We start from the raw sequence: 230,686 nt of genomic DNA on the forward strand, positions 1-230,686 counted from the left end.
CTGAAAATTCGCAGCATTTCACAAGTGATTTTGAATATGTCGTGCCCAAAGGAAAATATTTAGTTTTAGGAGATAATCGTTTGATCTCTAAAGATAGCCGAATATTTGGTTTGGTGGATGCAGACATGATTCAAGGAAAAGTAGTTTTCCGTTACTGGCCTTTAAACGAAATCAAAATCTTTTAAGTCTCTTTCTGAGCAGGTATCAGAAAGAGCATGAGCAAAAATGTAGGCAACAGTGGTCATGACCAAGTTGTCTAGCCCAGAAAATAAGCCACAGAATCCGAAATAGTCTTTCCTATTTTAAGGATTCTGTGGCTTATTTTTTATTTTTTTCCGCTAGCAAGAAACAAAGAAGCATCTTGGTTCATGAATAAATTTTTACCAGAGTGAAAAGTGTAGATATTCGTAGAATGAAACCCAATTTGTTCAAGTAGAGCCATAAGTGCTTCATGGTCAAACCCATTATGGACTTTTGGATGGTTGATCGCATCATTGTGATCAAAATCAATGATTAAAAGTTGACCGTTTGGCGTAAGCATGTGGTAGAGTTTTTCTAAGATCAAACGTGTGTCAGGAATATGCAGTAGGACTAATGACATCAAAATAAGATCTACTTTTTGATCGATTTTTTGATCGATGGATTCGGTTGTGGCATCGAACGTTACCGAAGAGACGTTTGTTAATCCGCTAGTCTTAATTTTGTCTTCAGCAATTGTTAGCATCGCATCAGAGGAATCAACTAGAAGAAGTTGCTTGAATCGGTCAGCTAAAGCTAACGAAACCAAACCGGTACCTCCGCCATAATCCATAAAAGTCAGTTCTTTGGTGGAAGAAGGTAGTTGAGAAATTAGTTCGTCTTGAATAATTTTTGCTAGTGCTTTTCTTTCGGGAGTATCATAATGGTTTGCGATTTGATTGAAGATTTCTGACATAAGGTCACTCCTGACTTCATAAGTTAGATGAATTTTATTAAGTATAGCAAAAAAATCTGTTTTCCCAAACCACTAGTTGATTTTGAAGAATTGAAAGACACGTAGCTATTGTTTTAAATGTATGAGTGTTTTAATCTAAAGTAACGTTTTTACCAGATGAAAAATTCTCACTGTAAAAAATAATGAAAATCAAGTATAATACCATAGGAACAAACTGGAAGGTGAGCAAGTAAATGGCACAACTATTTTTTAAGTATGGCGCAATGAATAGCGGCAAGACAATTGAGATCTTAAAAGTCGCACATAATTATGAAGAACAGAATAAACCAGTTGTCTTGATGACAAGTGGGATCGATACCAGAGATGGTGTTGGTATTGTCTCTAGTCGTATTGGGTTAAAAAGAGAAGCCACGCCGATTTTTGAAGAAACAGATGTCTTTGATGTCATTTTTCAAATGGAGGATAAGCCATATTGTATATTGATCGACGAGGCGCAATTTTTAAAGAAAAAACACGTAATTGCGTTTACGAAAATTGTTGATGAATTAAACATTCCGGTGATGGCATTTGGTTTGAAGAATGATTTTAGAAATGAGTTATTTGAAGGATCAAAATATCTATTGCTTTATGCAGACAAAATCGAAGAGATGAAAACGATCTGCTGGTTCTGCCATAAGAAAGCAATCATGAATTTACATTATATCGATGGTCAACCAGTTTACGAGGGGGATCAGGTACAAATTGGTGGAAATGAAGCCTATTACCCCGTTTGTCGGAAACACTATTTTGAACCATCAATTATGACAGAAGGAGAATAAAGATGTACGATCAATTACAAGCAATTGAAGACCGTTATGAAGAACTGGGCGAGCTACTAAGCGATCCAGAAGTAATTTCAGATACGAAACGTTTTATGCAATTGTCAAAAGAAGAAGCAAACACTCGTGAAACTGTTGATGTCTACCGTCGTTACAAAGATGTCGTACAAGGGATCAAAGATACAGAAGAGCTGTTAGGTGAAAAGTTGGATGATGAAATGGCTGAAATGGCCAAAGAAGAATTATCTGATTTGAAAAAAGAAAAAGAAGAATTAGAAGAAAAAATCAAAATCTTATTACTACCAAAGGACCCGAACGATGATAAAAACATCATCATGGAAATCCGCGGGGCAGCAGGTGGAGATGAAGCAGCGTTATTTGCTGGTGACTTATTCAACATGTATCAGAAATATGCAGAATCACAAGGTTGGAAAACGGAAGTGATGGAGGCAAGTATTACTGGTATCGGTGGCTATAAAGAAGTGATCATGATGATCTCTGGAGAAAATGTCTATTCAAAATTAAAATATGAAAGTGGTGCGCATCGTGTACAACGAGTGCCATCTACAGAATCACAAGGACGAATCCACACATCAACAGCAACCGTTGTGGTCATGCCAGAAGCAGAAGAAGTAGAAATCGATATTGAAGATAAAGATATCAGAACAGATATCTATCATGCATCAGGGGCGGGTGGTCAGCACGTCAATAAAACAGCATCGGCAGTTCGTCTAACTCATTTACCTACTGGAATCGTGGTAGCAATGCAAGATGAACGTTCACAGCTGAAAAACCGTGAAAAAGCCATGAAGATTTTACGTGCCCGTGTCTATGATAAAATCCAACAAGAAGCACAAAGTGAATACGATGCAAACCGTAAATCAGCCGTTGGAACGGGTGATCGCTCTGAGCGGATCCGTACGTATAATTTCCCGCAAAACCGTGTGACAGACCATCGTATTGGTTTAACTATCCAAAAATTAGATCAAATCCTTGCTGGAAAAATGGATGAGATCGTGGATGCGTTGATCATGTATGACCAAACATCAAAATTGGAAGAAATGCAAAATGGGTAAGACCACGTATTTAGAAGTCCTATCACGGGCTTCTTCTTTTTTAGAAGATCATGGAAAAGAAGGTCATAGTATCCAATTTCTTTTTCTTGAACGTAAAGGCTGGCAAAAACTTGATTGGTTGTTGCAGATGAATGAGCCCATTTCTAGCGAAGATCAACAGATGATCGAACAAGATCTGGAGCATTTGATGAACAATTATCCGCCTCAATATTTGTTGGGGTATGCTGACTTTTATGGTCACCGCCTAAAAGTGACAGAGGACACTTTGATCCCTAGACCGGAAACAGAAGAATTAGTTGAACGATGTTTGCAAGAAACGTCAGAACAAAACTTGAAGGTCATAGATATTGGAACAGGAACAGGGGCAATTGCGATCAGTTTAAAAGCTGCAAGAAAGAACTGGGACGTTTCGGCTGTGGACCTATCTCCAGCAGCTCTCTCAGTAGCGAAAGAGAATGCGCAACAAGCTGGACTGGTGATCCATTTTTATCATGGAGATACACTGGCACCGGTCAGTGATCAAACCTTTGACGTCATTATTTCCAACCCGCCGTATATTCGTTTCGATGAATGGGAATTGATGGATGAAAGTGTTCGGACATTTGAACCTAAAATGGCATTATTTGCCGAAGATGAAGGATTAGCCATCTATAAAAAAATAGCAAAAGAAGCAAAACAATGTTTGAAACCAGAGGGAAAACTATTTTTGGAAATAGGATTTAGCCAAGGGGAGATCGTGAAACAAATCTTTCAAACGGCATTCCCCAATAAACAAGTAAGTATTCATAAAGATTTATTTGGAAATGAACGAATAGTTTCTGTGATGAGCTGATTGTGGATGAAAAATATTTTTTATGTTTTTTTATCATAAAAAAACATTGATTTTACAAGGATGAAAACGAGTTATTGACTTATCAACATACTTATCCACTATTGACAAAATAGTTATCAACACTCTGTTGATAACATGAGGATAAAGTAGAATAAATCAAGCATATTGAAAAATGAGGGTGTGGATAGACTGTGGAAACAAACTATTATCATGAAGAACAATTATCAGAAGCAGCACAAGCATTAAAAAGTGGCGAACTCGTTGCTTTTCCAACTGAAACTGTCTATGGACTAGGCGCTAATGCACTTTTGCCTGAAGCGGTAACCGAAGTGTTTTCGGTCAAAGGTCGTCCACAAGATAATCCTTTGATTGTCCATGTTTCATCGTTTGAGCAAGTAAAACAATTTGTGGATAACTTTCATCCTTTAACGGAAAAAATCGTCAATCATTTCTGGCCAGGTCCCTTAACACTTATTTTTGAGATCAAAAAAGGGTCTTTACCACCTATTGTAACAGGTGGGTTATCCACAGCTGCTTTTCGTATGCCAGATAACAAAAAAACACTTGAAGTCATCCAATTAGCTGGTATACCAATTGTTGGTCCTAGTGCGAATACTTCGGGAAAACCTAGTCCAACGACTGCGGAACATGTCTACCATGATTTAAAAGGAAAAATCAATGGGATCATTGATGATGGTGCAACCCGAATTGGTGTGGAATCAACCGTGATCGATCTCAGTGATCCGGATCGTGAACCCATGATTTTACGTCCAGGAGCGGTGACCAAAGAACAGCTTGAAAAAGTGATCGGTGGAAAGGTAGCCATTGATCGTCATTTAGTCCAAAGTACTGAAACACCTAAATCACCAGGAATGAAATATAAGCACTATTCACCTGATACGCAAGTCATGATGGTCCAAGAAAATGATTGGGAAGCCGCTGTAAAATGGGCGAAAGAAGAACATTTGCGTGTTGGAGTAATTGCAGGTCCTAAAATTGCTGAAGCTGTTCGTTTTGATGTAGCAGCAGTCTACATGTATTTTGATGATTCAGTAGAAGCCGCTACGAAAGGATTATTTGCAGGATTACGTGGGTTAGATGAGAAGAACCTTGGACTTGATATGATCTTTGTTGCAGTATTTCCAGAAGAAGGTCTGGGAAATGCTTATATGAATCGCTTAAAAAAATCAGCGGGACAAAAATATTTTGAAAAAAGAACGTAGGTAGCTTGTACCCATACTTTATTATGATACAATGCAATAAAGTAAACACTACTTGAATAAACTTGAATAAAACTGAGAGATCATGTTCAAAAGAGAAAGAATCAGCAATCATTCGTGAGAAAGAGCTTTTTACCGTGATCTGAATGACCAGTTAAGGATTTTAGCTGATCGTGCCTAGATTGCTAGTTGATTCATGATTTCTTAGTAAACAATAAGAAGGAGCTGTTGTGTGTGGTAGACTACAAAACGTTTGACCCAGATTTATGGGCAGCAATCGCAAAAGAAGAAGAAAGACAAGAAAATAATTTGGAACTTATCGCTTCCGAAAATTTTGTCTCTGAAGCAGTGATGGCGGCTCAAGGAAGTATCTTGACAAATAAATATGCAGAAGGTTACCCTGGGCATCGTTATTATGGTGGCTGTGAATTTGTCGATATCGTTGAAAGTTTAGCGATCGATCGTGCAAAAGAATTATTTGGTGCAAAATTTGTCAATGTTCAACCTCATTCTGGTTCACAAGCGAACACGGCAGCATATCTTGCTTTAGTAGAACCCGGTGACACGATTTTAGGGATGGATCTTTCAGCAGGTGGACATTTGACTCATGGTTCTCCTGTGAACTTTAGTGGAAAAACGTACCATTTTGTAGCCTATGGTGTTGATCCAACAACAGAAGTCATTGATTACAATGTTGTGCGGATTTTAGCTAGAAAACATCAACCAAAATTGATCGTTGCCGGAGCAAGTGCCTATGGTAGAATCATTGATTTTGAAAAATTTAGAGAAATCGCTGATGAAGTTGGTGCGAAATTAATGGTTGATATGGCACATATCGCTGGCTTAGTTGCAGCTGGTGTCCATCCAAGTCCAATCCCTTATGCGGACATTACTACGACAACCACTCATAAAACATTACGTGGACCACGTGGTGGTATGATTTTGACCAATAATGAAGAATTAGCGAAAAAAATCAATAGTGCAGTTTTCCCTGGCATCCAAGGTGGACCACTAGAGCATGTCATTGCAGGGAAAGCAGCAGCATTCAAAGAAGCATTGACACCTGAATTTAAAGAATACAGTGAACAGATTATTGCTAATGCCAAAGCGATGGCAAAAGTCTTCAATCAAGCAATCGGTACAAGAGTGGTCTCTGGCGCAACGGATAATCATTTAGTTTTAATCGATGTCCGTGGATTAGAGTTAAACGGGAAAGAAGCCGAAAGTATTTTAGATAGTGTGAATATTACGGTTAACAAAAATTCAATTCCATTTGAAACACTTAGCCCGTTCAAGACTAGCGGTATCCGTATCGGTACTCCAGCAATTACTACAAGAGGCTTCAAAGAAGAAGATGCTGCGAAGGTGGCGGAATTGATCGTCAAAGCTTTACAAGCCAAAGAGAATGAAGCCGAATTAGCTGAAGTCAAAGCTGGTGTGCGTGAATTGACTGAAAAATATCCTTTATATAATAAATAAAAGGAATAATCACTACAAAACGAGTCGCTTAACGCAAGAAGTACCATCCGCAGACATAAAAAAGCAACTGTTCCAAAATTCTTAGTTTGCTGAAATTTACTGTGTATTAAAAATAATCCGAAGAATCCAAAATCGCTTCTCCTGTTTTTGGAATTCTTTGGATTATTTTTTGAAATGGCTTATTGTGTGTGGATACTTTTTCAAGGGAAAGTTGTTGGAATCGCTTCTTTTGGGTGTTTTAGTTTTATTTAGGCAAAAGTGTTCTTCTATCGATGTAGCACGAATACATTGGTGAGATCTATTTAAAATAGCCTGAGATATAGGACTGAGATGGATTAGGTATGGAAGTGTTGAGGTTTTGTTTTAATGAAGGGATAAACTAAGACGCAGGTACTGGGGGAAGTATGAGGAATGCTTATGTTTACTGAGTTTGAGAGAAAACAAACAAACTGATTTTTTGACTTTTTCATTGGGGCTCACTAGTATATGAGGTGTAATTTGGCTTTTTATTATAATCTAGGGAGGAACCATGATGACCGAACGAATCTCATTAGAAAAAGCAGCAATCGAATTTAGTGATGCAAATGCTCCCCACCCAAGAATCTACGAATTACCACCTGAAGAAGGACGAGCGCTATTAGAAAAAGTCCAAGAATCGCCCGTTGATAAACTACCAGTCGACATTGAAGATTTAACGGTTGATACTGGTCAATGGGGGTCCATCAACGTTCGTTTTGTCCGTCCAGAAGGAAATACTGATAAATTACCAGTGATTTTCTATATTCATGGAGCTGGTTGGGTTTTTGGTAGCGCACAAACTCATGACAAGTTGATTCGTGAATTAGCCGTTCGCACGAACTCGGTCGTCGTTTTTCCAGAGTACAGCCGTTCGCCGGAAGCAAAATATCCAACAGCGATCGAACAAAGCTATGCAGTCTTACAAAAGCTAAGTGAACTAGCGGAATCAAAAGGGTTAGATTTATCTGAATTAGCGGTAGCGGGCGATTCAGTTGGAGGTAATATGGCAACTGTAATGACTATTTTAACCAAAGAACGCCAAGGGTTGCCGATCCAAAAACAACTTTTGTTTTATCCGGTGACGGATGCCAATTTCACTACTGATTCTTATCAAGAATTTGCCGAAAACTATTTTTTAACTAAAGAAGGAATGAAATGGTTTTGGGACCAATATACAACTGATGATTCAGAGCGGTCAGAAATCACCGCATCACCATTACGAGCGACTTCTGAAGAGTTGGCAGACTTACCACCAGCTTTGATTTTAACTGGTGAAGCGGATGTTTTAAGAGACGAAGGAGAAGCTTATGCTCGGAAGTTACGTGATGCAGGTGTGGCAGTCACCCAGGTTCGTTTTCAAGGGATGATCCACGATTTTGTGATGGTCAATTCATTGGACCAAACCAATGCTACCAGAGCAGCGATGCTTTTAGCGACTCAGTGGTTACAGCAGGATCGATGATCCTATTTATATAACCAGATATATGTAATATTAATCTGACTAAAAGACAGTAAAAATAACAAAAAAATTCATTATCCAAAGCTTTTTTGTTATTTTTTACTGCTTTTTTTTATTTTTGATTACTGTTGTTTTATTTATTTTATTTTCTTTTGAAAAGTTGTTGGTTTGACTAGTCAATTGGGTCTTTTTGTTTTACAATTAAAAAGAAACGACAGAACAAAGGAGACCAGAAAAATGGGCAAATTCCAAGTAATCGACCATCCATTGATCCAACATAAACTAACTATTATTCGTGACAAAGACTGTGGAACAAAAGTTTTCCGTGAGGTTGTCGACGAAATTGCTATGTTGATGGCATATGAAGTATCACGTGACATGCCATTAGAAGATATCGTAATCGAAACACCGATTACAGAAACAACTCAAAAAACGTTATCTGGTAAAAAAGTAGCGATCATTCCGATTCTACGAGCAGGTATTGGGATGGTTGACGGTATTTTAGAATTGATCCCAGCTGCGAAAGTCGGACATATCGGGTTATATCGTGACGAAGAAACATTTGAACCTCATGAATATTTCGTAAAATTACCTGAAGATATCGATGCACGACAATTATTTGTTGTTGACCCAATGTTAGCGACAGGTGGCTCAGCGATCATGGCGATCGATGCATTAAAAGAACGTGGCGCTTCAAATATCAAATTTGTTTGTCTAGTAGCTGCTCCAGAGGGTGTAAAAGCTTTACAAGAAGCACATCCAGATATTGATATCTACACAGCTGCATTAGATGAAAAATTGAATGAACATGGCTACATCGTTCCAGGTCTAGGAGATGCAGGGGACCGTTTATTTGGTACGAAATAAAAATAATAAACGCTAAGGAACCAAACCATAGTAGAATTTCTTATTCTATTATGGTTTTTTGTTTGTTATTAATTCTAGTAATTTATCATGGTTTTGATAGAAAGTAGTTTATTCAAAGAATAGCTGCAAGAAGATGGATCAAAGAATATACGGAATTTGAAAAAACGGATGGAGTCTTGCGGAATCTTAAGTGAACAAGAGGAACAGCAAAAGAATAGAGGATAGTTTTTGACATCTCATAAGTCTTTATTGATGTGAGAAAAAAAACTATTTTTAAGTTAGAGAGAACAATAGGCACGTTTATGATGACATGAATGGAATAAGTAATCCTAGATAGTTGATGAAATTTTTCAAATAAAAAAACCATCCCAAAAAACGCAGAGATGGTCAGTGTTAAATTTTCTTCAATTCTTTGTAATTGATGATGATTACACCTTTGCTTTGCGTCATTAAATTGGCATTTTCATCTGTTTTGTCAATTTCAACCACAGCCGAGTTTTTCAGTTGTTTTGAAATTGTTCCAGTTTGCGGTGTTCCATGAATCATAAATGTCACGTGAGTGTCGATCGTAAATTTTTCCCCAAATTCTGACGGTACGATAGTTGTATCAAATTTTCCAAACGTTGCCATTTTCATAAAACCTGCCTTTCATATCAATTATACCACGTTTTATGAAAAAAATCATGAAATAGAACGAAATTTACACTTGTGCCTTTACAAATTTTTAAAATACGTATATAATTTCATATGGAAACGCCAGCTTAGCTCAGTTGGTAGAGCAACGCACTCGTAACGCGTAGGTCACAGGTTCGATCCCTGCAGCTGGCATCATTTATAAAAGCAATGATCTCAAAGATTTTTTATTTTGAGATCGTTGCTTTTTTTCGTAAGGAATTTGAAAAGTAGAGGAAGGACCATCATTAAAAATAGCGAATACGTGGATGTCTATTCTGGATCTGTTTTACTATTCAATAACTGAGAAGAAGCATCAAGATCTGGTTCTTCAACCAATTTTTTAAACATCAAAATTAGTAGATTCTACTAGTTTTGATGTTTTTTTGTTGAACAAATGACAGCCATCAAGTGCTAAAACAGATGGAATCATAAAACTGTTGAAAATTAAAGGAGTTTGGCACAACTAGAGGTTTCGTTCTTTTTTATAAAAAAACTAAGTGGGATTTCTAATAAATGTAAAATTATGGATAGGAAAAAAGCGGATAGGAAATGATTTTTTTCTTAAATCAAGTCAATTATTTGGCACATTATTCCTTTTTTTGCTATCTAAGTCGCCTTTTTTTTCACTGTAAATATAGATTACTAATTTTTAAAATGTTATACCGATTTTTTTATTGGTTATTTATTTGTCGTTATTAATGATAGCGAACTAGTTCTGTAGTTATATTTTTATATTGAAATAAACGATGGTCTGTATGATCTTGCTTCATGACCTTCTGATTTAAAAGTTGAAGAAATTTGACGATCAAAAAAAATTCACTTGAAATTAGTTATTTATTTTTCATATTTATATGCAAACATCAGTAAACCTTCATAATACTATTATTTTTTATTTTAAAAGTGAAAAAAATAGAAAAAAACGGAAAAAATTGGTGTTTATTCAATAAAAAACACTCTATTCTAATTATATATTTGAATTTATTTTAAATTAGGAGGGAAAAATGAAAAAGAAAAAAATTTATCAGGTATTGGTGATGGGGTTAGTTGTTGGTCAGGTTCTTACTAACGGGACAACATTTGCTTACGCAGCGACACTTGAAAGAAATCTTTTGGATGAGAGCAAGTTTTCAGATGAGCGTATGGATGCATTGAATGATCAGTATCAACCAGTTACTTATGTTTACCATAAAATAACGATAAATGAAGCGCCTAAAATTCCTAGTCAACTTCAAAATAAAGAGCTTGTTGAAACTCAAAATATAAATAAAAATGAAGTAAAACAGATCGTTTATCAAGTTCATCAGCAAATAAAACAACAAATAAAAACAACTACACAGCAACAAATAAAACAACGAAGTTTGTCAAAAACGAACGTAAAGAACCTTTCTAGCCTCTGATTCGAAATGTTTGGAATAGGATTCAATGCTCTTGAAAACTATCAGGTCTTTTGGAAAAAGAGCAAAACTGAATAATTAACATACTTCTAGTGTATTGAATTCATCTACTGGAAGTAATTAGGGAAAGGAATGGCGAAATGGATATCGTTCAGTTGCTAGATGAAAACTCAAAAATGAAAATTAAACTTTTGGAACTTATTCAGACAAAACTTGGTGAAAGAGTAGAAATCTCTTTTTTAGCGCAGAAAACAGGTATATCTAAATTTAAATTAAGTAAATTAATTCATGAGTTGAAAATGGAGCTAGAACAGAAATTATGCTTAAATGATTTTTTTGTCGTAAAGCGGGGCGTTATTCAAGTATATTCTTTTATTTGTGATGAGAACATTCTTAAATTACGTCAGCACTATTTAAATAGTTCACTAACTTATCAGCTGCTTATTTTCCTGCTGTTTTCAAACCGACCGATTAATAAATTTACGACCGATCATTACATTTCAAATTCTTCTTTATATCTTTATAAAAAACGAATCAATAAATTGTTAGAAAAAGATCATCTCATTATTAAGAAAAATAAGATAGTAGGGAATGAATGGAAGATTCGCTCGGTGGGCTATGGCATTCTCCATAATTTGAATGGGATTGATTCCCCTTTTACTGAGCAACAAAAAAATCAAAGTGACCGGCTTGTATTTTGGATCGAACAATTTTTTAGGATTAGAATCCGTAATAGTTTACGTTATAAATTATCTTTATTTCTATCAATCAGTGCGCTTCGGATTCAGAGAAAAGCGTATTTGGATGAAGCACATCTGACGATCAAAGTTGATCAGACCTCAATATTGGTTCAAAAACTTGCAGGAAAATTGAAGACAGAGTACCAAATATCAGATACAGTAGCAGTAAAAGAAGCTTCAGTCTTGTATGCCTATTTATATGTTAATCGGATCATTGATAAGAAGTCTTGTCTAGATTTTTCTGAACTAGATCCGACACTGTCAATTTTTAACAATAATTATTCAAGTATGCTAAAAGGTATTGCTGATTCAACTTTTGTTGATCAACGTCTGTTTAAAGTGTTATTGAAAAATGTGCAACCGATACATGAACGGTTGTTATTTATGCCCGATATCCATCATCGTTTTGGAAATATCCATAATTTTCAATTTTTAAGAGAAGAATATCCTTTATTTGATCAGAAAGTCAATGAAACCATTATGGAAACAGCTCGTTCTATTTTACTTAATGAAGAAGAAAAAGCAGATTTATACATGTACTATATGATGGAATTGATTGAAAATTTTCCCTTAGAAGCAGTTGAAGAAGCTGTTTATATTACGTTGGATTTTTCTTATGGAAAAGCGTATGAAGAGTTTATTGCAGAACATCTCCAATATTCCTTAGCTGGAAAAATAGTCATTGAAAAAGTTATTTCTTCGAAAACGGATATCTATATTTCTGACTTTCATTTAGGAAACCTTCAATGTACCCATATCTTATGGCAACGATTGCCCAACAATCATAATTGGCAAGAACTAATTAAACAAATTAAACAATGCATCAGCGAAAAAAATGTCGTAAATCAAAAGGAAACGTCCAATATTTCCTCTACCAGCTAGTCTTTTTTCTTTTACCTGCCTATAATGTGACAGAGATTTATTCAATAGCTTTATCGGAATGTTATTGTTATGTTTAGAAGTAATGTATTTGCTAACTAGAAAAATAAAAAAACACCTGAAATCAAACGCTCATTTCAGGTGTTTTTTTATAGAGAAAACCTTGGGCACGAAGGGAGAAAATCTCGAAATAGAAATAGCTATTCTCACCACGGTCAGTATTCATGATTTATTCATTTTCACGAGAAACGATGGTTTGTTCTGTTTCACGTATGATATAAACGGGGCGTTGTTTGGTTTCAAGGAAAATTTTACCAATGTATTTGCCAATGATCCCTAGGCATAGTAATTGGATGCCGCCGATAAATAAAAAGATCGATACCATTGAAGGCCAGCCTGCTGTCGGGTCACCAAATAATAAGGCTCGTGCAATGATAAATAAAATAGCAATTCCCGAACCAATACAAGAAAGAGCGCCAGTGAAAGAGGCGATCGTTAGTGGTGCATCTGAAAAATTGACGATTCCATCAATCGAATAATTGAATAATTTCCAAAAGGACCAAGAGGTTTCACCAGCCACTCGTTCACGGTTTTCAAAAGAAAGATACTCTGTTTTGAAACCGACCCAACTAAATAATCCTTTTGAAAAACGATTGTACTCGGTTAACTCTAAAACAGCATCAACCATCTGTCGAGTCATCAAGCGGAAATCTCTTGCACCATCTACCATTTCTGTGTCACTGATTTTATTGATCAACTGATAGAACCGTTTAGCGAAGAAACTCCGAATCACTGGTTCTCCTTCTCTTGTTGAGCGTCTCGTTCCTACGCAATCAATGTCAGTTGTCGTGATTTTTTCAATCATGAGTGGTAGTAATTCTGGAGGATCTTGTAAATCAACGTCCATTACTGTGATTAGCTCCCCAGTCGAAGCTTGTAAACCCGCATAGAGGGCAGCTTCTTTTCCGAAATTTCGAGAAAAAGAAACGAATCTCACATATTCATATTTTCTCGCTAATGCTTTAATGGCTTGTAGCGTACCATCTGAGGAGCCATCATCAATAAACAAGTATTCAAACTCGTGTCCGTCTTTGAATTTTTCTACTTCATCGAAAAAAAGCGGTACAGTCTTTTCTTCGTTATAGCAAGGGACAACAATTGATATTTTCATATGATAAATCCTTTCAAGCAAATATTATTTGTTCGAACAGAATAGTAAATAAACTGTATTTTCTGTTACTTAAGTAATCATCATTTTTAGTTTATCATTAAGCTGACACTTAATAAAACTTTAAATTGCATTTTTAGCTAAAATAATACAAGATAAATAAAATAGTAGAACGGTAGAGGAGGGCAAGTCTAGTTCATTCAGGATTAGACGATGAAAATGAAAATAAATACGCCAATTGGAGAATTATGGTTAGATGCAGATCAGAATGGGTTGACGAAGGTTTCGTTTCATCCGATTGAAGAAATGGCGGTAAATGGTGCACAGGATCAAAGAAAGAAACAAGAAATCCTACTTGAAACAGAACGTCAATTGGCTGAGTACTTTGAGGGCAACCGGCAGGACTTTCAACTTCCGTTATCAATAAACACAGGCACGATTTTTCAACAAAAGGTTTGGCAAGCATTGCAAGAGATTCCTTATGGAGAACTACGCACATATAAAAAAATAGCAGAAACCATTGATCATCCCAAAGCGGTCCGAGCAATCGGACAAGCGAATCGCATGAATCCATTACCAATCGTGATTCCATGTCATCGAGTGATTGGACAAAACGGTCAATTAACCGGTTATATGGGAAATGCGGAAGCTGGCTTATTGATCAAACGTCAACTACTTGTATTAGAAAAAGCACTATCTGAATAAAAAAGAACTGGAATTATTTGACCTAAAAACCACCCCTTCGCCCTGAAATAGAAGTGACTATTTTGGGACGAAGAGGTGGTTTTAAGTCTGGGGATTTTATGAAGCCAACAAAGGCAGACCGATTATACCAGTGGAATCCGGTAGTTATAGTGTTGTTAACCAAATGAATAGCAGCGCAGCAACAGTTTGCAGTAAACCAACTGCTAGACCATAAGATAAGAATCGAGGTCCTTCTTTCATGAATTTAGCGAAATCTAAACGTAAACCAATTGCGGCTAAAGCAGTGATCTCAAACCAATTACTAATAAAATGAGCCCCTTTGTCGATAAAAGTTGGGAGCGTAAATAGGCTGTTGAGCAAGCAGAAAACTAAAAAGCCTAAAACATACCATGGTAATGGGAATCTTCTTTTCTTGGGACTGTCAGACGAAATCGTTTCAGCAGAAGCTGTCTTTTTTTGGATAAATTTTTCAAATAAATAGACAACAGCAACTAACATCATGATCCTTAAAATTTTAAAGAGCATGGCAAATTGAACAACTGAAGCATCAAGCAAACTGGCGCCAGCGACTACTTGTCCAACAGATTGAAGTGTTCCACCTAAAAGGGCACTTTTTTCAATTAAGTGATCTCCGTATAAGTGTAAGCCAAGAAAAGGTAAAGAAAGCATCATGATCGTTCCTAATAAATTCACTAATGTAATGATCTGTCCTTTTTCTTCCTCTTCAGCATGGATCACTGGAGCGATCGCTGCAATAGCCGAAGAACCGCAAACAGCATTTCCTCCTGCCATCATCAAGGAAGCTGTATCACTAAATAACAATTTCTTGCCGATCCAATAGGCACCGACGATCGTCACACTCATTTGCAACAAGACGAAGGCAATCCCTTTGATGCCGATTTGAGCAATCGTTTGAGCCGTAACCGTTGCTCCCAATAAGAAAACGGAGCATTCCAATAATTTGCTTTCAGCGAATTTTGTTCCAATGGCTAAAGAAGGTTGTTTGAAAAAAGTATTACCTAACAAGATCCCTAATAAAATGGCGATCGTGGCAGCACCAAGCTGTGGGAGCAACAATGCGAGAAGTTTGCTCATGACTGCTACTGAAAAAGCAAGAAGTAATCCAGGTAAGATTCTTCGTGAGCCTTGATTTTTAAATTGATTAATGGTTACTTGTAGATTCATGTTCTAAAAATTCCTTTCATTATCTGTGCGCATGTTTCAGAGTTGAAAAACGGGTACTCGTATTTAGAGGACGACGACTCTGAACTCAAGAATATCCTTGATAATAGTAGCACTATTCGTTTTGATTGACAAAGTTTAAAAACGCAAAAAATCTTCTGCCTTTTTCTAAATTTGAAAAAGACAGAAGAATAACATCTTAATTAAATTTCTTTAGGGACATATTTATTTGTGTTTCCATGTTCTTTGAACAAGAAGCGGATATAATGACCTAATACATAAAGCACCATTCCAGTAGCGATTACTAATTCAACCAGTTTCAAGACCGTTAAAAAGCCAGTAGCGATCCCTAATGAATGAAAGTAATTTACAGCACAAAACATAGCAGTTGCAGAAATAACTAGTGGAAAGGTAAAAGCAGCGTAGCTTGGATAAAAATGTAGTTTAAGTAATCGTGGTAAAAGAGATAGCACGATAAAATATAAAGTTTGCGAAAGGATAAATAAGGCAACGACTAAATAAAAGGAAGGTTGCGCAAAATTTTTCAAATAGCCAGTTAAACAAAGCGATCCCGGAGCTGCTACAATCGTGATCAATGGTAGTGTAGGATGTGCCATGTTTTTCACGAAAAATACCCGATGGATGATGATTGGCAATAAGAAAACGTAACAAGCTAGAGATAGCCAAAAGAATAGTTGACCAATGAATGGGAAAAAGTTTCCAGCAGTTACTGTAATTACCCCGAAACCAACATAAATAATGAACCAACTTGGATAAATGACTTCCAGTGATAAATCCGCTTTGATTACATGATGGTAAGTAAAGTAAACAACTAAAATCACTTGTAGCAGGACAGCGCCAAGCCAGATGATCCGAACGATTGGTAAGAGGTGCGTAAATGGTACAAAGTAAGTACAAATAACCATTAATGACATCGTAAAAGTCGGTGAAACCGAGGCAATGATTGGATCGTGTAATGTTTGTCTCGTATGTTCAAATAATAGGAACAATTTGCTAAACATTAGGATCATGAGAATCATACTAATCCCACCAATGATATTCCCTAGATGAATCCAATGATATTCTTTAAACAGATTACCTAGCGAAGCTAAACCTAGAATGAGCCCACAAATCGGGACAGGAATAAGTTTTAAAAAATTCTTCATTAATTGAATTCTCCTTTTCATAAGATGAGTGTGTTGTCTAAAGCTCAGAACAAAATGATCAGTCAGGTGGAAAGGTTGATAGTAGGTTGCATAAATAATTATGAATGACTATTTATTGGGAAATAAACAAATCGGTAGCCCTGACTGATCATTAAGAATACAAGTAACGATCTTTTTATGTCTGAGCGAGATCGAAACATTCGTTGCTTTTCAATCTCATATATTGTGCGTTACATTTACTATTATAGTCATTTCGTGATATATTTAAATCAAATAGTTGATATAGTTACTATAATAAATAATTATGGAAGTGATCGCATGCTGAAATTGTTAACAACTTTTCGTGTCGTATACGAAACAAGAAATTTTTCTCGAACAGCCGAATTACTTTTCTTATCTCAACCTGCTGTCTCCAATCAAATCAAACAGCTGGAAAGAGAATTAGGAGTGATTCTCTTTGAGCGAAATGGTCGGAAAGAAATGAAGCCAACAAAACAAGCAGATTTACTCTACGAACGAGCGTTAGTTTTATTAGAGGAGTGGCAAGAAACGCAACAACAATTACTAGATGAACAAAATGAAGAAGAAGTTTGCCGAATCGTTGCTTCTCACACTTTTGCCGTCTATCTGTTACCAAAATTGTTGAAAGATTTGCTTTTGAAATATCCTAAAATTAATTTTGTGATTGCCTATGCCAATTCTCATGATGCGTTGGAACAAGTAGCAAAACACGAGGCTGACTTTGGTTTTATCGAAAAACCTTTAGAAACTTCTGGTGTTCAAAGGTTTTCATTGATGGAGGATGAACTAGTGATTGCGGGGGATCCTGACAGTCAGTTATGGTTAGTTCGAGAAACAACTTCTGGAGTTTTTCATTATACGCAACGGTATTTTGAAGAAAAAAATATCCATGGGAAAAAGTTGTTAGTAAAAAGTAACGAAGTCATTGCCGCTCTTTTAAAGGAAGGAGTGGGACGTTCGATTTTATCAAAACGTGCGGTGCCACCAGAAATACCAACCGAGAAATTAGCGTATCATCGAAATTTTTATTTGATCCAGCGAACAAATTTAGTTTCAGAGAATTTACAAGCGATTGGTAAAGAGATCTTGAGATATAATGAACGCTATCAAAAATGATTCGTCAGAACGTTATCTGTTATCTCGATGATGGGTCTAACTGAAGAGTAGCAAGGCAGATGATTAGATAAGAATAATTTTAAGTTTTCCCAAATGTATTTGCTTTGGCTTTCAATTATGCCGCTAGACAGCTATAATATAGAACAGTATGGTTTTTAAGAAAAGGGATGAAACATGGAAAAAAAAATAAAAGCTTCTAATAATAATCGTGATAATCGCATTGATTATGGCGTCATATTACCAGTCTTCTTATTATGTTTGATTGGATTGCTTTCTTTATATGTCGCGCTGAGTCATGATCCTAACCACCCTTCGGTAGTAAGAGGTGTTGGGATGCAAGCGATTTGGTATATCGTGGGCTCAATTGCTATTGTCGTGATTATGCATTTGAATTCCAAATGGATCTGGAAATTAACACCTTATCTCTATGGTTTTGGTCTAATTGTAATGGGACTCTTGTTAAAGTTTTATGACCGCAACCTCGCCCAGTCGACCGGTTCCAAAAACTGGTTTAGTTTTGGTTCCTTGACGTTTCAGCCAGCAGAGTTAATGAAAATTGCTTATATTTTAATGATGGCGCTGATCGTGACAAAACATAATACTCAGATGAAGGAACGAACGCTCAAATCAGATTTTTGGTTGATCGCCAAGATGTTGATTGTGACGCTCCCGGTTTTAGCCTTGATTATGGCACAAGATGATTTTGGGACCATGCTGGTATTCTTAGCAATTTTTGGTGGAGTTTTCTTAATGTCTGGTATCTCTTGGCGCATTATCGTGCCCGTAATTGCTTTGGCAGTGATTGTCGGTGCTGGGACGATCTTTTTAGTTACCACAGAAGGCGGAAGAGATTTATTATATAAAATCGGGTTTAAATCTTACCAGTTTGCTCGTATCGATTCTTGGCTTGATCCATTCCATGACACGACTGGGATGAGCTATCAGCCAGCACAAGGGTTGCTCGCAATAGGAACTGGTGGATTATTAGGTAAAGGATTTAATGTAAGTAATATCTATGTACCTGTTCGTGAATCAGATATGATTTTCACCGTGATTGGTGAGAATTTTGGGTTTATCGGTGGCGCATTCGTCATCTTCTTGTATTTTATTTTGATTTATCGTATGATTCGTGTCTGCTTTGACACGAACAATGAATTTTATGCTTATATCGCCAGCGGCTTGATCATGATGCTCTTGTTCCATGTATTTGAAAATATTGGTGCTAATATTGGACTCTTACCATTAACAGGGATTCCCCTACCATTCATTAGTCAAGGTGGGTCATCGATCCTTGGAAATATGATCGGTATCGGTTTGATATTATCCATGAGGTATCAAAATGAGGCGCCTGCGAAAACTTCTAGGAGGTAACACTGTTGTATCGTTTTTATTGGTATCCGAAATGTTCCACTTGCAAAAAAGCGAAAGCTTGGTTGGATGCGCATCATGTTGATTATCAAGTAATTGATATGATTGCTAGTCCACCATCGGAAGAAATGATCACAGACTGGTTGGAACATAATGAGATTCCATTACGTCGTCTGTTCAATACTAGTGGCATGAAGTATCGGGAAATGGGGCTAAAAGACCAAGTGGCTGATTTTTCGATCAATGAAGCTAGTCGCATTCTTTCAAGTGATGGGATGTTGATCAAACGTCCCCTGATCGTCAAAGGCAAACAACTCGTCGCAATCGGTTTTAATGAAAAAATATACGAAGGAGTATTGATATAAAATGGCTGGGAAACACTTGAAGAAAAAAGATAACCTTTGGATCTTATTTAATGGGAAAGAATATTGTGTCGGTTTAACTAATGAAGCACAAAAAGAATTAGGTGATATCACATTTGCCAATTTGCCAAAAGCTGGTCAGTCTTATCAAATCGGGGAGCCTTTGATCGAAGTGGAAGCTGAAAAAGCGGTCAGTGAATTTGCTAGCCCGTTAAGCGGTACGGTTTCTTCCGTGAATGAAAAAATCAATGAAGATATCAATGTCTTAAATGATCAAGATGAAATGAATGCTTGGCTTTTAAGCTTTAAAGAAGTCGATCCAACAGAATTTGAGAAATTATAAGAGTTAGCAATTTTCAGAAAATTTTAAAGAAGTAACCGGTAAAATGTTGACACGTTATTTTCCAACTGCTATAATCAGAACAATCATAAATAAAGCTTTGAAAAGAAGAGTACATGTCACAGACGTTCAAAGAGAGCCCTGATTGCTGAAAAAGGGTAACGGAAATGAGATGGAAGATGGTCTTAGAGCAGAGTAGGTGAGCCTTGCAAACTTACTACGGGGGTGCCCGTTACAGCACAACGGTATACGGGCATGATTATGATGAAAGAACGATGACCCAAGTACTGGTAAAGGTTGTTATTGTGAGATAGCAGCAAATCAAGGTGGTAACACGGAAGTTTCAGCTTTCGTCCTTTTGCTAAAGCAAGGGGGCGGAAGCTTTTTTGTTTCCTACTTGATCTCCATGTAAAAAATAAAAGAAAGATGTGAGCGATATGTCATTGATCCAATTAACCAATGTTGAGAAAACATTTGGTGGCAGAAATGGAACGATCCAAGCGGTAAATGATGTTTCATTAACTGTTGAAAAGGGTGATATTTACGGCATCGTTGGCTATTCTGGAGCAGGTAAAAGTACACTTGTCCGTTTATTGAACGGATTAGAGCTACCTACTAGCGGAACGGTTGTTGTGAATGACCAAGAGATTACCAAACTAAAAAATAAAGAACTGAGAACATTTCGTAAAAAAATCGGTATGATTTTCCAACATTTCAATTTGTTATGGTCACGGACGGTTTTAGAAAATATCCAACTACCATTAGAATTAGCAGGCGTACCTAAAGCCCAACGTAAAGAACGGGCAGAAGAATTGCTTGGATTAGTCGGATTAGAGGGTAGAGGAAATGCCTATCCTTCACAACTTTCAGGAGGACAAAAACAAAGAGTTGGGATAGCTCGAGCGTTGGCCAATGAACCTGAGATCTTACTTTGTGACGAAGCAACCAGTGCGCTAGATCCACAAACCACTGAAGAAGTATTGGATCTTTTATTAGCTATCAATAAGAAATTACATTTAACGATCGTATTGATCACGCACGAAATGAACGTGATTCGTAAAATCTGTAACAAGGTAGCTGTGATGGAACGAGGAAAAGTTGTGGAAGAAGGCGATGTTTTGACAGTCTTCAAAAATCCAAAACAAGAAGTAACAAAACGTTTCGTGCAACAAGATATCGAACCAGAAGCAGACTCAAAAGAATTATTGGCTGAATTGATCAAAGAAAATCCAAAAGGTCGATTAGTGACATTAGTGTTCAACGAAAAAAATGCTAACGAGCCAGTCATCTCTCAAGCCATTCGTCAGTATAACGTCGACATCAATGTCGTTTACGGTAAAATCAAACAAACAGCAGAAGGTTCTTTTGGTTCCTTAACGACACTGATGACTGGGTCAGAGAACGAATTGGATCAAGCAGAGCGGTTTATTAAAGAACAAGGTGTTGGAGTGGAGGTGATCCACCGTGGATAAAAGCTTTGCAGAAACGTATTTAGATTTTAGTCAAATCAACATGGAAACGATGAAACAAGCATTCATCGATACGCTTTATATGACGTTGGTGTCCATGGTATTAGTGACCATCATTGGTTTAGTCCTAGGTTTGATCCTGTATTCGATTGGACGAAAAAATAAACCTTATGCACGAATCATTTATGGCATTGTTTCGATTATTAGTAATATCTTTCGATCTACACCATTTATGATCTTGATGGTCTTGATCATTCCATTCACGAAAGCAATCGTCGGAACCATGTTAGGGGCGCAAGCTGCTATTCCTGCCTTGGTACTTTCAGCTGCCCCATTTTATGCTCGTCTAGTTGAAATTGCTTTTCGTGAAGTTAGTCCTGGAGTTTTAGAAGCGGCGGATGCGATGGGTGCCAGCTACTGGGAAATCATTTGGAAAGTCTTGATACCAGAAAGCGTGCCTGCACTGATCTCCGGATTGACAGTTACTACCATATCAATGATCGGCTTTACTGCGATGGCGGGTGCGATCGGAGCTGGTGGTTTGGGAGGTCTTGCTTGGCAAGAAGGTTACCAACGTGGTAATCTGACCGTGACATTTGTGGCAACGTTAGTGATACTAGTCATTGTATTTATTGTTCAAGGAATCGGGGACTTTTTAACAAAGAAAACAGATAAAAGATAAGAAGAAATAGGAGGATAAAGGATATGAAAAAGAAAATTTTTGGATTTGCAGCAGCGGTCTTGCTGACTGTAGGGTTAGCAGCTTGTGGCAATAATAGCGATAGTAAAGGTGCTTCATCAAAAAGTGACGATACAACTTTAAAAGTAGGCGCATCACCAACACCTCATGCAGAAATCTTGGAACACGTCCAACCGCTATTGAAAGACGAAGGCATTAATTTAGAGATCGTGAAATTCGATGACTACATTTTACCAAATCAATCTTTAGCAGAAGGCGATATCGATGCCAATTATTTTCAACATATTCCTTATCTAAATAAAGAAATCAAAGAAAAAGGCTATGATTTTGTCAATGCGGGTGCTGTCCATATTGAACCAATGGGCTTGTACTCAAAGAAAATCAAAGACATTGCTGATTTAAAAGACGGCGCAACAGTGATTACTTCAAATTCAGAATCTGACTGGGGACGAATCATCACTATTTTACAAAATGCTGGCTTAGTTAAGGTAAAAGATGGCGTAGATCTAGAAACAGCTACGTTTGATGACATCGCTGAAAACCCTAAAAACTTAAAATTCAATCATTCGATTGATCCTTCTTTATTAGCTTCTACTTATCAAAATGATGAAGGTGACTTAGTAGCGATCAATGCAAACTTTGCTTATGGTGCTGGTTTGAATCCATTGAAAGATTCTGTCTTATTAGAAGAAGACAACTCACCATATGTGAATATCATTGCCACACGTAAAGGTGATGAAAATAGCGAAAAAATCAAAAAATTACTTGAAGTCTTACACCGTGAAGACGTCCAAAAATGGATCGAAGACAAATGGGGCGGTTCAGTCAAACCTGTCGCAGCTGATGCTAAATAAGCACTTCAAAAAATAGAGTTGAACAAAATCAAATGTTCATCTAAAAAATAATCAAGTCATCAAAAACATCAAAGTTAGTTGATTTTACTAGCTTTGATGTTTTTTTGTAGAGTGAATAGTGAATAAATTAGCTATGTAACCAATAGAGAACTCTCTTTATTATGGCATTTTTCAAGAAGCATTTATTAAGAACAGGTAAGCGGTAATCAAGAGATGCGTACTGACATCATTCTGCAAGCCAACGTTCACCTATCGTTTTACATAAAACAAATCAACATAACCAGTGATCTATGAATGCTAAAAATAGAAGTTTCTTTATAAATATTATTATCTAGTAATATTAATTTAATGATAACTCGTGAAAAAAGTTTTGATTTTAGTGGGTTATAACATTGCGCTCTATTCTCAATTAGTCTAAAATAAGTGAGAACGAAACAGAATCTGGAGGGAATTTGCATGTCTGTCTTAGAAATAAAAAATTTACACGTCTCAATTGAAGAGAAAGAAATTCTTAAAGGCGTAAACTTAACGATGAAAACAGGCGAGATCCATGCCATTATGGGACCAAATGGAACAGGGAAATCGACGCTGTCAGCCGCTATTATGGGGAATCCAAACTATGAAGTCACTGAAGGCGAGATCTTATTTGACGGAAAAAATATCTTAGATTTAGAGGTCGATGAACGGGCACGTCTAGGATTATTTTTAGCGATGCAATACCCAAGCGAAATTCCTGGGATCACGAATGCAGAATTTATGCGTGCAGCGATCAATGCTAAACGTGATGAAGACGATAAAATGTCTGTTTTGACTTTCTTGAAAAAATTAGATGAAAAAATGGCGCTGTTAAATATGCCAGAAGAAATGGCCGAACGTTACTTGAATGAAGGCTTTTCTGGTGGCGAAAAGAAACGAAATGAAATCTTACAATTATTGATGTTAGAACCAACTTTTGCCATTTTAGATGAAATTGATTCTGGGTTAGATATCGATGCATTGAAAGTCGTAGCAAAAGGGGTCAATGAAATGCGTAGCGAAAACTTTGGCGCATTGATCATCACCCACTACCAACGATTATTGAATTATATCACTCCTGATGTCGTCCACATCATGATGGAAGGACGTGTCGTGATGACTGGGAATGCAGATCTAGCGAAACGACTTGAAGCAGAAGGGTATGCTGGCATCAGCAAAGAACTAGGAATCGACTATAAAGAAGAAGAAGCGTAAGGAGGAGCGGAAAATGAAAGAAACGAACTGGCTCGACCAACTTGACGCAGTTACCAATTTTTCTTTAAGCAAAGGGGAACCTGAATGGATGACCCAATTACGTCAAGCAGCGTTAGAAAAAGCCAATCAATTACCACTTCCTCAGATCGATCGTGTAAAATTTCATCGCTGGCCATTATTCGATATCCATGAGTTCACAGACCACTTTAGTGAGACAGGAAATGTAGCTGGGTTTGACGTAATGAAAGATAACCCTGTGTTGGTGCAGGAAGGAACAAATACGATCTTTGAACAATTACCAGTGGAACTCATGGAAAAAGGCGTAATCTTTACAGATATCTTCACAGCGCTCCAAGAGCATCCAGATTTAATCAAACCATACTATATGGAAAAAGCAGTGAAAATGGATGAAGATCAATTGACCGCTTTACATGCTGCTTTCATGAACAGCGGGTTGTTTTTATATGTTCCTAAAAATGTTGTCATCAATGAGCCAATTGAAAGCTTATTCATCCAAGATGGCAAGTTAGCACAGCATTTCTTTAAACATGTCTTGATCGTCGCAGAGGAACATAGTGAGTTCTCTTACTTGGAACGATTCCAAACGACTAAAGAGAAAATCCAAAAAGCTTCTGGTAATGTCATTGTCGAAGTAATCGCTAAAGCTGGAGCAAAAATCAAATATTCAGCTGTCGATCAATTAGGAGAAAATATTACTTCTTATATCAACCGCCGAGGTCATATTTTACGTGATGCTTCTGTAGATTGGGCAATCGGCGTGATGAATGATGGACACGTGATTGCTGATTTTGATTCTGATTTAGTTGGCGAAGGCGCCCATGCAGAAGTGAAAATCGTTGCCATTAGCTCAGGAAAACAAATCCAAGGAATTGATACGCGTGTCACGAACAAAGCGCCTCATACGATCGGACATATCTTACAACATGGTGTGATCCGAGAAAAAGGGACGTTGACTTTCAACGGGATCGGACATATCTTAAAAGGCGCAAAAGGAGCCGATGCCCAACAAGAAAGTCGAGTATTGATGCTTTCAGATAAAGCAAGAGGAGATGCCAATCCGATCTTACTTATTGATGAGAATGAAGTCACTGCAGGACATGCTGCCAGTGTTGGTCGGGTCGATCCTGAAGAAATGTATTATTTGATGAGCCGTGGTCTTCATAAAGAAGAAGCAGAACGATTGGTTATTCGAGGATTCCTTGGCTCTGTGTTAACAGCAATTCCAGTAGAAGCAGTCCGAAAAGAGTTAGTGGAGGTTATTGAAGGGAAGTTGAATGTATGATTCTGAAAGAAACCATTCGCGAAGATTTTCCAATATTATTTCAAGAAGTCAATGATGAACCGCTCGTTTATTTAGACAATGCAGCCACTACGCAAAAGCCAACAGCAGTAATTGAAGCAATAAAAAAATACTACGAACAAGATAATGCCAATGTGCATCGAGGAGTCCATACCTTAGCCGAACGAGCAACATTTGCCTACGAAGGCGCTCGGGAAAAGGTCAGAAAGTTTATCCATGCAGCTGAAACTGCTGAAGTCCTATTTACTCGTGGCACCACCACGAGTTTGAACTGGGTCGCTCGCAGCTTTGGTGAACAGTTTCTGCAAGCAGGGGATGAAATCTTACTTTCTTACATGGAACACCATTCCAATGTCATTCCTTGGCAACAATTAGCCAAAAAGACAGGAGCAACATTAAAATATATTGACTTGACTACCGACGGATTTTTAGACATGGCACAAGCAAAACAATTGATCACTAACAAAACAAAAATCGTATCGATTGCTCATGTTTCAAATGTCTTAGGTGTGATCAATCCCGTCAAAGAACTAGGAAAACTTGTCCATGAGCAAGGTGGGGTACTAGTTGTAGATGGCGCACAATCCGCTCCTCATATGCCAATCAACGTCCAAGAATTAGACTGTGATTTCTTTGCGTTTAGCGGACACAAAATGTGTGGACCGACTGGGATCGGAGTCTTATATGGCAAACGAAAATGGTTAGAACAAATGGAACCAGTCGAATTTGGTGGCGAAATGATCGACTTTGTCGACTTGTACGATAGTACTTGGAAAGAACTTCCATGGAAATTCGAAGCCGGCACACCTAATATCGCTGGAGCCATCGCACTAGGTCAAGCAATTGATTATCTCGAAAATGTTGGGTTGGACAATATCCATGATCATGAAAAAGAATTAATTGCCTATGTCTTACCTAAACTACAACAAATCGATGGGTTGACCATTTATGGTCCACAAGATCCCGCTACTCGTACAGGGGTCATCGCCTTTAATCTAGATGGCTTGCATCCTCATGATGTAGCCACTGCTTTAGATATGGAAGGTGTCGCTGTTCGTGCAGGTCATCATTGTGCCCAACCTTTATTGAACTATTTAGAAGTCTCAGCGACCGCACGAGCAAGCTTTTATTTTTATAATACGAAACAAGATGCAGATCGTTTAGTCGAAGCAATTCTTGCAACGAAGGAGTTTTTCCAACATGGCACTCTCTAAACTAGATAATCTCTATCGTCAGGTCATACTTGATCATTCTTCGCATCCTCATCATCGAGGTACGTTGACTGAATCAACCAGTCGAATCGAACTGAATAATCCGACCTGTGGCGATGTCATCGAATTACAAGTCGAAGTCAAAGAAGGAATCATCAAGAATATCGCATTCAACGGTAACGGTTGTTCCATCAGTACAGCCAGTGCATCCATGATGACCGATGCTGTCATGGGAAAATCTGTTGAAGAAGCACAACAATTGATCACTGATTTCTCGCAATTAGTCCAAGGAAAAGATGTCAAAGCCATCGACCAATTAGGCGATGCAGCAATGCTCAGTGGCGTAGCCAAATTTCCCGCAAGAATCAAATGTGCCACATTAGGCTGGAAAGCCTTAGAAAAAGCAATGGAAGAAAACGGCACTGCAACCTTCCATCATGTGCATCAGGAAGAGGAGTGAGAACATGGGTGTACCAGAATTAGAAGAATATAAATTTGGTTTTCACGATGATGTGGAACCAGTTTTCAGTACAGGAGAAGGCTTAACAGAAGAAGTCGTTCGAGAAATGTCTCGAATCAAAGGTGAACCTGAATGGATGTTAGAATTTCGTTTGAAATCCTTGGAAACATTCAATAAAATGCCCATGCAAAAGTGGGGACCAGACCTGTCAGACATCGACTTCAATGCCATAAAATATTACCAAAAACCAAGTGATAAACCCGCCCGAGATTGGGAAGATGTACCTGATAAAATCAAAGAAACCTTTGAAAAAATCGGGATTCCTGAAGCAGAACGAGCATACCTCGCAGGTGCTTCTGCTCAATATGAATCAGAAGTCGTTTACCACAACATGAAAGATGAATTTGAAAAATTAGGGATCGTCTTCACCGATACTGATTCTGCATTGAAAGAATATCCTGAGTTATTCAAAGAATACTTTTCCAAATTAGTCCCACCCACTGACAACAAACTTGCTGCTTTAAATTCAGCTGTTTGGTCAGGAGGTACATTTATTTATGTACCTAAAGGAGTAAAAGTCGACGTTCCATTACAAACGTACTTTAGGATCAATGCCGAAAATACCGGACAATTTGAACGAACATTGATCATCGTTGACGAAGGAGCCAGCATCCATTATGTCGAAGGCTGTACAGCACCAACGTATTCAAGTAACAGTCTTCATGCAGCGATCGTTGAAATCTTCACCCGAAAAGACGCCTATTGTCGCTATACCACGATCCAAAACTGGTCAGACAATGTCTATAATTTAGTCACCAAAAGAGCCAAAGCTTACGAAGGAGCCACAGTCGAATGGATCGACGGCAACCTAGGAGCTAAAACAACGATGAAATATCCAAGTGTTTACCTAGACGGCAAAGGTGCGCGTGGCACAATGCTTTCCATCGCATTTGCTGGCGCAAACCAAATCCAAGATACTGGGGCGAAAATGATCCATAACGCACCAAACACTTCAAGCTCCATCGTCTCCAAATCGATCTCAAAAAACGGTGGCGAAGTCAATTATCGAGGACAAGTAACCTTCGCTAAAAACAGCGCTGGTTCCATCTCTCACATTGAATGCGACACGATCATCATGGACGAATACTCAAAATCCGATACGATCCCATTCAACGAGATCCACAACAGCCAAGTCTCTTTGGAACACGAAGCCAAAGTCTCAAAAATCTCAGAAGAACAACTCTATTATCTTATGAGCCGAGGCCTAACCGAATCCGAAGCCACCGAAATGATCGTCATGGGCTTCGTCGAACCATTCACCAAAGAACTCCCAATGGAATACGCAGTCGAACTCAACCGTTTGATCAGTTATGAGATGGAAGGGTCTGTGGGGTAAATGAATTGATTAAGCTAGGAATGCCTATTTGAAGGTGTTTCTGGCTTTTTTTGTGACTCTCTGTCAAAAAGGATTGATGAGTTGTGTAAGAACAAATCTGGATCAGAATGAAGTTCATTCTGTCTAGGTTTTTATATTGTGGTGATTTAATCATACTAGAGAACGATATATTTTTTAATAGATAAAATGAAAATGGAACTACAGAATCAGTCCCATAAATTATAGAGCGTTATTATATAATTTTCCCCAAAATTATATAAAAAACGTATTTTCTATAAATATTTGAATAAATTTCTAAAACTTTAATTTTGAAACACTAAAAAAGGACAATATAGTTAAAAATATATGGTATTATAAATGAAAGCGCAACCAAAATAGGAAGTCGCTTGTTATATTTAACTATCTCGTTTGAATAAAAAGAGTCGGCTAAACAATTCGGTGCTAAGTGGGATTTAAATGAAAAAAGTGGTATGGTGAAAAGCAAAAAGATTATATAAAGGTCAAAGAGTAAATTGACGGAGATGTCATCATCAAAGTTTTTTTAAATTGTTGAAGAATAGCAGACGTGCTGGAAGTGTTATAAATATACGAAGATTTATGCTGTAGGTATTTTATTAGATAATATTATTGATGTGGGTAGACCAATTATTTCAGTTCAAAAAGTTATTGGTTATGATCTACAATTATGGGAATTAAATGAAAAACAAATAGGGCAAGAACTTTCTACAAGTTTGAATGTAATTTTATATACTCATACACAGAAAAGAGAAGATGCTTTGACAACGTTTGTTCTCATCGCAACATCTTACAGAGAAATTTTTTTGTATAGTGAACCAGATAGTCCGTCTGGATATATGAATGACAGTGAGTTGATACTGTATAAGTATGACTTGAAGGAAGGTGAGGGATCTTGGTTGGTGTTGAATAGGAGCATTTCTCCAGATTATTTTTATTTGAGACGATGTAGTTATGCAATCTAAATTTAGGTTTGGTTGTTTTATATATTGAAAAAATGGTTTTTATGAGAAATAATGGAATAAGAAAATAAGTTTTTGATTACAAGATATATCACAAATTAATTGATAGGAATTTTTCTTATCTTAGTCGAAGTGTGATATTTTCTGTGATATAGTTCGAATCTATAAAAGTAAGAATTACAATGAGTATCTTATATCATATGCTTGTAAAAAAATTTTTTATAAGTGGACTTATATATAATAAACTAGATAATAAATTAGGGGAAAGCGATTGGAATGTCAAGGCTTTTTTGGACAAAAAGATAAAAATATGCTGCAATAATTCGAGATTATTTTGAAACATTTATTTCTTTTCCAGAGCTTATAGAAAGCCAGAATATTTCAGATTTAGATGATGTAGAGTCAATTACTTTGGATCTCCGTAAAAACTGGGGATTAAAGGATACACCAATTGTCGATATTATGAGATTAATAGAAGAGAAAGGGTTTGTTATTTCGGTCGTAAAAAATGATTATAATAAAGTCGATGCTTCAGGCGGAAGTGCAAATATAAATGGTCGTGAATACTATATTGTTATGATTGAAGGAGACGATTATTCATTCTATAGGGAACAATTTAGTTTAGCTCATGAGCTATAACATTGGATTTTAGATAATGGGAACAACGATCCTGAAGAATTAGAAAAAGATGTGTACAAGGAAATGGAGAAGAAATGAACCATATAATGATACTAAGCAAGCTATGCGACCAGTGGCATTAAAGCAATCACTGGATCTTTTAGTAGATAATGATATTATCAATCGAGATATTTAGGAAATATGGTGTTTTTTTGCCCAATGAGATTATAGAAAAATTTTATGGCCTAGAAAAAAATTATTTAGTAAACTCTGCTGGCGTTGGAGTGAAAATGGATTTGAAGTAAAACACTAGGCCTGACTATTAAAAAATGAAGTTAGTATTGAAGAAGGAGTAACTATTTTGAATGAAAATGGTGGTCAAATTTATATTTTTGAAGGAATTGACAACGTTGGTAAGTCAACAGTAATGGATAAAGTTTCAGAGAAGCTAGAACTAAAGGGCTATGATATTTCTAAATACAGTTTTCCTGGCAATGAAGAGGGAACTTTAGGTGGACTTGTCTACGATATACATCATGAACAAGGCAAGTATTTTAAAGAGGAGCTCAATCCTATCAGCTTACAAATTTTACACATTGCTGCTCATATTGAGTTACTTCAAAAGAAACTTATTCCAGATTTGAAGAATGGGAAATTAATTTTATTGGATAGATTTTGGTGGTCGACCTTTTGCTATGGTGTAGTTTCTGGGATTGACAAAGAAGAATTAAATAACTTGTTAATCCCAGAGCTTAAATATTGGGAGAATATACACATAAACAAGGTATTCTATTTGGAGAGGAAGCCGTCTGAACAAGTTATTACCGATGAAAAGAAACGATTACTAGATGAATATAGAAAAATTGTAAGTAACTCCCAAGAATATTTGGTTCATAATATAAGTAATGATTCTACGATAATGCAGACTTCGAATAAAATTGTGAATGAGATTTCGAAAAAATGTAAAGGGTTGCAGATGGATCTCTTTGGTGATATTGCTCCCCGAAAAAGTAAGGCAATTAAAAAAATTCATACATCTTCTACTTTAATTAAATCACCAATCTACTCAGAATATTGGAAATTTACTGCAGAAAGGCAGAAGATTTTTTTTGCTCGACTTAACAATGAAAATTTTCCTTGGTCACAGGATTATATCTTGAGTAAATACAAATTTACCAATGTGTATAGAGCTTCAGATAGAGTAAGTCAGTATCTAATTAGAAATGTTATATACCAAACTGGACAGGCACATGATGAAGAGGATATTTTGTTTAGAATATTGCTATTTAAATTGTTCAATAAGATTGAAACTTGGGAAACTTTAGAAGAAAAATTAGGTAAAGTTTCATACAAAACATACTCATTTGACGTCTATAATAAAATCTTTCTAGATGAATTGGAGCAAAATAAGAAAATATACTCCGCAGCATATATTATGCCATCGGGAGTTAGTTCTTTTAACCATTCTAAAAAACATCAAAATAACCTTAAATTATTAGAATATATGTTAAAGGATAATTTGTTAAATAAAATCAAAGAATGTAATTCTTTGGAAGAGTTGTATCATTTACTGTTAAACTACCCGACTTTGGGAAGCTTTCTTGCTTTTCAACTAGCAATTGATATAAATTATAGCCCAATTTGTGATTTTGATGAGATGTCTTTCGTGATAGCAGGACCGGGCGCCAAGAGAGGTATTGACAAGTGTTTCGAGTCTCGAGGTAAGTATACCTATGAAGATGTCATTAAGTGGATGGCAGATAAACAGGAAAAAGAAATAAGTAGGTTAAACCTTGATTTTTCAAATTTATGGGGACGAAAATTACAATTGATTGATTGTCAGAATATATTTTGTGAAACTGATAAATATACTCGAGTGAAACATCCAGAATATAACCATGGGAAAAATACTCGTATTAAACAAATTTTTAGAGCTAGTAATAGAGAAAATATTGAATACTTTTTTCCACCTAAATGGGGGATTAATGAAAGTATAAAAAGGGAGAGGATAGATCGGTGAATTCTTATCAAGGGAAGACGGTAGATGATGTGTGGATTCAAGCAGAAAAAGAATTGAAAAAGACTCATAATAGTGTGAAAAGTCGTACTGGTGAGACAGCCGAACTTTTACATGTAATTATGCAAGTTGATAATCCGAAACAAAGATGGGTATCTAGTCGAGTACCTGCAATAAGCATTGGATTTGCTTTAGCAGAAGTGATTTGGATACTGGCTGGTAGCAATGATTCAAAGGTTATTAATTATTGGAATCCTGCGTTGAAACAGTACGCTGGTATGGGAGATACTTATTATGGAGCATATGGCGAAAGAATTAGGAAATCCTATGGTTTTGATCAGTTGAATAGCGCGTATGAGGCACTAAAAAATAATCCAGAAAGCAGACAAACAGTAATTTCTATATGGAACCCTGATAGAGACTTCCCAGATTCTGATGGACAACCCAGGGCTGAGGATATCCCGTGTAATGTCTGTTCCCTATTAAAAGTGAGAAATGGAACGTTGGAGTGGACTCAGATTATGAGAAGCAATGATCTCTTACTTGGATTACCATATAATTTTGTTCAGTTTACAAGTATTCAAGAAATAATGGCTGGATGGTTAGGCTTGGAAGTTGGATCATATTGTCACTTTAGTGATAGTTTACATTTGTATGATAGAGATAAAGAAAAAGTTGGTGCACAGATTCCTCTACCTGTGAAAAATACAGATGACTTAAGAGTAACAAAAGAAAAATCAGATAAATTAATTTCACAAATTTTTGATAATATGAAACTTCTTACTCAAAAAAATCTAAGTAAGGAAAAGTTACTAGAACTTTCTGAGCTAAATCAACCAGAAGAAGGATACTGTAATATGATGCGCATTATAAGTTCTTATGTAGCTGATAAACTTGGATATAGTGAAATATGTGAGCACATTTTATCTAATTGCTCAAATGAGTTGTATGTAAAACTTTGGGAAAATTGGAGCCGAGAAAAAAGGAGATAAGAGAAGATGGGAAATAAAATTTTTGTAGCATATAGCAGAGAAGATAGAAAAGGTATCAATCAGTTGCCAAGGACTTTAGGCGTTGAACATACTTTTCGTAACAGTGATGAAGTGTATAGACTATTCTCTTCAAACAGTAATATTTCAGATCAAATGAAAAAAGTTATTGAAAAAAATGCAAAATGGTCTGATCTTGTTGTGGTATTAGTAGGGAAAAATACTGCTGAAGTTAAATGGATTGATTGGTGCATAGAAAAAGCAAGTATGTTAGGTAAAAAAGTTATTTTCGTATACTTGGATGAAGCAGGTTCATTACCAGAGAGCAGTAAAAATTTCGGATATGCTGCAGTTGGAATGGATAAAGCAGGAGAAGCTATTAACGGATCTAACCCTATTTGGGAAACTTCGACTGGAGAACCTTTTCCTAAATACAATATTGATAGATCAAGTTGCTAATACGTGGGGGAAAATGAATGAAATTATCGTATTATGTTGTAACCAGAGATTATGGATTCGCTCCAAATCCATTCCATGGTTTTTGTACTTTGGCTACGTGTAAGCCTACCCTTAGGAAACATGCGAATGTTGGAGATTGGATAGTTGGCATGGGTTCTTCTAGAAAAGAAAGTATTTACAAAGGGAAAATGATATATGCTATGCAAGTTGAAGAAATATTGACTTTTGATGATTACTGGAACGATATTCGATTTCAAAATAAAAAACCAGTGATGAATGGAAGCACACAACTAAAGTACGGTGATAATATATACTATACTGATGAAAATGGTTATATAATTCAAGTCGATTCTCATCATAGTTTAGAAAATGGAAAGGAAAATCTTCTAAATTTGGAACGAGACACCCGAGGTGAAAAAGTTCTAATCTCAAAAAAATTTTGGTACTTTGGAAAAGATGCAATTGAGATTCCGGAATCATTAAGTACTTTAAAAAATGTTGGAAGAGGTTACCGAAATATACATGATCATAATAATCAAAAATTTATTGATAATTTTGTTGAATGGATATATAGTTTGGAAGGATATCAGTGGATAGGGCATCCTGAAAAATTTGAATCAGGATTTCATAGATATGATGGTCGAAGTAGTTTCTAATTTTTTTATAAAAAAACTAACACCCAAACTAGGACCAATCACGAAAAATTATCAGAATTTCATGGCATCGCTCAAAGCAGCGAATGTTGATCTACCAACATTCAGAAGCTGTTAGAATTTGTAGAAAACACTATCCCTTTGCTGGAAGGGTCTGTGGGGTAAAACCAAATTTAGCGCTAGAAACGTTGATATAAAAACGATTCTAGCGTTATTTTTTTGAAGTGTGAAACTACCATCAATTTGATTCATCAAAACAAATACTGCTCTTTCTCAATGAACTGAGCAAATTGATCTGCGCTTCATTCTTTTCGTTCAGGATAGAAACAGTTGTAGACTAGACGAGTCAGCTTAGAATCTTTATGACCAACGCGATACATAATAACCTCTAAGTTCATATCCGTCATTGTGCAAAGAGAGACATCGTTTTTACTGAATTTAGTAAAAGTGATTTGCTTGTTTAGTTTGTATTTTGTAAAAATCATGTCGTACCAATCATTGACTTGTCCGGGATGGCAGAATCTGTTGAACTTATTTGGAAAAATAATCTGATGTATATTGGCAGCTTTGAAGCCAATGATCGTGAATTTAAACTGTTGTCTAATCCTCCATTCTTCCAACATTCGCATTGTTTCAGAATCAATGGAGATGGTTCTGTTCGCTGTGTTTGTTTTTGCGCTTTGACAGGCAACTGTAGTTGTCTTCGTATTAGGATCACTTTCAATTTCAGCCAAAGTTTTACTAATGGTTAACTTTTTTGATTCAAAGTTAATATCAGTCCATTCTAATACTAAGATTTCTGATTTTCTAGCACCTGTATAAGATAGAACACGAAAGTGAGTCTCAATTTTCATGTTGCCATGTTTTTTACAGGAGTCTAGAAAAATAGCTAACTCTTTTGGTGTATAAACAGTCAATGTTCATCAATTTTTTGACGTTTAATTGGTTCAGTTTTCCGCACTGGATTTTCATGAATAAGTTCCTGTTGTACGCCATACTGCAAAATCTGAGCAACCGCTCGACGAAAGTGATAGGCTTGCTTATATCCATCTCTGATCCAACGTCGATTGACTTGAGCACAAAATCGTGCTGAAATATCTTTAAGCATTTTATCACCAAAGTATTCCAATCCATGATCTTCAATAATTCTTCTTGTTATCACGATAGTAGAAGACTTCACTTTCAAGCTATATTGTTCAATGAATTCTTCGTAAAGATCTTTAAAGGTAATGTTGCCACTCATTTTTAAAAAGTTTTTATCAAAGTCGAATTGTAATTGATGATAAACTTTTGAGCATCTGTTTTGTTTTAAACCCACTTCTAGTTGTCCGAGTTTCTTCGCCAATCACATTTCTTTCAAAATAACGTTTAAGTCTCCAAAGTTTCTGATTATATTTCGTGTATTGTTCAAAAGAAACAGATAATGTAAATCTTCTTTCCTAATTCATAGGATATTTTTTATCTCTAGTAAGTTTTCAAGTCAGCGTTTTTAAACTTCCAAAATTAAGTATTGTCTTTTAATTGGTTTAAAATTTGTTTCAAATCTTCAAGATCATATAAATGTTGTCTACCAATAACAATGACCTTTAGTCCATGCAAACGAAGAATTTTTAAGGTAGAGAAGCTGATGTGAAGCTCCTGCATTAATGTTTGTTGATTAACATATCTGCCGAGAATCGGAGGTGTTTTTTCAGGAATTTTCATAGTAATTTCACCTTCTCCTGTAGTTAGCAGCAGAACACAAGTTGAGTGTGAGTATCATTAGAAAATGTCACAGTCATGGCATCCTAACGACCAAAGTCAGGAAAGTGTCATTCAGATAGGATTCGCTCAGAGAATTTCCTTCATGGCGTATCTGGACAAATAGCTCAGGTGACATTTACACGTATCTAAAAATGTTGTATTCAATTGTCAAAGATCGTTTTGGTGCTACATTAATTAATAGTTTTGAGTGGGTTGATAAACAACATTTTTTGAAAATTATTTAAATAGAAGAACTTGAGAAACTTTACGATTAAACTTACAGGACTTGTTCAAAAAGCAAGTTCTGTTTTTTTTTTGTTGATATAACCTGATATAATTAGTTTGAAAGATCAATCAATGAAAGTTGAAAAATATAAATATCTTAGAGGTGTAAAAATGAAAAAAGTAAAATCCCCTTATTTTTTGAATATGGAAAGACTTATAGAATTAGCCAACAGCATTAATTTAGAAACAGATTATGATTTGATAGATATTCTTGAATTTCATAATATATTGAAGTTTTTTATAAATAAGAACTATCCTCAAGAACTTTCTGAACAACAAGTAAAAGATGCTAAAGCCAAAATATATCAGATAGTTCCTCCTTTTTTTAAGAATGAAACTAAAGAAGATATTATTAATGATTTTAAATATATGTTTGATCCAAAAAATATAGAAACCTTAGAGGAAATAGACAAAAAAATAAAAGGTGGGACTCTAGATCGTGATAGTGAAAAAGATTATGTATTACAATATAGAGAAGATTATTTAGAATGCTTTGAAAAATATAATTTGGCTGAAAAACTTGATGAAGATAGTTTAGGGGAAGTACTTCAAGATACAGAACTACCAATCCATATATTATTAAAAACAAACTACTTTATTCAAAATTACCCTCAACTGATGAAAAATTTATTTCTGAAAAATTCAAATAATATCGAATTGTTACTAAATAACTATACTAGTGATTTTGCTGGGAACAAAACAAAATATCATATTCCCGAAAATATTACTAAGGAAGAAATGTATCAATTTTGTTTAGATTATATCGATAGTGATTTTTCTAATGGTAATTATCTTATACTTATTGAACAAGGAATCCAAGGGATAAAGGAACTAAATATTGACGGAAAGCTAAAACTAAAAGCAAAAAAGAAAAATGAAGAAATTGAAAAGAAGCTCTTTTATAATGAAGATGGCACTTTTGTGAACAGCGGTTTTAGTCAAAAAATTGTAGTTCATACAAAGAAAGAAGATTATGATAATGAAATATCAACAGTTAAAGCTTTGATTGAGACAGACTGGCTCAAAGATAATAAAGAACCTGAAACTTTATTAAATTATCTAATGTGTCTAGAAGGTTTTTTTACGAGTAATCGGATTTTAAATTTATGTACTTTTCCTAATTATGAAGCTTCTGTCTTTGAAAGATTACTTGGAATGAAGTCGCAAAAACATTATGAAATAAGTCATTCATTTTCTATTAAAAATAGGTTATTACTATTAAGTTTTCAAGTAATTGAAACTTTCCTAAAAAAAGAACTTGATACACGAGTTGAAGACTTGATAGACTATTTCTTTACAGAATATAGTGTAAAAAATTTTCAAGTGAATTGGTTGAGTTTGGATTTCGCAAAACAAGATGAAAAAATGAGTATTCAAACCAAAAATCTATTTACCGTGGAAGAACATATAAGAAAACAATGGAACCTATTAGTAGAAGAAAATGAGATTGATAAGGATTTATTTGAACTGGAAACTACTCCTAGAATTGCTACTTTGAAAAGCTTTCTAGATAAAAAATATATCTATGCAAACCGTAAGAATAAAGATGTTCTGAGATTTCTAAATCTGTTGTTTTCAGACCAGTCGAGAATAACATATATCAACGAAGACTTGACGGATGAGAATTTTTTCATTCTTATGCTTAAGAATAACATTAACAAGAGTGATCTTCTCAATTTTCAACATCAAGACATTGATTTTCTAATTGAGAAAAACATAATTTCTATTGATGAAGATGGTTTTTTATATATTACAGTTAAGCAACTAACAAGGATAGCAATTTTTTCTAATATTTATAAATTTGGAGTTATTCATTATTATCATGCTTTAGATAATTCAATGATACTGAAACTACAACAATATGAAATCGATGAAATGATTACAGAAGAAGTACTAACTTTTGAAAATACACTATTTTCAAAACCAGAAACTGATTTCTTAAATTATATTCTGAACAACTCAGAATTTGATAATGCACTTGCTTTGAGAAACAAGTACCTTCATGGCTCAGTTGTGGATGATAATTATACGGACTATTTGTATTCTTTAATAATTTTAGTAATCTATTTAATTAAAATTAATGACGAGCTTATTCTTAATGAGGAAATCCAAAAAAACAATCATGAAGATACAGTGAATGAAAAATAAAAGAAAGAGTCATAAGTTAATAAATTCTAAGAGAGATATATTAATAAAAGTCCGCAACCTCAAAATCCTAATTTCTATTTTGTAGAATATGTACTCTTAAACAATATTTTTATATCAGTATTGAGATGCGAAGTAGATATTTTAATAGTAGGAAGCAGTACCCTAGTTAAAAGCATGCAGAATTTTTTTGGCTCTTTGTCAAATGATGTTGGTAAAGAGAAATCTTAGAATAATTTGGGCAGAAAGAAGAAAAACTTCTTTCTGTTCTTTTTATTTGGTTAAAATAGTTTTACCGTGCCGAATCATGATCTGTCGTTTGAAATGATAAAAGTTTCGAAACACATAAGCATTGCGTTTTAATACTTTGATATGGTTGTTTAAACATTCTAGTGGTCCGTTTGAATAACTGTAGCGGAGGGCGTTTTGGATCTGTGGCAGAAACCTTTTAAATGCTTGCACAGTTGTCACATAAGTTTAAGGTAGCTGGCTGACTTCTCTGGATAAGCCGTCCTCAAATAGTGAATGATCTCTTTTCTTTACTACATAAAGAAAATCTTGGTATAACTGATAGCCTTGTCGCAGGTTGGGACAAGTGGCTAACAGTCGATCGATAATCTCACTTTCAGTTAAATAATCTTTAAAACTGGCACGCCAAACCCGTTTTTCATCGTTCAACTTTGCCTCTTCTTTTCGTAGGAGTTTACAATAACGTTTCATTGTTTTACCAAGCCCACGTTGGTATTGAGAAGTACTTTTAAGTCGTGCATTGGTTTCTTTCACTCGGTGGTTTAAAAAAGTTCTTCCTATATGTTGGACAATATGGAAACGATCAATAATCAACTGCGCATTTGGGAAAAGCTTTTTAACCAATGAAACATAAGGCGCATACATATCAATAACAATGAATTCAACAGCTTTTCGAGTCGCTAAGGACAATCGAAAAAAATAGAGTTCTAAATAAGGCAATCGTCGGTTTGAGACAATGTCTAGTAGTTCGTGCTTTTGTCCGTCCATCATAATAAAACTCATGGCACTTGCGACACTTCGAACCGATTTGAATTCATCAAAGCAGAAGAGCTTAGGCAAAGTTTGTTTGAATGGGTTCGATGGGCGGTAGAATCTCTTCATGACACGATAAACTGAAGAAGTGGAAATATTTTTTTGACGAGCGATTTCCGTCAGCGAAGTATTCTCTTTTAGGCGAGTAACGACAGACCAACGAACTTTTTGACTAATAAAACAGTGTTTCTCAGCGACAGAGGTATCCGCTACGAATGATCTTAGAGGGGACGACACAAAGATAATGTGGACATTCTTCGGGCGTGTATTGAAGAGTACCTTTGTAAATCACTTTATATCTTACTTTGGTTAAACAATTTTCCTCGAAATAGATATTTAGTTCTAGAATATTTAGGGTATCTTTGATAAGCTGAGTATAAGACATCTTGAATCCTCCTATGAATTGGTTCGTCAAATTAATTCTAAAGGATTTCAGGGTGTCTTTTCTATGTTTTTACATCATAAAAAAGATGTTAGTGAAATTCACCAACATCAAAAAGTATAGAGCCGAAATACCTTTTTGAGGTGTTTCTAGCTTTTTTGTTGTGTGTTTTGAAAACCATCTGCTATGCAGGTGGTTCCGGAAAGCTTCCAGCGAGGTATAAAAAAAAGCCTCCTAAACTGACAAGATGAAGTAGGTTTCCCGACCACCACATCAAAAAATTTAGGAGGTACCTTTTTATGAAAAAGGCTACAAAAAGTTTATCACACACTGTTTGGAAATGTAAGTATCATATAGTATTCGCTCCGAAATATCGCCGCCAAATCATTTATGGCAAATACAAAGCAAGTATTGGAGAGATTATACGTGAATTATGCGAAAGAAAGGGTGTTGAAATTTTAGAAGCAAATGCTTGTTCAGATCATATACATATGTTAGTCAGTATCCCACCAAAAATAAGTGTCTCTCAATTTTTAGGTTACCTAAAAGGAAAAAGTAGTTTAATGATTTTTGATAGACAGGCAGAACTCAAATATCGTTATGGAAATAGAAAGTTTTGGTGTAGAGGATATTATGTGGACACAGTAGGACGAAACAAGAAAAAAATCGCAGAATATATTCGTAATCAATTACGAGAAGACCACGTAGCAGATCAGCTTACATTGTTTGAAGAAGTTGATATCCAAAGTATGAAGAGTAGGTCATAGATAAACGGAAATAAAGCAAAGAAAATATAAAACAAATTACTCGCTTCTACAGAATATCTATTGTGGAAATACTCATTAGTCAGCATAATTGCTACACATATTCCTAATAATAGAATTACAGTGATAAGATAGTTTTTCGCAATCCTCAATGAAAAGTACAACAATCTGAAAGCAAAATAATTCAGAAACACTGTGCCAAGAAAAGTGCCTCGATAAGTAAATAGTTTTGCTATTAAAAGATCTAAAATAAATTTGATGATGACGGCTTTAAGATACTGCACTTTTTTTTAAAATCATAGTATTTGAATTATTCATAAGTGACCATTTTATGGACTAGAACTAGTCCCATTGTATCATGATTTCTCTCTAAGATTAACAAGAAAAAGGACTTATTTTAGTCCATGAGGTGTGTTAATCTTGAAAGAGGAAAAGATAATTGATTCTAATAATGTAATCGATAGCAATATAAAGCGAATTAGGAAAGACAAAGGGATCGGGAAAACTGAGTTGGTTAAGTTGTTACAGCTTAATGATATTGATATTACTAGAGAGACTCTGGTGAAAATCGAGGGAGGACGGTAGGAACAACTTAGATGAATAAATATGCTTTGCAGTTAGATTATGAAACATTGTTAAATGACTAGAGGCAAGTAATTATATTAAGATTTTTTTATTATACCTAACTCTCACATGTGAAGAGGCTGGTATAATAAGTAGTTTGGAGTTTTAAATTAGGAGATACCTATAATTGAATTGGTAAAAATTTATTACTGGAGGTTCGAGATGCCAAGAGATACTAAGACCTATGATATTGTTTTATCTTGCCCCACAGATGTAGAAATTGAAAAAGCAGTAATTGAATCTGTGATCAATGATTTTAATAGGACAATTGGTATAAATCTAGATATCAACTTAAACTTAAAACATTGGGCAACAGATTCATATGCACAATCAGGAGGAACTGCACAAGAATTATTAAATAGGCAATTTATTTACGAATCGGATATGATTATTTGTATATTTTGGGGAAGGATGGGAACGCCTACAGAAAAATATGAATCTGGTACAGCAGAAGAGTTACAAGAAGCAATTAATGCAGGTAAACAAGTTTTTTTATATTTTTCCAATGCCCCAATTCCTCCTAAAGAATTAGATACTGAACAATTTTCTCGAGTACAATCATTTGAGAAAAAAATTCAGGAAATGAAAACTGTATACTATAAGCAGTATGATAATTTAGAAGAATTTAAAAGCATCATTACTACAGATTTGAACTTATACTTTATTCAATCTCAGAAATCGGAAAAAAATAGGTTAGAATTAACAACTAAAAATAAATCTAATATAGCTATTTCAGGAATTAAAAATAAAAAAATTGTAAATTATTTGGTTAGTGATAAAATAACTTCAATTTTTTCTAATGCGATTGAAATTAAGAAAAATGAAGCAATAGCGCTTATTGAGAAAATTCAAAATATTTATATTGAACCGGAAATCACTGAACAAGATAATGAATCTATGGATACGAGTAAACAGGCTATGATATTATCTTTGTCTAGATTATACGAAAAGCAACCTTATGAATATCCAGAATATTACATTACTACGATCAATGATTTTTCGAAAGATCAATGTATTGATTTAAATGATAACTTTTTTGAGGTTGGAGGTCTTTCCAAAGAGAAAAATTTAACTGCGGTATCTGTTTTTAGCGGTGGGACAAGTGTTTCTTTTAGCGGTTCGGAAAAAGAAAAAAAGAAACAATCTTTAGTCGGAAACTTATATTTTAAAATTTGTGAGTATTTGGATTGGTCTGATTATTCCACGCAATTTTCTGATATTAACATGATTAGATTAGCTTTATCTAATCAGGGAACAATATTTGAATCAGATATTACAGTTAAATTGAAGTTTTCTAAATACTCCTATGTCCACTTTAAGGACACGAAGGCACCAAAGGAGAGTATTATTAAACTAATTAATGACAATGATTTTATTAAGAAATTTTTTGGGGATATAAGTTCTGTTGAAGTCAATTCTTATAATTATACTGTGTACAATCCAATTGCATCTTCATTTCAACCGCCAATACTACCTGGCTTTTCCAATCAAGCCAAGTATGAGGATTTAGTTGAAGATTATTTTGATCAGCAAGAAATCTTGCAAAGTTATGAAGAGTTTGAAGATGGTGAATATATTATTCAAAAATACCATTTTGAAGAACTCAAACAATATACTAGCATTAGCTTTCCAGTGCCATTACTTTTTAAAGAAATTGGCAACGAGTTTGAAATAAAGTTTGAAATCATCTCTAAAGAAAATCCGCAAAAAAAAGAGGGAATAATTACAAATATTTTCCCTAAATCCGAAGAGTAATAAGTGAAACTCGGTATATAGATGGGTCTGTTAGAGTAAACTATTTTACATTTTTATCGTTTTCAAAAAAATCTAACTAATGAAAAGTATCAAATAACTTACGAACTAAGCTAAATCAGAGTATCCTTTATTAAAAATTGAGTGAGAAAAATTTAACTGTACTTATTTCTTGTTTTCTCATGAATAAATGAAAACTTTGTGGAAAGGGTGAAGAAATGTTTTTTACTCAGATCATATTGTCAGTTAGTTCTATGGGGAATACTGAGTTTACAGAATTTCAAAAAGATATACTGGTGGCTATAATAAGTGGAGTGATCAGTGGTCTTGTAGCTTTTAGTGTAGCTGCATGGCAAATAAGAAAAGAGAATTTTCGCTCTGAAAAATTAAGGAGACAAGACAAACAGGATGCTGATTTAGAGAGAAGGGCTACTGAAAAAAGAGTTTTAGAACAAATGAAAATACAAAATAAAAATGATTTGGGTTTAAGAAGACAATTATATTTTGACCAAAAAAATTTGGAAGATCACCTATATATCGAAAAAAAAGTTAAAAAAATGTCTTATAATATGGGTTATATGCAAGGAACAATCCAAGCTTTAGGAGTAATAAAAAATGAAATAATAAAGCAAAATGACAAGGATTGTAAGAACAAGAGCGAAGAAATTTCGTCCCAAAAACTCTTGAACTATCTAATTTCAAAAAACAAAAATATTTATATTTATATAAATGAAAGTACTATGATGATTGATGAGCTTAGCCATTTCTTAGACATGTATTATTCTCAAAATAGCGTATGTAAAAATGTTTCTAATCTAGGAGTCCACATTAATACGGTAAAAAAAACTTTTGATCAACTTAAAATTAATGCTGAGGAAACTTTAAAAAGTGATCAATTTAAGAGAATTCTTCATTATTGTTATCTAGAAAAAAATGATGACCTTTCTGTAATACTGAAATTCGTGGACAAAAAAAGAAAAGAGGTGATCAAAAAATTTAATAATATAGAAAACTAAGACTAAAAATATAGAAATTTGGATAAGGGGTACAAAATAAATCTGAATAATTGATTTTCAAAATAGCTCCTCAAAAGTTTTTTAATTTGAATGCCACAGTGAATGACATTTTGTTGATTCTGATTGAAGATCATTGGTTTAATTTAGATAACGGTAATAATCATTGATTTTTAGCGTTTCTGATTGCTATCAATCGCTGAATCATCAACTGGAAGTGTCCGTGGGATAAATGAATACCATAAGCTAGAAATACCTTTTTAGGGTGTTTCTAGCTTTTTTGTTTGTTCAGTCCTCTTTGCAAAGAAGATAGCTTTAAAAGTTACATGCTATAAAAAAAATGAAATATTTTATCAATTATTTGCAAGATAAAATAAAAAATTAAATGAAATAAGTTGAAAAAAGAAGAAAATAATTGAGGGAAATATGCTAACATGAACAAAAAGTATCCATATAACTTAATATTTCTGAATTCTACTAGAAAGTCACTTAATACGAACTAGTATCAACTTACGTTAATCATTTTCACAAACGTAATTTTATGTTTGAGTACAAACAGTTGATTTCTTAAATAATTTCTTTATTGGTTAATCCTTAGTCTGATATTGTTGATGGATCGGCTGATGTTACTTGATAGCCTATACAGTTATTTAATAGTAAATATTTGATTCAATAATTTAATACCGAATTAGTTAATTAAGATAAGCAACAGCTCTAATATAAATTTATAATGATGTTTCGTTTCTTAACTAGATAAAAGAATGGATAGTATTTTTCATGGAAAAAAATGTAGATCTCGATAAATTAGTAGCTGATTCATATAGTTTAAGTAGCTGTCTTTCAGCATTAAGCCAGATGTCCTATGAACGATTGACATTAGATTCAATCAGTTTAGAAGATATTAATGAAATAAATGCAATTATTGTTAGTATAAAATGTCTAGCAGAACAACATGCACAAGAGATGGAAGCATTTGAACTTGAAAAAATAAAATATAGTTCAAGTTCCATAGAATAGGTTATCAGAAAAGTTGAGTGGCTCTGAATTCCAGTTAAATCTTTTATTTCCAATAATCTAGAATAAGCATCTAGTCTGAAATTGAGGTGGTATGATCTAAATGTTTTCCATATCTATGAATGGACAAGACAAAACGAATCAAATAATTGATTGGAAGCTCTGGGAAAAAGACAATAAACTAATGGTAACTGTTTATTTCCCGTCAGGTAAATCGTTTTGGAAGCCATTAGATTTATGTAAAATTACACCACAAAAAGAGATACATGCAGGTCTTTTATCTAAAGAAGAAAATGTTTATCAACAAATAGATAAAGCCACTGAATACGGGAATAAGTATATTGTTGTAAACTATCCAAATGACCAAAAAAAGTATGTCATGAAGTCAGAAAAAGTAAGTATTATTTCGAGTTCTGATTTGAAAAATGAAGATATATTTTCTTATTTTACTGAAATTGTAAAAGAGCGTGTTCGTAATGCTAGTCCAGAAAATAAAACTATGACCAAAAATATAGAAAGGCAATTGGAAAAAATCACTCCTTACAAAGGAACAGCGTTGCATTCGTATTGCTATGGTAAAAATGAGGCTAGAAATTCTTTGAAACATTTGGTTTTTCCCTTTGGATTGAATGAGAGTCAATTAAAAGCTGTTGAAAATGCTTTTTCCTCTCAAATTAGTATTATTGAAGGTCCTCCTGGTACAGGAAAGACACAAACTATTTTAAATATCATTGCAAATATTTTAATAAATAAAAAATCTGTTGCAATTGTTTCAAATAACAACCCAGCAGTTGAAAATGTGTATGAGAAGATGGCTAAAAAAGAACTAGACTACCTTATTGCGAAATTAGGGTGTTCAACTAATAGGACAGAATTCTTTGCAGGGGTAAAAGAAGTTCCTCGTTATAATTCAAATTCTGCAGCTACTCCTATAAAGGAAATTGATGATATTTTAGCGAAGGTGAAAGCAAGTCTGGCTACACAAAATAAAATAGCGCAATTGACCGCAGAAATCAGCGAGCTGCTTGTTGAGAAAAAGTACTTAGAAGAATGGCATGAAGAAAATACACTTGTAGAGTTAATGGATGTCGAAAGATACAAATTAAGTCCAGAGAAAACTTCTGATTTACTTGCATATATGAATTATCTTTCTCAAATAAAATTTTCTTTTAAAGAGAGATTCCGCTTATTGCTAGGGTTTAGAATATTTAGAACTAAGTTTTTAAATACTTATACTGAACGAATAAATTTTATTTATTCTCTACAATTTCATTATTATAAAAAAACGTTACAACAAAAAGAGCAGCAATTACAAAAATATAAGAACGATTTGAATAGGGTTAATTTCGAAAAATTATTAGAAGAGTTAACGAATAAATCGATGCAATTTCTCAAGCAACAATTATCAAAATCAATTCCATCTAATTCAAATTTTACCGCAGATAGCTATAAAAAGGAGTTCAGTAATTTTATTAAACGTTTTCCAGTGATTGGCAGTAGTACACATTCGATTATTAATTCTATAGCAGAGGGAGCGATATTAGACTATATTATTATCGACGAAGCATCACAGCAAGATATCGTTCCGGGGATTTTGAGTCTGGGCTGTGCAAAGAATATTATTGTGGTGGGTGATCGTAAACAACTTCCTCACATACCTGAAAAGACAGAAATCAAGGCGCCTTCTAATGATTACGACTGTACAAAATATAGTTTACTGGATTCTTTTATCAATGTATTTAAAGAAAAAGTGCCGATTACTTTGCTGAAAGAGTACTATAGATGCCATCCTAAAATTATCCAATTTTGCAATCAGCAATTTTACAATAATCAATTAATCCCTATGACTATCGATGAAGGAGAAGCATCCATTGAACTAATTACCACATCTAAAGGAAACCATACAAGAAAACGAACTAATTTGCGGGAAATTGAGTCTTTAGTAGAAGTTGGCTGGTCTGATGAGAAAGACATCGGATTTATTGCTCCTTATAACAATCAAGTGAATTTAGCTGGGAAGTATCTACCAGAAGAGTTTGCTAGAGCAACCATTCATAAATTTCAAGGAAGAGAATGTAAAGAAATTATTTTTTCAACAGTTTTGGATAAGAAAAAAAGCAGTCAAGCATCGATTGATTTTGTTGATAATCCGCATTTGGTGAATGTAGCTGTTTCTAGAGCCATCAATAAATTCACTTTAGTAACTGGTAATCAAGTGTTTACAAAGAATAATAAAAGTTTGGCAGCTTTAGTTAGATATATTAAGTACTATGCCTCTGATCAATACATCTATGATAGTCCAGTAATTTCTGCATTCGATTTATTATATAAGGAATATGATCGTTCTCTGGAAAAATTAAATACTCAATTAAATTTAAAGGACTCATATTTCAAATCTGAGCGGATTATGGCTGCCTTGTTGAGGGATATTTTAAGGACAGATGAATTTGCTTCTTTGACGTTTCATATGCAGATCAATTTAATCCAACTTGTCTCCATTAAAAATAATTCATTTACTGATAGAGAGATAGAATTCATGAAGCAAAAATCGAGCTGTGATTTTGTCATTTATTATAAGATCGGCAAGATTCCGATTGGAGTGATTGAAGTGGATGGAAGTAGTCATGATGATAAGGCGCAGCAAGAACGTGACAGGCTTAAAAATATTATTTTAGAAAAAGCTGAAATTCCTTTGCTTAGGTTGAAGACAATTGAAGGAAATATCGAGAGAAAAACAAAAAAATTTTTAAACGAGTGTATGAATAAGAGTGGTGCTTAATTTGAAATGAGTAGTTGCTCAGTTTATGGGGAAAATTATTTATAAAGAAAATGTAATCGTTAGCAATATAAGACGAATCCGATTAGAGAAAGAAATTGGTCAATTCGAGGTTTTACGGTGTATCAAATAAAGAAGACTTGTCAGCATTACTGCAGTTGGAATTAAAAATCTTAAAAAATATAGAAAAGGAAAGAAATATGGAATATTACAAGAATACATTGGGTTATATAAGAAATAAATTTGATGTTCCTCGGGGAAGGAAATATTTGTATTAAAAAATAGGAATTAATATTTACAAATAAAGTGATGTAAGGAAATGAAAAAATGAAGCTTATACTATCTAAATGTAGAACAAATAATTTTTCTGAGGTTTCTAGGATACTTAATGAAAATGGTTATATACAAATAGGAGAAAGTAGAACTGAGCCAAAAAATAATTTAGAATTGTTTTTCTTCTTTGAGAGTCATGAAAAGAAACAGATAGAATGGCTTTCTGAATTATTACGTTTCTTTAATGTTGGTAAAGCAGACTATAAAGAGCATAATATTATAGATGATACTTTATATCAATATAATGCAGTTATTATACTAAAAACTCCGAATAACTTATATGCACATTCGTTAAGTCAAGGATTTAGAGTTCTTGAAAAGTTTATTGACGAAGAATTTGGCTTGAAGTTTGCTGAAAAGACCATCAAAAATGAGCATATTACTTTAAAAAATGTGAGTTATATTCAAAAAAATAAAATGAAAGGTATCACTAATTATAAGAAAGATCAAGGAGAATTTCCTAAAGCAAGTGAAAGCTATGCTTATATAAGTGGAAAACCAGATTTTAGTTTTTATGGAAATTCTATTGACTGTGGAACTGGTGTATCTTTTCCGAAAAATTTTGATATAAATAGTAAAGAAGGATTTGATCAATTATCTGAATTATTAAAAAATGTAGATAAAGCTTTAACTTTAAAAGAAAATAAATCGATTTTACCTAGAAAGAAAAGGATTGCGAAAAGTTCTCAATTATCAGGATCATTGGATGAAGAAGTTATAGAAAGAATAGTAAATGATGTCAATGAAATTGGTATAGCTTTGGACGTGAGTAAAATACACTTAGTAAATAATTCGATTAATATATATTCGGAGAATAACCATTTAGAGATATATGTTAGTAAGCATTTGAAAGAAACGAAAGAAGAGATAGAACCTTACGACAGTTCTATACTGGAATACATTCGTAAATACAATGAAAAAATAACTTCTTTAACAGATCTGAAAATTAGAGTGACTAATCATGAACATCATGTAATTGAAAATCGTCTATTAAAAGAATGGATTTATTGTGAATTAGAATATAATAATATGTTATATACTTTGGATTCAGGATTTTGGGGATACTTTAACGATAAATTTTCAGAGTTATTAAAAAAACAATTAGAAGAGATAAATAGAGTTATTGAGTATAATGAAGAGTTTAATATATACTATTCTTCTGGTGAAGGAAGGCTAAAAGGAGAAGGTGGGTATATTGAAAAACTAAGTGAGAATAAAAATTATATAAAGTTACATCAAAGAAACATTAATTACAACGGAGTTCCAATAGAAATAGCAGATGTATACAAAAAGGATACCAAGGAGTTAATAGCAATCAAAAGAGGAATGGATACATCAAATAGTATGTATAGCTTTGAGCAATCTATATTATCACTTCAATTATTAAGAAATATTACTGAGTTTAATGTAGAAGAAGAGTTATTAAAATATAATGATAGAAAAGCATCTACAGATGAAGATAAAGGTAAATTTCCTCATATTCAGAAAAAAAATATTGAGAAAATTTTAAATTCTAGGATTTCCTCAGTGTTGTGGTTACAAAGTACAAAAAAATATGTAAAGATGACAGAAGAAAAGAAATTTGACTTCAATCAAATAGGTTCAATTCTATTAAAATTAAAGATTGTTGATTGGTATAGTTCAATATTAGAAAATAATTTCACACCAAAAATTTATATGGGGAAAGACCTTCAAGTTAATAAAAAAGATCAATTTTAGTAGACTTTTACATTAAGTATTGTTCCTAATAACATATCTAAAATGACCAGATTTTGATCATTTTAATTTGATAACCATTAACTCGTTAAACTACTATATGGACTCTTAATTACTTGATTTGATGGTTAATGAGACTGATTGAGAAGGTATTTTTAATGTGGAATAATCTGCAAAAATTAAAATTTTTTAGCTAGAAATATCTAATGGCAGGTTTTACTCTTTATTTAAAAAATATGAATGATACAAAATCAAATCTGGATCAAAAGGACCATCATTCTAGCTCAGTTTTTATTTGAATTTTGTTAAATTTTTATCTATTAATTTTAGCATTTTTTTGTTGAAATCATTTATAGAGCATATTGGTCTCTCAGTTGGTTAGGTTTTGGTGATTTAATCATACTAGAGAACGATATGTTTTTTAATAGCAAAAATGAAAATGGGGCTGAAGAATCAATTTTGATTCTTCAGTCCCATAAATTATAGAGCCGTCAATTTTTTGGCCCAGTCTCTTTTGGTTTATTTGCTTATAAATTAATATTTAATAACATTTACAAGTTTTAATGGAGTTCTTTCATCCCAATCAAGGATTGCTTGGTTTTTAATAGTTAAATAATTTCCACCGATATATTCAATGCTAGGTAAATAATATATGTATTCATTCATTTCACTTTTGGCTTTCATTGAAACTAAAAAGCCTCTTGGATCATTGTTTCTGCTCCAGCTCTCTACAGCTGGACGAGCAAGTTCAAAGTAATCTGCATATCCACCAGTTTTCCATTTGCTTAATGCAACCTGAACAGTTCCATCAGAGAGATTGACCATATTTACAATTTTAGTTCCTTTTGTATCAGAGTAGACTACTTTTTTCAGTGGTGTGATTTCAGTTGAGCTGTTTCGTTGATAAAGGCTACCATCTTTATAAGAGTAAGAAGCACTTGTTGGCGTATAATAGGTTCTAAGCATTCCGTTATGGACAATCGCCAAGATAAATCCACTACGAGAAAGTCTACTCCAAGAGTCTGATTGACCAGGTGTGATATTGAAGTAGTCGGTGTTACCCTTTCCTGTAGAATTTGCACTAACTGAAACCTGAATACTTGAAAAGTCCGTACAATCGTTTGTTACAGTGATGTCAGCATGTGCTGCTTTGGTCGGGATTAAAAAGATGGCTAAAGCGACCATTCCTATTAATAAACTGACCAGTGATGATTTTTTTTTCATGATATTCCTCCTGTTAATATAATATAGTCGTAAACGTTTTCGCTTACAATTTAAGTCTAAAGGATGCAGACTATTTTTCAATGATTCTAATTTACTATTTTATTCATTTTTTTTATTTTAGAGTCAAGTATAGTGGAATTTTCTTTGGGATATCGATCAGTTCTTGAATATCGGAGGAGCTGGCTGAAATTTAGCAAGAGGTTGGAAAAAGTACAGTAAGATGAGTGAATAAGCGGATAGCCTTTATAAACGTTTTTTATACTTTATACGACGGTATTTCTATTGTGTGAAGATTAACTTCAAAAACACTGGTTATTTATTTTTGTACTTAATGAAAAAGCCTAGGGCATCTTTTCTCCCTAGGCTCATCATTAGTTATTATTTGATCGCTTTAATGGTTCTTCATGCTTAGTAGTCAATCACATTAACTACTTTTAATTTCTGTGTTTCATCCCAATCATAGATAGCATCTTTTCTGATTGTCAGAAAATTTTTGTAGCCTAGGTATTGTATGCTAGGTAAATAATATATGTATTCTTTTGAGAATCCGCTATTATATAGGACTGAAACTAAAAAGCCTCTTGGATCATCATTTCTGCTCCAAGTTTCACTATCAAGGTGGTTTAGCGTAAAGTAGTCTGTCGATCCGCCACTTTTCCATTTACTTAACGATACTGTTGTAAGACTTGTGGAAAGATTAATCATGTTAACGTTCATGCTTCGCGTAACAAGCGAATTTGTTTCAACTTTTAACGGAGTGATTTCTGTTGTGCTACCTTGGGAATAAAGTTTTCCATCTTTAAAAGAGTAGGCGGCGTTAGTTGGAGTATAGTAGGTCCTAAGTTGTTCTAAATAAACAATGGCTAAAATATGGCCTTTAGGATCATTTCTGCGCCAAGATTCTGTTTGTCCAACTGTTACTTTGTAGTAGTCTGACGAGACATCTTTTCCATTATCTGCGTTAATGGAAGCTGTAAATGAATGTGACGGATCTGTACAATCGTTTGTTACAGTGACATCAGCATGTGTTTTGGTTAGTGGTAAGAAAAACACTAAAGCAATGAAACCAAACAATAGGCTGACTAATGGTAATTTTTTTTTCATGGTATTCCTCCCTTTAATATAATTTATGTAAACGATCTTCGCTTACAATTTAAGTTTAAAGGAACAAGTTTAGGTTTCAATGTGTTCAATCAATCAATTTATTTCATTTTTTTAGTATAAAACCAAATGTAGTGAAATTATGGGTGGGGTGCTAATAGCTACGGTTATTCTAGCTTCTTTCAATAGAATAAGGTTCGTCAAACTGCCGTTTAAAACAAAGCGTTCATTTAGCATTCGTTAGTAAAAAATCCTTTTAGGAAGCGATTCATGACATCGAATATGATGAATTTTCTTCCATTTTAGGCGATCCATGGATAATGGCATTTATTAATTGTCAGGTAAAAAGAAGATCAGAACTGATGGCCAAAACATACCAAACTGATAATTGATGACGTAACTTTTCAATCATTTCACTCTTTTTTGATGCTTTCCTACAAAAATTCCTGTATGCTTGCTTTTAGTTAGAGAATAAAATAATGACCGAGCTATATTGAATGCTCATATCCAGGAGGAGAAATAAAAATGAAAAAAATTTATTTTTTATGTACGGGAAATTCTTGTCGTAGCCAAATGGCGGAAGGATATGCACGTCGATTATTATCTGCCTTGGATGTGGAAATTAAAAGCGCAGGCATTGAAACTCATGGACTGAATCCACGAGCGGTTCAGGTTATGGCTGAGGATGGAATTGATATTTCAAACCAAACGTCTGATTTGATCGATCAGGATTATTTTACACAAGCAGACTTGATTATTACGCTTTGTGGAGATGCAAAAGATAAATGTCCGACGATTCCTGTAGGTGTTCAGCACATTCATTGGGATTTAACAGATCCCGCACAAGCAGTTGGAACCGAAGCAGAAATAGCATCAGCTTTTAGAAAAACAAGAGATAGAATTAAAGCAATGGTAATTGAACTCAAGAACCAGTGAGAGTCAGTATTTTTTGGGAATTGAGTGATCATTTGAGCTTCATTTGTCTGTATAGTGCTAAATTTTAACAATCAAGAATTGAAGTCAGCAAGCCTTAAAACGGTCTTGCTGGCTTTTTTGCTTGTGCTATTTTTTGGTCGCCTTCTCAATTATTTGGCGAGTTATGAATCAAGCAATTATTTCTGGTTATGAGAATGATTGGCGTTTAAAAATCAAAATTTATTTACAATAACAATGTTATGGGGAGTAAGATAAGAAAGAAGAGAGTGTATTTCGCGCAATTAACTAATGGACTGAAAGCTCTTCTTGTCAGTTAAATTCTAGCGCCAATAACAAATGAATAGGAGTTTATTGTGTGTGATTTTGGTTAGTAAAGAATAACAAGATCAGCGAAAAGAAAGCAGAAGAAGGAGGAGATTGCAGGGACAGGACTGCAATGAAAGAGAAATGATTACAGTGAAAGCTTTACCTGCTTATGATGGCGATTGTTTGATTGTTCAGTATGGAGAAGAAGATCAACGGACGAATCTGTTTGTCGATGGAGGTCAAGGACAACAAGTTGTTAGGCAGTTGAAAGAGGAAATTGCAACAATTAGCCAGAAAGGCGAGTGCATTGACTTACTGATTTTGACACATATTGATGCCGATCATATTCGGGGATTTTTGAGTTTGTTTTCTCAGTCGAGTTTTGACAAGTCATGTATTAAACGAGTGTTTTTTAATTCTAGAAAGCTGTTATCGCAAAAGTTTGATACAAAGGTTGTTTATGATGATCAACTGGAGATCGTTCAAGAAAAGGCAGAGATTAGTTTTAAACAAGGGGAGTCTTTCGATCGGTATTTGGAGGATTTGAAGATTGAAAAGATGACAGTTATTGACAATTCTTGTCAGCCCAAATTACTCAATGGGGCAAAAATGACGATTTTGACACCTGATGAAGCAAGTCTAAGGAAATTATATACAGATTGGGAAAAGGCAATTCAAAAAGAAACCAGGGATCAACTGATCAGCGGTCGAAATGTCAATAATCAGGGGAGCGTAGAAGAACTGATCAAAAAAGCTTTCCAAGAAGATCGCGCTGTCGCAAATGGGAGCAGTATTAGCTTTATATTGGAGTATGAAGGCAAACGACTGTTGATGCTAGCAGATGCTCATCCAAGTACTGTCACTGCGAAGTTAAAAGAACTATATGGGGAAAAAGAGCTGCATTTTGACTTGGTAAAAGTGGCTCATCATGGGAGTAAAGCGAATACTAGTGACGATTTATTAAAACAGATTGAATGTGAAAATTATTTGATTAGTTCAAATAAGGGGAATCGTCATGGTTTTCCGCACAAAGAAGCCTTATCAAGGATTGTTTACCACAACTACACAAAAAAACGACCAACGAATTTTTATTTTAATTATTCTGATGCGAGTGAGGGGTTATTTACAAATGAAGAAATAAAAAAATACGGGATTCAATTGATCAAGAAAAAAATGAATGAGAGGGTACTAACGATTGACATATGAATGATTTTGAAGAGTTATCAGTGAATATTAGAGGAACCAATACTTATGGTTCAGGTTTATTGTATCAGCAGGATTGTGAAACGGGTTATGTGATCACCGCAAAACATTGTGTGGTTGGGGAAACAATTAATGACTTCAAACTATTTGATTATACCCAATCTGAACTAGAAATCTTAGAACCACCAAGATGCTCAGATAGTCTAGATTTAGCGATTATCAAAGTGAAGGTAAAAAAAGGTTATCCTGAACTGCTTATAATGGAACCAGAAAATAAGCAAGAAATCGTATTTTATGGTTATCCAGAGTGTATGAAAGAAGACGGTGGAACTCCTTATCGAGGAAAGGCAACTCAAATCAGTAAGCCAGATATTTTTAAATTGGTACTGGACAATGAAATAGGATCGTCTAACAACACGGAGTATGAGAACATGCGAGGTTGCTCAGGATCAGGAGTGTACGTCGAAAGAGAAGGTAAGTGTTATTTGACTGGGATTATTACGAAACTTCAGTCAGCGGGGCAACAAGGAATTGTTGAAGGGATTCATATCGCACATATTGTTGCTTTCTTTTTAGAAGAGTTTGATATCATGCTGGTACCTCGTTGCTTGAATGATTTTAGTGAATATTTGACATCTATCATAAATGAATTACGAGAAGTAGGTGGACAAGAAAATAAGCTGATTTTTCTGATTGAAAAATGTTATCGTGAATGTTTTTCCGACATAACACCTAAATTGATCCATAATCGGTTAAGTGATTACCTGTTTCTTCCTTCTCAGAAAAATGAGGATTATACCAATAAATTCTTGTGGATCGCTTGGCTGGAGATCTTGCTTTACAAGTTATTACAAACAAATATTGCTTTTGAGATTGATGATTGTTTCAAATTACTCACTCAGGAAAAGGAAAGAGCTGGTATCCATGTATTATTTACAAATCATCTAACACTTGACCGTTTCATTGGGAGTTTATTTAGAAGTACACTTTATGACAAGCTAGATAAACAAGATGTTTTGTTTGTAACTAATCAAAGGAGAAAATTTCGGGGTGGGAGTATTGCCAAGCGAGAACAAATTGAGGGAATCGTCGTGAACATCGATCATCCAGAAGTTTCTGATCGGTTAACGATTGATAATCCCAATGAAAAAAAATTATTTCCTATTGTTCATATCGATTATATCGAAAATGAAATTGATCAGATTTTACACGACACAAAAGGGTTAACAGCCGTTGAGTTTTCTCAGAGGTTTCCAGAGGAGTTAACTCGTTTGTTTGAAGAAATTGCAAACTAATGGAGGTAGATAACAATGGTAGAGATATTAAAAGAAATCACTACGTATGAAATAATAGAAAAAACGACGGGATTGACCTGTTACACGTACCAACAAGCAAACGAAAAGTATCGACTCCATTTTTTTTGTTATGTATTTGATAATCAAGATGAGTTATTAGCCAACTATGAAGAAATCAACGACCAGATTGCCTACAGTTTTCAAAGTCAATTAAAAAGGAAGATTGAACGATGGAATACTTATTTTTTTCTTTTTGTCAAAGCCAAAGTAGCGAAGCCAATCAAAGCCAGTATTGAACAAGACAAGTATGCAACCAGAAAGGTGATCGTGGATAATTTTCGAGAATCTGGTACTAATGATGCGCAAAAAGAAGCACAAAAAGAAGCACAAAAAGAAGCACAAAAAAATAAAATTCAAGAAAGATTATTATTGAATCTGGAACAGACAAAACCATTAAAGAAACTGGCTAAGAATGAGCGGCAAAATGATGAGAAAATCATCCATTTGTTAGCAGAATTAAAAACGATGGCTAAAAAAGAGAAAAAAGCACGAATACAAGAGTATATAAAACATGAGCTGTCAAATCTTAACGTAAAGGAAGGAACCGATGAGTCTTAAATTGAAAGGGATAAAAATTGATTCGTTTCGAGCATTTGAAAGGCAAAAATATTTTGATTGTGTGAATCCTGTTTTTAATGAAATATCAAATTTGATTGTTTTGTATGCGCCAAATGGAACCGGAAAAACCTCTTTTTTTGATGCCATCGAATGGAGCTTGACTGGCGAAATCAGTCGACTGAATGAAAATAAAAATGTCCGTGATATCGCCTCCCAAGAGCGAAAGTATATTTTAAAGAACAAATATTCCTCAGCCGAAGTGGGCAGTGTGGAACTAGCATTTGATGATGGCAGTTTTTATGCATTAACGACGAAAAGGTTAAATGGAAAGCAAACAACGGATTACGTTGAAGGGAATAAGATCAAAAAAACGGTTGATTTAACAGCGAAAGAATTAAAGATTTTACGACAAAAAAATTTATTGACACACAATCAAATCGATGCTTTTTTGCGATCACAGAGTGCCGAAGGAAGATATGATGCTTTAAGTAATTTTTGGGACAAAGAAAATGTATCTGAGGATTATAAAAATCTAGTCTTATTCGTCAACGAAATGAATAAAGTATTAGGACAACAAGAAACTAAAATGAATCAGCTAACAAAAGAGATTGAAAAACTCGAAAGTAATGCAAAAATATGGCAAACAATCAACCAGCTGAAAGAAAATTATGCCAAGTTAAACGGAAAGAATAGTAAAAAAGATCCATTGTTAAAGAATCAATTAGGTTTACAAGAATTGTATATCGAATCGAACAAATTAAAAAGCAATAATCAAATAAAATTGAACCAGTTTGAAGAGGAGCGACAACAGCTAGAAAATTTAATCACAATGACCCAAGAGTATCGACAAATACCGCAGCAGATCGAATGGTCTGAAAAGCAGATTGCTGATGTCAACGAAAAGTTAGCCCATTTGACAGAAATTGAGACAATCGAAGAAAAAAAGAAAGCACTGTTTGACGAAAAAATAGACTTGAGCAACCATCTCAAGCGTTGTAACTTTCTTATCAATCATGAAGCAGATTTTCAGGCACAAGAAATGGCTGAACAAAACAGTAATAGAGAAATCAATGAATGGATCAATCAACGAAAAAAATGTGAACAAGCATTGATTACTTTACAAAAGGAGCATCAAGAGCAAGAAGTAACATTAAGTGAGTGTCAAAATAAACGAGCGTTGCGGACGAATCAATTAACAGAAATCAAAGAATTAAACAGTTATTCCGATGTTAAAGCGAAAAGACAATTACTTGATCATGAAATCAAACAACAGAAAAAGAAAAAAATAGATTTGGAAGCCAAGTTAGGTAAGATAAAGCTAACGTTGACAAAATTGTTTTCATTACTAAACTTAGACGATCATCAGTTAAGCCAAAAAGACTATTCAAAAGATCCTGATTATTCATTTTTGTTGGAACAGATAAGCCAACTTGATGACATTTGGCAAGAAAGAAAAAAATTGGAAGTTGGTTTAGCACAAAAGAAGAAGGAACGTTCCTCTTTAGAAGATCTGGGCAGTCAGTTAGAACAGTTGAAAAAATTAGGTTATTCTATCGTAACGGATACGTCTTCGTCTGTCTGTCCATTATGTCTCCATGATCATCAAGAATTTCAACATATCATCCAAAAAATTGAAGCTAGTACGGCAGATCTTTTACCGATTGAGCAACTGACGAAGGAAATCAGCCACTTAGAAGGAATGATCGATGAATCAACTAGGCGGTTAACTGATGTAGTTTCTGGAGTAAAACAACAGATTCAGATACAAATAACGATTAAGGAAACTGAAATCAACCAACTTGACCAAGATCTGTTACAAGTAACCTTAAAATTAAAACAACAAGAAGAAGCGTATTTAACCAAAGAGAAACACTGGTACAAGTTAAATGAATACAGCCAAAAATATGGGATTGACTGTGAAAAAATTGCTGAAGAAACCCAGAAAAGAGTAAAGTCACTACAGGAGGAATTGGTAAAATTAACGAATGAGTACCAAAATATCAAAGAAAAAATCAATCAAAATGAACAGCTGAATGTCAAGAATACTCATACGCTCAAAACGATCGAATTACATTATCAACAAGCGAAAAAAAGCTTAAATGATCTAAAAGGAAACGAACAGTATCAATATTATCAGCAAGAACAGGCGTTTTATGAAGCGCTTGGTATTTCTGTTATCTCTGATTTTAAAAGGCAATGTAAACGCGAGTTAGAAAAAATCAATGAACAAGAAACCAAGCTTATTGCTGAAAAAGAACAACGACTAGAACAAGTAAATGGGAAAAGTAAAACAGAATTAGTAGAAGAACAACGAATCCAAGCAGAGCAGATTCGGCAGCTCGTTGTACGGAGGAAATATATCGAAAAGATATCTTATCAACTGTTTGACCAAGTAATCATTGCACCAGAAGAATTGGAAAAAAATAAGCAAAAGTTGACTACAGCTATTTACAAATTAAATGAAAAAAATCAACTGTTGGGTCAACTATCTGGGCTTACCAGTGATTTTATCTCTGAAACAGGTATCGAAACGAAAAGAAGCGAACAAGCAAAAGTAAAAAAAATCTATGACCACTTAAGTAGAAAAGTACAAGAACTAAAAGAATTAAAAGACAGTAAATTAACCGAGATCAAAAAGCAAATCAAAAGTACATTTAACTTAGATACCGTCAATCAGATTTTTCAAATGATCGAACCTCACCCTGATTTTCGTAAGATTAGTTTTAAAATCAATGAAGCAAATCCCGATAAATTAGGACTGGATATTATGTGCAAACGAACAGAGGACGAAGAGGATGCCCCGATTTTATATCTAAGTTCTGCCCAAGTAAATATATTGTCTTTAAGTATTTTTCTAGGAACCGCTCTAGAGAATACAGACAAAGTGAATACGATTTTCATGGATGATCCAATCCAACACTTAGATAGTCTTAATGAATTATCCTTTATTGATCTATTAAGAATCCTTGCATTTAAGCTAGGAACACAGATCATCTTTTCCACCCATAACCGCCAGTTTTTTGACTTATGTCAGAGAAAATTAGATGCCAATTACCATAATGCCAGTTTTATCGAAATGAATTATACAGAGAATCAGTTGTAACAAATTTAGTTAGTCAGAAAAAGTGAATAAGGGAGCTCTTTGATGAGAGCTGAGGTTAGCTGAAAGATTCAGAGTGTAAAACAAAAATTGCCGACAGAAGTTAAAAAAGATACGGATAGAGAATCAATCCCAACGAATAAGGGATTGATTCTTTTTTTCTAGATTAAATACAGATAGGAAGAATATATAGATTGGATGGAGAGTTGTACTACCTATACGAAAGCAGAAACTTTTTTAGATTCTACACTTTTTGATATTGGCGAAATTCGCCAATATTTTTTTATAATTTAAACGGTATAGAAAAGACATCATTCACTATTTGGGGGCTATTTAACCAGAGAAACCGAAACCTATACGACAACTTTGCGAACATTTAGAAAGTTTCTGACACAGATCCGAAATGCCCTCTGCTACAATTACTCAAATGGACCACTAGGATGTTTAAACAAGCCTATCAAAGTATTTAAACGAAATTTTTATCATTTCAAACGGCGAATTTTGATTCGTCACGGTAAAACTTTTTTAAGCAAATAAACATACTAAGATTAGTAGGTTTTTATTTCCTATTTTTTTCAACTGGTATCAGATTTCAGCACTTATGACTGTTATTTTCGCTAGGAACAATTTCTTAAAAATGGATAGTTTTATTATTTCAATAAAATAATCATTGCTAAATCAACGATTTAAGACGGTTGTAGAATTTTTTCCAGATTGTTTGTTGACAAAAATAAAAAAACCATCTTACCATTAGTTTGTGGTTATAACCAGTTTAAAAGAAGGAGAAACCTATGGGAAATTCTTTTAAAAACAAAGCTTTGTATCATCAGTTGGTAGATTTACTTAAAAATCAGATGGAAAGTAACATGATACCCCATGATAAATTACCCTCTGAACGAGAATTAACTGCTCAATACGGAGTTAGTCGGACAACGGTTCGATTAGCTTTGAAAGAGTTGGAAAATACAGGTTATATTTATCGGAGACATGGAAAAGGAACATTTGTATCCGATATCAAAAAGAACGTAGCAGATTTAGCAGGAACCTATAGCTTTACTGAACAAATGAAAAGTTTAGGTAGAACTGCTGAGACGCGGATCTTAGCTTTTGAAAAAATTGAAGCGGACAAATTTATTGCAAAACAATTGAATCTTTCATTAGGAGAAGTAGTCTTCAAATTAAGTCGATTGCGGATAGCTGATCGGGAACCGCTTATGATCGAAGATACCTATTTGCCAGTCAAATTTTTCTTATCATTAAATGATCAGCTTTTAAGAAGCAAACCTCTATATGATCTTTTTTCCGAGGATTTTAATCAGACCGTTCGATTGGCAGATGAAGAGCTATATGCAAGTGTTGCCTCAAAGGAAGATGCGAAACAGCTGATAATCTCAGAAGGAGCACCTGTCCTTCATTTAGCACGTCAAACCTATAATATGAAAAATGAAATTATCGAATTTACTTTAAGTGTCGCCCGTGCGGATCAATTTCATTATCAGATCCGCCATATGCGAAATAGTTAGGAGAATCGAAACATGTTTACAGTAGGAAAAGAAAAACTGGATCAGCTGGGTGCTGAGATCACGACTCGCGAAATACGCCAACAGCCGGAACTTTGGGAAGAAACCCTTGATCACTATCAAACAGTTCAAAAGGAATTAGATAATTTTCTTGCAATAGTTAAAGAAAAGGCAAATGGTCAGCGAACACGTGTAATCTTCACTGGTGCAGGAACATCTCAATATGTAGGAGACACATTAGTTCCTTATTTGCGCAAGAACGGTGATCGCCAAGCATTTAGCTTTGAAAGTATTGGAACGACTGATATTGTCGCAGAACCTGAAGAGTATTTAATTAAAGAAGAACCAACTTTACTTGTATCATTTGCGAGGAGTGGAAACAGTCCTGAAAGCTTGGCAGCAGTTGAAATTGCAAATCAGGTGGTTGATACGATCTATCATTTATCAATTACGTGTGCTGTAGAAGGAAAACTAGCTCAAATTAGTCAATCCGATTCCAATAGTTTTTTATTCTTGATGCCAGCACGTTCGAATGATAGTGGCTTTGCTATGACTGGTAGCTTTTCCTGCATGACTTTAGGAGCTTTGTTGACATTCGATCAAACAGTATTAGTAAAAAAACAACAATACCTGAAGGTTTTAAATAATTTAGGAAATGAAGTAATTACCCGAGTAAATGAAATTGAAAAAATCGTTCAGCTTGATTTTGAACGCATTGTTTATGTTGGTTCAGGAAGTCTAGCTGGATTAACAAGGGAAGCGCAATTGAAGATTCTGGAATTGACAGCCGGAAAAATTGCTACCATCTTTGATTCATCAATGGGCTTTCGCCATGGGCCAAAGTCGTTTATTAATCAAAAAACAATCATGTTCGGTTTTGTTAATAATAATCCTTACACGCGTGATTACGACTTGGATGTCTTAGAAGAAGTGCGTGGAGATGAAATCGCTTCCGGAGTGTTCGCCATTACTCAACCAGGGCAACGGAATTTCACTGGCGATAAATTCGAGTTTACAACTGAGGCCGTATTACTGCCAGATGGCTATTTAGCACTAAGCTATATCATGGTTGCCCAAATAGTCGCTTTGTTATCATCGATTAAAGTGAATAATAAACCAGATACACCATCACCAACAGGAACAGTTAACCGAGTTGTAAAAGGTGTAACGATTCACAAATATAAGTAAAAATAAACTGGGAGGAAGAACCATGATTACATTAACCAGAGGAAAAAAAGCAGCAATGGATCGTTTATCGACAAAAGATGGTATTATCAGTGCCTTAGCGATTGATCAACGCGGAGCATTAAAAAAAATGATCAAAGCCTTAAATGTAGAATTAAATGATGAACAGATTGAGCGTTTCAAGGAGTTAGTTTCTAGTGAATTAACCCCTTATGCATCTTCTATTTTATTGGACCCAGAATATGGTCTTCCTGCTGCAAGTGCACGACATGAAGATGCTGGTTTGTTGTTGGCCTATGAAAAAACCGGCTATGATGTAACAACACCGGGACGCTTGCCTGATTTATTAGCAGATTGGTCAGTTTTACGATTAAAAGAGCAAGGAGCCGATTCGATTAAGTTTCTACTTTATTATGACGTAGATGAAGATCCGGAAATCAATCATCAGAAGCATGTCTTCGTAGAACGTTTAGGTAGCGAGTGTGCCGAAGAAGATTTGCCATTCTATTTAGAATTGCTATCATATGATACCCAAATTTCAGATGTTCATTCACTTGAATATGCCAAAGTAAAACCGCATAAAGTCAATAGCATGATGAAGGAATTTTCGAAACCACAGTACAAAGTAGATGTTTTAAAGGTAGAAGTTCCTGTCAATATGAATTTTGTAGAGGGTTTCAGTACAGATGAAGTAGCGTATACCAAAGAGGAGGCGGCAAAGTACTTCTTGGAACAAAGTCAAGCGACAGATTTGCCTTTTATTTTCTTGAGTGCCGGTGTTTCTACGAAGCTATTCCAACAAACATTGTTTTTTGCTAAAGATTCAGGTTCGGCCTTTAATGGTGTGCTTTGTGGTAGAGCTACTTGGAAAAATGGTGTGAAGCCGTTTATCAAATCTGGTGAGGAATCTGCTCGTGCCTGGCTGAAAAGTGAAGGTCGTGAAAATATCGAAAGCTTGAACAACGTTTTGGCACAAACAGCCAGTTCTTGGTATGACAAAGTCCAAGTTGAAAAAGAAGCAGCTGTGAACTAGGAGGAGAGCTCGTGATAGTAACTGTAACGATGAACCCGTCAATTGATATTTCCTATCCGCTTGCTTCCTTGAATGTGGATACTGTCAATCGAACAGATCAAGTTAGTAAAACAGCAGGTGGAAAAGGACTTAATGTAACCCGAGTAATCCATGATCTAAAGGGGGATGTACTCGCTACAGGAGTTCTCGGTGGGTTTCATGGGGCGTTTATTGCAGATGAATTAAAGCATGCCGGTATTAAGCAGAAATTTACAGAGATCAAAGAAGAAAGCCGAGATTCAATCGCTATTTTGCATGAAGGAAATCAAACTGAGATTTTGGAAGCGGGACCAACAGTTTCCTATGAAGAACAGCAGAATTTCCTAGAAAACTTCAAGGAGCTAATAAAAAAAGCAAAGATTGTCACAATCTCAGGTAGTCTTGCAAAAGGATTCCCATCAAATTTTTACCAAACGTTGGTCCAATTGACAGAAGAGCAGTCTGCAAAGGTTCTTGTCGACACCTCTGGAGAAAGCTTGCATCAGGTTTTAGCTGGCAAACAGAAGCCATTTTTAATCAAACCAAATCTTGAGGAATTATCGACACTACTGGGACATTCATTTTCGATTGATCGATTAGAAGAAGTCCAGGAAGAATTGATTCAACCTATCTTCACAGGTATTGAATGGATCATTGTTTCTCTAGGAAAAGCTGGAGCTCTCGCAAAACATAAAGATTGTTTTTATCGAGTTACGCTCCCTACGATAAAAGCAGTCAACCCAGTTGGTTCAGGAGATGCTACAGTCGCTGGATTTGCCTACGGCCTATCACAAGAAATGGATGAAATAGAACTTTTGAAGTTTTGTATGGCTACTGGTATGGCTAATGCACAAGAAGGACAAACAGGTCATGTTTCACTGATGAATATTCAATCGCATATTGAAAAAATAACTGTAAAAAAGATTGAGTGAGAAAATCGATCTAGATAAAATCAATGATTTTTTGAGACCAACTCAATTTGGTAGAAGTTCCATTTTTGTAGGATTCAACGTACTCCAGTAGTTGTTGTGAATCTCTAAGTTTCGTCACTCGGACTTGCAGAACGGTCGTTTCATCGGTAAGAGTCTTTAATAATTTCGCAACATTTAAAGGAGTTGGAAATATAATTTTATTTGTTTCCGTAAAATCTTCCTCATTCATGTGGATATTGTAGTCTTGTTTAAAGCGCTGACAGCTGGAATTGTAATAACACAATTCTTGACAATTAGGATCCACATATTGTTCGGGCAAATAAGTTTGCTGATAGATATATGCAGTTTTTTAGTTTTTCGTAAATGTCTGATGCAATCATAAAATGCTAAGGCTGGCAGTTCAAGCTTCTTTAAATAGTGTGGATCATTCCCTCGAGCGATTGATAAAACTTGGACTTGATCATTACTGATAGTGAATAATTCAATGTCAGAAAACTAGACCAGTTTTTCTTTACGTGAAACAAATGAGTCACGACCTTGATGACGAATTATGAATCCATCCTTTATTCATTCAGGGAGCGAATGACTGTAATAGAGCTTACGTTAAAAATTTATATTAATTCTGCTTCTGTATAAAGTTTATTGCCATTTTGGGATGTCTAAATTAACCCTTCAAACAACATCAAAGAATTAAACTTTTCGTTAGAGTCTTTGGTTTTGTATGTATAATTTGATTTTAACACGTTCTGTTATGTTGGATAGGGTTGACTTTCTATTTCAAATTATTTGATATATCAATATATTGAAAACGCTTTTATTTAAGGAGGGAGCTTTTGAACACATTTGAGATTAAAGAAGATTTTTTTCTAAACGGTAAGCCCTTTAAGATACTCTCAGGAGCTATCCACTATTTTAGAGTGGATTCAGCCGATTGGTATCACTCGTTATATAATCTGAAAGCATTGGGATTTAATACAGTTGAAACTTATGTACCATGGAATCTACATGAACCTAAAAAAGGAGATTTCCATTTTGAGGGAATTTTGGACTTAGAACATTTTTTGTCCATTGCTGAGGAATTAGGACTATACGCGATTGTTAGACCATCTCCATATATTTGTGCAGAATGGGAGTTTGGTGGTTTTCCTGCTTGGTTACTTAATGAGGGAACTCGGATCCGAACAAATGAAACCGTTTATTTGAACCATGTGGCAGATTATTACGATGTTTTAATAAAAAAAATCGTGCCGCATCAGCTGACAAATGGTGGAAATATTTTAATGATACAAATTGAGAATGAATACGGTTCTTATGGAGAAGAAAAAGACTATTTACGTTCGATACGTGATTTAATGTTGGACAGAGGAATAACAGTGCCATTTTTCACTTCGGATGGACCATGGCGAGCGACACTCAGAGCAGGCAGCATGATTGATGAAGATATTTTAGTTACTGGAAATTTTGGTTCAAAGGCTGAAGAAAATTTTTCTTCAATGGAAGCTTTCTTCAATGAGCATGGGAAAAAATGGCCTTTAATGTGTATGGAATTTTGGGATGGTTGGTTTAATCGTTGGAAGGAACCGATTGTACAACGTGATGCAAAAGAATTAGCTGAGGCAATCAAAGAGGTCGTGCTGAGAGGAAGTATTAACCTGTATATGTTCCATGGAGGAACAAATTTTGGATTTATGAATGGTTGCTCAGCTAGAGGAGTGATTGATTTGCCACAGATTACTTCTTATGATTACGGAGCACTCTTAGACGAGCAAGGAAATCCAACCGAAAAATATTATGCAATCCAGACAATGATTCATGAAACGTTCCCTGATATCCAACAAATGGAACCTTTGACAAAAGACACAATGGAAATGAAAGATATTCCATTAATTGATAAAGTCAGCTTATTTTCAACATTAGATACAATTAGTCAATCAGTAAAAATGAAATATCCAGAAACGATGGAAACGTTAGGACAAAATACAGGTTATATTCTGTATCGCACCTCAATAAAAAAAGATGCAGAACATGAAAGACTGAGAGTAATCGATGGAAGAGACCGTAGCCAACTATTTTTAAATCAAAAACTGCAAGCTACACAATATCAGACAGAAATTGGTGAAGATATCATTGTTCCAATGCCTCAGGAAGACAATCAATTAGATATTCTAATTGAAAATATGGGGCGTGTTAATTATGGTCATAAATTATTAGCCGATACACAAAAAAAGGGAATTCGTACAGGGGTCATGGCTGATCTACATTTTATCACTGATTGGAATCAGTATTGTTTACCACTAGGGTCATGTGAGAAGGTTGATTTTTCAAAGGAATGGCATCCTAACCAGCCAAGTTTTTATCGCTATGAAGTAACACTTGATGAAGTGGAGGATAGCTTCATTGATCTATCAAAATTTGGGAAAGGTGTTGTATTTGTTAATCAGACCAATATTGGACGTTTTTGGGAAGTTGGGCCAACACTTTCGTTATATATTCCGAAAAGCTTATTTAAAAAAGGAAACAATGAAATAGTGATTTTTGAAACAGAAGGAACTTTCCAACCAGAGATCCAATTAGTAAAAGCACCACTATATAAAGAAATGAAAGAAGGATAAACAATGAGTATTATCGGAGTAAGAATTGATGGACGTTTAATTCATGGACAAGTAGCCAACTTATGGACAACCAAGTTGAACATCACACGGATTATGGTTGTAGATGATGAAGTTGCAAAAAATGATATTGAAAAAAGTGGATTAAAGCTGGCAACTCCACCAGGAGTTAAATTAAGTGTATTGCCGATTGAAAAAGCTGCTAATAATATTTTAGCAGGAAAATATGATTCTCAACGATTATTGATTATTGCTCGGGAGCCGGATCGTTTATTGAAGTTGGTAGAATTAGGAGTCCCAATTGAAGAAATTAATGTTGGGAATATGTCACAGACGAATGAAACACGGTCCATTACTAAATCAATCAATGTGGTTGATCAAGATGTAGAAGTATTTAACAAATTACAGGCTAAAGGTGTTCGCTTAGTAGCGCAGATGGTTCCAAGTGATAAAGCAGAAAATTTTATGGCTTTATTAGCGAAATAGGAGGATAAATAAATGGATATCTTATGGTGGCAGATCTTATTATTAACATTATACGCAGGGTATCAAATTTTAGATGAGTTACAAATTTATTCATCGCTGAGTGCACCCGTTTTTGCCGGATTATTTGCTGGTCTAGTGATGGGGGATCTAAAAGCAGGACTTATTATTGGTGGTAGTATGCAATTAACTGTACTTGGTGTTGGTACCTTTGGGGGTGCATCAAAAATTGATGCCAACTCTGGAACGATTTTAGCGACAGCTTTCTCAGTAGCGCTAGGAATGAACCCAGAGCAAGCAATTGCCGTAATTGCGGTACCAGTAGCTAGCTTGATGATTCAATTAGATATATTAGCCCGTTTTGCGAATACGTATTTTGCACATCGCATTGATAAATTAGTTGAAGATATGAACTATAAAGGGATCGAACGTAATTTCTTAATGGGAGCCCTCTCTTGGTCACTTTCTCGTATGATTCCCGTTTTTCTAGCATTAGCATTTGGAGGAGGACTAGTAGAACAAGTGGTAGCCGTGCTAAATGGTGATTTGAAGTGGTTAGGCGATGGATTATCAGTAGCTGGAGCAGTTTTACCAGCTGTCGGTTTTGCTATTCTACTACGTTACTTGCCAGTTAAAAAGCATTTCCCTTACCTAATTTTAGGATTTACATTAACGGCATTACTAGGAACCGTCTTTACTAACATGCAGGTTTTAGGAACGGGTGTTGCAGGAGTTGTGAAGAATTTCGAAGGAATATTTAATTCACTTCCAATGTTAGCAATTGCACTAGTTGGATTTTCTTTAGCAGCCATCAGTTACAAAAATGGACAGCTGATACCACATTCGCCAGCCCCTAAAGATGTTACATCGAATGATTCAGATGAAGGAGAGATTGAAGATGACGAAATCTAATTATAAGTTAACGAAGGAAGACTTTAAGCAGATCAATCGCAGAAGCTTGTTTACTTTCCAATTAGGCTGGAACTATGAACGGATGCAAGGATCAGGCTATCTTTATACAATTCTGCCGCAATTACGCAAGCTTTATGGTGATAATTCTCCTGAATTAAAAGAAATGATGAAAACTCATACACAATTCTTTAATACATCAAACTTCTTCAATACTATCGTTACCGGGATTGACTTGGCTATTGAGGAAAAGGAAGGTATTGATGGTAAAGACACTGTCTCAGGTTTAAAAGCTGGGTTGATGGGGCCTTTTGCAGCAATTGGTGATTCGATTTTCGCAGCGTTAATTCCAACAATTTTTGGAGCCTTAGCAGCCAATATGGCAATTAATGGCAACCCAACTGGAATTTTTATTTGGATTATCGCACAAATCGCTGTTATGATTTTCCGTTGGAAACAATTAGAATTTGCTTATCGTGAAGGAATCTCTTTAGTTACCACGATGCAACATCGCTTAACTGCCTTGACAGATGCTGCAACTTTGTTAGGGGTCTTCATGGTTGGAGCGTTGGTCGCTACCATGATTAATGTAAAATTGTCTTGGGCACCAAGTATTGGTGATGTGACGTTAAACATGCAAAACAACCTGGATATGATTTTACCACGATTATTACCAGCCGGTATCGTTGCAGCAATTTATTGGATGCTTGGCAAAAAGAATATGACTTCTACTAAGGCAATTTTCATAGTATTAGTGGTTTGTGTAGCATTATCAGCTTTAGGCGTGATTTCAAAATAAGTCAGGCTGATTCCAATTAGTGATGAGGAGTGGTTCAATGGGAAAACAATTAGTTTTAATTAGTCATGGACTTTTCTGTGAAGAATTGAAAAAAAGTACAGAAATGATAATGGGGCCTCAGGAAAGTATTCACACAGTAAGCCTTCTTCCTTCTGAATCAGCGGAAGATTTTCGTGAAAAGTTTGAAACAGTAATTGCCAATTTAGATGATTTCGTAGTATTAGCAGATTTAATGGGTGGCACTCCGTGTAATGTAGTTTCAAAAATAATTCTCGAGGGTCAAGTAATTGACTTATACGCAGGCATGAACATGCCAATGGTCATTGACTTCATTAACAGTCAATTAATTGGAACAGAACTTTCATTAATCGAATCTGCTACAAGTAACATTTGTTATGTGAATGGACGAATTTTCAGTGATGACGATGATGAAGATGAGTAAGATAAAATATATGAGTGATGAAGCCAAAGAAATATTTCTCTGATCAGACTATAGATAAAAGACATTTCAAACTTGTAATTTGAGTTTGGAATGTCTTTTTATCTAGTTTTGTTCAAAATTTTGGACAAAAAAGAGACCCTTTGTCAAATGATGTTGGTAAAGAGAAATTCTAGAATGATTGGTGAAAGATTGAGAAAAAAGTGTTCAGCATCAAGGAATAAGAAGGAATTTCCGAAATTTGACAAGAAACATAAATACTTGTTTTTGGTGTTGATTATTATATACTTGGTATTTCTCAAATTTTTTATAAATTTCAGCGAATTTTTGAGGATGCCGCTTTTGTCTCATTCTCCATTTTTTTATTTTATGATTAACCGCATAAAAAAGTGGGACATTAATTAGATTTTTTCTGATTAATGTCCCAGACTCGTCTACAGACTGAGAACTTGGAAGGGATACTTTCAGGACTTTTTTAAACGGTTGACTCAATGGCTTCTTTATACTTTTCAAAAAGGGGGATAATTTGCGTGCGCTTTTTAATGTCAAGTTTAATAAAAATATTGTGGACATGAGTTTTAACCGTTCCTAATGAGAGAAAGAGCTGGTCAGCAATTTCCTGATTTGTTCGATGTGACAGTAGCAATATAAAAATTTCCGTTTCTCGTTGAGTAAACTGGTGATCCTGACAAAAGTCTTGAATCAAGAGAGAGGTGTCTTGCTTTTGTGTTTTTTCTTTCTGAGGTTGATATTTTTTGATAAAGAAGTGCAGTAATAAAACACATATAACAATCGAAAAAATATCCTCTGAGACACTACGATTATAAATTTTTGTCACTAAGGAGCTATATTGATCGACATTGAAAATCACGAAACTATCTTCAATAATGATCAAAATACTAAAGAAGAGATTGATGAACATCAATTACTTTAAATAGTGTTTGTTCAGCAAAGGTACATCCTTTTTTGTTCCTCGCCAACAATAAATTCCTAGGTAAAACAGGAAGAGTTGATTGCCCAGATAATAGAGCCAGACTTTAAAGGCTGAATTATCCATCAATGGGATGGTAATCATCCAAACAGCCAAAGCAAGCAGTAAAGCATAATGGAGAGGGGAAAGTTTTTCTTTTTCTAGTTCGGCAAGAATAGAAATGGAAAAAAAGGCGTTTCCCATAAAAATAATCGTTTTAACTGCTGGCGCACTCATAAATGCTTGATCATAACTTTGTGCAAAGGAATTGAGGAACTCCGTCATATAAATAATCGTGTTATCAAAAATGAAGAATGCCAAATACAAACTGATCCAGAGAAATAAGTTGTTTTTTTCTTTTAAATAAGCATAAATAGCAAAAGTCATCGTGATTGAATATAAAATGATCAATAGAATGTTGTAAACAAAAATAGCTATCATATTGAATCCCCTTCCATTTTTTTCCTTACCTCAAATTTCTTATTTTAATTATAACACCGATTTTTTTATCTTTACTTTTAATTCCTATAAACTTCCTTCTAAACTTTTGTAAACCCTTGGAAAATAACTGGTTTATATCCAAAAATAAACCAACCTGTACCACGTATAGATCGACAATGATAACGTTTACAACCAATAGCTTATCGTAAACTCTCACTTTTTTTCCTAAAGTGAAGATGCAAAGCAAACAAATTACTTAGGAGGTTTCATTATGGGAAAAAAAGATTTTATTACAACTGAAAATTACACGAAGGAAGAGATTCAACAAATTGTTGACCTGTCATTGAAAATCAAAGCGGCCATCAAGAATGGTTTTTATCCTCCTTTGCTAAAGAACAAAGTGCTAGGGATGATCTTCCAACAGTCTTCTACCAGAACGCGGGTTTCGTTTGAAACAGCAATGACACAATTAGGGGGGCACGCAGAATATCTAGCACCAGGGCAAATTCAATTGGGTGGTCATGAAACGATAGAAGACACGAGCCGAGTTCTTTCTCGTTTAGTTGATATTTTGATGGCTCGTGTGGAACGTCATCATAGTGTGTATGACTTAGCAACGAATGCCACGATCCCAGTTATTAACGGTATGTCTGACTTCAACCACCCAACGCAAGAAATTGGCGATCTTTGCACTATGATCGAACATCTTCCAGCAGGCAAAAAAATTGAAGACTGCAAGGTTTCCTTTATTGGAGATGCCACACAAGTCTGTTTCTCTTTAGGATTGATTGCAACAAAAATGGGAATGGAATTCGTTCAATTTGGACCAGAAGGGTTCCAGTTAAACGAAGACCATCGCGCACGACTAGACGCAATTTGCAAAGATTCTGGCGGCTCCTATACGATATCCGATCAAATCGATGTTATCGAAGGTTCGGATTTTGTTTATACAGATGTTTGGTATGGACTGTATGAAGCTGAACTATCAGAAGAGGAACGCATGCGTATTTTTTATCCTAAATACCAAGTGAATACGGACCTGATGAAACGTGCTGGGGAACAAGCGAAATTTATGCACTGCTTGCCTGCCACTCGTGGGGAAGAAGTCACAGATGAAGTCATGGATGGACCGAACTCGATCTGTTTTGATGAAGCAGAAAATCGGTTGACTTCGATTCGCGGTCTCTTAGTGTACTTGATGCGGGATTATGCGGAAAAAAATCCAATCGATGAGACCAAAAAAGCAGCGGCTAAAAAAGACTTGGAAGCTTTGCTAGGTGAAACATTTTAGACTCAAGAGATGAGGAAAGGAAATAATCTGCGTATCATGACGATGCGTGAGGATTGTCTCTGTTCTAGAGGAGGGGCTAACGATCTGAAAATCGATTCTTTCTAGCAGAATCTTGATCTCACACTAATGCAGCTTTTATGCCGCACTAGGAATCATACGAGGTGAGTCCGCTGGTTGCAAGAATCGTTCAATCGTTGGTCCAACCTTATTCCCTTGTACTGGAAAGGAAGAAAACAATGGGAGAAAAGAAAAAATTTAGTTTGATGAGTGCTATATTATCTGTTATTTGTGTTGTATTTGTGGCAGAAGCGGCTGCACCGGTAGCAGCAATCGGAAATTCACAATTTTTTTGGTGGATCTTTTTATTGATTGCATTCCTTTTGCCGTATGGATTGATCTCGTCAGAGTTAGGAACAACTTATATCGGTGATGGCGGTATCTATGATTGGGTGACACAAGCCTTCGGACATCGCTGGGGATCTCGCGTTTCTTGGTATTACTGGATCAATTATCCACTGTGGTTAGCTTCTCTAGCAGTAGTCTGCCCTGATTTATTGATGACGATCACAGGAAGCGAATTTTCAACAGCGGCTGCTATCGTGATCGAACTGATCTTTATATGGATCATCGTTTGGATTAGTTTTTATCCGGTCAGTGACAGCGTGTGGATTTTGAATGGAGCAGCTGTTATCAAAATGCTGCTGGCAATCTTGATCGGTGGCTTAGGTCTCTATACTGCGTTTACTAAGGGTGTGGCGAATGAGTTTACTCTTTCTTCCATGCTGCCAAGTTTCAATTTAAATAGTTTGTCCTTTATTTCAGTAATCATTTTTAACTTATTAGGATTCGAAGTGATTTGTACATTCGCGAATGATATGGAAAATCCTAAAAAGCAAATCCCTCAATCGATCATTGCCGGTGGACTGGTGATTGCAGCCATTTACATTTTTTCTGCATTCGGGATAGGTGTAGCAATTCCTACGGATCAGATTAGTACAGGCAGCGGATTGATGGATAGTTTTAAGTTATTGACAGGATCAACAGGCGGATGGTTCATTATTTCGATGGCCTTTTTATTCTTACTGACATTGTTTGGCAATATGATTTCTTGGTCGTTAGGGGTTAACAATACTGCTTGTTATGCAGCCGAAAATGACGATATGCCGAAAGTATTTGCCAAACGCAGCAAAAAAAACGACATGCCTACTGGTGCGGCGATTATGAATGGTATTGTTGCTTCTATCGTTGTCATCATCGCACCAATTTTACCAAATCAAGATTTATTTTGGGCATTTTTCTCGTTGAACCTAGTAATGTTCCTACTATCATATGTACCTGTTTTTCCTGCGTTTTATAAATTGCGCAAAATCGATCCAGAAACACCTCGACCTTTCAAGGTGAGCGGCAGCGACTTGTTCTTGAAGGTATTAGTCGCACTACCGATGATCATGATCGTGATCTCATTGATTTTCACAGCGATTCCTTTGCAGTTTGATGCTGAATCGCTGAGTCAGCAATTACCAATCACGATTGGAGCAATTATATTTGCCCTCGTTGGTGAAATCATTATCTGGATCAAAAAAATCAAAAAAGAAGGAGTGCTGTATCATGGCAAAGCGAATCGAAAAGACCACACCGAAACAAGACGGGTTTAGAATGCCTGGAGAGTTTGAACCACAAGAGAAAGTATGGATGATTTGGCCAGAGCGCCCGGATAACTGGCGTGATGGAGGCAAACCGGCTCAAGAAGCATTTGCCGAAGTCGCAAAAGCGATCAGCAAATTCACGCCAATGAATGTGGTCGTGTCGCAACAGCAATATCAAAACTGCCGTCGTCAATTGCCTGCCGACATCACTGTCTATGAAATGTCGAACAACGATGCTTGGATTCGTGACTGTGGTCCTAGCTTTGTCATCAACGACAATGGTGAATTACGAGGCAATGACTGGGGATTCAATGCTTGGGGCGGATTAGTCGATGGCTTGTATTTCCCTTGGGATCAAGACGATTTGATTGCACAAAAGATCTGTGAAATCGAGCACGTGGATTCGTATCGAACGGAGGATTTTATTTTAGAAGGTGGCTCCTTTCATGTTGATGGAGAAGGCACTGTTTTAACGACTGAGATGTGTTTATTGAGTGAAGGTCGGAATCCTCATATGACAAAAGAAGAGATCGAACAAAAATTATGTGACTACTTAAACTGTGAGAAAGTACTTTGGTTAGGTGACGGGATCGATCCGGAAGAAACCAATGGGCATGTGGATGATGTGGCATGTTTTGTTCGTCCCGGAGAAGTGGCTTGTATCTATACTGAAGATCAAAACAGCCCATTTTATGAAGCGGCTCAAGCTGCTTACAAGCGTTTGAATGAAATGACCGATGCCAAAGGCCGCAAATTAAAAGTTCATAAGCTTTGTTGCCCAGTAGAGAATGTCACGATCAATGGGGATTTCAAGATCGATTACGTAGAAGGAACGATGCCACGTGAAGATGGCGACATTTGTATTGCTTCTTATATGAATTTTCTGATCACGAACAACGGTGTGATCGTTCCTCAGTATGGAGATAAAAATGATGCGCTGGCACTTGAGGAAATAGCAGAATTCTTTCCAGATAAAGAAGTCGTAGGCGTAAATACAGTTGAGATCGTATACGGTGGTGGAAATATTCACTGTATCACACAACAACAACCGCAAAGATAGGTGGAGGCTTATCTCAAAAATTGTCATCGCATTGGGTGGAATTTTAGGCGACGCTGCTCATGAACAATTGACCAAAGCCCAAAGCAGCAAATTCGATTACTGACCTGATCAATGACGGCCGTTTATTCGTTTTTAGAGATACTAGAAGAGACTGAGACAACTTTTGTCCCAATCTCTTTTTTTTGTTTCATTGTCTATCATTAGCTGACGATCAGCTTGGTGATTCAACCATTAGAGGAAGACAGATGTGGGTGAGATCTTTTCATAGTTTTCCCAAACCCATAAAAATCTCCTAGGTACCTTTTAAGTATATTTTAAAACAATAATGCATATATATACAAATCGAATCATTTTTAAGAGGTTGTTTTAAGAAGGGGAAATAAGGAACTTTCTTAGTTTCAGTAAACGATTAATTCTTTTTTACAGGTATCAAGATTTCAAATACACGTTTTTCAGGAATCGTGGTAGTAATTTCATCTTGCCATAATATTTTCCAAAAAAATCTTTCTGGAATAAATTTATTTTTTTGAAAATAGTTCAGTAGTTTCTGATTGATTTCTTGCTTATTATAATTTGAATCCTCTATGAAGAAAGAGACATATGTTCCATTCGATCTGGTTATAATTTTCTCTGCGTCGTAAAGATGACTTTGTTCCTTGTTTATTTTAATTAGTGACCTAAAAGGAGTTTTTTGAATGTCAGAAAAAATAGAATCTTCTACTAAAAAATTTATAGGATAGCCATTAAATAAATCTTTTTGATCTAAGGATAAATAAAAATCACTATAACTAGATAAAGAATCGATGGAGTCGTAGTAATGAGAATGCATTAAATCAGAACAAATAAAAGATTCTTCTTCTCTATAAGAATGAGTAATTATATCAAAATTTATATTTTTCAATGTTGTATACCGATCGATATAATTTTCTAAAAACGTCTGCATATGTTTTAAGTCATTGATTTTTTCATCTAAAATTTCTTTTCGCTTTTTAAATTCTATCAGCGTGTCATCCATGTTTCGATTATCGAGAAAATATTTAATCTGTTCTAAAGGTACATCAAGAAATTTCAAGGTTAGTATAACGTCTAATTCAAAGCATTGGTCACAAGTATAATATCTATAACCATGAGTAGATATTTTTTTTGGTTTGAATAAATCAATTTGATCATAATAAATTAAGGTTCTTCTACTTAAATTGACGTATTTTGCAAATTCACTGATTGTTAAATAATTATTCATAATTACCTCCTTGAATGTAACGTAACGTTACAGTTTATTCTAGCAGAGCAATAACCCAAATTCGTTATAAAAGGAGATTCTTATGTTAAGTTTAATCGAAATAAAAAAAGTATTTGGAAATGAAATAGTATTAAATCATTTATCAGGAGATTTCCAAAAAGGCCTCAATTTTATTTACGGTCCATCGGGTAGTGGGAAGACAACGCTATTAAATATCATTAGTGGTATGGATCAAAATTTTGAAGGAGATGTTTATTTTAACAATCAGTCGATGAAACGTTTTACGAAAAAAGAACTATCCGACTATTATTACAATTCAATCGGTTTTATCTGGCAAGATTACCAATTGATAGAATACTTAAGTGTAGAATGTAACATTGATTTAGTTCTAAGCCTATCGAACTTAAATAAAGCAGAACGAAAAATGAAAGTAGCAAAGGTATTAGAGGAACTAGGAATATCTGGATTAGCTAAAATGAAAGTGGCAAAATTATCTGGCGGACAAAAACAACGAGTAGCGATAGCTAGAGCATTAGTAAAAGATCCAGAAATAATCATAGCAGATGAACCAACTAAAGCATTAGATCTTTTAGCTGCTAATAAAATCATGACGGAGCTAAAAAAAATCGCTAAAGAAAAAATAGTGATAATAGTCACTCATGATAAAGGTTTAATTGAAAAAGACGCAAATGTCTATAGCATGGAGCAAGGACAACTAAAATTAGTAGGGCAAAGTAAACAACACTCAAAAGATGACGGGAAAAACAATCGATTGAATAAACCTCCTTATTTATCTTTAAAAAATTGTATCTCTCAATCTTTTAACATTCTAAAAGGCGCATCCATGTATTCTATATTAACGATTATTTTACTCATACTTTCTTCCTTTTTTATGTTGATTAATTTGAGTGGGGAAATAAAAGAAAAACAAGATGATAATTTTAGCCGTCTCGTTAAAGAAAGAGGAGAGACGATCAAAGATATTTCTTTGTCAAAAGAATCGACAGGTGGTGGTCCTTCTGGTTCTCTAAAACAAGATACTTCAGGAGCAGTAGATTTATTAAAAGATGATCCCAGAGTAGATTTTGTGGCACCCTTGGAAATAGTGGGTGATTTGAAACTAAACGTAGGAGATTTGATTAAAAATTATGAAGTGAAGGATAGCTTTAACTTGCCTGCAATTACGAAATTGATAGCTGGAAGATATCCTTCAATTGGAGAAATAGAAGTGGCTGTTCCTAAACGGTTACTGGATTTACTAGGTCTAAAACCCACCGACGTAATCGGGAAAAACTTAAATATGACAGGGCTTATAGACGTAAATCCAAAGATTGGAAGCAATGAAATTACAGGATCAAAGGTCTCATTAAATGATGTAAAAGTAGTGGGAGTCATTGAAAATAATCCTAAAGGTGGAGCAATTACCAGCACTTTAGGAAGACGTGACGGGAAACTAACGGATGGCCCGTTGTTGTTTAGTGTAGAAGCTATCAAAAAAATGCGTCAACAAGCAGGCATTGAGAAATCGATAAGTTATAACGTAAGAGCAAAAACATTAGATGATATTTTACCTATCGTGAATAAACTACAACAAGCAGGTTTACAACCTTCTGGAGATTTTAGCATGATTGAAGACATGCTCCGATTGAGAAAGAAAAATGAGGAGCAAGGGGTTACCATCAGTTTGATATTCTTTCTATTGTCACTAACAATTAGTATTGTTCTGGCTTTGTTCAATTTTTATATAAAGAAAAGTGAATTTCGTTTTTTCAAATTCAATGGTTTCAGTAATAAAAATATTTTAAGTTTAATCATTTCAGAATACTTTATACTTGGAATAATGTCTTCTCTTCTATTTCTGATAACTTTCCCATTGCTTAGTCTTTTAAGTCAAAAAATATTTAGTATATATATAGTATCTACTAATAACTTAGTTTTGGTATTGTTGCTGCCATTTGTCCAATCAATAATAATTAGTATCTTATCCTACTTATTATTTCTTAAAACTAATCCTACTCATAAAATGAAACAAGGTGATTCGAATGATTTACTTAAATAATGTCAGTAAAAAGTACAAAGATTTGGATATACTATTACATGCTAATTATCGATTTAAAGATGGTACGTTAACTTGTGTATTAGGAAATAGTGGAGCTGGTAAATCAACATTATTAAATTTAATAGCAGGCTTAGACATAGATTATGATGGGGAAATTGAAAATTTATGCTTTAAGGAAAAAAATTTCTCAAATAAAAACTTGTCTAATTATAGATTTAACAATGTGGGATTTATTTTTCAAGATTATCATCTCTTAAATGGATATACAGTACTTGAAAATGTCATAATGGGGGCACATTTAGACTCTGAACTAACGAAAGAAGAGAAAATCGAAAAAGCATTGAATTTATTAACGGAACTTGGTTTAAAAAACAAGGCAAGTCAAATGGTCCATGAGTTAAGCGGCGGTCAAAAACAAAGAGCATCTATAGCGAGAGCCTTAATGAACGATCCTAAAATAATTCTTGCAGATGAACCAACGGCTGCTTTAGATGAATTAAATAGTGATGGTGTGATGAAGATACTAAAAAGGTTGGCAAGAAATCGAACCGTGATTGTTATTACACATAGTGAAAAAGTTTCAAAGTACGCCGATGAAATAGTCTGTTTAAAAAATCATACAATAGAAATAGTTAAAGAAAAAGAGCGATATGAATTAGACTATAGTAAAGAAAGTCAGACTTTCACAGCGAAAAAAGCTAAAGAGATTGTCCCAAAACTCAACTCAAAATTACTTTTTTGGATAGCAATCAGGAATTTTAGAATACATTTTTTAAAAAATTTACTTGCTATCGTATTGATTTCATTAGGAACGGTCTCTTTTATTTCAACGTTAGGAATAAAAAATACAATAAAAAATGAAATACAGTCATTTAAAGAAAAAAATGATTACTATAGTAAAGGATCAATTGCTTTTTCAAAAAAGCCTTTATCTGAAGGGCTTACTTATTTACAAACATTACCAAACGTTAAGGATGTGTATTACCAATATAATCTCCAAAATATTCATCTTAAATATGATCATAAGAATAAACACTTAGATACTAAATCACCAACATTCATTTCTTCCAATCTTTCGATGATTTATGGGGACATGCCTAAAGATAATAGGAATGAAATCAGTCTATCTTTAAGTGTTGCCTCGTCTTTGAGTAAGAATATTAATCAATTAGTTGGAAAGTACGTTGACTTTGAATACTTTGATAAGGAAGGACAAAAACATAAAATAAAAATGAAAGTGAGTGGTATCTCAAACGATACTTTTGATAACTTTACAATGAGTACGAAGCTGGAAAAGAAAATTTATAAAGAAGTAGCTAAAGGTGAGGCTTCTGCTATAGCGTTTAGTGTGAAAAATTTTGAGGACATTCCCAAAATTCATCGCCTGCTGAAAAGTAAGGGGTACGATATATACACTAAGGAAAAAGACATTCGTGCTTTTAAAAATAGTTTTGCTGATACTATAAAGTTGTTCACCATATTATCCAATTTACTTTTACTCCTATTTATCTCTGTTAGTTTTATTATAATCTATCGAATTTCTATCACTAGATATTCTGAAGTTGGTATACTAAGTTGCTTAGGATATAGTACCAGAAATATCTCTAAGATATTGAGAAGAGAAACCGTTCTATTTTGTCTACTATCCATCTTATTTAGTAGTATATGGCTTCTTATTTTTAATACTGTATATAGCCAGAACTTTGGTTATAATCTAGAGTTTAATTTCCAACTAGGGCTGCTTTTGTTGTTAGTAAATATTGGATTAGTTTTTGGCATTACTGGTTTTGTTAATTATCGATTGGTCAACCTATCACCTAGTCTGGCTTTAAAAAAATAAGATCTTTAACTTTAGAAATATAGTACTGACTAAGAGTCTGGGACATTCATCAGAAATAAATCTGAAGAATGTCCCAGTTTTTTTGCTTTTATTTCCCACAAATCTTAGGCTATTTTTATGAATTGAAAAAGTATAAATATGATCGAAGAAGTGTTATTCGCAGTTCAAATAATGAACATTCCATTTCTTCTGCTCTTACTACACCAGCTCTTCAAGTACTTGTTTGATTGCCAACAGATCGGCTAATGTGACTTGGGCATTGATCAGTAAAACGGGGACGGTTTCAAAACTTTCTGTTAAAGGAGCGGTACTAAGGCAGAGATCATAGTCTTCGTTTTCGAAATGACTGCGAATATCCAGATGGTAGTAGCTTTGAAAAGAAGACTCGATACGTTCTTTGATTGTTAAAGAAAGTGCCAAAGGTAAATCTGTTTCGAGTTTAAGGTTGATTTTTTTCATAAAGGTGGATGGTGGTGAAACCAAGGTCCAAGCAACCGCTACATGTAACGCAAGTCCTTTTCGTTTGCTATCTGAGGATGAGTAAAGATCAATTTGATCTAACAATTGTTCAGAACGCATCAAAAGGTTGGGAAAATTCTGCGAGACATAGTGCTGTAGATTATAGCCGGTCAAGGTATGGATCGTCTCTCCAAATAGTTCGACGGACAAAATTCCAGAAAGAATCGTTCGCAAAATCAAGTTCTTTTTTCTGGTAGACAATTGTTGAGAGTCTGTATCTTTCAGTAACAAATGGATGATTGCTTGCAAATAAGAACGATTTTGAACGCTTTCCTCTTGGATGTCAAAATAATCAGCTAACTGCTCTTTAGAAAAAGTGAGATCCAGATTTGATCGTAGCCACAAGAAAATAAAATGGCTCTCCATTGTTTCGAGTAAGAAGTGTTCACTCAACTCATCTGTCAGTTTTTTTAAGAGTGATGAATGCTGGTCCGTCAATTGTTGGAAGATTTCTTGGTCTTTAGGCGGTAGATCAGGAGCTAAAGTGATCATTTCAGATGTTATTTTTTTGCCTTTTCTAAACCGAATAATCGTCACTGCTAGTACATAAGTAGTAATTTTTAGTTCAATCTCATTGAAAGGAATTTCATTGATTTCATAAAAGTGTCGAGCGAGCATTTCACATTTTTGTTGAGAAATACCTGGAAATGGCCAGTGAAGACCAGAAAAATTTTTCCAAAAAAAAGCAACCATAAAATAGCGAATACGAGGTTCATCACCGACTAAATAGAGCGTTCCTTTATTTTTTTTTACGGTAAACCCCAATGGCTGTAGTAGCGTTTCTAGTTCATAGCTTCGCTTTCGTACAGTAGATTCGGATAAATAATTCTCGTAGGCGAATTTGACTAGATTCACTTCATTTTCCAACAATAAAGTTTCAAATAAATCGAAAAAAGGATTTTCTTGTAATATTTTACGAATCACCGTTTTATAGTCTGTTTTGGTTCCTGTGAATTTATAGCCGAGACCATGTTTTGTATGAAAAATTGGTTCACGACTTTCATCTGTCATTAGGGAATGATTGCTTAGGACATCGTAATATTTGTAGATCGAACGCCGATCCATATTGAGGGCTTGGCTCATTTCTTCAATCGTTACAAAGCGCTTTTGATGATATAAAAAATGCAAAAGTTCGATTTCTTTTTTGACATCATTTCCAAAAAAATCATTGAATATTTCCATAAAAAAACTCCTAACCAAAGATTTCCCTCGATTCTTAGCTGTTACTTGATGCCATCTTATCATAAAAAGAGGATTTTAATGTATTCCAAATGTACATTTTTTTAGCTCAGAAAAGATTCCAGAAAATTTATACTAGCAATTGTTGAAAAAATTCTAGGGTTTTAATAAGGATGGGGAAATCTGTTGGTAGAAAAGGAGAGAAATGATGGGAACGAGAAAAGACAGCTATTTCAAGATAGTGATTTTATTCGTAGGATTAATGAGTATTTTACTGGGAATAGGGATGCAAAAATCATTTGCGGAGACGGTTGATTTTGCTTATACCGATTCTACGGGACAACGTTTAACAAATGGAACAGCAGTAGGGAATACCTATAATTATGATTATGGCCATGCACCAGAAGCTGTATTTGACGAGGAAAATTATGTTAATTACGCTGACCGAGCGTATTTAAAAAAGAGTGTCAAAGAAGATAGCAAGACACAAGGTTTATTTGACGTCACGTTAGATGTGAAAGGTAACCAGATCGGAACACCGATTGATTTAGTTTTGGTGATCGATTATTCTTCCTCCATGACTGGCGAAAAATTAACCAATGCTTTAATCGGATTACAACAATTTGGCAATGAATTAGCGGATTCGTTAGCTAATGGGAATATCCGCGTGGGGATCGTAGCATACAATCGAGAGGTTTATTCAACAAATGGTTTTTCAAGTAATATGAATGACTTAGAGAACTTCTTGAAATATACCGCTGAGTCACATTCGGGAACATTTATGCAAAAAGGATTATTAGCAGGGCAACGGCTATTATTGGAGAAAAGTCGGCCAGAAGCGGAAAAACTATTTATTCATATTGGTGATGACAGTGCCAATCGTAGTTATCTTCCAGTACAAGGAGCGAAAGAGTATCCAAATGAGGGAGAGATCATTGATTATAATGGCTACCATACCGATCATTATATTCAAGATTTTCAAACTGATTCTGACAAATACTATACGACGAACAGTAACCCTTCTGATCCCAATGCAATTTCTGTTAGTAGTTCAGTTGTGACAGATGCGACCTTAGGAACGATTGTTTCTCTCAAGCATTCGGGTTTTACCTGTTATTCGATAGCGACAGCACCTTCTGCTCGAGGGGAATATATTGGGCGAAACTTAGCTTCTAAACCGCAACAATACCTTACAACCGATGAAAATCTAAGCGGTTTGGGTTCTGCCTTAACAGAGATCGCCAACCAAATTGATAAAACGATTCCTAATGGTACGATCACTGATCCTATGGGGCAAGACATTTTACTCCAAGGAGCGGGTGAGTTTAATGAACGCTCCTATCAATTAGTCGGTTGGCGAAAAAATGAACAAGGAAATTGGGAACAAGCCAATGATGTAGTGGCTGATGTAGTTGTATCGGAAGCGAACCAAGCGATTACGATTGCAAATATTGCATTAGGGGAAAATGAACGGCTTACGTGTACCTATCAAGTCCGTTTAAACACTGAAAATACTCATTTTAAAGGCGAAACTTGGTATTTGTGTAATGGACGGACAACGTTAGCACCAACAAATGAAAGTGAATTACTTGATTTTCCAATCCCTTCAATCAAGGCACCGACAACCACAATCCAAGTAGCAAAAAAATGGAAAAATGTAGCGGCATCCGAGATCCCAGAGACTATTGACTATGTGATTCGCAGGAGTTCGGTCGTTGATCCTACGAGTTGGCAAAGTTCAGCGGTGCTTTCTTTAAGAAAACAAGATAATTATCAAGCGACGATCAAGGAACTGCCAGTGGGCAACGAAAAAGCGGTCTTACCAAAATACAATAATCAAGGAGAAGACTTTACTTATCAAGTAGCGGAAGTGAATGTACCTGATGAGTTTGAGAGTACCGTAACCAATAATGGCAATTCTTTTGTGATCACGAATACCAAAAAAACGACCGAACCAAGCACAACAGAACCAAGCACAACAGAACCAAGCACAACGGAGCCAAGCACAACGGAGCCAAGCACCACGGAACCAAGCATAACGGAGCCAAGCACAACGGAGCCAAGCACAACGGAACCAAGCACCACAGAATCAAGTATGACCGAATCAAGCGTCATCGACTTAAGAAACTCTGGACCAAGTACAACTAAAAAAGAGACGATGCTCCAGATTGCTTCTGAATCTTCGACTGATTCTGAAGCAGAACATTTACCAAAAACAAATGAACATTCCTCGTCCATTCTGGTCTTTCTGGGAACGATGATCGTCGGATCGGTGGGTTATTATTTGATTCGTAAAATAAGATAGCCAATCAGCTGGTGTAGCTCAGAATGTCTGAAACTAGATGTTCTGAGTTTTTTTGTGCTATAGTTTAGTCAAAGTCATGTTGTGAAACGAAGGGGGAAACAGGATGAAAAAAGCGTTGTTGGTCGTTAATCCAAGTTCTGGAGGAGAACAAGCACAAGAATATGAAAAACTGGCCCATCAAAAGTTAACCACGATGTTTGATGAAGTCGTTGTTCTTCATACGAAAAAAGCTGGAGATGCCAAGAATTTTACTCGAGAAGCAGCAGTGGATAGGTATCACAGCGTGTTTGTCATGGGTGGAGATGGTACTGTTAATGAAGGAATCAATGGGATCGCTGAACAAGCACATCGTCCAAATTTTGGTTTTATTCCGTTAGGAACAGTCAACGACTTAGCCCGTGCTTTAGGCATACCGTTAGAACCCGAAGAAGCTATCGCTCATCTTTCAATGGATGCGTTGCAACCATTAGATATTGGGAAAATCAATGACCAATATTTTATGAATGTCGTGGCGATCGGGACCATTCCTGAGTCAATCAATGATGTAGATCCAGAAAAGAAAACAAAATATGGTAAGTTTGCTTACTTTATCTCAGGAATCAAGCAATTGGCTGGAACCCAATCTTATAAATTCCAGTTAGTCATTGATGGGCAGGAAAAACAAATTGAAAGTAGTACATTGCTGGTAGGATTAACTAATTCAATTGGTGGTTTTGAAACATTGATACCTAATGCTAAAGTAAACGATGGCAAATTGCACTTGGTTTATTTAAAAGATACTTCATTGTTAGATACGTTAAAAACATTGCCTGATTTGTTAAAAGGTGTGGATTCTTCTACCGATCATCTGGCTTATCAAACCTGTGAAACGATCCAGATTGCTTTGGATGAAGACCAAGAATTAGCAACAAATGTGGATGGCGATGGAGGTGTCAATCTGCCTGTCACATTAAAAGTTCTTCCTTCTCATCTGATGATTTATTGTTGAGAAACGAGGGGGAGAATCATCTTTCTAAGCTGTTGATCTGAGTCATAGCCTTTGTTTTGAACAGTAAGTCCAATTCCTGTTATCTGATGTCGATTTTAAGCGGATCTGAGAATCTGGTGAGGAAGAGGTTGTGAGTAAAGTTGGAATAATGAACTGAAAAACAGCCAGGATGAGGTTGAGGCAAATTTTGGCTCAGTCTCGTTCTGGCTGTTTTTGGTTAGTTCTATTTAGCTGATTTAGTTAGAAGGACGAAAAAGCATTTCTCCTGAAAAAATGAAGGAGTCTCTTAATCTAATGCTTCGATAAAGCGTTGAGCAATTTCTTGAGGGCGTGTGATCGCACCACCTACAACGATGCCAGCTACGCCTAGATCTTTGACTTGTTTGGCTTGTTGTGGCGTGTGGATCCGACCTTCTGCAATAACGCATATATCAGCTTGGATCAGTTCTTGGATGAGTGGGAGATCAGGACCAGCTTGTTTCACACTTTCTTCTGTATAGCCGCTTAAAGTTGTCCCTACAAAATCAACTCCTGCTTCGTAAGCATTCTTTCCTTCTTCAAAAGTGGCGATATCAGCCATCAATAATTGTTGTGGATATTTTTCTTTGACTTTAGCAATGAATTCATTGATGGTCAGACCATCGTGGCGTTTGCGTAAAGTACAATCTAAAGCGATAACTTCAACCCCTGTGGCTACTAGTTCATCAACTTCTCGCATGGTTGCTGTGATAAATGGCGCTTCAGGAGGATAATCACGTTTAATGATACCGATGATCGGCAGGGCCACTTTTTCTTTGATCGCCATAATATCCCGTACTGAGTTCGCACGGATACCAACAGCTCCTGCTTTTTCAGCAGCTAAAGCAAAATAAGGCATCAAACTACCTTCTTCTGTATAAAAAGGTTCTCCAGGTAAGGCTTGGCAGGAAACGATCAGCCCACCAGCAATTTTTTCTAAGAATAATTGTTTGTCCATTCTGTTTTTCTCCTTTATAGTTTTTTTTTCAGTTTCACAAAAACGTTTCGCAAAGAGCTAAGGCTATGCGAATGATAGCAAAAAAGTGATTACTTAGATAACGGTTATCTAAGATAAATTGCTTGATCAGACAAATAAGCGGTTTAGAAAAACGCTTTATTTTTTGACTACAAAATAAGTGTAGCGATTTCGTAATTATTGAGCAAGTGATAGTTCTCAAAAACAGCGTAGATCAGTTGAGTGAATGAATTGACATAAAAAAACAAAAGTTCTTGCTTTTTTCTTGATTTTTATATATGATTTTAACAATTTAGGGTAAAAATGAAAGAAAAGGGGTAACAAAAATGACGAAGTATCAACGGAAGGTTTTATTAGCAACATCATCAGGGATTGCATTAGAGAATATGGATATCATGTTCCTAGCTTTTTCTTTATCTTCAATGATTGCAACTTTTCATATTAGTGGAACGCAAGCGGGAATGATTGCGACGATCACTAATTTGGGGATGCTCGTTGGAGGTATTTTTTTTGGTCTGATGGCGGATAAATATGGTCGAGTAAAGGTGTTCTCTCAAACGGTTATCTTATTTTCAATTGCTTCATTATTGATGTATTTTTCTTCAACGATTTATTTAGTCTACTTGTTTCGGTTTATTGCCGGAATCGGGGCTGGGGGCGAGTATGGCGCTTGTATGTCTTTGATCTCTGAAACTTTTTCAAAAAAACAAATTGGACGAGCTTCGTCCATTGCTGGTATTGGAGCCCAAGTAGGCGCGGCTCTAGCTGCTATTTTGGCGGCAATCGTCATTCCATGGCTCGGGTGGCGCATGTTATATGTGATTGGTGTATTACCTGTATTATTAGTTTTAGTCATCCGACATGGCTTAAAAGAACCGGAGGCATTTCAAGCTGCGAAAGCAACTAAAAAGGCAACAAAGTTACGCAATCTATTTGAAACAAAACAACTTACTTGGCAGACGATTGGCTTGAGTCTTATGGTGACTGTCCAAATTGCTGGTTATTTTGGTTTGATGAATTGGTTACCTTCGATCATGCAAGCACAATTAGGATTATCCGTTTCAGGTTCGTCTTTATGGATGGTGAGTACGATTGTGGGGATGTCATTAGGTATGTTGACTTTTGGGATCATCATGGATAAATTAGGTCCCAGAACAGCCTTTACTTTATTCTTGATTTGTTCAGCGCTCTCGGTCTTCTTACTCGTTTTAGCTCGTAGTCAATGGAGTTTAGTAGCAGCAGCGGTGGTTGTTGGTTACTTTATCAATGGCATGTATGGCGGCTATGGTGCAATCATTAGTAGCCTGTATCCTACTGAGATCCGTGCAACAGCCAATAACTTTATTATGAATTTAGGTAGAGCTGTAGGTGGATTTTCTTCGATCATTATTGGCTTTTTGATGGATCATTATCAATTATCTGCTGTGATTATTTTTCTAAGTAGTATTTATCTTGTCAGTCTAGTGGTCTTGTGGACACTTACTGGTGTAAAAGAATTAAAATTCAGCTTACAAGAATAACATCCATTGGTGTAAGTTATCAGTGGATAAGTAACATCCGTTATCATTTTGCTTTATAAAAAGATCGTTAAATAAATACGTATATTTTATTTTATCTAGGTAAATATACTTATTTTCTATTAAAAACATGGTATGATTATTAGTAATCGAATAAAGAAATAGGTGAATGTTCATGGATAGTATGGCGAAAGTCAATCAATTTAGAGACGAAAGAAATTGGCGACAATTTCATAACGAAAAAGATCTTGCAATTTCTATTTCCTTAGAAGCTTCTGAATTACTGGAACTTTTTCAATGGAAGCAACCAGAAGAAGTGAAGGAAACTTCATTAGAACAAATCAAAGAAGAACTGGCAGATGTCTTGATCTATTCTTACATGATGGCTGACAATTTACAGTTGGATCTTGATGAAATTATTGAAGAAAAATTAGCAAAAAATAAATTGAAATATCCAGTAGAAGCAAGTCGAGGACAACGAAAGAAATATACAGAACTTTAAGTGTGAAACTACAGGTTGCGTTTATTTTAGCTAAATAAGGGAGGCAAGTGAATGAAGGAAAAACCAAGCAAAGGTCGAGTAAAAAGATGGATCGCCAATTTTTTCTTATTTTTACTATTATTGGTTGGATTAGCGTTAATTTTTAATGAACAGATCAAAGATTATTTTGTTAAAAATACCGGAGATAAATACGCAATTGCCAATGTGACAAAAGATGAAATCAAGAAAAACAACAAAAAAGAGGCAAGTTTTGATTTTGATGCAGTGGAGTCAATGAGTACGGAAAGTGTGTTGCGTGCCCAATTGAATCGAACGGACTTACCAGTTATTGGTAGTATTGCTGTTCCTTCTGTGGCAATCAATATCCCGATTTTTAGAGGTTTAGATAATGCGAACTTGCTTTATGGTGCGGGGACATTAGATCCTAATCAGCAAATGGGAAAAGGAAATTATGCTTTAGCGAGTCATCGTTCGAGCAATCCACAACTATTATTCACGCCACTAGAAAATTTATCATTAGGAGATAAAATCTATTTGGTAGATTTGGAAAATGTCTATACGTATAAAGCAACCTTTAAAGAAAAAGTGGCACCGACGGAGACCCAGCTGTTAAATATCCAAGAAGGAAAATCGCTCGTTACGTTGATTACGTGCGGAGATATGAATGCGGTGACTCGATTAGTCGTTCAAGGTGAATTAGAGAAGGTAACACCAATGAAAAAAGCGACGAAAGAAATGAAGGCAGCATTCAATATGGAAACACGAACATTTTAGACGAAAATAGTTAATGAAAAACCGACGATTGCTAGTTCGCTCGAATAGCTAATAGTTTTCGTCGGTTTTTTAATTTCTCATTTTTACAATTACTAAAAAAAAAAAAGTTGAAAAGGCTTGCAAAAATAAAAGAAGGGTGCTATGCTTGGTTCAGATAATCGATGGATTGTTACTGCTCGGCAGGCAAAACCAGAATTCAACCTAAAGTACAGGGGGATTCTAGGTTTTTTTATTTTTTTATGAGAGGGCGAGGGAAAATGGTTATTGAAAAAGTCTTAAATAATAACGTCGTCATTTCAAAAAACGAACGAGGTGAAGAGATTATCTGTATGGGCAAAGGCCTCGCGTTTCAAAAAAGACCTGGTGATAGGATTGATAAAACAACAGTTCAAAAAGAATTTGTTTTAAAAGATTCCTTAGCAACCAATCAATTTCAACAGCTGATGGCGGATGTCCCATTAGAAGAAGTAGAACTAGTCAAGCAGATCGTTGATGTGGCGGAAGAACGATTAGGCGTTTCGTTGTCGTCAAATATTTATTTGACATTGACCGATCATATCCATTATGCGATTTGTCGAGCAAACGAAAATATCCAGTTACCAAATCCGCTTCTTTTTGAAACGAAGAAATTTTATCCGAAAGAATACTTGGTGGCCAAAGAAGTATTGCAATTGATTCAGAGAAAAGTTGGAGTCAGTCTACCGATTGACGAGGCAGGATTTATTGCTTTTCATTTAGTGAATAGCCAACAAGGAAATGGGGATATGCAAGTCACGATGACTGCAACGACGATCGTTAGAGATATTCTCAGCATTATTAGTAAGTTCTTTGGTGTGACATTTGACGAGGAATCGTTGAATTACCAACGAATCATTACCCATTTACAATTTTTTACACAACGCTATTTAAAAGGCGAAAGTTCGGATGAGCAGGATGAATTTCTCTATGCGCTCGTTCAAGGGAAATATCCAAAAGCCTTCCGTTGTTCGGAACGGATCAATGACTATCTCTTAAAAACACAAAAGGAACCAATGGGAGTCGCAGAACAAATCTATTTAACGATTCACATCCAACGTGTAGTGAGTGAAAAGCAAAGTACCCAATCTTAAGGATTGTTACTGGTAAAGCAGGCAAAACCTAGATTGAAAAATAGGGCACGAATTTTCGTGACCGTTTTTTCAATCTAGGTTTTTTATTTGATTAAATCAACTAGAAAGAAGGAAAAGAAGATGGATAATCAAGCAGTTGGTAAAAGAGTATGGGAGGCAGTCGGAGGTGAAAAGAATGTCAATAGTTTAGTACATTGTGCGACACGTTTACGTTTCAAATTAAAAGATGAATCGGTCGCAGACACACAAAAGTTAAAACAGGATCCAGATGTGATTCAAGTAGTACAAAGTGGTGGTCAGTACCAAGTAGTTATCGGTAGTAATGTGGCTGACGTTTACCAAGCAATCGTTGATGAGCAAGGTCTGACAGATCAATCAGGAACAGAGGATCAGTCAAAAAATCCTTTGAATCGCTTGATTGATATTATTTCTAGTATTTTCACGCCATTTTTAGGCGCAATGGCAGCTGCAGGGATCTTAAAAGGATTTTTATCTTTGGCAACGGTGTTAGGGTGGCTTTCAGCGGATACTGGGGCTTACCAAATTCTATTTGCAGCCGCAGATGGTGTCTTTACCTTTTTACCAGTGATGTTAGCTTTTACTGCAGCCAAAAAATTCAAAACGAACCAATTTTTATCTGTGGCAATTGCTATGGCGTTAGTTTATCCAGCAATCACGCAACTAGCTGGAGCTGGAGGGGCAGTGGATTTCTTTGGATTACCAATCGTGTTAGCTCAATCAGGTTACACATCTTCAGTGATTCCGATCATTTTGGCTGTTTGGGTCCAAAGCAAATTTGAACCGCTGGTGAAAAAAGTGATTCCACAATTTTTACAAATGATTTTTGTACCAATGATCGTTTTATTGGTGATGGTGCCATTAACTTTCTTACTGTTAGGTCCAATCGGGACAGTTATCGGTAATGGGTTAGGTAGTCTATTTAATTCGATTTACAGCTTTAGTCCATTAGTTGCGGGCTTGATTATGGGAAGTTTATGGCAAGTGTTCGTAATGTTTGGGATGCACTGGGGCTTTGTACCGATCATGTTCTTGAATATTGAACAATATGGGTTTGACGTCATGGTTCCAATGCTTTTACCAGCCGTTTTAGCTCAAGGTGGTGCAGCCTTAGCAGTGGCGATTCGGACCAAAGATACTAAGCTTCGTTCATTAGGTATTTCATCTACAATTACCTCACTTTTTGGCATTACGGAACCAACCGTTTATGGGGTAACTTTACCGTTAAAGAAACCGTTTGTCGTTGCTTGTCTGTCAGCCGGTATCGGAGGCGCAATGATTGGTTTTGCTGGTGTGAAAGCTTTCTCTAGCGGGTTAGTAAGCTTGTTAACGATCCCAACGTTTATTAGTACGAACCAAGCAGTTGAATCCAATGTGACCATGGCAATCCTTGCGACAGCTCTTTCATTTGTCTTAGCATTCGTAGGTACGCTGATCGTTGGATTTGATGAAACCGTCCAAGATGAAAAACTAGAAACAAATCAACAAACAACAGCAGGTGACACGATTAGTTCTGCTCGACATAATCTAAAAAGTCCTTTAAGCGGGAAAGTCCTGCCATTATCTGATGTTCCGGATAAAGTTTTCTCTTCTGGAGCGATGGGAAAAGGGCTTGCGATTGATCCGGAAAAAGGTGAATTGATTGCGCCAGCAGATGGGGAGATCACGACCATTTTCCCAACAGGTCATGCGGTTGGTTTAACAACGAAAGATGGAATTGAAATCTTGATGCATATCGGTATGGATACCGTTGAGCTTGAAGGACAATGGTTTGAGACTTTTGTAAAACAAGGGGATCAAGTAAAAGCTGGTGATTTATTGGTTCGATTTGATATTGAAGCGATTAAAGCCGCTGGATACAGTGTGATCACGCCAATCGTTATTACAAATACGGAACATTTTGCTGATGTGTTGGAATTAAATCAAGAAGAACTGATTGCTAGTGAAGATTTTCTAGCAATTGTCAAATAAGGAGGAAATAGCAGATGACTACAAAGTTTTCAAAAGATTTTTTATGGGGTGGCGCTACAGCTGCTAATCAATTAGAAGGTGCTTACGATCAAGATGGGAAAGGGCTCTCAGTTGCTGACGCGATGCCTGGGGGGAAACAACGATTTGCAGTTATTGGCAGTGAAGACTTTGATTGGACGATCCAACCAGATAAATATACCTATCCTAACCATCAAGGGATCGATCATTATTATCGGTTTAAAGAAGACATTGCGCTTTTTGCTGAAATGGGCTTTAAATGTTATCGTTTCTCCATTGCTTGGACTCGGATTTTCCCTCAAGGAGACGAAGTAACACCGAATGAGAAAGGTTTAACCTTTTATGAAGAAGTGATTGATGAATGTTTGAAATATGGGATTGAACCTGTGATCACGATTTCCCATTACGAGATGCCATTAAATCTAGCAAAAAAATATGGCGGGTGGAAAAACCGAGAACTGATTGATTTTTACGAACGCTTTGCTAAAGTGGTGCTTGAACGATTCAGCGATAAAGTCAAATATTGGATGACGTTCAATGAGATCAATTCAGCTTTTCATTTTCCAGCTTTGAGTCAAGGATTAGTAAAAAGTAATGGTGCGGCTGATTATCAAAATATCTTCCAAGCATGGCATAACCAATTTGTAGCAAGTAGTAAAGCAGTAAAAATCGCTCATGAATTACGGGAGGATAGCCAAGTGGGTTGTATGATTATCTATGCAACGACGTATAGCATAGATGCTAATCCAATCAATCAAGTAGCTACATTGATCCAGAACCAAGAATTTAATTTCTTCTGTGCAGATGTTCAAGTACGGGGCAAATACCCGGCATACACAAACCGCACGTATGAAAAATATGGCGTAGATAGTGCCAAATTAGAACAAACGACTGAAGATTTTGAGTTGTTGCAAGCATATCCAGTCGACTATATCGGTTTCAGCTATTATATGTCTACTGCAGTCAACGAAACGGACCCAGATGCAGCGGCCTCAGCTGGTAATCTTTTAGGTGGAGTTAAAAATCCGTTCTTAGAAGCCAGCGAATGGGGATGGCAGATCGATCCGGAAGGTTTACGGATTGCATTAAACGAGTTGTACAACCGTTACGAAAAACCATTGTTTATTGTTGAAAATGGGTTAGGCGCAATTGATAAGGTAGAAGAAGACGGGCGCATCAATGACGATTACCGTATTGATTATTTACGTCGTCATATCGAAGCGATGGGAGAAGCGGTAGCTGATGGTGTGGAACTCATGGGATATACACCATGGGGATGTATTGATCTGGTAAGTGCTTCGACTGGTGAGATGAGTAAACGTTATGGATTTATCTATGTTGATTTGGATGATGAAGGGAACGGAACCAAAAATCGTTCAAAGAAAAAATCTTTTGAGTGGTATCAAAAAGTCATCGCCACCAATGGAGAAGAACTGTAAGTTTGTATTCATGATAGAACCGTTGTTTACTAAGAAATTAAGAATAGTTCATTTCTGATAAAGAAAATAAGGTCATTTTTGACAAATCACTGTCGAAAATGGTCTTTTTTCTATTTGATCGAGCGATTCATTTTACTCTTGTTGTTCTAAAGAAAAAAATCACGAGATGTGGGAAAGTCTCACTTGTGTGCCCTGTCATAGAATGATAAAAAAATATCGGTTATTTTAAAATAATCATAGGGATTAGGAATGGAAGATGATATAATCTAAAATGAAAATGTGAAATAAATCACTATTGTTTTTGAAAAAATATGGGAAGTGTGGGTTTGAACATCTATGTATACACCAGAAGAAATTATGGATATCAGTATCCATCTTGGAACGAAAAAGATCCAAAAGCCAATTCTTGCGAAATTGATTCTAGGTTTTATCGGAGGAGCAATGATCTCGTTAGGTTATTTAGCCTACATCAGAGTTTCAGCTTCGATTCCAGAATCACTGGCGAGTTTAACTAGTTTAGTAGGGGCGGCTGTGTTTCCTATCGGACTATTGGTGATCCTGCTCGGTGGCGGGGAATTAATTACTGGAAATATGATGGCGGTTGCAATTGCTTTTATGGATAAAAAAGTAACTTTTTCACAATTAGTTAAAAATTGGACAATTATCACGTTAGCTAATATCGTGGGTGCCATTTTTGTTGCATATTTCTTTGGACACTTTGTCGGATTGACTCATTCAGGCGTTTATTTGGACCAAGTCATCCATATTGCTGATCATAAGATCGAAGCTTCTTGGTGGCAAGCACTTGGTTCGGGAATTGGTTGTAACTGGTTTGTCGGCTTAGCATTATGGCTATCCTATGGAGCAAAAGATGCAGCTGGAAAAGTATTGACTATTTGGTTTCCCGTAATGATTTTTGTTGCCATCGGCTTTCAGCATAGTGTGGCTAACTGCTTTGTGATCCCAGCCGCAATTTTTGAAGGACAAGCAACTTGGACAGAATTTCTCTTGAATTTTATCCCAGTTTATATCGGTAACATTGTCGGCGGTGCAATATTCGTATCAGGATTTTACTATGCAAGCTATAAGCATCATTGAAAATAAGCATGTTGATCGATAAGTTAGAAGACTAATAAGAACATCGAAGTTTGCGTTTTGCTTACTTTGGTGTTTTTTGTAACTGATAAAATAATTTCTTCCTATTATAATTTTATAGATAAAAAAGAAGAACTATTGTCTCAATCCTCAATCCACCAACATAGCTAATCCATGGCGTTTATATTCTTTTTTTATTTTTTATGTGCTATGATTCTAGTAATAAAATCGAAAGGTGAAGTTATGAAAAGGACACGTGTACTATACCTAGAAGTTGCAGACAAGATCAAAGAAGATATCTTTTCAGGAAAGTATCCTGTCGGCACCATGTTGCCTACAGAAAATGAATTAGAAGAAATGTTTCAAGTAAGTAAGATCACGGTTCGTAAGGCCATTGAATTATTAGCAACAGATGAATATGTCGAAAAGAAAAGCGGACGAGGGACGACGGTAGTAAGTAATCGTCCATACAATCGTTTGTCAAAAGCGGCAAGTTTTACACAGATTCTAGAAAACTCACAACATACAGTTCACAAAGAAACGTTGGAATTAAAGAAAATCACTTTAAAAAAAGATCACCCATTATTTGCCTCTTTTGGTTCAACGGCTGTCTGTTTTAAGCGATTATACTACTTAAACGACCGTCCTTATATTTACTTTACGCATTATCTGCCAAGTGATTTGTTAGAAATCAAGCGCAAAGTATTTGATGAAGAGTCTTTATATCGTTTATTGACCCAAAAAGGTTATGCCATCGACTCCTTTGCCGATGATTTTTCCGCTGTGTTTCTAACAAAGGATGAACGGGAAATTTTAAAAACTACCTCAGAGATCGCGATTAAAAGAACGCGACAATCAAAGACCCACTTGGGGAAAACAATCGAATATTCAGAAGCAATTTACGAGACCAATCTGCATCCTTATCATATAGACTATGAAACATAAGGTTGTTTAAAAGGTGGTCTGCTTCAAGTAATAACGAGCGTACTTATAAAATAGCTTTTCATATTTTGTAAGTACGCTCGTTATTACCGCAGAAGCAACCTTTTAAACACCGTCTATCAGGAGGTAAAAGCCTCAGGTTAAAGGCTTACCAGAAAATAGCTTTTCATATTTTGTAAGTACGCTCCTTATTACCGCAGAAGCCATCAGATACATGGGTCAAGATATTCGCAGGTGTTTTTTTGTGATGGGGGAAGGATTGTGTATTTTTAGGATAAGCTTCCTTAGAGAGTAGAAAAATTTTTACTATTTATAGAAATCGTTTACAAAGTTAGCATAATATGGTACGATCACTTTGATAAACATTATAATGTTATAAAAGGAGAGAGCGGTAATGGATAAGTTTGTAGGATTGATTGAACAAAAGATTATGCCAGTAGCTAACCGAATTGGAACACAGAGGCACATGACGGCAATTAGAAAAGGAATTATTGCAACGATGCCACTAACGATCGTCGGTTCATTTTTTACGATTTTACTGAACATTCCGATTGAATCTGTGGCAGCAGTGATCGAACCCTATCGGCAAATTTTGGATATTCCTTTTCGTTATACGATAGGGATTTTGGCATTATACGCAACATTTGGGATTGCTTCATCATTAGCAAAAAGTTATAAAGTTGATTCCTTGACGGCTGGTATATTAGCATTGATGTCTTTTCTGATCGTGGCAGCACCACCGACACAGGTATTAGAAGACTTGGAAGGAATCACAGCAGGACGTTATATCAATATTGCGAATCTAGGATCAGGTTCATTATTTGGTGCCATTGTTACAGCAATTATTTCTGTCGAGATTTATCGTTTCTTCATTGAAAAGAAAATTACAATCAAGATGCCTGATGGGGTGCCACCAGAAGTGACAAACTCTTTTGTTGCATTGATTCCTGGAGCGGTGATTTTGATTTTCTTCTGGGTGATCCGACATATGCTTGGTTTTGATCTGAATGGGTTTTTAAGTGAGTTATTGATGCCGCTAAAAGGCATACTTGCAGGGAATAGTTTGTTTGGTGGTTTATTAACAGTCTTCTTGATTTGTTTTTTCTGGGTTCTTGGGATTCATGGACCAGCCATTATGGGACCAGTGATTCGCCCATTTTGGGATATTTCGATTGCTGAAAACATTGATGCTTTCAACGCTGGTGCGAATGCTCATAATATGCCGAATATTTTTACAGAACAGTTTTTACAGTGGTACGTGTGGATTGGTGGCGCAGGAACAACCTTGGCTTTAGTGGTTTTATTCATGTTCTCCAAATCAAAATATTTAAAGAGTTTAGGTCGATTATCGATTTTACCAGGACTATTCAACATCAATGAACCAATGATCTTCGGGGCACCGATTGTAATGAACCCGGTATTAGGGATTCCGTTCATTCTTGCACCGTTAGTAACGACTACTTTGTCATATGTCTTAACGGTTAGTGGTCTCATCCCAATGATGACGGCTCGGTTACCATTTGCTATTCCTTCGCCAATCGCCGCTTGGATGAGTACAAACTGGAGCGTAGCAGCTGGCGTGTTAGTTATTGCTAACTTCCTGATCACATTGGCTATTTATTATCCGTTCTTCAAAGTATTCGAAAAACAACAACTGGCTCGTGAAGCAGAAGAACAAGCGCAAGAAGAAGCACCAATAGTGACGGGCGTTACCGAGGAACAAGCATAATAAAAAATGGAGGTTAGTGGCTATGAAACGTGCACTAGGGATTTCACTTTACCCAGATCATAGTGATCCAATCAAAGATCAAGAATATTTGCAATTAGCACAACGTTATGGGTTTACCCGTATTTTTATGAGTATGTTAGAAGTAACGGAAGATCCTCTGATTGTAAAACAAAAGTTTCAAAAATTGATTCATTTTGCGAAAGAATTGGGATTTGAAACGATTTTAGATGTTGCTCCCAACATTTTTGAACAGTTGGACATTTCGTATGACGACTTAAGTTTTTTCCACGAAACTGGTGCAGATGGAATCCGTCTTGATTTAGGATTTGACGGCGGAAAAGAAGCTTTGCTGTCATATAATCCTTATCATTTAGCGATTGAGTTGAATATGAGTAATGATGTTGCTTATTTGGATAATATTTTGTCTCATCAAGCAAATAAACCCTTTCTCTATGGGTGTCATAATTTTTATCCTCAAGAAGGAACAGGCTTACCTTACCGATTTTTTGAGTCTTGCAGCCAACGATTTAAAAAACAAGGGTTACGAACGGCTGCTTTTGTTTCTTCTCAGGTGGGAACAATCGGACCGTGGGATATCAATGATGGGTTGACTACGTTAGAGATGCACCGTCATTTACCGGTCCATGTAGCAGCAAAACATTTGTTTGCTACTGGGTTGATCGATGATGTCATTATTGGAAATGCCTACGCATCTGAAGAAGAGCTGCGTATGTTAGGGGAAATGGATCGCTATCAAACAGTATTTACGATCGAGTGGCAGACAGCTACTCATGAAGTAGAACGACAAATTGTACTAGGAGAACAACATGTTCGTCGAGGAGATATCACTGAACAGGTTATTCGTTCCACTGAAGTTCGAAAAAAATATAAAAATGCAGAAAATGAAGCTCATGATAACGAAAATGAATTTCAAGTCGGTGATGTAGTCATTGGAAATGATACATTTGGCAAATACAAAAATGAACTTCAAATTGTTTTAGAACCACATCGGGATGCAAGGAAAAATAAAGTTGGTGCAATTGTACCAGAAGAACATCTCTTACTAGATTTTATCCACCCATGGTCGAAGTTCAAATTTATAGAAAAGTAGGCGTTGTGATGTTCGATTTAGTGATCAGAAATGCTCGTAGATTAACTGGCGAAACAATGGATATTGGGATCAATGATGGAAAAATCCAGAAAATCGCAACAAGTATCCCAGAAAAAGGAAAAACAGAACAAACGTTGCAGCCAGGGCACTATCTTTCTGCTGGCTGGATCGATGACCATGTCCATTGTTTTGAGGAAATGACTTTATATTATGATTACCCAGACCAGATTGGTGTGAGTAAAGGGGTAACAACAGTTATCGATGCAGGAACAACAGGTGCCGAAAATATCCATCAATTTTATGAACGAGCAAAAAAAGCTAAAACCAATGTGTATGCCTTGTTGAATATTTCAAAGTGGGGCATCGTAGAACAAGATGAATTAGCTGATTTATCCAAGATACAAGCGAATTTGGTCAAAGAAAAATTGACTGAATTTCCAGAATTTATCGTGGGAATCAAAGCCAGAATGAGCAAAACCGTGGTTGGGAATAATGGATTGACACCGCTGGAATGGGCGAAAAAAATTCAAAAAGAGAATCATCAAATTCCTTTGATGGTGCATATTGGCTCTGCCCCACCACATTTAGAAGAAATTTTGCAGCTCCTGGAAAAAGGCGATATCTTGACCCATTGTTTTAATGGGAAAGATAACGGGATTATGGAGAAAGAAACTCATCAGATTAAACCGTTTGTCAAAGATGCCTTAGCCAAAGGGGTGATTTTCGATATTGGTCATGGCACCGACAGTTTTAATTTTGAGGTGGCAAAAGCAGCCTATGACCAAGGAATCAAAGCGGACTCTATTAGCACGGATATCTATATTCGTAATCGAAAGAACGGCCCCGTTTACGATTTAGCGACAACGATGGAAAAATTGCATTTTATCGGCTATTCCTGGTCAGAAATTTTAGAAAAGGTAACTTGTGTGCCGGCTAAAAATTTCCATTTAGGAACGAAAGGTCAGATAGAAGTAGGTTTTGATGCGGATTTTACAATATTTGAATTTGTTGACCAAGAAAAGACGATTACTGACTCGAATGGACAACAGCAAGTGATCGATCAACAAATCAAACCAGTTAGCGTAGTTATTGGGGGAAAGAGTTATGAGTGTAAGTTATGATAAATTCAATTTAAAAGAAGTGATCAATGCTTCAGGCCGGATGACGATTTTAGGTGTTTCCAAAGTATCGGAATCTGTTTTGGCAGCGCAACGCTTTGGCGGCGAACATTTTTTTGAAATGTCAGACCTGAGTGAAAAAACGGGTGCTTATCTGGCGAATCTCTTGGCAGTTGAGGATGTTCAGATCGTTTCTTGTGCTTCTGCTGGTATTGTTCAAGCAGTGGCAGCGGTTATTGGCAAAGGAAGTCTAACTCATGTTTATCATCCTTATTCAACAACTATCAAGAAAAAGGAAATTATTTTACCCAAAGGACACAATGTTGATTACGGCACATCCGTTGAATTAATGATTCAACAAGGTGGGGGGCAAGTAATCGAGGCAGGTTATGCCAATATGTGTAGCACTGAACATCTTGAAAGCTGTATCACTGAAAATACCGCAGCGATTCTTTATGTCAAAAGTCACCATACGGTTCAAAAAAGTATGTTGTCAGTAGAAGAAGCAGTAGCAGTTGCTCAAAAACATGAAATCCCGTTGATTGTTGATGCAGCAGCAGAAGAGGATTTATTCAAATACACTAAACTAGGAGCGGACCTAGTGATCTATTCGGGTGCAAAGGCGATCGAAGGTCCAAGTGCAGGAATGGTGATTGGAAAGAATCCTTATATACCATGGGTGCGATTACAGTCAAAAGGGATCGGTCGTTCGATGAAAATCGGTAAAGAGAATATTTTAGGGTTTACTCAAGCGGTCACCGATTATCTTGAACATGGCAGTGAATCTGGTGAGTCAATGAAGCGCCGTTTACAACCATTTGTTGAAGAGTTGAATCACATTGATCATTTGTCAGCAACTATTGTTCAAGATCCAGCTGGTCGAGAGATTTATCGAGCGAGTGTTAAAATCAGTGATCGTTCTGCACATTCAGTTATTCAGGCACTAAAAGAAAAAAATCCAGCAGTCTATACACGAGATTATCAAGCGAATCATGGTATCATTGAATTTGACATACGTTCGGTCAATCAAGAAGAAATGAAAAAAATCATTGTTCGCCTGCAAGAAATCATGAATGAAACAAAATTATCTTGAGTGAAAAAGGAGAGAAAAAAATGTCACGAATTCCTAACTATTTACACGATCAAGTTTGTTTGAATGTTTTAGCTAATTCTGTTGAAAATGCGGTGGAGTGTTATGAAGCAGCTGAAGGACATATTTTGTTAGGGGTGCTTTCAAAAAACTATGAAACAGACGAAGCAGCTATTGCTGACATGAAAAAGTATCAAGCAGCAACGAATAATGCGCTATCAGTTGGCTTGGGAGCAGGTGATCCAAACCAGAGTCAAATGGTGACTCGTTTGGCAAAAGTCTTGCAACCACAACATGTGAACCAAGTATTTACTGGAGTGGGTGCTTCACGAGCTGTGTTAGGTCAAAATGAAACAGTGGTCAATGGATTAGTTTCACCAACAGGTAAAGAAGGGTATGTCAATATTGCAACCGGTCCTTTAAGTTCTCAAGGTACAGCAGGCGTAGTCACGATTGAAACAGCGATTCGCTTACTGCAAGATATGGGAGGAACATCAATCAAGTATTTTCCAATGAAAGGGTTAGCACATCAAAAAGAGTATGAGGCGGTAGCGCAAGCTTGTGCCACTTATGATTTTGCATTAGAACCAACAGGAGGAATTGATTTAACCAACTTTGAAGAGATCCTTCAAATCGCTGTCGATGCCAAGGTGAAAAAGATTATTCCTCATGTCTACAGCTCGATTATTGACCCTGAAACGGGCAATACGAAGCCAGAGGATGTCCGGACATTACTACAAATCATGAAAAAAGTTGTCAGCTAAGATGAAAAAAGGTGAGAAAATGAAATTTGGGGCATTCGGAGAAGTGATGTTGCGATTGACACCTCCAGAACACTTGATGCTAGAACAAACCCATACATTAAGACTGGCATATACCGGAACAGGTGTGAATCTAGTTGGTAATCTAGCCCATTTTGATATGGAGAGTTATCTATTGACGGCTCTGCCCGATAATCGCTTAGGCAGTGCTGCGTTAGCTAACTTAAAAAGTATCGGTGTTGAAACGAAGTATGTAATCCAACAAGAACAACATATCGGTACCTATTTCGCAGAAATGGGGTATGGTGTTCGTCCTACTGAAGTTACTTACCAAAATCGAAAACATAGTTCTTTTGGATTGTCTCAAGAAAATGACTATGAATTACAGTCGTTTATTGAAACAGTAGATCTTGTGCATATTTGCGGGATCAGTTTGAGTTTGTCTGATCAGTGTGCCGAAACAGCGATTTCTCTTGCCAAGAAAGCTCATGCTCAGGGAAAAAAAGTATGTTTTGATTTCAACTTTCGGCCAACATTGAACCAGGAACAAGATCAAAGAAACATCTTGAAACAACGCTATGAGGAAATTTTACCTTATTGTACGATTTTATTTGGCTCGATCCGTGATTTGACGGAATTATTAGAATGGCGAACAAGCGATTCAACGAAAAATCCTATCGCCTATATCCAATCCTTTTTAGCTTATTATGACATCGAATGGTTTGCTGGTACGAAACGAACCAGCCATGAAGGAAGAAAACAATTAAAAGGATATTTGATCACCGTCACAGAAGACGTTGAAACACCTTTTTACGAGTTATTTGTTTTAGACCGAATTGGTGCAGGGGATGCTTTTGCGGCTGGGATATTATTAGGATATGCGGAAAACTGGTCATTGACTAGAACCGTCGAGTTTGCAACAGGAAATGCTCGTTTGGCTCATGCAATCCAAGGAGATGTTCCGCTCACAACTAGAAAACAGGTTCAACAATTACTAGATGCGCCAGATGTCGATTTGATTCGCTAAGAAATAGTCTTGCGATGAGTGGACGAAATAAAATGCATCGGAGCGTTAAGAAAGTCTTGAAACGGGAATCAGTGTTTCGAGACTTTTTGACATCATTTTAAATATTAAAAGTTAGCTTTTAGTAGATAGTGGATCAGCCAAGAGTTGAATAAGCTGATGGTAAAAATCCAGAAACGATTGGATAGACTTGCAAATGTAGCGGTCGTTTTAGATCGCTAACTTTCTCTGTTGTTTTTAGGGTCTAAAAGAAGGAGAAATATTTTTGACAAAAATCTGGGAGAAAAACAGTACAGTTTTTTGTAGGTTTTCGTTTTCTCTTGACTACCACGTAAGCGATCAGTATTATAAGGAACAGATAGAAACAGCCAAATAAAAAAAGGCACCTCCATTTCTAGTGGCAGCCAGAAACAGAGGTCTTGAAAAAGTCAACCACATTGACCAATCAAGTTTGCCATAGTCAATGGAAACCATCAACTTCGTTTATTGTATCGAATCTTAAAGGAGAAATCTACCTTTTTTGATGAGAAAAATAGATGAACTACATGTGTTTTATTTACTGTGCCATAAATGGATTGGATACGATGTGTCCAGTCCATTTTTTTATCCAAAAACATACACCTGAGGATAACGAGTAAAATGAAGATAGCAAGTGCAACAAATAGGGGAGAGTTTACTTGGGCGAGTAAAGTGTGTCAATGTTGGTTTTGGCTTTTTCAAGGAACATAAAAAAGCACATGTTTTAGAATAAAAGCATTTGGCTGTTTCTATCGTTTTTCAAGATCAGAACAATAATTGAGTGAGCCGTCGTACCATGAGATAAAACCGATATATTGAAGGAATGTAGATTCTCTTTCAAGTATTGGCTTATTTTTTTGCTATTAGATAAAAAGTTGGTCTTTCTTATTGGTTGTCAAAATGTGATGAATATCAGAAAATAGAACAATTCAAGAAAACATTTGATTGGGGAGTTCATGTACATAAAATTTTTAGCGAAACATTTACAGATAATGAAACATAACAATTATTTTATCAAATTTTTTTCGAGAAAAGAATGATGCTAGATTCTCGTTAAATGAGTGAATGTTATTGTCAGAACACGATGAAAGCAAGCTTTCTTAATTAAGAAAGTCGTTTCAAATTTAAACATTTATGTTATTTAATATTTTTTTAAAATAAAAAAGATTAAAAAAGTTTTCGCCAACAAACACTAGATATAGTGTTTGTTTTCTTATATACCACTAAAAAATCACAAAATCTAGTCTTTTATTTTAAAAAAACAAGTGTAAAATGAAGTTAGACTTTTGAGTTGGGATGTGTTTTTTTGAAACTAACAGTTTTTTGTGGCTCCCGTTTTGGTAATAAAGAAAGCTATAAATTTATTGCCCAAACGTTAGGAAAATATATGGCTCAAGAAGAGATTGAGCTGGTTTATGGTGGATCAGAATCGGGTATCATGGGAGTTTTCAGTCAGACTTTACTAGAAAACAATGGGAAAGTCACTGGTATCTATCCAACAGGGCTTTTTGATTCTGAGTTACCGAATACAAATGTAACAACTTTTATTCCTACCGAGACAATCGACGAACGAAAAGTATTGTTATTTGAACAAGGAGATGCTGTTTTGATCTTTCCTGGAGGATTGGGAACCTTAGAAGAGTTTTCTCAACTTTTATCTTGGATGGCCATTGATTTAACAGCGAAGAAACCAATTGGTATTTTAGATATCGGAGGATATTATGAAGGTTTAAAGACGTTATTAGAAACGTTTGCCAAAGAAGAATTTATGGATGCCAAATGGCTGGATTACGTCTTTTTTTCAAATAACCCATTAGAACTAGTCGATTTATTACGCGCAGAAGTAAGTGAAACACAACAATTATTAGAGGAGGCAAATTAATGAGTCAAATTTATTTAGCAGGTCCATTCTTTTCAGAGGAGCAAGTTGAGCGTGTTGCTCGTATCGAAAAAGCATTAGAAGAAAATCCAACGGTGACTGGTTTTTATTCGCCAAGACATCATCAAGAAAGTAATTATGAAATGTTTAGTGCAGGTTGGGCACAAGAAGTTTATGAAAAAGATATGGCAGAACTAACAGCAGCTGATTACGTAGTAGCTATTTTAGATTATGAACATCAAATCATTGATCCAGGGACAGCTTATGAATTAGGGGCAGCAACAATGATGAAAAAACCAATGATTGTTTTCCAAGAAGAGACTGTTCCAACTAATTTGATGATTACTCAAAGTTTGCATACTTATTTAAAAACAGTTGACGAAGTACGTGACTACGATTTTAAAACATTACCAGTAACGAAATACGTAGGCGAGTACTTATAGAAATAGAAAGAGGAAGGATTGCATGTCAGTGATATTAATTTCAGGAACGATTGGTGCAGGAAAAAGCAGTTTGACAGATATGCTTGCGAAAGAAATCGACTCAAAACCATTTTATGAAAGTGTTGAGGACAATGAAGTGTTACCACTTTTTTATTCAAATCCAGAACAGTATGCTTTTTTATTGCAAATTTTCTTTTTGAATAAACGATTTTTAGCGATGAAAAATGCTTTAGTGGATGATGATAACGTGTTAGACCGTTCGATCTATGAAGATAGCCTGCTATTTCATTTAAATGCAGATCTAGGTCGAGTGACCGATATTGAAGTGCAACAATATGATAATTTATTGGATACGATGCTTAACGAGTTAGACGATGTTGCTCCTAAGAAACGTCCAGACTTGATGGTTCATATCAAAGTGTCCTTGGATACAATGTTGGATCGCATCAAAAAACGGGGTCGTGATTATGAACAGCTGGAAAGTGATGAGACACTTTATGACTATTATCGCTCTTTAAACCAACGGTATGATCAATGGTATGAAGATTTTGATGTTTGTCCGAAGATTCAAATCGATGGTGACCGCTTCGATTTTGTTGAAAAGCCAGAACATGCAAAAGAGGTCATTGAACAAATCCAACAAAAATTAGCAGAATTAAGCGATGTAGAGGCAGGGAAATACTTTACTGAGAATCAACATGCAAAAGGACAAGGACTGGGTCAGTAAACAGTCATAATGTTCCATTTTAAAAAGATGATGACATCGTTCATTTTAAGAAACAAGCTGGAAAACCTCCAAGATAGTTGAAACGATTTGGCGGTTTTCCAGCTTGTTTTTGGCTAAGTGAAGAAGATAGTAAAAATAGGTCAAAAGATTTGAACATGTCTTTTGACCTCTTCAAATCTTTTGACCTATTGGTATCCTGCCATACTTATACAAAATAAGGCCGAGACTTTATTTAACAGTTAAAACATCCGCATGTCTTTCTTTCGTATAGGATTCAAATGACTTAAATGAATCTTTTACAGTTTTATGACAGTGATCGCAAATACTTAAGCTTCCTTGATCACTAAATTCGGTATGAATATTTTTACTGGTTGTACAAGTACAATAATCATGACTATCAAATATACTCATTTTTTTCTCCTTTATCACATTGTGCTTACCCAATATACCAGAAAGAAATGGCAGAAACAAAAAAATTAAGAGAAATTAACAATTTCTCTTAATTCCGGTTAATTCCTAGCGAGTGAGCCATGTCAGCTCTCGTTTTTTTGTACGAAGTGACAAGAAAACAGCCAGAACAGTTGCAAGTTTTTTCAAAAATAAAAGCTGTTCTAAAAGTTTTTCCTTTACTGATCAAGTCAAGTCGGTCTTTTTAGGTCTTTTACAAACTATAAATATTTCCGTCCTGATCTTCGATTCGGTAGTTTCCGATCTTTTTGAAGGTAACGGATACTTCTTTACCATCTTCTTTACCAGAGATGGTATAAGTGTCTGCTTCGGTCTTGATCTTGATATCATTGAGTACTGTTTTTTCTTGAGAAGTACTTGCGGTATCTTTTTCAGTTCCTGTATAGGTACGTGTCCATTCCATTTTATGATCGCTAAAAATGATTTGCCCACTGACTAAATTCATGTCTTTGCGGACTTTTAATGAATAGTTACTGTTACTGATATCCTCTTTTTCAGCTTGTAGAGTCGATGAATCTGTCGTTTGGTCTGCTGAGTTACCAGATCCACCGAATAGGCTGCATCCTGATAAAGTAAAACAGCTGACAAGCGAAAGAACCATGATGACTAATTTCTTCAAAATATTTCCTCCATTGTATGATACAGCTTTAACTACAAACGGTGTGAATCCGCTAGTCAACCAAGTTGGCTGGGTTTCTGTCGTTGCGTTTACTGTGACTAATAAATTAGTATAGCTTCTATTATAAGATTTAGGAATACTAGCTTTTGTCTATTCCATTGAAAAAAGGTATTTATGTCTCTTCTATTCAATCTCATTTCTTTACAGATGTCAACTCCCCTTCAAAAGGACTGGTTTGCTCAGTACAGCAAATGAAGTAGGGGTGTACGAAGTCGTTTCAATTAAATAAAACGTTTGCTAAATTAACTTGTAACTGGTGTAAACGTTTGCTATATTGAGTAGGGAACAAGTATTATTTAGCAAATAAACTGAACTCTTTAATAGAAGGTGTGAGTGGATGACAAATTATCAATTTCCAAGTAATTTTTGGTGGGGATCAGCCGCAAGTGGCCCGCAAACAGAAGGTCGTGTTGCTGGCGATGGTAAAGGAGAGAATATTTTTGATTATTGGTTTAGCCAAGAACCAGAAAAGTTCTTTGATCAAGTAGGTCCTGAAAAGACATCACAAGTGTACACGAAGTATAAAGAAGACGTTCAATTAATGAAACAAACTGGACACAATAGTTTTCGTACTTCGATCCAATGGAGTCGCCTGATTCCTGAAGGGACTGGCGAAGTGAATCAACAAGCTGTTGATTTTTACCATGCGTATTTCGATGAATTGATCGCTAATGGCATTGAACCATTTGTGAATTTATATCATTTTGATATGCCGATGCCTTTGCAAGAAAAAGGCGGATGGCTTAATCGGGAAACGGTTGAAGCGTATGAAAGGTATGCTAAGATTTGTTTTGAATTATTTGGGACGAAAATCAAAAAATGGTTTACCCATAATGAACCAATCGTGCCAGTTGAAGCTGGGTATCTTTACCGTTGGCATTACCCGGAAGAGTCCGATATGAAAAAGGCGATCCAAGTAGGCTATCATGAAGCGCTGGCTTCTGCATTAGCCGTCAAAGCGTATCATTCCATGGCATTAGATGGCTCAATCGGAATCATTTTGAATCTAACACCAAGCTATCCTCGGGATGAAAACAACCCAGAAGATGTCAAAGCAGCTAAATTAGCTGATGCCTTTTTTAATCGTTCGTTTCTTGATCCAGCAGTTAAAGGTGAGTTCCCACCAGAATTGATCGCCATTGTGAAAGAATTAGACATGGTACCAGCGATGCAAGAAGATGACTTAGCGATCATTAAAGAAAATACCATTGACTTATTAGGAATCAATTATTACCAACCAAGAAGAGTCAAAGCAAAAGAAACACCGATTGATCATGAAAATGGACCAATGCCAGAAGATTATTTTGATAATTATGAAATGCCAAATCGTAAAATGAATCCTTATCGTGGTTGGGAAATTTATGAAAAGGGAATTTATGATATCTTAATCAATGTTCGAGACCATTATGGTAATATTGACTGTTTCATTTCTGAAAACGGTATGGGTGTTGAAAATGAAGCACGTTTTATCGAAGAAGATGGGATGATCCACGATGATTATCGCATTGAATTTGTCCAAGAACATCTAAAATATGTTCACCAAGCAATCGAAGAAGGTGCTAATTGCTTGGGGTATCATATGTGGACGTGTATGGATAACTGGTCGTGGACCAATGCTTACAAAAATCGTTATGGATTTATTTCCGTTGATTTAGCGAATGATGGTAAACGGACAATCAAAAAATCTGGTCACTGGTTTAAAAAACTATCTGATACCAACCAATTTACAATATAAAAAAGTCAACGTTCCTCTTGCTCCGTTTAATAAACGGTCAAGAGGAATATTTTTGTTTGTTTGAAAAATTAGAATACAATGAAAACGCTTTTGAATGTATATAAATAAAGAATGTTATTTGATATCTTTATAAAGTAAGTATGCTTTTTAAGTGATTTTTTTAGTTTTTATCAATTGTAACCGTTTCTATATGATTAAAATACGAACGTTATCTTTTTTTGGAGGAAGTGTGAGCAGATGGTTTTCTTTTCAAGATATTTACACAGAATTAAATCAATCTACACATAGAAGCGTTAGCATTGATTATAAGGTAGAAATTATTAACACCTGTAAAAAGAAATTTTATTACGTGAGGGGCTATGAAAAATGATTGAGGTTATCAATCTGAAGAAAGTATTCGATAATGGGTTTGAAGCACTGAAGTCTGTTGATTTTCAAATCGAAAAAGGGGATTTGGTTTGTTTGCTTGGCCCTAGTGGTTGTGGAAAATCAACGATTTTGAATTTGATTGCGGGGTTATTAAGCCCTAGTCATGGGGACATTCGTTTTAGTGGAGAGTCGGTGGTACGAACGGAACCGAAAGATCGGAATATTGGTTTTGTATTTCAAAATTATGCTTTATACCCGCATATGACTGTGGTTGAGAATATTATGTTTCCATTGACGGTTGGCGAAAATAAAATCAAAAAAGCGGAAGCTAAAAAAATATCACAGGAATATATGAAACTAACGAATATCGAAGAACTCCAAGATAAAAAACCAGGGACTTTATCAGGTGGACAACAACAACGTGTGGCTATTACACGAGCCTTAGTCCAGAAACCAGAAGTTTTATTATTAGACGAGCCCTTAAGTAATTTGGATGCACGCTTGCGATTAAAGATACGAGAAGAAATCCGTCGTTTGGTAAAAGAAGTTGGAATCACTACGATTTTTGTGACGCATGATCAAGAAGAAGCACTTTCGATTAGTGACAAAATCATTTTACTGAATGAAGGTGTGATTCAACAAAATGATATTCCGCAGAATTTATACTTAGACCCGGCTAACCTTTTTGTTGCCAATTTTATCGGTAACCCGATCATCAATACGTTACCGGTCGAGGTCAATGTTCGTGAAGGGAAAATCAGCCATACGGATTTTCAAATTCCTCTGACGAAACTGGAATCCGCTCAATTAAGAAAACCATTAGTGGATGGAAAATATATCTTAGGGATTCGACCAGAAGACGTTTTTCCAACGACTAACGGATTGTTCGAAGTACAAGTTTCTGGAGTTGAATTGATCGGACGTGAACAGATTTTGAATTTTTCGCTCGCTGCGAAACGTCTGAAATCGATCGTTAGTATTGAAAAGCTCATCGAGGAAGATACGGTACTCTCTTTTGATTTTCAGTACCATAAAATGTTTCTTTTCAATGAAGAAGGGGAGCGGGTGTACTAATGTTCAAAAAAGCATATGATCCAGAAAATCAACCGAAAGCTTGGTTCTTCTTACTGCCATCATTGGTCATTATTGTTTTGTTCAGTATCTATCCGTTGTTCCGTTCACTAGCGATGAGCTTTCAAAAAGGCTCCTTAATCAATCAACAATTTGCAGGAATTGAGAATTATCAGCGTGTGTTGTCAGACCCAGTCTTTATCAAAGCATTAAGAAACACCGCATTGTTTGCTTTTACAGTTGTTCCTATTTCATTGCTCCTTTCACTGGGAATCGCTTGGGTGATCTTTGAAAAAGTGAAACATAAGACTTTTTTTGAAACGATTTTTTTCATGCCTTATGTAACAAGTACGATTGCTATCGGGATCGTCTTTCGCTATTTTTTCAACGGGTCTTATGGGCTCATTAATTATTTGCTGAATTTTTTAGGATTTGAATCAATCAATTGGTTAGATAATGTTTCGATGAGTATGACAACGTTGATTATCTTTGGGGTTTGGACCAGTCTCGCATTCAATATCATTATCTTATTGGCTGGTTTAAGAAATATTGACGAAGAGCATTATAAAATTGCTCGAATGTTTGGAGCAGATGCTTGGGAGATTTTTAGTCGGATCACGTTTCCTCAATTGATCCCAACGATCACCTTCTTGTTGACTGTCAATATCATCGGAGCGTTTAAAGTCTATACTCAAGTCTATGCTTTGTTTGGTGGGCAGCCAGGGATCGCCAAAAGTGCTACGACAGCGGTCTTTTATATTTACGATAAATTCCACATCGCTGGTCGACCAGGGATCGCTATGGCGGCGACGGTCATTTTGTTCCTCGTCATTTTACTGATCACATTTATTCAAAATAAATTGTTGAAGAAAGTAGGGAGAAGAGGATGAAAAAAGTTGTTACAGGACTCTCATTGCTATTTATCGGAATTTTAGGGATCGTAACGATTTTTCCATTTATTTATATGATTTTAGCTGGGTTGATGACATATAGTGAGGCAACGAGTATTCCGCCAACCTTACTGCCAACATCATTTCAATGGGGAAATTATACGGAGGTATTTGAAAAAGCACCATTTTTACGTTATTTCTTCAATACCGTCTTTGTTTCGTTAGTAACTACGATCGCTACAGTCATCACATCTGTTTTAGCGGCTTTTGCGTTAACAAGTCTGGAATTTCGTTTTAAAAAATTGATTATCGGGATCATGATCTCATTACTAATGGTTCCTTATGAGTCCATTATTTTTACGAATTATAATACGATTTCACGAATGGGATTACTAAACAGCTATGGTGCATTGATCATTCCTTTCTTGACCAGTATTTTTTATATTTATTATTTGAACGGGTATTTAAAGAGTATTTCCAGTACCTTTTATAAAGCAGCTAAAATCGATGGTGCCAGTGATCTAGAGTATATTTGGAAAATTTTAGTGCCGATGTCTAAACCAGCATTAGTCACGGTGGGTATCTTGACGTTTATTTCAAGTTGGAATTCATTTTTATGGCCACTGCTTGTGACGAACGAGAAAAAATTCCGCCTGTTAAATAATGGTTTAGCTGCTTTTACCTCTGAAAGTGGGAGTGACGTTCATTTACAAATGGCGGCGGCGACGTTAACAGTTATCCCGATTTTGATTATTTATTTGATTTTTAGAAAAGAAATTATACGAGGAGTGGCGAAAAATGGAATCAAAGGATAAAACAGTGATTACTTTCCATAGCGGAATCTTAACGATCGGTGGAACGATCATTGAAGTTGCCTACCGCGATTCACACATCTTTTTTGATTTTGGCACAGAGTACCGTCCAGAATTAGACTTAGCTGATGAATCTTTAAATACATTGCTTGAACATCGATTGATTCCTGACTTGAATGGATTATATGATCCAAGGCTGTTTGATCAAGTACAGCACATACAAGCAGGAGAAAGAGAGCCGTATCAGCATACAGCCGTTTTCTTATCTCACGCTCATTTGGATCATTCAAAAATGATCAATTATCTTGATCCAGCAATTCCTTTATACACTTTAAATGAAACGAAGCAAATCTTACATTCCCTTCATCGAAACAACGATTTCTTGATTCCTTCTCCTTTTGAAAAAGAAGGGTTTGTACGTGAAATGAATGGATTATCTCCTTATGAAACTGTCCAGATTGGAGAAATCAGTGTGGAGATTCTACCAGTCGATCATGATGCTTATGGTGCAGCTGCTTTACTAATCAAAACGCCTGACCGATTCTTGACTTACACTGGTGACTTGCGTCTTCATGGATATGACCGGCAAATGACAGAAACGTTTTGTCAAAAATCATTTCAGACTGACTTATTGATGATGGAAGGTGTCAGCATCAGTTTTCCTGACCGAGAAATAAGCGAACAAACGCCAATTGCTACGGAAGAAGAGCTAGTTCAGCGCTTTTGTGAACTGGTCGATCAATATCCTAATCGTCAAATTACTTTCAATGGGTACCCAGCAAACCTTAAACGCTTTGAAATGCTGGTGAAACAATCCCCGCGAACGATGGTTTTAGAAGCGAATATGGCTGCATTAATGAAAGAAGTTCTAGGAATGGATGTGCCCTATTACTATTTAACGGATAGTCCAGTCATTCCGATTCTTCAGTCAGAATTAGAATATCCCTACGAAGTTTTACGCAACGATGAAACAACTTTTGTTTGGCAAGTCGTTGATAATATAGAAAACTTGCAAGGAGGAGGTTTATACATTCATAGTGATGCCCAACCATTGGGAGATTTTGATCCACAATATGCTGTCTTTTTAAAGATTTTAGCTGAAAAGCAAGTTGAATTTGTTCGATTATCGCTGTCTGGACACGCATTTCCAGCTGATTTAGCTGAAATCATCGACAAGATACAACCAAAAGTGTTAGTGCCGATCCATACGTTAAAACCCGAGAAATTAGTCAATCCTTATGGAGAAAGAATTTTGCCAAAACGTGGCGAACAAATTATTTTATAAGAGAAAAGGGAGAGTAAAAAGAAGATGAAAATGAAAAAATGGGCTTCTGTGTTTGTGGCTGCAGCAGCAGTATTTGCGTTAAGTGCTTGTGGAAAGAATGAAAAGGTAGATAGTTCAAGTGAGGATATCGTAACAGAAATCAATGAAAAGACAACGATCAACTTTTGGCATGCGATGAATGGTGCGCAAGAAGAAGCATTAACTAAACTTACAGATGACTTCATGAAAGAAAATCCTAATATCAAGGTAGAGTTGCAAAATCAATCGCAATATTCGGATCTTCAAGCAAAAATCAATTCGACATTACCTTCACCTAAGGATCTGCCGACAATCACTCAAGCTTATCCAGGATGGCTATGGAATGCCGCTCAAGATGAGATGTTGGTTGATTTAGACCCTTATATCGAAAATGATACGATTGGCTGGAAGGATCAGGAAGAAATCCGTGATTCATTATTAGAAAGTGCTAAAATTGATGACAAGCAATATGGTATCCCTTTTAACAAATCAACGGAAATGCTTTTCTACAATGCAGATCTATTAAAACAATATAACGTTGAAGTGCCGACGACACTAGCAGAATTAAAAGAAGCTTCAAAAACGATCTATGAAAAATCAGATGGGCAAGTGGTGGGTGCTGGGTTTGATTCATTGAATAACTACTATGCGATCGGTATGAAAAATCAAGGTGTTGATTTTGACAAAGACTTAGCTTTAGATGGGAAAGAATCACAAAAAGTGATCGATTACTATGCTGAGGGCGTCAAAGATGGTTATTTCCGAATTGCTGGATCGGATAAGTACTTGTCAGGTCCTTTTGCAAATGAACAAGTGGCAATGTTTGTTGGCTCGATTGCTGGAGAAGGTTATGTGAAAAAAGATACTGAAGGAAAATTTGAGTATGGCGTTGCGCCACGTCCTGAAAAAATCAATTTGCAACAAGGAACGGATATCTATATGTTCAGTAGTGCCAGTGCTGAAAAACGCACAGCTGCTTTTGAATATATGAAATTTTTAGCGCAACCGGAAAACCAACTGTATTGGGCAAATATGACTGGTTATATGCCAATCGTTGAATCGGTTCTTGAAAGTGATGAATACAAGAATTCTACAGAAACAAAAGTACCACAATATTTAGAAGCAGCTACTTCTGATCTATTCTCGATCCCTGTGATTGAAAACGCAGATCCTGCTTATAATGAGGTACGTTCGATCATGGAAAACATTTTATCGAATACGAATCAAGATACGAAGAAACTGATAAAAGATTCCGTTCCTCAATTGGAAGATGCTTGGAATCAATAAACAATCGAACGAAAGAACGTTAAGAACGTTAGCTTGTTTGCTTTAGGCGGTTGTGACAAAAGTGTTTAACATCAAGAAATAAGAAGGAGTTTCCGAAATTTTCTTCTCAAATTTTGGGTCAATTTCGGCTTATTTTTCGAAGATGCTGCTTTTGTCTCGCTGTGAACAAGAGGCTGTGAGAGAAGCGTTTAGCTCTGAGCGAATAAGAGAGGATTTTTTAAAATAGTTCCTCATATTTTAGAAAATCATCGCTTATTGTTGAGGAGTTGCTTCTTGAGCGCCGTTTAGCAAGAGGTCGTGAAAACATCGGTTAGCTCTGATGACAATAAGAAAGAATTTTTTGAAACAGCTTCTCATGTTTTGAAAAATTCAGGCTTATTTCAAGGAGCTGATGTTTGAACGCCGTTTAAAGCAAGAGGCTGTGAAAGAAGCGTTCAACTCCGAGCGAATAAGAGAGGATTTTTTAAAATAGCTCCTCATATTTTAGAAAATCATCGCTTATTGTTGAGGAGTTGCTTCTTGAACACCGTTTATTCGTTTTTAGAGAGACTAAAAGAGACTGAGGCAAGTTTTGGTTCAGTCTCATGAAATGGGAGACAAGTATGAAAATAACATTGTTAGCAACTAGTGACGTCCATGGATATATCTATCCAACGAACTATGCGACGGATCAAGAACAACCTTATGGCTATGCAAAAATTGCCAGTAGAATCAAACAAATCAGAGAAACTAGCCCAGACCCTCTTTATGTCATTGATAACGGTGACTTCATTCAGGGGTCACCTTTTAGTTACTACTTAGCAAAACAACAAGATCACCACGTCTCAGAATTAACGAATGTCTTAAATGAAATGGATGTGGATGCTAGTATATTAGGAAATCATGAATTTAATTATGGCTTATCTTACTTAGAACAAGCTATCGCTAGTTATCATCATCCTGTCTTATCTGCTAATATTTTAACGAGCAAAGGCGATCCTTATTTTGGACAGCCCTATGTGATGATTGAAAAACAAGGGATCAAAGTGGCGATTTTAGGGTTGACCACGCAATATATCCCCCATTGGGAACAACCTGAAACAATTAAAGACCTACAATTTGTTTCTGCAGTTGAAGCAGCGAAACAGTATGTACCTAAACTTAGAGAATTAGCAGATGTAGTGGTTGTAGCTTATCATGGTGGATTCGAGAAAGATTTAGAGACTGGCGAACCCACTGAAGCGTTGACTGGCGAAAATGAAGGCTTCCAACTACTCCAAGAAGTAGCTGGGATGGATGCGTTGATTACTGGGCACCAACATCGAGTGATTGCTGCGAAGGTAAATGGTGTGCCGATTATCCAACCGGGCTATCGTGGCGAATTTTTAGGTAAAATCGAATTATCCTTGGAAAGAACAGTTAATGGCTATCGTGTTTCGGACGGAAAAGCAGAACTGATTTCCTTAGTAACTGACGAGGCAGATGAAGACATTCTTTCACTTGTTCAAAAAACAGAAAATGAATTGCAAACATGGCTTGATCAACCGGTGGGAGAGGTACAAGGAGACATGAAAATCACTGATCCGATGCAAGCACGAATCGTGGAACATCCTTATATTGAGTTTATTAATCGGGTGCAAATGGCTGCCAGCGGAGTATCGATTTCTGGAACGGCTCTGTTCAACAATGAAGGTCAAGGATTCAATGAAACTATTACAATGAGAGAAATTATTACCAATTATATTTATCCTAATACTTTAGCAGTTCTTAAAATTACAGGGCAGGATCTAAGAGATGCCTTAGAACAAACAGCAAACTTCTTGGCAATAGAATCAGGCGAGATCGTATTTAATCCTGCGTTCATTGAACCTAAACCACAGTATTATAATTATGACATGTATGAGGGCATTGATTATGAAATCGATTTACGTCAACCAGTAGGGCAAAGGATCACTAAATTAGCCAGAGCAGGCAAACCGATCCATCCTGAGGAAGAGCTGGAAGTAGTCATGAATCAGTACAGAGCGGTCGGTGGTGGGAATTATCACATGTTTTCTGCCGATAAAATCATTCGTGAAATCCAAATCGATATGACTGAACTGATTGCTGATTATTTAAGAAAACATCAACAAATTCATGCTGAAGTAAATCATAACTTTCGGGTAATCAAGTAAACAAGGGGGACAGAAATTAGTGAAATCTGTCTATTCAAGTCTATTCAAGAAAAGAGCAAGCCAAAACGAAGGTAAATAAATTGAAGCATGCAATTAACAAAATTGTTTATCAAAACTAATCCAAAAGGTAATTGTTGTAAATGATTAACAGTCTCAAATGTTGTAAGTTTCAGGTTATTTTCAATGTACTTATAACGTTTTTTTGGTGAAAGTATGATCTTAGAAACGTTCTAAATTTGCTTTACTATAAATTTAGTTACAACCTTTTTTATAAAACGATCCATCAGTATGGGTTATTTATAAAAAAATTTTCGTTATTTAATATCTTTTTTTACTTTTTTGTCTTTACTCTTCATTTTTTGTATATAATGGAATAGGCAAATTTGAATGGGAGTGGAGAAAGGTATGAGAAAAAAACGTCCTTTTCTTCTCTTTTGGTTAGTTGGTTTTTTCTTACTGCTTTTTTTATCAGCCGCAGTTTCAGGAAAAATGACAGCAGATATCGCTCAACTAGAAACAGAAAAAATCATTGCAAGTAAAGAATCAGTAGATAAATTTAAAAAAGAATTTTCTACTTATTGGTGGAAGGATTACAAGATAGTAGCCAACTATGATAAGGGAGAATTAGAGCTTTATTTGCCAAAAGACAAGGAAAGTAATCAGTTTATCAATATTGATGATGTCTTAAGTGCTATTTCGTTAAGACAATATCAATTCAACGATAAACATTTGACCGTCTTACTTTTAACCAATGACGGAGAAAAACTAGCTCGATTAAAGAACGGAAAAGTAATAACCAGCTATTCAGATAAGGTGAATCGTGAGGTTGTTAGTACCCGTCTGAAAGATTGGATAAAAATGAATAAAGAAGTCAAAGAAAATTCTGATACGACTCAGGTTGAGCCAACTCAGGAAAGTTCTTCTGAACGTTCGGAAACAATTCAAAGTACGACCCAAAGTAAGTCCAAGACGCAATCGAGTCGTACAACTAAAAATAGCACAAAAAACAGCAAAGCAAGTCAGCAACAGAAGGCAAAGTAACACGAGTATTTTAGTAAGAGTACGCAAACTGTGAAATAGATGGGGCAACACGTCTTTTCCAGCTCAAGTACTGAGAGGTGCATGATAGTCATTCGTTTGAAATGATGAAAGTTCATTTGTTTTTACTAAGTTACTGTTTTCTGCTGAATCTTTGACTGATTGTTCTTGCTTCATTCGATAACTAGAACTATTGTAGTTCAGGTTGACCAAAACAAAAACAGCTAACAAAAACTCCTCAGGATGGACATATTTAGTCCGAGGGGTTCTTTTTTTTGGCATAGATATCCATAATTGCTCCCTTCATTTCTAAAAAAAATCTTAAAATAACCCTTTTTTTAGGAAATTTTCATTTTTTAGGAGCAGAATAAAAAAAAATAAAAGAGAGAAGTGATACTTGTGACACATTTGAAAAAATTGTGCCAAAATCGTTTGCTGATTGTTTTGACAGCTAGTTTTTTCTTTTGGCTGAAAACGATCTTTGCCTATTACGTTGATTTTTCATTGGGCGTTGAAGGCAGCATCCAATACTTTATTCTGTGGATTAATCCAATTGCAACGACATTGTTGTTTTTTGGTTTAGCATTATATATAAAAAAATTGAAACCCGCATTGATTGTTCTTTTAATCATTGATATTTTAAATACGCTTTTGCTTTATTTGAATATTATTTTTTATCGAGAATTTACAGATTTCGTGACCGTAAAGTCTATTCTAGGCTTTTCTAAAGTTTCACAAGGTTTATCAGGAAGTTCCTTTGCATTAATGAGACCTCATGACATTTTGTATTGGTTGGATATATTAGTATTTGTAGGACTCATCATCTGGATGTTTGTTAAAAAAATACCAGTAAAAAGTCCTGCAGTCTCTAAACCAGTGGCGATCGCAGTCACTTGTCTGTCAGCGTTGATTTTTTCAGGAAATTTAGCGCTTAGTGAAGCAAATCGTCCTCAATTGTTGCAACGGACGTTTGACCGTTCTTACATCGTCAAATATTTGGGAATCGATGCCTATACTATTTACGATGCTATCAAAACAGGGATGACAAGTAGTGTTCGTGCGCATGCAAGTAGTAATGGTGTAGAAGAAGTGAGAAAATACACCGAAAATCATTATGCTGCTCCTAATCCAGCAACATTTGGCGTGGCCAAAGGGAAAAACATCATTGTCTTGCATTTAGAAAGCTTCCAACAATTTCTAATCAATATGAAGGTAGATGGTCAAGAAGTAACGCCATTCTTAAATAGTATCTATAAGAATCAATCAACGATCAGCTTTGACAATTTCTTCCATGAAGTTGGGCAAGGAAAAACAAGTGATGCAGAAAATATGTTAGAGACGGGAACTTTTGGTTTACCACAAGGTTCTTTGTTTACCGAGCTAGGTTCAGATAACACGTTCCAAGCTGCTCCAGCAATCTTGGCGCAACAGCAAGGTTATACGAGCGCGGTTTTCCATGGGAATGTCGGGAGCTTCTGGAACCGAGATCATGTGTATAAAAATTTAGGCTATGACAACTTCTTTGATCGTTCTTATTTCAATAGTTCAGATGAAACGTTGGGATATGGTATTTTAGATAAGGACTTATTCAGAGAATCAGCTAAATATTTGGAACATTTACAACAACCGTTCTATACTAAGTTTCTTTCGGTAACCAATCATACGCCATACTATACAGACGATAAACATTTTAATTTCCCATCATTGAAGACTGGCAATAGCAGAGTAGATGATTACGTCCGGACAGCTCATTATTTAGATCAATCGTTGGAACAATTCTTTACGTATTTGAAAAAATCCGGTATCTATCAAAATTCGATGTTTGTCATCTACGGAGATCATTTTGGAATATCCAATACGGATAATAAAGACTTGGCGAAAGCCTTAGGAAAAGACCCTGCTACTTGGGATGATTTTGATAATGCTCAAATGCAGCGAGTGCCATTGATGTTCCACATTCCAGGTTATAAAAAAGGTGAGATCAATCATGAATATGGTGGCGAAATTGATGTGTTACCTACCCTGTTACACTTAGTAGGAATCAATGATAAAGACTATATCCATTTTGGTACAGATTTGCTTTCACCACAGCATGATCAGTTGGTTGCCTTTAGAAATGGTAATTTTGTGACACCTAAATATACCGTTTTAGATGGAAAAACTTATGATAACCAAACAGGGGAAATCATTGATCCTAAAAAAGCTGGTATCCAAAAAGAAGTGGAAAAAGATCAGAATCAAGTCAAAACGGCTTTAAGTTTATCTGATAAGTTGAATCAAGAGAATCTATTACGTTTCTATGTACCAGATAACTTTAAAACGATTGATCCCAAAAAGTATGATTATAAAAATGATGCAGAGAAAAATGAAACCATTGAAAAACAAAAAGGAAGCAAGTCCACGAGTGTTTATTCTAAAAATGGAAATAAAACAACGACTAACCTTTACCCTGCGGAAACAGATGAGAATAATTAAATGAATAGTTGATAAAACTTCCAAAAAAGTCGATTTGTTTTCACTTTTTTGGAAGTTTTTTTTATATAATTCGTAAACTTTTTTATTTTAGCGTATGTAATTAGTGAAGGAAACAAATTTTTTACAGCGATTCTTTTGGAAGTGAAAAATCCGAGGAAATTTGGATAGGTGTAAAAAATGATGGCTGAATTCAGTTGAATCAAATAAAAATAGAAAAGGAAAATAGGATAAACTTGTCAGCTATAGGTTGACCGAAGAATAAAAATCAGAAACAACAAGGAGGGGAAACGTTTAATCAAAACAACAACTGGCAATGAACGAACATGTACATATAGAAGCACAGATCCAAGCAGCTAATTTATTTTTCAACACTTTGGCTAAACATTTCTTATCATACAAACGGTCATGTGATACGTGTTGTAGAAGTGTTACAAGAAGGATGAAAGATCAACTGTTTCGTACATGGCACTCACTCAGTTATTGGTTTTGGTAACGATCAATTATGTATGATGGAGAATTAATCAAGCAACTTCGAGTGAATCGAAAGTTGACACAAACACAGTTAGCAAAGGGAATCTGTTCTAAAACATCTCTAGTAGGAATCGAAAATCATACCGTAAAGAAGATCTCTTTTTGTACACTAAAAGCCTTCTTGGAACGCTTAAATATTTCTTTGGCCGAATATGAATGGTTACGTAATCAGCTTGAAGAACCCAAAAAAACGAAGAAAAGTCGGCATCTTTTAAATAAAATCCAAGAAGAGAACTTTGATCCTTATAAGGAAATTGCCAACAACCGAAAGCAATATAAAAAAACAGCTGATTTATACTATTTAATGTTAAATCTACAGATGTTTTGGCAGACGAATGGAAAAATGGAGTTGCAATTAGAATTTCTAGGATATGAGTGTCGTACGATTGAAGAATACTTTATGAAAATCAGGGAATATGGTCATTTTGAGTTAGACATTCTTTCCAAGTATCCCTATATTTTCAGTGATTCATTTCTAGACAATCATTACTTGAAAATCAAAAAAAGAATGCGACAAATGACCGATTCTTTGAATGAAGACTATTTATTTACATTTTTAATGAATCTCACGCTTTATTATATCGATAAAAAACGTTTTAAAAAAGCACGTAGTATCAACCTCGATATGTCTCGCAGTTTGGCACACAAAGAAAAATCAACAATCATTTATGAAAGTTTGATGACAGAATACTACAGAAAGCTGATTGCACAAGCCTTAGGTGAGCCACTTTCAAAAGAGCTGAATACTTTTTTTACGGTCATCGAATATACTCTAGGCAAGAAAGAGCGCAAACGTCTTGAAGAGAAGCTCTTGGAAGTGATAAAAGAGGAAGAGAAAAAAATGATGCTGTTTGAACAGATTGCCAAGATAGAACAAGAATAAGTAAGACAAGTGAATAAGAGAGTAGAAAAGACCTTGCAACAATCATTGACTAAACGAACTGTCAGGTACTTTTCTGCTCTTTCACTCAACTATCAGTCAGAGCAAATCTGTTTGGTCATTCAGGATGAACGATCTCAGATTTTTGCTTTTTTGTATCGAATAATGGGAAAAAACGATTGATTTCATTGGTTGCAGCATCTCTTGAATCAGATGCATGAATGATATTTTCAGTTCCAGGTAAGGCATAATCTCCACGAATCGTTCCAGGAACAGCATCTACAGCTTTAGTTGCACCGACCATCTTACGGACGATATCGATGACATCCTCTCCAGCTAAAACAAGATAGACTACTGGTCCCGAGGTCATATAATCAATCAATTCATCGAAAAAGCTCCGACCACTTAAGTGATGATAATGCTCTTGTGCGAGTTCTTTTGTCATTGTTGCAAACTTCATTTCAGTAATTGCTAATCCTTTTTCTTCAAATCGTTGGATGATCCGCCCAATTAAATGACGTCTGACACCATCCGGTTTGATAATGACCAATGTACGTTCCATCTGATACACCCCTTTTTTTGTTATACCTTTATTATACTGGTGTCTGAGTAAACCCACAATCAAAGTGAAAAAGCTGATCAACATGCGGGCTATTAAATTCAATAAGAATTTTCTAACCCTATCAATCAAAAACAATTTATTTACCATAAATGTTTGGAAAAAGCAAAAAATAAGTTTGACAATCGGTGCATAAGTTGTTATATTTACGAAGGAAAACTAAATAGGATTTGTTAGGTGAGGCTCCTATACAAACACAGGCTACTGCCCAAAAACGTCGAGAGACGCCAATGGGTAGAACAGGAATTGTCGAGACAAGGCTTTTCATAAGGTAGCTAAAAGCAAGGAATTGCTTTTTACGTTGTACAGTGTCAAAACTCAACGATGAGATCAAAGAAGCTTTTTTTTATGTGCTTTTTCGACCTTTCGCTGAATTTTTGATGAAAGGTCTTTTTGTGTTGAAACAATCCTAACAAACAAAAAATGGAGGTGGTTTCGTTGGGAAGTTGATGCTTTTAAAACGAAAGAGAAACAAGAACAATTCTATCAAGTTAAAGGAGATGAGAACAAATGGATGACAGTCCTGCGAAGAAAATAATGCGAGAGAAATTGCTGGCTGAGGCTATTATCTATCTGTTTTCAGCCCCTTTAAATACAGCATTTTCTCCATTACTCAACTAACTAAAAATAACCCAGCTTAAATAAGTATTGCTTATATTTACTGGGTCTAAGGAGAAAAATGAGATGGAAAAAAAGAGAGATACACAAAAAATGTATGCTGCATTTGCAGGAAAGACAAAACAAGAATTATTGAACTTCTTTCATTCGACTGATCAAGGAATGAAAGACGAACAAATTGAAGAATCAAGAGAAAAATATGGTGAAAATTCAATCTCTTATGGGAAGAAAACACCCTTTATTGTAGAAGCTTTAAAAGCTTATATTACACCATTCACCTTGGTATTGATTGCACTCGGAGTGATTTCATTTATCACAGAATACGTGTTAGCCGCTCCTGGGGATAAAGATTTATTTGGAGTAATTATCATCTTTACGATGGTCATCGTCAGTGGAACGATGACGTTGGTTCAATCTGTTCGCTCTAACCAAGCCGCAGAAAAATTAAAATCATTGGTAAAAGTAACCGCAGCAGTTAAACGTAACGGTGATTATACTGAGATTCCAATGGAAGAAATCGTTTGTGGAGACCTTGTTCGATTATCAGCAGGTGATATGATTCCTGCAGATATGCGTCTGTTGTCAGCTAAAGATTTATTTATTTCACAAGCTGCCTTAACTGGTGAAAGTTACCCTGTCGAAAAGCAAGCGATTGTTTACGATGATGAGACTTTGAGTGAAACTAGTTATGAAAATTTGGCTTTTATGGGAAGTAACGTTATCAGCGGGAGTGCTGAAGGTATTATTGTATCTGTTGGTAATGAAACATTATTTGGACATGTGGCTCAAACGCTCTCTGAAAAGCCGATCAAATCAAGCTTTGAAATTGGTATTCATAAAACATCCATGTTATTGATCAAATTCATGGCTTTAATGGCACCAACAGTTATCGTTATCAATGGGTTGACTAAAGGGGATTGGCTGGAAGCTTTTCTATTCGGTTTATCTGTAGCAGTCGGTCTTACACCTGAAATGTTACCAATGATTGTTACTACGAACTTAGTTAAAGGTGCTAGCGTGATGGCGAAAAAAGGAACGGTCATCAAAAATTTGAATGCGATCCAAAACTTTGGTGCGATCGACGTGTTATGTACGGATAAAACTGGGACATTGACTCAAGATAAAATCATTTTAGAATACCACATGGATTGTTCTGGTAAAGAAGATGATCGTGTTTTACGCCATGCGTATTTAAATAGTTACTATCAAACAGGATTAAAAAATCTGTTGGATGTAGCAATTATTGATGAAGCCAAACAAACATTAGCAACCGATAAAATCAATTACCGCAAAGTGGATGAAATTCCATTTGACTTTGAACGTCGTCGGATGAGTGTCGTTGTAGAGGACACCGCAGGTAAAACACAAATGATTACCAAAGGTGCGATCGAAGAGATGTTGAGTATCTCTAATTACATCGATATTGATGGGATCGTTAGTCCATTAACCAATGAAAAAAGAGAATCAGTTCTTGCAAAAGTGAGAGATTTAAATGAAGATGGTCTACGTGTAATCGGAGTGGCCCAAAAAACAAACCCAAGCGTAGTTGGCGAATTTTCAGTGAAAGATGAATCAGATATGGTATTGATTGGATACCTTGCTTTCCTTGATCCTCCAAAAGAAACGACGAAACAAGCACTAAAAGCATTGAAAGATCATGGTGTCGCAGTCAAAGTCTTAACTGGTGATAATGAATTAGTCACTCGTTCGGTTTGTCGTCAAGTGGGTCTGGAAATTAATGAATTGATCACTGGAGAAAAGATTTCAGAAATGGATGATCGCGAATTAGCACAAGTTGCTGAAAATCATGAAGTATTTGTTAAATTGAATCCTCAACAAAAGGCTCGTTTAACGACTGCTTTACGTCAAAATGGCCATACCGTGGGCTTTTTAGGTGATGGTATCAATGATGCACCGGCAATGAAAGTAGCGGATATCGGTATTTCGGTTGATACAGCAGTAGATATCGCAAAAGAATCAGCCGATGTGATCTTACTAGAAAAAGATTTAACGATTTTAGAAAGAGGTCTTTTATCTGGTCGAGAAACATTTGGGAACATCATGAAATACATCAAGGCAACTGCAAGTTCAAACTTTGGGAATATGTTCTCTGTCTTAGTTGCCAGCACATTCTTACCATTTTTACCAATGTTGCCACTGCAAATTCTCTTTTTGAATTTGATTTACGATGTGTCTTGTATCTCACTTCCATGGGATAAAATGGATAAAGAATATTTACATGAGCCTAAAAAATGGGAAGCATCAAGCATTGGGAAATTTATGGTGTATTTTGGACCTACGAGTTCGATTTTTGATATCACTACCTACTTATTGATGTACTTTATCATTTGTCCAGCAGTTGTAGGTGGAGATTTCCATACATTAGATGCACAACAAAAGATCGTATTTATTGCGTTGTTCCATGCAGGTTGGTTCGTTGAATCATTATGGTCACAAACATTAGTCTTACACGCACTACGGACACCAAAGATTCCATTTATTCAAAGCAATGCGACATTTGCGATGTTTACGATTACGACATTAGGAATCGTTGTAGGTTCGATTCTGCCATTTACAGGTTTTGGTGCAGAACTAGGTTTGATGCCGTTACCAGGAACTTACTGGACTTGGTTAGTCGTAACGATTTTAGCTTACTTGACATTAGTGACAATGGTCAAAAAATTCTATATTAAAAAATTCGGCGAACTATTGTAATGGTTGATGAATGAACACCGTGAAAAAGAGGTTGTGAAGTCATCGGGTAGCTCCGAAGACAATAAGAAAGAATTTTTTGAAACAGCCTCTCATGTTTTGAAAAATTCAGGCTTATTGCAAGGAGTTGATGAATGAACACCGTTTACCCATCCATTCTCACCTCTAATCATGAGTTCGGGGCACTTCAAAAGTGCCTCGGACTCATTTTTTTTCTATACCTTTCATTTTATTATGAAAGGAAAATATGATTCGTTCTGTGCAAATAACAATGAAACATGCTAAACTATGGATATTGTTTTCTGAAAGGAATAGTGAAAAATGAAAGGCGCAATATTTGATTTAGATGGACTATTAGTTGACACGGAGAAAACCTATCGTGATGGTTGGTTATGGGGATTCCAACAGTATGATTTAGCGATTCCCAAAGAAGTAGTAGATGCTTGGGGAGGTAAAAACTGGAAGCAAAGTTTTGACATTTTAGTGAAAGCAGCTGGAAGCCCTGAAAAAGTTCAAGAAGTTCGTGCCAAGCGTGAAGAATATTTTTATCAACAGCTTCATAACGGTGGGATACAATTAAAACCCTATGCGAAAGAAGTTTTAGCCGAATTAAAAAAACGAGACTTACGACTTGGATTAGCAACAACGACAGTTACTAAAAGAGCGACTGATATCTTAGCCCAATTTGATTTGGCTAATTATTTTGATACGATGACATTCGGTGATGAAGTAAGTGAAAACAAGCCTTCACCTGTTCCTTACTTAACCGCTTTAGAAAGAACAAAATTAGTTGCTTCAGAAGCATTTGCAGTGGAAGATTCTTTAGTTGGAGCTACTTCTGCTTCCCGAGCTGGGATGGGCGTTGTTTTAATTCCAGATACTAGTTTTGAACGAAATTATACAGCAGAAGAAAAAGAAAAATTAAATTTACTTGCTGAAGGAAACGACTTACGAACTGTTATTGAAATGTTAGATAAAAAAACAACAAAATAATTCAATCATTTTTTTGTAAACTTCTTCCTTGACTTTTAATTATGAGTACGGTAAATTATTCGCAACAACTAAATAAGTATATTCGTTGATAAGGAAAGTAAACTTGAACGATTTCTTAGAGAGGCTCTGTTTGGTGAAAAGAGTCAAATCCGCAAAGTTGAAAATGGCCTTGGAGAATAATTTGTCGATAAGTAGATAAATTCGGTCGTCGTTCAACCGTTAAACTGAACCCCAATCTCTCAGGAATGAGACGTTGGCTAGAGGGAAGGAAACTTCCGAATAAAGGTGGTACCACGATTCGTCGTCCTTTTACTAACATTTTTTGTTGGTAAGAGGATTTTTTTTATATATTTTTTTGCAATGATGTAGTAAGTACAGTTGGAAATCTTTTAACAGAGAGCTTCGGGAGCTGAGAAGAAGCAAAGAGGAACGATTGGAAAATGGCTACTGAGCATTTTACCCCAAGCATTTTGTGAGGCGGTAACGGCTGCGACCGGTATCTCGCTAGAGTATGTTTGTACTTGAAGAGGAGCGACATGTGAATGTGGCTTGAATATGAGGTGGTAACACGCAAAAAGGCGTCCTCAAGGAAATGATTGAGTTCATTTTCTTGAGGATGCCTTTTTTATTATACAACAAGGAGGAGAACGAATGATTGAGTTAAAAAATATCAGTGTCCATTTTGAGCAAAAAGGTAAAGACATCCCAGCTGTCAATGAAGTGAATTTATCAGTTGCTCAAGGAGATGTCTATGGCATTGTGGGCTACTCTGGGGCAGGGAAAAGCACATTAGTTCGTGTGATGAATTTCTTACAGAAACCAACGAAGGGGGAAGTAATCATCCAACAGACGAATTTAGGTGATCTCACACCAAAAGAATTAAGAAAAGAACGGAAAACGATTGGTATGATTTTTCAACATTTCAACTTAATGGAAAGTCGCACAATTTTTGACAACGTTGATTTCTCCTTAAAGTATACTGGGAAATCAAAACAGGAACGTCGTCAGAAAGTAAGTGACTTACTGGATTTAGTAGGGTTAAAGGAAAAAGCTTCTGCCTATCCCAACCAATTATCTGGTGGACAGAAACAACGAGTAGCGATTGCGAGAGCTTTAGCAAATGATCCCAAAATATTGCTTTGTGATGAAGCGACGAGTGCCCTTGATCCAAAAACGACTCATCAAATTCTAGCGCTGCTCAAAAAATTAAATCGCCAATTAGGATTAACGATCGTCTTGATCACCCACGAAATGCAAGTAGTGAAAGAAATTTGTAATAAAGTGGCGGTGATGGAAGCTGGACGAATTATCGAAAGTGGAAGTAGTGTTCAAATTTTTAGTCATCCAAAAGAAGAACTAACGAAAGATTTTATACGTACAGCGACTCACTTAGATCAAGCATTGGAAAAGATTACTGGACAGCAAGGCTTTGCAGAAGAGCTTACGGATAAATGGCTAGTTGAACTGAGTTATGTGGGGAGCCAAACGAATGAACCGTTGATTGCCCAGTTGTATAGCAAATACCAAGTAACAGCAAACATTCTTTATGGCAATATCGAATGGCTGCAAGAAACACCGATAGGTAGCTTGGTGGTAACTTTAGCGGGAGATAGCATTCAAAAACAAAAAGCTCTAGATTATTTGATCCAATTAGGTATCAAAGTCAATCTCTTACAAAAACATGAAACACAAGAAAGAATCAAACTCGTTGAAGGAGGCGTTTAAGATGAACGAATGGCTCAAAAGCTATCTGCCAAATGTTTATTTGATCCCAGATGAATTCATTGAAGCGACAAAGCAAACACTATATATGACTTTCTGGTCTGCTTTGATTGGGGGAATCTTGGGCATTATTTTAGGGGTCGTTTTAGTCGTTACCCGCCCTAAAGGATTAATTGAAAACCGCTTATGTTTTGAACTTTTTGATAAGGTGATCAATATCGTACGATCCATTCCATTTATCATTTTACTCTCTTTACTTGCATTGACGACTCGTTTTATTGTCGGAACAACAATTGGAGCAACGGCAGCACTAGTTCCTTTGATTGTCGGCATCGTTCCTTTTTTTGCTCGACAAATCGAAAATGCCTTGCTTGAAGTTGATCCCGGTGTTATCGAAGCTGCACAAGCAATGGGAACGAGTCCATTGGGTATCATTTTTCGTGTTTATTTACTGGAAGGACTACCTAGTATCATTCGTGTCTCAGCTTTAACGATCATCAATGTTATTGGCTTAACCGCAATGGCAGGTGCTGTAGGAGCTGGTGGTTTAGGAAATTTAGCTATTTCTCGGGGCTATAATCGATTTCAAACAGACGTAACGGTTGTTGCGACATTATTGATTTTGGCATTGGTGTTTTTAAGTCAATTTATCAGTAATTTTTTAATTAAAAAAATATCACATTAATGGAGGAGAAAAAATGAAAAAAGTGATTCGATTTGCTGTAGTGACATTCGTCGCATTATTTTGGTTGGCAGGCTGTAGTCAAGGAAAGGCAGATACAAAAACAAAAGAAACAACTGTCAAATTAGGGGTGATTGGTGAAGATACAGATGTTTGGGACGATGTAAAAGCACGTCTAAAAAAGGAGAATATTGAATTAGAATATGTAAAGTTTACCGATTATAATCAACCAAATGCAGCCTTAGCTGATGGCTCAATTGATTTGAATGCCTTTCAACACCAGTTCTTTTTAGATAACTATAATGAAGAACATGGCACAAATCTAGTTTCAATCGGAAACACCGTAAATGCCCCATTAGGAATCTATTCCAATACGATCAAAAAGATTGAGGAAGTAAAAGAAGGTGCAAAAGTAGCCATCCCTAATGATGTAACCAATGGGGGACGCGCTTTACTTCTTCTTCAATCAGCGGGGCTGATCAAAGTTGATCCATCGAAGGGACAGACTCCGACGATTTCTGATGTGACAGAAAACGATAAAAAACTTAAGCTCACAGAATTGGATGCTTCGCAAACAGCACGTGCGCTAAACGATGTGAGTCTTTCGGTCATCAATAGTGGGGTAGCAGTCGATGCAGGGTTCACACCAACGAAAGATGCAATTTTCTTAGAACCAGTGGATGATCGTGCCCGCCCTTATGTCAACATCATTGTTGCCCGAAAAGAAGATGAAACAAACCGTACGTATCAAAAAATCGTTGATACTTATCAAACTGAAGCAACTGCTAAAGTCATTGAAGAAACGTCAAAAGGTTCGAGTGTTCCAGCATGGAAAACCTTTGGTCGTAAATGAGCATCATCAGAAAGTACAGCTCAAATGAACTAGAAATTTTTATCTGAAGCCAGCATACAAGGAGGAATTTTTTTATGACTACATCAACTATTTCAACGAATCGATCCAGTTTATTGAAAGAAGCGATCCAAGAACGATTACCAGAATATCAAGCACTTGCCTTGGATATCCATCAACATCCAGAAGTGAGCAATTACGAATTTTATTCATCTGCTGCATTGATTCGCCAGTTAGAAAAAGAAGGCTTTACAGTTGAAAAGGAGGTCGCTGGACACCGTACAGGATTTGCTGCTAGCTATCGCTCAGATAAGCCAGGTCCGACGATTGCATTTTTAACTGAATTTGATGCACTTCCTGGAATTGGACATGCGTGTGGACATAATCTTTTTGGAACGTATTCCGTATTAGCCGCGAGTATCATTAAGAAACAAATTGACGAAATTGGTGGTGAGATCCGAGTGTATGGAACACCAGGGGAAGAAGGAGGAGAGAATGGTTCAGCGAAAGGGAGCTTTGTTCGTGAGGGATTATTTGACGATGTGGCGGCTGCTTTATGTGCTCATCCAGCTTACCGTTACGGAAAAACAACCGAATCGCTAGCTAATGATCCAGTTGATATCAAATTTTATGGAGTTGCTTCTCACGCTGCTGCAGCACCCGAAAAGGGAGTAAACGCATTAGAAGCACTGATTCAAGTTTTTAATGGTATCAACGCACTACGCTTACAATTACCTAAAGATGTCAATATCCATGGGATCATCACTAACGGCGGAGTTGCTGCTAACGTCATCCCTGAATATGCTGCAGGACGTTTTTATTTACGTGCTGGCAATCGCCAAACATTAGATATAGTCTTTAAAAAAGTGGAACAAATCGTGAAAGGGGCTGCGTTGAGTACGGGCACAAGCTATGAATTTGGTTTGTTTCAAAATGCGGTAGATCATATGATTCCGACACCTTCTTTCGATGAGTTGTTTTTTACACATGCAAAAGCAGCTGGAGTTCCAGAAACGGAAATCGATGTAACAGAAAAGACCAGCTTAGGGTCCTCTGATGTAGGGAATGTCAGTCAAGTGATTCCGACGATTCAACCAACTATTTCGATTTCAGATGAGTATATCGCTGGACATTCGGAAGAGTTTAAAGCAGCCGCAAAAAGTGAAAAAGGGTTGGCATCGATCGCCATTGCAGCAGAACTATTAGCGTCTACCGCTTTAGATTTATTCGAACAACCAGCTTTATTGACAAAGATTCAGGAAGAACACCAACAACTTTTAGAAAAAAGTCAGTTAACTGGTTCGACTTTTTAAATAAATAATGATTTATGATTTGAAAAAAATAGTCATTTTGTATTGACAAAAAATCTCGCAGAAGGTAAACTTCATGAAAGTCAACTTTTCACATAGTAGCGTTTCAGGTGTTTTGTTCAGAAAGTCGGTGGTAGCTGCGAACCGATCAAGCCGAAATGTCGAATTACATGAAAAGGAATAAAAACTAAATAGTTAAATCAAAGTGAAAAACAGAACTGTTTTTAATTAAGGTGGTACCGCGGAGTCATTCGTCCTTAGTTGAAAATAGTTCTTTTTGTTTGATTAGAGGGGGAAATGCCCATGAATTGTGGCGGAGTCATTCGATATCTATTCTTTTTTAGTACTTCGATTAACTAAAAAAGGAGAATGATTATGAAGAAAAAAGGAAAACCGAGTTTTAAAGAAGCTGTATTTGTCTTATTGGTGATTGTGGCAAGTATAGCAATTGGGGTTGTCGGATTAAAATTATCACCAAACATTACGATCTTAGCAGCAATTGGAATGATCATGCTTTACGCTGTAGTGAAAAGATACCCAACAGAGTGGTTACATGAAGGAATTATCAATGGAATCAAACCGGGAATCATTCCGATTTTTATCTTTATATTAGTCGGCGCACTGATTGCGGTGTGGATCCAAGCAGGAATTATCCCGACACTTATGGTTATTGGTTTTAAATTGATAAGTGTCAAGTGGTTTGTTCCTTCTGTATTTGTTGTTTGTGCTATCGTCGGTAGTGCAGTAGGGAGTGCTTTTACTGTCATGTCAACGATTGGGATCGCATTTTTCGGTATTGGTACGACATTAGGAATTAATCCAGCGTTAGTCGTGGGATCAATTGTTTCAGGTGCTGTTTTTGGAGATAAAATGTCTCCTTTGTCAGAGTCAACCAATCTAGCCGCAGCAATCGTTGATGCCGATCTATTCAAGCACATCAAACATATGATGTGGTCTACGGTTCCAGCTTTTGTCGTTTCCTTCTTTTTGTTCATGGTTCTTGGACACACAAATAGAGAAACTAGTCTAACGGCTATCCGAGAAGTCACTGATATCCTAGAAGCAAACTTTACAATTTCTTTTTGGTCGTTGATTCCCTTGTTCTTGATGTTATTATGTGCTTGGAAAAAAGTACCAGCTATCTTGACTATTCTATTAAATATAGCTGTGGCGGTGGGGATGATCTTTATTCAGAATCCGCAAACTTCTCTTAGTGGTTTAGCGACAGTGATTGAATCTGGATTCGTTGCAACTACTGGCAATCAACAAATTGATTCATTACTTAGTCGTGGTGGGATCGAAAGTATGATGCCAACTGTTTCTTTGATCATTTTAACATTATCACTTGGTGGATTACTCATTGAATTCGGTTTGATTTCAACTGTTATGGATGTCGTTTCTAAGAAAATGACCAATACACCAAAATTGATTTTCACCACATTGATGACAAGTATTGGTGTCAATCTCTTTATTGGAGAACAATTTTTATCAGTTATCTTACCTGGGAATGCGTTCAAAGAGACTTACCAGAAAGCTGGGTTTGACCCAACTGTTTTAGGTAGAACGTTAGAAGATGGTGGCACAGTGATCAATTACCTTGTACCTTGGGGAATTGCGGGCAGCTTTGTAGCTAGTACCTTTGGGATTCCAACCCTCACATACTTACCATTTGTCTTTTTCAGTTTACTCTCACCAGTTTTTTCAATGGTTAGCGCCTTTACTGGATTAGGGATCGCAAAAATAGACGAAAAGCCGAATGGAACGCTTGGTATCGATACAAACGAATAAACTCTCGGAATATTTGAATCAAAAAAACGCTCAAAACAGCAATGTTTCGGGCGTTTTTTTACGATATACTTATTTTTGTTCTTCAATCAACTTCTTCATTTGTTCGATTTCTTTTTCTTGCGCTTCGATGATGTCGTTTGCTAATTTCTTGACTTCAGGATCTTTCAAATTGGCACGTTTACTGGTTAAAATAGCAATCGAATGATGAGGGATCATGGCTTTCATCCAAGCGACATCACTGACTGTTGTTTGACTACGGACCATAAACAAAGAACCGGCAAATACTAAGACACTTACCCCTAAAATGATTTTGTTCAATGTTTTATTCTCATACATTTTCCACATAAATAAGAGCATGATGATCGCCATTACAGCGCCCATCATCAATGCCATGAACACCCGTGTACGACTAAAGAAAAGATGATCGATCGAGTAGACATTCAAATACATCATACCAAACATGATGACGGTCGATACCCCAATCATTAATAAAAATTTCCAATACTTTTTCATTTAAAAACACTCCTTTTATTTTTTCCCCAACTTTTATCTTCTCAGCTTACAAAAAAACAAGCAACTAAATTGTTTGGTACAACTTAGTTGCTTGTTTTTGGCTTAAGGAACTCAAGCTATTTATAGGGCTTTTAAGCAAAGATATCATTTTTCTTGCGGTAGCTAAAGAAAATCACCAAGTAAAGAAGGGCAGTCAATAATGTCACACCAATTGAATTAGTGAAGAAGATTCCCACAAAGATCAATCCTAAAACTACGATTGCTAATAAGTTTACCCCTTTTTCAAAAAGAGAACCTTTCTTTAATGCAAGGATAAAGGCTGCAATACTGATCATAAGCCAGATGACTAAGACAGTGTAGGAAAGAGAACCAGCCAAATAGCCAAATAGTTTGTCACCAACAAAGTAAGAAAGAACAACGCCTAAATATAAAACACTTGCGCAAAATAATACGGAACGTTGTGGAACATGGTGTTTATTTAAAACAGATAGTTTTTTTGCTGCACCTTTTTTGTCTTTTAAACGGAAATACAGCAAACGTGAAGAAGCATATACACCTGAGTTGATGGAAGAAAAGAGCGCTAAGATGATCACAAAGTTTACAAGATCAGCGGCAAATGGAATATGCATTTTTTCAAATACCATCACAAATGGGCTAGCAGATGAGTTTGCCAAGGTATCCCAAGGGAAAATGATTAACAACAAGAACAATGGAATGATATAAAATGAAATGATTCGTCCCATTACTCCACGAATTGCCTTAGGAATCGCTTTTTTGGGATTGTCGGCTTCACTTACTGTGATCGCAATCAATTCTGAACCACCATAAGAATAAATAACTACGAGTAACGAGTTGACGATTCCTTTCATACCATGAGGGGCAAAGCCACCATGATCCGTAATACTGTTTAGTGTAGGAAAGACCCCAATGTCAAACATTTGATGACCTACCAGGTATATCCCGAAGATAATCAACAATATGATTACGCTGATTTTAGCAAATGCCAACCAATACTCAGTTTCAGCAAATAACCGCACAGAATATAAATTAATCAACGTTGTCAACACGGCTAGAATTAAGACAAAGGTCCAAGGTGGAATCGTTGGAAACCATAATTGTAAGAAGGATGCAGCCGCTACAGCTTCGGCAATAATATTGATCGTCCATAATGAATAGTAAACCCAGTCGATAAAGTCAGCAGAATGGGCACCTAAAAAAGGTCGAACAAGCCCCGATAATCCATGCTGGGTATCCCCGTCATCTAAAACTAATTTACCAAGACCATTCATTACGATGAATAAAACAGCCCCACCAATCAAAAAAGCAATCAAGACACCAGGACCGGCAATCCCAATAGCTTCGCCACTTCCTTTAAATAGTCCCGCACCAATAGCACCCCCCAGTGCTAGCATCGTGATGTGTCTGGAACTTAGTTGTTTTTTTAGTTTGTTTGTTTCAGTTTTCTCCATAAGCAACCCCTTTTCTAAGACTAAACTATTGACGACGAAACAATCGCAGTCAAATGATTGATAACTATATTAAGTAGAAAAATAACTTTTTATATCATAGCAAATTATCTGACAATTTCAACAATTCTGTAAATAAAAATTTCTACTTTAATGAAAACATCATATGTTTGTCATAAATTTCCTATGTAAGCGTAAAACTTGATAGTAGGAGCAAACCCTAATAAGAGAGCGTTTTGTTTGTCTTTTCCTAAGGGAAGAAATTATGATAGCAAAAAATCACTAATTTTCATGTTACTATTGAATTAATCAAATGAACCATAATGGTCATAGGAAAGTGAGGAAACCAGAATGTCAAAATTGCCTATCTTATTGGTTGCAAAAGATAAAGCGTTGTATTTTTTACCCTCGATTGATTCTTTAGATGTCATTTCGGGAAAAGATTTATTAGATCCAGTGTATTTTAATTTTTTCCATCCCAAATTGAAAGAATATGAATTGATCGTTTTTTTAGATTATGGATTCGAAACGGAAATAGCTGCGAAGATCCGCCCTTATACAACAGCTAAAATCGTTTTATACTTTTGGAATCATCTGAAAGAAGAGGAACACTTTCGAATGCTTCAACAAGCACAAAACGAATCGGCCGTCGATGAAATATACCATTTTGACCGGATAGAGGCACAAAAACTTGGATTACGCCACAATAGTTCATTTTATTCTAAAAAGATGAAGATTCCTCAGGTGGAAGTCACTTCTGATTTGTTTTTTTGTGCCACTGATAATGGTCGTAAGGAGCTAGCAGAGAGCTATCGCAAGGAATTTGAACAGCGTGGACTTACAACCAATTATTATATTTTACCTTCACGAGGAAATGAGCAGGCGAATTATCTTTCTTACGCAGATTATTTAGCATTGACCGCACAATCACAAGGAATTTTAGAACTCATGAGAGCAGGACAAAAAGGAGTCACTTTACGAACTTTTGAATCTAGTTTTTTTGAGAAAAAGTTAGTGACTGACAATGAAGCAATTAAAAGCTACTATTTTTATAATCCTCAAAATATCTTTTTACTGCAGGAACGAAATTTGGATGAATTGCCGGAATTCCTGCATTCACCTTTTCAGCCAGTTGATCCGAACATTTTAAACTTTTTTGATGTCAATAATTGGGCTCAAAGGTTCTTATGGCTAGATAAAGTAGACTTTGAAAAATATGAGTATCATAAAGAAGATTAAGAATGTATGGGTGAAAAAGCAGCGGAAATTTTTAGAAAAACATTCGTTCTTTTAACGATGTAAACCTTTTCTCATTATACCAGATAAATCGCTTCCTTTTACGTTAATTATTTCAGTGGTAGCCGTAATAGTTGATAGTTATTTCTTCCTATTTAATAGTAAAATAGGCTCCATAGGTTTAGTTGGCGTATCAGATATGATAAATGTATCGTCATTTGTTTAATATCTGATCGTTCAACAAGCGGATCTTTTGGTTTGATGGAGGAAAAATGAATAGATTAGAACGAAAAAAAATAATACAAGTGATTTTAGGGACAAGTATGATTGCATTAGCGATCACATTATTGATCACTGCACATAAAGGCGCAGATACGATCAGTGTTTTTTTATTAGGAATGTTGACGTTGATCGATATTCCCTTTTGGGTAGCTAGTTTGTTGTTTAATGCAGTAGTGTTAGGAATCGTTGCTATCTTCAATCGAAAAGAATTAGGGATCGGTAGTTTAATCAATGGTTTTGGATTGGGATTACTGATTGGACAGATTGAACCATGGCTAAATAAACTTTCAGTTAATATGACTGGCTATTCGATCATGGCAGTTCTTTTAGCTCCTATTTTATTTGGGGTTGGAGCGGGATTATATGTTTCTTCAAATAAAGGATCTGCCGCACTAGAAGCACTGACTCAATTGCTTTATAAATTTACGGGATTCAGTTTAACTTTTATTCGGATCGGTTTAGATGCACTAATGGTCGTTGTAGGCGTATTATTAGGTGCCCCTATTGGTATCGGAACACTTCTATGTGTACTAGCGATTGGACCAATCTTTGGCTTAACACTAAAGCAATTGAATAGAATTTAAACGTGTGAAGCAATTTTGTGCGAATCGAACACCATTTATATATCTATTACATAGAAAGAGTCGGATTGATGTCCAGACTCTTTTTTGTTTTGTTTACTAATGATTCAGTTTAATGAAAAAAATAAAGAGAAAGTCTATTTTTGTTCAAAAAGTTGAACGATAACAAAATAAAAAAACAAAAAACAGCATTATTATTGTGCCGATTTTCTCTGAAAGTCCATCAGACAGCTGGATAAAGTGATTGAAAAAACGGATACATATTAAATAAGGTAAGATTTTTAAGAAGTAATTAGACCAATATTTTAGTTTATTTCGGATTTGACTATACAAAACATAAAAAGATAAACAAAAAACAGATGTTAAAATTTTTTATACTCAAGCTATAGAAAAGAGGTGAAAACGAATGAATCATTTACCTATCAATACAGGTGATACAGCATTTATGATTTTATGTACCGCAATGGTTTGCTTGATGACTCCTGGCTTGGCATTTTTTTATGGCGGGTTGGCACGGAAAAATAACATCACAACTATTATGGCACAGTCGTTTCTTTCAGTAGGAATAACAACTTTGATGTGGATATTTGGTGGTTTTGGATTAGCTTTTGGTAGAGATATCGGTGGACTAATTGGTAATCCAGCTGACTTTTTTTTAATGAAGCATGTCTCTAACGCACCTAATTTATTACATGGAGCAACGATTCCTTTTTTGATGTTCTTTTTATATCAATTGATGTTTATCGTAATCACCGTTCCATTGATGACGGGGGCTTTGCTGGAAGATTGAATCTTAAAGGTTATGTTTTGCTTTTGATTTTTTGGAATCTTCTGATTTATTTCCCTGTTTGTCACTGGATATGGGGAGGCGGATTTTTAGCACAATTAGGCTTCCGAGATTTTGCTGGTGGTGCTGTCATCCATACAACTGCAGGTTTCGGCTCGCTGGCATGTATTTTGACACTTGGACAAAGAAAGATTCCTACTTCTAAACGATCCGGACATAGTAGTTTGATGGCAGCAGCTATTGGAACAGGTCTTCTTTGGTTTGGCTGGTTTGGATTTAATGCTGGAGGGGCACTCCGAGCAGATTACCAAGCGGTCAATGCTTTTGGTTCAACTTTTGTTGCGTTGGCATTTGCGATGATGACGTGGTTGATCTTAGCGAAAATCAGAGGGAATGGTTTTGATTTTGTCGACATTTTAACTGGTTCTGTCGCTGGACTTGCAACAGTTACACCGTGTGCAGGCTATATCAATCCAAGAAGTGCCATCATCATCGGAATCATTGCCGGAATTGTTTGTCAGTATGCTGTTGCATTTCGTAAGAAGAAAAATTGGGATGATGCACTTGATGTATGGGGTGTACATGGCATGGGTGGTTTTACTGGAACCATCTTAATTGGGCTTTTTGCTACAAATGCTCATTTGCTCTCTGATTCACACAGCTGGTTCCTATTAGGTGTTCAAATCATCGGTGTTTGTCTAGTTGCCTTATACGCTTATGCGATCACAGCAGGTATCTTAAAGAGCATCATGTGTCTAACGATCATCACGACGACGAAAGAAGAACAAGAAGAAGGATTAGATTTCACGTTTTTTGAAAATAAATAAATTAAATATAGTAGAAAAGAGGAAGTTTCATGCAAGAAAGCAAAGCGAAAATTCCTGCGAAGAAATTAACATTTTTTGGCTTTTTAGCCATGACGATCTCAATGGTTGTTTCACTTTATGAGTACCCAACATTTGCGACATCGGGCTTTAGTTTGGTTTTCTTCCTGTTGTTAGGCGGTTTGTTATGGTTTATTCCGGTAGCATTATGCGCGGCTGAAATGGCAACTGTTAAAGGCTGGGAAAAAGGCGGTGTCTACACTTGGGTAAGTCGCACGCTAGGTAAAAGATTTGGATTTGCTGCTATCTTTTTCCAATGGTTTGAAATCACAGTTGGTTACTTAACGATGTTGTATTTCCTGACAGGAGCATTATCTTATGCAACAGGAATCTCTGCGATTCAAAATAATAAGTTTTTGAAATTAGCGATTCTTTTAATTATTTTTTGGGCTATTTTATTGTCTCAATTAAGAGGGACAAAATATACTTCATTGATCGCTCGGATCGGGTTTATTGCAGGGATCTTGTTACCAGCACTAGTTCTATTCGGATTAGGTATCCACTATGTGGCTTCTGGCGCACCCTTACAAACGACACTATCAATGAAAACATTGATACCTGATTTTTCAAAATTACCAACATTAGTCGTTTTTGTTTCATTTATTTTAGCGTATATGGGGGTAGAAACTTCTGCTAGTCATGCAAATGAAATGGAAAATCCTAAAAAGAATTATCCACTAGCGATGTTCGTATTAGTTATATTAGCGATTATTTTGGATACATTTGGTGGATTGACAGTGGCAACAACTGTTCCTCAACAAGGATTATCACTCAATACAGGGGTTATTCAATCTCTTGAATTTTTATTGCGACACATTGATCCTAGTCTTGCTTGGATTGCAAAAATTCTTGCTATCTTAGTGTGCTTAGGGGTTATTGGAGAAATTGCATCATGGGTCACTTCACCATCTAAAGCCTTACATGTGGCTGCCGAAGAAGGTTTATTACCCGCACATTTTGCGAAAGAAAATGCTTATGGTGTACCGGCAAACTTAATGATTGCTAATGGGATCGTTGCATCCATTTGGGCAACTGTCTTTACATTAAGTGGTGGCGGAAATAATTTATCCTTCCTTGCAGCTATGTCACTAACAGTAGTTATCTATTTGATGCTGTATTTTATGTTTTTTATTGGCTATTTAAAATTAGTTTACAAAGATGATTCATTAGAACGGGCTTATCAAGTGCCAGGTGGAAAAGTTGTCAAAACTATTGTCGCTTGTTTAGGATTATTGACTTCACTATTTGCCTTTTGTATTTCTTTTGTACCACCTTCAAGTATTGCTGCAGGACAACATGGAATCTATGAAATGATTTTAGTCATTTCATATCTCATTGTTGCAGTTATTCCTTTTACGATTTATGCATGTCGTCATAAATTTCAACATGCAAATAATAAATAAAAATTGAAAGCTGGTTATTAAAATGGATGTCAAAGAATTAGAACAATTGATTGGGAAAAATTTCCACTACTATCAAACAGGACATGTAGCAAATTATATCCCAGCGCTTGCGCAAGTAAATCCGGAACAATTAGGAATGGCAATTTATGATTTGAAGAAAAATCAATTAATCGAAGCGGGTGATTCGCAAGTTCGTTTTGCGATTGAAAGCATGTCAAAAGTCCCCGTATTATTGTTAGCCATCCAAGATAATGGCATCGATAAAGTCTTTCAAACGATCAATACAGAACCAACAGGTTTTGCTTTTAACTCGATTTTGAATATGGAACTCAATCATCGTCATCATCCAATGAATCCATTTGTGAATGCTGGTGCGATTGCAACCACTTCTTTGATTGCCGGAAAAGATCCAGAGGACAAATTCAATCGTATTTTAGCTTTTATGAAAGAAATTTGTGATGATCCTCAAATTACATTGAACGAAGAAATTTATCATTCTGAATCAAGAACTGGGGATATTAATCGCTCCTTGGCTTATTACATGAAAGGTAATCAAATGATCGACGGAGATGTATCAGAAATCCTCGATGTGTATTTTAAACAATGTTCAGTAAATGTGACTGCTAAAGGGATTGCCAAGTTAGGCGCTGTCTTAGCGAATAAAGGTATTGCTCCTTGGAGTGGACAACAAATCATTACAGAAGAAAGCGCAACGATTGTCAAATCAATTATGACAACTGCAGGATTGTACGATGAATCAGGGGAATTTTCTGTTCATGTCGGTGTTCCAGCTAAAAGTGGTGTCGGTGGGGGCCTAATGGTAGCTGTTCCTAATTATTATGGCATGGGTGTTTTCAGCCCAGCATTAGATGCTTTTGGTAATAGCGCAGCTGGAATCCAACTTTTAAAAGATGTTGTCGAAAAACTCGATGTTGATATTTTTGACTAAAATTAGCGAGAAAGTATTAAGCAGAATGATGAAAGACAGATTCCTCCTTAGTTGAATCTTTTTTTACTCGATATAAAAAATGCTTCACTGTCATTTATTTATAGTTAATGATTGGTTTGTTCGGGCTGGGAAGAAGCTTTTTCCCAGCTCAGACTTTTTTATTTTGTTTTTTGTAAACGTTTTCCTTTTAAGGAAATAAAAAAAATGGGTTTTAAGTAATATGTTTAAATAAGTATATATATAAATTAGAGGAGCGAAAAAGGCATGTTGGAAAATTACATTGAGCGGAATATTTCGAGAAAAGTCTATCTTTGTGAGCAATTATTTGAATTTCAAGAAATAGATATCGAATATATTGCCAAAATGTTAGGTGTGACAATGCCTACTGTGTTACACGATCTTGAAAGTATCACCGAATGTTTAGAATATTGTATCGAAGACATTAAGCGAGAAAAGCATATCTATAGAGTCATATTTAAACATGGTATTGAATTATCAGAGTTAACACAGTTTTTATATGGACAATCGTATTTTTTAAAATTTTTAAGTTATTATTTTAGAGGGCAATTCACTAGTACGGAATTATCAGATCTTGAGTTTATCTCTTTAAGTAAAGTTTATACGATCAAAAAGACAGTCTTAGATTTCTTTAAAGCTAATTCCTATTTAAGAAATAAACAAATTATCATTCCTGAATTTGACGTGCGAAATCTTTTACTTTCCTTAGTAAGATACATTAATTGGGAAGGGTATGAAAATAAAAATCATCAAGTAATAGATGCTTGTCACCAATTGATTGATTTTGTCGAAACACATTTTTTCAAACGAAGATATTCTGAGGAAGATAGATTTTTGATTGTTCGAGGAATTGAAATAGCGATTGGACGTAAAGAATATCCTCTTTATTTTGATGAAGAAGATAAAAAGTCAGCTGAAAAAAAGCCTTTATTTCATATTGTTAGCCAAGGGTTAGCTGAACAAAAAGAACATTTAGATATACAAGAAGAAGACGTGTATTATATTTTTTCGTTATTTAACACACGAAATTATACGAACGAAAATATGGAATTATTGAAAAAAGCTTTTGAAGTTGTTTATACCAGTTTCATTGAAAACACGCCTTGTCTCCATGAGCTAATCGAAAAAATTGTAACTAGAATTGACAAAAATTGTAAAAATGATTTTATTTTAAAAAAATCATTTTTACAGTTTATTCGTACGATCTGGGCAGATGGTCAAGTATTTCTCCCTGATCAAATCTATTTATTAACTACTACAGAAAAAAAACTGTATGAGGATATCATAGTTATTCTCAATGATTGGAAGGGAACATACTATCCAAAAGTAAGATGGAATCACAACTTGATCAGAAAATTTGTCAAAAGTATGACCTTGATTACAGACGAAAAAGAAGAACAACCTACTGAAATTTTCATTGTGGCTCCTAGTGTTGTAAAGCAAATTTTTTATCGTGAACTACTCATGTCCGAAATGAATGAATATACTGAACTGAATCCAATGATTTATCATTCGTTAGAAGAATTACCAGATGAATGCTTGTATTTTACGCACAGAATCGTGTATTGTGATTATACTGTATATCAATGTGGATTTGACACTGAAAACACGAGGGTGATACCAATTTCTTTGAACAGGAAATATGAGCATCTTAATACCACATGGTCGGTTGTTTCAAATAAAAAGCACTTATAAACAGCAAGAATCAAATAGCAATAATCGAAAGTGGGCGTTCAAGAAGGAAGTGAATTCTTGAACGTCACTTTTCTATTTATGAAAAACAGCCTCGCTAATTGTTTAGCCCCATCCGTGTATTGTTTTTTGCAAATTTTCAACTTGTATTGGTTGTCAAAAAAAGAGAAACATGTCTTACTAGTAATGAGAGCAACGTACAGAGGAGGAACGACAATGACGATCTTAGCAGCCATTGATTCATTTAAAGGAAGTGCCTCATCGTTTGAATTAAATCAAGCAGCTTTGAATGGCTGGTTTTCAAAAAAAGGAGAAAAAATCAATCGCCCGATTGCTGATGGAGGAGAAGGAACAGCAGAGGCGATCTATCATGCTTTAGGTGGTCAATGGCGGGTAATCGAAGGGGTAGATCTGCTTTTTCGAAAAGTAAGTTGCAGATATTTACTCACGGTTTATGCGGGAAAACGCCTGGCAGTGATTGAATCAACTGAAGTAATCGGTCTTGATTTATTAAAGGAGCCAACTGATCAAACGATTCGATCAGCTTCTAGCTTTGGCTTGGGAGAACTTTTGAAAGATGCTTTGACACAAGAGGTTGATCAGGTGATTGTCACATTAGGTGGGAGTGGCTGTTCAGATGGTGGCTTAGGTCTGTTGCAGTCGCTAGGAGCCAAGTTAGTTGGGGCTACAGAGGGAAATCCACTGCTGACGACGAAACGAATCGAGTGGGGCAAAAGCCGTGAAAAATTCAAAAAGGTTCAATTGCTAGTTGCTGCTGATGTGACAAGTTTTTACAGTGGCCCACAAGGAGCAGCTCAAATTTATGGTAAGCAAAAAGGTGGTACAAAAACAACTTTAGCATTTCTTGACAAACAGGCAACGAATTTAACCGAACAGATAAAACAAACGACTAATATTGATTTAAATGCTGTTTCTGGAAGTGGGGCTGCTGGTGGAATCGGTGGAGCGTTATTGCTTGTCGGTGGTAAAATGGTTTCTGGTTTTTCACTTGTTGCTCAACTGATTGGTTTAGAAGAAGCCATCAAACAAGCAGATCTCGTGATCACAGGTGAGGGACGAATCGATCAGCAGACGATCAATGGGAAAGTACCATATGGTGTAGCTAAACTGGCAAAGAAACATGGGAAAAAAGTTATTGCGTTATGTGGCAGTCGCGAAAAAAATCTTGGACGATTAGATGAATTTCTGCCAAGTGTTTTTAGTATCCAGCTAGGACCGATTGAATTGAAAAAAGCCTTAGATCGTCAAGAAACCCTCGAAAAAGTAGCGATTATGACACATAATCTCAGCCGATTAGTGGAAGATGATTTATCTTAGTTGACAGTTTAAAAATAATTATGTTAACCTAATGACAAATAAAACGAAGTGAGGGATCTTGCCATTGAAAAACTAAGTCAATGATTGAAAGCTGCATTAAGGCTATTTTATTAATGAGAAAAGTGCATAAATTACATTAATCACGATGTTTGAGTGAAGAGAAACGGTCTAACGATTGCCCGTTGAAGCTTGCTCACGCAGAATTTAATGTGAAAAACACTTACTCAATAAAAAATAGCAGGCAGATTTTCAGAATTGGCGAGTTTTCATTGGTGGGGTCTCTTTTTGTATCCCTTCTTTGGCGACCAGTTCTGAAAATAGGACTGGTCTTTTTTATAGGAGGATATAAATGTCGAAGATAGAAATTAAAAATTTAACTTTTGGTTATGACAATCAAGTGCTACCCTTATTTGATCAAGCTACATTGAATTTTGATACCACTTGGAAATTAGGATTGATCGGTCGGAATGGACGTGGAAAAACGACATTATTGAACATTTTACAAGATAAACTACCTTATCAAGGACAGATTATCCATCAGCAAGAATTTAACTATTTCCCTCAAGAAATTGGAGAAGAAGCACAATTTACTTATGATGCGTTGAATGAGATAGCTGATGTCGAACTTTGGGAAATCGAAAGAGAACTACAATTAATGGAAACTGACCCAGAGATTTTGTGGCGACCATTTCACACACTGTCTGGTGGTGAAAAAACAAAAGTACTCTTAGCACTGCTTTTTGTTGATGATCAGCATTTTCCTTTGATCGATGAGCCGACGAATCATTTGGATTTAGTCGGAAGAAAACAAGTAGCTAATTACTTGCAGAAAAAAAATCAAGGATTTATCGTGATCAGCCATGATCGCGGATTTATCGATGAAGTGGTCGATCATGTATTAGCCATTGAAAAAAGCCAATTAGAACTGTATCAGGGGAACTTTTCAGTATATGAAGAGCAAAAGCAGTTAAAAAATGAGTTTGAGATTGCCCAAAATGAAAAAATCAAAAAAGAAGTCACGCGCTTGAAGAAAACTGCAGCAGAAAAAGCAGAGTGGTCCCGCTCTCGTGAGGGAGATAAGACGAAAAAAAGCGTTGGGTTTATCGATACTGAAAATCGTAGAGTGAATCGTGGTGCAATTGGTGCGGATGCCGCTCGAACGATGAAACGCTCGAAAGCAATCGTGAATCGGATGGAAACGCAAATCGGGGAAAAAGAAAAATTATTGAAGGATATCGAATATGTAGAGCCTTTGACAATGAATGTCAAAAAAACACATCATAAACGATTGCTGACTGTGGAGAATTTACAACTGGGGTATCAACAGCTGCTTTTTTCGCCCGTTAATTTTACGATTGACCAAAACGAATGTGTGGCGTTGACAGGGGCAAACGGTATAGGGAAATCTACGATCATCCATTATCTTTTAGACGATTTTGATGGAATAACTGCAGGTACGATCCATAAGCCTAATCAACTAACGATCAGTTACGTGCGTCAGAATTATGAAGATAATCGCGGTACGCTCAGTGAATTTGCAGAAAAGCAAAAAGTTGATTATCAAACATTTTTAAATAATCTCCGCAAGTTAGGGATGGAAAGAGAAGTCTTTCATAACCGAATTGAACAGATGAGTATGGGGCAACGCAAAAAAGTTGAACTAGCCAAGTCGCTTTCTCAAGAAGCGGAATTATATATTTGGGATGAACCGTTGAACTATTTAGATGTCTTCAATCAAGTCCAGTTGGAGCAACTGATTTTATCGTTTAAACCTGCAATGTTGGTTGTGGATCATGACCAAGTCTTCTTAAATAAAATAGCTGATCGACTCATTTCACTCAAATAACTCATTGTCATCAATAAGTAGTGAAACTTGTTTTGCTCATTAGTTATGTTACAATCGAGCCAGAACAAACAAAGGAGCGTTGAATAATGTTATATGTAACTAGACATGGCGAGACAACTTGGAATGCAGCAGAACGGGTCTGCGGGAGAGCGGATGCCCCGTTAACAGAAAAAGGGCAAAAACAAGCGGAGAAATTGGCTGAAAAAGTTTCAGAATTACAAATCCCAGTCACGAAGATTATCCATTCCCCTTTACAACGTGCAAAAGATACAGCGCAAGCCGTTGCCGATAAACTTCACTTGCCAATGGAAGTAGATGAACGGTTAATCGAAATGGATTTTGGGGAATACGACGGGATGCCAAGTCATGAAACAATCTTTCAAGAAGCACGACAAGAATTTGCGGTGCGTTTTCCAAATGGTGAATCAGTGTTAGATGTTTATGCTCGAGTTGTTCCATTGATCGAAGAATGTCTTGCTGATGAAGAGAATGTCTACCTATTAGTTTGTCATAATGCGTTGATTCGTATCATGAACGCTTATTTCCATCCTATGCCAAATGAGACATTCTTTGATTTTTTTGTTGAAAATACGGAATTAGTTACTTTTCCTAGTAAACATGAGCTGAACACTATAAAGTCTTAACTCATTTTTGGCGGGTAGCAGCGGATTCAAACATTCGTATCATGAATCAAAAAAATAGTTTATTTCTGAAACCGATAAGCGGAAGAATCCAAAAATAGTTTTTGCTATTTTTGTCATTCTTCCGTTTATTTACGTGGCTTTTTGTCAATAAGGACTGATGAGTTGTATAAAATCAAATAGAGGTCAGAATGAACCAATGATTGATGCGTATTTTTGTTCTGTCATTCAGCGCATGAAACACTTTTTAGTCGGTGTGTCGTTCTTTCTTTAGTTATATAATTAGCCATTAATCTTGGAAATCGCCTATCATTATCAATCAACGAAAACGCTTTTAGAAATAAAATTAATTTATTTTTATAAAAATGTTGAAATTTTATTTCACAAGAGGTATACTCTGTTCATAGAAATGAATACGGATACATCGCGTGAGGGGGAGACAGATGTTTGGTTTTTCGATCTTTATGAATGAAGCTTTAACGATAGAAAAAAAAGCTTATATCCAAAAGATGGCAAAGAATGGGTTTGATGGGATATTTACTTCTATGCATATTCCTGAAGATGATGCTAGTTTATATAAAAAACGGTTAACAGAACTAGGCGAATGTGCCAAAGAAAATCAATTGGATCTAATGGTAGATATTTCTGGAGATGCTTTAAAACATGCTGGGTTTTCGATGGCAGATTTAGAGCCATTAAAAAAGATTGGCGTTACTGGGTTACGAATGGATTATCATCTTTCAAATGAACAAATTGCGAATTGGAGCCATCAAATCAAAATCAGTTTAAACGCCAGCACGATCACTCCACAAGATGTCACAGAATTGCAAGTCGCTAATGCAGATTTTTCTCAACTTGAAGCATGGCATAATTACTATCCGCGTCCCGAAACCGGATTAGATTGGAAATGGTATCAAGAAAAAAATCATTGGCTAAAAGAACAAGGCTTTACAATCCAAGGTTTTGTGGCAGGGGACGAAGCCTTACGTGGTCCGTTATATCAAGGTTTACCTACTTTAGAAAGTCATCGACATGTCCATCCTTTAGCTGCTGCGCTAGATTTGATGTCATGCGATACAGATTTGATTTATATCGGTGATGGCGGACTTTCAGAAGAAGTTCAAGAACAATTTGCCATGTATCAAAGAGAACAAACAATTTTACTACATGCTGAAGTAATTGATGCCCAGTTTTACGAGTATATTTTAGGAAACCATATGAATCGGCAAGATGAGGCAAGAGATGTTATCCGCAGTGCGGATGCACGGTTTAGAAACATCCCTCAAATTCCTCCTCGTGATACGAAAGAACGAGCAAAAGGAACGATTACTTTAGATAATGAACGATATCTTCGTTACATGGGGGAGATTCAAATTACTAAAAAGGATTTACCAGCAGATGAAAAAGTGAATCGGGTCGCTCAAATAAGCGAAGCCGAGTTACCGCTACTTGAGCAAATCCGTGCAGGGATAAATTTTAAAATAATCAGAAGAGAAGGAAAAACAAATGAAGCAAATTAATTTAGAAAACCTAACAACAGAGCGACGAAATCAACAAACATTTGGACTTGATGAAATGAGTGTTACCCAAGCAGTTCAGCTAATGAACCAAGAAGATCATAAAGTTGCCGAAGCCGTTTCAAAAGAATTGGCTAGCATCGAACCAGTGATCCAACAGACGATTAAATCTTTCCAACAAGGTGGTCGATTGATCTACATGGGTGCCGGTACAAGTGGCCGTTTAGGTGTGCTAGATGCTGCAGAGTGTGTACCAACATTTGGTGTAGAACCTGAGATGGTCATTGGCTTGATTGCTGGTGGTGAAGCAGCCATGACAGTTGCGGTTGAAGGAGCAGAAGACTCTTTAGAGTTAGGGAAAGAAGATTTAGTAAACTTAGGATTAACTGAAAATGATATGGTCATCGGGATTGCCGCAAGTGGTCGTACACCGTATGTGATTGGCGGTTTAGATTATGCTCATACAATCGGAGCGACTACTGCTACAATTTCTTGTAATAAAAATGCTGAAATCAGTCAACATGCCGATTATCCGATCGAAGTTGATGCAGGACCTGAGTTTCTAACCGGTTCAACTCGCCTAAAATCTGGTACAGCACAAAAATTGATTTTGAATATGATTTCAACAATTAGTATGATCGGGATTGGCAAAGTGTTCAATAACTTGATGGTCGATGTGAAACCGACCAACGAAAAATTGATTGAGCGTTCAAAACGAATCATTATGCAAGCAACAGAGGTTGACTATCAAACCGCTGAGAAGTATTTTAATGAAGCAGATAAAAATGTGAAATTAGCGATCGTGATGATTTTAACCAATAGTGATAAAGCGACAGCAGAAGAAAAATTAGTTGAAGCAAACGGCTTTGTAAAAGGAACCTTATGAGGGGGAAGAACCAATGGCTAAAAATGAATTGACTTTAGAAGAACTAGCAACGCGGATCTATGCTGGTGTAGGCGGAATGGGCAATGTCGAAAGCATTGTCCACTGCATGACCCGTGTTCGAATGAAGATCATTAATGATGAGCTTGTCGATGTTGCAAAATTGAAAGCGATACCTGGTGTATTAGGCGTTGTTGAGGACGAACAACTGCAAGTGATCATCGGTCCTGGTAAAGTGAACAAAGTAGCACAAACGATGGTAGATCAAGCAGGTGTAAAATTAGGAGAACAGATTTCTTCAGGAAATAGAGCTTCTGATAAGTCGTCAGCCTCAGGAAAAGATTTGGTAAATGAGAGAGCGCAAGCGATGAAAGCTGCTCAAAAAAATAAACAAAAACCATCAAAAATCAAATCAATCTTGAAAGATATTTCGAACATTTTCGTCCCTATGATTCCAGCATTTGTCGGTACTGGGATCGTGGCAGGGATTGCTGCGGTACTAGCAAACTTAGTGACAGCGGGTACATTAGATGCAGCAACTTGGCAACAATACATTGATATCATGAACATTCTAAAAAATGGTATGTTCAGTTTCTTAGTGATTTATACAGGGATCAATGCAGCTCAAGTTTTTGGTGCAACACCAACTCTGGGTGGTGTTATCGGTGCGGTAGTCTTATTAACGGGCATGAATCCAGAAGCGCCACTTAAAAACTTATTCACTGGTGAAGCGTTAGCTGCAGGTCAAGGTGGGATTTTAGGAGTTATTTTTGCTGTCTGGTTATTAGCAATCGTTGAAAAGAAATTGCATAAAGTTGTACCAGATTCCATTGATATTATTGTTACCCCTACATTATCATTGATTGCTATTGGCTTAGTCGAAATTTTCTTCATCATGCCACTCGCTGGTTTCATCTCAGATGGAATGGTTGGCGGAATCAACTGGGTATTAGGTGTAGGTGGGGCCTTTTCAGGATTTGTCTTGGGGACACTATTCTTACCGATGGTTATGTTCGGATTGCATCAAATCTTAACACCAATCCATGTCCAAATGATTGATGAAACAGGAAAAACACTATTATTACCTATTTTGGCGATGGCTGGTGCCGGACAAGTCGGAGCAGCATTAGCATTGTGGGTTCGTTGTAAAAAAGATAAAGAATTGACTGAAATGATCAAAGGTGCGTTACCCGTAGGAATCTTAGGAATCGGTGAACCATTGATCTACGGTGTGACACTGCCGTTAGGACGTCCGTTCATTACCGCTTGTATCGGTGGTGGTATTGGTGGTGCTGTTGTTGGGATGATTGGAAATGTAGGTGCTATTGCGATCGGGCCTTCTGGTGCTGCTTTGATCCCATTGATTTCAGATGGAAAATGGTTAGGGTATGTCTTAGGGTTACTCGCTGCTTACGCAGGTGGTTTCCTAGCAACATTCTTCTTTGGTATTCCTAAAGAGCAATTGGAGAAAGAAGAATTAGCTGAAGAAACAACAACTGAAATGACACCAATGACGGAAAATACAGGAGCAGTCAGCACAAGTGAAATTTCATTAGCTGCTGTAGCTGATGGAGTAGTTGAATCACTTGAAAAGGCAAGTGATCCCGTATTTGCTCAAAAAATGATGGGAGAAGGTTACTTTGTTGAGCCAATCAATGGGCAGATTTATTCACCAGTAAGTGGAACGATCAGCTCAGTGTTCCCCACTAAACATGCGATTGGTATCACAACCGCTAATGGATTAGAAGTGTTACTTCACATGGGGATCAATACAGTTGACCTTGGTGGTGCACCATTTGAGGTGAAGGTAACAGAAGGTCAGTTGGTGACACCTGATACACTTGTTGCTCAAGTCGATTTAGCAGCAATCAAAGCTGCCGGTAAAGAAACTTCGATGATGGTTTTAATTACCAATATGGAGAAAGTAAAAAATTTCGTTTTAGAAAAAACAGGTGAGACAAAAGCCAAAGCGAAAGTCATGACTGTTGAAGCTACAAAAAATTGAACGAAGTAAAAACAGATAAAGAATAGAGAAAATTCGAGCCTGGGACCAAGTGCGGTCTCAGGCTCTTTTCTATGATTAATAAGAGGGAAAAATAATTGTAAGAGAAACAGTTTGATTCATTTAAGACGATAAATCACTGGTGAACCAAGCTAAAAGTTCAATTGGAGAAATTAGAAGAAATACACGAAGACAAAGTGGCTAGAATAGTAAAATAAGCCCGATTTTGATAGTATGTACTAAAAGTAAAATCAGGCTTATTTCATTTTTGGTAGATGATTGTCCCAACATCGCCTATCTATTTAGCAACAAGTAATAAATGATTTTTCAAACTATCTAGTTCGTTTTCTTTCTCTTTTCCAATCATGAATTCCTCTTTGTCTATAGTTACCTTATTTACTTTTGAAATCTGAATCTCTTGTACAACATTATTGTTTTTATAAAACTTTATTTGATAGTTGAATCTTTTTTGCTTTGATGTCAGTTTCATATCATAACGTTGAGCATGTTGATCCGATTTATTAAACAGAACATTAAGGTTTCCTATTAATGTTTTTAAAAAATTGGGGTCTGTAGCTTTCCAACTTTTTTCTTTTCCTTCGTCATCTTTAACAAAAATCACTGCTTTATCGACTTCTTCTAAAGAAACCACAGGATCATTCTTTTGCTTGCAAGCACCTAAAAATAATAAATAAAACATTGAAAATAACACAACAAGAAATTTCTTTTTTTTAATGTTTTTTCACCACCTTGTTTATAATCTAGTGTCAAAAAAAATATAAAATAACATATAAAAAACCTGTATATTTCTATTTTTATTATACCTTTTCCTTTTTGTTCTGTTAAGTTAACGTTTGCAGTATGCTTGGTTATATTAAGATTATTTGAACTGAATAGCTTTAAAAAGAGTATGGGAAATTTTATTTCTTCCATTTTGACTAGTGATTCTCTTTCGAACTGTCTATGTTTAAGTTTTTGATAACAAATTTTTCTGACAAAAGTAATCTAAATGAAGGGGAGATCCATTGAAATAGAATTAGAATCTGATACGATAACTTTTTATAACGGAAGTCTATGAATGGGGCATCATGTGGATGACGAGTGTTTTATCTTAGCCAGAGCTTCGTAACAAGTTCACACAATAAATCACAGTGTTGGAGGTGACACAGTTTACTTCTATTGTAATGTAAAATAATCGCAAGTGATGGATGAAGGATATTCGATAAGCGGATTACTGAATGAGTATAAAGCCTAAAAAAGAAAAATAGAGAGGAAACTTACCAACTAAGTTTCCTCTCTGTTCTATGTTTTGATCGAATTTTTTAGAAATTATTGATTAGCTGTTTCGACTAACTTTTGATATACTCGCTCAACATCTGCTGGGGTTCCCCGTAATTCATAGTCGGCGAGGAAAGGGAAGCCAAATTGGCTGGCGTATTGTTTAGCTGTTAAGCAATATTGATTATTAAAATTTTTGTTTCCACTCCCTACGACACCCAGACAAAGCGTATGATTGTCTTCGTATTCCAGATATTCACGCATGGTTTCTGTTAAAATTTCTGTATCACCGTTATCTAACCCATTTCCTCCATCTAAGTAAGTGGGTACAAAAGTGAAGAAAGGTTCACTCTCTTGTTGAAAGTCACTATTTTCATGAATTTCTTTTAGCGTGATTTCTGGTAATTGAGGATTTAACTCATGTTGGTTCGCAGCATATTCAGCAAGTTTTTTAGCGAAAGCTCGTGTGTTTCCAGAGATCGATATATATAGAATGTTCATTACATTTCCTCCAATTCTTGTCTCCAGTATAGCATTTTTTTATCAATTTTTGGAAAAGGTTTTCCCTAAATGAATATGCAAGATTCTTGTATAATTAGAAAAAAATAGTTACAATTATATTTCTATTAGAATTTTTATGAATAAAGTAAAACAGGTGAAGATTTGTTATACTTTTGGTAAAAGCGGTTTATTTTGGAGGATGCTTAAAATGGATACAGAGCAACAGAACAAAGGAATAGGGTTGTTTCCACTAGCGGCCTTAGTGATTGGGTCAGCGATAGGAGGTGGCGTATTTGGTATTATGACGGACATCTCCGGATCGGCTGGTGCCCCAGCTATTTTTAGTTGGGTGCTAGTTGGAACAGCTATGTTGATGCTCTCGTTATCAATCAATAATATCAATAAAAAACGTCCAGAGCTGGAAGGTGGTATTTTCAGCTATGCAGAAGCTGGTTTCGGACGTTTTGCTGGATTTATCAGTGGTTGGGGTTATTGGCTTACTTGTTGGTTGGGGAACGTAGCCTTTGCTACGTTGCTAATGAGTGCTTTAGGTTACTTTTTCCCAGTATTCGACGGAGGTCAGAATATCGCTTCGATCGTTATGAGCACTTTGTTTTTATGGGGATATGCTTGGCTAGTCAATCGTGGGGTCGAAAATGCAAGTTATGTGAACGCTATTGTAACAATCTGTAAACTTGTCCCACTATTTTTATTTATTGTTGTAGCAATCAGTACCTTTTCACTGCAACAATTTATCGATAATTTTTCTAGTGATATCATATTGAGTGCGAATGGCCAGCCCGTGCCATTTTCTAGTCAGATATTGAGCTGTATCATGGTGATGTTATGGGTGTTTGTTGGGATCGAAGGAGCTTCTGTGGTTGGTTCTCGTGCAAAGAAAAAATCAGATGTAGGGAAAGCAACGATCCTTGGTATTTTTGGTTTAATCATCATTTATGTTTTAGTTTCGATGTTACCTTATGGGACAATGTCAATGAAAGAATTGCAAGGAATCCAAACACAGCCAGCGATGGGCTATGTGTTTGAAATGATGGTAGGAAAATGGGGAGCAATCTTGATCAACGGTGGTTTGATCATTTCGCTTGTCGGTGTCTGGTTATCTTGGACGATTTTACCGATTGAAACCATGAGGAATATGGCAGATGCTAACTTATTACCGAAACGCTGGGGTCAAGTCAATAAAAAAGGTGCGCCAACATATGCTATTGTCTTAACGACGATTTGTACTAATGTTTTCTTACTTTCTTTATTGTTCACGGATAGTGCGTATAATTTTGCTTACACACTTGGGACAGCAGCGATATTCTTTACTTGGTTATTCTTAGGTCTTTATCAGATGAAACTATCTTATCAAAGAAAAGAATGGGGGCAATTCTTTATCGGCTTTTTAGCCAGTGCATTTCAAGTCTGGGCAATGCTCGTGGTTGCTTTCAATGAAGTGATGTTAGTGTTAGTACTCTTCTTACCTGGGATCTTCTTTTATTTAAGAGCCCGAAAAGAACAAAATGAGCCAATCCCTCATCTTCACTTAGATAAATTTTTATTAGTCGGTGTCACAATGATTGGACTAACAGCAATGATTCTATTTGCTACAGGCGTTTTACATGTTTAAATACACAAATATGTTAAATTAAGTCATTAAAAAAGCCAAATAAACGGTAATTCATGATTCTAATAAAAGAATCGTTAGCAAAACCGGTTATCTGGCTTTTTTTGATGTGTTCATGCACCTACTATTGTTTTGGTCTGATCAACCATTCCTGATAATGTAGGATCAATGTCCACTGGTTATTTTGATTCCGACCAGACTAATCAATAATAAGCCAACGAAAAACCAAGTGGCTAATGTCAGTTTATCATGAAACAAGACGACACCAATGATCACTGAACCAACGGCACCGATTCCGGTCCAAATAGGATAGGATAAACTCATTGGTAACTGTTTGATCGCCTTTGATAAGAGATAAAAGCTGGCGATCATGCCAATGACTGTGTAGAAAGAATAATTCAATTTAGAAAAACCATCACTCCATTTCATCATCGTAGACCAAAAAACTTCCAAGATTCCCGCTAAGATTAATTCAAACCATGCCATATTAATCACTCCATTTACACAAAAAAGAGGAGTAGCATTCCTCCAAAGACCTAATGGAATGCTTATCCTCTTAATACTACCCGGCGATAGTTGTGTCATTATTTTGTTAATTGAAAGGATAACACAGAATAAAAAATAAGGGTAGTGATAAGCTAAAACGTGAACCAATTTGAATCGGCCATTCGATTTAGAAGTCGTTTTTTGGAGGAAAACACCTACGCTAAAGTGTTATTTTAGATAATAAAGCACGTTTTTGTTTGTTTTTTGTTCATTTGTTAGTTAACAAAAATAAGATCTCAAAAAATTTGAACTGTAAACGAGTTGTTTCAATCGTAAGTGATTTTTCTAATTTTTTTATCGAATTGACTGAATTTTTAAAAAATACAATGAGATAATTGGATTTTATCTATATTTTCATGGCTTTTTGATTTATAATAAAAAAATATCTTGTAATTTTAAGGAGGAAGTCAAATGGAGAACTATCTTAGTCTTTTAGGTGTCTTGATCGTCATTATCGGTTTTGCACTAAAATTAGATTCAATTTTGATCGTAATGGTCGCACTGATTGTCACCGCATTGACAGGCGGTTTAGGAATTGAAGGGATGTTAGAAACTTTAGGAACAAGTTTTGTCAATAATCGAGGAATGGCTATTTTTATCATTATTATGTTGGCAACAGGTACACTGGAACGTAATGGTTTGAAAGAATCAGCAGCTTCGCTTATTAAGCGCTTTAAGAAAGTATCAGCTGGGATGATCATTGATATCTATGGGGTCTTCCGTATGATCTTTGCAGCGTTCAATGTCAGCTTTGGTGGAGTTGCCGGTTTTGTTCGCCCAATCATCATGCCAATGGCTTTAGGAACAGTCGAATCAAAAGGCCTGGAAATTGATCCACAACATGAGGAAGAATTAAAAGGCATGTCTTCTGCGATGGAAAATATTTGTTGGTTCTTTGGTCAAGTATTATTCGTTGGTGGAGCAGGTGCGTTGTTAGTTCAATCGACTTTAAAAGGTCTGGGTTATGAAGTGACACTAGGACAACTTGCTTTGGTTGAAGTACCAGTTGCTGTCGTTGCACTGATTGTTGCAAGTATTTATTTCTACTTAAGAGAAAAGAAATTAGCGAAAAAATATTATTCAGGAAAGGGGCAATAATATGAGCTTTTTTACAGATCCTGAAATTTTATTAGGGGATAAATTATTAGAAATATTATATATCATCATGGGGTTAGTTCTGATTTATACAGGAATCAGAAATATTAACGATAAAACGAATCCTCATCGATACGGTTCTGCTTTTTTCTGGACAGTATTAGGAATCGTAATTGCTGGTGGAAGATGGTTACCTGCGATCGTCAACGGTCTTTTGATTTTTGCCATGACAGTTCCAGCGATTGCAAAGAAAGTCAGCAAAGGAGAAAGTCGCTTACCTTCTAAACAATACATGGAAAAAATGTCTGATAAATTAGGAATGAAAATCTTTATTCCGGCATTGAGTATTGGGATCTTTGCAATCTTGTTCGCACTCTTTACTAAGCTTGGCGCATTAGTTGGTGTTGGTGTCGGTGTTTTTGCCGCAATGGTGATCATGATGTTCTTCTCACGAGACAATCGACCAACTACTTTCTTAGATGATGCTGCAGATATGCTAGGAACAGTAGGACCTTTAAGTATGTTACCAATGCTCTTGGCATCATTAGGAGCGGTTTTTACAAGTGCAGGAGTAGGGACAGTTATTTCTAATGCAGTCGGGCAAATCGTTCCCGAAGGTAATGTGAATGTCGGTATTATAATCTATGCATTGGGTATGGTTATCTTCACGGTGATTATGGGGAACGCCTTTGCAGCGATTACGGTAATGACTGTAGGGATCGGTGCACCGTTTGTATTCAGTCACGGCGCAAATCCAGCACTAGTGGGAATGGTTGCTCTGACCTGTGGGTTCTGTGGAACCTTGTTAACACCGATGGCTGCAAACTTCAATGTCGTGCCTGTGGCAATGTTAGAGATGAAAGACAAATACGGCGTAATCAAGAACCAATTATTCGTAGCGATCTTCATGTTAGTGTTCCAAATCGTTTATATGATTTTATTTAAATAAGAAAAAACTCTATAATAATAGTTAGTTTATATTGAGAATAATGGAGGAATGTAAAATGAAAGTACTAGTAACTGGTTTTGATCCATTTGGTGGAGATAAAGTGAATCCTGCTTATGAAGCAGTGAAAAAAATGCCTGATGAAATTGCTGGAGCACAAATTATCAAAGTGGAAGTCCCAACGGTTTTTGCTAAAAGCAGCCAAGTTGTGGAAAAAGCAATCGAAGAACATCAACCGGAAATCGTCATCTGTGTTGGACAAGCTGGTGGACGTTCAGCTGTTTCATTCGAACGAGTAGCGATCAATTTAGCAGAAGCTAGAATTGCTGACAACGAAGGAAACCAACCTTTTGATACAGCGTTAGAACCAGATGGACCAGCTGCTTATTTCACTTCTTTACCGATTAAAGCAATGACAAAAAATGTCCATGAACATGGATTACCTGCTTACATTTCGTATACAGCTGGTACCTTTGTTTGCAACGACATCATGTATCGTTTGCTTCACTTGATTGAGACAAAATTCCCGACGATTCGTGGCGGATTTATCCATGTGCCATTTTCACCTGATCAAGTGATTGATCGTCCAGTAGGCACACCATCAATGTCATTAGATGATATTGCCGCTTCTTTGACTTATGCAGTAGAAGCAGCCGTAACAAATGATCATGACATTGCTGGCAATGCAGGAACAACTCACTAATTTTTACAAATAATGTAGTGAAAAACAAATCATTGTGTCGACTGGTCGAATTAGACCAGTCGATTCTTTTTTTGAAAGGAAACATAAGTAATGAACGACTGGCAAAAGGTATTTAAAGAATGGTATCCCAAAGAAATCAATCAAGTCTATCCAATTAAGATATCAAAACAGTATACAAGTAATCAGCGTTGGGAAATCTATGAAAAGTTGACAACGAAACAACGTCAATTAGTTGATCAACATCGACGCTACTTGATCAATTCCCAATTTATAGAAGAAAATTATTTAGCAGCGACTGATTGGGTCTTTTCCGATTTTAAAATCAATCCTTTTTTTCGTACCAAACGGCGACAACAAAAATTATATTGCGAATGCGGTCGTGAATTAAAAGTGCAATATATCGTTCATTCACCAAAGACCGGTAAGAGCCTTTCTTTAGGGATCAATCACTTTGCTGAACATTTACACGTAAGCCCGCAAATCGCAACATCTATCAATCAAGGGATGACTAAAGTCGATTTAGCACTAGACGAATTATTGTGGCTGAAACAGCAAAACGTGGCGTTTCCAGAAGATTTATGGCAAGAATATTGTTTTATGCTCTACCAAAATCGAAAATTAAAACATCCCTATTTGCCTGATCAAAAACTAGTTGCCAGGGTTGTGGATTTTCGTGAAGCAGATATGCCAATTTATCTTGCTGATTATCAAGCGCTGAAACAAGAGATCTCACGTATTGCAACGCAATTAGAGGGAACCCCTAAAAAAATTCGTGGGAAGAAAGAACTATTTGAAGATTTTTCAGAAGAATTAGTGAAAGATGTCGAGACTTTTTTAACGAATTACCGAACTTTTTTGCAAAAAGACTGGGCGTTGATCGCTGTTGACGGGGGTGAACAACTATCATTGACCTTCTTTGAAACATTCATCCAGCAATTAAGAGCAACTGGACGCCAACAAACTCCAGAACAACAGAGTAAAATGACCGAATATGCACGCAAGCAGCGATTTATCCAATCCGAGGTGTATCTTTTCATCTGGCAGCAATATTGTCGTTATGGTTTCACAGAAGGCTTCTTTGATAGTATTCCTAGAGTCATGAGAAATGGTTTCTTGAAGGTCTTACGAAAAGAAAAAGAAATGAAGCAAACAGTGATAGCCAACGAAAATGTGTCACAGAAAAAGGTAGTCACCGAGGAAGTATGGGATAAAATTGCTGTTGAGTTGAAAACAAAAAAAGTGATGACCATTTTAACAGAACTAAATGAAAATGACTATTCCTTATCGAAAGAACAACAACATGCGTTACAATATTTCCAACAATTAGAAAAAGTTTTGCAAACAGAAAATTCAAAAACTAAGCAATTATTAAAAAGACTATTGTGAAAGTCGATAGGGTAAAAATAAGCTAGCTACCACCAATCAATTGTTGGCGGCAGCTAGCTTATTTAGATAAGTACCAAGAAAAAGGGAACATCGAAACATGCTTTACCAGAAGTCTGTCGATTATATTCAGATCAAAATGATCATGGCACGGTCTTAAATCAGCACACTCTTTTCATGCTCTTGATCATATTCTTTTTCCATTTTTAGCATTCGTTCACGTTCTTTTTGGTTATACCAAGGAGAAACTGTGAAAGCCAAGACATCATTCAATAGGTAAACGGAACTATTGACAAACATAGCTAAACTAGCTGAACCATGTCTAAATGAGATGTACCACAGAACCATCTGTGCTAATCCTGAAGCCAACCACCAATAATATTGGTTATTGTAACGCAAGAAACTGATCACACCAGCTGTCAAACTGATTGAAAAGGCAATAGCATCGATCCAAGGACGTGGATCGTCTGTTAAGCGCCCAATCAAGAAACCTGAAATAGCATAAACCAAGATCGTAGCAAAAATTGCGACTAACCATGTTTTTCCATTGAACTTACGGATTTTTGCTGCCATGTTATGATTCCATTCTTTACTTAATAAAACAGGGATATCTAAGGTGATCATATAGGCGATTTGTTCGCCGATACTCAAGTAATTTTTAGCAGAAAAACCAACGATGATGAAACAAATAGCTGATAAAATTCCTAAAATACCATTAACAGATTTCGCTGCATTGATTGATAAGATACACAAGACACCAAGTGTAGTACCGATAAAAGTGATCACCGCTAACCAAGTAATAGGGCTATTCACAAGGGTCATAATCTGACACCCAAGACTAAAAAAGAAAAGATAGTAATTTTGTTGAGGCCAACCTTTGAGTTGGTGTGCTAAAAAGCGAAAATAATTTATCATTGATAAAAGCTCCTTTAAACACTAAATATAGTATGTGTTCGATTTGTTGACACAACCTATTGTATTACTTTCAAAAAATATTTCTAGTCTTTCAATTTAAAATAATATGTGTTATGATACTTTTTGCTTTGTTTTCTGGAAACATGAAAACTTTACATTGAATTGATGAAAGAATGGGAAGTCAACCGACGTAGGTGAACTTTCCATTTTTTTCTTTATAAAAAACTTTTGACCAAAGAAAATGTTAAAATATGAAAAAGAATAAAAGATTAAAGGAGTAAAAAAATGAATTTATCTGCTATCCATCATGTCGCAATTATTGTATCTGACTATCAAAAATCACGGGAATTTTACGTTGATAAGTTAGGCTTTGAAGTAATCCGTGAAAATTATCGTGCGGAAAGAGAAGATTATAAATTAGATTTAAAGCTTGGAACAGCTGAATTAGAAATATTCGGGGTAGCTAATGCGCCTAAACGTCCAAGTTATCCAGAAGCATGTGGATTAAGACATCTGGCTTTTAAAGTGGAACAGATTGAATCTGTCATTGAAGAGCTTCGTTTAAAAGGGATCGAAACTGAGCCAATTCGAATCGATACATTTACTGGGAAAAAAATGACTTTTTTCTTTGATCCAGATGGCTTGCCGTTAGAATTACATGAATAAGTAACAAAATTGTCACTTTTTCTTTCTGTCATTCGATTTTTTTTAATAAAAAATCTTGGTATGCTAGTAAAAAAAGGAAAAGGGAGACACTGATGAAGATGAAAAAAATTTTATTTGGGTCAGCTATTCTCATACTTATTGGGCTAACGGCTTCGTTAGGATTATTGACTGCTACGTTTCGTTATGATGATATTAGTGAACAAGAATATCAAATCTCACTGAAAAAAGCAGTGGGAATCTTTAAAAAAGAAACAAATAAAACAAAAGTTCAAATGGTTCAGTTTGTACCAAAAGAGGATGTCCAACAACAAACAAACAATACCTTTCAATATCTTTTCGTAGATTCTGAACAAACGCTTGTTGTCAATCCTACAACCGGAAAGCCAGCTGTTCGTTCGAGTAAATTAGCTGAAAACCAACCATTCTTTGACATCAAAAAGATCTACTCAAGCAAATCTCCTCAAAAGGCAATGAAAGAAGCTGTTAAACAAAGTGGAAAGCGCAATGCTAAAGTAAGAAGTTGGGTTTTGCTAATGAAAAGCGACAAATTATACTATGAGATCAAATTAGCAGAGGATAATGAAGAATCTGTTTTGTTGATTCGTGCCTAAAAATCAATAGCTATCATTTTTCTTTTTTACAATATAAGAGTAAGCTAAATGTGTAAAAAAGAAAGGAAGTCATTGCTATGGAAAAGATGAAATGCCCAAATTGCGGGAAAAAGTTTACTTATGAAGAAGTCAACAATGTAGTTGAACATGTTGATAAAGAAATGCCGATCGTTTGTCCTTATTGCCGGACAGAAGCTGCTCGCATCGTTTCACATGGTTATTTTGTTACCCAAAAAATCGAGGATTATTTAAAATAACTCTTTTGATCTTTATTTTTCAGTGATAGAATGAAAAAAAGGAGAGAATGAAATGATTCGTTTTGCAAAAAAAGAGGATGCGCAAGAGATTGCTCCGCTTATTTTAGTTATTTTAAATGATATGGAATTACCTTTTTTACAAAAGTATGGGAAAGAAAAAACAATTGAAATCTTAGAAGAAGCCATTATGGATCCCGATTATCGTTACAGTTATACAAGAGGGATTGTTGAAGAAATTGATGGCAAGATAGCTGGTGTAGCATTTGGCTACACAGATGAAGAAGAGCCATTTATCGATAAACCCTTAGAAGTAATTTTAGAAAAACATGGAATTACAGATAAGGAACAATTATTTGTAGATCAAGAAACATTTCCTAAAGAATGGTATTTGGATTCCATTTCCGTTTCGGAAGCTTTTAGAGGACAAGGAATAGGTTCACACTTACTTGAAGCTTTACCTAAATTAGCTAAAAAAACTGGGCGAAATGTTATTGGTTTAAGTGTAGATGAACAAAATCCTAACGCCAAAAGATTGTATGAACGTCACGGATTTAAAGTAGTAGGCAAAAGGAAAATCAGTGATCATCTCTATGATCACATGCAAAAGGAAATTTAATGGTTTCTTAATTAAACCAAACTTATTATTTTTTAATAAAGACATTTAAATTGTTGTAACTATTATTTGATAAAATGTTGAGTGAAAACAAGGTTTTTCACTCTTTTTTTGTTTTGTTTTCATAATTGTCAGTTGTATATATTAAATGATAGTTGTTATAATCTCTATTTTATGAAAATATTTTTCATTTATTTTCAATTATTCTGTAATGACGGGTCTTTTTTTAAGTATTAAAATATGCTCTATCGCTCGTCACTGGGCTTGGAGACAGGAAAGGACCGTTGAAATGTTAAGAAGTAAAATTGGGAATATATTTGGTGTTATGCTATTATTTTTAAATCTCTTTGTTGCTCTACCTGCAATAGCGGAAACTTATACGCCTCAAGATTCTGGTAGCATCTATGATGATTTAACTGGTGATTATGGAATATTAGGGATTGCTTCTCAATTCCATATATTCGCAAAAGAAAAAACGACGATAAACGCGCATACAAATGGTAATGTTGCAACAAAAGAGCTAGATGCAAACAATAATTTTGGGACAGATATCATCACGGGTGACCTCCAACTAGAAATCAACTATGTTCAAGCAACTGATTCTTTGATTGGCTCATCCTTTACTTCGGGAGATAGTAACCGAGTAAATAAATTTGTTGTAGGTTCTTCAATTAGTACAGGGATCGAAAATGATCGGGCAGTGGTGAATGGCTCAAGGATCGACCATTTATCTGCTTCAGAACTTTATCAAGATCGACCTGGGAATACTTATATTGATTTTGACACGGAATTTGCAAAATTAGAAGGAGCTTCGGAAAGTTTGATGTCGATTACTCCTGCTAAAACCTATCTTTCAAGTGATTTTCCTGATATGAATAATCGAACGATTGATGTAACAGGAATGGGAAGTTCAGATGTTGTAATCATCAATGTGGATGCTTCAGTGTTATCAATGAATACACCACTGAATATTGTAAATTCTGAAAATAAAATTTTGGTTATGAATGTCATCAATGCACCAACTGATTTCACGATCCAGTCACAAATTCATTACAATAATCGAGCAAATCATGAAACGGAAGATTTTTCTGACGCAAATATTTCATGGAATTTTCCAAGTAATGTAACGAACTTGGCGATAAATGCACCTTTTCAAGGTACCATTATTGCGCCACGAGCAGATGTCACAGCCAATCAAAATATGGATGGAACAATCATCGGAAAAAATGTTACGCTAAATGCAGCAACCAATCGTTGGGACCCTAACGAAATTTTCCTTGCTGATAATCCAGATAATTCTGGATCAAGCGATAGCAGTACGGACACGACAAGCAGTGACAGCAGTACGGACACGACAAGCAGTGACAGCAGTACGGACACGACAAGCAGTGACAGCAGTACGGACACGACAAGCAGTGACAGCAGTACGGACACGACAAGCAGTGACAGCAGTACGGACACGACAAGCAGTGACAGCAGTACGGACACAACAAGCAGTGACAGCAGTACGGACACGACAAGCAGTGACAGCAGTACGGACACGACAAGCAGTGACAGCAGTACCGACACAACAAGCAGTGATAGCAGTACAGATACCACAAGCAGTGATAGCAGTACAGATACCACAAGCAGTGACAGCAGTACCGACACAACAAGCAGTGATAGCAGTACAGATACCACAAGCAGTGATAGCAGTACGGACACGACAAGCAGTGATAGCAGTACGGACACGACAAGCAGTGATAGTAGTACGGATACGACAAGCAGTGACAGCAGTACGGATACAACAAGCAGTGACAGCAGTACGGACACGACAAGCAGTGACAGTAGCACTAACCCAACAAGTGGTGACAGTGATACTGATACCACAAGCAGTGATAGCAGTACGGATACGACAAGCAGTGACAGCAGTATGGATACGACAAGTAGTGATAGCAGTACCGACACAACAAGCAGTGATAGCAGTACAGATACCACAAGCAGTGATAGTAGTACGGATATGACAAGCAGTGACAGTAGCACTAACCCAACAAGTGGTGACAGTGATACCGATACGACAAGCAGTGACAGCAGTACGGACACAACAAGCAGTGACGGTAGTACTAACCCAACAAATGGTAATAGTGATACTGACACGCCAACTCCATTTCATATTGATCCAAGTATGAGCGGAGAGGATACCAATCAGGTGTATCCTAATAATAATGATAAAACTAATCAATCAAATGGAATGAATAGCACCATCCCACAACAAGGGAAGGGTACTGATTTAGATAGAAATGAGTTTAACAGTTCTACAAATGAAACAACTAACGTAACCGATGAATCGCGGTCAATGGATTTTCAAGATCAAGATTCGCAAGTTTTGCCAAAAACAAATAGTGCTTCCAATAAATGGTTAGCAATTGTTGGTGGAATGATTATTGTGTTAGTTGTTATTGTGGGATTTATGAGAAGAAAGAAGCATAAATAAGAAGAATAAATAAAGGCTCATCAAGTGTTTGACTGAGCCAACTAAAAATAAGCCTTCCTACATGAAGCGTATCTGCTAAGTTCGTTTGCTCTGACTAGCGGGTCTTGTTTCCTAGAGGATGGCTTATTTTTTCTTGAAGTTATTCTGATTATAAGAAGGAGCAAGTTAATTTGTGTCTAATCGGTAAGAAAGAGGTGTATCTTTGTCATGGTTTTTACGATATAACCAGTAGTCTAATACAGCTGCGATACAGATACAGATAGGCGCATTTTCTTCCATTGGAATATCAAGTACATAATAATCTCCAGAAAAAAGCGTTGCTTTATCCATTTTCATGATTCGTTGATTAAAATGATGGATTTGATATTGATGGTTATAGATATCTCCTTGAACTGTCCAATGAAGACGACGTACATAGTAAAAATCCCCGGGCCAGTTAAAGATTTTTTGCATCGTTCCTACTTTTTTAAAATCCTTATAAAGTTCAAAACGGGTTCCGAAAGTTAGACTCGTTTGTTTAATATGTGCCACAAGATTTCCGTTCATTGCATAAAGAGACAAAGCATCTCCTTTTGTTCCCCAACGACCAACCATTAAGAAGATGGATTTACCAGATTCATTTTTAACAACAGTCCTCGTGACACGACTGAGATGCTTTTCTTGAATGAAAAATTCTGACATCTTTCTCCCTCTTTTCTCGAAAATTATAGATTTTCGGAAATTGCCCGTAAGATTGCCTTGCCGACCCCAGACTCCAAGTTAGTATCAGTGACAAATTTTGCGTAATCTTTGACTTCGATTTCAGCATTTCCCATCGCAAAACTAACACCAGCCACTTGTAACATACTAACGTCATTAAAATTATCCCCAATCGCCATGACATCGTCTAATTCGATTCCTCGGTCATGTGCGACATGAGCCACAGCAATTCCTTTTTGGGCATTTTTGTGATTGACCTCGATATTGTTTTGACCAGACGAAGTAACAGCTAAGTCACCCAGTTCACTGATTTCTTTTCCAACTGGACCCAATACTCGCGGACCTTCCGTATGGAAACAAATCACTTTTAATACCTCTAATGTTTCGTCTTGGAGCAAGTCACGAATACTATCAACATAATTGATATGCAAAAGTTCAAGGTTGGCTGAAGCCATCGCAATCGCCATTTTATATGTTAAATGGGGGAGATGACTACCAATCATTGAGGCAAAGCTTTCAATTCTTTTGGCTTGGCTTTCAGAATAAAGCCCTCGATTGGTCGATACTTCATAATAAATCTCATTTTGATCAAGGATATCTAAGACAGTTGCAGTTTTTAGAGTCGGTATTGGAACAGTGAACAAGGAGTTTCCTGTTTTGTCGAAAACTTGCGCACCATTTAGCGTAATCATGGCACAATCAATGCCAACTTCATCTAAAGCCGCACGTGCTTCTTGATAATTGCGACCAGTCGCAACCATAAATTCAATCCCTGCATCATTGGCAAAGCGGATCGCTTCGGCATTTTCGGGTGATATACTCATATGGGCATCTAATAAAGTACCGTCCATATCTGATGCGATTAATTTGATCATAACTCTCATCGTTCCTTTCTTTCTCTTCTTCTTAGTTTACCATATCCAGATGACACTGCGTGCGAAGATTGCCCCTTGTTAAGAAAGAATTTGTGAGTTATCCTGATTGTTGGAGGTGGAACGATTGAAAGAAATCATTCATAACAGTTGGCAAACGATTTTAACAGATGAGTTTGAAAAAGAATACTACCAAAAGTTAAGAAACTTTTTAAAAAAAGAATATACGACTCAGAAAATTCATCCAGATATGTATCATATTTATGAAGCGTTGGAATTGACTCCTTACGAAAAAGTAAAGGTTGTGATTTTAGGTCAAGACCCTTACCATGGTGTCAATCAAGCACATGGCTTATCTTTTTCTGTGCAACCAGGGGTTAAAATTCCACCATCATTAAACAATATCTATAAAGAATTGCAAAGTGATTTAGGTATTTCGCCGGTCAAACATGGCAATTTAGTTTCTTGGGCTAAGCAAGGCGTTTTACTATTAAATACGGTACTAACGGTCCGAGAAGGTCAAGCTTACTCACATCGTGGCAAAGGTTGGGAAATATTGACGGATAAAATCATTGAAAAATTAAACGAACGAGAAAAACCAATCGTTTTTATTTTATGGGGGAAACCAGCTCAAGAAAAAATGAAAATGATTGATAAAAGTCGGCATATCATTTTAACATCTGCTCATCCTAGTCCATTATCAGCTCATCGAGGATTCCTAGGCTCTAAACCTTTTTCTAAGACCAATGATGCACTGATGGCGTTAGGGGAAACACCGATCGATTGGCAATTACCTGAAACAGTGTAGTAAGACAGCGTTTTCCTGTTATATGTCAGATTGTATGTTATGTGAAAGACTTCATTACTAATGGTTTTTTGACTGATACAGATAAAATAAACTGTTCTTTTTTTTGGGAATAGTGTATGATGGATACATAGAAAATATCTGGAGGTCATCTTGTGGAATTGTTTGATAGTTTGAGATTCAAAATTGTACGTCGCAGCATTAAAATCGTTTTTCCTGAAGCAACTGATGCAAGAATTTTAGGTGCAGCAGCTCGTTTGAAAGCGGAAGAATTAGTGGAACCTATTTTGATTGGCAGCGAAGAAGAAATCACAGCTGCTGCTCATGCTCGTGGAATTAAAACTTCAAGTTTTACGATCATTGATCCAAATCGTTATGATAAATGGGATGAAATGGTTGAAGCTTTTGTGGAACGTCGTAATGGAAAGGCATCCAAGGAACAAGCAGAAAGCATCTTAAAAGATGTCAATTACTTTGGTACGATGTTGACATATATGGGAATTGCTGACGGGATGGTTTCTGGTGCGATTCACTCAACTGGAGATACTGTTCGTCCAGCGTTACAAATCATCAAAACAAAACCAGGCGTCAGCCGAACAAGTGGTGCGATGATCATGGTACGTGGACGTGACCAAGAAAAATATGTCTTTTCAGATTGTGCTATCAATGTCAATCCCAATGCCCAAGAATTAGCAGAAATCGCTGTAGAATCAGCAAAGACTGCTGAATTATTCGATATTGATCCTAAAGTAGCATTAATGAGTTTTTCAACTAAAGGATCTGCGAAAGCACCAGAAGTGGATAAAGTGGTCGAAGCAACTAAAATTGCTAAAAAATTAGCGCCTCAATATGTAATTGATGGCGAATTACAATTTGATGCTTCTTATGTTCCTTCAGTGGCTCAACTAAAAGCACCTGATTCTGATGTAGCTGGACAAGCAACTGTCTTTGTTTTCCCAGAATTGCAATCTGGAAACATTGGTTACAAAATTGCTCAACGTTTTGGTAACTTTGAAGCGATCGGACCGATCTTACAAGGATTGAATAAGCCAGTTTCTGATTTATCTCGTGGAGCAAACGAAGAAGATGTGTATAAATTAGCAATCATTACTGCAGCCCAAACATTATTAGATTAAGATCTAAGACTAAATGAATAAGAGTTCGTGAAAGAAGCGATCGGCTCCGAACGTATAAGCGCTGATTTTTTTGAAATATTTTTCATGTTTTGAAAAATTTAGACTTATTGCAAGGAGCTGATGATTGGAAAATATTTATTCATTTTGACACATATGAAAAAGCTAGGGACGACCTTTGTCCCAAGCTTTTTTTGCTTTAAAAAATTTTGCATCCACGATATACTGTCACAAAAGGCTAGATGAAGGAGTAAGTTAGAATGATTGAATTAAGTGGTTTAGATAAGACAGAAGAATTGGCAAAAGTCATCGGTGAAGTGGCACAGCCTGGGGATAATTTAGTATTAACTGGTGACTTAGGAGCCGGAAAAACAACGCTGACCAAAGGGATTGCTCGCGGATTAGGAATCGAACAAATGATCAAGAGCCCCACTTATACAATTATTCGGGAATATGATCAAGGTAGATTGCCGCTTTATCATATGGATATTTATCGTGTAGCAACTAGCGGCGCGGATCTTGGTTTAGATGAGTATTTTGAAGGAGAGGGTTTATCTGTCATTGAATGGGGGAATCTTTTAGAAGAAGCCTTACCAGAAGACTATTTGGAACTGATTTTAGAAAAAAGTGATACAGATTTAGAATATAGATATGTGAAATTTCAAGCATATGGGGAGCAAAGTGAAGCTTTCAAACAACGGATCATGGAACAATGGAGACAAAACAATGAGTGAAGAGATCTCATTGACCATTCGAGAAGCTCAGCCAAATGATGCCAGTGAATTATTAGCAATGATGCAACAAGTAGAGGAAGAGACTGACTTTTTGGTTATGGATGAACAAGGAATGGAGCTAACACCTGGAGCCTTAGCTTTATCCATCGAATATCTACAAGACAGCAACAATAATCTTTTACTCTTAGCTTGTATGGGTCAAAAAATCATCGGGGTTGTTTCTGTTAAAGCAGGCGAACAATACCGCATCTCTCATGTGGGAGAGGTTGGGATCAGCATCTTAAAGGACTATTGGGGTTTGGGATTAGGAACGATGTTGCTTGAAGAAGTATTGATTTGGGTGAAAGAAAATGGTGTACTTTTTAGACTAGAACTAGATGTGCAAACTCGAAATGAACGAGCGGTTCACTTGTATCAAAAAATGGGTTTTGAAATCGAAGCGCTTATGAAAAGAGGGGTCCGAACAGATGATGGGGACTTTTTGGATGTCTATAGGATGTCTTTATTGATTGACTGATCTTAGATTTAGGAGGACATCTTTTCAAATAATCAGAAAAAATTGGTGAATGGTTGGAATGAAGGGGATAAAGGTTCTTGAAAAGGTTAAAAAAGGCGATCAAAAAATCCATGGTTACCTGTAAAAAGCAACCATGGATTTTTTGTCTACCTGTTTTTTAGTAGCTCATTTTAGGGTAACTAATTTTTTCAAAGGATCTGTTCCAAAGTGTTTTTCTTGATAAAGTAAAATCTCTGCACAGGCACGACTGTCTTCTAATGCATCATGGTGATTCGCTAAAGTGATATTTAAATTTTCACAGACAGTATTCAATCGATGATTTGGCATCTCTGGAAATAAACGACGACTGGTTTTTACCGTACATAAAGATAAATAATGAGGTTGGAGCAAATTGTAATAATCTAAACAACCAGCTAGAACTTTCGTATCAAAAGCTGCGTTATGAGCGACGACTAAGCGGTTTTTTTGGAAATAATGTTGAATCGTTTGCCAAACTTCAGGAAATTTGGGTGCGGTACGAACATCTTCTTGATGAATACCGTGAATTTGAACATTTCTCCAGAAAAAAGGTGTTTCTGGCTGGATGAGTGTGTAATATTCATCAACAATTTGGCTATTTTGGACCATAACCAATGCTAATGAACAAGCACTGTGGGATTGATGGTTGGCTGTTTCAAAGTCCATTGCAACAAAATTCATGTGCATAAAACCTCCTTAAAAAATAAACACTAACATAAAAAGTGAAGAAAAGAAAGTGATGGATATGTAAAAAAAATCAATCAAATGAAGAAAGACCACGCTCAAAAAAGAAGCATCTTTGCTGATCTTTCTTCATTCTTTTTAATAAAAATATTCAGCCCTGCCTAGGATGACGATGGCTAACAATGAGATTATTTCAAGTCTAGTTCTACGGGACAATGATCGCTTCCCATAATCGAGGTATGGATTTTTGCATCCACCAAGCGTGACTTCAACTCGTCACTAGTTAGGAAATAGTCGATACGCCAACCTGCGTTGTTTTTTCTAGCATTGAAACGATAACTCCACCAAGAATAAATACCAGTTTGTTCAGGATAGAAATAGCGGAAGGTATCAATAAAGCCATTTGCTAACAAGTGTGAGAAGGCAGTTCGTTCTTCCATCGTAAAGCCAGCATTTTTTTGATTGGTTTTCCAATTTTTCAAATCAATTTCCTGGTGGGCAACGTTTAAGTCGCCACACACAATGACTGGTTTTTGTTTTTTTAGTTCTTCTAAGTAATGGTAAAAGGCTTCTTCCCATTGTAAACGGTAGTCCAAGCGTTTTAATTCATTTTGGGAATTAGGTGTATAACAAGTAACTAGAAAGAATTCAGGGTATTCAAGTGTGATCAAACGTCCTTCTTGATCATGTAAATCAATGCCCATTCCATAAGAGACATTTAGTGCGGGTTCTTTGGCAAAGATCGCTGTGCCTGAATAGCCTTTTCTTTCTGCATAATTCCAATATTGATGATAGCCAGGTAAGTCTAATTCGATTTGACCGGCTTGTAGTTTGGTTTCTTGAAGACAGAAAAAGTCTGCATCTAATTCATGAAAGACGTCTAAAAAATTTTTATTGACGATTGCACGTAGGCCATTCACATTCCAGGAGATAAATTTCAATTAAATACGCATCCTTTCTTTTGGATCTTAGATTAGCATTTGTGGTTCTATTGTACCTTATTTTACTAAAAAATAGTGTAAGATAAGAGTAATGAATGGATTGGAGGAACGAACATGCGAATTGGTGTGATTGGTGTGGGTAATATTGCAGAAAAAGCGTATTTACCTACTTATGCAAAAAATCAAGGAAAGATTGATTTCTACTTTGCGACTAGAAACAAAGAAACGAAAAAACGAATCCATGAAATGTATGGATTTGACCATCTATATGAATCAATTGATGAACTACTGTCTCAGGATATCAAGGCTTGTATGATTCATGCAGCCACAAAGGTACATTATGAATTAGCCAAAAAATGTCTTGAAAATCAGGTGCATGTGTATATCGATAAACCACTCAGTGTTGACCTTAATGAAATCAACGAATTACAAGAACTGGCAGATAAAAATCAAGTTGTCTTAATGGTTGGATTCAATCGACGTTTTGCTCCAATGGTCGAACGTTTGAAACAAGTCCCCGAGAAGCGGCTAATCCAGTTACAAAAAAATCGAATTGCAGCTCAGGAAACAACGGAATTTGTGATCTATGATTTGTTTTTACATCTTGTTGATACGGCGGTATATCTTTTGGACGAACCGATCTTGCGTACGAAATATCAGATCCGTGAAACAAAAGAATTTTTGGAATTTGCGGTTTTACAATTGGAAACAGCCCATCAAATAGCAATTTTAACAATGGATCTTTTAAGTGGAGCAAATAGCGAGAACTATCAGATCACTAGTAAAAGTGGTACTTATGAAGTGGCGGAATTAACGGATATGACGATCCAACGAGCATCTGGTATCGAAATAGAAAAATTTGGCGATTGGGAAAGTACGTTAGTCAAACGCGGTTTTGAGCCAATGGTTCAAACATTTTTCGCAGAGATCAGCAAAGAAAAACCTTCAATGGAAGGATTAAAGCAACAGGAGATCATGCAAAGTCATGCACTTTGTGAAGAAATGCTACGTAAACATACAAGACAACAAATGTGAGGGAAACTGGCAAGTTTGTTTTAAGCGTGATAGAATAATGGGGATGTTTGATATAGAAAGGAAAATCCTCAGTGAATAAAGAAGACTTAGTTAAAAATTTACCAGCACTCAATCTATTGTTTGATGAACCATTGATGAATTACACGTTTACCAAAACGGGCGGTCCAGCGGATGTTCTCGTTTTCCCAAAAACACAAAATGAAGTAAAAGAAGTAGTGGATTATTGCCGAACCCATGATGTACCTTGGATGGTTTTAGGTAATGCCAGTAATTTGATTGTTCAAGATGGTGGGATTCGTGGCATGGTGATCATGTTGACTGAGATGAAACAAATCCGAGTTTCTGGGACGATGGTCACAGCTGAAGCTGGAGCAAAATTGATCGATACGACCTATGCGGCGTTAGATACTTCTTTAACCGGGTTTGAGTTTGCTTGTGGCATTCCTGGAAGTATCGGAGGCGCTGTTTATATGAATGCAGGTGCCTATGGCGGTGAAATCAAAGACGTATTAGCAGAAGTGGATGTTTTATTAGCAGATGGTACGTTGAAAACTCTAACCAACGAAGAAATGGCGTTTTCTTATCGACATAGTAAAATCCAAGAAATGGATGCAGTCGTTTTAGAAGCACGTTTCCAATTAACTGCAGGAGAGCATGAAGTAATCAAAGGGCGGATGGACGAGCTGACTGAATTACGTCAATCGAAACAACCATTGGAATATCCTTCTTGTGGGAGTGTATTCAAACGTCCTGTGGGGCATTTTACTGGTCAATTGATCCAAGAAGCTGGATTACAAGGCTTAAAATGGGGTGGCGCTCAAATCTCTGAAAAACATGCTGGCTTTATTGTCAATATTGATCATGCGACCGCTACGGATTATACAGAATTGATCGCGCATATCCAAGAAGTGATCAAAGAAAAATTTGATGTGTCTTTGGAAACAGAAGTACGGATCATTGGCGAAGCAAAAACAGTGGATGCAAGCATGTAACCATGGCTAGTTGAATGAACTAGCCATCAATGACTACAGTGAGATGTTCAAACTTTTGTGATAAAACAGATAGAAAGAGCTATTCTGTTTAGAAAGGAAGTTAGCTTATGCTAGATAAACATGTTCCTTATGCCGAGATTTGGATGACTCGTCCATTAAGTGACAGTCTCCCTACGCAATCTTTAGCGACTGGGTATCATTTTGAGTACTACCGTCTAGGCGATGAAACCGAATGGGCAAGAATCGAACAATCAGTCGGAGAGTTCGCAACAGAAACAGAAGCACTTGCTTACTTTCAGAGAGCTTTTTTACCTTATCAAGAAGAACTTCAGCAACGAATGCTTTTCGTTGTAACTGATACAGGTGAAAAAATCGCGACTTGTACCGCTTGGTTCAAAAAACGGAAGGATGGAAGCTATCCGCTTTTTCATTGGCTGGCAGTAGATCCGAGGCATCAAGGAAAAGGGATTGCCAAAGCATTAACGATCGAAGTATTGCGTATTTTCCAAAAGCTGGCATCTCATGGACCAGTGTATCTGCATACGCAAACTTGGAGTCATCCTGCCATTCAACTATACCAAAAGCTAGGGTTTACGATTATCGCTGAGAATTTTGATGGACGTCCGAATAGCGGGTATCCCTTAGCAATGGACACTTTGGAAAAATTGAATATAAAAGCTAAAAAAGACTAACATTCTTTTTGTGGAATAACCGTGATAATGGAAAGTAGAATCAGCTATTTTCTGTGATCATGGTTATTTCGGCTTTCTTTTTTCCGACCTACTGGTTTCATTTCAAATAGGTTTAGACTGAAATGTAAGAATGTATATATAACTATAGGATACAATTATGAATGGAAAACAGTTATTTAGGAAATGAATCACCTGAAGAGGTAAATCTAGACTATAATACATTTAATATTTATTAAAGCTTTGAGAAAGATGAGCCAAATGATATTAAAGGGAGCGATATCATGAAGAAAACAGAAGAAATCAATCAAATTATAGTAGAATTATACGACTTGATTCTTAATAAAGAAGTCAAAGAAAGGGAAAGAGTATCATTAATCGAGGCTAAAAACAAACTAGAAAAACAAGAATATTTTCCAAGAGTAATGAAAGATCTGGAATATCAACTACGCCCTTTAGCGATCAAGAGTCAATTGACACCACCAGTCGCAGCTTTTTATTTAAAAATTTCGACGATGGGACGCTTTGAACAAGAATTAGGTCGAGGATTAGCTTCGACACCTATCGCTTTTGGACCATTTTTTCAATAAATATCCCCTGAAGCGTGGAACCACTGCTAGCTGGTTTATCTGATCTCTTTAATAAGTGTAAGTAGTACAATTCCTGAACACACTTTATTTGTTTTTATACTCATCAAAAAAGCCTAGGACGTCCTTGCCCCAGGCTTTTAATAGTAGACAATTTTTCTTATACTAGTTTCTAAAGTTATCGATAGAATCACATAAAGAATAATTGATAATAAAATTTTGTTTATTTCGAAGATGCTTTTCTTCTTTCAGTTCGTGATTCTCTCTTTTTTCTGGGGATGAAGTTACGGATAAAAGTAAACTTCCGATAATCATTCTGACTATAAAGATATCCAAAGATACTAAACGTCAAGGCTCCAATAAAATTGACGAATAGGTCTTTCATCGTGTCAATAATCCCTATGTCAAGATAACCACCAGAAATCACATATTTTTCTGTATTTCCAGCTGAATCTTTATATTCCACGATGGTTTGCTCGATATTAGGGATCGAGTGGACAGTATTGCCATCTTTACTTAACTCCACACTATTGATTTGTTGGACAAGGCTATCTTTTTGCATGTCCAGTTGAAATAAATGATCAGCTGAAAATTCAACAAATTCCCACATCACACCGACTGTCATTGAAAAACAAAATGAAACGATAGCTAACAATAATGGTGTTAGATTCATTGTTTTCGTGTTTTTGTTCAGTAAGTAGACAAGTGAAAAACCAACCCCACCAGCTAAAAAACCAGTTAAAGCATGTAAGATAGTATCCCACATTGAGAAATACCCGTAGAAGTCACTTAATTCTCCTAAAACAGTTGAACTAAAAATAAATGAAATAATAATGATTTCTAACATATTCGGGATTTCGATCTTTAACATTTTTTCTAGAAGATAAGGAATTTCAAATAAAACTAGAGTCAGCAATAAGAGAAAAGTATTTCCCATGTTTTGCTGAAAAATTTGATCGACTAACATTACTGTAACGATGACCCGTAGAAGAATATAAAACGCATGGGTAATTCTTCCAGCGGTTTTGGTACCATTCATAAAAAACATTTTCAGATAGTTCATAAAATAACTCCTTTATCTATAGTAAAGATTATACTAGGGTAAAAGCGCAAACCAAAATTATTTGTACCAAAACGCCTAAATGAATAAGAAAACAGCCAACAAAAAATAGCAAAAATAGTTATCTAGAGATGCTAGATGAAAAAGTCATTGTTTATTGATAAAAAGAATAAAAAAATAGTTGGAATTGTGAATTTTTTCACTTAAAATAAAGGAGTACTAAAATTTAGGAGGAAAAGAATGAAAAAAGTGCTAAAAAGTTTGGTGGTTTTTACATCAGTTTTAACAATGGGAGCTTGTAGTGCAGATTCAAAAGAAAAAACGACGATAAGCACGAAATTATCTGAAAAAACAGAGGTATCTTCAGGTGCATCGGAACAAACGTATACCAACCCAGCTGAAATGAAAGATTCTTATGATATTATCATTGTTGGTGCAGGTGGAGCAGGGATGACAGCTGCGATTGAAGCAAAAGATGCTGGATTGAACCCAGTCATCTTTGAAAAAATGCCAGTAGCAGGTGGGAATACCTTAAAATCCTCAAGTGGAATGAATGCATCAGCCACTAAATTCCAACAAGCTGACGGAATCAATGACTCCAATGAAGCGTTCTACGAAGAAACATTAAAAGGCGGAGGTGGCACCAATGATCAAGAATTACTACACTACTTCGTTGATCATTCAGCCGCTGCGATTGATTGGTTGGATCAAAATGGAATCAAATTGGATAATTTAACAATTACTGGGGGAATGAGTGAAAAAAGAACCCACCGACCTTCAGATGGCTCAGCTATCGGTGGTTACTTAGTTGACGGATTGTTAAAAAATGTACATGAACGTAAAATTCCTATTTTTGTGAATACAGATGTAACTGATATCAAAGAAAATAGTGGTAAAGTCAATGAGGTGACTGTACAAGTCCAAGGCGAAGAGCCAAAGGAAATCAAAGGGAACGCAATTGTAGTGACAACTGGCGGGTATGGTGCCAATCAAGAAGTGATTGAAAAATACCGTCCTGATTTAGCAGGCTATGTCACTACTAACCAAGTAGGCTCAACCGGTGATGGAATCACGATGATTGAAAAACTAGGTGGTCAAACGGTCGACATGGATAAAATCCAGATACATCCAACAGTCCAACAAGATGAAGGCGTCTTGATTGGTGAAGCTGTTCGAGGTGAGGGAGCTATTTTAGTCAACCAAGAAGGACAACGATTTGTGAATGAATTAGATACAAGAGACAAAGTTTCCGCAGCTATTACAGCTTTACCGGAAAAATCTGCTTATTTGATTTTTGATCAAGGAGTAAGAGATCGAGCAAAAGCAATTGATTTCTATGAGCAAAAGGGTTACGTGACTTCAGGAGATGATCTGGCAGAATTAGCTGAAAAAGTAAATGTGCCTGCAGACAATTTGGCTCAAACACTTGAATCCTGGAATAAAGCAGTCGATGCTCAAAAGGATGACGCTTTTAATCGGACGACAGCGATGGATAATGGGCTGACAGAACCTAAATACTATGCGATCAAAATTGCTCCAGGTATCCACTACACAATGGGTGGCGTGAAAATCAATACGAAGACAGAAGTGTTGAATAAAGAAAATCAACCGATCACTGGTTTGTATGCTGCTGGTGAAGTAACTGGGGGGCTACACGGGAACAATCGGATTGGTGGTAATTCGGTTGCTGAAATTATTATCTTTGGACGACAAGCTGGACAACAGGCAGCAAAATTCGTCAGTGAAAATTAAGAACGTAAATATAAAGTAAATGGACGGTCAATTAGGAGAAAACTAGCATGTCAAAAGTTAGTTTTCTCCTATATTTTTTATCAAACTGTGAAGAACATGCGATCATGGTTCTACTCCTTTACTTTGAATAAATGATTATTTGATAGAAAATAAGTGACTTTTGCAGGTCGTTCCAGATGATAATAAATAAAAATAGAAACGAGTGAAACGAATGAGTCAACAATTATATTATTTCTTTTTGATAATCGCATTCGTACGATTGTATGTATTAAAAATTTCAAGTAAGCATGCGAACCAATTATTACATGAAGGAGCGATTGAGTATGGAAAAACAACTACGAAATGGTTAGCTATCTTACATACGCTGTTTTATTTTTCTGCTTTCTTTGAGGGAAGCATTCAAAAAACACAAATTAATTGGGTCAGCTGGATTGGATTTTATCTCATCCTATTTTCGTTTATCATGCTCTTTTGGGTCATGAAATTATTAGGAAAATATTGGTCAGTGAAATTGATCTTTGAACCAGATCATCAATTGATTGAACATTGGTTGTTCCAACGGGTCAAGCACCCCAATTATTTTTTAAATATTTTACCTGAATTGATTGGAGTCGTGCTTCTTTTTCACGCTTATGTGACACTCATTATTTTTATTCTTCCTTATAGTCTCTGTCTCTATCTACGAATAAAAAAGGAAAATCAATTAGTTGCATCTATTAAACAGAAAGAAATAAAGCAGTCATAATAAACTAGCTAAATAAAAAAAGCCGTAGAATCCAAAAATAGTTGCTCCTATTTTTGAGATTCTACGGCTTATTTTTTGATTGCTATTAGCATTTAAAAGTTGGTTATTCTGCTATCGTCAAAATAATCTTTCCGATATTCTTATTCGCTTCCATATATTCATGTGCTTCTTGGACTTGCGCCAATGTAAAGGTACGATCAATAATTGGTTTGACTCGTTGGTCAGCTAGATAAGGTCCAACTACTTGCATAAATTCTTGAGTCAATTGAGCTTTGTACTGATCACTTCGAGGAGTCAACAAAGTGCCGATCAATTGGATTCGTTTGGTGATCAAGGTAGCTAAATCAATCTCTGGTACAATTGTTCCACCTAACATTCCGATCAATACCCAACGTCCATCAATAGCAATAGAAGCTAAATTTTTCTCCCAATAAGAAGCTCCGATGAAATCTAAGATCACGTCAACACCTTTTCCATTGGTGATTCTTGCTACTTCGGTTGAAAAATCCTGTGTTTTGTAATTGATCTGTTCATCTGCACCAAGTTTTTGACAAAAAGCTAGTTTTTCTGATGAACCAGCAGTGACGATGACGGTTGCCTTAGTAAGTTGTTTTGCTAGTTGGATGGCTGCCGTTCCCACACCGCTCGCTCCAGCGTGGATCAAAACAGTTTCACCTTCTTGTAAATTTCCTAGCCAATAGAGTGTTTGGTAAGCTGTTAGAAAAACTTCTGCAATACCAGCCGCTGCAACATTATCCAATGTATCGGGCAGTAAAATTGCACGGTCAGCTGGCATCACTGCGTACTCGGCATAACCGCCTAAATTGACTAACCCACATACTCTTGTACCTGGTACAAAAGCTGGGTTATCACTTCGGTTTTCAACAACTTCTCCAGCTACTTCTACGCCAAGAATTGGGTAAGGAGTCTGTTGATTCGTTGTTTCTCGCCGCATGATGTCCGTTCGATTGATTGCCGCTGTGTGAACTTTTATGAGTAATTGTCCTTTTTTCGCTATTGGTTTTGGTGCATCGATCTCTTGTAGTACTTCGGCAGAACCGGGATGTTTGATCGTGATGGCTCGCATTTCTTATTCCTCCTCGACTATTTGCTGCAACGCAGTTGAAATTTCCTGCGTTCCTTCAGATAGTACTAGCGTTGTTTTAGTTATAGTTGGTTGTTCCACTAAAGCTGTCAAAACAGCAGCTACCGTTTGACGAGAGACGGTTTTAGCAGTGGCTTCGGTTGGTTTTGCCAGTTGGACTGTAGTAACTTCTTCATTTGTCAATGACACTGGCTGGATGATTACATAATCTAAAGTTGTTTGTTGTTTCAGCCACTCATCAGCATAATGTTTCGTAATGTAGTAATCAATCATAGAATCTGGCCATTTGCTGCGATCCTCGGCAAAAACAGCACTAATCATAAAGTAGCGAGAAACATGTGCTGATTCGGCCGCTATCATTGTCTTGATCGCACCGTCTAAGTCGATCTGCAATAAGTTTTTCCCTTGCGAACCCGCAACAAAAATAACGAGATCACAACCTTTAAAAGCATCTGCCATTTCTTCAATTGTCCAAGTCAGATCGAAAGAAACATAAGTGACATTATCTTTTTTTACTAAAGATTGTGTTGCAACCTCGCGTACACCTGCTGTCACTTGATGTCTAGTAGTTGCAAGGTCTTTGATTAAATGCCGACCAATTTGGCCATTAGCACCTACAACAAAAATTTTCATTTTAATCATCCTTTCTTATAATAATCACTATCAATCATAACACTAAACAAAAAAAATGCGAGAAAGAGGTTATGAAAGCATCGATAGCTCCGAAGACAATAAGAAAGAATTTTTTAAAATAGCTTCACATATTTTGAAAAATTCAGGCTTATTGCCGAAGATCAGCTCTGAGAACGCCGTGGATAGGAGAATAAACAGCATGGGGAACTTAGATGGGACAAATTCAGGCTTGCTCCAAGGAGTAGAAGCTTTCATACTGTTGATGATTTTTAAGTAAAAAACATCCATCTACCAATTTCAACAAAAATTGGGATGGATGTTTTGATTCAAAGAAGATCATGTTCGCTATCAGCTAATTGTCTTATTTAGGTTGGGGTGTCGCATGCATCAAACGAAGCAAGACACTACCAACAGCGACTGTAGCAATTCCAGCGATGATTCCTTCTGGAACACCACTCGTAAAGATAACAGCTAAAATAGCAGTATATAACGCATGGATACTTTTTCCGACCACTTGAGCATAATCTTGTTGGAATAAGAAATAGATCATATTCATCACTAGGATCGTATTCACGAAAGAACCAGCTAAGCCTGCTAGAAACAAAGAAACACCTTGAAACTTGTTTTTACTTAGCCGTAGTATTCCTTTATAGACAAAGTAGGGAACAACACCAATCAATATCCTTGGAATAAAAGCAATCAATAATGCTTTCAAACTTCCGTGGTCTGTGCCAATCACTGGGATGAATGGGGAGAAGACGAATGATAAAGGCGTTTGAATGACCGTACTACGAATCATACTAATCAAGCCGAATGTTCCTCCTAGAAAGCCACCTAAACGTGGGCCTAAAACGATTGATGCAATGATCACTGGGATGTGCATGGTCGTAGCGTTGATTGGACCAATAGGAATAAACCCAAGCGGTGTGACCGCTAATAAAATCATGATTGCTAAAAACATAGCAGTCAAAGCAAAAGTACGTATGTTTTTCATAATGACTCCTTTTATATTAAGCGTTTCTTTCATTAATCAGTTGTACCGTTTGATCAATGATTATTTGGGTATCAGCTAAAGCACCTTTGCCAAAATCACCACAAGCCAACAACGACTCTCTTGGCTCGATTTCTTGATAGCCGATTGATTTTAACGTATTTAAATTCCTTTGATTGAGCGGATGTTGATACATATTTGTATTCATTGCAGGAGCAATCAACTTCGGAGTATCTGCAGGGAGTGCCATTGCAACTGTTGAGAGCAGATCATCTGCTAATCCATTTGCTAATTTACCGATAATATTAGCCGTAGCAGGAGCAATCAAGAACAAGTCTGCTTGTTTTGCCAGTTCGATGTGATTAATCACTGAAGGTTCTTTTTCTTGCATGACATCGGTATGGACGGCACGTTTTGATAAGGATTGTAACGTAAGTGGCGTGATGAAGTGAGTGCTGCTTTCTGTCATGATCACGTCTACTTGGTAGCCAAGTTTCACGAGTTGATTGGTAATATCCGCACTTTTATAAGCAGAGATACTGCCAGTAACCCCCAATAGAATTTTTTTCATAATTGTTTACTCCTTTCATTCCCTGCTAAAATCAAGCTTAACTTTTGTGTTTTAAGAAATAAATCAGATAATTCTTTTCAGCTTTTCATTGGTTAAAGGAAACTGGTTCTATTATAACCGATGCTAATAATTTAGCAATTTCTTCCTTGGATTGTGCTTCTTTGATTGTTCCGTCTGCCCCTAATAGATAGCCGTGATGGTTTGTTCCGTCGATTTGTGTCAGATCATTCGCAAGGATGTAGTCTACCTGATTCTTTATGATGCTTTTTTTGGCGACTGCTAAAAGTTCTGTTTTTGAAACATCGACTAATAACTTAAAGCCGATGATGGTTGCTTTTGGTTGCCATTTTCTTAGATAGCTGATGATCTTAGGCGTTTTTTTCAAGGCAATTAACAAGTGTTCTGTGTCAGAAGAGATTTTTTCAGCTTTATTAGGATTTATTTCATGGTCTCGGAACCATGAAGAAAGGTGTTCTGGCGTTAGCGGTGTTTGGTCAATGCTCTGTGCCAATTGTTCTTCAGATAGGCTAAAAGCAGGAGTGAAATCGCTCACTGCCATACTATGGATGATGGCATCATAAGAGTCACTTGTCAGTAATCTTTCCAAAGTTTCAAATAAATCTTGAGTGGACTCGATTAGATGAAAGCAAATATTGTCCTGTGACGTTGGCTTGACAGCACTGTTTGTCGTGACATAGTCGATCGTTACTGTTGAATCAGTTACCAATGTTTCAGCAATCTTTTTACCTAACTGCCCAGTCGAATGATTTGTGATTGAACGGACTTGATCAATTTTTTCGCTTGTGCCACCAGCCGTAATCAATATCTTCATTTCATTTCACCTACATTAACTAGTGTTCTTCCCTGATGTTGCCCAGCTAACAATCGTTGAATCACTTTGGGCAATTCCTCCAAGGCGATTTCTTTAACGAAAAGATCATCAGCAATAGCAAGATCAGCTAATTGTTGCCATAAAGAGAAACGTTTTTCATGCGGAACATTGACTGAATCGATACCGATCAACTGGATATTGCGCAAAATAAACGGTAATACAGTAGTGGTCAATTGGACTCCTCCAGCATTTCCACATAATGCCGCAGCACCATCATAGGCGATCAAAGGAAGGAGTTGGGTCAATAAGTCACCACCAACCGTATCAATGACATAATCGATTTGTTGCTTTCCTAAAGGTTTTGTCTTTTCAGGAAGAAATTCATTTGGGGATAGGACTTCATTCGCTCCTAATTTTTTCAGCCATTCCACCGATTCTTTTTTGCGTGAAAGAGCGATAATCGAAGTAAAACCCAATTTTTTTAAAATTGCCACAGCGGTACTGCCTACTCCGCCAGATGCTCCAGTTACAACAATACGGTCACTCGATTTCATCCCTTTTGATATGAGGGAGTTCACGCATAAAAGTGCAGTAAAGCCAGCAGTTCCTAATACCATTGCCTGACGAAGTGACAAGGTTTTCGGAAGTGGGATCAACCAATCACCAGAAACTTTCTGGTACTGGCTATAGCCTCCAGGTTGAGTGACTCCCAAGCCATAACCAGTTAGGAGAACAGAATCATCTGTTTTGAAACGTTCATCTCGACTTTCGACAACGGTTCCTGAAAGATCAATCCCAGGTGTCATAGGATAAGAGCGGATGACACCACCAGATTCACTACTAGCTAGTGCATCTTTATAGTTAACATCAGAATAAGCAACTTTGACCAACACTTCGTTCGCTGATAAAAGAGGCATTTCCTGGTCAATGATCGAAGTATGAAAATGCGGAACATTATTTACTTGAAACGCTTTAAATTTATTCATGTAAAAACAGAACTCCTCTCAAAATTTTTCTTTTATCATACCATAAATCAATCTGTTTTATGGTGATTCGCTGATGATTAGTGACTAAAAAAAGTGAAACTTATTCTTTCAAATAAAAAAGATGTTTTTCTTGAAATTTAAAATAAAAAGGGTTGTGTTTTTGATCAAAATTTGTATACTAGTACGAGTGAGAGTAAACTTGATGTTTACTATTAGAAAACTTCATGGAGGAGGAATGAGATGGAAATAGGTGAGAAGTTAAGAAATTTACGTATCCAGAAAAATTTGACACAAGAAGAATTAGGTGAACGTACGGATTTATCAAAAGGCTATATCTCTCAATTAGAACGTGACTTGAGTTCGCCATCCATGGAAACATTTTTTTCGATTCTTGAAGTATTAGGTGTTTCCCCTGAAGAATTTTTCCATCAAGAAACAGTGAATCTACAAGTTGTTTATTCTAAAGAAGATCATACCGTTTATTTAGATGAAGAAAATGGTTATCAACTTGAATGGTTGGTCTCTGATTCGAATGAAAAAGAAATGGAACCTGTTTTACTGACATTCAATGAAGCAGGAGAGTATAAATTATTTGAACCTTCTTTATCAGAAACGTTTATTTTTGTGTTAGAGGGGGAATTAGAGTTAAGCTTAGGTGAAGAGCGATATATTGCCAAAGCAGGTCAATCGATCTATTACCAAGCAACAAAGCACCACCAATTGAAGAATCATCAATCAAAACGTACGAGGGCATTGATTGTCGCTACTGAATCGTACTTGTAATTTTAGGGGGTTAAAAAGTGGGAAAACCAATTATTTCATTTGATCAGGTGGTCAAACGCTATGATGATGAAACGATTTTGAAAAAAGTGAGTTTTGAGATCGAACAAGGGAAATTTTATACCTTATTAGGTCCTTCGGGTTGTGGAAAAACAACGATTTTACGAATTATTGCTGGTTTCACAGATGCTACTGAAGGCGAAATGTATTTTGAGGGAAAACGATTAAATGATGTGCCAGCTAATAAACGGCAAGTAAATACGGTTTTCCAAGATTACGCCTTATTTCCTCATATGAATGTATTCGACAATGTCGCTTTTGGATTGAAAATCAAAAAAATGAATAAAGTCGATATTGAGAAAAAAGTCAAAGATGCACTTCGTATGGTGCAACTTCCTGGGTACGAAAATCGAGAAATTAGCGAAATGTCTGGTGGACAAAGACAACGTGTGGCTATCGCGCGGGCTATCGTTAATGAACCTAAAGTATTGTTGTTAGATGAACCTCTGTCTGCGCTGGATCTAAAGCTGCGAACGGATATGCAGTATGAATTAAGAGAGCTGCAACAACGTTTGGGAATTACATTTATTTTTGTGACACATGACCAAGAAGAAGCTTTAGCGATGAGCGATGAAATCTTTGTGATGAATAAGGGGAAAATCGTGCAGAGTGGAACACCTGTCGATATCTACGATGAACCGATCAATCATTTTGTGGCTGATTTTGTGGGTGAAAGCAATATCGTTGATGGTGTGATGATCGACGATAATCTTGTAGAGTTTGTTGGCAAACGATTTGAATGTGTTGATGGTGGAATGCGTCCCAATGAACCAGTTGAAGTCGTCTTGCGCCCTGAAGATTTAACGATTACTACCCCTGATAAGGGAAAACTGGTTGTGACTGTTGATACGCAACTGTTTCGTGGGGTCCACTATGAAATTGTCTGTTACGATGAGCAACAAAATGAATGGACGGTTCATTCAACGAAAAAAGCAAAAGAGGGTAGCAAAGTTGGTCTAGCCTTTGATCCAGAAGATATCCATGTCATGCGTTTTAATGAATCAGAAGAAGAATTTGATGCACGACTTGATAGTTATGAAGAGTAAGGAGGAATAGTCAATGAAAGCAATGCGTAGAATCTACTCTGTTCCTTATGTACTCTGGCTTGGTCTATTCGTGATCGCACCAGTTTTGATGATCATTTACCAATCTTTTTTTGATATGAATGGACACTTTACTTTAAATAATTATGCTACTTTTTTGACGTCTAGAACGAATCTTTTCATGGCGTTAAATTCTGTTTGGTATGCCTTTTTGATTACCTTTTTTACATTAATCATCAGCTATCCGACTGCTTATTTTTTAACTAAATTAAAACATAAACAGTTGTGGTTGATGCTGATCATCTTACCAACATGGGTGAATTTATTACTAAAAGCTTATGCGTTTATTGGTATTTTTAGTATCCATGGAAGTGTGAATCAATTTTTTGAATTTTTAGGAATTGCTCCAAGACAAATTTTGTTTACCGATTTTAGTTTTTTGTTTGTGGCAACTTATATCGAGATTCCATTTATGATTATGCCGATATTCAATGCATTGGAAGAAATGAATCCGTCATTGATCAGTGCTAGCCGTGATCTAGGAGCTAATAATTTTGAAACATTTCGCCGAGTAGTATTCCCATTGTCATTGAATGGTGTAAAAAGTGGGATTCAAGCAGTGTTTATTCCTTCACTGTCATTGTTCATGTTGACACGACTGATTGGTGGAAATCGTGTGATCACTTTAGGAACAGCAATTGAACAACATTTTCTCGTGACTCAAAATTGGGGGATGGGTTCGACGATCGGAGTTATTTTGATTATTGCAATGTTTATTGTGATGTTGTTGACAGGTGAGAAGAAGAAGGGAGGCCGCGCATGATGAAAAAATTTAAGTGGTCTTACCTTTACCTCTTTATTGTTTTTCTACTATTATATTTGCCTATCTTTTATTTGATTTTCTACTCCTTTAATGACGGTGGTACCATGAACAAATTTACCGGTTTTACTTGGGACCATTATCAGGTAGTTTTTGAAGATACACGATTGATCATTATTGTATTGAACACCTTTATGTTAGCTTTTTTATCGGCACTGATCGCAACGATTATCGGAACGTTTGGGGCAATGGGGATTTACTATACTAAAAAACGTCAAGCAAGAACGACATTACTAAGTATGAATAATATTTTATTAGTTTCACCAGATGTAATTATTGGTGCCAGTTTCTTGATTTTCTTTACTTTTTTAGGCTTTGGATTAGGTTTCCAAAGTGTTTTGCTTTCTCATATTGCCTTTAGTATCCCAATCGTTGTATTGATGGTATTACCTAAATTACAAGAAATGAATGATTCGATGGTTGATGCCGCTAGAGATCTAGGTGCAAATAATTTTCAAGTCGTAAAAAATATTATTTTACCATTCTTGTCTCCTGGCATCATTGCAGGCTACTTTATGGCATTTACTTATTCATTAGACGATTTTGCGGTGACCTTTTTCGTGACAGGTAATGGATTCACTACGTTGTCAGTAGAAATCTATTCTCGTGCTCGTCAAGGAATCAGTTTAGAAATCAATGCGTTAAGTGCATTAGTGTTCCTATTTTCGATGGTTTTAGTGATCGGTTATTATTTTATTAGTAAAGAAAATCGTTCCAAAAAACTGAGAAAAAATCGCCGAGGACGTGAGGAGGTCGCACGCTTACGATGAAAAAATTACAATCACTGTTTGTGGGTATCGTTGTGATCATCTTGGTCTTGCTCTTTGGTGTACGGCAATTAGAACAAGCAAGCGGAATGAGTGGAGCAAAAATCGTTACGATCTATAATTGGGGCGATTACGTTGATCCTAGCTTGATCACAAAATTTGAAAAAGAATATGGGTATAAGGTCAATTATGAAACGTTTGATTCCAATGAAGCCATGTTTACTAAGATCCAACAAGGTGGCACAAATTATGATATAGCCATTCCTAGTGAATACATGATCCAAAAGATGATCAAAGAAAAATTAGTGCTTCCTTTAGACCATTCCAAGATCAAAGGATTAGCGAACATTGATGAGCGCTTTTTGGATTTAGACTTTGATCCCCAAAATACCTATTCGATTCCATACTTTTGGGGAACCTTGGGGATCGTATATAATGATAAAGTTTTCAATAAAGAGGAAATCCAGCACTGGAATGATCTTTGGAAACCGAAATTAAGAGATAGTTTGATGTTGATCGATGGTGCCAGAGAAGTGATGGGGCTATCGTTGAACAGTTTGGGCTATTCGTTGAACAGCAAAGAGATGGATCAATTGAATGCAGCTGCAGATAAACTGAACAAACTAACCCCTAATGTCAAAGCAATCGTAGCTGATGAAATCAAAATGTATATGATCAATGAAGAAGCATCCGTCGCTGTAACTTTTTCTGGAGAAGCAGCAGATATGATGTCTGAAAATGAACATCTTCATTATGTGATCCCTTCAGAAGGTTCGAATTTATGGTTTGATAATATCGTGATGCCGAAAACAGCAAAAAACAAAGAAGGCGCATATGATTTCATCAACTTTATGTTGAAACCAGAAAATGCTGCCCAAAATGCTGAATACATTGGCTACTCAACACCTAACAAAAAAGCGAAAGCTCTTTTACCAAAAGAAATTTCCCAAGATGAACAATTCTATCCCTCTGATGAAACCATCTCTCATCTAGAAGTTTATGAAGACCTTGGACCTAAATTTTTAGGAATCTATAACGACTTGTTCTTAGAGTTCAAGATGTATCGGAAAAGCTGGTAAAACTTAGTGAAATTGGGAGAAAATCAAGCTTAAAATAGCTTATTTCACGTACTTTCTTATACTCAGTTTTCCAATTTTCTACCAAAAGCGTCTTTTTAGGCGCTTTTTTTGTGTTATTTTATTTTTTCTACCAGTGATTTTCTACCAGAAAAAATAGATGAAATAGTGATGCAACAAGTATGATATGTTTTTGATAGGCATTGGTTGGATTAGTCTAATGCCTGTAAGGTAACTTACAAATAAAAGCCTATTTTTCAGTCGCCTTTTGGTGGCTATTTTTTATAGTTGCTATAATGAATGCGAATAGAAATAGGTTGTTTTATCAACTATAATTATATTGTGATGTATGAGACATTTTATTGTATTTGTATTCTATCCTTTACATAAATCATCTAACAAAGAAGGTATAGTTATGTACTCTGTAGAGTTCAGCCAGCAATTTTCCGATGTATTTTCTGAGAATCAATCAAAAAACTACCAAGAAATAATCGTATATAAAGTGAATGAGTATTTGACACATAATTTTTATCGCATCAAACCTGTCCATTCATCTGCAAAATACTCTATTTATGAAATGAAAATCCATTTAGGAAAGGAAGATTTTCGAATTGCTTTTAGAATAGATGGCAAAAAGGTGCAAGTTTTTTATATTAGTCGAACGTTGAAAAAATTTTTATTTGATAAGGAAGTAAATAAGTTGGTTAATCGATTCAACAAAAATCAATGGCTAGTCGATGAAGAAAGTAGAAGTGCTGTAAAATGAACATGATTTATAAAAAGCAATTAAAACAATTTTTGAAAAAAACATTTAAGTCAAAGAACTGTTTCGCTTTAAAAATTCTTACATTCAAAAAAGATCGCTATGTATTTATTTGTTATGACCAAGATCAATACACGATAGTTGAAGATGGATTCGAAAAGAATAGGTACCAGTTTGACTCTTCAGATGAAGCAATGAAAAAAGTAATGAAAATAGCAGATATTGAATTTAAAAATAGCTATAGACTTTATATACAAACTAAACTTAAACAATGACTCTCATTTGTTTTATCTTCTGGAAAGGAATTCTTTATTATAAATAAAAAACGACTCAAAATGAGTCGTATAAATCAATTATTGTAATAAATCATTAATTTCTTTAAATTCTTTATCAAGTTCTTTTTCATCATATTTCTCATATTTACCAGCTTCATGAAGGATTTTTTTAATTTCATGAATCGCTTTTCGTTCAACTAACCATTTTTTTAGGTTATGTTTTTTTTCTGGATTTTCAGATAACGTATCAAGTTCGTCTAATTCTTTATCCAGTTTATTAACCGTAGCAATAATTTTGTCTAAAGTTTTTTCTTCTTTATGTTCTAAATTTGACATTTATCTTCACGTCCTTTTTATTTGATAATTCAAGTATAAAATGTCAATATATTTTTTTCAAATAAAACTCTTTAGATATGTTTTATTGCATAAGTAAGTAGAACTAGTTCCCTCTATCACACTATACGATAAATCAATTTAGTTAAAAATATCCTCTTTGACTATCGTACTACTGTGATCAGTTAGGGTTTGCTAGTAAGCTATTTACTCAAAAATGCCTTGATATCAGAATTTTTGGTGTTTATTTGAATTGATAGAAGTCAATTTTAATCTTTAATCAAGATGCTAGAAATTAACATTGAACAGAAGAATAGAGTCATGCTATAATAATCGTGCAAAAAGGAACTGCGTCAACAGTTCCCTTTTGACAGCACCGCTAAAGACGGTGGCGAATTCAATGGTATTTCAAAAAGAAATAGCCAGTCGTCTCGCTAAAGTGACGGCTATTTCTTTTTGTCATGTTTAAGCATAGATACAACCAAGCCAATCAAAGAAATGGTAAACATACCAAACCCAAGAATGGTTTGAATTGTCTCGTATGCGGACAAAAAGGCATCTCCTTTCTCTAAAGTGTGAGATTATGTGCATAAGCACCACCTCGCTTTCAGAATGGAAAGCCACCGTTGTTAAACTATATTGTCACAAAGGATCGAAGCCTATAGACTTAGTGATCATTGCTTTAAAAAAATAACCGTTCTTTTGTTTTTTATTGAATAGAAGAATAGAGGTATGCTATAATAAACATGAAAAAAGGAACTGCGTAAACAGTTCCCTTTTGACAGCACCGCTAAAGACGGTGGCAATTAAACTAAATATTTCAAAAAGAAATAGCCAGTCTGCTCGCTAAAGTGACGGCTATTTCTTTTTGTCATGTTTAAGCATAGATACAACCAAGCCAATCAAAGAAATGGTAAACATACCAAACCCAAGAATGGTTTGAATTGTCTCGTATGCGGACAAAAAGGCATCTCCTTTCTCTAAAGTGTGAGATTATGTGCATAAGCACCACCTCGCTTTCAGAATGGAAAGCCACCGTCATTAAACTTTACTGTCACAAATGATTATAGCATATAGACTTAGTTATTTTCTTGAAAATTCAAGTAGAACTGAGTCTATTTTTTTGTTTGAAAATAAAAAAATAGAAGGGATAATGTGTATTGAAAAAACAAACCAACTCACTTATCTAGTGTTAGTCAATTTTAGATTTTTTTGGCTAACTATTTTTTTAACTATTTAATTAGTTTATTTGTTGACAAACAAAATAAATAGTTTATCATTTACTTTGTTGATATCGATATAAACTAAGTAAATATTTTGGAGGTCATCTTATGAATCATCATGAAATCTTAGAAAATCTGTTAGAAATTGCGCACCAACCGTTTTTGATTTTTGCCTATCAAGTGGAAGAAAAGACAGATAATGCTTTTGAAACATTAAAAATTTTAGTGGCTGAGGACGATGTGACGGCAGGACGGTTAGCTGAAGTGCTAGATATTAAACCGTCTAGTGTGACACAAATCATCAAAAAATTAGAAGAGGCTGGGGCGGTCATGCGGGAAAAATCAGCAACGGATTCCCGAGTGACTTTGGTCAAGATTACTGATAAAGGTCGAGAAAGTCTGCAAGAGCGTGGTTCAATCAGTACAACGTTAAAAGATGTCTTATTTAAAGGTTTTGCAGAAGAAGAGTTAGCACAATTGAATACCTATCTTGAACGAATGAATGAAAATATCAATCGTCCTGAATTTCAAGAAAAATTAGCTGAAGTTTTCGGCGATGATCAACGCTGGGAACGTTTCAATAAGATGAGTGCACATTTTGGCAGAGCACGTGAACAGATGATGGATCGCAGTGGGTTCGGTGGTTTTGGTCGAGGTGGCTTTGATCGAGATGCCTTCGATGGACGATTTGATAGACATTACGGTGGCTTTGAAGGATGGAAGAAAGGGCGTAGAAAATAATGGCACAAGGTGGAGGCGGAAGACCCGTTAGTATCTCGATGAAACAAACGAATACAAGATTTTCTTTGAAAGAATTTCTTAGTTTAATCAAACAAACAAAACCGCGCTATCCCTTACTGGCGATTGGGATGATCTTATTAGCAGGTTCATCAGCTGTGCAAGTTTATGTTCCTAAATTGGCTGCTAATTTAGTTAATCATTTTCAAGAGGGGATCGATTATGCTTTATTAGGAAGAGTCGTGGGGATGTTCGTTTTTTCAGCTGTAATTTCAGCGATTGGTGGGACGATTTTAGGAATTTTTGGCGAAAACGTCATTCAAAATATGCGAAAACGTTTATGGAATAAATTAACGATACTGAAAGTCACCTATTTTGATTCGGTGAAGGCGGGTGAGATGTCCAGCCGTGTAACGAATGATACGTCCCAGGTAAAACAGCTGTTGGCTGTGACATTTCCACAAACGATTGCGAGCATCATTACCGTGATCGGAACGGTTTATATGATGATCAGAATGGATTGGCATATGTCGCTAGCCATGGTTATTGCTGTTCCCGTCGTTATCTTATTGATGATTCCTGTGATGACCTTTGGTTCAAAGATCAGTCATATCCGTCAAGATGCTATGAGTCATTTCAATGGAATCGCAACAGAAACGTTGTCAGAAATTCGTTTAGTAAAAACGTCGAATGCCGAACAACAAGTACAAGAGCGGGCAGCAAATGAAGTCGATCGTTTGTTTCGCGTTGGTAAAAAAGAAGCAGTCTTTGATGCTGCAATGCAACCAATCATGATGATGGTTTTTATGAGTATGGTCTTTGGTTTGTTAGCTTATGGAATGCATCGTATTGCGATTGGTGCGATGACGATCGGGGTATTGATGAGTTTTCTCATGTATCTCTTCAATCTGATCGGCGCGATGCCAACGATTGCCACGTTGTTTTCTGAAATGGCAAAAGCTGCTGGTTCGACACGCCGTGTACAAGAATTATTGAATGAAGTACCTGAAGACTTTGAATCTGGTGAAGAAGTGGATTTATCGAACAAAACATTGTGTGTTTCTAACGTGGACTTTGCTTATAGTGATGCACCTGAGGAACCGATTTTAACGAATGTGTCTTTTGAAGCTAAACCTAACGAGATCATTGCTTTTGCGGGTCCTTCTGGTGGAGGGAAATCGACTACATTCAGTTTATTAGAACGTTTTTATGAGCCAACAGCAGGTACGATCAAATTTGGCACAACAGAGATCCAAAAGATCAAGTTGTCCAATTATCGTAGTCAAATTGGCTATGTTTCCCAAGATTCTGCTATTATGGCAGGAACGATCCGTTATAATTTAACTTATGGATTAGCGGATAATTACACAGATGAGCAGCTTTGGGAAGTGTTAGAATTAGCCTATGCACGTCAATTTGTAGAAGAGATGCCCAATGGTTTAGATACAGAAGTGGGCGAACGTGGTACGAAAATTTCTGGAGGCCAACGGCAACGACTGGCAATCGCTCGAGCGTTCTTAAGAGATCCAAAGGTCTTGATGTTGGATGAAGCAACAGCAAGTCTTGATTCTGAATCAGAAGCAAAAGTCCAACAAGCCTTGGCAAATCTGATGAAAGGTCGGACAACATTAGTGATCGCACATCGCTTATCAACGATCGTGGATGCTGATAAAATCTACTTTATCGAAAAAGGAAAAGTAACCGGTTCAGGAAAACACGCTGAGCTTGTTCAAAAACACAAAACCTATGCCAAATACGTAGACGAACAATTTAAAGTTGATACATTGCAAATTGCCTAAGTGTTAAAAAGCTGAATCCTTTTATCTTACTGAAAGAATGCGAAGAATCTAAGAGAAAGAAGAAATACTTTTTTCTGTTCTTTTTAATTGGTTAAACAATTTTCCGCGAAATAGATAATCAGGTTTAGAATGTTTAGGATATGTTTGATAAACTGAGTATCAGACATCTTGAATCCTCCTATGAATTGGTTCGTTAAACTAATTCTAAAGGAATTCAAGGTGTTTTTTTTTCACCGTTTATTCGTTTTTAGAGATACTAGAAGAGACTGAGACAAGTTTTGGCTCAGTCACACAAAGTATAGAAACAAAAGAGAAGGAATTATATACAGGTATAAAAATCTATCATCTGATCACAATTTAGTCGTTTTGTCATCTATTTCATTGGCAATTGTATTTGAAAAACGACTCCTCTAGGTTCCCAGTCTCTTACGGACAGTTTGCCTTTATGCTGAGTGATGATCTGTTTGGCAATTGCGAGACCAAGACCATAGCCCCCAGTTTCTTTAGAACGAGAGCGGTCTTCGCGGTAGAAGCGTTCAAAAATTCGTCTTTTATCTTCATCGCTAATAGATGGCCCGTTGTTTTTGACTTCAATCAGCCAATTATCGTTGGAGATTTCAGATTGCAGGACGATTTTTTCTTTAGCTTCTGTGTATTTTAGCGCATTGTCCAGCAGAATAACTAGAACTTGGTGGATACGTTTTTCGTCGACTATCACTGGTTGATCGGCAAAGTTTTCCAAGACAAAATATTGATCGTTTATTTCTGCGATTTCCTGGAAGGGCTGGGCTAATTGACGAATAAATTCTTTGGGATTAACTGATTCTTTCTGCAGAAGCAACTGATTGGAATCACTGCGTGCCAAGGTTAGCAGGTCTTCAGTCAGGCTTTTCATTCGCCGTGTTTCATTCAGGGCTTGGGCAATTGGTTCAGACTCTTCCAAGATGGTGTGATTGGGTCGGGTGAACAATTGCTGCAGGCTGTTTTGAATGATTGCTAGTGGCGTGCGTAATTCGTGAGAGGCATTTTCAACAAATTCCTGTTGTTTGCGCCATGAGAGCATGATGGGTTGCATATTCATTTTTGAAATGTAAAAGCTTATTCCAATCGAAATCAGCCAAAAAACGACCATACAGATAATCAGTGTTGTCTTGAAGGTTTTCATGGAGTCTGCGATTTGATTGGTATTGGCTAAAAATTGAATATAGGCGATGTCTCCTCCTTTATCTGCTTTGATTGTATACGAATGAAAGGAAAGTTTTTGGCTAGAATAGCCTGCATTTTTTAAACTTAATGCTTGAACAGAATCGAGATTTTTTTTATCTAAGGTTAAATTTTCCAGTTCAGTGAACCGTCCACCAATCGTGTCTTTGTTGAGAATCGTTCCTTCTTTTGACCATAAAATGATCTGAGTATTGAACTGATTATTGCCTTCTGGTCTATTCTCTCTCAGCTGCTCGCCCGACATTTGTGCCAGAAAGGGATTGCTTTGTTGGTACCGGTTGATTTCCATCTGAATAAGATGTTCATTTTCCGCCATTTGAGTTAGTGACAGGTCTGTTTGGCGGTAGGCCGAGCTTTGCAGCAGCTGTAGAGTTATAAATCCTAATAATAGGAAGATACCTGCAAAAGCGGCTACATTTAAGAAGAAAAATTTTAGTCGTTGTTTTCTTGATATTTCGGTATTCATAGCATTAATCCTTTTGTAAGATGTAGCCGACATTTCTCAGTGTTTTAAAGAACTGATCTGCACCTGACGGCTTCAAATGTTTTCTTAAGTGACTCATATATACTTCTACAACTGTAATGGTCGTATCGGAATCAAATCCCCAAATCCGATCGAAGATTTGCTCCTTTGTTAAAATCACGCCCTTATTTTGGATGAAATAAACCAAGAGATCAAATTCTTTTCCTTGAATTGATAGGATCTCATCGTCGATGTTTACTTCTTTCGTCGCAAGGTTGCAGGTAATATTTTTATAGATGATTTGATTCTCAGAAAACAATCCTAACGAACGCTTCAATAATGCTTTGACCCGCATAATCAGTTCTTCGCGATAAAAAGGTTTCGTCAAATAATCGTCTGCACCTTTTTGAAATCCATTGATTTTGTCTTCTAGGCCATCTTTGGCAGTTAGAATCAGCACAGGGGTTTGGATATTTTTTTTCCGTAATTCTGCTAAGATTTCGTAGCCGTTTTTCCCTGGCAGCATCAGGTCCAGCAATATTAGATCATAAACACCAGTTTCTGCTTCAAATAAGCCTTCTTCCCCATCATAGATCTGTGTGATCTCACCTAAATCCGACAAGATTTCTTTTATATTATCTGAAAGTGTCGCTTCATCTTCTACTATTAAAAGGTTTATCATTGATTTTCTCCTTTTTCATCTATTACTTACTCAGTTTACCACGCTTTCCTAAAACAACCTTAAAAACTTTTTTATCTCGTTTAAGCTTCGGTTAAGCCAATTTGCCTATTCTATAAACAGACAAATGAAGGAGGAACCAAAATGAATTATATCAAACGGGCGATTCAAAGCCTTTGGGCCAAAAAAGGACGCAGCATCATTATGATCACCGTCTTTTCCGCCATATTAATTTTTGTATTAGCGGGGTTAACGATCCGCAGCGGCGCTGAACTGGCGACCACGAATGCGAAAAAAAGTGTCGGGGCGACCGTCACCTTATCAACGAACCGAGAGGCAATGTTCAAACAGCAATCAAATTCAGATTCAGATGATGAAAGCAGTCGTCCAGATCCAGGTAGCTTTGAACAGACACCCGTCAACTTGAGTGATGCAAAAAAAATCGCAGAATTAGCGAATGTTAAATCGTATTCATTTGAAGCAAGTACTTCAGCGGATAAAGGCACAGGGATTACACCGATCTCGAGTGATAGTGACAGTGAAGAGGAATCTTCGGATGAACAAGCTGTTGGATTTGGTGGACAGAAAGCACCTGGTGGGATGAGTCAAGGGGATTTCCAAATTAAAGGTGTTTCCGAAAGTAATTCTTACAGTGATTTTTCATCAGGAACAGCTAGCCTAGTTGAAGGCAAGGCAATCACTTCGGATGATGAAGGGACGAATAATGTACTGATCGAGCAAAGTTTAGCGGAAGCAAACGATCTAAGTGTCGGGGACAAATTTAAGATTAAAGATACCGATGATAAAGATGTTGAAGTTACTATTAAAGGTATTTACAAAACAAGTGATTCTGGCAACAGTATGAGTGCTCGCTTCAACTTTATGAATCCAGCGAACACGATTTTTTCTTCTTATACACTGGTTAACACCTTAACTGGATCGGAAGGAAAAACGATCGATTCGGCAGTTTATAACTTAGATGATCCCAAAGACATGGACAGCTTTGTAGAAGCAGCGAATAAATTGATCGATACGGATACATTCAGCTTAGAAACCAATGATCAAATGTATCAGCAAATGCTTCAGCCGTTGAATAATGTATCAAGCTTTGCGAAGAATATCGTGATTTTAGTAGCCGTAGCCGGAGTCATTATTTTGACATTGATTATTATGCTGTCGATTCGTGAACGTAAATATGAGATCGGTGTATTACTTTCATTAGGTGAATCACGGGTCAAAGTTATTTCACAATTTTTCGTTGAGATTTTTGTCTGCATGATCTTCGCTTTAGGGATCGCTGCAGCTAGCGGAAATGTTGTTGGCAATGCAGTCGGCAACCAGTTGTTGAGTCAGCAAACAACTTCGCAAAATGCAGATGGACAAGAAGCGAATACGGCAGGAAACGGCGGTCCAAATCAAGGTAACCAAGGACAAGCACCTGGTGGCGGAAACGGTGGTCCTAGTGGTGGTCAAATGGGAAGCAATCCATTTACACAATCAAAAGAAATTCAAGAACTAAATATTTCAATGCAGCCAACCGAGATTTTAAGTCTTGCAGGAATTGGGCTGGGGATTAGTTTATTCTCAATTGTCCTTTCATCAGCAGGAATTCTACGACTGAATCCGAAGAAAATATTGATTTCCTAATTAAAGGAGGAATTTTTAATGACACTATCAACAAAAGATTTAGGCTACTGGTATGAAGACAACCGACGATTATTCGAAAACGTTAATTTAACTTTTGAAAAAGGCAAAATGTATGCAATTTTAGGTACGAGCGGTTCAGGGAAAACGACTTTTTTATCCCTGATCGCAGGACTAGATACACCAAAAAACGGAGAAATTCTCTATGATGACAAATCGTTGAAAAAAATTGGATTGCGGGAATATCGTCGTAAAGATGTATCAATTGTATTCCAAGCCTATAATCTACTGCCGTATTTATCGGCAGTAGACAATGTGGTAACAGCGATGGAGATTGCTCAAAGCCAACAGACAGATAAAAAAGCCTACGCCTTAGCGAACTTGGAAAAAGTCGGAATCACTAAGGATTTAGCAGATAAAAAAGTTACGATGCTATCTGGTGGTCAGCAACAACGAGTAGCAATCACTAGAGCCCTATGCTGTGAACACGATCTAATCGTTGCGGATGAACCGACTGGAAACTTGGATGAAACAACTTCCAGCGAGATCGTTAAACTTTTCCAAGAGATTGCACATGAGCAAAAGAAATGTATTATTTTAGTCACCCACGAACAGGATGTCGCTAAAGGCTGCGATGTGGTGTATGAACTGAAAAATCAAGAATTCAATCAAGTATCTTAAACAAACAGAATTTCGGTTCAGCTAGTATGAATGAGTAGGAAATGAATAGAGGAGACTGAGAAAATTTTTGCTCAGTCTCTCTTTTAGTAATAGTCGTTTTTTTTAGGTTGAAAGGAATAAAGTGACCTATTAATAAAAAGAATAACAGATATAATTCTTGTAAAAGAGCGATAGATAGGAGTGTTTAGAATGGGATTGTCTCAATGGCTTAGAAAAAAATTTTCAAATAATCAAGATAAAGAAGTCAATGAAATGCTACTTAAGCTAAATAAAAAAATTCATGAACCGAAAGACTTTTGTCCGGCGACTACAGCATTAATCCGCTTGTATGACCGAGAAAAAAATGCAAAAGAAATAAATAAAGGTGAAACTAGTTATGAATCTCATACTGAAGCCTTTCATAAAGAAATACAAGTCCATAGTCAAGAAAAGATTTATCTAACAGATTATTTAAATATCTGGCTACAAATAAATGAAGCAAAATTACAGGAATATCAGTTGGATACAATGTTCGAGAAAGGAAATTTAAAGGAAATCAAAGAAGGACTAGCAAAGGATATAAAGATAAAAAGTGAAATTTTATCGCGGTGTTTGGGAGGGGAAATTACTAATTATCGGCTAAATCAACAAGCTTATCAAGAAATGTTCGGGCGAATAAATCCTAAAGGCTGTCAAAGAAACAAAGTGGTAATTGATTTTCAAGTAACAAAGAAGATCAATGATTTCTCATTGAATAAGGGGAGGGATCAGATGGAGAGTCAGACAAAACAAAAAACTCAAACGAATGGATGCCAAACGATGGAAAGTATAACTGATAAAATAAAGGAACCCAGTTTAATCGAAACAAAGGCACAATCTAGTGAGACAAAAGTTCAAGAAAATTTAGGTAGAGAATAAACAAGCACTTTGAGATTGCTTTGATAGTGTGCGTTGTGATAAGTGAAACGCCCTCGAAACAGCGGGTACTGTTTTGAGAGCGTTTCTAGTGCAGAAATGAATATTCATTTATCTGTTTTTATTCATTTTCATATTCTTCAAGCTCAATACTCAAATCTTCCCATTCAGAAAGTTTTGTTTCTTGAGATTGGCGAGTTGCTTCGAGTGTTTGATTCAATTCATTTAATTTGAGATGGTCATCCAAATTCTCTGGGGACACCATTTGCTGTTCTAGTGCCTCGATCTGTTCATCTAAAATAGCTAATTCTTCTTCAATTTGAGTGATTTTACGTTGTAAACTACGTATCAGCTTTTGTTGCTCTTTACTTTGGAAATAGGTTTTCTTGTTCGTAGAAATATGCTCTTCTTCTGGTGTTTTTTCAGCTAACAGCTCTGCTATCTCCGCTTCTTCTTGTTTCTTTTCCAAATAATAATCATAGTCACCTAAATAAACTTTACTACCGTTTTCCGATAATTCGATGACTTTTGTGGCAATCCGATTGATGAAATAACGGTCATGAGAGACAAACAACAAAGTACCATCATAATCAATCAAGGCATTTTCTAATACTTCTTTATTATCAATGTCCAGGTGGTTGGTTGGTTCGTCTAAAATCAAAAAGTTTTCTTGATTCATTGCGAGTTTTGCAAGGGCGACTCGGGCTTTTTCACCACCGCTTAGCAAGGGGATGGTCTTTTCTACATCTTCACCAGAAAATAGAAAGGCACCCAAAACGCTACGAATTTCTTTTTCGGGAGTCGTTGGATGTTCATCCCATAATTCAGCTAAAATTGTTTTGTTGGTGTGTAAGTCTGCTTGACCTTGATCGTAGTAGCCGATCGTCACATTGGTTCCTAAATGTTCTTTTCCACGGATAAACGGCAACTGATGGATGATCGATTTTAAAAGCGTGGATTTACCAATACCATTGGGGCCGACCAGTGCAATGGCTTCTTGACGCCGAATATCAAGATTGATCGGTTCAGACAAAACTTCATTATGATAACCAATCGCAGCATCTTCAATTTGTAATACAACATTTCCTGATGGCTTTGCTACATTGAAAAGAAAGTGAGCTTGTTTTTCGTCTCCTTGAGGACGGTCAATCCGATCCATTTTCTCAAGGACTTTTCTGCGACTTTGGGCTCTTTTCGTCGTAGAAGCGCGTACCAAGTTGCGTGCGACAAAATCTTCCAATTTATGGATCTCAGTTTGTTGTTTTTCATAAGCTTTCCATTCAGTTGCTAATTGTTCAGCTTTCATGTCAAGATACTTCGAATAATTCCCTTTATAGTGGCGCATTTTTTTTCGACTTAATTCGTAAACTTCTGTTGCGACTTTATCTAAGAAATATCGGTCATGGGAGACGATCAGTAAGGCACCAGTATAACTTTGCAGGTAGCCTTCTAACCAAGAGAGAGTCTCAATATCTAAATGGTTGGTTGGTTCGTCTAAGATCAAGATATCTGGATGTTGGAGCAACATTCTTGCTAACGCTAAGCGAGTGCGTTGTCCGCCAGACAATTCATTGATTTTTTGATCATAAAAAGACGGATCAAATTTAAAGCCATGCAAAACAGAGCGTATTTCATTTTCGTAGCCATAACCGTTTCTATCTGAAAAATCGTGTTGTAATTTATCGTATTCTTTCAAAAGTGACTCATAGGAAGGTGTATCAGGTGTTCCTTCACTAATCAAGATTTCAAGTTCGCGCATTCGATTTTCCATTTGACGGATTGTTTCGAATGATTTAAGCATTTCATTCCAGACTGTTTCTGCTGAATCTAACCCAGTATCTTGTGCCAGATAGCCTAAAGTAGCAGCTTTATTTTTAGCAATTGTTCCTTCATCGGGGCGTTCGATTCCAGCAAGGATCTTCAAAAGTGTTGATTTTCCTGCTCCGTTACGGCCGACTAATGCGATCCGAGCCCCTGTGCTGATTTCTAAATGGATATTCTCAAATAAGATCTCTGCACCGAAGTGACGAGCAATTTGATTGGCTTGTAATAATATCATGGAATCCTCTTTTCTACTTTGTGAATTCTCTAAGAATAAATCTCTTTTTCAACTAGTAGTCTACCATAAATTCCTTGATACTGCGAGGTTCAAAGAAATGATAAAAAAATGAATAAAGAATAAAAATTCACAATATCCAAGCAATCAAATTGATTTTTTCCTATATATACTGATATGATGGATAAATCAAAGTAAACTTAAAGTAAAAGTGGAGGTAATTAAGTGAAAGATCATGTTATTCCAAAGGCAACAGCCAAACGGCTACCTTTGTATTACCGTTATTTACGAATCTTAAATAATGCTGGTAAGAAAAAAGTATCATCAACTGAATTAAGTGAGGCTGTTCAAGTTGACAGTGCAACGATTCGCCGTGATTTTTCATATTTTGGAGAATTAGGAAAACGAGGCTATGGCTACGATGTTGAAGACCTCATGCATTTTTTCGCAAAAACATTGAATGATGATCAATTGACTAATGTGGCGTTGATCGGTGTCGGTAATTTGGGAAGTGCCCTTTTAAAATATAAATTCCATCAAAGTAACAGTATCCGTGTAAGTTGTGCATTTGATGTCAACGAAGCAATCGTTGGACGGATCGTGGATGGGATTCCCGTTTACCCTATGGAAGATATGTTTGAGCAAATCAAGATCCAACAAATCGAAGTAGCAATATTGACGATACCAGCTGAGCGAGCACAAGAAGTAGTTAATCGGTTGACTGAAGCGGGCATTAAAGGTATCTTGAATTTTACTTCTGCTCGATTAAATGCGCCAGCAGATGTGTTGATTCAAAATGTTGACTTAACGAATGAATTACAAACGTTGATTTATTTTCTTCATTCCGATGCATCCTTGCAAGCGACTGAAGAAACTGAGTAACGAATGATTCAGATGACCTGGTTGGTTTACTAAACAGTCTCAAGTGATGAATGATCATTTTAGAAGTCGTGATTTCCGAAATTGATGTCTCAGTTTTTGTGAAATTTCGGCTCTTTTTTGTGGTCCGTTCGGTGGGTAACCATCTTCTTGTCACCGAACAAAAGTTCCTATATAATCATGATAGGGGTGAGTGAGATGGAATTACAGTTTCCTTTACATAATGATACATCTAGAAAAATCATTCATATCGATATGGATGCTTTTTTTGCCTCTGTCGAAGAACGGGATCATCCAGAATTTAGAGGGAAACCCTTAGTTATTGCCAGACATCCGAGTGACACTGGTGGTAGAGGAGTGGTTACTACAGCGAATTATGAAGCAAGAAAGTATGGCATCCATTCAGCGATGAGTGCGCAAAAAGCATATGAATTATGTCCGCAAGCCATTTTTAAACCAGGCGATCATCAAAAATATAGTGAGATCTCACAAATTGTTCGTGAGATTTTTTACCGATATACGGATATCGTTGAGCCTGTCAGTATTGATGAAGCCTATCTTGATGTGACGAACAATAAACGCAATTGTAAATCAGCAATCAAAATTGCTCGTTTGATCCAAAGAGACATTTGGGAAGAGGTAAAACTGACCTGCTCGGCAGGTGTGAGCTATAATAAGTTTTTAGCGAAATTAGCCTCAGATTTTCAAAAACCTAAAGGCATTACTATCGTTGCACCTCAAGACGCATTGACGTTCCTAAAGGCACTACCTATTGATAAATTTCATGGGGTAGGAAAAAAAACCGTCCCTAAGATGCATGAACTTGGTATTTTCACTGGAGAAGATCTTTATAATTGTACAGAGATGATGTTGATCCAACAATTTGGCAAGATGGGCTATTCGCTTTATCGAAAAGTAAGAGGTGTCCATGATGCACCAGTCAATGTGACAAGGGAAAGAAAATCTGTAGGAAAAGAGCATACTTATGGTCAGCCACTACAAACGGAAGAAGCGGTATTAGCACAATTACGACAATTAGCTGAGAAAGTCGAAGAGTCGTTGAAAAGAGTCCAAAAACATGGAAAAACCGTAGTGTTAAAAGTGAGATATACGGATTATACGACAGTCACGAAAAGAGTCACTTTACCTGAGTATATCTATAAGAAAGAAGCGCTCTTTTATCAAGCAAGTTTGATTTGGGAAGAAATTTTAGGGATTGAACAAGGCATACGTCTCTTGGGGATCACGTTAACGAATTTAGATCCCATGACTTATGAGAATATTGTGTTACCTTTGTGGGAATGAAAAAACAGTAGAAAACGTGTTGGAAATCAACATACGTTTCTACTGTTTTTTATTCAATAAGGAGTGGGAGGACCTAAATGAACTCCTGTTTTTTGATTTGTTCATACGATTCTGTAGCATCGCTGCATTTTTCCCAAATCACTACTCTATTTTCGGCTAGCGATTTTTTGACATCGATGATGCGTTGATTACTACTACCGCGAAACTGTAGTTTTAAATCCTTTTTACTTAGTTCAAAACGTCCATCAACTAAGATATCGATTTTTGCTAAAAGAGCTAACTTGTCTTCGGAGTCTTGAAGTAGTTCGTCAAAAGTATAACCGGTCCACGACCAGATATCTTTGGTCTGACCAAATTCTTGTCGGATACGCTCAACGACTTGGAGACAGACGTCCGTGTTTAGAAAAGGTTCCCCGCCTAAAAGGGTCAGTCCTTGAACGTAATCATGGCGAAGATCGGTAATGATTTGTTCTTCCAGCTCTGGTGTGAAAGGTTTACCATAGCGGAAGTTTTGCGCTGCTTTATTGAAACATCCTTCACAAGCAAATAAGCAGCCACTCACATAAAGACTATTTCTTACGCCTTCGCCATCCACAAAGTTAAATGGTTTGTAATCAGCAATGTAATTTTGGCTGTAATCTTGTGCCAGCCATTCTTTAGGTTTAGGATTTCGCATAAAAAAACTTCTTTCTAACATCAAAGTATGAAAAATTTACTTAAAACTCAAACCAGTTTCACAGCAAGCAGTCTCAGAAAAGATAATGGACTAGCCTCAAAAAAATGCAAATAAATCGAACGGTCACGGTTCACACACCGTTCGATTTATCGTAGTCACGCTGTGAAAGGGGATTGTTTTCTAAGGAATAACTGATCGCTCTATCTTTTTTCTTAGAGTAAATTAGAACGAAATAGTAGAGAAAGATTACTTCATATGTTTGACACGTGAAGAGATCTCCTTGTGACGACCGTGAACCATTGGACGTGCTTGTGGGTTACCTAAATAGCCACAGGTTCTTTTAACGACGTCACAAGTTTTTGGATCATGATTGCCGCATTCGGGACATTCAAAGCCACGTTCGGTTGGTTTGAAGTCACCTTCAAAGCCACATTTGTAGCAATGATCAATTGGTGTATTCGTTCCTAAATAGCCAACTTTATCGTAAGCATAATCCCAAACGGCTTCTAATGCTTTCGGGTTTTGTTGAAGCATTGGGTACTCACAGTAATGGATAAAACCACCAGAACAATACTTCGGATAATCTTTTTCAAAATCTAGTTTTTCAAACGGAGTTGGGTTTTTACGAACGTCATAATGGAAACTATTCGTGTAATATTCTTTATCAGTGATGTTTTCGACTTCGCCAAATTTTTCTGTATCTAAACGGCAGAAACGATCAGTTAGGCTCTCACTAGGTGTAGAGTAAACGCTGAAATGATATCCATATTCGTCACCCCAAGCATCTGCTTTGGCTTTTAATTCCTTCACGATATCAAGGGTAAAATCTTTTGCTTCGGGATTGTTTTCCCATTCCCCACCATAAAAAGCAGAAGCCACTTCGTAAAGACCGATATAACCTAAAGAAACCGTTGCACGACGATTTTTGAATAATTCATCGACAGCATCTGTTTTTGAGAGACGTTTACCGAATGCACCATACATATATAAGATTGGTGCGTTAGCAGGGATCGCTTCTTTACAACGATCGACACGATAAACTAAAGCATCTTTCATGATGGCTAAGCGCTCAGAGAGGATTTGCCAGAATTTTTCCTGATCGCCTTTCGCTTCGATGGCAATACGAGGTAAGTTTAGTGTGACCACACCAAGATTCATTCGACCAACGTTCACTTCTTGGCCATTTTCATCTTTCCAACCTTGTAAAAATGAACGACAACCCATAGGTACTTTGAAACTACCGGTTAATTCAACGATTTTGTCGTAGTTTAAAATATCAGGATACATCCGCTTAGTTGCACATTCCAAAGCTAATTGTTTAATGTCATAATTAGGATCAGTTGGGTTCAAGTTTATGCCATCTTTTAATGTGAAAATCAATTTAGGGAAGATAGCTGTCCGCTTTTCGCTGCCTAAGCCATTGATCCGATTTTGTAAGATTGCTTTTTGAATTTCTCGCTCAAACCAGTTTTTTCCTAAACCAAAGCCAAGAGAAGTAAATGGTGTTTGACCATTTGAAGTAAAAAGAGTATTGATTTCATATTCTAGACTTTGCATCGCATCAAAAATATCTTTTTTAGTTTTTGATTTCGCATACTCTACTCGACGTTCAGGTGTTTCGATCCATTCTTCTGCATCCGCTAAATGTTTTTGATAATTCAGTTCAGCGAAAGGAGCAAGTAATTCATCTGTTCGGTCAGCAGAACAACCACCATATTGACTGGAAGCTACATTTGCAATGATCTGTGAAATTTGAGCAGTAGCAGTTTGAATTGATTTTGGTGATTCCACTTCAGCATTTCCAATTTTGAATCCGTTGTTCAACATTCCTTTGAAATCGATCAAACAACAGTTTGTCATTGGTGTATATGGATGATAATCTAAATCATGGTAATGGATGTCGCCTTTTTGATGCGCATTTGCGATATGTGGGGGCAACATTTTCAAACCGATGGATTTTCCAACGATACCAGCGGTTAAATCTCTTTGAGTATTGAAGACATTACTATCTTTATTTGCATTCTCATTGACAACTGTTTGGTCTTTATTGATCAATTTTTTGATCGAAAAATTGATATCTGTCGCTTTGCTTCTGGCAAAATCACGTTTTGTGCGGTAATTGATATATTCTTCTGCTAATTCATATTCGTTTTTTTCTAAAAGAATGTGTTCAACGATATTTTGAATCTCATATATTTTAACGTTGTCGGTAAAGCGTCGTTTGATTTCTTGAACGACTAAATCCACGATCGTTTGAATTTTTTCATAAGTAAGTGGAGACAATGAGCCATGAATTTTCTTTTCAGCTTTGACTAAAGCCTCATTGATTTTTGTTTCATCAAATTCGACACGTCGACCATCTCGTTTAATGATTGTTATGTTTGATACTTCTGAATGAAGGGGATCTGTTACTTTTTCTTCAATTTGTACACTCATTTTATTCAACTCCTGCTAAATTCTTCTTGTCTATCATAAAACAAAATCCACGAAGGAGCAACTAAATACTAGCTATATATAGTATGCAAACAGGTGTATAAACGCACAACTATACTATATGTTGTATATATTTCTTTGTGAAAAAAAGTGAAAACGTAAGTTTATAGGATTTTTATTTTGAATATACCGCTTTCGTGAATAAAATAGATGAATAAAAATTTTTTTAAAAAAAGGTTATGTCTGCGAAATGATAAAAATCTAAAAAGAAATGCTCAAATGCTGTAAAGATCAGAGAAAAAAACCAAAGAATATGCTAATATGCTGGTAAGTGTGTCAGTGTGGCGAGTAAGCAAAACCCAAGGAGGAAAGCCATGGATAAAATGATCGAGGTAAAACATGTAAGTAAAAGCTATGGAAATAAGCTTTCGCCGGTAAAAGTACTTGATAATATCTCTTTTACAGTAGAAAAAGGAGAATTTGTTGGCATCATGGGTCCGAGTGGTGCTGGAAAGACGACTTTGATGAATATTCTTTCGACGATCAATCTACCAACGATGGGAAGTGTGTTGATCCAAGGAAATGAGATCACTAAAATGAAAAATAATGAATTGAGTGACTTCCGTCGCAAAAAATTAGGATTTATTTTTCAAGAATTTAATTTGATCGATACATTGAATGCGAAGGACAATATCTTACTACCATTAGCGGTGGAACGAATCTCGAAAGAAGAGATGGAAAAAAGTGTGTTGCATGTTGCTCAATTATTAGGGATCGAAGAAATCTTAAAACGTTATCCAGATGAATTATCAGTTGGTCAGAGACAACGGATTGCGGCTGCTAGAGCATTAGTTATTCAACCACAAGTCATTTTTGCTGATGAGCCAACCGGGTCTCTGGACTCGAAATCAGCCACCGAGTTACTAAATTATTTAACAACGATGAACCGAGTAGAAAAATCAACTATCTTATTAGTAACACATGATCCGTATACAGCCAGTTATTGTGATCGGATTTTATTTATCAAAGATGGGGTGATTTTCTCTGAAGTAGTTCGCAGAGGTTCAAGAAACGAATTTTTTGAACGGGTGATTGATATGCAGGCGACCATTGGGGGAGGTGGAAAACTCAATGCTTTATAAGTTGGCTGCGAAAAGTTTTCTGCGACAGTCAAGAGGGTATCTCGTTTACTTTTTTAGTCTAACGTTATCAACGATGATCTACTATTCTTTTAGTACGATTTCTTATGATCAATTATTGAACCGAAGGACACAGCAAGATTCTTTATTCAATGTTTTTTTTGGTATGGGTAGTTGGATTATCTTAATCGTATTACTTTTTTTTGTTATTAGTGCAAATCGTTTTTTCTTTAACCGCAGACAAAGAGAGATTGGGATCTATCAGTTGTTTGGTGTGAAGAAAACCCAAATCTCACTGATCTATGTATTGGAAACAATGGCTATTGGATTATTCGCCTGTACAGCAGGGATTATTTTAGGAATCATTTTCTCAAAATTATTTTCTATGATCTTGATTCGCATGATGAACTTGCAAATCACGAGTCTTTTCTTCATTTCCGTGCCATCGATTTTTGAAACATTTCTGTTGTTTTTTTTGATTTTATCTGTTGTTTCTTTGTATTCATTATGGAAAATCTGGCGCTATCCGACGATTCGAAATTTTGGCGAATACGATCATTTGGAAAGTAGCAAGTTAAGAGTTCGGACACGCCATCGTTTTTTAGGAACACTGGGTTTATTGCTGATCTCTAGTGGTTATTTCTTTGCGGTCCACTATCGGGAATTTGCTGCTAAACTTTTTATTTTTACGCAAGATCTTCGCTTTCCTTTCTTATTATTTGTTCTGATCCTGCTGTTTTGTGTGATCGGGACATATCTGTTCTTTTGTTTTTCCCTACGTGTGTTAATCGATTTGGTGAGTCGTTCTCGAATTAAGTATCGAGGGATCAACTTCTTGCTGATTGGCAATACGCAGATCCATCTGCTGAAAAGCTGGCGGATCAATTCGTTGATCACACTGATCATGGCTCTAGCTTTAACGATGATTGGCGCAATGATGAGTGCGACTGTCATCATGTCTCGAAATGTGGAGATGGTCTCACCGGTATCTTATCAAATGGATAAGGCAACAGCCGACAAGCTGCGACCGCTTCTTGCAAGTGAAGGGCAAACGATCACAAAAGAAATGACGATCAATTACAAAGTAATTGGAAGTTACTATAATGATAAGTTAGACGGAATTTCTGAGGAAAAAGTATTTCAATTGGTAAATTTGATTCCAGAAAAAGAATATCATGCCTTTCGACAATTCAATCCTAAAATGCCTAAAATTGATTTAACATCGGATAACAGCACTGTGGTATTAGATAGTATGAAAAATATCTTTAGAAATTTTTCAATGTATGATTCAACATTCTACTTGCCCGATCAAACTTTAGATATTCAAGCAACCTTACCTAATTTTTTAGGAGATGGTTCGTTGAGGTATTTCGGTCCGACACTCGTTGTCAGTGATGATTATTTTGCTAAAGCATCTGGACTAAACTATCAAGTGGTCAATTGGAATGTGCAAGGGGGAGATCAGGAAAAAATCATTGAACGTATTTCTAAAGAGATTCCTACAAGTTATGAGAACATCATTTATTATGATTATGAGATCAAAGGAGAGTCTATAACTGGAACGATTCATAAAAATGAATCGCACCAAGAAAAAGCAGCTTCAGATCAATCTTCTGATGAATACAATAATGAAGATTCACGTCTTAACTTTTCTGCACGTTTCCCATTTAAACGGACAGTTGAACAAGGAATTGGTTTAATGTCGTATGTTTCGATCTTTATTGGAATAATTGTTATTGTCACGACTGGAAGCATGCTGATGGTTCGTCAATTAGCAGAAGCAGAAGAAGAACGAGAGAATTATCAATTATTAACGAAATTAGGGATTTCTCGAAAAAAAGTGAAGCAAGTCATCTTTGGGCAAAATGCGATCATGTTTTTCCCACCAATTATTTTGGGGAGTATGCATACCTTTTTTGCCATTGAAGTATTTACTCAATATGTCGATACAGCAAATTATGGGTTAGCATATCTGATTTGTGGCTCACTTGTCTTGATCTATATCTTGTTTTATTACATCACAAGTGTCTTATATTGCAGGATTATTGAGGAGTAAATCAAGCTATATTTAAATGAGCAAAAGGTTAGTACTCTGTTTTTTTTATTTGAATGAAGAAAGACTTAAACGATTGGTTACATAGATCGTTTAAGTCTTTTTAGCTTTTTAAAAAAAAATCTTTATTTATTTGAGGTGATGCTTATATTATAATAACCGTCTTTTTGTAGTTAATCTAAATTGTGACAAAATTGTTAGCAGAAAAGCGATTACTGTTAGGAAAACAAATGTTGTTTTTTAAAAAGAATGGGTAAAATTGTTTTGAGATTCGATTAGGAGGGAAATATAAATTGAAAAATTGGTGGAATAATCCTCAATTTAGGTACTGGGGCACGTTTGTGGTACGAACATTATTGTATAGTGCAATTATTTTTATGTTGATTTATTTGTACCATTATAAAAATGTCCAAGGCGGATCTTTTATCTATAATGAATTTTAGGAGGAAGACGATGGATATTCAAACAATCGTTGAATCAATTGATTTTTTTGGTCAAACTGAACCAGATCGGGTCGTTTATCAGACAGAAATCACAGAGCATACCTATGGGGAGCTAAAAAGAAAGTCCGATGCTTTAGCAGCTTATTTAGACAGAAATCTACAGAAACAGGGACCAATCGTGGTTTTTGGAAATCTAGAGTTTGGAATGATCGTTTCTTTTCTTGGTGTCACCAAAGCTGGCCATGCCTATCTTCCGATTGAAGAACATACGCCGAATGAGCGAATTGAATCAATTCTTCGAGTAGCAAAACCAGCTTTGATCATTAGTGTCGGTGACTGGCAGATGGAAACAGATGGTATCCCAGTGATTTCTCGGGAAGAATTAGCAACGATCACGAAAAAAGAGAGTCAATACGAAACAACACATCCAGTTAAAGGTGACGAAAATTATTACATTATTTTTACCTCTGGTACTACAGGTGAGCCCAAGGGTGTGCAAATCAGTCATGATAACTTATTGAGCTTTGTTCGTTGGACGATCCAGGAATTTCATCTTGAACAGGGTCTACGTTTCTTAGCACAAGCACCATTTTCGTTTGACTTATCTGTTTTTTCGATTTATCCAGCACTTGTGACAGGAGGAATGTTAAAACCCTTAGAAAAAGCGGTTATTCAAGACTTTAGACAATTATTTTCTACTTTAGCAAAGTTGAAATTAGATGTCTGGGTATCAACTCCTTCATTTATCGATATCTGTTTGATGGAACCCACTTTTGATGCGGAACATGTACCAGATCTAGCCACTTTCTTGTTCTGTGGGGAAGAATTAACCAAAAAAACAGCGCAAGAATTATTGAAACGATTTCCTGAAGCCCGTATTTATAATACGTATGGACCAACGGAAGCCACGGTTGCTATTTCAAGTATCCAAATCACTCAAGGTATTTTAGATCGCTATGAACGTTTACCGATTGGTTATATCAAAGAAGATACCGAGGTTCAGATTGTGAATGATCAAAAAGTGCAACCGGTCAATCAAACAGGTGAAATTATTATCTTGGGTCCTAGTGTCTCCAAGGGGTATCTGAATAATCCAGAAAAAACCAAAGCTGCTTTTTTCAAGAAACAGGATCAACAAAGTTATCATACTGGTGATGCTGGGTTTCTTAATGAGGAAGGTCTTTTGTTCTATGAGGGACGAATGGATCAACAGATAAAACTTCATGGGTATCGAATCGAATTAGGAGATATCGAACACGGGCTTTTGTTAGATGAACGGATTAAACAAGCGATAGTTGTTCCAAAATACCAAGGAACTAAAGTTCAACAACTAGTTGCTTTTATTGTATTAGAAGAAAATTCGCCAGAACCAAGTTTTAAACTCTCTAAATCAATTAAGGAAAAATTGGCACATTCGGTCATGGATTACATGGTCCCTCAAAAAATCAATTACATTGATCTTTTACCACAAACGGTGAACGGGAAAATCGATCGGAAAAAATTAATAGCTGAGGTGAATCCTCAATGACCTTTCCACATATGATCCCGTACGCAGAACCTTATTATTTTCTGCTGTTAATCATCGGTTTAGTACCGATCGTGCTATCATTGTTGATTCGAGGGAAAAGATTGCCAATTTATCAAACACTCATCACCTTGCTTTTCTTATTCATCAGTTTTGGTGGTGTCTATTGGCAACAAGGTGTAGCCTTGATTGCATATGTTGTTTGGCAGACATTATTAGTTTGGGCTTACTTCGTTTACCGTCAAAAGAAAAATCAAGGTATTTGGTTTTACTTAGCGGTGATCCTAGCGATTTTCCCATTATTTTTAACAAAAGTCACACCGTTTTTTGCCCATGGGAAAGAATCTTTTCTAGCTTTTCTAGGGATCTCCTATCTAACCTTTAAATCTGTTCAGATGATCATGGAAATTAGGGATGGATTGATCAAGAACTATCAGCCTTTTCGTTATATTCAATTTTTACTCTTTTTTCCAACGATTTCATCTGGACCAATCGATCGCTATAGAAGATTTGAAAAGGATCAATGTCAGCCACCTGCAACTGAGAAATATCTGACATTATTAGAAAAAGGTATCCAAAATATTTTTCTAGGTTTTTTATACAAATTTATTATTGGCTATTATTTGGGTCAAGTGTTGTTACCAATCGTTTCCAAAGCTGCCTTGCAACATGGTGGTTTTTCTTGGTCATTAGTAGGATATACCTATGTGTATAGTTTATATCTGTTTTTTGACTTTGCAGGCTATAGTTTGTTTGCGGTGGGAACGAGTTACTTGATGGGGTACCAAACACCAATCAACTTTAACAAACCATTCTTGTCTTGGAATATCAAAGAATTTTGGAATCGTTGGCACATGACGTTATCATTTTGGTTTCGAGATTATGTTTATATGCGCTTGATGTTTTTCTTGATGAAGAAAAAATGGTTCAAAAGTAAAATTGTAACCTCGAATATTGGTTATTATGCATTATTCCTATTGATGGGAATCTGGCATGGTCTAACTTGGTATTACATCGTGTATGGGTTGTATCATGCTACTTTGATTTGCTTAACTGACGTTTGGCTACGATTCAAGAAAAAACATAAAAAACAACTACCATCCAATTGGTTTACTCACGCTTTTGCTGTCTTTATGACTTTCCAAGCAGTTTGTTTTAGTTTATTGATATTTTCGGGCTTTTTAGACCAACTTTTGTTTAAGTAAAGCAGATGATTATCTAAGACTTAAAAATGATTTATTTTACATTATGATTATTTAAGGAGAGATTATATTATGGAAGAACAAATTTTAACTATTTTAGAAGACATTACAGGAACAGATGAAATAAGAGAAAATCGAGAGCTTGATTTGTTTGGTGAAGGATTGCTGGATTCACTTGCTTCTGTTCAATTATTAGTCGAATTAGATGGACAATTAGATGTTCAAGTCCCTGTTTCTGAATTTGATCGTGAACAGTGGGGCACACCGAATAAAATCATTGCACAAGTACAAGAATTGAAGGGATGAGAATGAAAAAGAAATTATTTGCTATTTTCGGTCCAATCCTTTTAGCCTTTGGATTGATAGCAGTTTTTTTCACTTCTTCGTATCGTGTGGATCTAACCGACCCAACAATCATAAAAAAAGCTTCTACATCCATGTCCGAAAATGTGTTAAAAGGAGATATCATCAAAAACGAAGCCTTAGCTGAAAAAAAATATGTTCCTTTTTTTGGTTCAAGTGAACTCAGTCGGATCAGTCCGTTTCACCCATCCGTCTTGGCGGAGAAATACCATCGTGATTATCGTCCCTTCTTATTAGGGGCACCTGGGACACAATCATTAAGTCAGTATATGATGATGCGCTCTGCAGGAGATGATTTGAAAAATAAGAAAATCGTTTTTATCATTTCTCCACAATGGTTTGTCAAAGATGGCGTAAAAAAAGATTATTTTGATACGTATTATTCACAGTTACAAACCCTTGACTGGCTGTTCTCATTGAAAAAAATCACTCCTGCTGACCGTTATTTAGCTAGAAGACTTTTACATTTTTCTATCGTTAAAAAAGATGAAAAATTGACGGAAATGTTACAAATGATCAAAAAAGGTCAACTTCCTTCTGTTGAAAAACGAAATCAATTGCGCTTGAACTGGAATATTTTAAAAAGAGAAGATGAAATGTTCAGCAATATTGGTCTGAAAAGTAAACAAGACAAAATTGATCAGGCAATGAAGCCGTTGCCTGCTAATTATCAAGAAAAAGTTCTGGCAAACCTAGCGGAAAATATTGGGAGAAAAAGTACAAGCGACAATTCTTTTGAGTTAAAAAATGATTTTTATAAAGAGCGCATTCGTCACCACTTAAAAGAGCTGAAAAATTCTCAAAAAAATTGGGATTATCGTTTTTCACCTGAATTTTCAGATTTTCAATTAGTCCTACAGCAATTAGCCCAAGAACAGGCAGAAGCATTATTCATCATTCCACCTGTGAATCAAAAATGGAGTGATTATACTGGGTTATCTCAAGAAATGCTTCAAGGATTTGCAAAGAAAATCAAATTTCAATTGCAGAGTCAAGGCTTTGATCGGATCGCAGATTTTACAAAAATGGCTGATCAACCTTATTTCATGGAAGACACCATTCATTTAGGTTGGAAAGGGTGGCTAGCAGCAGATCAACGGATTAGACCATTTTTAGAAAACCAACAACAACCAAGTCACTATCAATTGGATCCATTATTTTATAGTAAAGACTGGCAAAAACATTCACCAAATGATTTAAAAGAAAACCAACAGTAATGGAGTTTCGAACACGAAGTGCATAAAAGAAACGCTCGTTTACTGCTGTCAGTCCATTTAAGAGAAAATAGCGATTGCTATCGTATGCATTATGCAAAAAAGCCAGGATTATTGAAAGTTATTCGGTAAACTTTCGAGGAATCCTGGCTTTTTTCTAACTGAAAAAATCGTTCTGCTGAAAAGCACACCTAATAAATGGTATAATCTAGCTATCAATACGAGAAATGAGGGAGACGTTTTGGATAAAAAAGAAGAACAGTTATTGATTGATCTGACTTCAGCCAAAGGAGTACCAGGCAATGAAGAAGAAGTGAGACAAGTCTATAAAAAGTATGCAAAAGACTTTGCGGAAGATATTTTTTATGATGGTTTAGGTAGTATTATCGCCAAACATGGTTCTGGTGGTGGACCTAAGATTTTTATTTCCGGTCATATGGATGAAGTGGGATTTATGGTGACTAAGATCACTGATAAAGGTTTTTTGGAATTTCAAACATTAGGTGGTTGGTGGGGACAAGTGATGTTAGCCCAACAAGTGGAAATCAAAACACTAGCTGGGAAAGTGATCCATGGCGTGATTGGTTCGAAACCGCCACATGTTTTAACCCCACAAGTAAGAAATAAACCGTATGATATCAAGGATATGTTTATTGATATTGGAGCGACAAGCGATAAAGAAGCAAAAGAATGGGGTATTCGCCCTGGCGATATGGTAACCCCATATATTGAGTATAAACGGTTGAATGGCGGTAAATTTTTACTAGCTAAGGCTTGGGACAATCGCATCGGTACAGCTGTTTCATTACGAGTTCTTGAGAATTTAGCAAAAGAAGGACATCCCAATGTTTTATTCGCAGGGAGCGATGTGCAAGAAGAAGTTGGCCTTAGAGGGGCACGCACAAGTACACACTTAGTGAATCCAGATATCGCCTTTGCTTTAGATACAGGAACAGCTGGAGATACACCGGGGATGACGCCAAAAGAAGCGGATTCGATTTTGGGTAAAGGTCCACAAATCTTGATTTTTGATGCTTCAATGATTCCACATAAAAAACTGTTGAATTTTGTGATTGATGTGGCGGAAGAAATGGATATACCATTCCAATACACCGTCATTACTGGTGGTGGGACAGACGCAGGACAGATGCATTTGACAAGAGATGGGGTACCGTCTGTGGCGATTACTGTTCCGGTGCGGTATTTGCATTCACATACTTCAGTGATCCATGAAGATGATTATTTGAATACTGTGAAATTAGTGACGGAATTAGTGAAGCGATTAGACCACAAAACAGTTGAAAAGATTAGGAGTTATGATTAATGGAAACAAAGTTATCACTTTCAGATTATCGCAAAAAAGCTCGAGCTAGCCTTGCGCAACAATGGGGAATCAATGCTTGGCTAGTCTTTCTTTCGATGTTTGTTGCGGGTTTGATCCAAATGTTTTTTGAGGGATTTTTTTTCGTAGATAGCACGCAACAACAAATAGTTAGCTTTTTACTAGAGAATTTCCTTTTATTTGCTTTTTCATATGCCTTATATTACATTGCGCTGGTAGTCGTTCGTGGCGGCAGAGCAAAAAGTAATTTATTGTTTGCCGTCTTTCAAAAAAAATATTTTGGACCTATTTTAGTGATTAATTTGATCAATGTTGTGATCAATTGGATCATTAATGCCCTTGTTTTATTACCAGGTTTTTTGATTGGTGGTGTCAATACTTATACACAATTACTATTTAATTCAAACACAATTTCAACAGATGTGTTATCAGGGAATGCTTTGGACATTAGTTACGTTTTGACCACCCTGCTCATGACCTTTGTTTCTCTTTTGTTGATGAGTATTGTGGGCGGATTGTTTCAATTTGCGGCTTGGACTAAATTTGATTACCCAGAACTTTCAATCATCCAGTGTTTGCAATACGCGTGGTATTTATTAAAAGATCGTTTAGGTACTTATATCCTATTACAACTTTCATTTATCGGGTGGTACCTTGTTGGAGCCCTAGCCTTGTTCTTTGGTTTATTGTGGGTTATCGCCTATGTCAATGTGACCATTGCAGGTTTTTACGAGCAAGCAAGACTTGAAAAAGAACCCCCAGCTACTTATTTTTCATAAAATATGAGAGAGGTTTCACAGAAAAAACAGGATTCTATTACATTGATTCTGAAAGGAGAACGATCATGAAATTAACTGTATTAGGTTGCTTAGGCGCCTATCCATATAAAAATCAAGGAACGACTAGCTATTTATTGCAGTCAGCTGGCTTTAACCTACTGATCGATGCTGGTAGCGCCACCTTGATAAAATTACAAGAGCATCTTGAACCGTTAGAACTTGATGCGGTTATCTTGAGCCATTACCATCATGATCACATCGCTGATCTAGGTGTATTGCAATATTATTGGCAACTACATCCTGAAAAAGAACCAGGAGCTATCTTGCCAATCTATGGTCATACTAAAGATACTTTTCATTTTGATGAGTTAACAATGCCGAACGTGTCAGAAGGACGCGGCTATTTTGAGGCAGAAGAATTGAAAGTAGGTCCTTTTTTAATCACGTTTATGGAAACCATCCATCCAGTGGTGTGCTATGCCATGCGGATCGTCGAAGAAGCGACTGGCAAAGTCTTTGTTTTTACAGGTGATTCCGGCTATTTGGAAAGTTTTGTAGAATTTGCTGAAAATGCAGACTTATTTCTAGCAGATACTTATCTGTTTGCTGGTAATGAACGACACAAAGCGCACTTTACGTCAAAAGAAGCGGGGGAACTTGCGAAAGCAGCAAAAGTCAAAAAGCTAGTATTGACCCATTTACCTCAATTTGGGGATCTTACACAATTACAGAACGAAGCGCAACAAGCTGCGGGTGATACAGTAGAAGTAGCACTAGCAAAAGTCGATAAAGTATTTGATATCTAGGAGGAAGACAATGATTTTTGTACCGAATGACAAGCATGATCCACGTATCAATCTAGCAATTGAACAATTTTTACTCCAAGAAATGCCTGTTGATGAACCGATTTTATTGTTTTATATCAATGAACCATCTATCATTATTGGGCGTAATCAAAACACGATCGAAGAAATCAATCGAGATTACGTTGAACAACAGGGCATCCATGTCGTTCGTCGTTTAAGTGGCGGTGGAGCCGTCTATCACGACTTTGGAAATTTAAACTTTAGTTTTATCATGCCTGATGATGGCGATTCTTTCCGTGATTTTGCTAAAGTTACTAAGCCAATTATTCAAGCTCTTCACGAATTAGGGGTATCTGGAGCAGAATTAAAAGGCCGAAATGATTTAGTGATTGATGGTATGAAATTCTCTGGTAATGCAATGTATGCAACGAATGGTCGAATGTTTGCCCATGGAACTATCATGTTTGATTCTGACATCAATGAAGTGGTCAATGCGTTAAAAGTAAAAAAAGATAAAATCGAGTCCAAAGGGATCAAATCGATTCGTTCTCGTGTGACCAATATCAAACCATTTTTACCTAAAGAAAAACAAGAAATGTTAACAGAAGAATTTCGTGATGAAATTCTATTAAAAATATTCGGAGTAGCAACGCTGGCAGAGGTTAATACGTATCAGCTAACAGACAAAGACTGGATCAAAATCAACGAAATCTCTGATCGCTATTATCGTAATTGGGATTGGAATTATGGGAAATCACCTGATTTTAACTTTTCGAGACAAAAGCGGTATCCGATTGGTTCGATCGAAGTCCATCTGAATGTGTCACATGGTTTGATTGATGATGTGAAAATATTTGGTGACTTCTTTGGGTTAGGAGAGATAAAGGACGTCGAAGAAAAACTGATTGGACAAAGATATGATAAATCAGTTTTAAGTGATGTAGTAAAAACGATTGATATCAAAAAGTATTTTGGTGCGATCGAAGCTGAAGATTTTCTTGCTCTTTTATATTGATCGAATGTTAGTCATTAGTCAAAAACAGGGAACACCAATGATTGGTGTTCCCTGTTTTTTATCTTTTTTTGAGAAAGAGAACGAATATTATTTTGTCCGCTCAAACCTTCATTCAATGAATCAATTTTCCAATCTGCCAAAGACATTATATGCTTTTCTTGGGATTTGTTTTAGTCAATTGGATGATTAAACGATCTACCTGACTATCTTTTTCCTGAGTCAACGTTCCTGCATAACGTTCCGCCACATCTTGGATTATTTTTAAATCAAACTGTTCTTGTTCAGCAAAGTTTTCGGTAATTCCTTGTGAAAAGAGATTTGTTTCATAGTTTGCGCTATGTTCACAACGAATCAATAGTTGATTTTCTTTTTCCTGCATCGATAAATAAATTTTTCGATGCATTGGATCTTCAATGGCATGTGTTTCTCTAAAAGAATGTTCTAAGACATGAATCAGTATTTGGGTCAAGTCATCATCATTGACGGTCAATACTTCTGGTAGTTCGGCTTGAAACTTCACTTTGATATTTCGCTTTGATGCAATTTCTTGATAACGAGCTAAAATAAGATTAGTGAGTTGGTGAGAGGAGTAAGAGAAAATAAATTCAAAATTTCGAGCATTAGTTAAGATAGTTTGCACATAATTTTGTACTTCATCGGTTTCTTCTTCCTTGACCAAGTGTTCTAAGTTTTCCATAGTTTGGATAAACTCAGTTCTTAATGTACTGATTTCTTGAATGTGATCACGTAGCTGATCATAATGCTGTTCAAGTAAATCCGATTTTGTTTTCAAGAAATTAACAGTTCGCTGATGCTTATCAAAGCTGATGATGTACTCGATAATATTATAACAAATGATAATAATCAGAATAATCATAAATAGAATAGTAGACCAATTAATATTTGCATTATAAATACCTAATGATGGTTGGATATAAAGCATACAATGGAAAATGGCAATCAGCACAATCCACGGTGTACAAGCAATGAAAAAACGATTATTCCGATAGGCTTCCCCAACACAGACAAGCGAAGTAACTAATGTACTGATTACACTAACCGCATTAACAATGGGCATTAGTTCAGTTAATTCTCCTACTGTCATCAATGAATAAATAAGGACACCTATTTGGATGGAGACTTGCAGAAAACAAAAGAGACCATATATTTTTTGATAATGTTTCATTCGGGATAAATAATACAATACAAGAAATACTGAAGTTAAAATAGTAAATGTATCAGATAAAATCGAATGGACGATTGGTTCAAAAAGGATGCCGCTTAATATATCTTCAGAGATTGATTCAAACCCTAAGACTAACGCAAAACAACTGAGAATGATCAGTGAAATATCTAGTATCTTCTTTTTGTAAAGCTTAAAAATGGCGTACACCAATATCCCAATTCCTAAAAAGATGGCAATGATCATGGTAACTACTTGGGGAACAGATTGGGAAAAAATAAAGCTGATGATTGGTCCCGTATTTCCAACATAAACTTTTGGTGGAATACCCGAATAGTTTTCATATGGTGAAGTAACTTCGATTTTTAAGTGTTCACCAGCATAATGTGTAGGCAGATCAATAACTGCCAAAGATAAACCAGGATGAAGTTGGTCTTGTTCATTTGTTCGATCATATAAAAGTTGATCATTTAAATAAACTTTTATCCATTGGTTGTTTCCCCGAATCACTAAGTTCGAATCATCCATCTCTTCTTTTAATATAGTTTCCATCACAAAAGTTTCATTTCTTTCAACTGTTGGAAGGTAACTAATATAATGACTATCAAAACGAAAATCAGGTTCATTTTTTAAGTAAAATTCCCATGAATTTTTTATTTCTTTGACCTTTCCACTATCAGAAGGAGTAAAAATATAATAAAAGAAATATACTGTTATCATTAAAAATAACGTTGATAATAGAATAGTGAAAAACCATTTTATCTTTAATGAGTTCGCTTTTTTAAAATATTCAATGTTATTAAAAAAGTTCATAATGTGTCCTTTCTAAAAGTAACATTTTTTTTAGGGTAAACGTTTTTTGTTTTCTAGTCAATCATAAACCTGCATAAAGTTAGATAACCAGAGTTATTTTTTAGATTTTTTTTAAAATTCTTTCAATTCGTTGTAGAAGAAATAGAGTTAAAATTGATAAAATTAAATCGTTATTATATGATGGGAAATAAGAAATGAGTAAAGGGAGTGGAAACTAGTGCCATTTTATAAAAAAATAACCTATATTAGTTCAATTACACTGATTGTTATTTTAGCGATCATTTTGAGCATTATTTTACTTCCTAAAATAGCTGGTCTATCAACCCATATTATTGAAGATCGTGGTATGAGTCCTTACTATAGCCAAGGAAGTTTGATCTATGTACGTCCGAAGAAACCAGAAGAATTGTTGGTTGGTGACGTGATTACGTACTATGAAAACTCAGGAGAGCAAATAACCACCCGACGAGTGATCGCAGTGGAAAAAGACCATCAAGACTTTTATACTAAAGCAGATAGTTCTACGCAGACCGAATCCGGTGTAGTGGGGAGAAGATACATCATTGGAACGCCCATTTTTCAGATTCCCTATATTGGCATTCTTTTATCAAAGTCAGCATTTACTTGGATGCGCTGGCTATTTTTTACCATCGCCTTTTGTTTGACAGGTATTACAGCTTGGAATATGCTAGATGAATTTGAAAAAAAGAAAAGTTTCAATCGGTTTTTTACTCATAGCCAACGAAAAGGAAAGTGAGTGTAAATTTGTTTGCAACTTGTGGATTTGTCAGGTTCTTCGTATAATAATTTGGAAGAGGAGGCAGATTATGCGTAATGAAATGATGCATCGTCCGGTAGTAAAAGAAGAGTTAGTTGATTTTATGCGGACAAAACAGAAAAAACTGTCTGGAGAGCTTGGTTTGATTGAAGAAGAAGCCCATTTAGCGGAAGTACCGATCATTCCCCATGAAACAGTCGTATTCATGCAGTTTTTATTAGGGCAATTAAAACCAAAGAATGTTTTAGAAATTGGTGCAGCTATTGGTTTTTCTTCTAGTTTAATGGCTCAATTAATCAGTGAAAAAGGTCACGTCACGACGATCGATCGTTTTGATGTTATGATCAAAAAGGCCAAGGCAACTTATGAAAGACTTGGCTTAACCGAAAAAGTTACTTTACTAGAAGGACAAGCGGCTGATATTTTACCAGAACTAACTGGGCCTTATGATTTTATTTTTATGGACAGTGCCAAATCGAAATATATTGAGTTTTTACCAGAATGTTTACGTCTGCTAAAAAAAGGTGGCGTATTGATGGTTGATGATATTTTTCAAGGCGGAACGATTTTATTGCCTGATGAAGAGATTCCTAGAGGCAAACGTGCCATTCATCGTAAATTAAATGAATTTTTACAGGTCGTCATGACCCATCCAGACTTGACTTCCACATTAGTGCCGCTAGGTGATGGTGTGATCTTGATAACTAAAGAAAAAGAGCAAATTCATCTACCTTAAGAGTATTTACCTTGTTACGACAAAAAGCTTGCTTTTTGTCGGACACTAGGTAAAAGAGGAACGCTTTCTATTGAGCAATCTTTTTTATTGATAAAATAACTATTTCATATTGACAGAACCAAAATGATTCTATATAATTATTTTTGTTCCGAAAAAGCTGTCATAGTAGCTCAGCTGGATAGAGCATCCGCCTTCTAAGCGGACGGTCGGGGGTTCGAATCCCTCCTGTGACGTAAAAAAAACCAAAACCGGTAGAAACGAAAGTTTCTACCGGTTTTTCTTTGTTCTGGTAGTTGGATCAAATGGGTACGTAGCAAGTATTCTTATGATACGCAGTCTAATCAGGTAGGACCTAGGTATGTGTTAAAAAAGAATATATTGGATGTTTTTCTAAGTAAAAGGAGTAGGTAAAATTTTTACTCTACAAATTCATACATTCGTGTATTTTAACTTCGTTTAAGCAGAAATCAGTCCATCCTCTATAGGTGGATGATGTTTGATATCAGGGGATTCAAGGCTTTTTTAATCGCTACAAGTGTGTTTGTTTTTTTATTTTTGAACGGTTCGGCTATACTTATTCTAAGCCGATAAGCAGAAATGAATAGGGGGAGAAAATATGTCGATTATTTCACAAATTATCATTACATTAGTTGCAATTGAATTTTTTTATATCATGTATTTAGAAACCTTTGCTACAACTTCTAAAGCAACTGGCAGAGTATTTAAAATGAGTCAAAAAGAATTAAGTAATTCGTCGGTACAAACGTTATTTAAAAATCAAGGTGTTTATAATGGATTGTTAGGTATTGCTTTATTGTATGCCACTTATATTTCGTCTGCACCAAAAGAAATGGCAAGTTTGTTATTGGTTTATATTGTATTGGTCGCAGCTTACGGTAGTATCACTAGTGACAAACTAATTATTTTGAAACAAGGTGGTCTGGCAATCATTGGATTACTGACTCTTTTGATTTGAGTTAATCTTATTTTATAAAAATTTTCATGAAAACGCCTATAACTTTGTGAAAAAGCTGACATGAGTTAGAAAAATATGCTATTCTAGTAGTTGCGTGTTTCGTAAAATTTTTATAAAAAAGGAGTCTCTAGGTTGTTCAAAAAGTATATTTTTTTACTAAATGAAGAATTTGACGGATATGATCGTCAAAAATTCCAAAAAGATTTATTAGCTGGTATTACTGTAGCTGCAGTAGCTTTACCTTTAGCGTTGGCGTTTGGCGTGTCCAGTGGTGCAAATGCTGCGGCAGGATTAATTACAGCGGTTATTGCTGGACTTATTATTGGTGGCTTGTCAGGTGGTTTTTATCAAATTTCAGGACCAACAGGCGCAATGGCTGCGATCTTGATGTCGATTGCAGCTACTCAAGGGATGTCTGGGGTGTTACTGGCGACATTTTTAGCAGGACTATTATTGCTAGTGGCAGGCATTTTTAGATTAGGAACATTGACCTCTTTTATTCCAGCTCCAGTGATTACTGGATTTACTTCGGGAATTGCTATTATCATTGCCTTGGGTCAAGTGGATAACTTGTTTGGTGTCCATTCAGAAGGTGCAAATGTGATTGAGAAGTTTCTTAGCTATCAGACCTTTGGCTTTTCGATAAATTTTTCCTCCTTTATTATGGGATTATTAGTGATCATCGGAATGATTATCTACCCCAAAAAATGGGCTCAAACTATACCAAGTTCTTTGATGGCAATTATTCTTGCAACGGTTGCGATGTTCTTGTTTCACTTGCCGATAGCAACCGTGGGAAAAATTCCACAGACGTTGATCAGTAGCGATTGCTTAACGTTTGCAGCCTTTCATCTTGATTCTTTAAAAGAAGTGATGGTGCCAGCGATTAGCATTGCCTTGCTTGGCATGGTGGAAAGTTTGCTCTGTGGTGCTTCTGCGGGACGAATGGCAAACAAACCATTGGACAGCAACCAAGAACTTGTTGCGCAAGGAATCGGAAATCTAGTTTTACCATTTTTTGGAGGCATTCCAGCGACAGCTGCGATTGCCCGAACAAGTGTGGCAATTAAATCAGGGGCACAGACTCGTTTAGCTGGTATCATTCATGCTTTGGTTTTGTTTTTATCTATGATTATTTTTGCACCAATTATGTCAAACATTCCTATGCCAGCTTTGGCAGGAGTGTTGATTGTTACTGCTTGGCGCATGAATGAATGGGAAACGATCAACGTCTTGTTCACTAAGAGATATTGGTCTGGCATCTTATTATTTTTGATTACTATGGGATGTACTGTGATTTTTGACTTAAGTATTGCGATCGTCATCGGCATTATCGGTGGCTGTATTTTCTTTGTGATCAAAAGTGCGGCAATCACGATCTCGGTTGAAACAATCGATTGGGAACGAATGGATTTGCCAGAAACGAAAAAATTAGATAATTGGACAGTTGTCTATATTAGCGGACCACTCTTTTTTATGTCTGCTGAAAAATTAAAAAATACATTAGCTGATTTAAATCAAAAAGAGGGGATCATTTTTTCTATGCGTGGTGTTCCAAGTATTGATTTAACTGCCCGGGCTGTTTTTGATGAGTTTCAAGAAAAAGCTGAAATGCGAGAACAAACGATTATTTACACCTCGCTACAACCAGAAGTAGAAAAACAACTACAGCATTTATGGCAAAAAGCTGGCTTTGAGCAACACCAAACAGTAGCGCATGCACTCTCAGCGCTGCATGAACAATATACGTAATCAGTCATGAGCAGGAGAAATGTTTTTGAGAAGCAGGGCAAACAAAGTGTTTTTTGCAGTGTTTAATTAAAATAAGCTATAAAAATTCAAAAATCCCGAAACAGCTTTTTTCTGTTTCGGGATTTTTTACCTATGGAAGCTGTGGCTATTGATTGCTAGGATCTTTCTCGAGATAGTTTGCTAAGGTAAGCCAGTCTTTGCGGATCACGTCAGCTAATGTTCGATTGTAAAAAATAGCTGCAGGATGGAAAAGCGGGAGGATCTGGTAGCTTTTATCACTCCACTCGTAAGCATCTTTTTGTTGATTCAGTTTTAAAATAGGCCCAGTATAAAGCTGACCATGATTTTTAGAGATCGTATAAGCAGAACCTAATAACCGTTGCAAACCGATATTGCCTAATGTAGCAATCAAATGGGGCTCGACATGTTCGATTTCATAATCTAGGATCGGCGCATGAGCGAATACTTCCGCTTTCGTTGGTGTCCGATTCGGATAAACAGTTTCTGCTTGCTGAGTTCGTTTATTGAGTCGTTGGACTGTCCGATAAGGTCGACTTCTGACTGCACTAGTAATATAAACATCTTCTCTTGTCAAACCAGCTAGAGCAAGAGTTTGCATTAGTTCTTTGCCTGCTTGTCCGCTAAAAGGAATATGATTATCGATTTCTGTTTTGCCAGGAGCTTCACCTACCAGCATGAGTTTTGGGTGGAGTGGGCCTTGACCAGCAACGAAACCTTCTACCGCACGACCTTGCATACGAATCGTTGCTTCTTGAACCAATTCATCAGGATAGATCATTCGTTTACCTCCTTCGTCTTCACTAACATTATAATGAGCAAAAGTGAAAATTGCTATTGATTGACTTAAGAAAAGTTCTAGAATCTAGAGTTGACGAATGCGCTGGTTTCTGGTAATCTAGTACTGTTGTAATTGTGGACTCCACAGCTACAACCGCACAGAACGAGTTTGTAAGTACAGGTAACTGTCACTCTGGATGGCGAGTCTAAGTCTATTATAAGGAGGTGCTTTATAGCATGTACGCAATTATTAAAACTGGTGGTAAACAAGTAAAAGTTGAAGTTGGACAAGCAATCTACGTTGAAAAACTTGACGTTGAAGCAGGTGAAAAAGTTGTTTTTGACGAAGTTATCTTAGTAGGTGGCGAAACTACAAAAGTAGGCGCTCCAATTATTTCTGGTGCAACTGTTGAAGGTACTGTTGAAAAACACGGCAAACAAAAGAAAGTCGTTACTTTCAAATACAAACCTAAAAAACATTCACACCGTAAACAAGGTCACCGTCAACCATACACAAAAGTGGTTATCGACGCGATCAACGCTTAATTAGCGCTTGAGAAAGAAGGCCTGAATAATGATCAAAGGAACATTTAAACGTAATGACGCTGGTCAAATCGTTTCATTTACTTTGACAGGGCATGCTGATGCTGGTCCTTATGGGAGTGATATCGTCTGTGCAGGAGTTTCTGCATTAGCGATCAGTACTGTCAATGGGATTGCCTCATTAGCTGGTTTTGAACCAATTGTCGAAATGAATGAAGAAGAGGGCGGTTATTTATATACCGAAGTCACTTCAGGATTGACACAAGAGCAAAACAATATTGCCGAGATTCTATTAGAAAATCTCTTGTTGGGATTACAATCGATAGAAGCTGAAAATTCAGAATATATCCAAATTAAAACAATTAATGATAAATAGGAGGTGCAGACCATGTTGTTATCAATGAATCTACAATTCTTTGCCCACAAAAAAGGTGGCGGTTCTACATCTAACGGACGCGACTCAGAATCAAAACGTCTAGGTGCTAAACGCGCTGACGGACAAACAGTTACAGGTGGATCAATTCTTTACCGTCAACGCGGTACAAAAATTTATCCAGGTGTGAACGTGGGTATTGGTGGAGACGACACTTTATTTGCTAAAGTTGACGGAGTAGTACGTTTCGAACGTAAAGGCCGCGACAAAAAACAAGTGTCTGTTTATCCAGTAGCTCAAGAAGCTTAATGAACAGTTTGCTCTATCCCTTATTACGTAAAGGATAGAGCTTTTTTTATGACTTTTAATGAAAACGGTTGATAAAAAAGGTGCCTAAACATAAAAATCAATACCATTCTTTACTTTTTTATTCAAAATCCTGTGCTTATCATTAGTTAAAATGGAAATTACATATTAAAAAACGAACGTCATTCTAAATGATCGGTTTGAAAAAAATAAAAAACGTTTCTCGTTTGAAGTATAACAATATATGAGTGGAAAAAATCACTACTATTTGTGAATGGTGTATTGTATACTGGGATTTAAAAAGGAGTGATGAATAAAAAAATGAATTTAAATAACGTTTCAAAGCGTTTGTATAAATGGGACAATTTAAAGGCTTTATTAATTTTCCTGGTTGTAGTAGGTCATTTAATTGATCGGGCGAATCAAAAGAGCGACTTGTTAATGAAAATTAACTATTGGATATATATGTTTCATATGCCAGCATTCATCTTTGTTTCTGGTCTATTCAGCAAGAATACAATTCGTAACAAGGATTTCCGTAAAAGTTTTAGATATCTCAAATGGTTTTTCATTTTAAAAATTATATTTTTGATTAGCACTTTTCTCTCCTCAGGTTCTTTAAGCTTTTCCTTTTTAACAGAAAGCGGACTGCCGTGGTATTGTTTTGCTATTTTTGCTTTTCAATTAATCAGCATGGTTATTGATGGATATGACAAATACTGGGTGCTAGGCATAGCTGTTGTAATTGGTTGTTTGGCAGGATATGATGCAAATTTGGGAGATTTTCTATGTTCTTCAAGAATCTTAACTTTCTTTCCATTTTTTTATGCTGGATACTTAATTGATTATCAAAAAATGTCAAATTATCTAAACAATTTTAAGATCAAGTTGTGCGCGTTGTTCCTTTTGTCAGGAAGTTTTTTTGTCGTTTATTTTAAGTTATATGGCACCTCGCTGACGATGGGATTTTTGACCGGTAGAAATGCTTATGCGAATGTAAGCGAATTAGTAGGTCTTTATGGTGGTTTTTTCCGATTTATTTACTATATTGCAGTCTTCCTTATAATCAGTAGTTTGGTTGCTTTGATAAGTAATAAACGACTGTTTATTACGAGTTTTGGAGAATTATCCTTGATCATATATATGTTGCATATACCTATCGTCAGAATAGTGAATGATAAACTTCATTTGGATTTGTTTATTAAAAGTTTTGGTGTACCGCAGAGTATTACGATTCTAATAGTAACTATATGTATTTTCTTTTTGTGCAGAATGGAGTGGGTTCATAAGCCGTTAAACAAAATTCTCTATTTTAATGTTCCTGAAAAAACAGATAATTTGGTAAAAGGAAATGGGTATTTTAAAAGCTTTTTTTATGACCGTACTTTGACCATACTTAATAGTAAAAATGAAGAATAATTAGATGGTATGATGAGCGTATTATTATAGAAGACAAGTGTTTAGGTTATACGATCGGAGTTAATAAAAGTTCACTAGAAAATATTGAATTGGAAGTGATTGTTTATCCGAGCACTCAATAAACAGAATAAATTGAATAAACAATGAACTAAACTCAATGAAAAAAGTTCTCTCTTGTTGATTAAGAGGAGAGCTTTTTTTGTCTGTGTTTCATTACAATAGATAAAATGGTTTATCGGCGCAAGCACTTCGATCCGATTATTTTAAAGAAAAGCTTTAAGTTGAAGGGGACGTTTTTGGATAATTCTAATGAGACAAAGAGTAGCTGATCCAGTCAATACTTCTTTTAATAAGAGATATTTACTGTAAATAGTTGACGAAATGGAATTAAATTTATAGTATTATGTTTTGAAGCCAGTTAATGAAAAAGGGGCGAAACCAAATGGCGAAGCGCATTGATCGAATTTATACGTATGTCAAAGAAAAAACGGCTCATCTAAAACCGATTGAATATGATCAAGGGGTCACAACGAAAGAGATAGCTGAGGTTTTAGGTATCCAACGGACCAATAGTAGTAAAGATTTGAATCAGTTGGTACGTGAAGGAAAATTGTTGAAAACCGATGGACGACCTGTACGTTACATATATCAAAAAAATGTTGCCTATGAACAACCGACCGCCAAACATGTCATAAGCTATAAAGAAGAAAGAGTACCAGTAGAAAAAGCAAGGATTCAGATTGATACGAAAGATATTTTTGCTAAGATCATTGGTGCAAATGGGAGTATGAAAAACTCGGTTGAGCAAGCGAAAGCCGCCATTTTATATCCGCCGAGAGGTCTGAATTGTTTGATCACTGGACCAACTGGATCGGGGAAAACCTACTTTGCACATGCGATGTTTCATTTTGCCAAAGCCAATCACGTCATTAGTGAAGACAACGAGTTGATCGTCTTTAACTGTGCCGACTACGCTAATAACCCGGAATTATTGATGAGTCACTTGTTTGGGTATGTCAAAGGTGCTTTTACTGGAGCAGAAGAGGAAAAAACCGGAATCATTGACCAAGCAGATGGAGGAATGTTGTTCCTAGATGAAATTCACCGGTTACCACCTGAAGGGCAAGAAATGATCTTTTACTTCATGGATCATGGTACCTATAGTCGATTAGGAGAAACAACAAAATCTCATGAAGCAAATGTTCGGATCGTGGGTGCAACAACTGAGGATCCTGGTTCTTCTCTATTAGAGACCTTTGTTCGAAGAATACCGATCAATATCAAGTTGCCATCTTTTGAAAAACGCCCTGCAAATGAAAAAATCGACCTGGTTAAAATTATGATCGCCCATGAAGCCAACCGTATCCAGCGGCAAATTTCGCTAACTGAAGATGTTGTTAAAGCGTTGATCGGTAGTGTAACCTATGGGAACATCGGTCAGTTGAAATCGAATATCCAATTGATTTGCGCTCGTGGTTTTTTAAATCATATCAATTCTCCAGAAATCTCGATTACGATCGATGATTTGACGGAAGGGATTAGAAGTGGATTGATCCAATTAGCAAGTAATCGAGTAGCGATGTCCGAACTATCGAAGCTATTGGAGCCTAAAATTACGGTGTACCCTAACGACACAATCATGAAGATTCAATCTGATTCTTATGAACTACCCTATAACCTTTATGACATTATTGGGGACAAAGCAGCACTATTAAAGTCTGACGGATTAGATCAAGAAGCCATCAATCATTTTATTTCAACGGATATCAACATCCATTTGAAATCTTTTTACAAGGATCATGGATTCTCATTCAATGCCGATAATAAACTAGCTGAGTTTGTTGATCCTAAAATCATCGAAGTCACCAATCAAATATATATAATGGTAAAAAATGCCTTGCCATATGAGTTTCAGCAAAATTTTATCTACGCAATGAGTCTGCATATCAGTTCTTTTTTAAAAAGAATCAATATCGGTGAAGAGCGCCATACGAATGATAATATACGTGAAATGGCAATTGATTTTCCAGTGGAATATGAAGTAGCGAAAGAAGTTAGAAAGTATATTGAGGAGTATTTCCAAGTAACGATTCCAGATAGCGAAGATTACTATCTCACTGTCTTGCTTGTGTCGCTAAGGGCAAATCAAGCAAGCGGTCGTATTGGGGTAGTCGTGGCAGCACATGGTAATAGTACAGCAAGCAGCATGGTTCAAGTGGTCCAACAATTATTAGATGCAGACAATGTACGAGCGGTCGATATGCCATTGGATATGGATCCTAAAACGGCGCTTAGTCGGATCGAACGAATGGTGCAAGAGGTGGATGAAGGCAGTGGAACGATCTTATTAGTGGATATGGGTTCGCTTGCTTCATTTAATTCTCAGATTCAGCGAGATACAGGAATTCCTGTGCGGACAGTTGACATGGTGACGACCTCTTTGGTATTAGAGACGGTTCGCAAAGTTTCTGTGTTAGGTACGGATTTAGATATGTTATACGATTCCTTGAAAAATTTCCGTGGTTATGCAGAAATTTCGATGGAAAAAACACCTGAACCGACCGCACTCAGAAAAAAAGCCATCTTAGCTATTTGTGCATCTGGTGAAGGAACCGCACAACGAATCAAAGAATTGATCGAACGTTCTGTAAGTAAACGGCAAGATGTCGAGTTGACTGTTTTGGCACTCTCTGTTTTAGAATTGGAAAAAGAATTGCCTAAATTAATCGAAAATTACCAAGTCATTGCGACTACTGGAATTACAGATCCGCAGATTGCTGCGCCATTTATTCCATTGGAGCGGTTTATCGATCAAAATATCGAGTTGATTTTAGATCAATTATTACTTGAGGCAGAATTAGATGAAACAGAAGAAGTGCCATTGAGTGAAGAAACTGCAAAACAGACTTGTGTGAAATTTATTGAACAAAATTTTACATTTATCAATGGAACCAAATTGATTGATCCTTTATGGAATTTTAGTGATCAAGTGTCTGAGAAGCTATCGATTGAGAATCATGGATATAGTTTTAAAATCAATTTAGTTTTACACACAGTGGGGATGATTGAACGGATTTTATTAAACGAGCCATTGAATGTTGAATCAGACGAACTGGAAAAAGCGATGGAAGATCCATTGTTTTCGTCTATCCAACAATTGTTATCCCCGTTGGAAAAGACCATCAGATTTGAAACACCTTCATCTGAAGTTTATTATTCATTCAAGCTGATTCGTAATGAATTGGCAAAAAATGAATACACTAAATGAAAAATACACAAAAAAGATACACTGTTATTAGTGTATCTTTTTGTGTATTGCTTCGAAACGCCTTAAAACCCCTTAGTGTATTGATGAAAAGTTGGCACGGTTCTTGCTTTTATATAAATGTGCCAATAGATGGTTATACACACAGAAAATGAGAGGGGTTTCTGTGAAGTAGTTTAACAAAAGGAGATTTGCTGATGGATATTCGGTTAGCGCGTATAGATGATCGTTTGATCCATGGACAAGTTGCAACGGTCTGGTCAAAATTGACCGGCGTGGAACGCATCATTGTTATTAGTGATTTAGTAGCCCAAGATAAATTGAGAAAGTTTCTTTTAAAAGAAGCTGCTCCACCGGGAATCATCGCAAATGTGATCACGGTGAAAAAAATGATTCAAGTTTATCAAAGCGGTTTACTAGCAACGACGAAAGTGATGCTTTTATTCACTAATCCTCAAGACGTTGAGAAAATTGTCTTAAGTGGTGTACAGCTGGATTCATTGAATATCGGTGGGATGAGTTTTTCTGAGGGGAAGACGATGATCACAAATTTTGTGTCAGTCGACCATAAAGATATTGCATCGTTCCAATTCTTGAATCAGCAAGGTGTAGAATTAGAAATTCGCAAAGTACCCGCAGATAGAAAGATCCTTTTGATGGAATTACTAGCAAAAGCCAAAAAGGCATAATATTGTTGTTGGAAAATGGTCAAATTCATCTGTTGTAATGGTTAGCAATTATTTTAATATTTGATTTGTTACAACAAAAAGAAGTAGGAGGTATAAATATGGTAGGGATTATCCTTGCAAGTCATGGACAATTTGCTGAAGGTATCTTGCAATCAGGTTCAATGATTTTTGGC

Annotated in this window: 201 protein-coding genes, 2 tRNA genes, 6 pseudogenes, 1 riboswitch and 4 other annotated features (2 of these 214 cut by a window edge); of the genes and pseudogenes, 163 read left to right on the forward strand and 46 right to left on the reverse strand. The window is 36.2% G+C overall.

Going from position 1 to position 230,686, the window contains the following annotated elements; all coding sequences use genetic code 11:
* Positions 1-185: the 3' end of a signal peptidase I gene (lepB, locus tag IGJ32_RS02415; protein WP_010720001.1), read on the forward strand. The gene continues 385 nt to the left of window position 1, outside the view; only the last 185 of its 570 coding nucleotides appear in the window; its start codon lies off the left edge, out of view; it ends in the stop codon at positions 183-185.
* A 140-nt stretch (positions 186-325) separates the two neighbouring features.
* Here lepB and IGJ32_RS02420 read toward each other — a convergent pair whose 3' ends face one another.
* The gene (locus IGJ32_RS02420) at positions 326-934 is read right to left on the reverse strand and encodes a class I SAM-dependent methyltransferase (RefSeq protein WP_088745011.1); all 609 of its coding nucleotides are present in this window, start codon (positions 932-934) and stop codon (positions 326-328) included.
* Positions 935-1,167: 233 nt separating this feature from the next.
* Between IGJ32_RS02420 and IGJ32_RS02425 the strand changes: the two genes are divergently transcribed.
* The 7 genes from IGJ32_RS02425 (at position 1,168) to upp (ending at position 8,703) form a co-directional block, all read left to right on the forward strand.
* Positions 1,168-1,752, forward strand: coding sequence for a thymidine kinase (locus tag IGJ32_RS02425; RefSeq protein ID WP_081127744.1), 585 nt, complete (start codon positions 1,168-1,170; stop codon positions 1,750-1,752).
* A gap of 2 nt (positions 1,753-1,754) precedes the next feature.
* Complete coding sequence (prfA, locus tag IGJ32_RS02430; protein ID WP_010719998.1) at positions 1,755-2,828, forward strand: peptide chain release factor 1; 1,074 nt, start codon at positions 1,755-1,757, stop codon at positions 2,826-2,828.
* Complete coding sequence (gene prmC, locus IGJ32_RS02435) at positions 2,821-3,660, forward strand: peptide chain release factor N(5)-glutamine methyltransferase (protein ID WP_161645379.1); 840 nt, start codon at positions 2,821-2,823, stop codon at positions 3,658-3,660. Before prfA ends, prmC begins: the two co-directional genes overlap by 8 nt.
* A gap of 191 nt (positions 3,661-3,851) precedes the next feature.
* Positions 3,852-4,883, forward strand: coding sequence for an L-threonylcarbamoyladenylate synthase (locus IGJ32_RS02440; RefSeq protein WP_342081634.1), 1,032 nt, complete (start codon positions 3,852-3,854; stop codon positions 4,881-4,883).
* Positions 4,884-5,114: 231 nt separating this feature from the next.
* The gene (gene glyA, locus IGJ32_RS02445; protein ID WP_034699610.1) at positions 5,115-6,359 is read left to right on the forward strand and encodes a serine hydroxymethyltransferase; all 1,245 of its coding nucleotides are present in this window, start codon (positions 5,115-5,117) and stop codon (positions 6,357-6,359) included.
* Positions 6,360-6,891: 532 nt separating this feature from the next.
* On the forward strand, positions 6,892-7,839 hold the full coding sequence (locus tag IGJ32_RS02450) for an alpha/beta hydrolase (RefSeq protein ID WP_088775210.1): 948 nt from the start codon (positions 6,892-6,894) through the stop codon (positions 7,837-7,839).
* A 234-nt stretch (positions 7,840-8,073) separates the two neighbouring features.
* Positions 8,074-8,703, forward strand: a complete 630-nt coding sequence (gene upp / locus IGJ32_RS02455; RefSeq protein WP_010719993.1) for a uracil phosphoribosyltransferase — start codon at positions 8,074-8,076, stop codon at positions 8,701-8,703.
* 393 nt (positions 8,704-9,096) lie between these two features.
* Here upp and IGJ32_RS02460 read toward each other — a convergent pair whose 3' ends face one another.
* Positions 9,097-9,339, reverse strand: coding sequence for a hypothetical protein (locus IGJ32_RS02460; RefSeq protein WP_010719992.1), 243 nt, complete (start codon positions 9,337-9,339; stop codon positions 9,097-9,099).
* 119 nt (positions 9,340-9,458) lie between these two features.
* Here IGJ32_RS02460 and IGJ32_RS02465 point away from each other — a divergent pair.
* The 3 genes from IGJ32_RS02465 (at position 9,459) to IGJ32_RS02475 (ending at position 12,394) form a co-directional block, all read left to right on the forward strand.
* Positions 9,459-9,531: transfer RNA gene (locus IGJ32_RS02465), tRNA-Thr, on the forward strand.
* Positions 9,532-10,379: 848 nt separating this feature from the next.
* Positions 10,380-10,775 (forward strand): hypothetical protein, encoded by a 396-nt coding sequence (locus IGJ32_RS02470; RefSeq protein WP_342081633.1) that lies wholly within the window; start codon positions 10,380-10,382, stop codon positions 10,773-10,775.
* Between the two features lie 137 nt (positions 10,776-10,912).
* A complete protein-coding gene (locus IGJ32_RS02475) occupies positions 10,913-12,394 on the forward strand; it encodes a helix-turn-helix domain-containing protein (RefSeq protein ID WP_342081632.1) in 1,482 nt (493 codons plus the stop codon).
* 226 nt (positions 12,395-12,620) lie between these two features.
* On the opposite strand, the gene IGJ32_RS02480 is transcribed toward IGJ32_RS02475, so the two are convergent.
* Positions 12,621-13,562 carry a glycosyltransferase family 2 protein gene (locus IGJ32_RS02480; RefSeq protein ID WP_096708421.1) on the reverse strand — a complete coding sequence of 314 codons (942 nt, stop codon included), beginning with the start codon at positions 13,560-13,562 and terminating at the stop codon, positions 12,621-12,623.
* Positions 13,563-13,778: 216 nt separating this feature from the next.
* Here IGJ32_RS02480 and IGJ32_RS02485 point away from each other — a divergent pair, with 216 nt between their 5' ends.
* Positions 13,779-14,264 carry a methylated-DNA--[protein]-cysteine S-methyltransferase gene (locus tag IGJ32_RS02485; RefSeq protein WP_240273580.1) on the forward strand — a complete coding sequence of 162 codons (486 nt, stop codon included), beginning with the start codon at positions 13,779-13,781 and terminating at the stop codon, positions 14,262-14,264.
* 144 nt (positions 14,265-14,408) lie between these two features.
* On the opposite strand, the gene IGJ32_RS02490 is transcribed toward IGJ32_RS02485, so the two are convergent.
* Both IGJ32_RS02490 and IGJ32_RS02495 read right to left on the reverse strand, forming a co-directional pair.
* Positions 14,409-15,449: a YeiH family protein gene (locus tag IGJ32_RS02490; protein ID WP_034866233.1), complete on the reverse strand. Its 1,041-nt coding sequence runs from the start codon at positions 15,447-15,449 to the stop codon at positions 14,409-14,411.
* A 200-nt stretch (positions 15,450-15,649) separates the two neighbouring features.
* Entirely contained in the window at positions 15,650-16,612 is a 963-nt protein-coding gene (locus tag IGJ32_RS02495) for a TDT family transporter (RefSeq protein WP_034699625.1), read from the reverse strand.
* Between the two features lie 318 nt (positions 16,613-16,930).
* Here IGJ32_RS02495 and IGJ32_RS02500 point away from each other — a divergent pair, with 318 nt between their 5' ends.
* The 17 genes from IGJ32_RS02500 to IGJ32_RS02580 all read left to right on the forward strand — a co-directional run bounded on the left by IGJ32_RS02500 (position 16,931) and on the right by IGJ32_RS02580 (position 34,176).
* Positions 16,931-17,749: a LysR family transcriptional regulator gene (locus IGJ32_RS02500; protein ID WP_010719985.1), complete on the forward strand. Its 819-nt coding sequence runs from the start codon at positions 16,931-16,933 to the stop codon at positions 17,747-17,749.
* A 174-nt stretch (positions 17,750-17,923) separates the two neighbouring features.
* On the forward strand, positions 17,924-19,120 hold the full coding sequence (locus IGJ32_RS02505) for an FtsW/RodA/SpoVE family cell cycle protein (protein ID WP_010719984.1): 1,197 nt from the start codon (positions 17,924-17,926) through the stop codon (positions 19,118-19,120).
* Positions 19,121-19,125: 5 nt separating this feature from the next.
* A complete protein-coding gene (locus IGJ32_RS02510; RefSeq protein WP_010719983.1) occupies positions 19,126-19,482 on the forward strand; it encodes an arsenate reductase family protein in 357 nt (118 codons plus the stop codon).
* 1 nt (position 19,483) lies between these two features.
* Positions 19,484-19,822 (forward strand): glycine cleavage system protein H, encoded by a 339-nt coding sequence (locus IGJ32_RS02515; RefSeq protein ID WP_010738390.1) that lies wholly within the window; start codon positions 19,484-19,486, stop codon positions 19,820-19,822.
* Between the two features lie 88 nt (positions 19,823-19,910).
* Positions 19,911-20,180: a binding site (T-box leader), on the forward strand.
* Between the two features lie 76 nt (positions 20,181-20,256).
* Complete coding sequence (locus IGJ32_RS02520; protein WP_160231934.1) at positions 20,257-21,291, forward strand: methionine ABC transporter ATP-binding protein; 1,035 nt, start codon at positions 20,257-20,259, stop codon at positions 21,289-21,291.
* The gene (locus IGJ32_RS02525) at positions 21,284-21,970 is read left to right on the forward strand and encodes a methionine ABC transporter permease (protein ID WP_010719980.1); all 687 of its coding nucleotides are present in this window, start codon (positions 21,284-21,286) and stop codon (positions 21,968-21,970) included. Before IGJ32_RS02520 ends, IGJ32_RS02525 begins: the two co-directional genes overlap by 8 nt.
* Positions 21,971-21,993: 23 nt before the next feature.
* Positions 21,994-22,842 (forward strand): MetQ/NlpA family ABC transporter substrate-binding protein, encoded by an 849-nt coding sequence (locus tag IGJ32_RS02530; RefSeq protein ID WP_010738388.1) that lies wholly within the window; start codon positions 21,994-21,996, stop codon positions 22,840-22,842.
* 456 nt (positions 22,843-23,298) lie between these two features.
* On the forward strand, positions 23,299-24,072 hold the full coding sequence (gene sufC / locus IGJ32_RS02535) for a Fe-S cluster assembly ATPase SufC (RefSeq protein WP_010738387.1): 774 nt from the start codon (positions 23,299-23,301) through the stop codon (positions 24,070-24,072).
* 13 nt (positions 24,073-24,085) lie between these two features.
* Positions 24,086-25,375, forward strand: a complete 1,290-nt coding sequence (gene sufD, locus IGJ32_RS02540) for a Fe-S cluster assembly protein SufD (RefSeq protein ID WP_373169191.1) — start codon at positions 24,086-24,088, stop codon at positions 25,373-25,375.
* The gene (locus IGJ32_RS02545) at positions 25,372-26,607 is read left to right on the forward strand and encodes a cysteine desulfurase (protein ID WP_178306164.1); all 1,236 of its coding nucleotides are present in this window, start codon (positions 25,372-25,374) and stop codon (positions 26,605-26,607) included. Before sufD ends, IGJ32_RS02545 begins: the two co-directional genes overlap by 4 nt.
* On the forward strand, positions 26,594-27,064 hold the full coding sequence (gene sufU / locus IGJ32_RS02550; protein ID WP_010738384.1) for a Fe-S cluster assembly sulfur transfer protein SufU: 471 nt from the start codon (positions 26,594-26,596) through the stop codon (positions 27,062-27,064). The genes IGJ32_RS02545 and sufU overlap by 14 nt, the downstream gene beginning before the upstream one ends.
* Positions 27,065-27,068: 4 nt before the next feature.
* On the forward strand, positions 27,069-28,460 hold the full coding sequence (gene sufB, locus IGJ32_RS02555) for a Fe-S cluster assembly protein SufB (protein ID WP_342081631.1): 1,392 nt from the start codon (positions 27,069-27,071) through the stop codon (positions 28,458-28,460).
* Between the two features lie 1,388 nt (positions 28,461-29,848).
* Complete coding sequence (locus IGJ32_RS02560) at positions 29,849-30,076, forward strand: hypothetical protein (protein WP_342081630.1); 228 nt, start codon at positions 29,849-29,851, stop codon at positions 30,074-30,076.
* A gap of 340 nt (positions 30,077-30,416) precedes the next feature.
* Entirely contained in the window at positions 30,417-32,075 is a 1,659-nt protein-coding gene (locus tag IGJ32_RS02565; protein WP_342081628.1) for a nucleotide kinase domain-containing protein, read from the forward strand.
* Positions 32,072-33,064, forward strand: a complete 993-nt coding sequence (locus IGJ32_RS02570; RefSeq protein ID WP_342081627.1) for a thymidylate synthase — start codon at positions 32,072-32,074, stop codon at positions 33,062-33,064. The genes IGJ32_RS02565 and IGJ32_RS02570 overlap by 4 nt, the downstream gene beginning before the upstream one ends.
* 6 nt (positions 33,065-33,070) lie before the next feature.
* A complete protein-coding gene (locus IGJ32_RS02575; RefSeq protein ID WP_342081626.1) occupies positions 33,071-33,520 on the forward strand; it encodes a TIR domain-containing protein in 450 nt (149 codons plus the stop codon).
* A gap of 17 nt (positions 33,521-33,537) precedes the next feature.
* On the forward strand, positions 33,538-34,176 hold the full coding sequence (locus tag IGJ32_RS02580; protein WP_342081625.1) for a hypothetical protein: 639 nt from the start codon (positions 33,538-33,540) through the stop codon (positions 34,174-34,176).
* Positions 34,177-34,475: 299 nt separating this feature from the next.
* Here the strand turns inward: IGJ32_RS02580 and IGJ32_RS02585 are convergent, their stop codons facing one another.
* From IGJ32_RS02585 to IGJ32_RS02595, 3 genes are all read right to left on the reverse strand, one after another.
* Positions 34,476-35,090 (reverse strand): site-specific integrase, encoded by a 615-nt coding sequence (locus IGJ32_RS02585; protein ID WP_342081624.1) that lies wholly within the window; start codon positions 35,088-35,090, stop codon positions 34,476-34,478.
* Entirely contained in the window at positions 35,087-35,491 is a 405-nt protein-coding gene (locus IGJ32_RS02590; protein ID WP_342081623.1) for a phage integrase central domain-containing protein, read from the reverse strand. The genes IGJ32_RS02585 and IGJ32_RS02590 overlap by 4 nt, the downstream gene beginning before the upstream one ends.
* Positions 35,492-35,676: 185 nt before the next feature.
* Positions 35,677-35,877 carry a hypothetical protein gene (locus IGJ32_RS02595; protein WP_342081622.1) on the reverse strand — a complete coding sequence of 67 codons (201 nt, stop codon included), beginning with the start codon at positions 35,875-35,877 and terminating at the stop codon, positions 35,677-35,679.
* A gap of 435 nt (positions 35,878-36,312) precedes the next feature.
* Here IGJ32_RS02595 and IGJ32_RS02600 point away from each other — a divergent pair, with 435 nt between their 5' ends.
* Positions 36,313-38,349, forward strand: coding sequence for a hypothetical protein (locus IGJ32_RS02600; RefSeq protein WP_342081621.1), 2,037 nt, complete (start codon positions 36,313-36,315; stop codon positions 38,347-38,349).
* A gap of 270 nt (positions 38,350-38,619) precedes the next feature.
* Here IGJ32_RS02600 and IGJ32_RS02605 read toward each other — a convergent pair.
* Positions 38,620-39,793 (reverse strand): annotated as a pseudogene (locus IGJ32_RS02605) (ISL3 family transposase).
* A gap of 296 nt (positions 39,794-40,089) precedes the next feature.
* On the opposite strand from IGJ32_RS02605, the gene tnpA reads away from it, so the two are divergent.
* From tnpA to IGJ32_RS02645, 8 genes and pseudogenes are all read left to right on the forward strand, one after another.
* Positions 40,090-40,557 carry an IS200/IS605 family transposase gene (gene tnpA / locus IGJ32_RS02610; RefSeq protein WP_342081620.1) on the forward strand — a complete coding sequence of 156 codons (468 nt, stop codon included), beginning with the start codon at positions 40,090-40,092 and terminating at the stop codon, positions 40,555-40,557.
* A gap of 408 nt (positions 40,558-40,965) precedes the next feature.
* Positions 40,966-41,136: pseudogene (locus IGJ32_RS02615) on the forward strand (helix-turn-helix domain-containing protein); the annotation flags it as partial.
* A gap of 204 nt (positions 41,137-41,340) precedes the next feature.
* A complete protein-coding gene (locus tag IGJ32_RS02620) occupies positions 41,341-42,933 on the forward strand; it encodes a hypothetical protein (RefSeq protein WP_373169190.1) in 1,593 nt (530 codons plus the stop codon).
* 215 nt (positions 42,934-43,148) lie between these two features.
* Positions 43,149-43,946, forward strand: coding sequence for a hypothetical protein (locus tag IGJ32_RS02625; RefSeq protein ID WP_430610739.1), 798 nt, complete (start codon positions 43,149-43,151; stop codon positions 43,944-43,946).
* Between the two features lie 774 nt (positions 43,947-44,720).
* Positions 44,721-44,960: a hypothetical protein gene (locus IGJ32_RS02630; RefSeq protein WP_342081617.1), complete on the forward strand. Its 240-nt coding sequence runs from the start codon at positions 44,721-44,723 to the stop codon at positions 44,958-44,960.
* Positions 44,961-45,060: 100 nt separating this feature from the next.
* Complete coding sequence (locus tag IGJ32_RS02635; protein WP_342081616.1) at positions 45,061-47,736, forward strand: AAA domain-containing protein; 2,676 nt, start codon at positions 45,061-45,063, stop codon at positions 47,734-47,736.
* 25 nt (positions 47,737-47,761) lie between these two features.
* A pseudogene (locus IGJ32_RS02640) lies at positions 47,762-47,854 on the forward strand (helix-turn-helix domain-containing protein); the annotation flags it as partial.
* Between the two features lie 206 nt (positions 47,855-48,060).
* Entirely contained in the window at positions 48,061-49,785 is a 1,725-nt protein-coding gene (locus IGJ32_RS02645) for a DUF6119 family protein (RefSeq protein WP_010738374.1), read from the forward strand.
* 531 nt (positions 49,786-50,316) lie between these two features.
* On the opposite strand, the gene IGJ32_RS02650 is transcribed toward IGJ32_RS02645, so the two are convergent.
* Positions 50,317-51,006 (reverse strand): hypothetical protein, encoded by a 690-nt coding sequence (locus IGJ32_RS02650; RefSeq protein ID WP_228011830.1) that lies wholly within the window; start codon positions 51,004-51,006, stop codon positions 50,317-50,319.
* A gap of 408 nt (positions 51,007-51,414) precedes the next feature.
* Complete coding sequence (locus IGJ32_RS02655) at positions 51,415-52,110, reverse strand: hypothetical protein (protein ID WP_113792829.1); 696 nt, start codon at positions 52,108-52,110, stop codon at positions 51,415-51,417.
* 522 nt (positions 52,111-52,632) lie between these two features.
* Between IGJ32_RS02655 and arsC the strand changes: the two genes are divergently transcribed.
* From arsC to IGJ32_RS02730, 15 genes and pseudogenes are all read left to right on the forward strand, one after another.
* Positions 52,633-53,043: an arsenate reductase (thioredoxin) gene (arsC, locus tag IGJ32_RS02660; RefSeq protein WP_178306160.1), complete on the forward strand. Its 411-nt coding sequence runs from the start codon at positions 52,633-52,635 to the stop codon at positions 53,041-53,043.
* 447 nt (positions 53,044-53,490) lie between these two features.
* Entirely contained in the window at positions 53,491-54,555 is a 1,065-nt protein-coding gene (locus IGJ32_RS02665; RefSeq protein WP_430610746.1) for a ComEC/Rec2 family competence protein, read from the forward strand.
* Positions 54,556-54,575: 20 nt separating this feature from the next.
* Positions 54,576-55,847 (forward strand): ABC-three component system protein, encoded by a 1,272-nt coding sequence (locus IGJ32_RS02670; RefSeq protein WP_256733880.1) that lies wholly within the window; start codon positions 54,576-54,578, stop codon positions 55,845-55,847.
* Positions 55,848-55,862: 15 nt separating this feature from the next.
* Positions 55,863-56,465, forward strand: a complete 603-nt coding sequence (locus IGJ32_RS02675; protein WP_342081614.1) for an ABC-three component system middle component 1 — start codon at positions 55,863-55,865, stop codon at positions 56,463-56,465.
* Positions 56,455-59,568 carry an AAA family ATPase gene (locus IGJ32_RS02680; RefSeq protein WP_342081613.1) on the forward strand — a complete coding sequence of 1,038 codons (3,114 nt, stop codon included), beginning with the start codon at positions 56,455-56,457 and terminating at the stop codon, positions 59,566-59,568. Before IGJ32_RS02675 ends, IGJ32_RS02680 begins: the two co-directional genes overlap by 11 nt.
* Positions 59,569-59,868: 300 nt before the next feature.
* A pseudogene (locus tag IGJ32_RS02685) lies at positions 59,869-60,102 on the forward strand (transposase); the annotation flags it as partial.
* A gap of 254 nt (positions 60,103-60,356) precedes the next feature.
* The gene (locus IGJ32_RS02690) at positions 60,357-61,088 is read left to right on the forward strand and encodes a GntR family transcriptional regulator (protein ID WP_342081612.1); all 732 of its coding nucleotides are present in this window, start codon (positions 60,357-60,359) and stop codon (positions 61,086-61,088) included.
* A 12-nt stretch (positions 61,089-61,100) separates the two neighbouring features.
* The gene (agaS, locus tag IGJ32_RS02695) at positions 61,101-62,273 is read left to right on the forward strand and encodes a tagatose-6-phosphate ketose isomerase (protein ID WP_342081611.1); all 1,173 of its coding nucleotides are present in this window, start codon (positions 61,101-61,103) and stop codon (positions 62,271-62,273) included.
* Between the two features lie 22 nt (positions 62,274-62,295).
* A complete protein-coding gene (lacD, locus tag IGJ32_RS02700; RefSeq protein ID WP_342081610.1) occupies positions 62,296-63,303 on the forward strand; it encodes a tagatose-bisphosphate aldolase in 1,008 nt (335 codons plus the stop codon).
* 11 nt (positions 63,304-63,314) lie between these two features.
* A complete protein-coding gene (locus IGJ32_RS02705; RefSeq protein ID WP_342081609.1) occupies positions 63,315-64,253 on the forward strand; it encodes a hexose kinase in 939 nt (312 codons plus the stop codon).
* 833 nt (positions 64,254-65,086) lie between these two features.
* Positions 65,087-66,865 (forward strand): glycoside hydrolase family 35 protein, encoded by a 1,779-nt coding sequence (locus IGJ32_RS02710; RefSeq protein ID WP_342081608.1) that lies wholly within the window; start codon positions 65,087-65,089, stop codon positions 66,863-66,865.
* A 3-nt stretch (positions 66,866-66,868) separates the two neighbouring features.
* Positions 66,869-67,348, forward strand: coding sequence for a PTS system mannose/fructose/N-acetylgalactosamine-transporter subunit IIB (locus tag IGJ32_RS02715; protein WP_010719958.1), 480 nt, complete (start codon positions 66,869-66,871; stop codon positions 67,346-67,348).
* Between the two features lie 12 nt (positions 67,349-67,360).
* Entirely contained in the window at positions 67,361-68,257 is an 897-nt protein-coding gene (locus IGJ32_RS02720; protein ID WP_010719957.1) for a PTS mannose/fructose/sorbose/N-acetylgalactosamine transporter subunit IIC, read from the forward strand.
* On the forward strand, positions 68,244-69,053 hold the full coding sequence (locus tag IGJ32_RS02725; protein ID WP_010719956.1) for a PTS system mannose/fructose/sorbose family transporter subunit IID: 810 nt from the start codon (positions 68,244-68,246) through the stop codon (positions 69,051-69,053). Before IGJ32_RS02720 ends, IGJ32_RS02725 begins: the two co-directional genes overlap by 14 nt.
* 37 nt (positions 69,054-69,090) lie before the next feature.
* Complete coding sequence (locus IGJ32_RS02730; protein ID WP_010719955.1) at positions 69,091-69,495, forward strand: PTS sugar transporter subunit IIA; 405 nt, start codon at positions 69,091-69,093, stop codon at positions 69,493-69,495.
* Between the two features lie 472 nt (positions 69,496-69,967).
* On the opposite strand, the pseudogene IGJ32_RS02735 reads toward IGJ32_RS02730, so the two are convergent.
* Positions 69,968-70,903: pseudogene (locus IGJ32_RS02735) on the reverse strand (response regulator transcription factor).
* A 271-nt stretch (positions 70,904-71,174) separates the two neighbouring features.
* Here IGJ32_RS02735 and ptcA point away from each other — a divergent pair.
* The 3 genes from ptcA to aguA all read left to right on the forward strand — a co-directional run bounded on the left by ptcA (position 71,175) and on the right by aguA (position 74,900).
* Positions 71,175-72,194, forward strand: coding sequence for a putrescine carbamoyltransferase (gene ptcA, locus IGJ32_RS02740; protein ID WP_034866258.1), 1,020 nt, complete (start codon positions 71,175-71,177; stop codon positions 72,192-72,194).
* A gap of 236 nt (positions 72,195-72,430) precedes the next feature.
* Positions 72,431-73,849 carry an APC family permease gene (locus IGJ32_RS02745; protein WP_342081679.1) on the forward strand — a complete coding sequence of 473 codons (1,419 nt, stop codon included), beginning with the start codon at positions 72,431-72,433 and terminating at the stop codon, positions 73,847-73,849.
* Positions 73,803-74,900 carry an agmatine deiminase gene (aguA, locus tag IGJ32_RS02750; protein ID WP_034699699.1) on the forward strand — a complete coding sequence of 366 codons (1,098 nt, stop codon included), beginning with the start codon at positions 73,803-73,805 and terminating at the stop codon, positions 74,898-74,900. The genes IGJ32_RS02745 and aguA overlap by 47 nt, the downstream gene beginning before the upstream one ends.
* Before the next feature lie 409 nt (positions 74,901-75,309).
* Here aguA and IGJ32_RS02755 read toward each other — a convergent pair whose 3' ends face one another.
* Positions 75,310-76,140: a MerR family transcriptional regulator gene (locus tag IGJ32_RS02755; protein ID WP_094940194.1), complete on the reverse strand. Its 831-nt coding sequence runs from the start codon at positions 76,138-76,140 to the stop codon at positions 75,310-75,312.
* 82 nt (positions 76,141-76,222) lie between these two features.
* Here IGJ32_RS02755 and IGJ32_RS02760 point away from each other — a divergent pair, with 82 nt between their 5' ends.
* Complete coding sequence (locus IGJ32_RS02760; protein WP_342081607.1) at positions 76,223-78,199, forward strand: ATP-binding cassette domain-containing protein; 1,977 nt, start codon at positions 76,223-76,225, stop codon at positions 78,197-78,199.
* Positions 78,183-80,039 carry an ATP-binding cassette domain-containing protein gene (locus tag IGJ32_RS02765; RefSeq protein ID WP_342081606.1) on the forward strand — a complete coding sequence of 619 codons (1,857 nt, stop codon included), beginning with the start codon at positions 78,183-78,185 and terminating at the stop codon, positions 80,037-80,039. The genes IGJ32_RS02760 and IGJ32_RS02765 overlap by 17 nt, the downstream gene beginning before the upstream one ends.
* Before the next feature lie 198 nt (positions 80,040-80,237).
* Here the strand turns inward: IGJ32_RS02765 and IGJ32_RS02770 are convergent, their stop codons facing one another.
* Positions 80,238-81,740, reverse strand: coding sequence for a helix-turn-helix domain-containing protein (locus IGJ32_RS02770; RefSeq protein WP_373169048.1), 1,503 nt, complete (start codon positions 81,738-81,740; stop codon positions 80,238-80,240).
* A 205-nt stretch (positions 81,741-81,945) separates the two neighbouring features.
* On the opposite strand from IGJ32_RS02770, the gene IGJ32_RS02775 reads away from it, so the two are divergent.
* Both IGJ32_RS02775 and IGJ32_RS02780 read left to right on the forward strand, forming a co-directional pair.
* Positions 81,946-84,042, forward strand: a complete 2,097-nt coding sequence (locus tag IGJ32_RS02775; RefSeq protein WP_373169046.1) for a VWA domain-containing protein — start codon at positions 81,946-81,948, stop codon at positions 84,040-84,042.
* Positions 84,043-84,145: 103 nt separating this feature from the next.
* A complete protein-coding gene (locus IGJ32_RS02780; protein ID WP_342081604.1) occupies positions 84,146-85,030 on the forward strand; it encodes a diacylglycerol/lipid kinase family protein in 885 nt (294 codons plus the stop codon).
* Between the two features lie 286 nt (positions 85,031-85,316).
* On the opposite strand, the gene IGJ32_RS02785 is transcribed toward IGJ32_RS02780, so the two are convergent.
* Positions 85,317-86,006: an N-acetylmannosamine-6-phosphate 2-epimerase gene (locus IGJ32_RS02785; protein WP_081127794.1), complete on the reverse strand. Its 690-nt coding sequence runs from the start codon at positions 86,004-86,006 to the stop codon at positions 85,317-85,319.
* Positions 86,007-86,350: 344 nt separating this feature from the next.
* Here IGJ32_RS02785 and IGJ32_RS02790 point away from each other — a divergent pair, with 344 nt between their 5' ends.
* The 17 genes from IGJ32_RS02790 (at position 86,351) to IGJ32_RS02870 (ending at position 105,309) form a co-directional block, all read left to right on the forward strand.
* Positions 86,351-87,544 carry an MFS transporter gene (locus IGJ32_RS02790; protein ID WP_034699715.1) on the forward strand — a complete coding sequence of 398 codons (1,194 nt, stop codon included), beginning with the start codon at positions 86,351-86,353 and terminating at the stop codon, positions 87,542-87,544.
* 172 nt (positions 87,545-87,716) lie between these two features.
* Positions 87,717-88,043 carry a nucleotide pyrophosphohydrolase gene (locus IGJ32_RS02795; RefSeq protein WP_342081603.1) on the forward strand — a complete coding sequence of 109 codons (327 nt, stop codon included), beginning with the start codon at positions 87,717-87,719 and terminating at the stop codon, positions 88,041-88,043.
* 51 nt (positions 88,044-88,094) lie between these two features.
* Positions 88,095-88,817 (forward strand): class A sortase, encoded by a 723-nt coding sequence (locus IGJ32_RS02800; protein WP_342081602.1) that lies wholly within the window; start codon positions 88,095-88,097, stop codon positions 88,815-88,817.
* A gap of 257 nt (positions 88,818-89,074) precedes the next feature.
* A complete protein-coding gene (licT, locus tag IGJ32_RS02805) occupies positions 89,075-89,926 on the forward strand; it encodes a BglG family transcription antiterminator LicT (RefSeq protein ID WP_342081601.1) in 852 nt (283 codons plus the stop codon).
* Positions 89,927-90,046: 120 nt separating this feature from the next.
* Complete coding sequence (locus IGJ32_RS02810; RefSeq protein WP_342081600.1) at positions 90,047-91,915, forward strand: beta-glucoside-specific PTS transporter subunit IIABC; 1,869 nt, start codon at positions 90,047-90,049, stop codon at positions 91,913-91,915.
* Between the two features lie 14 nt (positions 91,916-91,929).
* Positions 91,930-93,372 carry a glycoside hydrolase family 1 protein gene (locus IGJ32_RS02815; protein WP_034699721.1) on the forward strand — a complete coding sequence of 481 codons (1,443 nt, stop codon included), beginning with the start codon at positions 91,930-91,932 and terminating at the stop codon, positions 93,370-93,372.
* A 336-nt stretch (positions 93,373-93,708) separates the two neighbouring features.
* Complete coding sequence (locus tag IGJ32_RS02820; RefSeq protein WP_010719935.1) at positions 93,709-94,470, forward strand: formate/nitrite transporter family protein; 762 nt, start codon at positions 93,709-93,711, stop codon at positions 94,468-94,470.
* Positions 94,471-94,710: 240 nt separating this feature from the next.
* On the forward strand, positions 94,711-95,412 hold the full coding sequence (locus IGJ32_RS02825) for a GntR family transcriptional regulator (RefSeq protein ID WP_010719934.1): 702 nt from the start codon (positions 94,711-94,713) through the stop codon (positions 95,410-95,412).
* Positions 95,413-95,803: 391 nt separating this feature from the next.
* The gene (locus IGJ32_RS02830; protein ID WP_342081599.1) at positions 95,804-97,138 is read left to right on the forward strand and encodes a PTS sugar transporter subunit IIC; all 1,335 of its coding nucleotides are present in this window, start codon (positions 95,804-95,806) and stop codon (positions 97,136-97,138) included.
* A gap of 22 nt (positions 97,139-97,160) precedes the next feature.
* Positions 97,161-98,249, forward strand: coding sequence for a DUF871 domain-containing protein (locus IGJ32_RS02835; RefSeq protein ID WP_096709529.1), 1,089 nt, complete (start codon positions 97,161-97,163; stop codon positions 98,247-98,249).
* 8 nt (positions 98,250-98,257) lie between these two features.
* On the forward strand, positions 98,258-99,370 hold the full coding sequence (locus IGJ32_RS02840) for an amidohydrolase/deacetylase family metallohydrolase (protein WP_178306146.1): 1,113 nt from the start codon (positions 98,258-98,260) through the stop codon (positions 99,368-99,370).
* Complete coding sequence (locus tag IGJ32_RS02845; protein ID WP_342081598.1) at positions 99,354-100,460, forward strand: DgaE family pyridoxal phosphate-dependent ammonia lyase; 1,107 nt, start codon at positions 99,354-99,356, stop codon at positions 100,458-100,460. The genes IGJ32_RS02840 and IGJ32_RS02845 overlap by 17 nt, the downstream gene beginning before the upstream one ends.
* Before the next feature lie 20 nt (positions 100,461-100,480).
* Positions 100,481-101,221 (forward strand): 2-dehydro-3-deoxy-phosphogluconate aldolase, encoded by a 741-nt coding sequence (gene dagF / locus IGJ32_RS02850; RefSeq protein ID WP_010719929.1) that lies wholly within the window; start codon positions 100,481-100,483, stop codon positions 101,219-101,221.
* A 19-nt stretch (positions 101,222-101,240) separates the two neighbouring features.
* Positions 101,241-102,245 (forward strand): sugar kinase, encoded by a 1,005-nt coding sequence (locus IGJ32_RS02855; RefSeq protein WP_373169043.1) that lies wholly within the window; start codon positions 101,241-101,243, stop codon positions 102,243-102,245.
* 1,321 nt (positions 102,246-103,566) lie between these two features.
* Positions 103,567-104,142: a TIGR00730 family Rossman fold protein gene (locus IGJ32_RS02860; RefSeq protein WP_063626655.1), complete on the forward strand. Its 576-nt coding sequence runs from the start codon at positions 103,567-103,569 to the stop codon at positions 104,140-104,142.
* A complete protein-coding gene (locus tag IGJ32_RS02865) occupies positions 104,142-104,582 on the forward strand; it encodes a nucleoside 2-deoxyribosyltransferase (protein WP_010719926.1) in 441 nt (146 codons plus the stop codon). Before IGJ32_RS02860 ends, IGJ32_RS02865 begins: the two co-directional genes overlap by 1 nt.
* Positions 104,583-104,604: 22 nt before the next feature.
* Entirely contained in the window at positions 104,605-105,309 is a 705-nt protein-coding gene (locus IGJ32_RS02870; RefSeq protein ID WP_010719925.1) for a deoxynucleoside kinase, read from the forward strand.
* Positions 105,310-105,537: 228 nt separating this feature from the next.
* On the opposite strand, the gene IGJ32_RS02875 is transcribed toward IGJ32_RS02870, so the two are convergent.
* Positions 105,538-105,720 carry a hypothetical protein gene (locus IGJ32_RS02875; RefSeq protein WP_010719924.1) on the reverse strand — a complete coding sequence of 61 codons (183 nt, stop codon included), beginning with the start codon at positions 105,718-105,720 and terminating at the stop codon, positions 105,538-105,540.
* A 250-nt stretch (positions 105,721-105,970) separates the two neighbouring features.
* Positions 105,971-106,396, reverse strand: a complete 426-nt coding sequence (locus IGJ32_RS02880; protein ID WP_010719923.1) for a hypothetical protein — start codon at positions 106,394-106,396, stop codon at positions 105,971-105,973.
* 397 nt (positions 106,397-106,793) lie between these two features.
* On the opposite strand from IGJ32_RS02880, the gene IGJ32_RS02885 reads away from it, so the two are divergent.
* From IGJ32_RS02885 to IGJ32_RS02920, 8 genes are all read left to right on the forward strand, one after another.
* A complete protein-coding gene (locus tag IGJ32_RS02885; protein ID WP_178286698.1) occupies positions 106,794-108,191 on the forward strand; it encodes a glycoside hydrolase family 1 protein in 1,398 nt (465 codons plus the stop codon).
* Positions 108,192-108,557: 366 nt separating this feature from the next.
* Positions 108,558-109,634 carry an ABC transporter ATP-binding protein gene (locus tag IGJ32_RS02890; protein ID WP_207414615.1) on the forward strand — a complete coding sequence of 359 codons (1,077 nt, stop codon included), beginning with the start codon at positions 108,558-108,560 and terminating at the stop codon, positions 109,632-109,634.
* Positions 109,634-110,521, forward strand: coding sequence for a carbohydrate ABC transporter permease (locus tag IGJ32_RS02895; protein ID WP_010719920.1), 888 nt, complete (start codon positions 109,634-109,636; stop codon positions 110,519-110,521). Before IGJ32_RS02890 ends, IGJ32_RS02895 begins: the two co-directional genes overlap by 1 nt.
* Complete coding sequence (locus IGJ32_RS02900) at positions 110,518-111,336, forward strand: carbohydrate ABC transporter permease (RefSeq protein WP_178286694.1); 819 nt, start codon at positions 110,518-110,520, stop codon at positions 111,334-111,336. Before IGJ32_RS02895 ends, IGJ32_RS02900 begins: the two co-directional genes overlap by 4 nt.
* Positions 111,320-112,618 (forward strand): MBL fold metallo-hydrolase, encoded by a 1,299-nt coding sequence (locus IGJ32_RS02905; RefSeq protein WP_081127816.1) that lies wholly within the window; start codon positions 111,320-111,322, stop codon positions 112,616-112,618. Before IGJ32_RS02900 ends, IGJ32_RS02905 begins: the two co-directional genes overlap by 17 nt.
* A 24-nt stretch (positions 112,619-112,642) precedes the next feature.
* Positions 112,643-113,923 carry an extracellular solute-binding protein gene (locus tag IGJ32_RS02910; RefSeq protein WP_342081596.1) on the forward strand — a complete coding sequence of 427 codons (1,281 nt, stop codon included), beginning with the start codon at positions 112,643-112,645 and terminating at the stop codon, positions 113,921-113,923.
* A gap of 602 nt (positions 113,924-114,525) precedes the next feature.
* A complete protein-coding gene (locus IGJ32_RS02915; RefSeq protein WP_342081595.1) occupies positions 114,526-116,076 on the forward strand; it encodes a bifunctional metallophosphatase/5'-nucleotidase in 1,551 nt (516 codons plus the stop codon).
* Between the two features lie 405 nt (positions 116,077-116,481).
* A complete protein-coding gene (locus IGJ32_RS02920) occupies positions 116,482-117,117 on the forward strand; it encodes a hypothetical protein (RefSeq protein ID WP_053765869.1) in 636 nt (211 codons plus the stop codon).
* 63 nt (positions 117,118-117,180) lie between these two features.
* Here the strand turns inward: IGJ32_RS02920 and IGJ32_RS02925 are convergent, their stop codons facing one another.
* Entirely contained in the window at positions 117,181-117,396 is a 216-nt protein-coding gene (locus tag IGJ32_RS02925; protein WP_342081594.1) for a hypothetical protein, read from the reverse strand.
* A gap of 117 nt (positions 117,397-117,513) precedes the next feature.
* On the opposite strand from IGJ32_RS02925, the gene IGJ32_RS02930 reads away from it, so the two are divergent.
* Positions 117,514-119,589, forward strand: a complete 2,076-nt coding sequence (locus IGJ32_RS02930) for an LTA synthase family protein (protein WP_088744981.1) — start codon at positions 117,514-117,516, stop codon at positions 119,587-119,589.
* A gap of 502 nt (positions 119,590-120,091) precedes the next feature.
* The gene (locus IGJ32_RS02935; RefSeq protein WP_010738334.1) at positions 120,092-121,003 is read left to right on the forward strand and encodes a helix-turn-helix domain-containing protein; all 912 of its coding nucleotides are present in this window, start codon (positions 120,092-120,094) and stop codon (positions 121,001-121,003) included.
* 115 nt (positions 121,004-121,118) lie between these two features.
* Here IGJ32_RS02935 and ndk read toward each other — a convergent pair whose 3' ends face one another.
* A complete protein-coding gene (gene ndk, locus IGJ32_RS02940) occupies positions 121,119-121,562 on the reverse strand; it encodes a nucleoside-diphosphate kinase (RefSeq protein WP_010719910.1) in 444 nt (147 codons plus the stop codon).
* A gap of 219 nt (positions 121,563-121,781) precedes the next feature.
* Positions 121,782-121,956: riboswitch (M-box (ykoK) riboswitch) on the forward strand.
* Between the two features lie 347 nt (positions 121,957-122,303).
* Between ndk and mgtA the strand changes: the two genes are divergently transcribed.
* The 7 genes from mgtA (at position 122,304) to nhaC (ending at position 132,294) form a co-directional block, all read left to right on the forward strand.
* Positions 122,304-124,952, forward strand: coding sequence for a magnesium-translocating P-type ATPase (gene mgtA / locus IGJ32_RS02945; RefSeq protein ID WP_010738332.1), 2,649 nt, complete (start codon positions 122,304-122,306; stop codon positions 124,950-124,952).
* Between the two features lie 318 nt (positions 124,953-125,270).
* Positions 125,271-125,942: an HAD family hydrolase gene (locus tag IGJ32_RS02950; protein ID WP_063626674.1), complete on the forward strand. Its 672-nt coding sequence runs from the start codon at positions 125,271-125,273 to the stop codon at positions 125,940-125,942.
* Between the two features lie 76 nt (positions 125,943-126,018).
* Positions 126,019-126,254: a binding site (T-box leader), on the forward strand.
* A 39-nt stretch (positions 126,255-126,293) separates the two neighbouring features.
* Positions 126,294-126,531, forward strand: a binding site (T-box leader).
* 62 nt (positions 126,532-126,593) lie between these two features.
* Entirely contained in the window at positions 126,594-127,667 is a 1,074-nt protein-coding gene (locus tag IGJ32_RS02955; RefSeq protein ID WP_096709517.1) for a methionine ABC transporter ATP-binding protein, read from the forward strand.
* Position 127,668: 1 nt separating this feature from the next.
* The gene (locus tag IGJ32_RS02960; RefSeq protein ID WP_010719905.1) at positions 127,669-128,349 is read left to right on the forward strand and encodes a methionine ABC transporter permease; all 681 of its coding nucleotides are present in this window, start codon (positions 127,669-127,671) and stop codon (positions 128,347-128,349) included.
* A 13-nt stretch (positions 128,350-128,362) separates the two neighbouring features.
* On the forward strand, positions 128,363-129,199 hold the full coding sequence (locus IGJ32_RS02965) for a MetQ/NlpA family ABC transporter substrate-binding protein (protein ID WP_010738329.1): 837 nt from the start codon (positions 128,363-128,365) through the stop codon (positions 129,197-129,199).
* A gap of 74 nt (positions 129,200-129,273) precedes the next feature.
* Positions 129,274-130,509, forward strand: a complete 1,236-nt coding sequence (locus tag IGJ32_RS02970; RefSeq protein WP_342081593.1) for a M20 family metallopeptidase — start codon at positions 129,274-129,276, stop codon at positions 130,507-130,509.
* A gap of 372 nt (positions 130,510-130,881) precedes the next feature.
* Positions 130,882-132,294 carry a Na+/H+ antiporter NhaC gene (gene nhaC, locus IGJ32_RS02975; protein WP_081127832.1) on the forward strand — a complete coding sequence of 471 codons (1,413 nt, stop codon included), beginning with the start codon at positions 130,882-130,884 and terminating at the stop codon, positions 132,292-132,294.
* 69 nt (positions 132,295-132,363) lie between these two features.
* On the opposite strand, the gene IGJ32_RS02980 is transcribed toward nhaC, so the two are convergent.
* Together IGJ32_RS02980 and IGJ32_RS02985 are read right to left on the reverse strand one after the other, a co-directional pair.
* Entirely contained in the window at positions 132,364-132,807 is a 444-nt protein-coding gene (locus IGJ32_RS02980) for a DUF305 domain-containing protein (RefSeq protein ID WP_034699754.1), read from the reverse strand.
* Between the two features lie 131 nt (positions 132,808-132,938).
* Positions 132,939-134,276, reverse strand: a complete 1,338-nt coding sequence (locus IGJ32_RS02985) for an amino acid permease (protein WP_010719900.1) — start codon at positions 134,274-134,276, stop codon at positions 132,939-132,941.
* Between the two features lie 348 nt (positions 134,277-134,624).
* Between IGJ32_RS02985 and IGJ32_RS02990 the strand changes: the two genes are divergently transcribed.
* The 12 genes and pseudogenes from IGJ32_RS02990 to IGJ32_RS03045 all read left to right on the forward strand — a co-directional run bounded on the left by IGJ32_RS02990 (position 134,625) and on the right by IGJ32_RS03045 (position 150,335).
* A complete protein-coding gene (locus IGJ32_RS02990; protein ID WP_342081592.1) occupies positions 134,625-135,512 on the forward strand; it encodes an oligosaccharide biosynthesis protein Alg14 in 888 nt (295 codons plus the stop codon).
* Positions 135,513-135,781: 269 nt separating this feature from the next.
* Positions 135,782-136,375 (forward strand): YczE/YyaS/YitT family protein, encoded by a 594-nt coding sequence (locus IGJ32_RS02995; protein WP_053765862.1) that lies wholly within the window; start codon positions 135,782-135,784, stop codon positions 136,373-136,375.
* Between the two features lie 472 nt (positions 136,376-136,847).
* Positions 136,848-137,986, forward strand: a pseudogene (locus tag IGJ32_RS03000) (ammonium transporter).
* Between the two features lie 29 nt (positions 137,987-138,015).
* Complete coding sequence (locus IGJ32_RS03005; RefSeq protein WP_342081591.1) at positions 138,016-139,446, forward strand: amino acid permease; 1,431 nt, start codon at positions 138,016-138,018, stop codon at positions 139,444-139,446.
* 22 nt (positions 139,447-139,468) lie between these two features.
* Positions 139,469-140,395, forward strand: a complete 927-nt coding sequence (gene glsA / locus IGJ32_RS03010; protein WP_342081590.1) for a glutaminase A — start codon at positions 139,469-139,471, stop codon at positions 140,393-140,395.
* A gap of 264 nt (positions 140,396-140,659) precedes the next feature.
* A complete protein-coding gene (locus IGJ32_RS03015) occupies positions 140,660-142,108 on the forward strand; it encodes a hypothetical protein (RefSeq protein ID WP_342081589.1) in 1,449 nt (482 codons plus the stop codon).
* 213 nt (positions 142,109-142,321) lie between these two features.
* Entirely contained in the window at positions 142,322-143,443 is a 1,122-nt protein-coding gene (locus IGJ32_RS03020; RefSeq protein ID WP_053766158.1) for a glycerate kinase family protein, read from the forward strand.
* 349 nt (positions 143,444-143,792) lie between these two features.
* A complete protein-coding gene (locus IGJ32_RS03025) occupies positions 143,793-145,289 on the forward strand; it encodes an Lsa family ABC-F type ribosomal protection protein (RefSeq protein WP_034699765.1) in 1,497 nt (498 codons plus the stop codon).
* A gap of 86 nt (positions 145,290-145,375) precedes the next feature.
* A complete protein-coding gene (locus tag IGJ32_RS03030) occupies positions 145,376-145,933 on the forward strand; it encodes a histidine phosphatase family protein (protein ID WP_010738316.1) in 558 nt (185 codons plus the stop codon).
* A 440-nt stretch (positions 145,934-146,373) separates the two neighbouring features.
* The gene (locus IGJ32_RS03035; protein WP_342081588.1) at positions 146,374-147,450 is read left to right on the forward strand and encodes a DUF871 domain-containing protein; all 1,077 of its coding nucleotides are present in this window, start codon (positions 146,374-146,376) and stop codon (positions 147,448-147,450) included.
* Positions 147,437-148,333, forward strand: coding sequence for an N-acetylmuramic acid 6-phosphate etherase (gene murQ / locus IGJ32_RS03040; RefSeq protein WP_342081587.1), 897 nt, complete (start codon positions 147,437-147,439; stop codon positions 148,331-148,333). The genes IGJ32_RS03035 and murQ overlap by 14 nt, the downstream gene beginning before the upstream one ends.
* Positions 148,334-148,346: 13 nt before the next feature.
* Positions 148,347-150,335, forward strand: a complete 1,989-nt coding sequence (locus tag IGJ32_RS03045) for a glucose PTS transporter subunit IIA (RefSeq protein WP_053766156.1) — start codon at positions 148,347-148,349, stop codon at positions 150,333-150,335.
* Positions 150,336-150,630: 295 nt separating this feature from the next.
* On the opposite strand, the gene IGJ32_RS03050 is transcribed toward IGJ32_RS03045, so the two are convergent.
* Both IGJ32_RS03050 and nrdI read right to left on the reverse strand, forming a co-directional pair.
* Positions 150,631-151,032 (reverse strand): hypothetical protein, encoded by a 402-nt coding sequence (locus IGJ32_RS03050; protein WP_010738313.1) that lies wholly within the window; start codon positions 151,030-151,032, stop codon positions 150,631-150,633.
* Between the two features lie 629 nt (positions 151,033-151,661).
* Positions 151,662-152,111 (reverse strand): class Ib ribonucleoside-diphosphate reductase assembly flavoprotein NrdI, encoded by a 450-nt coding sequence (gene nrdI, locus IGJ32_RS03055; RefSeq protein WP_010719884.1) that lies wholly within the window; start codon positions 152,109-152,111, stop codon positions 151,662-151,664.
* 208 nt (positions 152,112-152,319) lie between these two features.
* On the opposite strand from nrdI, the gene IGJ32_RS03060 reads away from it, so the two are divergent.
* Complete coding sequence (locus tag IGJ32_RS03060) at positions 152,320-153,744, forward strand: basic amino acid/polyamine antiporter (RefSeq protein ID WP_010738312.1); 1,425 nt, start codon at positions 152,320-152,322, stop codon at positions 153,742-153,744.
* 162 nt (positions 153,745-153,906) lie between these two features.
* On the opposite strand, the gene IGJ32_RS03065 is transcribed toward IGJ32_RS03060, so the two are convergent.
* A complete protein-coding gene (locus IGJ32_RS03065) occupies positions 153,907-154,227 on the reverse strand; it encodes a DMT family transporter (RefSeq protein ID WP_010719882.1) in 321 nt (106 codons plus the stop codon).
* Positions 154,228-154,698: 471 nt separating this feature from the next.
* Here IGJ32_RS03065 and IGJ32_RS03070 point away from each other — a divergent pair, with 471 nt between their 5' ends.
* From IGJ32_RS03070 to IGJ32_RS03085, 4 genes are all read left to right on the forward strand, one after another.
* Entirely contained in the window at positions 154,699-155,385 is a 687-nt protein-coding gene (locus IGJ32_RS03070; protein WP_010719881.1) for a DUF969 domain-containing protein, read from the forward strand.
* 1 nt (position 155,386) lies between these two features.
* Positions 155,387-156,331, forward strand: a complete 945-nt coding sequence (locus tag IGJ32_RS03075; protein WP_010719880.1) for a DUF979 domain-containing protein — start codon at positions 155,387-155,389, stop codon at positions 156,329-156,331.
* Positions 156,332-156,386: 55 nt separating this feature from the next.
* Positions 156,387-157,031, forward strand: a complete 645-nt coding sequence (pcp, locus tag IGJ32_RS03080) for a pyroglutamyl-peptidase I (RefSeq protein WP_010738311.1) — start codon at positions 156,387-156,389, stop codon at positions 157,029-157,031.
* A gap of 90 nt (positions 157,032-157,121) precedes the next feature.
* Positions 157,122-158,417: a hypothetical protein gene (locus IGJ32_RS03085; protein WP_342081586.1), complete on the forward strand. Its 1,296-nt coding sequence runs from the start codon at positions 157,122-157,124 to the stop codon at positions 158,415-158,417.
* Positions 158,418-158,570: 153 nt separating this feature from the next.
* On the opposite strand, the gene pnuC is transcribed toward IGJ32_RS03085, so the two are convergent.
* Positions 158,571-159,329, reverse strand: coding sequence for a nicotinamide riboside transporter PnuC (pnuC, locus tag IGJ32_RS03090; protein ID WP_010738309.1), 759 nt, complete (start codon positions 159,327-159,329; stop codon positions 158,571-158,573).
* A 285-nt stretch (positions 159,330-159,614) separates the two neighbouring features.
* Here pnuC and gloA2 point away from each other — a divergent pair, with 285 nt between their 5' ends.
* From gloA2 to IGJ32_RS03115, 5 genes are all read left to right on the forward strand, one after another.
* Complete coding sequence (gene gloA2 / locus IGJ32_RS03095) at positions 159,615-159,995, forward strand: SMU1112c/YaeR family gloxylase I-like metalloprotein (protein WP_010719876.1); 381 nt, start codon at positions 159,615-159,617, stop codon at positions 159,993-159,995.
* Positions 159,996-160,087: 92 nt separating this feature from the next.
* Complete coding sequence (locus IGJ32_RS03100) at positions 160,088-160,606, forward strand: hypothetical protein (protein WP_010719875.1); 519 nt, start codon at positions 160,088-160,090, stop codon at positions 160,604-160,606.
* A 77-nt stretch (positions 160,607-160,683) separates the two neighbouring features.
* Positions 160,684-160,863, forward strand: a complete 180-nt coding sequence (locus IGJ32_RS03105; protein ID WP_010738307.1) for a hypothetical protein — start codon at positions 160,684-160,686, stop codon at positions 160,861-160,863.
* Positions 160,864-160,915: 52 nt separating this feature from the next.
* Entirely contained in the window at positions 160,916-161,479 is a 564-nt protein-coding gene (locus IGJ32_RS03110; RefSeq protein ID WP_010719873.1) for a GNAT family N-acetyltransferase, read from the forward strand.
* Positions 161,480-161,765: 286 nt separating this feature from the next.
* Positions 161,766-163,949 carry a collagen-binding domain-containing protein gene (locus tag IGJ32_RS03115; protein ID WP_430610773.1) on the forward strand — a complete coding sequence of 728 codons (2,184 nt, stop codon included), beginning with the start codon at positions 161,766-161,768 and terminating at the stop codon, positions 163,947-163,949.
* Positions 163,950-164,114: 165 nt separating this feature from the next.
* Here IGJ32_RS03115 and IGJ32_RS03120 read toward each other — a convergent pair whose 3' ends face one another.
* On the reverse strand, positions 164,115-164,630 hold the full coding sequence (locus IGJ32_RS03120; RefSeq protein WP_010719869.1) for an LURP-one-related/scramblase family protein: 516 nt from the start codon (positions 164,628-164,630) through the stop codon (positions 164,115-164,117).
* 23 nt (positions 164,631-164,653) lie between these two features.
* Positions 164,654-165,523, reverse strand: coding sequence for a Cof-type HAD-IIB family hydrolase (locus tag IGJ32_RS03125; protein WP_010719868.1), 870 nt, complete (start codon positions 165,521-165,523; stop codon positions 164,654-164,656).
* Positions 165,524-165,647: 124 nt separating this feature from the next.
* Here IGJ32_RS03125 and IGJ32_RS03130 point away from each other — a divergent pair, with 124 nt between their 5' ends.
* The 4 genes from IGJ32_RS03130 (at position 165,648) to IGJ32_RS03145 (ending at position 168,709) form a co-directional block, all read left to right on the forward strand.
* Positions 165,648-166,328 carry a uracil-DNA glycosylase gene (locus IGJ32_RS03130; protein ID WP_010719867.1) on the forward strand — a complete coding sequence of 227 codons (681 nt, stop codon included), beginning with the start codon at positions 165,648-165,650 and terminating at the stop codon, positions 166,326-166,328.
* A gap of 152 nt (positions 166,329-166,480) precedes the next feature.
* Positions 166,481-167,461, forward strand: coding sequence for a phosphate acetyltransferase (gene pta, locus IGJ32_RS03135; RefSeq protein ID WP_010719866.1), 981 nt, complete (start codon positions 166,481-166,483; stop codon positions 167,459-167,461).
* 257 nt (positions 167,462-167,718) lie between these two features.
* The gene (gene tsaE / locus IGJ32_RS03140; protein ID WP_161651920.1) at positions 167,719-168,192 is read left to right on the forward strand and encodes a tRNA (adenosine(37)-N6)-threonylcarbamoyltransferase complex ATPase subunit type 1 TsaE; all 474 of its coding nucleotides are present in this window, start codon (positions 167,719-167,721) and stop codon (positions 168,190-168,192) included.
* Entirely contained in the window at positions 168,185-168,709 is a 525-nt protein-coding gene (locus IGJ32_RS03145) for an N-acetyltransferase family protein (RefSeq protein ID WP_430610777.1), read from the forward strand. The genes tsaE and IGJ32_RS03145 overlap by 8 nt, the downstream gene beginning before the upstream one ends.
* 165 nt (positions 168,710-168,874) lie before the next feature.
* Here the strand turns inward: IGJ32_RS03145 and IGJ32_RS03150 are convergent, their stop codons facing one another.
* Complete coding sequence (locus IGJ32_RS03150; RefSeq protein ID WP_010719861.1) at positions 168,875-169,408, reverse strand: 3'-5' exonuclease; 534 nt, start codon at positions 169,406-169,408, stop codon at positions 168,875-168,877.
* Between the two features lie 191 nt (positions 169,409-169,599).
* Positions 169,600-170,352, reverse strand: a complete 753-nt coding sequence (locus IGJ32_RS03155) for an exodeoxyribonuclease III (protein ID WP_161651917.1) — start codon at positions 170,350-170,352, stop codon at positions 169,600-169,602.
* A gap of 114 nt (positions 170,353-170,466) precedes the next feature.
* Here IGJ32_RS03155 and IGJ32_RS03160 point away from each other — a divergent pair, with 114 nt between their 5' ends.
* The 4 genes from IGJ32_RS03160 (at position 170,467) to IGJ32_RS03175 (ending at position 173,658) form a co-directional block, all read left to right on the forward strand.
* Positions 170,467-171,387, forward strand: coding sequence for a Gfo/Idh/MocA family protein (locus tag IGJ32_RS03160; protein ID WP_373169029.1), 921 nt, complete (start codon positions 170,467-170,469; stop codon positions 171,385-171,387).
* A gap of 71 nt (positions 171,388-171,458) precedes the next feature.
* Positions 171,459-172,379: a UDP-N-acetylmuramate dehydrogenase gene (murB, locus tag IGJ32_RS03165; RefSeq protein WP_010719857.1), complete on the forward strand. Its 921-nt coding sequence runs from the start codon at positions 171,459-171,461 to the stop codon at positions 172,377-172,379.
* Between the two features lie 107 nt (positions 172,380-172,486).
* Positions 172,487-173,071 (forward strand): GNAT family N-acetyltransferase, encoded by a 585-nt coding sequence (locus tag IGJ32_RS03170; protein ID WP_094940458.1) that lies wholly within the window; start codon positions 172,487-172,489, stop codon positions 173,069-173,071.
* Positions 173,072-173,352: 281 nt separating this feature from the next.
* Positions 173,353-173,658, forward strand: coding sequence for a bacteriocin immunity protein (locus tag IGJ32_RS03175; protein WP_094940457.1), 306 nt, complete (start codon positions 173,353-173,355; stop codon positions 173,656-173,658).
* A gap of 220 nt (positions 173,659-173,878) precedes the next feature.
* Here the strand turns inward: IGJ32_RS03175 and IGJ32_RS03180 are convergent, their stop codons facing one another.
* Positions 173,879-174,718: a hypothetical protein gene (locus tag IGJ32_RS03180; RefSeq protein ID WP_126344523.1), complete on the reverse strand. Its 840-nt coding sequence runs from the start codon at positions 174,716-174,718 to the stop codon at positions 173,879-173,881.
* Between the two features lie 237 nt (positions 174,719-174,955).
* Here IGJ32_RS03180 and IGJ32_RS03185 point away from each other — a divergent pair, with 237 nt between their 5' ends.
* Together IGJ32_RS03185 and IGJ32_RS03190 are read left to right on the forward strand one after the other, a co-directional pair.
* Positions 174,956-176,467, forward strand: a complete 1,512-nt coding sequence (locus IGJ32_RS03185; protein WP_342081584.1) for a flavocytochrome c — start codon at positions 174,956-174,958, stop codon at positions 176,465-176,467.
* 211 nt (positions 176,468-176,678) lie between these two features.
* Positions 176,679-177,212 (forward strand): isoprenylcysteine carboxyl methyltransferase family protein, encoded by a 534-nt coding sequence (locus IGJ32_RS03190; RefSeq protein WP_342081583.1) that lies wholly within the window; start codon positions 176,679-176,681, stop codon positions 177,210-177,212.
* A gap of 103 nt (positions 177,213-177,315) precedes the next feature.
* Here the strand turns inward: IGJ32_RS03190 and IGJ32_RS03195 are convergent, their stop codons facing one another.
* The 6 genes from IGJ32_RS03195 to IGJ32_RS03220 all read right to left on the reverse strand — a co-directional run bounded on the left by IGJ32_RS03195 (position 177,316) and on the right by IGJ32_RS03220 (position 182,330).
* Positions 177,316-178,299 (reverse strand): NAD(P)H-quinone oxidoreductase, encoded by a 984-nt coding sequence (locus IGJ32_RS03195; RefSeq protein WP_342081582.1) that lies wholly within the window; start codon positions 178,297-178,299, stop codon positions 177,316-177,318.
* Between the two features lie 3 nt (positions 178,300-178,302).
* The gene (locus tag IGJ32_RS03200; protein ID WP_010719849.1) at positions 178,303-178,950 is read right to left on the reverse strand and encodes an SDR family oxidoreductase; all 648 of its coding nucleotides are present in this window, start codon (positions 178,948-178,950) and stop codon (positions 178,303-178,305) included.
* A gap of 361 nt (positions 178,951-179,311) precedes the next feature.
* Positions 179,312-179,944, reverse strand: coding sequence for an ECF transporter S component (locus IGJ32_RS03205; protein WP_342081581.1), 633 nt, complete (start codon positions 179,942-179,944; stop codon positions 179,312-179,314).
* Positions 179,945-179,960: 16 nt separating this feature from the next.
* On the reverse strand, positions 179,961-180,512 hold the full coding sequence (coaC, locus tag IGJ32_RS03210) for a phosphopantothenoylcysteine decarboxylase (protein WP_010719847.1): 552 nt from the start codon (positions 180,510-180,512) through the stop codon (positions 179,961-179,963).
* Between the two features lie 85 nt (positions 180,513-180,597).
* Positions 180,598-181,344: a phosphopantothenate--cysteine ligase gene (locus IGJ32_RS03215; RefSeq protein WP_342081580.1), complete on the reverse strand. Its 747-nt coding sequence runs from the start codon at positions 181,342-181,344 to the stop codon at positions 180,598-180,600.
* Positions 181,341-182,330 carry an acryloyl-CoA reductase gene (locus IGJ32_RS03220; RefSeq protein ID WP_342081579.1) on the reverse strand — a complete coding sequence of 330 codons (990 nt, stop codon included), beginning with the start codon at positions 182,328-182,330 and terminating at the stop codon, positions 181,341-181,343. The genes IGJ32_RS03215 and IGJ32_RS03220 overlap by 4 nt, the downstream gene beginning before the upstream one ends.
* A gap of 240 nt (positions 182,331-182,570) precedes the next feature.
* Here IGJ32_RS03220 and IGJ32_RS03225 point away from each other — a divergent pair, with 240 nt between their 5' ends.
* From IGJ32_RS03225 to IGJ32_RS03255, 7 genes are all read left to right on the forward strand, one after another.
* Positions 182,571-183,113 carry a helix-turn-helix domain-containing protein gene (locus IGJ32_RS03225; RefSeq protein WP_010719844.1) on the forward strand — a complete coding sequence of 181 codons (543 nt, stop codon included), beginning with the start codon at positions 182,571-182,573 and terminating at the stop codon, positions 183,111-183,113.
* 17 nt (positions 183,114-183,130) lie between these two features.
* Positions 183,131-184,216: an ABC transporter ATP-binding protein gene (locus IGJ32_RS03230; protein ID WP_010719843.1), complete on the forward strand. Its 1,086-nt coding sequence runs from the start codon at positions 183,131-183,133 to the stop codon at positions 184,214-184,216.
* Between the two features lie 13 nt (positions 184,217-184,229).
* On the forward strand, positions 184,230-185,036 hold the full coding sequence (locus IGJ32_RS03235; protein ID WP_010719842.1) for an ABC transporter permease: 807 nt from the start codon (positions 184,230-184,232) through the stop codon (positions 185,034-185,036).
* Complete coding sequence (locus IGJ32_RS03240) at positions 185,036-185,863, forward strand: ABC transporter permease (RefSeq protein WP_342081678.1); 828 nt, start codon at positions 185,036-185,038, stop codon at positions 185,861-185,863. Before IGJ32_RS03235 ends, IGJ32_RS03240 begins: the two co-directional genes overlap by 1 nt.
* Positions 185,860-186,939, forward strand: a complete 1,080-nt coding sequence (locus IGJ32_RS03245; RefSeq protein ID WP_053766139.1) for an ABC transporter substrate-binding protein — start codon at positions 185,860-185,862, stop codon at positions 186,937-186,939. Before IGJ32_RS03240 ends, IGJ32_RS03245 begins: the two co-directional genes overlap by 4 nt.
* A 412-nt stretch (positions 186,940-187,351) precedes the next feature.
* Positions 187,352-187,702 (forward strand): hypothetical protein, encoded by a 351-nt coding sequence (locus IGJ32_RS03250; protein WP_342081578.1) that lies wholly within the window; start codon positions 187,352-187,354, stop codon positions 187,700-187,702.
* Positions 187,699-187,974, forward strand: coding sequence for a hypothetical protein (locus tag IGJ32_RS03255; protein WP_010719838.1), 276 nt, complete (start codon positions 187,699-187,701; stop codon positions 187,972-187,974). The genes IGJ32_RS03250 and IGJ32_RS03255 overlap by 4 nt, the downstream gene beginning before the upstream one ends.
* 78 nt (positions 187,975-188,052) lie before the next feature.
* Here IGJ32_RS03255 and IGJ32_RS03260 read toward each other — a convergent pair whose 3' ends face one another.
* The 3 genes from IGJ32_RS03260 to IGJ32_RS03270 form a co-directional block, all read right to left on the reverse strand.
* Positions 188,053-188,310, reverse strand: a complete 258-nt coding sequence (locus tag IGJ32_RS03260; RefSeq protein WP_010738287.1) for a hypothetical protein — start codon at positions 188,308-188,310, stop codon at positions 188,053-188,055.
* A gap of 443 nt (positions 188,311-188,753) precedes the next feature.
* Positions 188,754-188,858, reverse strand: coding sequence for a putative holin-like toxin (locus IGJ32_RS03265; protein WP_014834224.1), 105 nt, complete (start codon positions 188,856-188,858; stop codon positions 188,754-188,756).
* 307 nt (positions 188,859-189,165) lie between these two features.
* Positions 189,166-189,270 (reverse strand): putative holin-like toxin, encoded by a 105-nt coding sequence (locus IGJ32_RS03270; RefSeq protein WP_014834224.1) that lies wholly within the window; start codon positions 189,268-189,270, stop codon positions 189,166-189,168.
* 368 nt (positions 189,271-189,638) lie between these two features.
* Between IGJ32_RS03270 and IGJ32_RS03275 the strand changes: the two genes are divergently transcribed.
* Both IGJ32_RS03275 and IGJ32_RS03280 read left to right on the forward strand, forming a co-directional pair.
* Complete coding sequence (locus IGJ32_RS03275) at positions 189,639-190,271, forward strand: MarR family winged helix-turn-helix transcriptional regulator (protein ID WP_053766136.1); 633 nt, start codon at positions 189,639-189,641, stop codon at positions 190,269-190,271.
* Entirely contained in the window at positions 190,271-192,067 is a 1,797-nt protein-coding gene (locus tag IGJ32_RS03280; protein WP_342081577.1) for an ABC transporter ATP-binding protein, read from the forward strand. The genes IGJ32_RS03275 and IGJ32_RS03280 overlap by 1 nt, the downstream gene beginning before the upstream one ends.
* A gap of 373 nt (positions 192,068-192,440) precedes the next feature.
* Here the strand turns inward: IGJ32_RS03280 and IGJ32_RS03285 are convergent, their stop codons facing one another.
* On the reverse strand, positions 192,441-193,757 hold the full coding sequence (locus IGJ32_RS03285) for a sensor histidine kinase (RefSeq protein WP_342081576.1): 1,317 nt from the start codon (positions 193,755-193,757) through the stop codon (positions 192,441-192,443).
* A gap of 4 nt (positions 193,758-193,761) precedes the next feature.
* Positions 193,762-194,436 carry a response regulator transcription factor gene (locus IGJ32_RS03290; RefSeq protein ID WP_063626723.1) on the reverse strand — a complete coding sequence of 225 codons (675 nt, stop codon included), beginning with the start codon at positions 194,434-194,436 and terminating at the stop codon, positions 193,762-193,764.
* Between the two features lie 141 nt (positions 194,437-194,577).
* On the opposite strand from IGJ32_RS03290, the gene IGJ32_RS03295 reads away from it, so the two are divergent.
* The 3 genes from IGJ32_RS03295 (at position 194,578) to IGJ32_RS03305 (ending at position 197,655) form a co-directional block, all read left to right on the forward strand.
* Positions 194,578-196,080 (forward strand): ABC transporter permease, encoded by a 1,503-nt coding sequence (locus tag IGJ32_RS03295; protein WP_010738282.1) that lies wholly within the window; start codon positions 194,578-194,580, stop codon positions 196,078-196,080.
* Positions 196,081-196,098: 18 nt separating this feature from the next.
* Positions 196,099-196,758 (forward strand): ABC transporter ATP-binding protein, encoded by a 660-nt coding sequence (locus tag IGJ32_RS03300; protein ID WP_126344501.1) that lies wholly within the window; start codon positions 196,099-196,101, stop codon positions 196,756-196,758.
* Positions 196,759-196,947: 189 nt separating this feature from the next.
* A complete protein-coding gene (locus IGJ32_RS03305; RefSeq protein WP_342081574.1) occupies positions 196,948-197,655 on the forward strand; it encodes a hypothetical protein in 708 nt (235 codons plus the stop codon).
* Positions 197,656-197,773: 118 nt separating this feature from the next.
* On the opposite strand, the gene IGJ32_RS03310 is transcribed toward IGJ32_RS03305, so the two are convergent.
* Entirely contained in the window at positions 197,774-199,711 is a 1,938-nt protein-coding gene (locus tag IGJ32_RS03310) for an ABC-F family ATP-binding cassette domain-containing protein (RefSeq protein ID WP_081127881.1), read from the reverse strand.
* 222 nt (positions 199,712-199,933) lie between these two features.
* Here IGJ32_RS03310 and IGJ32_RS03315 point away from each other — a divergent pair, with 222 nt between their 5' ends.
* Both IGJ32_RS03315 and dinB read left to right on the forward strand, forming a co-directional pair.
* Positions 199,934-200,590: a redox-sensing transcriptional repressor Rex gene (locus IGJ32_RS03315; RefSeq protein ID WP_010719828.1), complete on the forward strand. Its 657-nt coding sequence runs from the start codon at positions 199,934-199,936 to the stop codon at positions 200,588-200,590.
* A gap of 195 nt (positions 200,591-200,785) precedes the next feature.
* Positions 200,786-201,892 carry a DNA polymerase IV gene (gene dinB / locus IGJ32_RS03320; protein WP_010719827.1) on the forward strand — a complete coding sequence of 369 codons (1,107 nt, stop codon included), beginning with the start codon at positions 200,786-200,788 and terminating at the stop codon, positions 201,890-201,892.
* A 73-nt stretch (positions 201,893-201,965) separates the two neighbouring features.
* Here the strand turns inward: dinB and nrdG are convergent, their stop codons facing one another.
* Complete coding sequence (nrdG, locus tag IGJ32_RS03325) at positions 201,966-202,568, reverse strand: anaerobic ribonucleoside-triphosphate reductase activating protein (RefSeq protein WP_010719826.1); 603 nt, start codon at positions 202,566-202,568, stop codon at positions 201,966-201,968.
* Between the two features lie 246 nt (positions 202,569-202,814).
* Positions 202,815-205,004 carry an anaerobic ribonucleoside-triphosphate reductase gene (gene nrdD / locus IGJ32_RS03330; protein WP_010719825.1) on the reverse strand — a complete coding sequence of 730 codons (2,190 nt, stop codon included), beginning with the start codon at positions 205,002-205,004 and terminating at the stop codon, positions 202,815-202,817.
* Positions 205,005-205,375: 371 nt separating this feature from the next.
* On the opposite strand from nrdD, the gene IGJ32_RS03335 reads away from it, so the two are divergent.
* The 11 genes from IGJ32_RS03335 (at position 205,376) to IGJ32_RS03385 (ending at position 216,882) form a co-directional block, all read left to right on the forward strand.
* Entirely contained in the window at positions 205,376-206,143 is a 768-nt protein-coding gene (locus tag IGJ32_RS03335) for an ABC transporter ATP-binding protein (RefSeq protein ID WP_034698771.1), read from the forward strand.
* Positions 206,133-208,196 (forward strand): FtsX-like permease family protein, encoded by a 2,064-nt coding sequence (locus IGJ32_RS03340; RefSeq protein ID WP_373169020.1) that lies wholly within the window; start codon positions 206,133-206,135, stop codon positions 208,194-208,196. The genes IGJ32_RS03335 and IGJ32_RS03340 overlap by 11 nt, the downstream gene beginning before the upstream one ends.
* A gap of 290 nt (positions 208,197-208,486) precedes the next feature.
* Positions 208,487-208,636 (forward strand): teichoic acid D-Ala incorporation-associated protein DltX, encoded by a 150-nt coding sequence (locus tag IGJ32_RS03345; RefSeq protein WP_014834217.1) that lies wholly within the window; start codon positions 208,487-208,489, stop codon positions 208,634-208,636.
* A gap of 10 nt (positions 208,637-208,646) precedes the next feature.
* Entirely contained in the window at positions 208,647-210,164 is a 1,518-nt protein-coding gene (gene dltA, locus IGJ32_RS03350) for a D-alanine--poly(phosphoribitol) ligase subunit DltA (RefSeq protein ID WP_430610789.1), read from the forward strand.
* Positions 210,161-211,366, forward strand: a complete 1,206-nt coding sequence (dltB, locus tag IGJ32_RS03355; RefSeq protein WP_010719821.1) for a D-alanyl-lipoteichoic acid biosynthesis protein DltB — start codon at positions 210,161-210,163, stop codon at positions 211,364-211,366. The genes dltA and dltB overlap by 4 nt, the downstream gene beginning before the upstream one ends.
* A gap of 69 nt (positions 211,367-211,435) precedes the next feature.
* Positions 211,436-211,669 carry a D-alanine--poly(phosphoribitol) ligase subunit DltC gene (gene dltC / locus IGJ32_RS03360; RefSeq protein WP_010719820.1) on the forward strand — a complete coding sequence of 78 codons (234 nt, stop codon included), beginning with the start codon at positions 211,436-211,438 and terminating at the stop codon, positions 211,667-211,669.
* A gap of 2 nt (positions 211,670-211,671) precedes the next feature.
* Entirely contained in the window at positions 211,672-212,943 is a 1,272-nt protein-coding gene (gene dltD / locus IGJ32_RS03365; RefSeq protein ID WP_430610791.1) for a D-alanyl-lipoteichoic acid biosynthesis protein DltD, read from the forward strand.
* A 238-nt stretch (positions 212,944-213,181) separates the two neighbouring features.
* Positions 213,182-214,264, forward strand: a complete 1,083-nt coding sequence (locus tag IGJ32_RS03370; protein WP_342081570.1) for a M42 family metallopeptidase — start codon at positions 213,182-213,184, stop codon at positions 214,262-214,264.
* On the forward strand, positions 214,264-215,061 hold the full coding sequence (locus IGJ32_RS03375) for a DUF975 family protein (RefSeq protein ID WP_010719817.1): 798 nt from the start codon (positions 214,264-214,266) through the stop codon (positions 215,059-215,061). The genes IGJ32_RS03370 and IGJ32_RS03375 overlap by 1 nt, the downstream gene beginning before the upstream one ends.
* Before the next feature lie 65 nt (positions 215,062-215,126).
* Positions 215,127-215,867: an MBL fold metallo-hydrolase gene (locus IGJ32_RS03380; protein WP_010719816.1), complete on the forward strand. Its 741-nt coding sequence runs from the start codon at positions 215,127-215,129 to the stop codon at positions 215,865-215,867.
* A 10-nt stretch (positions 215,868-215,877) separates the two neighbouring features.
* On the forward strand, positions 215,878-216,882 hold the full coding sequence (locus tag IGJ32_RS03385; RefSeq protein WP_010719815.1) for a lipoate--protein ligase: 1,005 nt from the start codon (positions 215,878-215,880) through the stop codon (positions 216,880-216,882).
* A gap of 145 nt (positions 216,883-217,027) precedes the next feature.
* Here the strand turns inward: IGJ32_RS03385 and IGJ32_RS03390 are convergent, their stop codons facing one another.
* A complete protein-coding gene (locus IGJ32_RS03390) occupies positions 217,028-218,878 on the reverse strand; it encodes a GHKL domain-containing protein (protein WP_161651886.1) in 1,851 nt (616 codons plus the stop codon).
* A gap of 217 nt (positions 218,879-219,095) precedes the next feature.
* On the opposite strand from IGJ32_RS03390, the gene IGJ32_RS03395 reads away from it, so the two are divergent.
* The 5 genes from IGJ32_RS03395 (at position 219,096) to IGJ32_RS03415 (ending at position 223,120) form a co-directional block, all read left to right on the forward strand.
* The gene (locus tag IGJ32_RS03395; protein WP_010719813.1) at positions 219,096-219,635 is read left to right on the forward strand and encodes a signal peptidase I; all 540 of its coding nucleotides are present in this window, start codon (positions 219,096-219,098) and stop codon (positions 219,633-219,635) included.
* Positions 219,636-219,705: 70 nt separating this feature from the next.
* Positions 219,706-220,392 carry an O-methyltransferase gene (locus IGJ32_RS03400; RefSeq protein ID WP_034698785.1) on the forward strand — a complete coding sequence of 229 codons (687 nt, stop codon included), beginning with the start codon at positions 219,706-219,708 and terminating at the stop codon, positions 220,390-220,392.
* A gap of 159 nt (positions 220,393-220,551) precedes the next feature.
* A tRNA-Arg gene (locus IGJ32_RS03405) sits at positions 220,552-220,625 on the forward strand.
* Positions 220,626-221,008: 383 nt separating this feature from the next.
* Positions 221,009-221,368, forward strand: coding sequence for a DUF1304 domain-containing protein (locus IGJ32_RS03410; protein WP_342081569.1), 360 nt, complete (start codon positions 221,009-221,011; stop codon positions 221,366-221,368).
* A gap of 132 nt (positions 221,369-221,500) precedes the next feature.
* Entirely contained in the window at positions 221,501-223,120 is a 1,620-nt protein-coding gene (locus tag IGJ32_RS03415; RefSeq protein WP_228196978.1) for a SulP family inorganic anion transporter, read from the forward strand.
* Between the two features lie 145 nt (positions 223,121-223,265).
* Here the strand turns inward: IGJ32_RS03415 and IGJ32_RS03420 are convergent, their stop codons facing one another.
* Positions 223,266-223,919 carry a uracil-DNA glycosylase gene (locus IGJ32_RS03420; protein WP_010719809.1) on the reverse strand — a complete coding sequence of 218 codons (654 nt, stop codon included), beginning with the start codon at positions 223,917-223,919 and terminating at the stop codon, positions 223,266-223,268.
* Positions 223,920-224,060: 141 nt separating this feature from the next.
* Positions 224,061-224,136: a sequence feature (ribosomal protein L21 leader region), on the forward strand.
* A gap of 19 nt (positions 224,137-224,155) precedes the next feature.
* Here IGJ32_RS03420 and rplU point away from each other — a divergent pair.
* The 7 genes from rplU to IGJ32_RS03455 form a co-directional block, all read left to right on the forward strand.
* A complete protein-coding gene (gene rplU, locus IGJ32_RS03425; RefSeq protein ID WP_010719808.1) occupies positions 224,156-224,464 on the forward strand; it encodes a 50S ribosomal protein L21 in 309 nt (102 codons plus the stop codon).
* Between the two features lie 28 nt (positions 224,465-224,492).
* A complete protein-coding gene (locus tag IGJ32_RS03430; protein WP_010719807.1) occupies positions 224,493-224,837 on the forward strand; it encodes a ribosomal-processing cysteine protease Prp in 345 nt (114 codons plus the stop codon).
* Positions 224,838-224,849: 12 nt separating this feature from the next.
* Positions 224,850-225,143 (forward strand): 50S ribosomal protein L27, encoded by a 294-nt coding sequence (gene rpmA / locus IGJ32_RS03435; RefSeq protein WP_010719806.1) that lies wholly within the window; start codon positions 224,850-224,852, stop codon positions 225,141-225,143.
* A 306-nt stretch (positions 225,144-225,449) separates the two neighbouring features.
* The gene (locus tag IGJ32_RS03440) at positions 225,450-226,559 is read left to right on the forward strand and encodes an acyltransferase family protein (protein ID WP_342081568.1); all 1,110 of its coding nucleotides are present in this window, start codon (positions 225,450-225,452) and stop codon (positions 226,557-226,559) included.
* Between the two features lie 442 nt (positions 226,560-227,001).
* Positions 227,002-229,827 carry a sigma 54-interacting transcriptional regulator gene (locus IGJ32_RS03445; RefSeq protein ID WP_053766119.1) on the forward strand — a complete coding sequence of 942 codons (2,826 nt, stop codon included), beginning with the start codon at positions 227,002-227,004 and terminating at the stop codon, positions 229,825-229,827.
* A 194-nt stretch (positions 229,828-230,021) separates the two neighbouring features.
* Positions 230,022-230,513 carry a mannose/fructose/sorbose PTS transporter subunit IIB gene (locus tag IGJ32_RS03450; protein ID WP_010719803.1) on the forward strand — a complete coding sequence of 164 codons (492 nt, stop codon included), beginning with the start codon at positions 230,022-230,024 and terminating at the stop codon, positions 230,511-230,513.
* Positions 230,514-230,611: 98 nt separating this feature from the next.
* Positions 230,612-230,686 carry the 5' end (the start) of a mannose/fructose/sorbose PTS transporter subunit IIA gene (locus IGJ32_RS03455; protein WP_010719802.1) on the forward strand. 915 nt of this gene lie beyond the right edge of the window, so only the first 75 of its 990 coding nucleotides appear in the window; it begins with the start codon at positions 230,612-230,614; its stop codon lies beyond the right edge, outside the window.

This window comes from Enterococcus sp. DIV1639a (assembly GCF_050530445.1).
In the GTDB taxonomy this organism is placed as follows: Bacteria; Bacillota; Bacilli; order Lactobacillales; family Enterococcaceae; genus Enterococcus_B; species Enterococcus_B hirae.

Coding starts and splice junctions, on each gene's coding strand:
- IGJ32_RS02530 (WP_010738388.1), top strand. CDS start 21,994: ATGAAAAAGAAAATTTTTGGATTTGCAGCAGCGGTCTTGCTGACTGTA.
- IGJ32_RS03145 (WP_430610777.1), top strand. CDS start 168,185: ATGAGTGAAGAGATCTCATTGACCATTCGAGAAGCTCAGCCAAATGAT.
- IGJ32_RS02950 (WP_063626674.1), top strand. CDS start 125,271: ATGAAAGGCGCAATATTTGATTTAGATGGACTATTAGTTGACACGGAG.
- IGJ32_RS03245 (WP_053766139.1), top strand. CDS start 185,860: ATGAAAAAATTACAATCACTGTTTGTGGGTATCGTTGTGATCATCTTG.
- IGJ32_RS03250 (WP_342081578.1), top strand. CDS start 187,352: ATGTACTCTGTAGAGTTCAGCCAGCAATTTTCCGATGTATTTTCTGAG.
- IGJ32_RS02760 (WP_342081607.1), top strand. CDS start 76,223: ATGTTAAGTTTAATCGAAATAAAAAAAGTATTTGGAAATGAAATAGTA.
- IGJ32_RS03185 (WP_342081584.1), top strand. CDS start 174,956: ATGAAAAAAGTGCTAAAAAGTTTGGTGGTTTTTACATCAGTTTTAACA.
- IGJ32_RS02785 (WP_081127794.1), bottom strand. CDS start 86,006: ATGGACAAACAATTATTCTTAGAAAAAATTGCTGGTGGGCTGATCGTT.
- IGJ32_RS02485 (WP_240273580.1), top strand. CDS start 13,779: ATGAAAATAAATACGCCAATTGGAGAATTATGGTTAGATGCAGATCAG.
- IGJ32_RS02470 (WP_342081633.1), top strand. CDS start 10,380: ATGAAAAAGAAAAAAATTTATCAGGTATTGGTGATGGGGTTAGTTGTT.
- IGJ32_RS02675 (WP_342081614.1), top strand. CDS start 55,863: ATGGTAGAGATATTAAAAGAAATCACTACGTATGAAATAATAGAAAAA.
- sufD (WP_373169191.1), top strand. CDS start 24,086: ATGAAAGAAACGAACTGGCTCGACCAACTTGACGCAGTTACCAATTTT.
- IGJ32_RS02425 (WP_081127744.1), top strand. CDS start 1,168: ATGGCACAACTATTTTTTAAGTATGGCGCAATGAATAGCGGCAAGACA.
- IGJ32_RS02635 (WP_342081616.1), top strand. CDS start 45,061: ATGTTTTCCATATCTATGAATGGACAAGACAAAACGAATCAAATAATT.
- IGJ32_RS02870 (WP_010719925.1), top strand. CDS start 104,605: ATGTCAGTGATATTAATTTCAGGAACGATTGGTGCAGGAAAAAGCAGT.
- IGJ32_RS03225 (WP_010719844.1), top strand. CDS start 182,571: ATGGAAATAGGTGAGAAGTTAAGAAATTTACGTATCCAGAAAAATTTG.
- IGJ32_RS03385 (WP_010719815.1), top strand. CDS start 215,878: ATGATTTTTGTACCGAATGACAAGCATGATCCACGTATCAATCTAGCA.
- IGJ32_RS03205 (WP_342081581.1), bottom strand. CDS start 179,944: ATGAAAAACATACGTACTTTTGCTTTGACTGCTATGTTTTTAGCAATC.
- IGJ32_RS02665 (WP_430610746.1), top strand. CDS start 53,491: ATGATTACAGTGAAAGCTTTACCTGCTTATGATGGCGATTGTTTGATT.
- IGJ32_RS03420 (WP_010719809.1), bottom strand. CDS start 223,919: ATGATCTATCCTGATGAATTGGTTCAAGAAGCAACGATTCGTATGCAA.
- IGJ32_RS02720 (WP_010719957.1), top strand. CDS start 67,361: ATGGATATCTTATGGTGGCAGATCTTATTATTAACATTATACGCAGGG.
- IGJ32_RS03285 (WP_342081576.1), bottom strand. CDS start 193,757: ATGAATACCGAAATATCAAGAAAACAACGACTAAAATTTTTCTTCTTA.
- IGJ32_RS03035 (WP_342081588.1), top strand. CDS start 146,374: ATGTTTGGTTTTTCGATCTTTATGAATGAAGCTTTAACGATAGAAAAA.
- IGJ32_RS02795 (WP_342081603.1), top strand. CDS start 87,717: ATGGATAGTATGGCGAAAGTCAATCAATTTAGAGACGAAAGAAATTGG.
- IGJ32_RS02990 (WP_342081592.1), top strand. CDS start 134,625: ATGTCAAAATTGCCTATCTTATTGGTTGCAAAAGATAAAGCGTTGTAT.
- prfA (WP_010719998.1), top strand. CDS start 1,755: ATGTACGATCAATTACAAGCAATTGAAGACCGTTATGAAGAACTGGGC.
- IGJ32_RS03240 (WP_342081678.1), top strand. CDS start 185,036: ATGAAAAAATTTAAGTGGTCTTACCTTTACCTCTTTATTGTTTTTCTA.
- IGJ32_RS02515 (WP_010738390.1), top strand. CDS start 19,484: ATGGCTGGGAAACACTTGAAGAAAAAAGATAACCTTTGGATCTTATTT.
- IGJ32_RS03190 (WP_342081583.1), top strand. CDS start 176,679: ATGAGTCAACAATTATATTATTTCTTTTTGATAATCGCATTCGTACGA.
- IGJ32_RS02780 (WP_342081604.1), top strand. CDS start 84,146: ATGAAAAAAGCGTTGTTGGTCGTTAATCCAAGTTCTGGAGGAGAACAA.
- nrdI (WP_010719884.1), bottom strand. CDS start 152,111: ATGAACATTCTATATATATCGATCTCTGGAAACACACGAGCTTTCGCT.
- IGJ32_RS03255 (WP_010719838.1), top strand. CDS start 187,699: ATGAACATGATTTATAAAAAGCAATTAAAACAATTTTTGAAAAAAACA.
- IGJ32_RS02980 (WP_034699754.1), bottom strand. CDS start 132,807: ATGAAAAAGTATTGGAAATTTTTATTAATGATTGGGGTATCGACCGTC.
- IGJ32_RS02715 (WP_010719958.1), top strand. CDS start 66,869: ATGAGTATTATCGGAGTAAGAATTGATGGACGTTTAATTCATGGACAA.
- IGJ32_RS03300 (WP_126344501.1), top strand. CDS start 196,099: ATGACACTATCAACAAAAGATTTAGGCTACTGGTATGAAGACAACCGA.
- gloA2 (WP_010719876.1), top strand. CDS start 159,615: ATGAATTTATCTGCTATCCATCATGTCGCAATTATTGTATCTGACTAT.
- IGJ32_RS02495 (WP_034699625.1), bottom strand. CDS start 16,612: ATGAAGAATTTTTTAAAACTTATTCCTGTCCCGATTTGTGGGCTCATT.
- IGJ32_RS03170 (WP_094940458.1), top strand. CDS start 172,487: ATGCTAGATAAACATGTTCCTTATGCCGAGATTTGGATGACTCGTCCA.
- IGJ32_RS02900 (WP_178286694.1), top strand. CDS start 110,518: ATGAAAAAAGTTGTTACAGGACTCTCATTGCTATTTATCGGAATTTTA.
- arsC (WP_178306160.1), top strand. CDS start 52,633: ATGAAAAAAATTTATTTTTTATGTACGGGAAATTCTTGTCGTAGCCAA.
- aguA (WP_034699699.1), top strand. CDS start 73,803: ATGGCAAAGCGAATCGAAAAGACCACACCGAAACAAGACGGGTTTAGA.
- IGJ32_RS02545 (WP_178306164.1), top strand. CDS start 25,372: ATGATTCTGAAAGAAACCATTCGCGAAGATTTTCCAATATTATTTCAA.
- IGJ32_RS02885 (WP_178286698.1), top strand. CDS start 106,794: ATGACAAATTATCAATTTCCAAGTAATTTTTGGTGGGGATCAGCCGCA.
- IGJ32_RS02825 (WP_010719934.1), top strand. CDS start 94,711: ATGAAAAGGACACGTGTACTATACCTAGAAGTTGCAGACAAGATCAAA.
- IGJ32_RS02830 (WP_342081599.1), top strand. CDS start 95,804: ATGGATAAGTTTGTAGGATTGATTGAACAAAAGATTATGCCAGTAGCT.
- IGJ32_RS03125 (WP_010719868.1), bottom strand. CDS start 165,523: ATGATCAAATTAATCGCATCAGATATGGACGGTACTTTATTAGATGCC.
- IGJ32_RS02865 (WP_010719926.1), top strand. CDS start 104,142: ATGAGTCAAATTTATTTAGCAGGTCCATTCTTTTCAGAGGAGCAAGTT.
- IGJ32_RS02845 (WP_342081598.1), top strand. CDS start 99,354: ATGAGTGTAAGTTATGATAAATTCAATTTAAAAGAAGTGATCAATGCT.
- tsaE (WP_161651920.1), top strand. CDS start 167,719: ATGATTGAATTAAGTGGTTTAGATAAGACAGAAGAATTGGCAAAAGTC.
- IGJ32_RS02985 (WP_010719900.1), bottom strand. CDS start 134,276: ATGGAGAAAACTGAAACAAACAAACTAAAAAAACAACTAAGTTCCAGA.
- IGJ32_RS03060 (WP_010738312.1), top strand. CDS start 152,320: ATGGATACAGAGCAACAGAACAAAGGAATAGGGTTGTTTCCACTAGCG.
- IGJ32_RS02960 (WP_010719905.1), top strand. CDS start 127,669: ATGAACGAATGGCTCAAAAGCTATCTGCCAAATGTTTATTTGATCCCA.
- IGJ32_RS03440 (WP_342081568.1), top strand. CDS start 225,450: ATGAATAAAAAAATGAATTTAAATAACGTTTCAAAGCGTTTGTATAAA.
- IGJ32_RS02475 (WP_342081632.1), top strand. CDS start 10,913: ATGGATATCGTTCAGTTGCTAGATGAAAACTCAAAAATGAAAATTAAA.
- rpmA (WP_010719806.1), top strand. CDS start 224,850: ATGTTGTTATCAATGAATCTACAATTCTTTGCCCACAAAAAAGGTGGC.
- IGJ32_RS02620 (WP_373169190.1), top strand. CDS start 41,341: ATGCCAAGAGATACTAAGACCTATGATATTGTTTTATCTTGCCCCACA.
- IGJ32_RS02935 (WP_010738334.1), top strand. CDS start 120,092: ATGTATGATGGAGAATTAATCAAGCAACTTCGAGTGAATCGAAAGTTG.
- IGJ32_RS03260 (WP_010738287.1), bottom strand. CDS start 188,310: ATGTCAAATTTAGAACATAAAGAAGAAAAAACTTTAGACAAAATTATT.
- IGJ32_RS02995 (WP_053765862.1), top strand. CDS start 135,782: ATGAATAGATTAGAACGAAAAAAAATAATACAAGTGATTTTAGGGACA.
- IGJ32_RS03005 (WP_342081591.1), top strand. CDS start 138,016: ATGCAAGAAAGCAAAGCGAAAATTCCTGCGAAGAAATTAACATTTTTT.
- IGJ32_RS03450 (WP_010719803.1), top strand. CDS start 230,022: ATGGATATTCGGTTAGCGCGTATAGATGATCGTTTGATCCATGGACAA.
- IGJ32_RS03070 (WP_010719881.1), top strand. CDS start 154,699: ATGGAGAACTATCTTAGTCTTTTAGGTGTCTTGATCGTCATTATCGGT.
- prmC (WP_161645379.1), top strand. CDS start 2,821: ATGGGTAAGACCACGTATTTAGAAGTCCTATCACGGGCTTCTTCTTTT.
- glsA (WP_342081590.1), top strand. CDS start 139,469: ATGGATGTCAAAGAATTAGAACAATTGATTGGGAAAAATTTCCACTAC.
- IGJ32_RS02730 (WP_010719955.1), top strand. CDS start 69,091: ATGGGAAAACAATTAGTTTTAATTAGTCATGGACTTTTCTGTGAAGAA.
- IGJ32_RS02770 (WP_373169048.1), bottom strand. CDS start 81,740: ATGGAAATATTCAATGATTTTTTTGGAAATGATGTCAAAAAAGAAATC.
- IGJ32_RS03045 (WP_053766156.1), top strand. CDS start 148,347: ATGGCTAAAAATGAATTGACTTTAGAAGAACTAGCAACGCGGATCTAT.
- IGJ32_RS03120 (WP_010719869.1), bottom strand. CDS start 164,630: ATGTCAGAATTTTTCATTCAAGAAAAGCATCTCAGTCGTGTCACGAGG.
- IGJ32_RS03175 (WP_094940457.1), top strand. CDS start 173,353: ATGAAGAAAACAGAAGAAATCAATCAAATTATAGTAGAATTATACGAC.
- IGJ32_RS02490 (WP_034866233.1), bottom strand. CDS start 15,449: ATGAATCTACAAGTAACCATTAATCAATTTAAAAATCAAGGCTCACGA.
- dltD (WP_430610791.1), top strand. CDS start 211,672: ATGAAAAAGAAATTATTTGCTATTTTCGGTCCAATCCTTTTAGCCTTT.
- IGJ32_RS03280 (WP_342081577.1), top strand. CDS start 190,271: ATGGCACAAGGTGGAGGCGGAAGACCCGTTAGTATCTCGATGAAACAA.
- IGJ32_RS03335 (WP_034698771.1), top strand. CDS start 205,376: ATGGATAAAATGATCGAGGTAAAACATGTAAGTAAAAGCTATGGAAAT.
- IGJ32_RS02690 (WP_342081612.1), top strand. CDS start 60,357: ATGGGAAATTCTTTTAAAAACAAAGCTTTGTATCATCAGTTGGTAGAT.
- IGJ32_RS02630 (WP_342081617.1), top strand. CDS start 44,721: ATGGAAAAAAATGTAGATCTCGATAAATTAGTAGCTGATTCATATAGT.
- IGJ32_RS03235 (WP_010719842.1), top strand. CDS start 184,230: ATGAAAGCAATGCGTAGAATCTACTCTGTTCCTTATGTACTCTGGCTT.
- IGJ32_RS02800 (WP_342081602.1), top strand. CDS start 88,095: ATGAAGGAAAAACCAAGCAAAGGTCGAGTAAAAAGATGGATCGCCAAT.
- IGJ32_RS03050 (WP_010738313.1), bottom strand. CDS start 151,032: ATGTTTTATTTATTATTTTTAGGTGCTTGCAAGCAAAAGAATGATCCT.
- nhaC (WP_081127832.1), top strand. CDS start 130,882: ATGAAGAAAAAAGGAAAACCGAGTTTTAAAGAAGCTGTATTTGTCTTA.
- IGJ32_RS02765 (WP_342081606.1), top strand. CDS start 78,183: ATGATTTACTTAAATAATGTCAGTAAAAAGTACAAAGATTTGGATATA.
- IGJ32_RS03310 (WP_081127881.1), bottom strand. CDS start 199,711: ATGATATTATTACAAGCCAATCAAATTGCTCGTCACTTCGGTGCAGAG.
- dagF (WP_010719929.1), top strand. CDS start 100,481: ATGTCACGAATTCCTAACTATTTACACGATCAAGTTTGTTTGAATGTT.
- IGJ32_RS02745 (WP_342081679.1), top strand. CDS start 72,431: ATGGGAGAAAAGAAAAAATTTAGTTTGATGAGTGCTATATTATCTGTT.
- IGJ32_RS03015 (WP_342081589.1), top strand. CDS start 140,660: ATGTTGGAAAATTACATTGAGCGGAATATTTCGAGAAAAGTCTATCTT.
- IGJ32_RS02580 (WP_342081625.1), top strand. CDS start 33,538: ATGAAATTATCGTATTATGTTGTAACCAGAGATTATGGATTCGCTCCA.
- rplU (WP_010719808.1), top strand. CDS start 224,156: ATGTACGCAATTATTAAAACTGGTGGTAAACAAGTAAAAGTTGAAGTT.
- IGJ32_RS02650 (WP_228011830.1), bottom strand. CDS start 51,006: ATGAAAAAAAAATCATCACTGGTCAGTTTATTAATAGGAATGGTCGCT.
- dltA (WP_430610789.1), top strand. CDS start 208,647: ATGGATATTCAAACAATCGTTGAATCAATTGATTTTTTTGGTCAAACT.
- IGJ32_RS02505 (WP_010719984.1), top strand. CDS start 17,924: ATGGAAAAAAAAATAAAAGCTTCTAATAATAATCGTGATAATCGCATT.
- nrdD (WP_010719825.1), bottom strand. CDS start 205,004: ATGAGTGTACAAATTGAAGAAAAAGTAACAGATCCCCTTCATTCAGAA.
- IGJ32_RS02775 (WP_373169046.1), top strand. CDS start 81,946: ATGGGAACGAGAAAAGACAGCTATTTCAAGATAGTGATTTTATTCGTA.
- IGJ32_RS03195 (WP_342081582.1), bottom strand. CDS start 178,299: ATGCGAGCCATCACGATCAAACATCCCGGTTCTGCCGAAGTACTACAA.
- IGJ32_RS03430 (WP_010719807.1), top strand. CDS start 224,493: ATGATCAAAGGAACATTTAAACGTAATGACGCTGGTCAAATCGTTTCA.
- sufB (WP_342081631.1), top strand. CDS start 27,069: ATGGGTGTACCAGAATTAGAAGAATATAAATTTGGTTTTCACGATGAT.
- IGJ32_RS02725 (WP_010719956.1), top strand. CDS start 68,244: ATGACGAAATCTAATTATAAGTTAACGAAGGAAGACTTTAAGCAGATC.
- IGJ32_RS03110 (WP_010719873.1), top strand. CDS start 160,916: ATGATTCGTTTTGCAAAAAAAGAGGATGCGCAAGAGATTGCTCCGCTT.
- sufU (WP_010738384.1), top strand. CDS start 26,594: ATGGCACTCTCTAAACTAGATAATCTCTATCGTCAGGTCATACTTGAT.
- agaS (WP_342081611.1), top strand. CDS start 61,101: ATGTTTACAGTAGGAAAAGAAAAACTGGATCAGCTGGGTGCTGAGATC.
- IGJ32_RS02420 (WP_088745011.1), bottom strand. CDS start 934: ATGTCAGAAATCTTCAATCAAATCGCAAACCATTATGATACTCCCGAA.
- upp (WP_010719993.1), top strand. CDS start 8,074: ATGGGCAAATTCCAAGTAATCGACCATCCATTGATCCAACATAAACTA.
- IGJ32_RS03065 (WP_010719882.1), bottom strand. CDS start 154,227: ATGGCATGGTTTGAATTAATCTTAGCGGGAATCTTGGAAGTTTTTTGG.
- IGJ32_RS02855 (WP_373169043.1), top strand. CDS start 101,241: ATGAAATTTGGGGCATTCGGAGAAGTGATGTTGCGATTGACACCTCCA.
- IGJ32_RS02625 (WP_430610739.1), top strand. CDS start 43,149: ATGTTTTTTACTCAGATCATATTGTCAGTTAGTTCTATGGGGAATACT.
- coaC (WP_010719847.1), bottom strand. CDS start 180,512: ATGAAAAAAATTCTATTGGGGGTTACTGGCAGTATCTCTGCTTATAAA.
- pcp (WP_010738311.1), top strand. CDS start 156,387: ATGAAAGTACTAGTAACTGGTTTTGATCCATTTGGTGGAGATAAAGTG.
- IGJ32_RS02520 (WP_160231934.1), top strand. CDS start 20,257: ATGTCATTGATCCAATTAACCAATGTTGAGAAAACATTTGGTGGCAGA.
- ptcA (WP_034866258.1), top strand. CDS start 71,175: ATGGGAAAAAAAGATTTTATTACAACTGAAAATTACACGAAGGAAGAG.
- IGJ32_RS02925 (WP_342081594.1), bottom strand. CDS start 117,396: ATGCCAAAAAAAAGAACCCCTCGGACTAAATATGTCCATCCTGAGGAG.
- IGJ32_RS02480 (WP_096708421.1), bottom strand. CDS start 13,562: ATGAAAATATCAATTGTTGTCCCTTGCTATAACGAAGAAAAGACTGTA.
- IGJ32_RS02840 (WP_178306146.1), top strand. CDS start 98,258: ATGTTCGATTTAGTGATCAGAAATGCTCGTAGATTAACTGGCGAAACA.
- IGJ32_RS03150 (WP_010719861.1), bottom strand. CDS start 169,408: ATGAATTTTGTTGCAATGGACTTTGAAACAGCCAACCATCAATCCCAC.
- nrdG (WP_010719826.1), bottom strand. CDS start 202,568: ATGCGAAATCCTAAACCTAAAGAATGGCTGGCACAAGATTACAGCCAA.
- dinB (WP_010719827.1), top strand. CDS start 200,786: ATGGAATTACAGTTTCCTTTACATAATGATACATCTAGAAAAATCATT.
- IGJ32_RS02915 (WP_342081595.1), top strand. CDS start 114,526: ATGAAAATAACATTGTTAGCAACTAGTGACGTCCATGGATATATCTAT.
- IGJ32_RS02655 (WP_113792829.1), bottom strand. CDS start 52,110: ATGAAAAAAAAATTACCATTAGTCAGCCTATTGTTTGGTTTCATTGCT.
- IGJ32_RS03400 (WP_034698785.1), top strand. CDS start 219,706: ATGCGTAATGAAATGATGCATCGTCCGGTAGTAAAAGAAGAGTTAGTT.
- IGJ32_RS03025 (WP_034699765.1), top strand. CDS start 143,793: ATGTCGAAGATAGAAATTAAAAATTTAACTTTTGGTTATGACAATCAA.
- IGJ32_RS03030 (WP_010738316.1), top strand. CDS start 145,376: ATGTTATATGTAACTAGACATGGCGAGACAACTTGGAATGCAGCAGAA.
- IGJ32_RS03375 (WP_010719817.1), top strand. CDS start 214,264: ATGGAAACAAAGTTATCACTTTCAGATTATCGCAAAAAAGCTCGAGCT.
- IGJ32_RS02790 (WP_034699715.1), top strand. CDS start 86,351: ATGACGAAGTATCAACGGAAGGTTTTATTAGCAACATCATCAGGGATT.
- tnpA (WP_342081620.1), top strand. CDS start 40,090: ATGAAAAAGGCTACAAAAAGTTTATCACACACTGTTTGGAAATGTAAG.
- IGJ32_RS02500 (WP_010719985.1), top strand. CDS start 16,931: ATGCTGAAATTGTTAACAACTTTTCGTGTCGTATACGAAACAAGAAAT.
- IGJ32_RS02920 (WP_053765869.1), top strand. CDS start 116,482: ATGAGAAAAAAACGTCCTTTTCTTCTCTTTTGGTTAGTTGGTTTTTTC.
- IGJ32_RS03380 (WP_010719816.1), top strand. CDS start 215,127: ATGAAATTAACTGTATTAGGTTGCTTAGGCGCCTATCCATATAAAAAT.
- IGJ32_RS02890 (WP_207414615.1), top strand. CDS start 108,558: ATGATTGAGGTTATCAATCTGAAGAAAGTATTCGATAATGGGTTTGAA.
- IGJ32_RS02755 (WP_094940194.1), bottom strand. CDS start 76,140: ATGAATAATTATTTAACAATCAGTGAATTTGCAAAATACGTCAATTTA.
- murQ (WP_342081587.1), top strand. CDS start 147,437: ATGAAGCAAATTAATTTAGAAAACCTAACAACAGAGCGACGAAATCAA.
- IGJ32_RS03445 (WP_053766119.1), top strand. CDS start 227,002: ATGGCGAAGCGCATTGATCGAATTTATACGTATGTCAAAGAAAAAACG.
- sufC (WP_010738387.1), top strand. CDS start 23,299: ATGTCTGTCTTAGAAATAAAAAATTTACACGTCTCAATTGAAGAGAAA.
- IGJ32_RS02680 (WP_342081613.1), top strand. CDS start 56,455: ATGAGTCTTAAATTGAAAGGGATAAAAATTGATTCGTTTCGAGCATTT.
- IGJ32_RS03410 (WP_342081569.1), top strand. CDS start 221,009: ATGTCGATTATTTCACAAATTATCATTACATTAGTTGCAATTGAATTT.
- IGJ32_RS02905 (WP_081127816.1), top strand. CDS start 111,320: ATGGAATCAAAGGATAAAACAGTGATTACTTTCCATAGCGGAATCTTA.
- IGJ32_RS03275 (WP_053766136.1), top strand. CDS start 189,639: ATGAATCATCATGAAATCTTAGAAAATCTGTTAGAAATTGCGCACCAA.
- IGJ32_RS02450 (WP_088775210.1), top strand. CDS start 6,892: ATGACCGAACGAATCTCATTAGAAAAAGCAGCAATCGAATTTAGTGAT.
- IGJ32_RS02910 (WP_342081596.1), top strand. CDS start 112,643: ATGAAAATGAAAAAATGGGCTTCTGTGTTTGTGGCTGCAGCAGCAGTA.
- ndk (WP_010719910.1), bottom strand. CDS start 121,562: ATGGAACGTACATTGGTCATTATCAAACCGGATGGTGTCAGACGTCAT.
- IGJ32_RS02600 (WP_342081621.1), top strand. CDS start 36,313: ATGAAAAAAGTAAAATCCCCTTATTTTTTGAATATGGAAAGACTTATA.
- IGJ32_RS02835 (WP_096709529.1), top strand. CDS start 97,161: ATGAAACGTGCACTAGGGATTTCACTTTACCCAGATCATAGTGATCCA.
- IGJ32_RS02595 (WP_342081622.1), bottom strand. CDS start 35,877: ATGAAAATTCCTGAAAAAACACCTCCGATTCTCGGCAGATATGTTAAT.
- IGJ32_RS02820 (WP_010719935.1), top strand. CDS start 93,709: ATGTATACACCAGAAGAAATTATGGATATCAGTATCCATCTTGGAACG.
- IGJ32_RS02575 (WP_342081626.1), top strand. CDS start 33,071: ATGGGAAATAAAATTTTTGTAGCATATAGCAGAGAAGATAGAAAAGGT.
- IGJ32_RS03085 (WP_342081586.1), top strand. CDS start 157,122: ATGAACGACTGGCAAAAGGTATTTAAAGAATGGTATCCCAAAGAAATC.
- IGJ32_RS03390 (WP_161651886.1), bottom strand. CDS start 218,878: ATGAACTTTTTTAATAACATTGAATATTTTAAAAAAGCGAACTCATTA.
- dltB (WP_010719821.1), top strand. CDS start 210,161: ATGACCTTTCCACATATGATCCCGTACGCAGAACCTTATTATTTTCTG.
- IGJ32_RS02895 (WP_010719920.1), top strand. CDS start 109,634: ATGTTCAAAAAAGCATATGATCCAGAAAATCAACCGAAAGCTTGGTTC.
- IGJ32_RS03290 (WP_063626723.1), bottom strand. CDS start 194,436: ATGATAAACCTTTTAATAGTAGAAGATGAAGCGACACTTTCAGATAAT.
- IGJ32_RS03075 (WP_010719880.1), top strand. CDS start 155,387: ATGAGCTTTTTTACAGATCCTGAAATTTTATTAGGGGATAAATTATTA.
- IGJ32_RS03220 (WP_342081579.1), bottom strand. CDS start 182,330: ATGAATAAATTTAAAGCGTTTCAAGTAAATAATGTTCCGCATTTTCAT.
- IGJ32_RS03020 (WP_053766158.1), top strand. CDS start 142,322: ATGACGATCTTAGCAGCCATTGATTCATTTAAAGGAAGTGCCTCATCG.
- IGJ32_RS03100 (WP_010719875.1), top strand. CDS start 160,088: ATGAAGATGAAAAAAATTTTATTTGGGTCAGCTATTCTCATACTTATT.
- IGJ32_RS02875 (WP_010719924.1), bottom strand. CDS start 105,720: ATGAGTATATTTGATAGTCATGATTATTGTACTTGTACAACCAGTAAA.
- IGJ32_RS02645 (WP_010738374.1), top strand. CDS start 48,061: ATGAAGCTTATACTATCTAAATGTAGAACAAATAATTTTTCTGAGGTT.
- lacD (WP_342081610.1), top strand. CDS start 62,296: ATGATTACATTAACCAGAGGAAAAAAAGCAGCAATGGATCGTTTATCG.
- IGJ32_RS02965 (WP_010738329.1), top strand. CDS start 128,363: ATGAAAAAAGTGATTCGATTTGCTGTAGTGACATTCGTCGCATTATTT.
- IGJ32_RS03305 (WP_342081574.1), top strand. CDS start 196,948: ATGGGATTGTCTCAATGGCTTAGAAAAAAATTTTCAAATAATCAAGAT.
- IGJ32_RS02970 (WP_342081593.1), top strand. CDS start 129,274: ATGACTACATCAACTATTTCAACGAATCGATCCAGTTTATTGAAAGAA.
- licT (WP_342081601.1), top strand. CDS start 89,075: ATGGTTATTGAAAAAGTCTTAAATAATAACGTCGTCATTTCAAAAAAC.
- IGJ32_RS03340 (WP_373169020.1), top strand. CDS start 206,133: ATGCTTTATAAGTTGGCTGCGAAAAGTTTTCTGCGACAGTCAAGAGGG.
- IGJ32_RS02460 (WP_010719992.1), bottom strand. CDS start 9,339: ATGAAAATGGCAACGTTTGGAAAATTTGATACAACTATCGTACCGTCA.
- IGJ32_RS02810 (WP_342081600.1), top strand. CDS start 90,047: ATGGATAATCAAGCAGTTGGTAAAAGAGTATGGGAGGCAGTCGGAGGT.
- IGJ32_RS03215 (WP_342081580.1), bottom strand. CDS start 181,344: ATGAAGATATTGATTACGGCTGGTGGCACAAGCGAAAAAATTGATCAA.
- mgtA (WP_010738332.1), top strand. CDS start 122,304: ATGGAAAAAAAGAGAGATACACAAAAAATGTATGCTGCATTTGCAGGA.
- dltC (WP_010719820.1), top strand. CDS start 211,436: ATGGAAGAACAAATTTTAACTATTTTAGAAGACATTACAGGAACAGAT.
- IGJ32_RS03115 (WP_430610773.1), top strand. CDS start 161,766: ATGTTAAGAAGTAAAATTGGGAATATATTTGGTGTTATGCTATTATTT.
- IGJ32_RS03180 (WP_126344523.1), bottom strand. CDS start 174,718: ATGAACTATCTGAAAATGTTTTTTATGAATGGTACCAAAACCGCTGGA.
- IGJ32_RS02955 (WP_096709517.1), top strand. CDS start 126,594: ATGATTGAGTTAAAAAATATCAGTGTCCATTTTGAGCAAAAAGGTAAA.
- IGJ32_RS03105 (WP_010738307.1), top strand. CDS start 160,684: ATGGAAAAGATGAAATGCCCAAATTGCGGGAAAAAGTTTACTTATGAA.
- IGJ32_RS02815 (WP_034699721.1), top strand. CDS start 91,930: ATGACTACAAAGTTTTCAAAAGATTTTTTATGGGGTGGCGCTACAGCT.
- IGJ32_RS03160 (WP_373169029.1), top strand. CDS start 170,467: ATGCGAATTGGTGTGATTGGTGTGGGTAATATTGCAGAAAAAGCGTAT.
- IGJ32_RS03200 (WP_010719849.1), bottom strand. CDS start 178,950: ATGAAAATTTTTGTTGTAGGTGCTAATGGCCAAATTGGTCGGCATTTA.
- IGJ32_RS03295 (WP_010738282.1), top strand. CDS start 194,578: ATGAATTATATCAAACGGGCGATTCAAAGCCTTTGGGCCAAAAAAGGA.
- pnuC (WP_010738309.1), bottom strand. CDS start 159,329: ATGATAAATTATTTTCGCTTTTTAGCACACCAACTCAAAGGTTGGCCT.